Here is a 230,686-nt window from a genome sequence, read left to right on the forward strand (position 1 = left end):
TCACTCCAATCCAAACAGCAGCGGGCAAAGGCTCTCCTCTTATTCCGTTGTTGCTCTTCATTGATGCCTAACTTCGAAAAGAATAAAGCACCCTCTGAAGTCACCTCAAAGTTTAAATCAACTTTTTTTAACATCCCCCGCTCAACTAGTGAATGTGCCATTTGCACGCCCACATAACCTGCCAAATGATCATAACAGGTACGGGCGAAATGCAAGTCCTTTTTCTCTTTTGACTCTTTTAAAGATTTGACTTTTGCTTTAGGCGCAATATGAAGCAATTGTTCGATCACATTTGCAGCATCTGAGTCAGACAATCTGTAATACCGATGTCTCCCATGCTTCTCTACGCTAATCAGCTTTGCTTCAAGCAATTTATTCAGGTGAAAACTTGCGGTTTGAGGTTTAATGTTAGCGAGATATGCAAGCTCTCCCGCAGGGTGTATCCTTCCATCCATTAGACTGAGAAGAATGGAAGAACGCGAGGGATCTGAAAGCAACGAAGAGATTTTTGCAATATTAGGATTCATGATTTTCCTCCTTACATTCATATTTCGATGATAGTTGAAATGTTAATCCTTTACAATATAAATGTAAGCGTGACAAGGAGGAAAAAACGTTGAACATCAAAAAACGAGACACTCGTCGATTTAAAGAAATCAAACCCAAGATCATGTATTATGGTACCTCGACATTTCTTCTAACCACATTGAATGAGGATGGAACCACTAATATTAGTCCTATGTCTTCTTCTTGGGCTCTTGGACATTATATAATCCTTGGAGTAGGACTGGGAGGAAAAGCCATCGACAATTTGGAAAGACACAAAGAGTGTGTCATAAACTTGCCTGGCCCGGAATTATGGGAAAACATTGAAAGAATTTCATCTTATAGCGGAAAAAAGAGTATACCGCCTTTAAAGAAGCAGCTCGGATTTACATATAAAAAAGAAAAATACGAGGCAGCAGGGTTAACGCCTTTACAATCAAAAACAGTATCACCAACACGAATTAAAGAATGCCCTATCCAAATCGAAGCCGAAGTGAAACACATTCGGCTTCCAGAATATGAATCGTCATTCGCAATTGTAGAGACGCAGGCACTACATTTTCATGCCGAGGAAAGTATTATACTGGACGAAAACCATATCGACCCTTCCAAATGGAGCCCGCTTATCTATAATTTCAGACATTACTTTGGTTTAGGAAGAGAAGTCGGAAAGACTTTTCGTTCAGAGACATGATCATTTTAAGACCAAGCCATGATTTGGTCTATTCTAGTAACCCTTGTTATTATCAGATCAAGCGATCATTAGGCTTGATCTCTTTTTTAGTGAAACATCCATTTAAGGATATAAAAGTTACTTACTTGCCAATTCTTTTATCATTAAACCCAACTCATAAATCCCCTTTTGAAGGTCTTCAAGAGATGCATAAGCATATGATAAGCGAATATAATTCCCTTTTTCCTGAGCATAGATACTGCCGAGATTGAGCAGAATCCCTTTTGATAAGGCTTTAGTATAAAGTAATTTCATTGATATGGAAGGCAATATTTTTATCCAGACAAAAAACCCTCCTTTTGGGATATTCCATGTCGCCACATCTTTCAAATGAGTTTCTATAGCACTCAAGGCCAATTCTCTTCTCACCTTTAATTGCTGCCTAACCTTTTCTACATGCTGCTGGTAGTGGCCGGAAGTAAACCACTCTGCCGCTACTCTCTGGGATAGCGAACTGGATCCGTAATCTGTTTGCATTTTAATGTCAGATAAACGTTCAATCACCGGTTCCGGTCCGACGATCCATCCAATCCTCAAACCTGGGCTTAATGTTTTCGATAAACTTCCTATGTACAGTACGTGTCCATTTTTATCAATTGTTTTAATAGGATATGGCGGAATTTCATCGATCCATAACTCACGATAAATGTCATCTTCAATAATAGGAAGCTGTGTATTCTCACTTACTGCTAGGATCTCTTCACGCCGCTTTTTAGACATAAGAATACCAGTCGGATTGTGAAAACATGGATTTGTATATAAGATAGCCCTTCCCCGCTCTCCTCTTGTTAAATGAACATTTTCAGGCAAAAGTCCTTCATTATCAATAGGAAGTCCAGTCAGCTTCATACCAGCTGATTGAAATACGTGTAATGAATAAAGGTAGGAGGGCTGATCAAGATAAACGGTTGATCCTCTTTGTAACAGCCCCATTGATATCAGCTGCAAGGCTTGCAACGCTCCTGAGACAATCAGAATGGAAGAAGATGAGACGTTGATTCCAATGGTTTTTAAATAGTTGCTTAATGCCTCCCTCAAAGGTAAGTAACCTTTTGGTTCTTCATATCCGAATGCCTCCATGTGTTGAGATACCTTCCCCATCATTTCTTTCATAACAGCCAAAGGAAAAATCTCAGCTGAAAGTTCACCTTTACTGAGCTGTATAAGGTCTGTATTTGATTCTGATTGATTTATCTCTTGAACGATTTTCCGACTTGGCATCTGAATGCCAGAGGTGACATATTGATCCCAATCGGGAGCAGAATTCTTAGCCATCAGTGTCCATGTGTTGTTGATAACAACTGTGCCTTTCCCCATTGTGCCTTCTATTAACCCATCGGCCATCAATTCCTCTAACGCTGTAATCACTGTGCTCCGATTTACCTGAAAATCTTTTGCAAGCGTGCGCTGGCTTGGAATCTTGCTTCCAATCGGCCACTCTCCATTTCCTATTTTCTCTTTAATAAAATGAACGATTTGTCTGTACTTAGGGAGCTTTTTCATCTTTTTTTCTACTGGAAAGCTCATAGAATCGGTCTCCTTAAAATAAATTGGTTGGGTCAAAATCCATTTAACTGGTTGAAGCCATATCACCAAATCTTTATTAATATAAAAACACATTAAATAACTGGTTGGTTTTTGTAAAGAGGAGTGAGAGGAATGCGAAAGAAAACAGTTCAAATAATTATATCTCATAGTCTCATGATTGGTTTATGGGCATCTGCTTTTCCGGGAATTCGCGCAGGACTAGAAGGGTACACACCAGAACACCTTGCTTTATTTCGTTTGTTAATCGGCTCTATGGCATTATTGCTTTTTGCTGTTTTGACTCAGATGCGCCTACCCGACTTGAAAGACATTCCTGCCATTTTTCTTTTAGGGTTTTTAGGATTTGCACTCTATCACATTTTGCTGAACATCGGTGAAAAAACAGTTAGTGCCGGAGTTGCAAGCTTACTCGTTACTACGGCACCGATCTTCTCAGCCATGCTATCCCGCCTGTTTTATAAAGAGCATTTTGGATTTACGAAATGGCTTGGCTCTATGATCAGTTTATTGGGTGTATTATTGATTACATTTGGGGCGGGAGACTTTACATATTCAATGAGCGGTATCTTGGTCATCCTGCTGGCAGCATTTTCGGAGAGTATTTATTTCGTTTTTCAAGCCCGCTATATAAAAAAATATGGTTTTATTCCATTCGTTACATTCACCATTTGGGGCGGAACAATACCTATGCTTGTGTTTCTGCCAGGCTTAGGCGAAGAGATGATGAACGCTTCAATAAGCGCAACTTTGTCTATCGTTTACTTAGGATTATTGCCGACGGTTATTCCTTACTTCGCACTAGCATATGTCACTTCACTCGTCGGTGCTTCAGAAGCAACCCTTTCACTTTATGTTACACCGGCTTTAGCCTTGATCATATCTTGGCTCTGGATCGGCGAGATACCCACATTGATCTCTCTGCTAGGCGGAGTGGTTACAGTTGGCGGGGTATGCTTTACCTATTTAACACCCAATAAAATCAAACGATATGGAAACGCTCTTATACATAAATAAAGAAGATACCCGCATCTCTTTTTAATAAGCTCATTTATCAATTAAAATTGTTTACCATAGTCCTCTAATCCAACGATAGCTCAATTCCCCCGATTTTGTTGACGATGGTGAAAATATATCCAATTATAGTTTGATCTGAAGTTCTGAATAATCGCTATTAAAAAGGATGCTATAATGAGTGATATTGCAGACTCTAAGATAGATATATTCAATTTAATCATGAAACAGGGAATGAATGAAATAATGGATAAAACGAAAATACTTATTATTGAAGATGATGGAGCAATAGCAGATCTGCTTTCATACGGGCTTACGCAGGAAGGTTTTCAAACGTGTACTGAATCTAACGGAACTTTAGGGATGAAACAGTTAGACCAATTCAAACCCGATCTTCTGCTGCTTGATTGGATGCTGCCAGATTGCAGCGGATTGGATATCTGTAAAAAAGTGACCCAACGCTATAATATCCCTATACTTATGATCACCGCAAAGTCAGATATCACTGATAAAGTCCTTGGGTTGGAATTTGGGGCTGACGATTATATTACAAAGCCATTTGACTTGCGTGAAGTTATCGCCAGAATTCGTACAATACTCAGGCGTCTTGAACAAGCTAACCACGTGAATGATCGAGGATCGTCTAATGAGGATCACATTCAATTAAAAAATATTGTGATGATCCCAGACGAAAGAATAGTAAAAAAAGATGGGATCATTGTTGATTTGACTCCTAAAGAATTTGATCTGCTTAAGACATTGATTGACCATCGTGGAAAAATCTTTACACGTTCAGAGCTGTTGGAATTCGTTTGGGGCTACGATTTTGCCGGGGATACACGTACGGTAGATACTCATATCCAAAGACTCCGTAAAAAACTGGATGCAAGCGACCTCATTAAAACAGTGTTTGGCATTGGATATAAATTCGAGAAGCAGGAGGAGTAGAGAGTGTTACGGACGATCAAGGGTAAATTTATTATTGGTTTTTTTCTGATTTTTTCTCTCTCTTTCCTAGTGCTCAATCAAACGGTCAAAAGTGTCATTTGGTCAAGCAATGAAAAAATTGTGACCTCAGATTTAATAGACTTAAAAAAAAACAGCATCATGTATATCAATCAAGCATTTTTAATCAATCATTATAAAAACAATGAACTATACTTCGGCGATATGGCCGATGAAATAGTGGATAGTTTAACTCATTCAACAGGAAGCAATGTAGGCGTTTATACCGTAGATGGCACTTTGTTGTCTTCTTCTAATAAAACAGTGTTTTCGCAAGGCATTGACGAGGACCTAGCAAAAGCAATTAACGGAAAAAATGCTTATCATATCACCTATGATCGAAATCAAGCACAGGTGTTTTTTTCTTATCCAGTTGTCATTGATGGTGCAAAAGTTGGCATATTGCGTTTTTCTAAAGATTTTAATTTGCTTTACAAACAAAGCGGAGAGATTTTAAATATTATTTTTTATATCGCTCTTGCGATATTTGTGGCGGCGTTTCTTTTCTCTTATATACTCTCCAGACACATCACGATTCCAATCGTCAAGCTGACAGAGGCCACCTCAGAAGTCAAAAAGGGAAAGCTGGATGTGGATATCCATTTTTCTAGAAAAGATGAAATTGGCCAGCTTACGGTTAATTTCAATGATATGATCACCAGAATTAGGGATCAAATTTCAACTATCGAAAAAGATCGGGACAGGTTAAAGGAACTTAATGAACAGGAAAAACGTTTTTTTGACAATATGACCCATGAACTGAAAACACCTCTGACTTCTATTCAAGGCTATGCTGAAATCATAAAACAAAAAGGGGAATCAGATCAGGCGTTTTTTGATAAAGGAATGAATCATATTGTTGAAGAAAGCCGGCGTCTGCACAATTTGGTTATAAAACTTCTTGAGGTATCTAGAGAAACCTCTAAAGAACAATTCGATAGGATTGATGCAGGAACGATTTTGAAAGATGTATGCGAATCTATGAAATTTCGTGCAGAACGATATAAAAAGAAGATCACCTATGAGATAGAAGACAGTCTCTATGTGTATGGTCAAAAGAATAGAGTGCGCCAACTCTTTATTAATCTTTTGGACAATGCAATCAAATACAGTTTATCTCATTCTGAAATCATGATTCAGGCTAAAGTTACGGGAGATCAGGTTCTTTTTATGTTCAAAAATCCAAGTGATCCATATGACGACAACCAATACACAAAAGTGTTTCAGCCTTTTTATTCAATAAACCAAAAGGTGACGGAAGAAGGAAGTTTAGGGTTGGGGTTAAGCATAGTTAAAACAATTGTCGAAAAACATGGAGGAACAATCAAGATGTTCTACGAAGAAAACCATACAATCATCACTATTGAACTAGCTTACATGAAGGTTAAGAAATGATCATGAAGAACAAACGGTTTATTATATTGTCAGGGATATTATTGATTTCCTTGATTTTTGTATCCAGCTATAATATGGGCAAGCGATCTGAAACCATTATCATTCCAAACAAGGAAGAGAGCCAGATTGATGACGATCAGAAGTCGGACTCCTTTCAGGTGAAGAAGATATATCGCCTCCCTCAAGCTGACCAGTTGCTTGGCTGGTCTTCATCAAACTCTGTAGTTGGTTTTTTCAAAGGAAATGACACAACGGAAGGTAAAGCGCAGCATCTTCAGAATGTCTCCTATCCTTTTGAAAAACCTGAAACTCTGCAGAGCATTGACCGCAATACTTCCAACCTTAAGTTGTCTCCCGACGGGAAAAGTATCGCCGGATTAACGATGTCATCAAATAAGATAACACTAAATCTAATATCACTGACGAACAGAAACAAAAAGGAAGTAGCCAGCTTTTCTTCTAGCAAGGATGCCTTTGTACAGGATATTTCATGGTCAAATAATAGCAAATACATTTGTTATCTTGTCATTGACACGACAAAAAATGACCAGACTGCGGTCAATGTATTCAACATAGATTCCGGAACCCTCAAAACGTATCCATTGAAGAATGTTGATGAAAAGGATTCGCTTACGGCAGTTTCCATTTCAAATGATGGACGAAGTTTGCTGCTAACCATGTTACAAGGGCAACAATATCACATTATGACGGGGACCATCAGCGGTGACAGCATCACTATTCAAAATAAGCGGCAGATTAGCCCCTATGGTGAACCTGTTTGGTTAAACAATGACCAATTTGTATTTTTAGGTATCGGAGAAACCTTATACGAATACGACCTCAGAAACAGTGAGCTCTCTGTTCTGCTCGAAAATGTAGCTGTTTTTACCATATCTAATGATCGAAAGAAGATCGCTTACTCTTTATATGACAAGGACAATACTTATGCAGGAAAGCTGCAAGGGAAAAATGTCCTCTACGCAGAACCTATATACCACGGCACCAGCCCATCAGAAATATATTGGAGTCCAGATGGCAGCAACCTGCTCGTTTATGAACAAAACCGGTATATTTCTATGGAAAACTCATCAGCCCGATTTTTTGACGATCGCTCTTATATCATATCCTTCAAGTAAACCTTATTTCTATTGAAATAAGGTTTTTTCTTATACCTGCAAGATATTACATAACAATGATTCCTTCATTTGTTGACATTTTGTTTACAAGTTGATCAAACTTCTGCGATAACTCTCATCTATATTAAAAGAGCATCATTTTTACCGGGCTTTGTCTCCAAAGTTTCATTGGTCCTTCTAATTTATGTGACTCGTTCGCGAGAAAACTAGTTTTGATATCTACAATTGAGGAGTTGGAAAAAGTGTCAAATTCACCAAGAAGGGATCGTAAGTTGAATCAAATAGGAAAAATAGGTTTTGGGATATTGATTATTCTAGGTGTAACGTTACTATGCATTTCCTGGAAGGCACTTGCCGGCCCAAAGCAGGAACCAATAAAAGAAAGTACAAACGCTTCTGAGCAGGCGCATATAGAAACACACAAAAATTCAGCACAGAAAAAAGAACAAAAAAAACCTGCTGAAATCGGGAAGGTCGTTTATTTAACATTTGATGACGGACCAAACCCTGCTGCTTCAGAGAAAATTATGGATTTGCTTCATAAATACAATGCAAAGGGAACGTTTTTTATGTTAAAACCAAATATCGAGCGAAATCCTAATATTGTGAGAAAAATGGCGGAAAACGGTCATTCTGTTGGGTCTCACGGCGTGACGCACCGGGTTTCCGAAATCTATAAATCCCCTGAAAGCTTTGCTGCAGAAATGAACGATACATTGGACTACATTAAAGAAACAACCAAAGTCAACACGCATTTAATAAGAGCACCTTACGGGTCAAAGCCTTACATTACTGGCCCTTTTAGAGATGTTGTGGAGCGTGATCATTTTAACCTGTGGGATTGGACAGTTGACTCAGAGGACTGGAAGTACACTCATGGAGAGTTTGTTAAGAGTGTCATTCAGCAAGTCAAAACCCTTGAAGGAAAAGAGCCGCTTATTGTATTAATGCATGAAAAGCCAACTACCGCGGCGTATTTGGAACAATTATTAAAATATTTCCGGGAAAGCGGATACGAAATGAAAGCAATTCATGATTCAATCAAACCGGTACAATTCAGATTCAATTGAAGTATAAATTTAAAGTATCTTATATGAACTACAAAATATCACGGAGATAAAAGAATTATTTATTAGAGAACCGTTAAGAACCAGTACAACATATAAATATTCAACTTGATCAGAAAGGAATTTGATAGTGAAAATCGGGAGAAGGAAACTGAAAATGCAGAGTATTTTATTGTTTGTTCTAGCCCTCTTGTTAACCATTGGAAGCCTGACCTGCTATAGCATTTACCGAAACGTAGCAAAATCGGTCAACCATATGTATGAACCTCTGCAAAGAGATTCTAAGCAACAAGATGCTAGTCTTGGACATGATCCTATATCGATTCTTTTGCTGGGAGTAGATGAGCGCCCCGGTGATAAAGGACGACCGGATTCGATGATCGTACTGACTTTAAATCCAGAGACGAAAACATCGACGATGGTAAGTATACCGCGTGATACCAGAGTATTTATGCGATCAAAGAATACCAATATTAAAATGAACGCAGCATATACTTACGAGGGTATTGAAGGTGCCGTTCAAACCGTTGAACAATTTTTAAACATCACAATCAATTATTATATCAAAGTCAATATGGAAGGGTTTAAAGATATTGTAGATGAGATTGGCGGAATCACAGTGAATAATGATTTCCCTTTTACCCTTGAAGGGGTGCATATACCAAAAGGGGAACAGCACCTGGATGGAAAGGTTGCCCTTAAATACGCACGGATGAGAAAAGAAGATCCTCGCGGTGATTTTGGGCGGCAGCAGCGGCAGCGAGAAATCATTAACCAAATTATTCACGAAGGAGCACAATTAAAATCTTTAAAAAACTATCAAGGAATTTTGGCTGCCTTAGAAAAAAATATACAAACAAACTTAACACTTGATAAAATGATTGATATTCAACGCTCTTATAAAGAAGCCGTTCATCATGTCAAACAGATCGAAATAAAAGGTGAGGATAAAAAGATAGATCACTTATGGTATCATGTTGTAACTGATGAAACGAGAAAGGACTTATCGAAGAAACTTCGCCAGCAATTAAATCTAGATTCTTAATAAAATAAAAACCGGTATTCACCAACCGCTTACTCATGTAAAGAGAAGAGTTCTTGCCTCTTCTCTTTTTTATGATTTCCCGGAATAAAAAAGAGAGTATTCGATTATTTTCTTAAACCCTAGTTTAGCTGCTAATGCAATGGAAGAATTGTTGCAAATATCACAATCCCAGCTAGGAACAATCCCATTTTCCATACAAAACACTATAAACCTATTTGCTACGCAATAAGCTAACCCCAGTCCTCTATATTCCTCAAGTGTATAGATATCCATTTCCGCTCGATTATGCCCTAAAAATATAGAGGTACACTCACTTACTACATGATTGCCATGTAATACGGCAAATCCAAAACCTTTTGAAGCAAACTGTGAGACAGAATCCCAATACTCCTCATAATACGCGCTGTTAAACGCTGTGCTGTGTGAAATAATGTCTTCGTCTATTCTTTTCAATACAAGACCCTTTGGCAGTTGCAAAGTCTTTTTGAAAGATTTTGCTTGATAAGAAAATGCAGCTCTTCTCATTTGGTTCAAGTCATCTTTCAGTAAGGGTTTCAGTACGCTATCCCATGTATCACTGGAAGAAAACAAGGTAAATCGTTTTGATGATTTCACTTGTTCTTCATAATATCCTGCAATGAAATCATGAAAATCCCGATTCCCTTGGTCTCCCGCAATAAAATAAATGCCTGATTCAGTTCCTATAAAAAACGATTTAGGAAAGGTTTGATCATCTGCATAAACAGCTCCCGGAATGGTTTGGTCTAATATTGAATAGACAAATGTTGGACAATATTTGTCATCAATCATTGTTTTTAAGCTACTGTATTTTTCTTTTGTTAATTCCTGCAAAACAGACAACTCCTTTAAAACACCGTCTCCTTCATGATTCTGTTCACAAATCAATTTTCCTCTGTCACCAGCTAAATAACTTCCCTGTTACAAATCTCATACTAATAAAAACAGGTGTCTGCCTTCAGCCCGCAGACACCTGTTGAACAACACATTGCATTATATAACCCAAGAAAACGCTGAGTATATCGATTCTTTATTCCCCAGTTACAGCAAACTGTTTTAAACGGTCACCAATTTCAGCACGGACCCTTTGGAAACACTTCTTCTGTTCCGTGTGCTTTTGCCGGATCATCAAATTTATCCGATGTTTGATTTGAAATATCAATCCCTGCTTCTTTCATTGCTTTGACAGCATTCGATGTCATCCATGAACTTCGATTCCTGCGCTGTACACATTCCACTTGTCTCCAAGGTATTTTCCCCCCACTCTTCAGCCATTTGGCTGCGGCAAGAGTTACCTGTGCATTGTTTTCCTTGATATAGTGACCTTGTCCTTTTAGAAACAAGAATGGATTATCAGCAGCCAAATATACAGGCCGACAAGTGTGATCAATAAAGTGGGTATCGTGAGGATAATTCCTGTTTTAAAATACGTGCCCCAGGAAATTTTCATACCTTTGTGCGAAAGAACATGAAGCCATAATAATGTCGCCAAGGAACCAATCGGTGTTATTTTAGGTCCTAAATCTGAACCGATGACATTTGCATATATGAGCGCTTCTCTCATCATCCCATGTGTATCTGTACCGGCAATAGCCAGTGCATCAATCATGACAGTCGGCAGGTTATTCATAATGGAAGAAAGAATTGCCGCGATAAAGCCCATTCCAATCGTACCTGCAAACAATCCTTGATCAGCTGCGGCTTGAATCACATCTGAAAGGACATCTGTCAATCCAGCATTTCGGACACCATACACAACAACATACATGCCAATTGAAAAGAATACGATAGCCCATGGCGCCTCTTTCACCACTTTCTTTGTATGGACGGCCGGACTCTTTTGCGCAGCGATTAAGAAAATGACCGCAATGCTACCCGCTACCACTGATACAGGGATAGAAAAAAATTCACTTGCAAAATATCCAATTAACAGCAGCCCTAAGATATACCATGACAGTCTGAACATGTTTTGATCTTTAATTGCTTCAACAGGTTTTTTAACCTCAGTCAGATCATAGCGTTTTGGTATGCTTTTTCTAAAGAAAAGGTAAAGTACAATGATGCTCGCCAGCAGCGAAAACAAGTACGGGACAACCATTCTGGATGCATAATCAATAAACGTAATATGAAAATAGTCCGCTGAAACAATGTTGACCAAATTGCTCACTACTAAAGGAAGCGAAGTGGTATCCGCAATAAATCCGCTGGCAATGATAAAAGGAAAAACTAATTTTTCATTAAAATGTAATGCTCTGACCATCGCTAATACGATTGGTGTCAATATAAGAGCTGCACCGTCATTTGCAAATAACGCGGCGACAATAGCTCCTAATAGAGATACATAAACGAACATCCGCACACCGTTTCCTTTTGCAGCCTTCGCCATATGAAGCGCTGCCCATTCAAAGAAACCGATATTATCAAGAATTAACGATATCAGTATGATGGCCACAAAAGCCAAGGTCGCATTCCAAACAATCCCTGTCACAGTTAACACATCATGAAAATTGACAACACCTGCTATTAGAGCTAAAACTGCGCCTCCACAGGCTGACCACCCTATAGATAAATTTTTGGGCTGCCATATGACCAATACTAGAGTTAATAAAAAGATGAATACTGCCAAAATCATTGATGTCAATCTAATGCCTCCTTACTGGCAACACGCTTGAGTTTTCTTTTGTTTGATATGGTTTAACAATTCATCCTCCTGATCGATTTGATGTAAGATCAATTGCAATGTATCAAACTCAGGACAGGAACCATTTATTGAATAATAACGCCATTGGCCTCTTCTGTCCTCATTCACAAAACCTGCGTTTTTTAATTTCCGCAAATGCTGGCTTATGGCGGGCTGGCTCATTTCGAACATATCAACCAATTGACAGACACAATATTCTTTTTCAAGAAATAATCTCATCATTATAAGCCTAGTTTGATCACTAAGTGTTTTTAAACAGCGAGTCATCGCCGCAACATCAATCGTCATATGGCTCCTCCTTCCCAAATCAATATATAAGCAAATCGTTATATACACGCCAAATGATTATACATTCCCCTTTACGTTTCCATATGTAGCGCTCTTAAGAATCAAAACTTCGAAACGAAAACCTGAGTCGCTCCCCGCGTTTCCTTAGCGCCCCCGTCATTATATAAACTTTTATTTATATAAACAATCCCTTATATTTGGAATATCAAATATTTTTGATTCAATGAATATCAATCTCTTTATGAGAACTCTGCCTTATTTGCCTTTATCCATTGTCGAAGCTGCTCCATTTTTAAAGAATGCGTTTCTATTTTAATCAAGTTTATTATGGGATTCCGGGTGTTTTCAATCATAATCCAGTCTGGTATAAATATTAGACTATTTCAGTTATGGGAGTGGTCATAGAGCCCAAGATGAAAATAGACAATCTTTTGGATATTAAAAAACAGGTCTCTTTAGAGGCCTGTTTACATTGCAAGTATTTTTTCCATTGCCATGACACCTACATAATGGCCATCGATTTTCCCCTGTTCTTTAAATACTCCAACTTTGCGATATTCCATTGAAGTATAGAACCCTTGTTCCAATCGATGAAAAGGAATGTAATAATATGATGTTATGTATTCACGATTGAATGACTTCTTTTTCGACATCCGATAAGAGTTCCCTCGATGATTCCGCTCAGCAACAAAAATCTTATATTTCACTGTACGATGGAACCAATTTGCCATATAATCCGTAGCTTTTGCAGTTCTTATCAGCTACATACTCTCTGTAGCAGAGGTAGCTTGAACTCCCTTAAACGCATTCATCACCAAATCATGCACATAGGAATCATTCACCTCATCCCCTGTTATAAGCAGACGGTAGAAAATTGGTCCGTAAATGAGATCTATGCTTACTTCAATATCAAGATTCTCTCTCAATTCACCTTTCTGAATTCCCTTTTCTAGAAGGCCTTTCGCTTGGAGGCGGCGAGGCTGGAAAAATCGTGTGCGATATTCTTCTGCCAATTTTTCATCCAACTGCCCTGCACCTATTAATTCCTTAATAACGGTTCCTTCCCTGCTTGTCAAAAACCTAGCTAAATTCGTGGCGTGGGTTACTATATCTTGTACTGACGACCCTGTATCAGGCACAGGCAGCCTGTCCGTCGCGGTCGAAAGAAAGCTGTCCATGATAACGGCAGCTTTGTTAGACCACCATTTATAAATCGTTGCTTTACTCACTTTCGCACGCTCTGCAATTTTATCGACTGTCACCGCATCAAAGCCTTTTTCCAGCAATAGGTCATAGGCTGCAGAGAGAATCGCCTTATGCGTTCCTTCATCACGCGGCCGCCCTCGTTTACTCTGCACATGAATCATTCCTTCCCGAAATACAAAACTATACGTTCAGTATACTTAACCTGAATAAAAAAGAAAACAGAAATCCATTTACAAAACTGAACGTTTAGTATATTATTTTCATTAATCAACAAAACTGAACGTTCAGTTTATAAAATCACTTGTGTTGAGAAGTCATCATTACACCCAAAAAAACACTTAAAAAGGAGTTCATTCTTATGGCTAATAGTAACAAACAAGCAGGTCAGAGGATTTCACCCAGTTTAACCCTTCTTCTCGCAACTGCATGCGGTATCATTGTTGCTAATCTTTACTATGCACAACCCTTGGTCGGATTAATTAGTAATGCAATTGGACTTTCTCCAAGCAGTGCTGGATTGATTGTTACACTCACCCAAATCGGATACGTTGCCGGCTTACTATTTCTTGTCCCTTTAGGAGATATTATCGAAAACAAAAAACTTATTGTTGTATCGCTTCTTCTAAGCGCAGCGGCTTTGACACTAACAGCATTTGTGAAGCATGGAACACTGTTTTTAGCAGCTGCGTTTTTCGTCGGATTGGGGTCAATCGCAGCCCAAGTGCTTGTTCCATTTGCATCATACCTTGCATCAGACGCTGCACGCGGCCGGGTTGTCGGCAATGTCATGAGCGGCTTATTACTCGGTATTATGCTTTCCCGTCCGATATCTAGTCTAGTCGCTGATATCTGGGGGTGGAATGCAATATTCGCTTTGTCCGCCGTGGTAAGTGTTATCCTGGCCATCGTATTATCAAAAGTGCTTCCTGCCAGAAAACCAACAGCAAATACAAACTATACTGCCTTACTCGGTTCAATGTGGAAGCTGCTGCGCACGACTCCAGTCTTACGCCGCCGTGCCATCTATCATGCGTTTGTATTTGGAGCTTTCAGCTTGTTCTGGACTACCGTTCCTTTATTATTGTCCGGTCCTGGTTTTCATTTTTCTCAGAAGGCAATAGCACTCTACGCATTGGTGGGCATTGCGGGTGCAGTCGCTGCACCAATAGGCGGCCGGCTGGCTGATCGAGGCTTAACCAGGCTTGCCACTGGAATAGCTCTCGGTGTTGTCGTTGTCTCTTTATTACTGCCGCTCATGATTCAGAGCAGCTCCCCCGTCGGTATAACAGTTCTAGTGGCAGCAGCTATTCTGTTAGATATGGGTGTATCTGCAAACCTTGTGCTCAGTCAACGTGCCATTTTTTCGTTGGCGCCTGAAATTCGCAGTCGATTAAACGGATTATTCATGGCAATCTTCTTTCTAGGCGGTGCGATAGGGTCATCAATTGGAGGATGGGCATATGCCTCAGGCGGATGGGGTACAGCATTATGGATTGGAATCGCTTTTCCGGTCATCGCTTTGCTTTATTTCATCACAGAGAAATAAAGCATTCACCAAAAATAAGCAGTCAGGACCAAGCAAATAGCTTATTTTTGGTGGCTTCTTCTTTTTTCGCTATATGTTAAAATCCCTCTGCTGAACAAGAAAAAGTCCTGCTTGGTGAGTACAGGATTTTCCAAAATCAATCTTTATGTTAAATCGACACCCTCCAGCTGTTTCAAATATCTTTGCAGGCGAACCTTCGGGTTTAATTCTATATTTGTAATATGCTTTACATACCGATTCGCACTTTCGGCAATTTCTTGGTCACTGATTGTATTGGTGCGATATTCGGCAAAGGAAGGCAGATAGGTCATGCCTACTAAATGGGCAGATGCTTGGAACGGTTTTGTCAGCTCGCTTATCGAAAACAAGTTATATCCGCCGGCTTGATAAGAGTGTTCAGGTGAACCGATGGACATGGCAGTTACCCACTCTTTCCCCTTCAATTTATTTCCGCCGGGACCATGAGCCCAGCCAAACGTAAACACTTCATCAAACCACTGTTTTAAAAGCGGTGGGCTGCTGTACCAGTATAACGGAAACTGAAAAACGATACGGTCATGGGCGAGGAGCTGCTGTTGTTCAAATTCCACATCAATTGGTTGATCGCGATATTTTTCATAAAGATCATGGACAGTTACATCTGGTTCACTTAAAACGGCTTCTTTCCACTTTTTATTGATACGAGAGGATTCTATATTCGGATGTACAACGAGTACGAGTGTTTTCATATGATCCATTCCTTTCATTCCTTTGATGTGACATCATTATATGATGTATATTAAAATACAAAAAGTACGCACATTGAATGTATATAGTATCAAAAAGTATACTATTAGGAGTGAACAGCTTGAGAAATCGTAAACTCGGCATTGATTATTCTTCTGATGACTTTGAAGGATGTCCGGTGGAGACAACATTAGATATCATCGGAGGTAAGTGGAAAGGCATTCTTCTTTATCATCTCATTGACGGTAAAAAGAGGTTTAATGAGTTTCGAAAACTATACCCAAAAATTACCCAGCGTATGCTCACGCTACAATTAAGAGAATTGGAACGGGATGGCGTGATTCACCGCGAGGTTTATAAACAGGTCCCTCCAAAAGTCGAATACTCTTTAACTGAGTTTGGAAGAACATTAGAACCTGTTATCCTGCACATGAAGGACTGGGGAGAAAAATATAAAGACAGGATTGATAAGCTCGAAGCAGCACGTAAAGCTGAAGATAAAATCTAATAACCAGAAAAAATACCAAGGGTTTTGACGCCCTTGGTATTTCTGTGATTCAGACCTTCACCGCTGACACCCACAAGCCCTCAAAAAGTGTTTTTGATTACATTTACCGGCGGCATGTCAGTTACCGTTAAAAAGGTCATTCTATTTTTTAATGATGATTAAGATTTCTAAAATTGCTGCCCTTCACTTCAGCTACGTCATATACGGTGACAAAGGCGGATTTATCAATATCATTAATAATTTCCTTTAGTTTGGTTTCTTCTAAACGGTTGATGACACATGTGATTTCTTTAAATTTCTCGTGGGAAAAACCCCCGTAAGCTTCTTTATATGTGGCGCTTCGGCCTAATTGATCACGTATGGTCTCTACCATTAATTCAGGTTCGGCAGTAATAATTTGAAACGTTTTAGAACCGCTTAAGCCTTCCTCAACGACATGAATGACTTTGGATGCAATGTAGTAAGCAATGACTGAAAGCAATGCCCCTTGAAAACCAAATACTATGGAAACAAAAATAAACACAAAAAGGTTTAAGAATAAAATAAGATCGCTCGTACCAAACGGCAGTTTTCGGGATAACAGCACAGCAAGCATATCAATTCCATCTAATGCGCCTCCATTACGCAGCGCTAACCCCATTCCGAAACCAATGATAATCCCGCCAACAACGGTAATTAACAGGGTATCTCCCTCTAAGATAGCCGGGGTGTGGTGGAAAAAGCTTGTACCTGCGGCGAGTGATACGATTCCGATAATGGATAATAACGCAAAGCTTTTGCCAATTTGCTTATATCCTAACCAGACAAATGGAATGTTGATCACAGCAATCAAAATCCCCAGCGGCAAGTTGAATAGCTGTGAACTAACGATGCTAAGACCTGTTACCCCTCCATCAGATACACTGTTTGGAATGAGCACTGTTTCTAGTCCATACGCCGCTATGATTCCTCCAATGATAACCATGATGATTTGGAAAATCATTTTCGCTTTAAATTTCTTATGTTTTTTGGGTGTATTCATACCATTCCTCATTTCTCAAATATTTCGTTATATTTAAATATACCATAATAGATATTTTCAGCTAAAAACATGCGTTTTTTTAAATAAAGTAATTATCAGTAAGGTAACCCTCTTTGGCTTAGAACATTCATGTACCGTGCCGCCTGTTGAGCAAGCGGCCCCTTTCAGTTTAGATCGTGAATCGCCCTCAAACTTCAACACCGAAAATCCTGATTTATTCTGATATGATACTTAAAAAAGGAGGTTTGATTACAGTGAATAGCTTGTGCCGCAGTAAACAAGCCCCATTTGAATACACCTTGTCTCTTATAGGGGGCAAATGGAAAATGAGAATTCTCTATGAGTTAGGGTGTGAAAAAACGATGAGATACGGCGAGCTGAAAAGGGCTATGCCCTCCATTACCCATAAAATGTTAAGCGCACAGCTTAAGGAATTGCAAACTGACGGCCTTATTCATCGGACTGAGGTTTCTCAAACCCCACTGAAAGTAGAGTATTCGTTATCTGACAGAGGGCGATCTTTGTACCCCCTCATAGATGAAATGTGTAAGTGGGGAATGGCACAAGGAATGCCTCATATGTAAAGCTACTTACAAAAAAGTGCGTACTTGTTTCCCAATGAGAGGAATTTTATACTGAATGAAAATACTTCGTTTGGAGAAAAAATGAAAAAACAGGTCTATATCATTCATGGCTACAGAGCCTCCTCAACAAATCATTGGTTCCCTTGGCTGAAAAAACGTCTGCTCGCAGATGGGGTCAAAGCAGACATTTTAAACATGCCTAATCCGCTCCAGCCAAGACTTGAGGATTGGCTGGAGACACTCTCTTTTTATCAACATACTTTACATGAAAATACGTATTTGGTTGCTCACAGCTTAGGGTGCCCCGCCATTTTGAGATTTTTGGAACATATTCAATTACGAAAACAGCTTGGCGGAATCATACTTGTTTCCGGCTTTGCCAAATCATTGCCCACTTTACAGATGTTAGATGAATTTACACAGGGATCGTTTGATCATCAAAAAATCATCGAGTCCGCGAAGCACCGTGCTGTCATTGCTTCTAAGAACGACCAAATTGTTCCATTTTCATGGAGCAAGGAGCTGGCACAACAAATTGACGCTGCGTTATATGAAGTTCAGCACGGAGGTCATTTTCTAGAAGATGAGGGATTTACTTCTTTGCCTATTGTTTATAATGTTTTAACCTCTTATTTTTCAAAGGAAACTCGCTAACATCTTTCACCCATCTGCTTCAATCGAGCCCGCGAAAAGCGGGCTTTCTGAGTTATCGTTTGATCAATACGGATAACTCACCTTCAAACACTTTTACTTCTTTTTGATTATAAGTAGATAGCAATACAGTGAGTATTCCCAATTCATTTCTCTTTGGCTGCTTATCAAGAACCTCAACAATTGTAAACAATTCATCATCCGGATATACGGGTTTTATGAATGTCATATGATTCATCTCTGTTCCGGCTATAATATCGTCTCCATAGAAACCTTCTTCAATCCAAAGTTTAAAAGATATGGCCAGTGTTTGTATGCCGGAAGCGATAATTCCATTAAATCTGCCTTTACTCGCTTTTTCTTCATCTACATGCATATACTGAGGGTCAAATTCACCCGCAAACCGCATAATATCATCTTTTGATACTTTTAATGATTTCGTTTTGAAGACCTGGCCAATTGTAAACTCATCTAACTTCATTCTTACACCTCTGTTTTTCAATTGTCTATTTTGTTTATTTTAGCACTGTGATGAGCAAATAAAAAATTCTGTTTTTCGCTAAACAGACATATCGTGGGCTGGACTGCTGGCACTCATCATATACTTAAAAAATATTGAACAGCTCTCAACACTTAGTTCCGTCACTTGGCCGTTTTGCTAAACTGAAAGCTCCCTCATATCTTCCAGGCAGCCTTCAGTTTTTTTATGCCTTCTCTTATGTCGGATTCAGAAACCCCTGCAAACCCGAGCGAGACCGTTTTTGTAGGAGGATGATTTTGATAAGAAAGAGAAACAGGATAAATTTTTACTCCATGTTTTTTCGCCTTCTCAATTAACTCTTTTTCACCAAATGGCAAATAAACGTCAAGTAAGATACGAAGCCCAGAGTTTTCTCCGCGAATTCTGACATGCTCTCCTAATTCCCTTTGCACTGCCTCTAATACAATGGCTCTTTTTTTGCGGTAAAGTTTTCTCATTCTGTTGATGTGTTTTTGCCACTCTCCATTTTTTATAAATTCAGCTAGGGTTAGCTGACTGTGGCAGGACACTGTTTGCTTATATAAGGACGTGATTTCATGCCCCTTTTTTAAAAGAGGTGAAGGAAGAATCATATAGCTGATACGCAGCGAGGGCAATAGAGACTTAGAAAAAGTGCCCATATAAATGACACGGTTATGCTGATCAAGCCCTTGCAGAGAAGGAACCGGCTGTCCTGTGTACCTAAATTCGCCGTCATAATCATCCTCTATGATAAAGGATTGATTTTCGGCCGCCCATTTGAGCAGCTGAATTCTTCTGTTTATTGTCATTATGGTTCCCAGCGTAAATTGATGGGAAGGTGTGACATATACAAGGTTTGGCTGCTGTTCTTTGATCTTCTGTATACAGATTCCTTCCTCATCGACTGGTATCGGAACAATATTCATGCGATTGGCTTCAAAAATTTTGCGTGCTCTTGGATAACCAGGATCCTCATACCCTATAGAAATATTCGGCTCAAAAACTTGGCACAAGATTTGCAGCAGAATAGGGTTCCCAGCACCTATAATCACTTGTTCAGGGCCGCAATGAACACCCCGAGATTGATACAGGTACTCTGCAATGAGTGTTCTCAGCGCAAACTCTCCTAAAACATGTCCCGGCCGATAAAGCTCGTGTCCATATTGGTCTAAGCTATTGACCATGCTTTTTCGCCATGCGGAAAAAGGGAAGTAAGAAGAATCTACATTCCCATAATGAAAATCAATCCATTGTTTATTTTCTTCTGCTTCTTGTTGAATGGGTGTTGTGCTTGGCATTCTATCATAGGCAAAATCAGAATCATGATAATCAGCAAACCACCCGCTTCTTGGCTTGCTCACAATATAGCCCTCAGCAGCGAGCTGTTCATAGGCACGTTCTACAGTCGTTTGGCTGATGGAAAGCTGATTCGCCAGGAGTCTTTTTGAAGGAAGCTTCATTCCTTTTTGAATACGGCCCCGATGCATGTTTTCTTTAAAATATCGGTAAAGCTGCTGATAAAGCGGAATATCCAGATTTCTATTCAAAAAAGGCGTGATATCCATTTGCGTGTTGTTCTCCTAACTGGTATGCATTTTTTTATGAAAACTGGCTGTTTATAAAAGGCCAATTCCAGTTTATAGTCATTGTAATCCTTAGCTAATGGTTTTGTTAAGAAAATACAGACAATGAACAAGAAAGATATGTGGAGTGATTGTAATGAACAAACGAACAAATGGCTGGATAAATGGTTTTATAGGCGTACTCATTTTCAGCGGCTCGCTGCCTGCGACCCGTTTGGCTGTGTCGGACTTCGATCCGCTGTTCCTCACCGTATGCCGCGCTGCGATAGCTGGTGTACTGGCGGGAGGTCTCCTTCTCATCTTCCGGCAGCAGCATCCTGCCAAAAGAGACCTCATTTCATTATTAGTGGTAGCGTTTGGCGTAGTGATTGGTTTCCCGTTGCTGACAGCTTTAGCGCTTCAGCATGTCACATCCGCACACGCCATTGTCTTTATTGGACTTCTTCCGCTTGCAACGGCAGTCTTCGGCGTACTGCGCGGGGGTGAACGCCCTCGCCCCGTCTTCTGGATTTTCTCAACCGTTGGCAGCTTGTTAGTAGCAGGTTTTGCCCTCATTCAGGGGGGAGGTTCATCCCCGCTTGGCGACGCGTACATGCTGGCTTCTATTGTCGTATGCGGTCTCGGTTATGCAGAAGGGGCAAGGCTTTCACGGCGTCTGGGGAATTGGCAGGTAATCTCATGGGCACTCGTTCTGTCGCTTCCTCTTATGCTGCCATTGTCGTTCTTTTTTACGCCGGACTCATGGTCGGACATCGGCGTTCCCGCACTGCTCAGTCTTGCATATGTATCCTTATTCAGCATGCTGATCGGCTTTGTGTTCTGGTATCGCGGTCTTGCCCAAGGCGGAATTGCGGCGGTTGGGCAGCTCCAGCTTCTCCAGCCTTTTTTTGGGCTGCTGCTTGCCTCAGTGATTCTGCACGAGAAAGTGGGCTGGGCACTCGTAGCAGTGAATATCGCCGTTATCATGTGCGTTGCAGCAGCTCGGCGATTTGCAAAGTAAGGCAGACCTTTAAGCATAAACTTCAAAAATGCATGAAGGTATAAAAATACCAATGGCCAGCAACCCTTGGTATTTTGTATGCGATCGAGGAGACTTGAATCTCCCGCTTAGACAAATAAGTCACCTTCTTATTCCTAACATTCGCAACACCCATTTACCTGCCGCCATTATAAAATCCGCTCTAGTAAATCCCCCACTTTTTCTGCCATGACACGAGGCGGATAAGGCATCTCGTTTTTGTTTGCATTTATATCCCACTTTACATTCAAAACCTGAAGAAAAAGGGGCAAAACTTCTTAAGAATTCTTAAGTTTTCACGATACTATTCAAGATCGTTTCCTCTACTTAAACAGTTTTCAATATCATCCTATCTATTCCATGGTAATATTTAGATACATAAACTTATATATGAAGCTGACCTGAATTAATAGAGAGGAATGAAAGAATGAAGAAATGCAGAAAGATATGTTATTGCAATACGGTCCTGCTGCTTATGATTTTGCTTGCTGGATGTACGGACAGTAAGGATGAAGAAGCACAACAACCTTCAAATCAAGCTTCTGCTGTACAATCTGACGAAAAACACACTGAGACTGAAGACAGCACCAAAATACACAAGGATGAAGCGGAGCCAATAACAGAATCAGAAGAATCCGCAACAAAAGCTGCAAATGAGACCTCTTCAGCAGAAGAGAAAAGCAAAGAAGACAATGTATTTGCAGCATACTCTTCGGAAAAAATTGAATATGCCAGGGTTTGGCTTCAACTTGGACCTAATCAAGAGATAGATGAATTAAATGTTCGACATATTTCGGCTGGCGAGCCAATTAATCCTAATGATGATACAAGTGCCAGCTATCCAGAAGATGTAACCCAGTTAGCTGGTTCTCGTTTAGTGGATGGATCAGTCACTTATCATGGCAATGGGGATGGCACGATTCATGTATATAATGTGCCTTTACGCTGGGATTCCGCTGATGATGTAGAAAAAGGCGTCATGAGGGAAGTGACTGAGAATATCATAAAAAATAGAAAAACAGTGTATGTTGATACAGGTGACAATGAAAAAATCAAGCGGCTCATTGATATTATGATGATTCATTAATCAGTATTCGTTTGTCTGCACCTGACTAGTAAACAATGGTTAATAGGGAAATAAGATATATTAATATAAAAACAAAGTTTGAAGTGTAGTAACTTGCTGAAAAATCTTCCGGTTCTATTAGTTCTCCTAGGCATTCTAAATGTGATGAGCCATACCATTTAGCTATTTCATTGGATGGGTATGATTTCTAGGTGTTGCATTAATATTTTATAGCACTGTCTAGTGGCATACAATGTTAATCAAAAAAAGCATTTCAGCAGTAAGTGAATGTTGTCCTAAGAAAAAACAAGCATCTTACTATGCTTGTTTTTTCTTCTATAGAAAGTATCTTATTACGCTATGATGCTATTCCTTTAGCCTGAACCTTGGCGTGCCTAATCCTTTAATCCCTTTCCATCGAGAATTTTTTGCACATATTTTTCGACTCTCGATTCTCGGGTTTTGGATTGTTTGGCTTGAGAAAAATAAAGAGTGTATGCTCTTTGCCGTCCCGGGGTCAATGCTTCAAAAGCAGTTTTCAAGGCAGGGATTTCATCGAATTTATTTTGAAGTTCTTCAGGAATGTTCAATTCAATATTTTTGTTAACTTCCACTTTCAAACCGGCTTTTTCAACTTCAATGGCTTCGTGAATATAGGCTTTCAAAATGTTTTCTAGCTCATTTATTTCCTGAACATTTGTAAACCGAACCTGGCGCGCCGCCTGTACATTCTCCGTTTGTTGAATGAGAATTCCATCGGTATCCTGTAATAGGGCGCCTTTGTGGAACAGAAGCGCACAATATTCTTTAAACCCATGTATTAAAACAATATTTTTATTATGATATGTGTAACAAGGATGCATCCACTTAAAATCTTCAGTCAGCTCACAGTCAAGAATGATGGTTCTCAACTTCTCAAATTCTTCCTTCCACTTTTTCGCTTTACTTAAAAATTCATCAACCTTCGGATTCGTTCTGCTGTTTGTCATGAAGGAATTCCCCTCTTTCCAAGCTTTTTTAATTAAGGCTTAATGGTTCCTCATACATTTACGTGAATTGACAATAATGAAGTCCAGTTTTATTTTTGACATCTCGGTATTTATTTTATTCTTCTATAGGTTCCTTCTCTTATTATTCAATAGATTAAGCTTAAAGTGGGGATGATGCAACAACAAAAAATATCATGGGCTATATCCATGTCCATAACATAAAAAGAGAAGGCCCATAAGCCTTCTCTTCTTGTATAATTATTTCACTGACAATCTGAAAAAATAACAATTCGATTATTATATATCTTTTTTATTCTTGCCAATGCATAAGGTTACAGCAACACTAGCTATACTGACTAAAGTTCCTGCAATAGAAACTAGAAATGTCAAAAAGCCATTGGGAATAAGAAATCCAATTGGAATGAGCCCCAGAAAAGTAAAAACGATAAAACATTGGTATACACCAGATATTATTCTTACAACCAAATTGCCAAAAAAGGACATGACTAATGGAGGGATAAATAAAAATACAACGATTCCAATTGAGATCATCAAGATAATAGGTTCATCAAATGAGATGACATAATCTCCAGGCGACTCTTTAGCGGCCGCTAAAACAACAACGATAGACATCATTAGTGTGACAAAAACAAGAGAAAACCTTTTTAACAACGTTATGACTCCTTTACCTAAAGCGAGTAATCCTGCCTTTTTCAAATCCGATAACCATTTTATGTGATTCAATTAAAGAATATGCAGTGAGTGACACAGCTATGAGGAATTCTGGTCAAATCTTTATAATAGATTTAATGGAGCAACTATAGTTCGTTAGAATATTAGACGATAAAATAACTTTATCTAACAATATAACAAATTAATGTAAATTAAACAATCCTACCCTTTATCGGCCCTAGACCATACCACCACTGGAATGAGTAATAAGGACATAATCCCTCCAGTAAATGATAATGCTAGGTAACTTGAACCTGCCACAATCATTCCAGATAATGCCCCGCCAGCAGCTCCTGACAACGCAATCAGAACATCCACCGTCCCCTGCGTTTTAGCTCGCGTGGCAGTATCAGTTGAATCTACAATAAGGGCAGTCCCGCTTATCAAACCAAAATTCCACCCTAATCCGAGTAAAGAAAGAGCAATGACGAGAAGAACCATAGAATCTCCCGGTGCAAATGCTCCTATTACACCTGCCAAAAGCAACGTTGTTCCAGAGGAAATAGCCATTGCGGTACGTCCCAACCTATCTACAAGAACACCTGTAACCAGTGAAGGGAGATACATAGCACCTATATGAAAACCAATAACAAGACCGACTGCACCCAAGTCATGCCCATGATGTCTCATATGAATCGGTGTCATTGTCATAATAGCTACCATTACGATTTGGGTAAGAACCATAACCGTTGCCCCAACGATTATCCCTTTTTTGTTTTCTGTATGCTCAGTTGCCGCCAAATGTCCTTTATCACCAGGCTCTTCATTTGCCGCTTCTATTGTTCTTGCTATAACTAATGGATCTGGACGAAGCATAATGAAAAGGACCACACCTGCTAAAATATATGCTGCGGCGGCTAAAATGAAAGGGCCAGCAAGTGATGGAACTCCAATAGAAAGAGCGAAATCCCCCATCACATTCACTAAGCTTGGACCTGCCACTGCGCCAAATGTAGTAAAAACCATTGTAATACTAACAGCAGTCGCTCGCTGTTTATGATTTGCTAAGTCTGTACCTGCATAACGGGCCTGTAAATTAGTGGCTGTACCTGCACCGTAAATAAGCAATGAAATAAATAACAAGAAAATACTATTTATGATTGCTGCCATAATAACGCCTATTGCTCCAAGTCCGCCAATCATAAAGCCAGCTGAAAGACCTGTTCGACGGCCATAACGTTGAGAAAGTCTTCCTACAATTAATGCAGATCCTGCTGACCCTAAAGTAAATAAAGCAGAAGGCAAACCAGCAAACGCATCAGTGCCAAGCATTTGCTGTGCAATAAGCGCACCGACAGTCACTCCTGCCGCCAGCCCCGCACCGCCAAAAATTTGTGAGATACTCACAACGAACAATGTACGCTTGTATAACGATTTTTGTTTTTCTGGTGAACTGATGTAGCTTTTTAATAAAGCTGTTTGAACGTCTGTTGTATTTAACATACTCTGACCTGCCTTTCGTAAAGCCTAATGATATAAACCTCCATCTAGATGTGGATCATCATAACACACAAAAAAAGCCATACAATTTCATAATTGTATGGCAAACAATATTAGGTAAGATCGTCTAGCAAACGTCTCAGGATCATTACTCCTTGCTCAAGCTCTTCAAGTGTTTTTGGTGCACAGACAGAAACCCTTACAGCCCTTTCTGGACAACTATTTCCTACAACAAAGCGTTCAGCCGCATACACTTGCACGCCATGTCGAGCAGCCAACTCTTCAAATTGAGCGCCAGTCATTTTACCCGGTAACATCAACCAACGAAAAATGCCTGTTTCAACACCTAAACATGTATATCCCGCAAAATATCGGTTTACGATTTGATTTCTGCGAATGGTTTGTTCACGATGACTCTCAATTAAGACTTCAAATTGATTTGATACAATCGTGCGTGCAGTAAGTTCAGCTAATAGCGGGGAAACGGTTATATTTAAATTATAAAGTGCCTTTGAAATCGCCTCCTTAAATTGACTCGGCGCCGCTACATAGGCTAGCCGAAGCCCAGGCGCTAACGATTTTGATAAACTTGCAATATGAATAACCTGTTGCGGTGCGAATGAGGCGAGTGCCGGAAGCGGATTTTTGTTGAGAAGATGGTACGATGCATCCTCAATAACAAATAGATTATATTTCTTTGCAATATCTGCAACCATTCTTCGATTCTCAACAGACATAAAGGAAGCTGTCGGATTATGATAATCCGGAATCAAATAAACGCCCTTAATATTTTCATTTTTACACACGTATTCAAGTGACTGCGGACTCATTTCATCGTTCTCTGATTTTATCGGTACGATTTGCACACTAAGCAATGATGCAACAGTTTTTAATCCAGGGTACGTATGATGGTCAACACCGATGCGGTCTCCAGGCTTACAAAGGCTCGCCAAAGTCGCAGCAATCGCATTTTGTCCCCCATTTGCAAATAAAATGTGATCAACAGTTGTTTCAAACCCGCCTCTTTGGATGAGCTTTACAGCTGCATCTTTTTGCCAAAGGCTTTCACCTGCCCGGCCATAGCTAAACCATTTTTCATAATCCTCCTCATGAACCATGTTTTTTAGTTGGTGTAACAAGGGCTCGTATGAAGCGTGATCCGGAAGTGTTGCTCCCATTTCAATTAAATGTTTCGGCTTTGTATCCTCAAGTAAATACGAATTCGATAACGCATCATACGATACAAATGTGCCGCTCCCTACAGTCGCACTTAACAATCCCTTTAACTCACACACTTTAAATGCTTTTGAAATCGTACTCACATTTAAATCTAAATAATCGGCCAATTCTCGCTGTGGAGGAAGTTTTGTTCCAGGTAATAAAACTCCGTTTATAATATCCTGTTCCAATTGCCCTGCAAGTGCTTTATAAATAGGCTTTTCAGCTTTATCAATCGATGGCTTCCAGCTCATCGGATAGTTTTCAAAAGAATTGATAGGCATGATACGCATCCTTTTTCACTCAATTATATGAATGTGCTGCTTATAAGACAATTATAACTTTCTTTTATTGATGCCTTTTTATGAACAGCATGCTTTAATAAAACCTGTACAAATACAAGTGAATCACTTACTTTATTTCATATAAGTCATCCTGCAAAACTGTGCACAGAATGTCGGATAAATACATTTCACTCCTGTTATTCTTTTGGTTAAAGGAGGCCAAATAAATGGATTTGCTTAAAAGTATGAATAGGGCGTTAACGTATATTGAAGAAAACCTCACTAATGATATTGATTTTAAAGAGGCAGCAAAGCTTGCTTTCTGCTCTGAATATCATTTTAAAAGGATGTTTTCCTTCCTTGCAGGTATTTCATTATCGGAATATATTCGTCGCAGACGTCTTACTCTTGCAGCTTTTGAACTGAAAGACAGCAATGTAAAAGTGATTGATATTGCAATAAAGTACGGTTATAACTCACCAGATTCTTTTGCAAGGGCATTCCAAAATTTACATGGCATAAACCCATCAAAAGCCAGACTTAATGGCCATTCCCTTAAAGCTTATCCACGAATGACCTTCCAGCTAACAATTAAAGGAGGAAATGAAATGAACTACCGTATTGAAGAAAAAGAGGCATTTCGCATCGTTGGCATTAAAAAAAGAGTTCCTATTATTTTCAATGGGATTAATCCGGAAATTGCATCTATGTGGGAAAGTTTAGATGAAAAAGCAATAAATAAACTAAAAGAGCTTTCTAATGTAGCACCATCAGGACTCATTAGTGCATCCACGAATTTTTCTGAAGGTCGGACAGAGGAAAACGGAGAGCTCGATCACTATATTGGCGCAGCCACAACGAAACAGTGTCCAGATAACTTCTCGCGGCTTGAAGTTCCTGCCTCAACATGGGCTGTATTCGAATCAATCGGACCATTTCCGGATACACTGCAAGAAGTATGGGGACGCATTTATTCCGAATGGTTTCCATCGTCAAATTATGAACAAATAGAAGGCCCAGAAATACTGTGGAACGAGCATAAGGATGTAACATCACCATCTTTTAAAAGTGAAATTTGGATACCAATTACAAAAAAGTAATACGTTTTTCGATCAGAGAAGAAGAATTGAAGGTTCTTGAAGAAATCATACCAAGGGTGTCAAAACCCTTGGTATTTTTGATACTGCCGAGAGGGCTCAAACTCCACCAGTATCTTTCATTGCCGGACCGTTCATGTAAGCAAAAAAGCCTTTATATATCCCTATTTGCATGATTCCTAATCTTTAATAAAGATTTTTCACTCTGCATAGAAGGCTCTTTATGTAAAGCCAATATTAAAGTTATCCCTATAATACAAATAGCACCAATCCATTGAAAAGAACCAAATGGCGCTTTTAACCAAACGACAGTTGTTACAACAGCGGATAGAGGTTCTAAACTGCCTAATAGGCTTGTTTCTTTGGGAGAAAGGCTTTCCAAGCTTTTTATGAAGAACCAGAACGCAATCATTGTTCCAAATAATATCACAAATAAAATATATGCATACGCCTCAGCAGTTAATCGTTGAAAATCCAGTTGCCATGGCGGATGGATAAAGCTCAATGCAAAACCGCCAATAATCATAGCCCAACCTACAACGACAAGAGAATCAAATTTATTTAATAAACCAACGGCATATAAAGTATAAAAAGCTGCCGCGAATCCTGATAAAACTCCCCATACTACTGCAGCTGCCGGCACTGAAAGTTGAGATATTGAACCATTTGTTAACAAAAAAAAGCAACCCACTAAAGCAAGTACAACAGTAATGATATCTTGTTTGGTAAGAACCGTTTGTTTTCGCAAAAGCGTGTAGATAATGACGATTACTGGGGATAAATATTGCAATAACGTAGCAACGGCAGCATTCCCATGTTGAATGGATGCCATATATGTGTACTGCACAGCTAGCATTCCCAATAGGCCAAAAATAAGAAGCTGGCCAGCCGACGCTTTGTTTTTCCAAACCTCAATAACCTGAGACCGATCCTTTCTGAACAATTGCAGCATTAAAAGCAACATTCCAGCCGTAAGCAAGCGTGTCGTTACAAGCCAATTGACATCAATTTGATATTCTTGAAAAAGTTTTTTGGCTACTGTGCCTCCAATTCCCCAACATGTCGCCCCTGTTATAACATAGACCAATCCCATTCCTCTTTTGGAAGTATCCATACATGACTCCTCACTAATAAATATAATAATAGTGTTATGATAAATGCATAACCTCATAAAAAATACTCAAATCGAATGAAAAAATATAAATATATTGAGGTGAGAATGTCTGAATGAAGAATTTCGTGATCGATCAAAATTTAAAAGAATTAACAGAGCACCGAACGGTAGAATTACCGGTTGCCTGTTACGAGACAAGGATCAATCAAAATATAAATGGCTATATTCCGCTTCATTGGCATGATGAAATCCAATTTGTTTTGATACTAAAAGGGATAGCTCTCTTTCAAATAAATGAAGAAAAAATAGAGGTTCACGAAGGGGATGGATTGTTTATCAATAGTGGCTGCCTGCACATGGCCGAAGAAAAGGAAGGCTCGGATTGTACGTATATTTGCTTGAATGTGTCACCCCATTTCGTTTTATCTCAGGAACTGTATTCAAGCTATGTTCAGCCCTATATGTTTTCAACCAATTTGCCCTATTTATTTTTGGATGGAAATCAACAGTGGGCAAAAAATATTCTAGATGCTGTTAAAAAAATAAATCTATTGATTCAACAAAAGACATCGCTCTATGAGATTGACATTACGATGCAATTAACGTTAATGTGGAAAAACCTGGTCATTAATGGTTTTCAATTAGAGTACGATCAATCTGAAATGATAAAAAGTCATCGAATGAAACAAATGTTAAACTGGATCCATCTCCATTATGCTGAAAAAATCACATTAGAGGACATTGCAAAAGCTGGCCAACTGAGCCGTTCTGAGTGCTGCCGTTATTTTAAACGAATGCTGAATAAGACGCCATTACGTTATGTAATGGATTATAGAATTCAAAAAAGCTTATTATTACTGCAACACCCTGAATCCAATGTGACAGAAGTGTCTTATCAAGTTGGATTTAACAGTACCAGTTATTTCATAAGTAAATTTCAACAAGCGATGAATATGACGCCATTATCATACAAAAAAATTCATATGAGACATAGTCATTAAAGAGAAAGAAAAAGAAGTGAATTCATAACAAAAAGAAAAGCAAACTATTTTTATATAGTTTGCTTTTCAATTAACCTTGTTCTTTCCCCTTACTTCTTTTTGTTCTGGTCTTCATTTATTATCTCTCCTTTCTTTATTTTTCTTCTCACCTCAATACCCATTTTTAGGTTGTCAATTTCCCTGATAATAAACATAATGCCAATCTCGGTAGCAAAATGTTCAATGTCAGCAAACCTTTTTCTGTCCGCAAGATAAGTGAAAATGCATCATTAAGTAAGTGGGCTGTTATCCATATCAATTTGAGAACTATCCTCAATCATGTGTTTTAAAATATTTTTAGCTGACATTTCACGAATATCGTTCCTTCTTATCTACTCAAATCATTTCTGTGATGTCATTGAGCTCAGTCATGAATTACAAAGGAAATTGAATAACTCATTTTCAATGAAAAACTGATCTATGTTAATTAGTCGAGGTTTCAGGATATACACGGATCAATTGACCTTTCCCCTATTGTTTTGATGTTGTTTTTGCTCGATCTGTTTTTTTAAAAAAGTTATTGACATCAAAAATTCGATCATGTTATTATTAAAAGTTTGATATTCCACCTCCATATATGGTAATCTTAAGAAGGTTACCATATATGGAGGTGGATGATATGTTTCAAATTGGCGATAACATTGTTTATCCAATGCACGGAGCAGGTATAATTGAAGCCATAGAAGAAAAAGAATTCTTAGAGGAAAAACAACAGTATTATGTCATAAGAATGTCAATCAGTAATATGACAGTTATGATTCCAACGCGTAAAATATTGAGTTCGAATATACGACCAGTTACCGATATACTTGCATTAAAACACATTATGCACATTTTTCAGCATGGAGAATCAGATAGGTTACTGCCATGGAAGCAAAGGTATAAAATAAACACGGACAAAATAAAAACGGGTGAAATACAAGAAGGCGCTGAAGTTGTACGTGATTTAATGCGTATGAAGAAAGAAAAAGCACTTAATGCAAGCGAAAAAAAAATGCTGGATAATGCATATGAATTTTTGATTAGTGAACTGGAAGTAATTAAAGGAATCACTGAAAATCAAATAAAAAGTTTCGGTTAGATAGTGTATTGCATCCCGAAAAATATTTCGGAATATTATGATAAAAAACAAATCTTCTCCAACTTATTTTTAGAATATTAACGACCTCTTTTGTTATTCCTACATTCTAATCCATTTTTATTATTTACATTTCTTCTGCGAAGATTGAAGTTTTACCAAAAAACTCAATAAAATAGTCACTTGTTTTTAGTATCCTGATTCACACTGGCACGGACAAGGAGCCGTAAGGATGGAAGAGAGGTAGGGCTTTCATTGTTTTAGGTATCTCTAAGTGATTATTTCCAGGAGAAAAAACAATCGATCTCCTCATTATTTTTAAGAATTTCTTATATCCACTGCCACATTGAATAATAATTGTTTATCTTCTTTTCATAAAAGAGATATGCGAGTTGGTAACATCCAAATGAAACCATTTTTATAATTTATCTAATCTTACTTAAATTAACGAGCAGGTTAGTGAAAAAACAAAGAGTTATATTTGAACAAAACATTAAATAATTTATATACATTCCGCATATTGTCAATCCAGTATGTTATACTGTAAACAAACCTTTGAAGTTTTAAATCTTTTTCTATTACCTTGTAGCATCTCCCTACTCGAACGTTGAGTAGGGTTTTTTATTGAGTATGATATAGACATAAAAAAACAGGCCCTATATAAAGAGCCTGTTTGTATAAACGATTGAAGATTAAGCTTTTTGAACGTTAGCAGCTTGAGCTCCACGAGCACCTTGCTCAACGTCAAACGATACTTTTTGACCTTCGTCTAAAGATTTGAATCCGTCACTTTGGATTGCAGAAAAGTGTACGAATACATCGTCTCCATTTTCGCGTTCGATAAAGCCAAAACCTTTTTCTGCATTAAACCATTTAACTGTACCTTGTTCCATTTTTGTTGCCTCCTAGTGTGTAACCACACAGTATATACTATCCTTGCCCAAAGTATCATCAAGACGAAAAGTCAATATTCATACTATCCTTTACACCGAACAAAAATAATTCTTCTTTATTATATCAGGAATCGGAAATAACTGCAAATTATATTTCCGATTTATTCATGGCATTATCTGTTAAACATGTGTATATCAGCGCAGAGTAAGAGGCCTATTAAAAACTTTGGTTTGAAAACACCGTGAAAAATGAATCACGAGTGTCTTTCTTTGCTTAATAGTACTTCATTAATGAAAAGCTCAGCTGTTTCTTGTTCAAGAGCAAGATAATCTTTTAAAAGCAGGGCTTTTCACTTGTAAAACTTTGTTTCTGCAGACGTTTCCAAACAGTCACTCATGGATATCCCCATTACTTCATTCCTTTTTTCTTCAAACAATCAATGTTCAAGGTCTAAATAAATCGATCCCCATGGGGGAGCATTGAGAGAGTTTGACCCGATAAAGTGCTGGGTATAATCTTCATACGCCTTTTGTATCCCGGCTGACTCTGCTAATAAATGATGTAATTGAACTGGAAATCAGTTTATCATTTCCAATAATTTTACAGATGAATGGGAAGAATACTTATCATATATGGTGTGTATAACGTTGGGCCTTCAAAGGCTATAAAACGTTTTCTACACTTAGAAGATCACCAGGGAAGGGGAAACTTTTGAATATGAAAGAACAAAACCTAAGGACTTTGAGAAAACTGGTTACACCTTATGAAAAATCCGATTTACACAAAAGTATTTGTCAAATAATTAACACATTGGTGCCATTTTTCCTGTTATGGTGTTTGGCATATAAGAGCTTGTCGATTTCTTATTTCCTTACATTAGCGATTTCTGTAGTTGCGGCAGGTTTTTTAGTGAGAACCTTCATCATCTTTCATGATTGCTGCCACTATTCCTTTTTTAAGAACAGAAAGGCGAATCGAATCCTTGGAACATTAACAGGAATTCTGACTCTGCATCCTTTTGATCATTGGGCACACGATCATTCTGTCCATCATGCGACAAGCAGCAATCTGGACAAACGCGGTACAGGCGATATTTGGGTACTGACGGTTGAGGAATATAAGGAGGCCTCAACGAAGACAAAAATAATGTACCGATTGTACAGAAATCCGTTTGTTATGTTTATTATTGGGCCGATTTACGTTTTCGGGATTGCCAATCGTTTTAATCGAAAAGGAGCAAAACGCAAAGAACGGATGAATACGTATGTAACGAACCTGGGGATCGTCGCTTTGGCAGCACTTTTATGTTGGGCTATTGGCTGGCAAAACTTCCTGCTGGTTCAGGTGCCGATTTTTATGATATCGGGCTCTCTCGGAATTTGGATGTTTTATATTCAGCATACGTTTGAGGATTCTTATTTTGAAGAAGATGAGCATTGGGAATATGTAAAAGCAGCAGTTGAAGGAAGCTCTTTTTATAAACTTCCAAAAGTCATGCAGTGGCTAACAGGCAATATCGGTTTTCATCATGTTCATCATTTAAGCCCGAGAGTCCCAAACTATAAGCTTGAAAAAGTGCATAACAACACTGAACCATTGCAAAACGTTCCGACCATTACACTGGCAACAAGCCTTAAATCATTAAAGTTCCGCCTATGGGATGAAGAAGGCAAAAAATTTGTTGGTTTTAGCCACTTAAAAAAAGCTTCTAAAAGCCAAGTATCGGCGCGGCTAACAACGGATTAAAATAAACTCCCCATAATCGCAGAAAGTGCAGACTCGCGCAACGATGTTGTGCAGAAGTCAGCACTTTTTTAGTGGACTCCACAATGCGGTACATTTGTTGCCGTATTTTCCGCAAAAAAATAACACCAAAGATGGTTAAGCCCTTGGTATTATTGGGGTGCGGCCGAGAGAACTTGAACCTTTACGGTTTATTCACCCCACTGGGCCCTCAACATAGTAAATCCATATCATTGGTTATGAAAGCTTTTTTTCATTGCACTTTCTAACTCCACTTTACATCATTTCTATAAGTTTGTATGAATTATGGTTAATAATTGGTGAGCAAAAACCCACTTCCTCACTTCTCCAAATCTCATTATAAAATGATTTCATATTCGTTCCCTCTCCTAAAACAATTACAACTACAGAGACACTATCTTTCTCGGTTATTGAATTCACATAAAATCTTTTTTATATCGAACAGCTAGATAGATTGCTGAAGCGAAGAATGCAATAGAATACTTAAATAAGAAGAAAACTTGCCACATATATTCTTTTGGGAAAAGCAAGTCGCAAAAAATTAGTGCACATAATGTACAGAGGCTACCTTTTAAAGCGATTTGGTTTGTTCTTTCGTCAGTCTTACCCATTTTTTTAGTAAATACGAATGTCAGTATCAATCCGACTACAAGCAATACAAACCCACTGCCAATAAGAATATTCCAATTTCCCGGAGAATGTTCAGCCCAGGACTTTAAAGGGGAAAAAATTGCGTTGGTGATCGTATCTGTGATCGAATTCATTTTCATTTTTGATCATTTCCTTTCTCATAAGTAAAAATCTCGTTTACATCCACATTAAAAAATTCGGCAATTCGAAAAGCTAACAGCAGAGTCGGAACATAATTTCCTTTCTCCATTACAAAGATGGTTTGTTTGGAAACCCCGACTTTCTTTGCTAATTCTTGCTGAGACAATCTGGCAAGTACACGATATTCATAAACCTTATTTGAGATCGAATCACCAAAATCTTTCTTCATGACCATCACCTCTTGAACTAAATTATAAACTCACCTTATAAAAAAGTAAAGTAAACTTATATAAATATACAAAATACTTTTATATTAACCTAGATTACTATGATTTAACATGAACCAGAATGCAGAAAGAACATGATTAAAAAAGCTGACGAAAATTCGTCAGCCTAATCTTTGATATTCTAGTTTTTCTCATATTCCATTTTGATTTAATTTAATTACAATTAACTTAGGAGGTTACATTGCTAATGAAACCACGGATTACAGTAATCACTTTAGGCGTAGATAACTTAGAAAATTCATTGCGCTTTTATCGAGATGGTCTGGGTCTGCCTACACAAGGAATAGTGGTACAGAATTTGAACATGGTGTAGTAGCCTTTTTTGACTTACAAACAGGACTAAAACTTGCCAAAGTTACCTTCAACCTCGCTACTCACTTCCGGAAGACTTTAATCCATCTTCCCATTCAAAAGCCCATCCAATTAAAAAAAACTGACGAGAAAGTCTCGCCGGCTAATTCTTCAGAATATTTTAAATCCTCTTTCCATAAATGATATACCGCTTTGGTGCATTACCGATATATGAAAATGGGTAACAAGTTGTTAGAATTAGCTCCTCTTTGTTATGCTGCAGCGTAATAATAGACGTATCTTTTTGGTCTACAATTTTTGTTTTGTCTATTTCATATGAAAAGCTCCCATATGGCAGCAGAACCTTTAATTGATCACCTTTTTTTAGTTCCCCTGTCCGGCGGAATACGGTAAGTATATCCCGATGACCTTATAGAACAATTTGTCCGTTTTCATCTGGATAATAACTGCCTTTGTAGTGGCCGACTCCTTTTTCCAAATCATCCGCATCCGTTCCCTCTACAGTCCGAAGCTCTGCGTCTATTTTTGGAATCTCGAGGACACCAAGAAATTACGGACAAGAAACTGCAGCCCTTTGAGAGGATTTATTTTATTGTAAATGAACAATTTGGGAACTGTAGATTTAGGAACTGTTAAGATACGCCCTGTAACTTTCTTTCCGAGTATCTACACTAAAAGCAACCATCAGTCATCAAGGGCGTTAGTCATTCAACATATAAACCTATAAAAAAAGAAAGCTCCTTTCCTTGAAATTAAGGATAAAGCCTTCTAACCTTATTATATTATTTCAGCTAAGATTTAACTTCTTTATTCCTATCAATAAAGGTTACTACAACGCTAACTATGCTGATTAAAGTTCCTGCAATAGAAACAACCATGGTCAAAAAGCCATCGGGAATAAAAAATCCTATTGGAATGAGCCCCAGAAAGGTTAGAGCAATAAAACATTGGTATACACCAGATACGATTCTTACAACCCAATTACCAAAAAAGGACATGACTAACGGAGGAATGAATAAAAATACCACTATCCCCATTGATATCATTAAGATTCGAGGCTGTTCAAATGAAATGACATTATCTCCAGGAGAATTTTTAGCAGCCACTAGCATAACAACTATAGACATAATTAGTGTGAGTAAAACCAGAAAAAATCTTTTTACCATCGTTTTAACTCCTTTTTATAATTACTTTAAAACCGGATTATCCGTCTTTTTCTATAACCATTTTATGTTCTCAATCAAAGTATATGCAGTCAAATTACAGCTAAAGTAATATTTATTACTACTTATCAAGACATAACATACACAGACTATACCGAATAATTAGCTGCTTTTCAGTTTAACTAATGCAAAAAGTATTCCTCATCTTACTATTGTTAAGATTACACTAAATTTGTAAGGTATCTTAATTCATTTAACATAAATGATTTAGATAATGATATTAAATTTACTAATAAATAGATTAAAGGGGCGAGTTTAGTTAGTTAGCCAATTTTTGGGCTGACACAAATCGCCTGTACTTTTCATGGGTAAGCATTAATTGGTCATGAGTTCCTTTACCAGTAATCACTCCTTGGTCTAAGAAAATGATTTGATCTGCTTTTTTAATTGTTGCTAATCTGTGAGCTATTATTACTGTAGTTCTATTTTTCATTAATTCTTCTAGTGAATTCTGTATTTTTCTCTCACTCTCACTGTCCAAACTTGCTGTTGCCTCATCCAATAATAGAATATCAGGATCTTTAATAAAGTTTCTTGCAATATCAATTCGTTGACGCTGACCTCCTGACAACTTCACTCCTTTTTCGCCAATTATTGTGCTATAACCTTTATCTAACAACATAACAAATTCATGGCAATTAGACAATTTAGAATACTTAATAATTTCATCTTCACTAATTTCTCTTTTGATTCCATAAGTAATATTATCTTTTACGGTGCCATTTATCATTGCGTTGGTTTGCATTACATATCCAATTTTATTCCGCCAATCTGATAAGTTAAATTCGTTAATCGGTATTCCTTCAAGTGATATGCTCCCATTACTTGGGGGTAATTCATACAAACGTGCAATTAAATTGAAAATAGTACTTTTACCAGAACCAGACGGCCCTACAAAAGCAGTAACCTTTCTACTTGGGATATCAAAAGTTATTTCATTCAAAATCGGTTTATCATCATATTTGAAACTCACTTCTGAAAATTTCAAATTTTGATTGCTGAAATCAATATCTAAAGCATTCTTATTGGACTCTAGCTCTTCTTTGTGCTCAAGTAGAATTTCACTTAATCTTTGGCTAGCTCCTATCGCACGCTGATAGTCTGTAAGTAACGTTGAAAAATTAGTCAAAGGGCCTGATAATTGTATAACATAGAAAATCATAGCTACTAGGGTGCCAGCAGATATTACACCCGTTGAGACTCTTATACCGCCAAATCCCAGAATAATTCCTATAGTCAGTAAAAGGATGAGGCTAGTTAAAGGTTGTATAATTGAAATGATCTTAGACTCTTTTAACCCTAATTTATATATTTCAAAAAGGTTGTTATAAGCATTTTTCAATTCTTGATTTTCTGTATTAGATATCTTTACAAGACGTATTTCTGTTAAGACACGTCCTAATAAACCACTAAAGCTTGCGACTTCGGATTGTGCTTTTTTTGAGATTTTCCTTACCATTCCGCCTAAAGGGATAATTATTGCTAAAAATATAGGCACTATAATAAGAGTTATAAGAGTCATTTGCCAATCCATTCTTAATAAAATGATAACAGAGCCTAAAATAGTGATTATAGCAGGTATTATATTGGGTAATTTTTGAGATACAAAAGCGTTGATAACATTGGTGTCGTCTGTGATACGACTCATTATTGAACCACTCTCATTATTATCAAAGAAAGAGGTTTTTAATTTGATTATATGTTCCCATAGCATAAAACGAATTGCCATAATCATCTTTTCACCAATTTTACTGAGAAAATATAACCCAATACCACTCAAGATCGCGTTAATTAAAAACATACATAAAAAAATTACTATAAATCTCCAATCAAAGGTGTTCTCAGAAAATTTATCAACAACCTTACCTGTAAATAGAGGTATAAACAAACCACTAATGCTGCCTATAGATGAAATAGAAATAGCAAACAAAATTAATAATAATGGAAGTTTTATTTTACATAATAAAAAGAATAAGGGGTTTTTAGGTCTCATAATAATCTCCTTTTTTACTTCGGATATCCATATTCAAAAAAATATTAGAAAAGTTTCTACCTACACTCTTAATTGAGGGAGATAAATAATTAAGAGTTAGACTCAAATACTTTTTTGATGTTCATCACAGGGAGCCACATATAATTAGTATTATTTATAATACCTTGTATTACGAGCAACAATCCTAATGAACCGGAAAATATATCATTTGATAAACGATATCCAAAGTCTCCAGGAGTATATATTTCGACCTTTCCTTTAAAGAGGTGTAGATCTAAAGTTTTCAAATTATCAGTATTTATACCCCGGTTATAATATTTATCAATTGCATTACTAGCAGCGATTATCCCAGCAGTACCTCGAAATAACCCACAATTGTAAAAACACTTTGATTTTACGATTTTGTAAATCCCTTCTAATTCCTCTCTCCATAAATCGTCCTTTAAAAGTAAACTCAATTCAATTAATGCGAACCCAACACCAGCACTTCCACCATCTAAATAAGGAACTACTCTTGATATATCTTCTAATTGATAAGCTCCGTAATCATCAAATTTACCAGTGATCAAGTCTTTTTCAATAGATCTTTTCGATAAAATAAGCCATTTAGGATTTTTAGTTCTTTTATATAAACAAGAATAAAAGAGTGAAACACCTGACCACCCATTGATAAGACCACGAGGAATTATATCTATATCATAAGGAACGATTGAAACATTTTTTTCTAATAATTCCTCTAGCCGGTTTGCAATTTCTATAGATTTGTTAAGATATTTGATAGAGTCTTTTTCATATGAAAGGCCTAAAAAAGCTAAACCGATTCCAGATAGTCCAGATGATAATGTTATATCACTGTTATTTTTAAAATGATTAATGCTATCAAAAAGATGTTTTGCTTTGTCAAAATAACCTGATTCCCATAAACTAGTGGCTATTCCAGCCTTGCCAGTCAAAAGTCCATTTTCCATCTTCAATAAATCGTCTAAAGATTGATTACCTACCCATTCGTTTAATTTTTCATTTTGAATATTTGTTCTATTAAAGGCTAATACAGCTCCAAAACCGCCAGTTAAGATATTAAATAATCCATTGTTTAATTCATACTGTCTAATATCTCCTGAGATTACCCTTTCATCAACAAACATATTTTTTATTATATTATTTTGAAGTGATATCTTCATTTCATTTAGTGTCATTTCTTTAATATGTTTATATTTATATTCATAATTCAGTAAATCCTTAGCTGGATTTGCCTGAACTCGTGAACATATATTTTGTATTTTATTAATTATTTTTATAGCTTCGGAGCCAAAATAATTTTCAATATATCTATCATGTATCTCTAAAATTTTTGAAGAAATATCTTGAACTGGACCAATAGGCAAAAATAAATATCTCGATATTCTTAGTAATGCAAACCAATCCGCTTGTTTTCTAGTCAAATTAGGCCCGCCAGTAAAACCAAATGTTTTTAAACCTGATGGTACACTATCATTAATAAAACTAGCAGTTTCAAAGTCTATCAATCGTATATTTTCTTCAGGTGTAATAATAATATTTGAGGGCTGTAAATCTCCTATCCCTATTCCGTGATTATGAATTTCAGTTAGAGCATCTATTAATTGATCCAAAATATTTAATGCTGATTTTAGATATTGATATTCCTTATTTGGTTCATTCGTATAAAAAGGATATTTTGTTGCAAGCCAAGTTCTAAGTGATGTGCCTTCAATATATTCTTCAATAATAAAATGATGTTCCCAAGCCTTAAAAAAATTATATATTTTTACGGGATAGTGCGTCCCTTCAAGTTTTTCCAAAATTATCGCTTCATTTTTTATTCTTGTAAAGGCATCAATTCCAAGACTGTCTAATCCGATATTTGGTCTTCCTTCCTTAAGGATAACTTTTTTGTCTAGTTTATCTAGGGCTAAGTAGACTCCCCCTCCATTACTATAATGAATTGCATGGATAACCTCTATATCATCTAATGGAGTAGGTTCAGCTAACTCGTTTTCTAATTTATTATCCATCTCTCTTATTGGAGCAGGTTCAGTGATAAATTCGGGTATAGAATAATGAGGACTTCTTGAGTCTTCAACTAAGTCACCAGAAGGATTTTGAATAGCATATACCTTTTTATTATCTTCATAAAAATACATGCCAATAAATGCACCATATCTAAAGTAAACATTACTGTCGTACCATCTTTTGTCTGTTAAAATATAAGGACCTTTAGGAAGAGTGTCTAGCTGCCTGCTTAATATTTTCAACAAATTTAGAAATACTTCTTCATTTGACGGGAAAATCGTAATAAACTTACCTGCAGAAGATCTGTCGCTATACTTTGAATTTTTAATACTTAGTTCCCATAAACTTTTAACATATTTAAAAGAGACTTTATAAGCGAACAATATATTGGATACAATTTCTAATGTTTTTTCTGCAGAATCTATTGTAGTACTTATATGAATTTTCCAACCTTGCATTGGAAGTTCATAATCTTTATTCATGATATGAATCCAATGATTTTCTTTTATAGTTTCATAGTTATTAGGTATATTAGAAATATACAAAGCCGACTCCCTATTAGGGATATCCGGCTTTGTGTAAAAAGAATTGTTTGTCGAACTAAGATAATTTAAATATCGCAAATCCATATTTACAACCCTTTCAATTGATTAGTTAGTTGCAAAAAGCTGCACTCACTGCGCTGACAGGAAGAGGGGTAGCACAAAAAGCTATACTATAAAAAGATAGTGATTGGCCTTCTACGGTACCTGTCGCCCCTGCATTATACGCTGAACCACTCTCCAAGCTCTGCAATTTCAGGATATTACTGATTTGCTTTCCTCTTGACATTTCATCCAACTCCTCTTATATTTTTTAGATAGTTTATTGTATTTACTTTTTGGGTAATACAAAGAAAAGAGAGGATGATCCCCTCTCTTTTCTTTAAGTAGGGTTGTCCAAAATCATTAGTTACCACAGAAATACAAACTAACTGTACTGATCTTATCGCAGCCTAAGCTTACTGATGATCTGCCTTTTAATAGAGTAACCTCTTTATCAAGTGCTTTATGCTGAAGTGATAATAATTTTTTCATTTGTTTTACCTCCTCTTTAGTCTAAACAGCAGTAATCTTAGTTACCACAGAAATACAAACTTACTGTACTGATCTTATCGCAGCCTAAGCTTACTGATGATTTGCCTTTTAATAGAGTAACTTCTTTATCAAGTGCTTTGTGCTGAAGTGATAATAGCTTTTTCATTTATTTCACCTCCTTTAGTCTAAACAGTAAGTAATCTTAGTTACCACAGAAATACAAACTTACTGTACTGATCTTATCGCAGCCTAAGCTTACTGATGATCTGCCTTTTAATAGAGTAACCTCTTTATCAAGTGCTTTATGCTGAAGTGATAATAGCTTTTTCATTTATTTCACCTCCTTTAGTCTAAACAGTGAGTAATCTTAGTTAGCACAGAAATACAAACTTACTGTACTGATCTTATCGCAGCCTAAGCTTACTGATGACTTGCCTTTTAATAGAGTAACCTCTTTATCAAGTGCTTTGTGCTGAAGTGATAATAGCTTTTTCATTTATTTCACCTCCTTTAGTATAAACAGAGGGTAACCTTTAGTTACCGCAGAAATACAAACTTACTGTACTGATCTTATCGCAGCCTAAGCTTACTGATGATCTGCCTTTTAATAGAGTAACCTCTTTATCAAGTGCTTTGTGCTGAAGTGATAATAGCTTTTTCATTTGTTTCACCTCCTTTAATGAACTTGTCTATTTCAAAGAGATTCAGATTATTGTTTTTAGGTAACGGTAACCAACTACTCCATTTATCACTATCTATATCAGAAAGAGCAAGTAGTAATCCGCTGTTTCCTGTTTGTAAGTCTAAAGATAGTCGGTAACCATACTCTCCTGGACTTAAAATTCCTTCGTGTTTCTTATACAGGAGATAATTCCCGAGTGCTTTAATGGTATATTCTAATGAGCCTGTATTTACCCCTGCACATTTCATTGCATTCGCAAGAATAATCATTCCTCCCACACCTCGAAAGATGCCACTTGCAAATGTGCTATATAAGTCTGTAACATTAGTTAGTTTTTTGAATAGTTCAGTATTACTTTCTGTCATAAAATCAGGAAGATTTTTATTGAATTCCAGCATAATTAATGCAATCCCAGCTGCACCTTCACCAAGATATGGTATCAACCTTTTATAGCCCAATGAATATTCTTTTATTTGTGCTAATTCTAATTTAGAATCAATTTCAATGTTTTTGCTTATTTCTTTATTGAAAATTTCGCTAGCCAGCTTTATTAAGTCATTGTCATTTGTCGCCTTGCCTAACATTAGAATATACAAGCTGATTCCAGACCAGCCATTTAACAAGCCATACGGCATTGCATAAGGATCCCTTACAGTGATGGAGCAGTCTTCTTTATAGGCATCTATTATTCTATTTCCTATTTTTATAGAGCGATCTAGAAAGTCTTTTTTCTGAGTAATGCTATAAAACGCCAGGTAGTTTAATCCAATTCCCGATAATCCAGAAAACAGTGTTAAATCTGAATCTTCAGTATCTGGAAAAGGCATTGTCTCTAACAGTTTAATTGCTTCTTCTTTATATCCAATATCGTATAAAACGGACAATATGCCTGAGATACCATTAAATAAACCGAGCGGGAAATTTTTATATGTTTCCGTGTCTAAATTCAATATTGTCTCCAATACATGATCAACCCATTGATAAACTGAATCGGATAGAGTCCCTGTTCTATCCAAGGCCATTATTCCCCCAAATCCTCCATTAGCGATTGATAGACTGCCCATTTTTTCAATGAATTGCCTGATATCTCCGGATATTAAACTTTCTGACTTAGGTTTTAAATGACTCATAATTCCAGCTCGCAAACCTTCAGTTATTTCATTAACATTCTTGTAGTTTATTTTCATTGGTGGAATTGTTAAAGTAGCAGCTTTACTTAATTTCTTGATGGTTGGTAATGTCTTCTCTTGAATTTCTTGAATTTTATTTAAAACTTCATCCCCAAAATTCTCTCCAATCCATTTATCTTGATTTATTTCAATATCAATTGACAGATCAGATAAATTTTCTATCGGTAAAAATAAAAACCTGCAAATTCTAAGTAATGCATACCAATCTGCTTGCTCAAAAGTTTCTGCTTGATCCGTAACGTAACCAGGAGTCATTAAGGCGGGGGTGTATTTGCTTTCGGGAGTTACAGCAGTTTCTAGGTCTATTAATTTGATTGAGTAATCCTCTAATACCAATACATTATTTGGCTGTAAGTCTCCGAGTGCAATCTTACTTCTATGAAGATCTTTTAAAGCATCAATCAACTGATCTATCACATGCATCATGCGTTCCATATAAATATCTTTATCTTCTTTATATGAAAACGGAAAGTTTTGAGATACATATTCCATAAGAGAAATTCCTGATACATGTTCTTCAATCAAATAGTTATTTTCCCAAATCTCAAAGTAATCGTAAAAATCAACTATGTAAGGCTTCTCACTTAATTGCTTTATTGTTTCAGCCTCTTTATAAATTCGTTTAAAACCATCTAGTTTCAACCGATCCAAACCTGAACCAAGTCTTCCTTCTTTCATAACAAACGTTTTCCCGTTTTTTTCAACTTTATATACTCCACCACCATTGCTAAAATGCAGTGCAGAAATAACATTGTATGAATCAAACTTCGATGTGTCTTCTTTATCAAGTTCTGCATCAACTTTTTTAGTCATGATTTGTATTTCAACAGGTTCTTCAACAAAGTCAGGAACTTCATAATATGGAGCACGGACATCTGGAATTAATGTGCCATCAGGTCGCTGAATTGCTGGAACATTTTGTCCATCTTTATTCACATACATAGATACAAATGCTCCATAACGAAAGAAGACATTTGAATACTTCCAGCGTTTATCATTCAATATATAAGGACCTTTTTTTAAAGCTTTAGTCAGATTATCTAAATCTGAAAGTAATGTTAGAAAAGTCTTGTTATCATAAGGATAGATTGTAATGAATTTACCCGAAGATGCTCTGTCTCCGTTTTTAGAGTTTTTGAATAATAATTGCCTTTCATTAGGAACAAATTTAAAGGATATTTCATTTTCTATGAGATATGGAAGGACAATATCTAAAGTCTTTTGTGCCTCATCAATATCTGTAGTGATATGTATTTTCCATCCTTGTTTGGGCATCTTTTTCTTTGTGTTAATACAATAACTCCAATTAATATCCGTGTTTTGTTGCCACTCTTCAGAATTTAAGCTAGGGATACGATAATTGTTTACTATTTTATTCGGTGTTACCAATTCATAAAATAAATTGCCTGGGCTCAAAAACTCAACATATCTTAAATCCATCAAAATCCCTCACTTTAGGCTAGAATAATTTTTTCTTGCATCTCACTTGTCAATAACTTGTTTAGTATTCTTTCTGTATCTTTAGTCCAAATAGACGCCCAAACCATATTTTTGAAACTTTTAATCCTAGCAGATGTAACACCAATCTGGAATTTTTCATTATTACTTTCAAAAAACCAAGGACCGCCAGATATCCCATGTTTAAGTTTGGATCTCATTCCAATAAGCTGCTCTTCTTTAAAAAGAGTTAAATCTAAATCTCCTTTAGAGTATTTCTTCTGAGATTTAAAAAATGAAATTGGGTAGCCTGCTAATGTAACCGCTTTATTATGCTCTTCTATCATCCCACTTAAATCAAAGTTAGGAATAAAAGCAACATTCCTCATGCTTTCAGGCAATTTAATCCATCCAAAAGCATAGTCATAAGTTAACCTATGAGTACTAATCCATTTTTCAGGTATTACTATATTTAGTACATCATATGATTCTTTCATTCCACAGTTCTCTACTTCTATTGATATGTTTTTAGCTATTTCATTACTGCCTACATCGTATAGGCAATGAGCTGCAGTAGCAACAAAGAATTCATCTTTGTATATGATAATAGATGCGCTACCTAATGAATTCACTTTTGATTTTCCTAATTGAAAACTAAGTTTACATATATTATCCATGACTCATTACCTTTCTATTTCTTTTTTTTCTTTTTTAGGCAATTTAAGTTATTTATATTGTAATACCCTATGGGAAATATTACAATGGATAAAAGTGAAAATTTTCACTTTTTTTACAAAATCATAATCAAAAAGGAGGTGTTATAATGTCTGATAAAATTTTGGCACTTCAAAAATTATCAACGAAAAAAAGTGACAGCCCTGATAAAAAGTCAGTTCTCAGTATTTTTATTTGTGAGGGTGGTCAAGGCAGCTCAGTAAGTCTATACGCTTGTACTTCCGTAGGTGGTTTTTAACGAAGATTTCCATTAGGTTTTACTATTTCACAATCAAATGAATAAACTGGAGGTATAGCATTATGAAAAAAGTTCTTTCACTTCAGAAACTTTATGACACCGATATACCTAAGAGTAATAAAATTCAATCCAATGTGAGTATTGGCTGTTTAGGCAGAAGTAACATAAGTTTGTTTATTTGTTAATTTATAGTGAAGTTTATATCATCTTGCTGTCCTTAAAATTTTTAAGGGCAGCTTCTTTATAGCTCTTTTTATTTAGGTTATATCGTGCAAATTAGATCAGAGGTTTGGAGGCGTACCAAAGTAACCGTAGTTAGACCAAGGTATATGAATATGGAGCAGAAAAGTGAATTGCTTGCTACCATATGCAGGGGTTAATGGTATAGGTTTTATTCTGTGCAATCTATTCAAAAGAAAAAAAGAGAGCAAAGTACAGCTTCATTAATTCATCAGTTGAAATAAAATAACCTGCTCATCTAATCAGGTTATTGGGAACGCGACTGATAGAAGGTAGAGTTACGAGAATGGCGTCCGTTTAAGGAAGTTATAGAGGAAGATCGCCCATTCTTTTTATCACTATTGGACTAAGAATATCTAGTTTAGGGGGATGAAAGCTAAATAAACAAGTACGGGTGGAAAACGCAAAAGATCTCCCCACAAAAAGGTTTTAAACTTTACACAGTCGCCTTTGAACCCTTTTTAAGATTTTCTCTAATTTTAGTGACCTTATATGGGCGACAATCGTATCGTAACTTGGAACCATTCTATATTGCTTATTGACGTATATTTCCATCATGTATCTTCCTAGTACTCAGTAATTAAGATAATCTCTTTTTTCATAATTACCTATCAAATGAATAGATGTTTTCCTATTCGTTCCCTTCACATTCTCTCTTTAATAAACAAGTCCCTCTTTGCTATTCACATTATTTTATAGTAGCGGTTCTTAAATTGAGAAGGAGTTTAACCAACCTGACTTCACAGCTAAAGTATTCCCATGTCAAATTGTTAATTGATCAAAGAGAAGATTATATCACAATAAAAGAACGACTTGGACATACTCCCATCAGAACAACAACTGATTTTTCTTGCATCTCTTTTCCAATAAACAAAAAGAACTGCTGATAAGCTGAATGCATTATTTTAACAAGTGGAGTAAAAAGGAGTAAACCTTAAAATTAAAAGAGAGCATAAAAAAATACCAGGGGTCTACAACCCTTGGTATCATTGATGCGGCCGAGAGGACTTGAACCTCCACGGGTTATTCACCCACTAGGCCCTCAACCTAGCGCGTCTGCCATTCCGCCACGACCGCGTGATCATGAAATTGTGTTTGTGCTGGTTTAGTAGGCTCTTAACCTAGTAAAAACCATTTGCGTGCACTTTGTAAATAAAGTGCGGGTGAAGGGACTCGAACCCCCACGTCGTAAGACACTAGATCCTAAGTCTAGCGCGTCTGCCAATTCCGCCACACCCGCAAAAAGACAAATGGTGAGCCATGAAGGACTCGAACCTTCGACCCTCTGATTAAAAGTCAGATGCTCTACCAACTGAGCTAATGGCTCTTACTATTAGATTTTAAAAAATAAAAATGGCTGGGCTAGCTGGATTCGAACCAACGCATGACGGAGTCAAAGTCCGTTGCCTTACCGCTTGGCTATAGCCCAACGAAATGGAATGACCCGTACGGGATTCGAACCCGTGTTACCGCCGTGAAAGGGCGGTGTCTTAACCGCTTGACCAACGGGCCGATGGTTGAGAACTTATATCGAAATCTTATGGCGGAGAAGGAGGGATTTGAACCCTCGCGCCGCTTACGCGACCTACACCCTTAGCAGGGGCGCCTCTTCAGCCACTTGAGTACTTCTCCAATATGGCTCCACAGGCAGGATTCGAACCTGCGACCGATCGGTTAACAGCCGATAGCTCTACCACTGAGCTACTGTGGAATAATGAGACAAGACTTATTATATCAGCCTTGATTTACAGTGTCAAGAGGTAAATGTTTTTATTTATCTCTCGTAACGACTTTTATAATGTAACACAGGCTTGCCATATTCGTCAACCTTTTTCACGAAAAAATTCTTTTTATTTTTCCGCGGCATTTTCCGCACCTGTATCTGTCAGGGTTCATGGCGCGCTTCTTTATATACTGTTGGCCGCAGGCCGTACAGATATACATATAAGTTTTTTTGTTTTCCGCTTTTTTCTTAAGGGGTGTACAGAACCTCGGCGCGTTGACTTGCTGCAAAAGCATTCTAAAATCTCTGTCTCTGTGCTTGTACCCTTTTCCTTCAAGATGAAGATGATAATGGCAGAGCTCATGCTTGATGATGCCGATCAGCTCCTCCCTGCCGTGTTCAATCAAATATTTTCTGTTCAATTCAATGTTATGGGAGGTTAACAGGTACCTTCCGCCCGTGGTTTTAAGCCTGTCATTAAAAAGCGCCTGATGGCGGAACGGCTTTTTAAAATATGTTTTAGAAATATCCTCTGTCAGCTTTTGAAGCTCTATATTATCCATAGTGCACCTCACTTAAAAAACATTGAACGGGACAATTCACCGTTCGCATACAATATGGTAATCACCGTCCCTCTTATGATAAAAGCTGAGGAGGAATGAGCCTATGCCAAATTGGCTTAAAAAGCAGATGCAAAAAGCGTTCCTTGAAAAAGATAATTACCAAATTAAACTGCTGAATCAATGCTGGTATTTCTATAGGAAAAAACACTGCTCGTAAGCAGTGCTTTTATTTTACCATACACAGCGATACTCTGCCTTTTTGTACATCTACGCCGTCAACCCAAACTGTCACGATATCGCCGACAGATACGACATCAAGAGGATGCTTAACGAATTGATTGCTCAGTTTTGAGATATGCACAAGCCCGTCTTGTTTAACTCCGATATCAACAAACGCTCCGAAGTCCACTACATTGCGCACGGTGCCCTGCAGTTCCATTCCCTCTTTCAAATCTTCCAGCTGAAGGACGTCTGTTTTCAGCAAAGGCTTAGGCACCTCATCACGTGGATCGCGTTCCGGCCTTGTCAGCTGTTCACAAATATCTTTCAGAGTGATTTCTCCGATTCCCAGCTCTTTTGCCGTTTCAGAAAGCGCCAGCTGATTGATTTTGTCCTTCAATTCCGCCGTGCCGATATGTTCTGTTGAAAGTCCGAGTTTTTTCAAAAGCGCTTTTGTTTCTTTATAGCTTTCCGGGTGGATGCCTGTTCTATCCAAAGGCTCTGTCCCTTCCTGCACTCTTAAGAAACCGATACATTGCTCATAGGTTTTCGCACCGAGCCTCGGGATGTCCTTCAGTTCTTTTCGATTTGAAAACTTTCCGATTTCCTCACGTTTTTTGACAACGTTGCCTGCTACAGACTTCGATAATCCAGCTACATATTGAAGCAGCGCGGCGGAGGCTGTGTTAACGTTTACTCCCACCTGGTTTACGACCGTTTCGACGACGAACCGCAGAGATTCATTTAACCGTTTTTGGCTGACGTCATGCTGATACTGCCCAACACCAACAGACTTCGGATCGATCTTAACGAGCTCCGCGAGCGGGTCTTGAAGTCTTCGCGCAATAGATACGGCACTGCGCTCTTCAACCTTAAGGTCAGGGAATTCTTCTCGGGCAAGCTCTGAAGCCGAATAGACGCTTGCTCCCGCTTCATTGACAATCACATAATAAATTTTGCGCGGCATGTCTTTCAGTACATTTACGATGAATTGCTCTGTTTCTCTGGATGCTGTGCCGTTTCCGATCGCCACCATCTCGACTTGATACTGCTCAAGAATCTTTTTTACTTTTTCATGGGCTTCTTTTGTTTTGTTGACTGGCGCATGCGGATAGATCACATCAATTTTCAAGACTTTTCCGGTCTCATCTGACACAGCGAGCTTACAGCCAGTTCGAAAGGCTGGGTCAACACCGAGAACGGTTTTGCCTTTCATCGGCGGCTGCAAAAGAAGCTTTCTCAAATTCTCTGAGAAAATATGAATCGCCTGTTCATCAGCTTTTTCTGAGAGCTCTTTCCTGATTTCACGCTCGATTGCCGGCTGGATCAGCCTTTTATAGCTGTCTTCAATTGTCTCCTGCAAAATCTCTTTTACGGATGTTGAGCGATTTTTGATGATTTGTTTTTCTAAATACGCCTTAATGTGATCCGCAGGCGGTTCGATCGACACCTTTAAAATGTCTTCTTTTTCGCCGCGGTTCATTGCCAGCACCCTATGCGGAACGACTTTTGCAATTGGCTCTTCATACTCGTAATACATTTCATACACATTTTTCTCATCGGTGTCTGCCGACTTTCCGGCTGCAGACTTAATGGTTCCTCTTTTGAAGGTTTCCTGGCGAATCCACTTTCTGAAAGTCGGCTCGTCTGAGATTTGTTCCGCAATAATGTGCTTGGCGCCTTCAATCGCTTCTTCTCGTGTGAACACTTCTTTTTCTTCGCTGATGTATTGGTCTGCTGTTGCTGCCAGACGATCTTCTTGTGGAAGTGTCAGGATATAGTCGGCAAGCGGCTCAAGGCCTTTGCTTTTGGCGACTGTCGCCTTTGTTTTACGTTTTTGTTTATAGGGGCGATAAAGGTCTTCCACTTCCTGAAGCTTCACCGATTGCTCGATTTTACGTTTTAGATCATCTGTCAGTTTATCCTGCTCTGCAATCAGCCTGATGACTTCTTCTTTTCGCTGATTCAGGTTTTGTATGTATTGCCAGCGTTCAGAAATCGTCTGAATCTGAACCTCATCCATTGAACCCGTCTGCTCTTTTCGATACCGGGCAATAAACGGGACTGTATTGCCGTCCTCAAGCAGGCGGATGACACTTTCAACGTGTTTTTGTGATAAACCTATTTCTTTCGCAATTTGCTGTTTTAAAAGGGCTGACGTTTCCATGTAACCAAAGCCTCCAATTTTGTCGTTCTTTCTCTAGTGTATCAAAAACCGAAAAAAACACATAAAAAAAGACAGCTGACGCTGCCCGTATCTTTACTCATGTTTCAATAGTTCCTGTAATCCGCTCAGAAAATTCTCTTTTTTCATCGCAGCTGCAAAGAAGGCTTGATCAATCTTCTCAACAATTGGCAAAGCCGCTGTTACTTTTTCTCCTCCTGTTTCTGTAAGAGACAGGAGAACCTCTCTTTTATCTTGGGGATTTTTGCTTCTTTCGATAAATCCTTTTTTCTCAAGCATCCGCACAACCTCCGAAACCATCATGATATTGGTCTGGCTGAAGCTTGCAAGTTTTTTTTGCGTGACGGTTTCTCCGTGAGCAATCATATACTTGCACGAGGTCAGCAGAACAAATTGAACGTGGGTCAGGTCAAACTCAGCCAATGCTTTTCCCACTTTCCGCTGCCAGCTTTGCGTGGCCTGCCATAATAAAAAGCCCGGGCTTGTGTTCGGACCGCTAAATTTAGAGTGCCATTCCACTTATGTTAACTCCCATCGCTTGTGCTATTGTCAAAAAATCTTTTTTGCTTATTTCAAAGTGTCCTCTGCGAAATAAAAAGCCAAGATGCTTGGTTTCCTGAACGAATTCAAGCTTTGATTTAATGTCGTAAAAACCGATTTTATGGCATGGATAATAGTCTATATCTAATCGGTATGGAATAAAATTCGGAGCCATTTGATACGGATAGATGTTTCCGCTTTTTACTTTGCCGATCGCAGTAAAGCTTCGCAGCAGTTTGCCGTCTGGATATGCGTCTCTCGGAGAATAATAAATCAGCCAATCTCCCTCTTTCATTTTGGCGAGCGGGGCTTTTTTTCCATGGCACAGCTGTGCAAAACCGCCGGCAGCGCCTTTTAATACATGCTGCTCTGACACAACGCCGATCCAATAATTTGTGTTCATTTTATCACTCCTCCGCAAAGGTGAACAAGACTACTGACAGCAGCGGGGATGTCTTTAGACAGTTCAGTCCCAATGATTTCTCCCCATTTTTTTGCTTCAGCACCTTCTAATACAATTCCATGTGTGATACGCAAACCTTCTTTTTGCTTTTGAAGCACGTGAGAAAACTCCATTTTTACATTGTTATGCGGCATGTTGGCCATGACAGAAAATGACCGATGTTTCTCCACATGCTCAAGCCAAAAAGGAACTGTATGTCCTTGCAGAAGCAATGTTCCTTCCGTTCCCTTTTGAAACGGTCCCTTCAAAGATGCTGATGCAATACCCGCATCCCATTGATCCCATGTTTCTGTTTCCTGATAACGGCTCCAGATTTTTTCTATATTCGCATCAGCTACCGCAGTGTATTCATAATTCCACATCCCATAAGCCCCCTAAATGATAAGTTCACTTATTAATTATAATAAGTACACTTACTAATAGTCAACCGCAAAAAAAGAAGCCGGATGTCCAGCTTCTTTTTCAGGTTTCCTAGGACAGCTGTCCGAGAATATAGGTCAGGTCATCTTTTCTCGATGTCGTATACATTTTCAGCGAATTCGATATGTCTTCTACCGATTGGCCTTTTTTCAAATGGGAGCGGATATCAGGTACGTTGAGTCCATCTGTATGTATAATGAACTTTGAACCCTTTTCATAGGTGGCGGTGTGCGTTTTGTATTTTTGCGGCTTGCCTGATAAATAGCCCGAAATCGGCAGAGGATAAAAGCTTTCACCAGACGGGGAATGCAGAATAAACCGTACATTTCCGACAGAGCAGTACGTAAACTGCCTTTGCTCAAAATTGATTTTCAGGATAGATGCTGTAGCGCCTCTTTTGTTTTTCATCGCCTGATTACAGCGTTCGATAATGCTTTCTACGTCTTCATTCGCATAGTTTTCCACTAAGTCTTTGATGGCTGCAGAGGATTCGTTAGCAAGTGATCCACTTCCCAGTCCGTCAGCAACCGCACAAATTAACTCCTTATCATCAGCTTTCATAAAAAAGCTGTCACCGCAAATCGATTTCCCTTCTTTATTCAGTTGATATACTAGAGTTTGAATATGCTCGTTTTCTTCAACCTGGATCATTACATTAACTCCATCGAGGGATCTTCAATCAAGGCCTCTCTGAGCTTCTTCACAGCTTTGCGCTGCAAGCGCGAGACGTGCATTTGAGATATACCGAGAATGTCCCCAGTTTCTTTTTGGCTTTTGTTTTGAACATACGTAAGATCTATGATTTGTTTTTCACGGTCTGAAAGGACATGAAGCACGCTTTGCAGCATCAATTGCTGGTTGACCCGCTCATATCCGTCCTCCTGTGATCCGACGATATCAAGAATCGTGACGGTGCTTCCGTCCGAATCCGCTTCAATGCTGTGGTCAACGGATAAGGCTTGATAGCTTTTGCCCATTTCCATCGTTTCAAGAACCTCTTCTTCAGAAACATCGAGGAATTCGGCAATCTCTTCGACTTTCGGCGATCTTTGTGTTTCAGTGGTCAGCTGATCAACCGCCATTTTGATTCTTGGACCCAGTTCTTTAATTCGTCTCGGCACATGAACGCTCCATGTTTTATCTCTGAGGAAACGTTTAATTTCACCGATGATTGTCGGGATTGCAAAAGCTTCAAACGATTTGCCGACAACAGGATCGTATCGCTTAATCGCGCCTAGCAGCCCGATCATGCCGACCTGGCGGAGATCCTCGTGGAAGCTTTTGCCTTTTGAGTATTTTTTCGCAAGCATGTCAACCAGATTTGTATACACTCGCACAAGCGTTTCCTGCGCCTGTTCATCTTGCTTTGTTTGGTAATCGCTTATGAGCCGATCGACTTCATCTTTAGTTAGTTTCGTAGTTTTTGATGGTTGTGTCATGATCAACTCGCTCCCCATTTAAATACTTTGTCATCGCTACGGTGACGCCGGAGTGGTTTTGCACTCTGACTTCATCCATGAGCGTTTCCATTAAATATAGACCGAGCCCTCCTTCTGATAATTGATCAACTGTGTGCGAAGGTGTGTACGGCCCTAAATCCTGCTGCTTTTGATCAAAGTCAAAGCTGTCTCCTTCATCCGCCACAATAACCTCTAAACGGTCTTCAAACACACCAAATCGTATTGACACTTCCCCATTTTTATCTTCTTTGTAAGCGTGCTGAACCGCATTTGTGCACGCCTCGCTGACTGCGATTTTCAAATCTTCAATTTCATCGTACGTATAGCCCATTCTGCTTGCGACCCCTGACAGCGTCAGTCTTATAATTCCCACATATTCAGGTTGGGCCGGCACTTTCATTTCGATGTAATCAGCATTATTCTTCATTGCACTCCACCTTCTGACTTTGCAGAAATATCAATGATGTCCTTCAAGCCTGTAATGTCAAACAGTCGGATCAGCCGTTCAGAAAGATTTTCAAGTTTCAGCGAACCACCTTGTTTTTTCACCATTTTAAAGGTCCCTACAAAAACGCCCAATCCGGTACTGTCCATGTAGCTGACATCTTTCAGGCAAATTCTTAAGTCAGCTCCTTGTTCTGCCAGAGGAACGAGCTTCTCTCTAAGCACCGGTGCTGAGTATACATCAATTTCTCCTGCAATGTTTACTTGTATATCATTCTCGTTTTGCTTCACATCAACATTTATATTCATTCGTATCACCTCAAATTTTCCTTCAAATCACTAGTTGCTTTATACCCTCGTCTGACAGACGTTAAACCTTTCTCCGCAAAACAATTAACGTAAAATCATCGTGAAGCTGAAAATCCTGCAATTTGAGGAGGCTGTCATAAATGTTTTTGACCATTTCCTGCGCGGAGGAACACATATGTTCCTCAATGAGCTTCTGCAGATCAGGACGCTCCAAGAAACCGTTTTCCGTTCTGCATTCTGTGACGCCGTCAGAAAATAAAACAATCATATCGCCCTTTTCCAGATGCTGATCGAATTGTTTGTAGTCATAGTCCTGCGAGATGCCGAGAACGAGTCCTTTGGCCTCTAAATCGTAAAACGTGTTGTCTTTTTGAGAATAATAGAATCCCGGTTCATGTCCCGCTGAAGCATATGTAAATTGATGCTTGTCCATATTGTAATTCGCATAAAACATCGTAATAAACATACTGGCATCAACGTTTTGTTCAACAACACGATTCAAATTTTTCAGCACTTGAGAAGGGTGTATGCCCGTTTCCGGCAAAGAGTCCATCGCGTATTTAATCATGGACATGCATAAAGCCGCTGGAATGCCTTTTCCGATCACGTCCGCGATTGCGATATTGATGGATTCCTTGTCTTTGACAAAGTGGTAGTAATCACCGCTCATCTGTTTAGCGGGAACACTGATGGCGCCGATATCCAGCGCTTCCTCCTGAGGAACTTTAGTTCCGAGCAGCGTCTGCTGGACATTTGCCGCGATTTCAATTTCTGATTTGATTTCCTGCTGTATCCCTCTAAGGGTTTGATGCTCCTGATAAGCCATTCCATAACCAATCATGACTTCTATTAAAAAATCCAGCGAATGAAACACATCTTCCGGGAGACTTGGATACAGCTCCTTCAGCACTTTTCTGTGAATGCTGATGATTTCTTCCGGAGGAATTTGGTGCTCGATTGTTTTTCGGCTGAATTTTTGGGCTTGATATAAAGATGTTTCTGTTAATTCGGCTATATATCGACTAAGCAGCTGATGATACCGCTGCTCAATAACCTCCCTAAAATCCACGTTCTTACCTCCTACCGAAGCCATTTGATGGCTTGTATCTCTGTTCCTTCCCCCGCTACGGAATTTAAGCTGAATTCATCCATCAGCCTTTTGACCCCGGGAAGTCCCGCACCAAGTCCTCCAGACGTTGAAAACCCGTCTTCCATGACTTTTCGGATATCAGGAATTCCCGGCCCTTGGTCTTCCGCTATGATTTTCAGGCCTTTTTTTCCTCTGTCTGCGACCTGTTCAATTCCAATCTGCCCTTTGCCGGCATATAAATAAATATTCCTGGCTAATTCTGAAATAGCCGTTGTAATTCTAGCCTGGTCTACCGTGCCGAAACCCAGTTCTTTCGCAACGTTTCGTCCCAGCTGTCTGGCGGCCACAATATCCCATTCTGTCATGATTCTTACACAGGATTGGTCGTTCATTCGCTATTCCCCCAATTCCCGCTTCAATGTCTCAAGCCCCTGCTCTAAGTCGAGCGCAGTTTCGATTTCCTCAAGTGCGATTCCAAGTTCAATCAGCGTCACTGCCACAGCAGGCTGAATGCCGGTCAAGACGACTTTAGCCCCCATTAACTTAGACATTGTAATGACGTCGCCCAGCACTTTCGCGATAAATGAATCAATCATATCCACAGATGTCAGGTCAATGACGACTCCGTTAGCACCTGTTTCGTATATTTTATTTAATAAGTCTTCTTGAAAAGTTAATGCTGTCTGGTCATCAAGTTCCCATTGAATGGATACTAATAAGCAATTATACAGTTTCAAGATCGGGATTTTCGGATGTCTCAAAATGTTATTCCCCCAATGAAACGATTTTTCGATCCGTCATTTCCAATGCTGTTTGAATTCCTTTTTGCAGGGTATTCTTAGTTATAACTTGGGATAAATCAATCCCCAGGTTGACGATTGTTTGAGCAATTTCCGGACGGATTCCGGCCAGCAGGCATTTTGCTCCGACAAGCCTTACAGCTTCTGATGCCTGAATAATATGATGGGCAACCATCGTATCGACGACAGGGACACCTGTAATGTCAATCAGCACGACTTGGGAACGGTGTTTGACGACGCCATTAAGAAGGTTTTCCATAATTCGTTTCGCGCGTTCGGTATCAATTGTTCCGACAAGAGGCATCACAGTGATATTTTCAAACACCGGGATAAGCGGCGCAGACAGCTCTTGCAGCGCGATTTTTTGCAAAGATACTGTTTTTTCCCATGAGATTGAGTATTGATTAAAAATTTCTGTGTTAATCGGGCTGAAAAAGCGGTCAATCTGCCAGATTAATTCCGTGCTCTCTTGATCTGGCAATCTCTTATCATTCATTTTCGTGTAGAGACGCTTCCAGAATTCAGCAAGCGCAGTAGCCAAAAACTTCATAGACAGTCCGATTTGGACCGCTCGAAGCGCCAGTTCGCTGATTTGGCTTTCAGCAGCGTTTTCGTCCTTAACAGACAGCAACAGAATGTCGATATATTCTTTAGATATATTTTCATACACTTGGTCAGTCAGCTGATAGGATTCTTGCTCGCTTAATTCTTTTAGTGTGTCAGTCCACAGTTGGAGCAGTTCATTTTGATTTTCGGCAATGAACTGGTATACAGTCTGATTCGACATCAAATTCGCTTACCTCCCAATAAAAAACAACATATTTTTTTCGTTATTTCACTATTATATCGCTTATGTTTTTTGAAAACAAAAAAAGTTGCTCTACGTGAGCAACCTGCAAATATGTCTAAAAATCAATGAGTGCCAAACTGATTTGTAAGGCTTCATCAACCTTATCCATCATTTCATCATCCAGATGAGTAATCTTATCCGTTAACCTTTGCTTGTCAATCGTCCGAATTTGCTCCAGCAAAATAACGGAATCTCTTTCAAAACCGTAGCGTTTTGCATCGATTTCGACGTGGGTTGGTAATTTCGCTTTCTGTATTTGTGCTGTTATGGCTGCAACAATAGCAGTTGGGCTGAAGCGATTTCCGATGTCATTTTGGATCACTAAAACCGGGCGCACCCCGCCTTGCTCTGAGCCAACAACAGGAGATAAATCAGCAAAATAAACATCGCCGCGTTTCACAATCAAATGATTATCCTCCGCTGACTAAGCGCTCAACTGTCGTTTCAGCCTCGCACTCCGCAAAGTGAGCCTCAGAAGAAATATTCAGGTTGATTTTCGCCATTTCCATATAGCCGCGTCTCATCAAATCACGGTTGTGACGAGTTGTTCGTTCGCTGACATACGCTCTCACTGCTTGTGATATCAGTTCGTTTCTGCTTCGTTTCTCCCGCATCGCTACACCATCCAATTCAGCTACTAGGTTTTCGGGCAAGCTGATTTTCATTTCGGTTCTTGCGCTGGATTCAGACAAAAAACATACACCTCCACCAAACTTACGGATACGACTCTTTTATCCATCCAGTGATAATGATACCATTATTCACTCTTCAAGCAAAGCTGTTTTATGAATTCTCCATTTAGGTAAGTTAATTGCTTGTATTTACCTGCAATAAAGGATTTCTTACTTCCATTATACTCCCATTTTCCAAAAACATACGGGGAACACGGGAACTTATTGTACAGGCCACCTCATAGTTAATGGTTTCGAGCCTTCCTGCAATCTCATCCATGGAAATATATTCATCCCCCTGCCGGCCTATTAATGTGACTTTTGTGCCCGGCGGATATTCCTGATCCAGCTCCACCATAAATTGGTCCATGCAAATTCGGCCGGCAATTTTCAGGCGTTTTCCCTTCACAAGGATGTCGGTCCCTTTCAATTTTCGGAGCCACCCGTCCGCATAGCCTACAGGCACCGTCCCGATCCATGTATCTTTTTCTGCTGTGTACTCGGCTCCGTAGCTGACGCTCTCGCCTTTTCTAATCAGTTTGACATGTGACAACGTCGAATGCAGGGTAAATGCCGGACGCAGCTGAAACGGTATCTCGTCCGAAATGTCAGCAGACGGGCGAAGGCCATACATGCCGATGCCGAATCTGACTGCATTAAAAAAGCCTTTTTTCAGCCGGAGTCCGGCGGCGCTGTTCGCGCAGTGGACCATCAGATTCTTTAACGGCAGCGGAGCAATCAGCTCTTTAAAACGCTCAAATTGCATTAAGAAATAGCCTCTTTCTTTTTCATCCGCTGTCGCAAAATGGGTAAATACCCCTTTACACTTTAAACGAGGGTTGCGGTCAAGAATTGCCATCACGTTCTGAACTTCTTCCTCTGTTTTTACACCAAGCCTGTTCATCCCCGTATCGACCTTCAGATGAAAATGAAGAGAACCTTTTTTCGTGTGGCGGGCTGCCTCCTGAAGCCATTCAACAGAATAACCTGTTAAGGTCACGTCATACTCAGCAGCGATTGCCACATACTCCGGGGGAACCACGCCAAGCACCAATATAGGCGCCTTCAAGCCCTTTTTGCGCAGTGAAATCGCTTCATCCAAAATGGCCACGGCCAAGCATGAAGCACCTGCCTCAAGAGCAGCCTTTGCTGTTTCTGCATCACCATGCCCGTAGGCGTTTGCTTTCACAACTGCCATCAAGTGGACATGTTCACCGATATGTTTTTTCATATTGCTGATATTTTCCTTTATCGCGGACAAGTCAATTTCCGCCCACGTATCTCTGTAAAAAGGTTTTGTGCTCATTACGACACTTCCTAGCTTTTATTCAATATCATTTACATATCATACTAAAATTAAAGGCTAAAGGGAAACGATGTCTAACGAAAAAAAGGCCAAATCATGTTTGGCCTTTGGCGGTTATTTCGATGATTGTCCCTGCATGCTTTTCGCTACTGTCACCATTTCCTCTTTAGAAAGATCTTTAGAAGAGAGAAGGTAATCTACGCCGTCATATGTCCATGATAATGATGCATCCGACAGGGCGCCGATGGTGTAGCCGAGATTTACCGGTTCGCCGTTCAGCGTAACGGAGGAGGAAGCCTTGGCAATCTGGGCTTTTTCCTGAATTAACGTAAATGATTTTTCTCCTCCGTACGTCATGATGATGCGCTTCCCGTCTTCAGTAGATAGATCTTTTTCTTCAAGCAGCTTGACGCCAAGCGGCAGTTCCAGCGGCGTTTTGACCGCAAATGTATCGGAAGGCTTCGCGCTTGTGGCGACATCCATTTGAGAAAGGGTCATATTTTTCTTTTCATCAAATGATTCTTTATCAAATTGTTTATTAAATTCAAAGCTGCTGAATTCTACTTTGACCATTACTTTCCGGTCAGTATCCATCACTTTGACAGATGACGGGCTCATATCTTTTTTGTTAAATGTGATTTCTTGCGTGGGCAGCATTTTGTTATGCTGATAGTTTGTTTTTGTTTCAAATACGTATTTCTTTTCTTTCGCTGTGAAAACTGCATCCGAATCGTTTTGAACATCCTTTACGAGCGATTCAAACAGATAAACCTGGCTGCTGTTGTTCGGCCAATCGCTTTGAAATCTGAAGCTCTTATTTAAAGACGGCGTGAGAACAAATACTCCGTTTTCATTTCGTAAAATGACTTGATTTTGGTCCTTTTTCGGATTTTCTAAATAAACCCTGTACAGAGACGGCTTTTTGTGCCAGATTTCCACATTGTATACTTGAGGCTCACTCCCTGTCTCGATGGTCATTTTCGCTTTTGCTTTGTACGAGGTGTATTCTTTCGCCTTTTCATCTAACCCGGCCACAATATCTTGCTGTGTTTTTTGCCCGCAGGCAGAAAGAATAAGAACAGCAAGCAGTCCCGTTAAAAGCAAAACAAAGCTTTTTCTCACCTTTTTCAACCCCTTTTTCTCAATTGATGTAAAAGGAAGAAATCGCTTGTTTGACTTTAACGGTACGCTCGGTACACGTTTAGGCAGAACAGATGCGTACCATAAAAGCCTCAAACAACTTGTCTCCCTTAATGCACTATCAAATATATGAGTGGGGTTTCCCTAATATGCAGACTAGCTTGACAACCTTTCAATCACAACCTGCGCGGCAGCGTATTCTTTTGTATGAGTGATCGATACGTGAACGGCAGCCTGGCTCAGTTTCGTGCAAATGATATAGGGCTTGCCATTTTGGTCTTTCCTAATTTCAATGTCCTGAAAGCTGAGCTGTCTCCCAATGCCGGTGCCAAACGCTTTCGAGAAAGCTTCTTTTGCCGCGAATCTGCCCGCGAGAAATTCGATTTTTCTTTTCTCTGAAAGCTCATAGTATTGGTCAAGCTCGCTTCGCGTCAAAATCCGCTCGGCAAACCTTTTCTGGCGTCCAGCCATAGAGGCGATCCGTTTAAGCTCGGTAATGTCCAGCCCAATGCCGTAAATCATGTATGATAACCTCCTTTGCGTACGTACTATTTAAATGGTTTGTCTCATAAACGTGTTACTATAGATATACCAAAATGAAGAAAAGGGGCTCGGAATGTTTATACGGACTGAAAATTTTCAAACGTTTATCAGGTTTTACCCCGTTGTCACCTTTATATTGGCTTTGCAAGCTGTTCTCTGGCTGTTTTTTTCACTTCCTGCCCATTCAGTCGTGTTATGGAGGGATACCGTCACAGGCTATAATCTAGGTGTCGCAAACGGTGAATGGTGGCGGCTGATCACACCGATTTTGCTGCACGCCGGTTTCACACATCTGCTGTTTAATTCCATGTCCATCTTTTTATTTGCCCCGGCTTTGGAACGCATGCTGGGAAAAGCGCGTTTCCTTCTTGTATACGCCGGCTCCGGCATCATCGGCAATATCGGCACTTATGTTACAGAGCCGCTTGATTACGTGCATGTCGGTGCTTCAGGCGCAATTTTCGGGCTATTCGGCGTGTACCTGTTTATGGTTCTTTTTCGCAATGAGCTAATAGGGCAGGAGCATTCCAAAATGATCATCACACTGCTCGCATTTGCCGTTCTCATGTCGTTTATCAACTCCAATATTAACATGATGGCCCATCTGTTTGGACTATGCGGCGGGTTTCTTCTTTCGTTTTTATGCGTGCAAAAAAAAGAGCGGCGGTATTAACCGCCGCTTCAGATTGTTGACAAAATCCTAAAATGGTTTTCATTTTAGGATTTTGTCATCTTTTCAGCGTGATTGAAAACCCTTGAAGTCTAGGAAGGACGAGCATAGGAGCGGAGCGAATGTTCTAATTCGTGAGCACCGAAGCGCAGTCCTGACAACGAATGCGAGGGTTTGCCGACACGCTGGAGCGGCGGTATTAACCGTCCGCTTTTTCATATGAGTACCACTTTAAAATGAAGGCTGCATCCTCTTCACCTACATCCCTCACCGTTAATTCTTCCATGTGGCTCGATGATTTCACCGAAGTAGAAATGGTATACAAGCGGCCTTTCTTTTGGAAATAGGATTGGCTGAACTTGCAGACCTGCATTCGTTTTTTCAATACAATGGCGGTTGTTCTGCCTATAAATCTAGACGTCAGCTGAAGACGGTCCCCGTTGATCGTCCATGCAGCCTCTTTATACGCGAGATAGCCGAAGAACAATTCTATCGGCAGCAGGATGACTGACAGATAGCCCCATGGCTGAAAGAAGATACATAACGGAATGATTAAAAAGAGTGAAAAAATGACAGAACGGAACAAATAGCGTTTCAACGCGCGCCGCGGCAGGCGGCGGCAGTTTTCTTCCAGCGTGTATTCCGGCGTAAATGTTCGGAGCATGTGCGGAAGCTTTTTTTTATGAATCATTGGAAAGAGAATGGTCAAAGCGCCTTCTTCTTTTTCCCGGTCGCCGCCTCCTGCGCTGACGATGGACACCGTTACAAATCCGAAAAGCTGGCGAATAATATTTTCTTTGATTTTAATGGCTTGTATTTTTCGCAGCGGAATCGTGACTTGATGTTTTTCAATAATTCCCCTTGAAATCACCAGTTCCTGCTCTTTTTTTATAATTTGAAAGTTCGCGTATCTAAACATCATGCCCGCGATACTGAAAATCCAGGCGATAAATAAACCGATAAAAATGAGTACCGCGTAAATACCAATACTGGCGTGCTTAAGGAAGGAAAATTTATCGAATAACCAATCCATTGGCAGCACTTCATCAAGCTGGGAAATAAGTGCAAATACAGCGGAGATAATGACTCCGATTCCGCCGGAGGTAGAAGCGGCCATGAGCAATTCTTTCGCGTTCATGCGATAGTGCTCTTGCACCTCAACGGCCGGAACCAACTCCTCTTCAGCTTCAAGCCGTTCTTCATCAAGTTCATTTTCTCGTCTTTGCGCTTTTTTCTTAAAGACAGCTTCTTTGATGCGCTCGGCTTCTTCAACAGAAATAGCAGAAAGGACGGCTTCTGCCTCCTTGCCTCCGCCTGCTGTTTCAATTTGCAGCTTCACAAGCTTAAAGATTTGCTGTACAAGGCCTGCGCTTGTATTCATCGTTTGAATGCGATCAATCGATATGTATCGCTTTTTCGTCACAAATAAGCCTTCTTCGATTCTAAATTCATCATCTTCAATTCGATAGGTAAACCTTCTCCATTTGATAATGCTTGCCGCTACAAGCCAGATGAACAGCACACCGAGCGCAATGGCCCCGTAAAAACGGACAGTATGGTTTGAATTGACAATATACACAAAAAAGAATGGCAGAATGATATTTTTTATCGTTTGAATAATGGTATGGCATAAATTCAAAATAACTGCTGCCGGGTGCAGGCGTTTCGGTTCAGACATCATCGTCAGTCACCCTTGCCAGACGGGAAATGGAGTCTCTCAGCCGATCCGCTTCCTCCATCTCTAAAGCGGGGATCGAATGAACGGTCGCGGCCGTGGAAATTTTCACCGTTGCCAGGTTGTATTTTTTCAATAATGGACCTTGTGACGTATCGACGTGCTGAACTCTGACCATCGGAACAATCACACGTGTCACCACAAAAATACCTGACTGAATATCTATTTCATGTTCATGGACTTCATATCGCCACACCTTATGACGGACTTTCGGAATGATAAAGACCGTCACAATCGATCCCAGCAGCCAAACCGCGCCGAGCACGCTGCTGATCCAGTACGGCCAATGAAAATAATAGCTTAACACTGCAACTGCAATGACAATAAGCAAGCAAACAGCGGATATGATGATCTCTTGAAGTCGCCAAACCTTTAATCCGTCTGGACTGATTTGGTTTTTTGGCTGCTCTCTCAAAAATACCTACCTCCCTTTTTTTCGTCGTTATTTATACGTCTCTTTTACAGAAAGGTTTCATTCTTAAGCATACAGAGAAAAATGGCTTCCGTCAGCTGAAAGTTTGCTGAATAACAAATCGCGAACATAAAAAAGCCCAAAACATCATGTTTTGGGCTCTGAATCGATCAAATTAGTAAGATTTTTTCTGGCGTCTGTCACCTGAAGAACGGCGATCGTTTGAACGCTTTTTGTCATAGGAAGAACGGTTGTTGCTTTTCCCTTTTCCGCCGCGGTAGCCGCCGCCTTGTCCGTCTCTGCGTTTAGAAGAGCGCTGGTTCTTGTAGCGTTTGCTGACCATCGGCGCTTCGTCTGTTAAGCGAACCGGTGTGTCGTCTGGCTCTTTTGTAGCCATTTTGATAGCCGCCGCAACCACTGTTACTGCATCATGATCTTCAAGCAGCTCAGCTGCCGCTGTCATGTAGAAGTTCAGGTTGTTTTCACTGATTGTTGTGCGAAGACGTTCAACAGTAACCTGCTGCTGGCCTTCTAACGCTTCATCAAGTGTAGGCTCCTTCATGCGGTCCATTTTGCGTTTTGTTGTTTGTTCAATTGCGCGAAGCATGCTTTTCTCACGCGGTGTAATGAACGTCATCGCCATACCTGTTTTTCCTGCACGGCCCGTTCTTCCGATACGGTGAACGTAGCTTTCAGGATCTTGAGGCACGTCGAAGTTGTATACGTGTGTAACACCTGAGATATCAAGTCCGCGAGCGGCAACATCAGTTGCGACTAGAACTTCGATTGCGCCTTCTTTAAATTTACGAAGCGCAACCATACGTTTCGCCTGCGTTAAGTCACCGTGAATTCCTTCAGCTGCATATCCGCGAAGGTTCAGGGCTTCAGCAAGCTCATCGACACGGCGTTTTGTACGTCCGAATACGATCGCAAGCTCAGGAGACTGAATGTCAAGAAGGCGAGTCAGCGTATCGAATTTTTTGCGTTCTTGCACTTCCAAATAGAACTGCTGAATGTTAGAAACCGTCATTTCTTTCGCTTTTACTTTTACGTGTTCCGGCTCAGTCATGAATCGCTCTGCAATGCGTTTGATCGGCGCAGGCATTGTGGCAGAGAACAGAAGTGTCTGATGCTCGCTTGGCACGTTTGAAAGAATAGATTCAATATCATCAATGAATCCCATGTTCAGCATTTCATCCGCTTCATCCATTACAACAGTATTTACATTGTTTAAACGAATTGTGCGGCGGTTGATGTGGTCAAGAAGACGTCCAGGTGTTCCGACAATAATATTCGGATTCTTCTTTAACGCCCGGATTTGCCGTCCAATATCCTGTCCGCCGTAAATAGGAAGAACCTTCGCACGTTTATCTTGTCCGATTTTATACAATTCTTCAGATACTTGAATGGCTAATTCACGGGTTGGCGCGATTACGATTGCTTGAATATTAGGAGACTCGGGGTTAATTTTTTCAACAAGGGGTATACCAAACGCAGCTGTTTTACCTGTACCTGTTTGCGCTTGTCCAATGACGTCTTTATTTGAAAGTCCGAGCGGTATCGTTTGTGCCTGAATCGGTGTTGCTTCTTCAAATCCCATACGATTAATTGCTTTCATGAGATCAGAACTTAAATTAAAATCTTGAAACGTTATAGTCAAATTATTCAAACTCCTTCTAATTGCTGTTTCAGTAATGTCGTGATTTACCACTTATAAAACTGCCCTTTAGACAAGAAGGACAGGATCCATCCGTATACAAAGCCCGAATTACTTTAAGTTTTATCTTACCATTACACTATTTGTTTTTCAATAAGATGAGAAGCAGATCGGCATCTCGAATATGCCGGCTGCTGCTCCATCCGCTCCCAAGAATCCGGCGGAGAACTTCGGGTCACGATGAAAAGTCCGGACGAATATGTTCGTATCGCGAAATAACCTATATATATTGTATCATAGCCGCAGCCGGCCAGATATACATAATTTTCGGCCGGCATACATTAGTGTTTGCATATCATGTTATTTTATGATGCAATATGCGTTTTTTCGCAAAATATTTTCTTATGAAAGCGGGCTCTCTATTAAATCTTTAACGATTTCTTCAAGCTTCATACCTCTGGACGCTTTGAATAAAATCAAATCGCCTTTTGATGCGTTTTCCTTCACAGCTTGGAGGAGATCTTTTTTTTCAGTGTAATGGCTGACGCGGTCTTTCTCAAAGTGTTTCAGGGCGCCTTCCGCGATAAAAGCTCCCAGTTTTCCGTACGTAAAGACGCGGTCGATCTTCTCAGGGCTGATCACAGCGCCGCACTCTTTATGGAACGTTTCTTCAAGATCGCCGAGTTCAAGCATATCACCGAGCACGAGCATTTTTTTGCCGTAGCCTTCGAGGCTTTCTGTCAATTGAATTGCAGCTTTCATGGAAGTCGGGCTCGCATTATAAGCGTCATTGATTATCGAAAGGCCGCTGTCTGTTTTGATGAGTTCAAGTCTCATCCCGGTTACCTTTAGGCTGCTCAGTCCTTTTGCCGCACCCTCAGGCGTGATGCCAAAATAAGCCCCTGCAGCAATCGCAGCTATGGCGTTCATCACATTGTGCTTGCCGAGTATCGGAATAAAAAACGTTTGTTCTATCCCTTTGATTGTAAAATGGGTTCCTTCCTCACTCTGGCTGACATCCTGAAGCTGATAATCATTATGCGCTCCCGTCCCGTACGTTTTCGTCTGGCAGCTGTATGCATTTTGAAGAAGCGGTTCGTCCCCGATATAAATCAGCACTCCGTCTTCTTTAAGCCCGTTAATGATTTCAAGCTTCGCCTCCGCGATGCCCTCTCTAGAGCCAAGGTCTTGCATATGCGATTCGCCGATATTCGTAATCACTGCCGCATCCGGGTTTGCCAGTCGGCTCAAGAGGTCAATTTCTCCTTTGGCGCTCATTCCCATCTCCAATACGGCGATCTCCGTATTTTCAGGCATCGCTAAAACCGTCAGCGGCAGACCGATGTGATTATTGAAGTTTCCTCCTGTTTTGTGAACACGGTACTGGGTCCCCAGTACGGCGTGAATCATATCTTTTGTTGTCGTTTTGCCATTGCTTCCAGTTACTCCGATGACACGCGTGCCAAGCTCCTGCAAATAGGCTTTTGCAAGCTGCTGAAGTGCGGTAAGGGTATCGTCCACTAAAATGACGGCGTGATTCTCGGGCGGATTTGGTTCTGACCGATCCCAAAGAACAGCAGCTACACCGGCTTCAAAAGCCTGCTCCACAAAAGTGTGGCCGTCAAAACGTTCCCCTTTCAGCGGAATGAAGAGCTGATGTTGTTCCAGTTTTCTTGTATCGGTTGCCACTCCATGAATGACTGTTTGTTCATATTGCGGATTTGTTAGTGTGCCTTTAACCATTTCGGCAATGTTTTTTACTGTTCGCTTAATCAAGTAAGGTCCCTCTCTTTCTTTTGTATATACGGGAAAAAACACTGCCCTTTTACCGGCAGTGTCCTTCTTCGTTAGAATGTATGCTTAATCAATTGTTTTTCAGCGTGGCGTTCTTTTGCAAGCTCCACAAGCTGTTCAATCAGGTCAGCATATTCCACTCCGGCTTCTTTCCAGAGCAGCGGGAACATGCTGAAAGGTGTAAAGCCAGGCATTGTGTTGACTTCATTGATCAGAACTTCGCCGTCAGCTGTCAGGAAAAAGTCCGCTCTGACGAGTCCTGAACCATCGATCGCTTTAAACGCTTTGATCGCCATATCACTGATTGTTGCGTATTCCTCATCAGTCACAATCGCCGGAATCATCAGATCAGTATCTCCATCCTCATATTTCGCTTTGTAATCGTAGAAATCTGTCTTCGGTGCGATTTCTCCCACAACAGAGCATTTAGGATCGTCATTTCCAAGAACGCCAATCTCAATCTCGCGGCCGTTAATTCCTTCTTCAACGACGACTTTGCGATCATATTGGAAAGCAAGCTCAAACGCTTTTTGCAGTTCTTCACGGTTTCGGCATTTGCTGATTCCGACACTTGAGCCGAGGTTCGCCGGTTTTACGAAGCAAGGGTAGCCTAATTCCTGTTCAACCTGCTCACAGCTTTCTTTCGGAGAACGAGTCCAGTCTTTCTTAAGGAAAGCTGCGTATTTAGCCTGAGCAAGGCCGGCCTGCGCAAATAAATGTTTCATGACAACTTTATCCATGCCAGCTGAGGAAGCAAGCACTCCGTTGCCGACATAAGGAATGTTCAACAGCTCGAGCATTCCCTGGATCGTACCGTCTTCTCCGTTCGGTCCGTGGAGGAGCGGGAATACGACGTCGATGGCTTCATTTTGCTGTGACGCTTCCTGCGGAAACATCTCCTGGTTCAGGGCAGCTGGAGAAAAAGCACTGCCTCCTTGCTCAAATTGAAGCATTTTCACGTTTGAAACAGGCTCAGTTAAACGGGCGCCTCTAACCCATTCGCCTTTTTCTGTTATATAAATCGGATGTATATCAAACTTCTCAGTATTTAGCGCTTTGATTACAGCCAGAGCTGTCTGCAGGGAAACATTATGTTCTGCCGACTTTCCTCCGTACACTAATCCTAGACTTGTTTTCAATGGATAATCCCCCCACTACAATTCATCTTTACTATCTTATCATTTTCACCGGAAAATGATCTAATTATTTTTGGGCATGCTGATGTTGAATGCATTTGTATGTAATTCCTTTTTATTTTATATTAAAATGGCATTGAAAAGGAGATGTGACATATGAAAAAAATCACAACAAACGAACAATTTAATGAACTGATTCAATCCGATAAAGAAATCATTGTAAAGTTTTATGCTGATTGGTGCCCAGACTGCACACGCATGAATATGTTCATCGGCGATATTTTGGAAGAGTATAACCAAAACGATTGGTATGAGCTGAATAAGGACGAGCTTCCTGACCTGGCTGAAAAATACCAAGTAATGGGCATTCCCAGCCTGCTTATCTTCAAAAACGGTGAAAAAACAGCTCACCTTCACAGCGCCAATGCCAAAACGCCTGAAGAAGTGACTGAATTTTTATCTGAACATATAAGCTAATTCGTTAAACAGCCTTATTTTATGTCGTCAGGCTCTACATGAACATGAACATGAGTGACATCGTGTTCATGTTTTATTTTGTCTTCTACTTCATCCGCCACTCCATGGCCTTCTTCTACTGTAAGCTTTGGATCAACCGTAATCACCATCTCAATATGAACTGTACTGCCTAAATACCTCGCTTTCACATCCTTTAGGCGATGCACATTTTCGATCCTGCCGACGGTCTGTTTGTAAGGCTCAAGATCTTTTAAATGGAAGCCGTCTGTTAAGGAATGTGAAGCGTCTTTAAAGATATCCCACGCAGTTTTGCAAATGATGATGCCGATGATAAAAGCCGTTACCGGATCAATCCACGGCAGCTTCAGCTGGGACGAAAAAACACCGATAAACGCGCCGGCACTTACAAAAGCGTCTGACCTGCTGTCCTTTGCCGCTGCCATCAGGGCAGAACTTTTAATGGACGCTGCCAGCCTTTTGTTATATAAATAGATGCCATACATAAACACAGCACTGCCTAACGCCGTCCATGCCGCGATAAGATTTGGCGTTTCCGTTGCGCCGCCCGCAATCGCTTTTCCTCCGCCGATTAACACTTCAATGCCAACTGCCATCATAATAAAAGACGCAACAAGAGACGAAATTGTTTCAGCCCGATAATGGCCGTATGGATGATCGCTGTCAGCCGGTCTTTGAGAAATCCGCAATCCTATCAGCACTGCTACTGACGCAACAATATCTGTTCCATTATTTAACCCGTCTGCTCTCAGCGCTTCAGAATGATATAGAATCCCGATGACTAGCTTTACAACAGCAAGAATGACATATGCAAAAATATTGAGGAGCGCCCCTTTTTCTCCTTTTTTCAGATTTTCTGTCCGCTCCATTGAATACCAGCCTCCATTCTATTACATAGTATGGTTCAAAACATGAAAAATAGCAGGACGCGTTCAATGAAGCGGAATATTTCGACAGCACATTATTGCCCGGGAAACTTTTTGTCGATTTGTTGAATGTTTGTAAATTGGCCAAGAATAGGACTCTTTTCATCTTTACAGGCTATCGCGGACATTGTATACTGAATTTAATTGATAATGATTATCAATATCGTTTGATTGGAGGTTGGTGACACAATGACACCTCAGTCTGCAGAAATCAGAAAAAAACAGCTCATTCATCTGTTAATACAGAATGGTATATACAAAAAGTCAAAGCGTCATTTGTATGAATTGTCGCTGACGGAGTTAGAAAGTGAATACAACCATGTCAGGAGGGCGCCGGAGCATGCCGAAGCGTAAAGTGAAAACTTACCAACAGCTGATCCAGGAAAACAAAGAGGCGATTATGGGCAATCCAAAGCTGATGAACGTTATTTATGACAGGATCGACAGCAAGCATCAAAAAAATCTGCAGGAGCAAAACAATACATAAAAAGAGCCGGTAAGGCTCTTTTTTTTATGACTCAAATGCTTCAGCTGCCAGCTTGTGTATCACGGCGTCATCCATCGGCGGGTTGTGAAGACCGGCGCGCACATCACGGTAATAGCGTTGAAGCGGGTTGGTTCGTTCCAGGCTTTTGGCCCCGACAATTCTCATCGCTTTATCAACAACAGACAGCGCAGCGTTTGTGACGATATGTTTCGCCGCACCGAGCTCGCTGGTCAAGTGTGGCCGCCGCTCCGGATCGTCATACAATTGAGCGATATGGAAAAGAAAGTGTCTGGCATTGAGCAGTTCAAGCTCCATTTCGCCTGTTCTTTGCTGTACGGCCGGGACATTCTTGATCGGTCCATTCAAGCTGTTTGGGGAATACTCAGATGCAAATTGCACTGCATAGTCACGAGCAGCTTGAGCAACACCAAGATAAATCGCAGGAATGTGAAGCAGCCAGCCATTCGGCTTAGCTCCACGAGGCCCTTGAAGCAGTTCCACCAGCTTATTCTCATCAAGCATGACTTCGTTCAGTACAAGGTCATGGCTCCCAGTCGCCCGCATCGCCATCATATCCCACGTTTCTTCAATCGACAAGCCGGGATCATCTTTATGAATGAGAAACACGCCTGTTGTTTGTTTGTCTTCAATCCATGCGGTTACTAAAAAATAATCCAGAGCTTGTGACATCGTCGTAAAGGTTTTTCTCCCGTTCACTGCCCATTTGCCATCCTTTTTGACGGCGTGTGTACCGGGGCGCCCTCCTCTTGTCGGGCTTCCGGTTTTCGCTTCAGTCGCCGCCCTGTTAATGACAGCACCATTCTGGACTTCCTTGGCAACAAACGCAAACACGTCTTTATCCCAGCTGTTGCCTTCTCCAAGCTCCCCGATTACACTCAAATGCCAGCCGATGCTAAGAGCCGCAGGAGCATCTCCCCGTGCAAGCCGTTCTTGAAACAAGAGCATATCGTAAACAGAAATGCCCCCTCCGCCATGAGATGCCGGCAATGTTAATGCTGTATACCCAGCATCACGCAGTTTTTGTATTTTCTCTGCAGGAAAACGTCCCTGTTCGTCATCTTCAGCAGCTGTTTGCTGAAATTCATCCGCAATCCGTCCGATTTTCTCCATCCATTGCCGCTGTTGATCGTTTTGTATAAATAATGACATCTGGCAGCCCCCCAGTTTTAATTCCGATAAATTTAATATGTATTATAGATTTCCTGCCATTTTTCCGCAACTGTTAATCTTTTGCCCAGTATAGAAAAACACGCCGTTCCCCAAGGGAACAGCGCGATTACACAGGATTTGCATCCCGGTCTTGTTTCATGCCGAGATAAATCAGCATATATGTCAGGTAACCCATCGTCATCACCAGGCCGCCAAAGAAAAAGCTTGAGAAAATCGGCTCTTCAAAAGCGGTCACTGCGGCCAACACAATCCAGCTGGCATACAGATAGATGATAAAATAGCGGATGCCCGTCTTCATTTTATATATCATGTACAGTCCCACGAGAGAAAACAACCCAAGCGCGAGCCTGAAATAAACAAGATGTTCAAACTGAAACATGAATGACACAAATGAGAATCCAAGCAGCAATACAATCGGTAAAGCGGTAATAAAGTTCCTCAATCGAGACACCTCCGTCAGTACCTTTAGTATAAACCAAAATATCACTTGATATTGATTTACGTGAGCTTTTTCACAAAAATGTCATTCCTTGCCTTTAGACCCGAACATCCCGTTTACAGAAGCACCACCAGCCAACAACGATGAAGAATATGGCATGTATGATGAGAATTCCAATTGAAAACAATGGCGTCATGCCTGAAAACAACGCTGTCTCTCCGCTTCTGTATTGCGTAAAGTCAGTGTTCGCAAAAAGCAAAAAGCTGCCCCACTTGTTTTCAAACAACTTCATGAGCTGAACAAGTGTACTCGCTCCGTATAAAACGACAAAAGAAACAACAACAGCTACCGCGCTATTGCGGAACAGCGCAGAACAAAGCAGCCCGAATAATCCCATCATTACGGCTTCAAGCCAGTTTGACCCGATCAGCGCCAAGGTGTTGACCAGCAATGTCTTTGATTCCGCAGTCACCGATGTGCCAAAAAACACGAGACCGAATAATAATGCCAGAATGTAGTATGCCAGATACAAATAGAAGCTGACCATCACGACTGTGATTAATTTTGACCAAAAGACCTTTTGGCGTTTAACCGGACGAATGAGCAAAAATTTGATCGTCTTTTTATCAAATTCCATCGAAACAATTGTTGCTGCAATTACGATCGTTAAAGCCTGCAGCAAAATGTTCAGGCTCGGTGTATACGATAAATAGCCGATGAAGTTTTCATCTGTTCCGGCACTGATGACAATCCGTTTAATGATCAATGCCATGAAGAATTGAAAGACAGCCATCAGGATAAGGGAAACCAAAGTGACCTTCCGATTAAAAAGTTTCATATGTTCATTCCAAATTAATTTAGACAAGCTCTTCTCCCTCCTCTTGATGAGCTGTTGTCGCTTTTATAAATTCGTCTTCCAGTGACTGCGTGTAAGGCGTAATGGAAAATACATTCAGATCTTGTCCGACAAGTGATCGGTTCAGCTCCGGTATGTTTTCTTTTGCCACCTCAACTACAATCGTCCCGTCTTGGCTCTCAGCTTGATATTGATTGCCTGTCAGCCAATTGAGCGCTTTTTCTTGCGGCTGCACTTCTACAATCGCTTTTTCTGTGGTTTGACCAGTTCCTTGTAAGCTCACTTCCGCTTTGATCTCACCTTTTTGAATGATGATGACACGGTCGCACAAGTCTTCAACCTCGCGCAATAAATGAGTGGCGAACAGGACAGCTGTTCCTTCCATTTCTGCGAGTTCCTTAATATGATCCCGAAAATCCTTCATCCCCGCAGGATCGAGGCCGTTTGTCGGTTCATCTAGAATGAGAAGCTTCGGCCGGTGAAGAATTGCCTGGGCGATTCCCAGACGCTGGCGCATCCCAAGGGAATAGGTTTTCACCTTATCATGAATTGCTGACGTCAGCCCGACACGTTCCACCACTTCATCAAGCCGTTCATCCGCTATTTTTTTGTGCATATTCGCAAAGTGCTTGAGGTTTTCCCAGCCTGTCAGGTACGGATAGAACTCAGGGTTCTCAACAATCGCTCCAACCGCTTCCATCGCTTTTTCAAACTCTGTATCATGCTGGAATCCACTGATTGTCACGCTTCCGCTATTTTGTTTCAGCAGCCCGACGATGATACGGATGAGTGTTGTTTTTCCGGAACCATTCGGACCGAGCAAGCCGATGATTTCACCCTCCATGACGTCCATGCTGATCTGTTTTAAAATCTGTTTAGACCCAATCTTTTTATCGAGGCCTTCAATATGTAAAATCGGCTCAGCCATAAAGCCTTCCTCCTTTTTCGACAAAAAATAAACAGTGCCCAACATTAGGCACTGTTTGTATTATAGCATTTGTTGCTTCCAAATGTTTGGTTAAACCGATGATGAGCGTTTGCTCCGACTGTTTGTTCTTTTCAGTTTCTGTAATGATGACAGGCATTGTCACCTGTTGTGTTCACCACTGTGCGAAGCAATGCCAAGCCCCGATTCCGAGTCTTAATTCCATGCCCTGAACAGGCAGGCCGGGAGATCGAGGCACACTCATTATTCGATTTTAAACTACTTTTTATCGCTATTCTCTCGGGGTCCTTTAGACCTATCTTCCTTGTTGGTGACATCCAGAATATCAAGGAGAAACACAAAGATCGGAATCCCGATAATTAAACCCCATATGCCAAAAAAGTGTTCAGAGAAAATGAGTACAGTGAAGGTGAAAAAGATTGGCAGCTCTGTTTTCGCCGACATCAGCTTCGGATTTAAGAAATATGTTTCGATCGCATGAATGGCGAATATGACAAGGACAATGTAGAGCACATACATTCCACCGCCAGTGCTGTAGGCGATAATGCTGAGCGGAATCAGGGAAATGACGACGCCTGCTACAGGGATCAATCCAAGGAAGAACACCATAATCGAAAGCCCAAACAGCTGCGGAAAATGCATAATCCAAAGCGCGATAAACGTCAGAATACAGTTGACGAGCGCAATGATAAATTGAGCCTCGAGCACCTTGCCGAACGTTCTTGCAAATTTGCTTCCGAAAAAAGCAATCTCCTCATAAAAGACCCTCAGTTTGCTCGTTTTAAATTTCGCCATGAATTCAGAAAGCCGTTTTTTCTCAAATAAGAAAAACATGCTGAGAATGAGCGCCATCACGACCTGCAAACCGAATGTGCTGATATCGGCCAGATACGTATACACTACATTGAAGCCCTCTTTGACATATGAACTGATGTTAATATCTCCGAAGACACTGGTGATCTCATCAAAGAAAGGGATGCTGTCAGGATGATACGCAATATGTTTAATCTGCTTTACCAGCTGCTGGATCTGCGCCGCGACGACCGGATAAAACACAAAGCCCCCGACTGTAAGCAGCACAGCCAGCAACATGTAAAGAAACGTAATGACAACCCGCTGGCTCACGCGGAAGAACTGGCTTACAAACTGCCGCACGACAAGCTCCAAACGATCCATTAGAAATGTGAAAATGAAGGTAAGCAATATTAAGTTGATCATGCTCTTAAATAGATATAACACACCAGTTAACACGACAAAGATGGAGAAACGCCTTACTCCCGGGTGCTGAAAAAATTTAACTAAAGCGGCCATTTATACACTCCTGTTAGGACAAACGTCCTTCATTCAATATAGTATCCATTTGTAAATTATATAACAAAAAAATGCTGAGGTCTCTGTCCTTACCTTAATAATTCTTAAACAATTAAAAAAACGGCCCCATGAATGGGCCGTTCTTTTTTCAGACTGCTGTTTTCATTTTTTTCATGCCTTCAACAGCCTCTACGCTTTTTGCTTCATCAAATTCATTTTCGCTTTTTGCAACAATGATCGTGGCGATTCCGTTTCCGATCAGGTTCACAATGGCTCTTCCTTCACTCATGAAACGGTCGACCCCGAGCAGGAGTGCAAGACCCTCCAGCGGAATGACCTGCAGCGCTGACAGCGTTGAGGCAAGGACGATAAATCCGCTTCCCGTCACACCTGCCGCTCCCTTCGATGTCAGCATCAGAACGAGGATAATCGTAATTTGCTGGCCGATGCTGAGGTCTACTCCAAACACCTGCGCCAAAAAGACAGTCGCCATTGATAAATAAATGGATGTGCCGTCGAGGTTAAACGAATAGCCCGTCGGAATAACTAGCCCGACAACTGATTTGGAACAGCCGTAGCGCTCCATTTTATCCATCATACGCGGAAGCACCGATTCGGAAGAGCTTGTGCCAAGCACGATCAAAAGCTCATCCTTAATGAAGCGAAGGTAATTCCACAGGCTGAATCCGTAAAGCTTGCAGATGATATTTAAAGCAACAAATACGAACAGGAACATCGTAATATAAACAGACATCATTAAGCTTGCCAGCGGTTTGATGGAATCGAGCCCGAAGTGTCCGATTGTATACGCCATCGCCCCGAATGCCCCGATTGGCGCGGCACGCATAATGTAGCCGATAATTTTGAAAAAAACGTGAGAAACCTTGTCGAAGAAATCAATGACGCTTTTCCCTTTTTCACCTAATGCCGCAAGACCCACTCCGAAAAGAATAGAAAAGAATAAGACCTGCAAAATGTCCCCTTTTGCGAAGGCATCAACCATGTTGGATGGAACAATGTGTGTAACAAATTCAATCCAGTCGATTCCCTGACCGCCATTTTGCGTGTATTGTGATACATCTCCCTTTTCAAGCTTGCTGTAATCAAGACCCGCACCCGGCTTCATAATATTGACGACAAATAAACCGATAATGAGTGCGAGGGTGGTGACAACCTCGAAATAGATAAACGCTTTTCCCCCTACTTTTCCAACCTTCTTCATATCGCCCATTTTTGCAATCCCGAGAACGATTGTGAAGAAAATAATTGGTGCGATCACCATTTTAACAGCGTTGATAAATGTATCGCCAAGCGGTTTCATTTCTTTGCCGACATCCGGCCAGACCAGCCCGACAATGACCCCGATGATGACCGCGGTTATGACTTGAACTGTTAAATTTTTAAACAGTTTCATATCCTTCATCCCCCTGTCCTATTCGCCTTTTGTGTCTTTCTTACTAGAATGATAGCGTTTTCATAACGTCTGGGGAAGTTTATGATCATAACGGACATTTTGGTCTTTTTGGTCTCAGGTTTATCCTTTTAACACGTAGCGGTTGACCGGCCGGCCGACTCCTCCGTATTGAACGTCCAATTTGATGGCCCCGGTTTTTTCTAAGTAATCAAGATATCGTCTGGCTGTCACTCTGGCGATGCCGAGCGCCTTGGCAACCTCTTCAGCAGAAAGGGATGCGGTTTGCTGTTTCAAAAAAGCAGTGACTTCATTCATCGTGAAGTGATTCAACCCTTTCGGCAGATCCTGTACGGCCTGCTGCGGAATATTCAGGATCGCATCGAGCTGTTCCTGGGACAGCGTATCATTCGCTTCGATTTTTTGTTTATATTGCTTGTACTTTTCGAGCGCCTGTCTCATTCGCTCAAGCTTAAACGGCTTTAAGATATAGTCAACCGCCCCGTTTTGCAGCATGAGTGAGATCGTTTCCTTGTCTTTTGCAGCGGAGACGACAATGACATCCACTTCAAGCTTTTGCTTTCTGATCTCCTGCAAGGTCTTGATGCCGTCTTTTTTCGGCATGTACACATCGAGAATGACGAGATCCGGCTGTTCTTCTTTAATCAGCTTCATGCCTTCCTCTCCGTTTCCTGCCGTTGCACAGACAGTAACGCCTTTAACAGTTGTAATAAAATCCTTATTGACCTCTTGAACCATCGGATCGTCTTCAATGAGCAGAACCTTCCATTCTTTACGAGCCATGCTGTGCTTCCTCCCCCTTCATTGGAAAAACGATAGAAAAAGATGTCCCCTGCCCCGCATGTGAATCAACTTCTATCGTGCCCGATCCTTTGTCTATGATTTGTTTCACTAGATACAGGCCATAGCCTGTGCCGCCAGTTTTATTGACCGTAAAACCTTTGTCGTAAAGGCGAGGCATATGTGCCGGATCAATTCCGCAGCCGTTATCTTCTATTAAAATAGCAAGGATATCATCTGTTTGTTCGATACTAATGTCAATTCTTTTGTCTTCAGATTGAACGGTTTCAAATGAGCCGAAGGCATTTTCAATCAGATTCCCCAAAAGCACGACGATATCATGCTGATCAACATGCTCGGGAAATTGCTGAAGACTGCTGTTTTCATCTATATGAACAGCAATGCCGAGCTCTCTTCCCCTTCTGATTTTACTTAATAGAAGGCCTGCCGCAGCGTCATTTTGAATCGAGCGGTGCAGAAATTCAGTCACATTTTCCTGCTCAGTTGACGCCTGGAATGCAAGCTGCAAGGCTTTTTCAGATTTCCCCAGCTGGATGAGACCGGCGATCGTGTGCAGCTTATTCATATGCTCATGGTTTTGGACACGGAGCGCCTCCACAAAGTTTCTGACACCAGTCAATTCCTCTGCCATCTTGGCCGCTTCCGTTCTGTCCTGAAAAATCGCAACGGCGCCGATCACTTTTTTCTTCATGACGATCGGAATTCTGCTGCTCATGATGACTTTTCCGCTGACACGAATTTCTTCATTATAAACCGCTTTGTTCCGCTCCACGATTTCGGGCAGGCGCGAATCCTTGAGAACCTCCCAAATCACCTTGCCGATCAGATCCCCCTGCACTTCAAAGATCTGTTTCGCTTTTTCATTAAAAATCGTAATGATGAGACGATTGTCAATGGCGATCACCCCTTCATTCATCGAGTGAAACGTCGCTGTCCGTTCTTCATACATTCGGACAATCTCATGAGGTTCAAGCTGAAACATTTGTTTTTTGATATGGCGGGCCAGCAAAAAGGAACCCGCAAGGCCGAAGCCGAGTGTCAGCACAACGATGAATGCAATATCACGCTTTAAATGAAGCAGGATGTCAGCGATCCCCGGCAGCGTTTTTCCGACAAGCACCACACCTATTTGGTTCAGGTCTTGATCCTTAACCGGATAAAAAGCGCGAACCGCCGTACCGATCTCGCCCTTTGCTTCAGAGAAATAAATGTGCTCCGCAAACGCTGCCTCCTCGTCTGCACCTTCTGATTTCTTGCCGATGCTTGTGCTGACAGGATGCGTATATCGGATGTGATTCATATCCATGACGACAATATAGTCTGCTTCATTAATCATCCTGATTTCTTCAACCGCATGGCGAACAGCTTCTGTTTGTTTTTTTCGCGCCAAGGCTTCTTTCACTTCTGTCATCTCTGACACTGTCCGGGCCGTATTCATCAGCCGCTTTTTCAGCTCCCGCTCCTCTGTATGCTGAATGTTGCCGATGAGCACAATGCCGCCGATCAAAAAGGAGAAAATGACGAGTATATAGGATAAGATCGTGATTTTCCAACGGATTGAGAGCTTCTTTTTGTTCATCAGCTTCTCCTTTCAGGTCTTTACGAATGTGATTGCCCCCATTATCCTAAACATAGGGGAGGGCTTTTCATGAAGAGTTTGCTTGCATGTCTCACACTGATGATCGCTGGAATTGCAACCGCTTTATTTATCGGATTCCATGATCATACCGGCAATAAAGAGATTGTTTATGATGACGACCAGGAAGGCCTGCAAGATCAAATCGTGTTTAAATTCAGCCACGTGGTTGCTGAAAATACGCCAAAAGGGCTGGCCGCCAATAAATTCGCTGATCTGGTGAACGAAAAATCAGGCGGGAAAATAAAAATAGAAGTATTTCCGAATGGAAGCCTGTACTCGGACATTGAAGAAATTGAAGCATTGCAAAACGGCGATGTTCAATTTATCGCCCCCTCCACATCGAAGCTCGGCATGCTCTCGCCTGAATGGGGAGTGCTTGATCTGCCGTATGCATTTACAGATTACAACGCCGTCAAAAAAGGGCTGAACGGAAGCATCGGCACACAGCTGTTTGATTCTCTAAAGAAAAACCAATTAAAAGGACTGGCCTATTGGACGAACGGCTTTAAGCAAATCACAACAAATCAAGGGCCGGTCAAAACACCTGATGATTTAAAAGGGCAGGATCTGCGCATTATGCAAAGCGATGTAATTGAGGATCAGTTCAAGCTGCTTGGCGCAACACCTCATCAGGAATCCTTCAATTCTACCTTTCAGCTGTTAGAAAACAATGTAGTCGATGGCGAAGAAAATACAATTTCAAACATCTACTCTAAAAAATTTTATAATGTTCAGGACTATTTGACAATAAGCAGCCACGGTTACCTCGGCTACGCTGTCATGACTGATGAACACTTCTGGAAGGCGCAAACACCAGAAACAAGACGCATTTTGACTGAAGCGATGAAGGAGACGACGGAGTGGAATGAAACGTATGCCGAACAAATGAACAAGGAGCAGCTGGAAGAAATCAAAAAGAATTCTGCTATACATATTTATGAGCTGTCAGATAAAGAGAAACAAGAATGGATGAAGCGTCTTGACCCTGTTTACCGGCAGTATGAGCCCATCTTTGGCCGGGAGCTGATCCGGGAACTGTTGGAGCTGCGAAAAGATTCATAGTTCCCATCTCGATACGCTGTTTTTCGTTTATCTTTCTATCGATCGGAAATATAAAAAGAGATAATCGAAAAAGGAGATGGGTACATGTTTAAGCACACAAAAATGCTGCAGCATCCTGCTAAACCAGATCGTCCAGATCCATTATTCGCTAAAAAAATGCAAGAAATTTTAGGCGGGCAATTCGGAGAAATTTCAGTTGCCATGCAGTACTTATTTCAAGGCTGGAACACAAGAGGAAATGAAAAATACAAGGACTTGCTGATGGATACGGCAACTGAGGAGCTCGGGCATGTTGAAATGATCGCAACGATGATTGCCAGGCTTCTTGAGGATGCCCCTCTTGATCAGCAGGAAAAAGCTGCTGAAGATCCGGTCATCGGCTCCATCCTGGGCGGCATGAACCCTCACCATGCGATTGTATCAGGACTTGGCGCCATGCCGGAAAGCAGTACAGGCGTACCTTGGAGCGGCGGTTATATCGTAGCAAGCGGAAACCTGCTGGCAGACTTCCGCGCCAACCTGAATGCGGAATCTCAGGGCCGTCTGCAGGTCGCACGCCTGTTTGAAATGACGGATGACAAAGGCGTCAAAGATATGCTCAGCTTCCTGCTGGCGCGTGACACGATGCACCAAAATCAATGGCTCGCCGCCATTAAAGAATTAGAAGCACAGGAAGGTCCGGTTGTGCCGGGTACATTCCCGAAAGCGCTCGAAAAACAAGAGTTCTCACATCAGCTTATCAATTTCTCTGAAGGCGAAGAAAGCGCCAAACAAAACTGGCTGAATGAAAAAGCGCCGGACGGAGAAGCCTTTGAATATGTGAAAGAAGCAAAAACGTTTGGAGAAAAACCGGAATTAAAACCAGCACCGCCTTTTGTTCATAATACACTTCCGGGACGCGAGTAAAGAGACAAGCCCAAAACATGATGTTTTGGGCTTTGATTATGCCTTCAGAACCGTCCAGTCTGGTTCGTACCGGATATCAGGGTTATGTAACAGATCGTGAACGAACGGTTTATCCTCTTCGTACACCGTCACCTCTATCGAAAGAATTACAGCCTTCTGATCGTTTTCCTCGTATATGCTGTCATGTTCGTTCTCCATAAAATGATCGTAGGCTTCTCTGTTTTCCCATACACTGATGATTTCTGCAGTGAGCGGCTCGTCTATCGTTTTTCGCCAGCCGCCGGCCTGTTTGATGAAGCCGCTTATATGCGATAACGCCCCCCATTGTGACTGCGCTTTTGCAAATGCTTCAGCGTTTGCAGCGTCTACTTCACATACAATCCTTTTGATCAGCATGGCTACTCCTCTATGATGACGGTTTCGGCTTGTTTATGCTCTACACAGAGATTTACCGTCCTGACGTAAGAGCGTGTGCGGTGAACCGTGCCTTTCGGGATCAGCAGGCTGTCATTTGCTTTGAGCACCGCGGTTTCTTTGTCTTTAAAATCGATCAGCAGCTCACCTTCAAGAACAATAAACAATTCGTCTGAGTCAGGGTGATGGTGCCAGTCATATTCTCCCGTAAACACCGCAAGGCGCACACAATGGTCGTTGACCTCTGAGATTGAAAAATTGGCGTGCTTTTCTTTGACTTCATTTGCGATGGCGAGCAAGTTTTGCATCTTGGACATTAGCGAAAACCCCTTTTTCACTTATTGTATCGCAATAGTGGCATAAATTGAGAAGATTCCAAAAAAAAGCGATCCAGCTGATGTGCCGGATCGCTTTTTTATTTACAGGTTGTCTGCCTTTATGCTTTTGATTAGTCGTTGTTGCGGGCGTTTCCGCCTTTTGAGCCAATTTCTTGGTAGAATTCTTTATCATGATTTTTGCTTGTAGCCTCTCCGCCTTTACGGCCGATATCTTGATAGAATTCTTTATCATGATTTTCGCTAGTGGCTTCTCCGCCTTTTTCGCCGATTTCTTGATAGAACTCTTTGTCATGATTTTCGCTAGTGGCTTCTCCGCCTTTTTCACCGATTTCTTGATAGAATTCTTTGTCATGGTTTTTGCTTGTGGCTTCTCCGCCTTTTTTCCCAATCTCTTGATAGAATTCTTTGTCATGGTTCTTGCTTGTTGTTTCTCCGCCTTTTCTACCTGCTTCTTCTCTGCTCATTTTGTTATCGTCTGCCATTTTGAATTCCTCCTTTAATTGGTGTTGGTTGTTGTATTCCCGCTCACAATTCTTTTAAACAAACAAAACACATTGGGTATGTTTCCACTAAAAAAAGCAGGCGGATCGCGGTGTCCGTCTGCTTTCTGCTATTCCATCTCTCGTTCTGTTTCTTTCAGTCGTTCAAGAATGCGCCTCTTTTTGTACAGCATCATGCCTGTCTCGGTAATGTCGTTTAATGTTGAGCGATTGGCAGCGGCGCCAAAAACCATTCCGGCAACCGGCACCATCTGGAAAAGTTTTTTCCAGCCAAACGTGTCTCGATAGCCCAAAACGACTTCTCGCCAGCCTTGGATTTGAGAAGCGACATTCTTATATGTACGGTCTTGATCGTAGTGTTTTAATTCCTGCAAAATCGATCTTTTGCCGACAACATCAGCCGACGTCAGCTGCAGACATTTCACAATGAAGACGCGTTCTTTTTTCTCCTTTGGATCATAGCCGTATGCGACTGCGATATCCTGTAATGTTTTTAGTGATAAGCCAAGCACTGCCGGAATGTCTGCCGCCAGCGTAAACACGCCGCCCACACCGGTTGTCGCGCCTTGAACGGTTGCTGCGTTGGTTCTGTTTTTGCCCATTCCTTCCGCAATTTCATCCATGACAGGAAGAGGCGCTTTCCGGATGTCCTCCAGTGATTCAAAGATCTCCTCCGGCAGTTTCTTTTGAAACATCCTGATAATCTGTTTTTCAGATGTCAGGTACTGTCCGCCTGTTTGAACAAAGCTGCCGACCTCATCCAAGAGCTTGCCGATCTTTTTCTGGATGAATTCCGGTGTCAGCTTGTCCAGCAGCTGAAACGGGAGACGGCTGAGCTTTTCCCAAAACCAGATTTTTTGCTGATCTTTTTCCCATTTCTCTATCTCTTTTAATTGCTGATGTAAGTCTTCTTTTCGTTCCGTTGTCACCCAACCCGCACTTCCCTTCCGTTTTTTCTACTATATAGTATACCTTCATTTTTTCGGATGCGTTTTTATTTTTCACCTGCGGGTACCATTTTTATAAAAGGAAAAGGAGTGATGGACATGCCTTGGTCGATGAAGGATTATCCTGCTTCATTAAAAAATCTTGAGAAGCCGGTGAGAAAAAAGGCGATAGACATTGCAAATGCGATGATTGATGAAGGCTATGGGGAAGGGCGCGCGATTCCAATTGCGACAAGCAAAGCGAAGGAATGGGCGGAAAACGCCTCTACAGATGAAATTGATGATTTCCTGACGCATGATGATGAGACAGAACGTGATGCTGATCCAAGCAGCGGCAGCGGCCCCGAGCTCATGAATAAACCAGAGCATGTTATTAAGCATAAAAAAGGCTGGGCAGTCAAAGCCGAGGGCGCCAAACGTGTGTCTGAAATCAAGGATACAAAGAAAGAAGCGATTGAACGGGCAAAGGAAATCGCGGCGCATAAAGGCACTGAGGTCATTGTTCATTTAGCTGACGGCAGTGTGCAGAGAAAGATTAAAACAGGATCATAAAGGAATATGCTTTTAAGTGTTTCGAAATGATCAGGAGCGGTTATTGATTGGTAAATCATTTATGAGAGGTGATCATGATGCTTAGCTTTTTGGTTTCATTAGTTGTTGCTATTGTTATCGGATTAATTGGGAGCGCCATTGTAGGAAACCGGCTGCCGGGAGGAATTTTCGGCTCTATGATTGCCGGGCTGATCGGCGCTTGGATTGGGCACGGACTTCTTGGCACATGGGGACCGAGCCTCGCCGGCTTTGCTATTTTCCCGGCCATCATCGGGGCAGCCATCTTTGTATTCTTGCTGGGCCTTATATTCCGCGGGCTGCGGAAGGAAGCCTAGACTCATTAGATACAGAAGGCATCGTTTCGAACTGAAACGATGTCTTTTTATATGGGACCTTATCCCGAATCCCTACATATCATGTTACATAACAGGGAAAAATTCAGAAGTGTATTTTGAACATTTTCGGTTGACAAGAAACCAGGATGGTCATATGATGTAGATAAAATAATTTGCCTTAAGGAAACTCTTTGTTGTACGGCAAAAACAAACAGAATTCAGGTGAGACATGATGAACAAGGACATCACAGCACAATCTCCCCGTTCCAAAGCCGTCCAAGATGCGCTTGACGGGAAAATCAGAGGATTCAGAGGGCTGCTCCCTTTTCTCGGCCCTGCATTTATAGCAGCCATTGCCTATATTGATCCCGGCAACTTCGCAACGAATATTTCGGCGGGTTCTAAATACGGATATATGCTCTTATGGGTGATCTTATTTTCTAATATCATGGCGCTTTTAATTCAATCCCTATCCGCCAAACTCGGTATTGCGACAGGCAAAAATCTGCCTGAGGTTGCCCGTGAAGAATTCCCGAAGCCTGTTTCGATCGGATTATGGATTCAGGGCGAGCTGGTCATTATCGCAACTGATCTGGCGGAATTTATCGGAGCGGCTCTGGGACTGTATTTGCTGTTCGGCATTCCGATGCTTGAAGCGTCTATTATAGCTGCGATCGGTTCTTTCGCGATATTGGAGCTTCAGCGCCGCGGTTATCGCTCACTTGAAGCCGGTATTGCCGGTATGCTGTTTGTGGTCGTGATCGCCTTTGCGCTGCAGACCTTTTTCGCAAAGCCTGATGCCGTGTCAGTGATGAAGGGCCTTTTTGTCCCGGCGTTTCATGGCACTGACAGTGTGCTTCTTGCAGCGGGTATTCTTGGCGCAACTGTTATGCCGCACGCCATTTATTTACACTCTGCCCTTACACAGCGGCGGGTGATTGGCAAAACTGATGCAGAACGAAAAAAAATCTTTAGGTTTGAATTTATTGATATTTTAATAGCGATGCTGATTGCAGGGGCTATTAATGCAAGTATGCTGATTGTGGCTGCCGCATTATTCTTCAAAAACGGCCTGTTTGTTGAGGATCTCGACGTCGCATTTCAGCAATTCGGACATCTAGTCAGCCCTATGTCTGCGGCTTTATTCGGGATCGGGCTGCTCGTTGCCGGTCTATCCAGTTCGTCTGTCGGCACACTTTCAGGGGACGTGATTATGCAAGGATTTATCAACTACCGAATTCCGCTGTATGTACGGCGTTTTATCACGATCATTCCGCCGATCTTGATCATCGCGTCAGGCGTTAATCCGACGACCGCTCTCGTACTGAGCCAAGTCGTGCTGTCCTTCGGGATCGCCTTTGCCCTCATTCCGCTTATTATGTTTACAAGCAATAAACGGATCATGGGATCTCTAATCAACGCCAAATGGGTCACAGTGGTGTCTTGGCTGATTGCGGTATTGATCGTCGCTTTGAATGTGTTTTTAATTGTAGATACGTTTCGATAAAAAAACCGGCTTCTAAAGCCGGTTTTTATTTTTTCGCAAAAGCTCATTGATACCCTTTTTGACAGAAATTTGTTATGATAAAAGAAAAATCGGAGTTTTGATGATGTCAGTATTTATTCTGTTTTATTTGTGGATTGTTCCTATTGTTATCGGCATTTTATGTTCTGTTGCTGCCCATAAATCCAAGGGAAAAATGAGAGTCGCGCCCGGCATTGCCATGATCGTGCTCAGTATCATTTCCCTAATCACGGCGTTTACGGCCGGACACACAAATTTCCACGTGTTTATCGGCGGCATGTTTTTATTCGGCACCTTCTTGGTCGGTTCTGCTTTTCCTTTCTTCTTCGGGCTGAAGAAAAAAGAGAAATAACCCTATTATGAGAAGAGTTCTGTAAGATTTGATAAGAATAAACATACAAGGACAAATGCATCTCATTACTTTGAAACAAGATGCATTTGTCCTTTTGTCTGTTTTGAGTATGGCCAAATCAGTTCCTAATACATACACCGATCATTTTATGAATTCAAACATGTTATAGCTGAAAATACGTTTGTTTCCAACAAAAAACAGAGGCCTTTTGGGGCCTCTGTTTTCTGTTTTTTTAAAATAACCGTTTCAAACTTTTCTTCAGTGACGGCATTTCAAATTTTTGGTTTTCGAAGAAGTTTTTCAGCATGTACTTGCTAAAGCCTTTCGCCTGCCCGTAGGTGATTTTGCCAGGCAGCGGCGGTTCGTTTCCAATCATGACATCCACAACGACAGGTTGGTCAGAGTGCAGCGCCTCATGGAAAGCCGGCGCAAGCTCTTCCGCTTTGGTCACTTTGATGCCCTTTGCTCCGCAGCTTTCTGCAAATGCGGCATAGTCGACATTTTGAAGTTTTGTGACATAGTCGATATTGCCTTTGACCTGCTGCTCGTACTCAATCATGCCGAGATTTTCGTTGTTTAAAATAACGACTGTGATCGGGAGCTTATATTTGACGGCGGTCGGGAGGTCCTGCATGACCATGGAAAATCCCCCGTCACCGCAGACGGCGATCGCCTGGCGTTCCGGTTCGGACAAGCTTGCTGCGATCGCTCCCGGCAGGCCGCAACCCATTGTCGCAAGCCAGCTGGAAACGATGAAATCCTGGTTCGCGTTCATTTTGAAATGACGCGCCATCCAGACTGTCACAGTGCCGACATCTACAGAGAGCACCGCATCATCGGCTGCCGCTTCCTGAAGACGTGCCACGACCTGCTGAGGTTTAAGCGGTGTTGTTGCCTCTGTCTCATCTTTTTCAATTTCGTTCCACCAATGCTGCATATGTTCTGTGCAGGCATTCAGGAATCTTCTGTCTTCCTTGCGTTCAATATACTCTGTCAATTCGCGCAGGCCGAGAGCCGAATCGCAGACAAGGCCCGCTGTCACCGGATACCGTTTTCCGATTTTTGCCGGGTCTGAATCGAGCTGTATCGCCGGCGTGTCATCTGGCAAATAATCACGGTACGGGAATGACGTTCCGAGCATGATTAATAAATCACATTCCTCCATTGCCTCGTAAGCCGGCTTTGTTCCGATCTGCCCGAGGTTGCCGAGAAAATGCGGATGCTTATCGGGAACAACACCCTTTGCCGGGAGTGTAACAACGATCGGAGCGGCGGCTTTGTCCGCAAATTCTAAGAGCTCCTGTTTCGCCTTTTTCATTCCCTGCCCTGCCAGGATAATCGGCTTCTTAGCGTTATTAATATATTGGGCGCAGGTGACGAGCTGTTCTTTTTTCGGTTCAAGGTTCCCGTCAATATACACTGGTGAAGTATACACGGGCTCCCGTTTGATTTTCTCCGCAAACAAATCATCTGACACGCTCAATACCGCAACGCCTTTTTTGCTGTAGGCGGTCCTGATCGCCTGATTTAAGAGATCCGGAAGTGATTCTGCGCTATGTACCTCTCTGTTGAACACAGCCACGTCCTCAAACATTTGCTCCAGCTTAATCTCCTGGAAATAGTCCCGTCCGACTTCGCCAGAAGAAACCTGTCCTGCAATCGCCAGCACAGGGGCGCCGTCCGCTTTTGCATCATATAAACCATTTAATAAGTGTACCGCTCCCGGCCCTGCGATTGACAGACAGACTCCGATCTTGCCGGTGAGTTTTGCTTCAGCCGCGGCTGCCAGTGCCGCTACCTCTTCGTGGCGGGTTTGAATGAACTTCAGTTGATTTCTTTCGTGTCTTAATTCTTCAATAAACTCATTTATACTGTCTCCGGGGATGCCGTATACATGATCAACTCCCCATTGCTCAAGCAGCTCTGTCATTACTTGTCCTGCAGTTTTGTGTGCCATAACGTATCCTCCTTTTTCCTTTTTTAAATACCACAGGAGAAAGGCTTTAAAACCCGGAGACCTTTATCGCTTGCCCAGTCTTCTTTTCAACAGGTCGATCGCCGCGAGCAACCCGCTATCCTTGACGGTGACATTTACATCTTGAGCGCCGTTTTTGAAATCATTGATCTGCCTTTTTCGGTTCGGCACCATAAAAAGCGGCAAACGCCCCGGAGAAACCCACTTTAATCCCGCTGTCTCTGTGCCGTTAGCCATTGCTTGTCCGCCTGTTATGCTTCCGAAAAACACATGCTGTTCATCTTGAAACTTTGGCCTTAGGTAAACACCTATTTTCGCAGAAAGCGCTGCATTGTATCCCGTTTCTTCCAATACCTCCCGCACTGCCGCTTCCTCAGCCGATTCCCCGGGATCAACCCTGCCGCCCGGCAAATCCCATAGAGGGACATCTTTTCGTTTCACCAGCAGAATTTGCTGACTTTCGTTCAGTGCGATCACAAAAGCACCTTGTGTATACACCGCCATACCTCCTTTTCCAACAAAAAAGGACCAAGGTGATTCCCTTGGTCCTAGAGCTTTACTTTTTAAAGTGATACGGCAGTGTGGCAACCATTATGTCCTTTTTCCAGAACAGCCGGACTCTGAGGAGGAAGGCCGATTGGTTGTGAAGGATGGTGTGCCAGCGTTTTTTCGTTATAAATTGCGGAAACAGCACCATAACGGAAAACTGCTCCTTCTTCGCTTTTGCCTCAACTGTTTCCAAAAACTTATCAAACGGATGGACAAGGCTTCTGTAAGAGGAGTGAAGCGTCACGAGACGCACGCCGTTATTAAGCTCTTCCCAGCGTTTTTCGAATTTCTTTTCCTGTTCTCTGTCAAATGACACGTGAACGGCGATCACCTGATCGGACAGTGATTTCGCATAGTGAATCGATTTTTGCACGACGGTGGTGACACCAGCCACAGGCACAATCACAACGGTGCCTTTGATTTCTTCCGGCTCTTTGTCTACGATGCGAAGCTGTTCGCCAACCGCTGTATAGTGATTTTTAATCGCAAAAAACAGCAAAACGACGATAGGCATAAAGATTAACACAGGCCATACGACATTAAACTTCGTCACAAACAGAATGGATAGAACCATAAATGAGATCAGAGCGCCGCAGGAGTTGATCAGCATTTTTCCGATCCAGCCTTTTGGTTTTTGCTTGATCCATTTCATGCACATGCCGGTTTGTGAAAGCGTAAATGGAATAAATACGCCCACAGCATATAAAGGGATTAAGTGCTCCGTCTGTCCTCCGAATAAGATAATGAGAACAATGGACGCAAAGCCTAAAAAGATAATCCCATTTGAGAAGCCTAAGCGGTCGCCCCTGACTGTAAACATTCGCGGCATATACTGGTCTCTCGCCAGATTGAAGGCAAGCTGCGGGAAGGCTGAAAATCCCGTATTTGCAGCAAGAACCAAAATAAGCGATGTGACACCTTGGATGACATAGTAGAACACATTCCGCCCGAAGGTTTCGGACGCAATTTGTGAAACCACTGTTTCATCAGGCTTCGGCGCCGTACCATACCCGTACGCGAGCACCGTGATGCCGGAAAACAGAATCGCCAGCAAAATCCCCATCATCGCAAGCGTTCTTGCCGCGTTTCGCGCAGGCGGGTTTTTGAATGCAGGAATCGCGTTAGAAATGGCCTCAACCCCGGTCAATGCTGAGCAGCCGGAGGAAAAAGCCTTAAGCAGCAAAAACAGCGTAATGCCGGCTACAGGTGTGCCGAGCGGTGTATGATGGGCTGGCTGGTCTATTTGTCCTGTCATGAGTTTAAACAACCCGACTGCAATGAGAACCAAAAGCGCCACCACAAACAGATAAACCGGGTAGGCAAGTATGGATGCCGATTCCGAAAGCCCGCGCAGGTTCAAAATCATAATCACTAACACGAGAAAAATAGCGATCGGTACATGATAATCATGCAATGCAGGAAAGGCTGACGTGATGGCGTCCGTGCCTGCGGAAATACTTACCGCTACTGTTAAAATATAATCAACAAGCAATGAACCGCCCGCAATCAATCCCGGTTTTTCACCGAGATTTTCTTTAGAAACGACATACGCCCCGCCGCCCTGCGGATAAGCGTAAATAATTTGCCTGTATGAAAGAATCAGTGCGAGCAGCAAGATGAGAACGCCAACCGCAATCGGAATGGAGTACCAAAATGCGGCAGCACTGATTGTTGCCAAAATGATTAGAATTTGTTCTGTCCCATATGCGACAGATGACAGCGCATCTGAGGAAAGCATAGCCAAGGCTTTTAATTTCGTCAGTTTTTGCTCTCCAGCTGCTTGGGATTTTAGTGGTTTCCCAATCAAAAAACGTTTGATTGAATGATACATCGATGTCTTCCCCTTTTAATTTCTCATTTTTCAATTAAAACAATAAAACATCAGTGTCTTGCTCTCACATGTTGATGATAGTCCTTTCTGCTATGATGTCTCTGTATGCGATTTGCATTCAAAAATGAACAACAAAAAACACAGAGGCAAACGGATGCCCCTGTGCCATAACATCGAACACAGGTTTCATTCATCTCCTCTCACGAACGCTTACGAGGTTAGCTGACGGATTCGGGCATATGAGAGTTAGCCCTACCTAAAAAGGATTCACCCCAACGGCAAAAAGCCGTTCTATTGGGTCCCCCGCTCTGATTTCAGATTAAGCGATTTGTTTTCTAAAAGAGATCATACTCCCGTTCCCGCACGTTGTAAAGAGGCTTATTGGCTGAGAGAAAAAAATAAAATGACAGGTTCCACAAATGGAATTTACTTACCAAAAATAAAAAAACAGAGGCTAAAATCGCCTCTGTTTTATTCTGTATCTGTCTTTCTTTTTCTGCGTCTTACAGCAATCCAAATGAATACTGCCGCAATCACCATAATGAGTGCCAGCACACCAATATACATCCATTTCTGGCTATGATCCTGTGTTGATTGTTCTGCGTCGGAACTGTTTGTTTCCGATTTGAGCTGCTGGTGGTTTGTAAACACCTGCTGGCTATTTGTTTCATTAAGGACGGTTGCCGACTCATCGTTGCTGTTCAGATAACTGATGATCTCTTTTGTGACAGCCGTGCCATCTCCTTTTGACGGTGCAAAGACAGCCATTGTATAGCGTGAATCCCAAACCGATGCTTGGGTAAATACCACTTGTTTTGTCGTCTCATTCAGCATCTCGAAACCAGATACATCAAACGAGCCGTTCTTTTCCTGCGGCACAAGCAGATCTGATGATTTCTCCTTCAGAAGAGAAAATTGATTGATCCCCCCTATGAAAATGAGGTTTCGTCCTTTCGCATCCTTTGCTGTAACGTCAGATGATTTCTTTACCGTATATGAATGCTGTGCTTCGCTGCCAAAGGATTCCGTTACGAGAGAATGCTCCTCTAGCTTCGATTGGCTTACGGTGTCAGGAAGCACGATTAACGTTGTTTGATCCTGGTTTCCGGCGTAAGGCAGCGGCCACTCTTGAAAATCCGCTGACGGAGACATGCCTTTGATGGCGTATGATAATGTACTGTTTTTATCGATAAAAACCCACTTTTCTTCATCAGTGGTGTTGCAAGGGTTGTTTTCCTTTAAACCGGTCGTGACGAACTGAATATCAATGTAGCGGTTTTTTTGCAGCAGCTTAGGGTCCACTTTCACTGTGACATGATAGAATCCGTTTTTATCTTCTTTTCCTAATTCATCAAGTCGGACCGAGTGCGGCTGGCCGTTGATCATCACTTTCAGTTCTGCGGCCTGAGAGGCTGACTCGTTTTCAGCCGTTGAGGCTTGAATCGTTTCAGACTTTTTCAGTTTAAGCGACAGCTTCGCCGATTGGTTTTCATCTAAAACAGCCGAAGCCGGATAAAAATAATGTGCTGAAGATGTTTTGTCGGCTCCAATTGTGATATCGCCCGCTCCAAAATTCTCAAGGGTCAGCTTATCGCTTTCTTTTTTTTCAGTCTGCTGAAGCTTGCTGATTGAAAGTGTATCGCCGCTGAGCTGGCCTGTATATGTCTGATCTGTCATCACGCTGATTTTTTTAGTGAGCGCGTCCTCGGACGCCGCTTGCGCAAACAGAACCGGCTGCTGTTTGCCCTCTGCTTTCAGCACTCGCTCCGCAAGCAGAAGGTTTTCTCCTTTTGCCTGTAGCCCGGCTTGTTTCAACAGTTTTTTCACTTTGCCGTTCCAATGCTTGTCCACACCGATAACAATCGTCGGCTTATCGATTTTTTTCAGTTCAGATTCCGTGACATACGCAATACTGACACTGCTGTCCACCGTTTTCAAATAGCCTTCTGTTTTAACAGCAGCTTCTATTTCTGCTGAACTTGGGTCATCCGGAATGACGATGGCTGTTTCTTCCGCTGTATTTCCAGATTGGGCGAAAGGATACGGATAATGGTCCAGCGACGTTCCCTTCGCTTCACTGCTGTCAGCAAGTGTCAGCCGGCTGTCCGGATAAATTTTGATCCAGTTGCCTGATGTATCCTGTCTGACGCACACGCCCTCTTTCATTACGCCGTAGAATTTCAGCGATACGTTGTGATAGCCTTGCGCAGACTGGCTTTTATTCAGATTCAGCTTCACTGTTTTCCGTTTGGAATCACCATCAAGCTTTAACGTCTTGACCGGTTCATCATCAATGACAGCCGTTAACGATGATGGAGAAATTAAAAGATTTGATGCCTCGTATTCGATTACCAATTGCTGATTGCCCGAAGAGGCGCCTGCCGGGATCTGATACGTCAGCTCTGCGCTGTCTTTTGATCCATACAGTGTAATCAGCTCGCTTGTCAGCACCTGCTGTTTGGCTTGTTCTTGGCTGCTTTTCCCGAGGAGCGAACCGCTGACCTGTACGTCTTTGGCAAGAGCCGTTTGTCCAGTCATCACCAGCAGCATGAAGCTTGTGAGAAAAATCATTATTTGTTTCAAAAAGGTCACCCGCTTTTATGTTGATTGTATCGTTCTGTCTTGTACCATTTGACCTCTTGCTTGAATAAACGGTGCTTGATTTCTACGAATAAAGAGTAGATAACAAGCACAATCCATGCCTGCGAGTATGTGAAGTACATGAGAAATACGATAAAAAAGTTTTGCTTGTTCATTTCTGTTTTTTCAATGCTCAACGTAATCATGACCTCTGTCATAAATAAGAAAAACGCCAAAATCCAGAGAATCATTGCCAAAAATCCAACAGACAAATGCAGATCATAAAACAAATTCACTACAAAAATCGCATTTGACATGATCACGCCAAAGAAAAACAGGAAGTACGTAAAGAAAAAATAAAACAAATCAAAGATAATCCGTTTTCGTTTCAGCTTAAAAAACTGCGCCAAAAATTTGAGCACGACATATTGATTGCCGCGCGCCCATCGGGTGCGCTGGCGCCACCATACCTTCCATGTTTCCGGTTCCTGCTCCCACGTGATGGCGGCAGGGAAAAAGCGGATGTGGTAGCCGAGATTATACACCCGGATGGTCAGCTCAGTATCCTCAGCGAGCGCTTTGTCATCCCAGCCTCCGAGCTTTTCGATAATGCTTCTGCGGATCGCGAAGTTGGTGCCTGGGATCGTGGCGATTTTGAACCACTTCCATCTGCCTCCCTGGGCCATCCACTGAAAACAGATCGTTTCGATATTAATAAACCTTGTCAGCAGCGTCTTTGCTGCATTGATGACGCGGAATTTTCCTACCACGGCGCCTGCCTTTTCGTCATTCATCAGGCCGAGCACGAGGTAATACACGGCCATTTTCTCAGGCGTGTTGTCGGCGTCATACACACAGATCACATCGCCGTTCGATTCGGCAAAACCCGAGTTAAGTGCAGAGGATTTTCCTTTTCCTGCATTTGGCGGCTTCGTAATCACCATTTTGATGAAATCGTATTTCTCGGAAAATTCATTGACGATATCACCCGTCCGGTCTGATGAATTATCATTAACGACGATAATCTCCAGCCGGTCCTTCGGATAATAAAGGTTGACCATCGCCTTCAGCGTCTGCCGAATCACAACCTCTTCGTTATGCGCCGGGATGAGGACGCTGACCTTCGGCAATTCCTTCATGTTTTCTCTCCACTTCGGGATATTCCGTTCGAAGGTCATATAGTGGCGGAACCCGCCCTGCATGAGGAACATGTGGTAGAGAAGCATCACCCATATTAAACTTAGCGAGATAAAGAACAGCGTATTACCCAAGGCTTCTTCTCTCCTTAAAAATTCGTTTTTTCAATGTGGCTCTCAAGTAAAACGTATAACTGACAAACATGATGACAAATAAGAGCACAACAGCGGAGAGAATCCATAACGCCTTTTCAAGAGGGGTTTGCCGGTGATGATCGAAAAACTCGTCAATGGCGCTTACGCCGTTTTTCACCTGAATCGTTCCGTCACCGCTTGTATGAATTTCCACTTTGTCTGTTTTGACGGTTTGTTTCGTTTTCTTTAAATCAAGCCATTCACTGTCTGGAATGCGTTCCATCTGATCAACGAGCTCCGGCAGATATTTCATCCCAAGGTACGGGTGATAAAATCCTCCGGCTACTCCGCCTTCAAAATCAATCATCTGGGAGATGTGCTCCTCCATCTCACCGAGCGGGTTTTGCTTTGATGTGTCGACAAAACCGATCGTTTCCGGATAAAGCGTCATTCCGTGCAACATCGAAGGAGCAGTCACAAACGGAGGTGCACCGGATGTTTTCCATGTTGTGCTGCTGAGCTGGACCTGGCCGAAAATGCTTGTAAAATACTGCGAGGCGATTTGATAGCCATAATCGGACATCGTGTAATGCGGCGCTTCAAACGCCAGCGGGTAAAGACCCGACGATGTCAAATCCTCAATGGCACGCGTCAGTTTTTGTTTTGTATACGTTTCTTCCTTTTCCCGAAATGGTTCGAGATAGCTGTGATAGGCTTGTTCGTTCGGGAAGTCCTGTTCTTTCTCCAAAACGGACGGGGGGTCTTCGGCATTTCCGGATGTAATCGGCTGATCCGCCTTTGCATCCCAAAATTCAAAGCCCTCTCCTGTTTCACTGTAGCGATAAGCGTGAGTATAGCCGTGAACAATGATACTGCCGCCCATGCTTTGCAGCTTTTTCAGCACCTTGACCATCTTCGGTTGATCAGACAAATACACTTTGTCGCCTGTTTCCGGATTCAAGTAAACCGGAATGACCGCCAGGATAAAAGGAATATGCCGCTTATGCAGGTATGTACCGGCTTGAAGCAGCAATTTTTCATCAGACATCGGGCTGATATCCTCGAGACGCAAATACAATAACGTCGTCCCCGCCTTCTCTCCGAAAGCTTCTCTGAGCTGTTTCGCCACGATTAAATTGTCATTTAACAAATTTGTTAATCCAATGTACACATTCCCTTTTTTTGTTTTCCATATAAAAGAATGCGTTGTGCCGTCATCGGCTTTGAAGGTGTAAAGCGCCGTTCCTTTCAGGCCTGATACACTCAGCACGTTAAGCCCGCTTTCCAGAGACACATCGGCCTTTTCCGACCTGCTGTGAACCTGAAACACATTTTCTTTGCGGGCTAATGAAAGCCCGGAAAATTGGCTGATTTGGCCTGCGTTATAGCCAATGGCGACAACCGGTTTTTTTACGCCGCTGATAAGAGACAGCAATTTTTTGCTGAGCTTTCTTTTCGTTTGGCCGTAATAAATCACATGGTCTTTCCCTTTGAAATCCGACGCTTCAACGTCTGAATCTTTTTTGACTGTCACATGGGATGTAAAGTGGCCCGCAAGCAAATCGAGCATTTTGACTTGTGACGACTCTTTGCCATCCAAGGTTGTATAGATGATGAGAATGCCGGCATCCTGATCTTTCGCTTGCGCAGAAACGGGAAAAGACGCAATAGCTAAAAATAGAAGCATCATGACGCATAGCAGTGTGATCCCTTTATAGTTCATTCATCATCATCTCGTTTTCCAGTTCTTCTAAAAATTGTTCAGCTGTTTTGATATCGTTGCGGTAAGGCAAAAAGCAAACGTGGAACGTAAGCGACACATACTTTCCATTTTCCAGCTGATATGTATCCAATTGTTTCTTCAGCTTAGTCAGAACGGCCGGCATATGTTCAGCAGGCGTGTGCGTCAGCACGATCCCGATACGCTCGTCAGAGGGACGGAATTTCTTATCCGTTTCCCGAACGCTTGTCCTGATTTGCTGACTGACATATTGGAAGAGGCGGTCCGTTTCTTTTTCACCGTACAAAGACTTAAACTCTTTGAAATAATGCATATGCAGCAGCAAAAAAACGAAAGAATTGCCGTAGCGCTCCGCCCGCTTGATTTCTTCTGAAAGCTCCAGCTTCATCCTTTGCTTGTTATCAAAACCAGTCACTCTGTCAACAGCAACATAGCTTTTAATTTCGGATTGAAGCCGTGTCATTGAGCGCCGAAGCTCTGCTGTAATATCGTGGATTCTTCCAGAAATAAAAGAAAACAGCAAAAGCGCGATTCCCCACACGACAAGCATTCGCAGCCCTTCCTCAGCCGGAAAGAGCGATGTCTGTCCAGTCTGGAAAAACATCATTAAGGTGCCGAGAACAAAGAGTACGATTAAGGTCACTGCCAGCGCGTAAATCGGGCCGAACCAGATGCCTGCGGCGATGACGACAAATGTGATGCAAAGGATCAGAGCACCTTCTGATTGCTGGGCTGGCACATAATAAATAAACAAAGACAGGGCCGCGATGAGCCCTGAAAAATAAGCAAATAATTTTTGTGATTCACTGAATGATATTTTCATTAAAAAGCTTCCTTTCGGCTAACAGCGGCAGCAGATTGTCAAATGAATGCGTCTGAGTGCCGCTCATATAGCCTCCATAATACGATTTCACCGGATCATGAATTTCAAAGTCATTCATTCTGTCATATATGGCTTTGATGACATAACTGTTTTCATGCTGTTTTGTCAAAAACAATGCGGCTAAGGCATATACGGATGGAGACTCATATTGGACGGCAGGCTCCTTGGTATCTGCCGAATACCGCCCGTACAGCTTTCCGTTTTTCTGAAATTCCTGCTTGATCCAGTCCGCTAAAACAGATGCTTTTTCATCCCCTTCCGGCAAATGCCAAGCAGCATAAAGCTGATCAATCAGGTTGATTTCACTATCATATGTGTATTCCTTCGTCTCCGAGCTGTATGTCTTCGGCAGAAAGCCATTTTTTAAAGGAGCTGAATAGAGAACATTGGCATTCCGCTGTTCTGTTTCTTCGTCTATGATTCCATTCTTCTTTAAGACAGCTAAGGCATCAGGCATGACGTATGAAATTGTCACATCCTTTGAAGCGGCCTGTGAGTCGTAAAAGTCTGTAAAAAACCCGTTGTTCATATTGTATGTCTTCAAAGACGTGCCGATATCCCTAGCCGTTTGCGCGTAGTCGCTGCGGCCCCACTTTTCGGCGGCTTGGTCAAGAGACAGCATAATTCTCATATCATCTATCAGCGCATTCGTCCCGCTCGCTTGGCCATTTTGAATCTTCCACGTCACCAAGTGATTGCTCATCAGAAATGAATCAGTCAGATGCTGATATTGATCCTGGAAATGCGGTGCGTCATTTTTGCTGAGCAGAAACTCCATCCACAGTCCGAGAGATTCCGACAAGTAAGAAGGCTGGTCTGAAAAATCGGTTTTGATCAGCCCTTTGTCATTCATTAAATTGTAATAGATGAAATATTCCGCCGGCTGGAGCGGGCTGGCATTCACTTCTGTCGCCGACTGATTTTGAATCTTGTTTCCAGCTTCAGCACACCCTGCGGAAAGTCCGATAGATAAGAAGAATAAGATGACAGCAATTAGTACATGCCTCACAGGCAAATCCCCCTTTGTCGCCTGAAGCAAATCAGACGCTCACAAATAGTTATAGACGAAAATATGACTGCCATGTTACAAAGTACATTTACTATAAAAGAAAAAAATGCAGATTGCTAGCTTTTTTTCCCCCTTTTTGAACATTAAGAAAACAGGACCTAAGTCCAATAGAAAAACCTGTGCGATAAGCACAGGTTTTTCTATTATTTATCCAAACCGAGTTTTTTCAGCTGTTCTGCCAGCGCATTGTTAATCGGCTCATCTTTATTTTGTTTTTTCATATAAGAGGATACGTCCCGTTTGGTAGCACGCGCTTTGTCTTTGTTTTTTCGTTTTTCAAATACAGAGAGCTTTTCACGGTGACCGCACACACACGCAAAGGTTTGGCCCTCGCCTTGGCCGCGAAGCTCCATTCGTTTATGGCAGTTCGGGCAGCGTGCGTTTGTTTTTCGGGCAATCGTTTTTCTGCTTCCGCATTCACGATCTTGGCACACGAGCATCGTCCCGCGTTTGCCGTTTACTTTCAGCATCATTTTGCCGCATTCCGGACATGCCGTTCCCGTGATGTTGTCATGTCGGAAGGTTTGGCTGCTGTTTTTGATTTCTTTTACCGTTTGGTGAGCGTAAGCCTTCATATCTTTAATAAAAACAGCCGATTTCAATTTGCCGGCCGCGATCGCAGACAGCTTTTGCTCCCATTCTGCTGTTAAGGCCGGTGATTTCAGATCCTCCGGAACAAGCTGCAGGAGCTGTTTTCCTTTAGAAGTGATAAAAATATCTTGGTTTTTTTTCTCGATTAAAAAGCTGTTGAACAGTTTTTCAATAATGTCGGCACGCGTTGCCACCGTGCCGAGGCCGCCTGTTTCTCCAAGCGTTTTGACGAGGTCTTTTTCTTCTCCCTGCATAAATGCGCTTGGGTTTTCCATCGCTGACAGCAAGGTCCCTTCGTTAAAGCGGGCAGGCGGCTTCGTTTGGCCGCTTGTTTCCGTTAACGTGCGGACGGCAAGTGTGTCGCCTTTTTGAAGCGCAGGAAGTGTCTGGTCTCTGTCATCCTCCTGCTCATCATCCTCATCCGCCATATCATAAACGGCTTTCCACCCTTGCGACTGCACGGTTTTGCCTTTCGCCGTAAAGGTTTCTCCGCCGATTTCTGCGATGACCTTTGTTTCCTCATATTCGAATGCAGGCATTAATACAGCCAGGAAACGTTTCGCAATCAGGTCATACAGCTTTCGTTCTTTATCACTCAGACTGCTGAGAACGAGCGGCTCTTCGGTCGGGATAATCGCGTGGTGGTCTGACACCTTCGCGTCATTGACATATCCTTTATGAGATTTAATGCCGCGTTTTTTAATTTGGCTGACATATTGGGCATACGGTTTTACTTCCATGCCTTCCAGACGGTCTTTTAACGTCGGGACGATGTCACTGGATAAAAATCTAGAGTCCGTCCGCGGATATGTGACAAGCTTATGCTGCTCATATAGCTTCTGCAGTACAGAAAGCGTTTCTTTAGCAGAAAAACCGAAGCGCTTGTGGGCGTCACGCTGCAGCTCCGTTAAATCATAAAGCGCAGGCGCAAAGCTTTTTTTCGCTGTTTTTTTCAGCTCAGCTACGACCGCTTGCTTTCCTTGGAGATTTTTTAGCAAACGGCTTGTTACATCTTGATTGAACGTTCTCGTCTGCTTTGATTTCTTATCCTGCCACGTCAGCGTCATGCCGTCGACTGCAGCACGGATGCCGTAATATGGAACGGGAGTAAACGCTTGAATGTCTGCCTCGCGCTTTGCAATCATGGCAAGCGTCGGAGTCTGCACACGCCCGCATGAGAGCTGGGCATTGAATTTTGTGGTAAGTGCACGGGTGGCATTGATCCCCACAATCCAATCCGCTTCCGCTCTGGCGACGGCAGAATGGTACAGGTTTTCATATTCTTTGCCGCTGCGCAGCTTTTGAAAACCTTCCTTGATCGCTTTATCCGTCACTGATGAAATCCACAGCCGCTTGATTGGTTTTCGGACATTCGCTTTCTCAATGATCCAGCGCGCAACAAGCTCACCTTCCCGGCCTGCGTCAGTCGCGATGACAATCTGATTGACGTCTTTACGGGTAAGCTGGGATTTGACTGCATTGAACTGCTTTCCGGTTTTTTTTATCACCACAAGCTTCAAGGGTTCTGGGATAATCGGCAGATCCTCTAAGCGCCAAGATTGAAATTCTTTTCCGTAGCCTTCCGGATCAGCAAGCGTCACCAAATGGCCTAAAGCCCAGGTCACAATATATTGATCGCCTTCGAGATAACCGTTTCCTTTTTTATGGCACTTCAGCACCCGGGCTAAATCCCGGCCGACTGAAGGTTTTTCAGCTAATACAACTGTTTTTGACATGCTTGATCACTTCTCTTTCTTTCACACTCATCCTGTTATTATAACAGACTTCACGCGGCACTCTCTAACCGCGCCCGTTTTTCGTGTCAATTTCTGAGAAAATGACGTGAGTGACGGTTTGCGCGTAGGGCGATGTTTTGTTAATGAAATCTTCTACCGCTTCGAGGCTTTCGGCATTGATTTTCAGCATATAGCAGGCTGCACCCGCAATCCGGTAGCAAAATTCAATATTCGGCAATGTTTGAATATAGCTTTTGAACCGCTCATAATCCGCGTTTTTAACGGTTGCTTCCACAATGCAGGAAACAGGAAGCCCAAGTTTTTTCTGGTCGACCTCCAGCGTGTATTGCTTGATGATGCCAAACGATTCAAGCTGTCTTACCCGTTCTGTTACAGATGGAGGCGACAGTTTAATTTTTCTGCCTAATTCCCTCATCGACAAACGGCTGTCCTTCTTCAGCTCCTCAATGATATTCAGATCAATCTGGTCAAGTTTCATTTCAACATCCTTCTTTTTTGATTTTGTACACATTATCTCGGGTATTTTTGTAAATGACAAGTACAGTTCCCTAGAAAAGGCATGTAAAAATGAATGTTTTCCGAACATTTTTTGAAAGCTGTCATATGCCCCTCCGGATTGTTTATAGTATAAAATGAAAACGTGTCCACAAGGAGGGCGATTTATGCTGCACACGCCGATCGGAAGACTTCGCACGATGGGTTTTATTGAAGGAATGTCACTCTTAATCCTGTTGTTCATCGCTATGCCGCTTAAATATTGGGCAGGCCTTCCGCTTGCGGTGACAATTGTCGGTTCGGTTCATGGCGGGTTGTTCATTTTGTATTTGCTTGTCTTGGCTTATGCAACCTTCTCTGTCAAATGGCCGCTGAAATGGTCAGCTGCCGGCTTCGTCGCCGCTTTCGTCCCATTCGGAAATTTTTTGTACGACCGCGGATTAAGGAAATATAAATAAGGGAACGCAAAAAAGGCTGGATTTTTATGATCCAGCCTTTTTTATTAAAACCACTTTGTCAGCCAAGCGATATAGTAGGCCCCTGGAATAAACATGAGCTGGGCGAGGAGTGTGCCCGCCACCCTTGATGTGACCATTGTGACAGAGGTCCATTTTAAATAGATATAGCTTCGTTTTCCTTTTGCCACATCATCAGCTAGAACGGATACTTTAGGATCAACAAAAATGGCCAGTAGCATCGTCGCAATCCCATTGATCAAACCCGAAGCCATGACGGCTGTCGTACTGCGCTCCGGCGCCAGAAGGCCTGCGTATAAAGCCGAAAGCACGCCAATTGTATAAATCGATGTAATCAGCATGTTGATGACAAACAAACGCTTCGGAATCAAGCGCATATGAAATCCTTTTACATATGAAATAGACGGCAGACGCAAATAGGAAAGGGCATTTTTGAATCCTTGTTTCGAGAATCCCTTTCGGAAAACTTGAAAAACGGAGCCGCCGCCGCCCGCCAAGTGAATAATCGCCCGTGAAAAAAGAGCGACAAAAGACGGGAGCAGGATAATGCCCAAAATGGTGCCGACTGTCGATCCGAAAATTAAAAAGCGGAACTGCTCCCCTACAATCGCCAGTGCGTTTTTTCCAGCATCATCAATTAAATGCCCGGTAAAGGGCTGCTGCACCATGTTCGACATTCTGGATACGATGACCATGACATTAAACAGAGAAAGCGCGGACGCAATAAATCCAACGCGGGCCCCGGAAAGCCTTGTGGCATAGGCTAAGGTTTCTATCGAGTGAATCAGCAATAAAAAACAAAAAATAAAAAGTACTTGTGTTGTAATGACATGCACGTTATTTTTCCTCCAATTTCATCCTAGAGATAAGACTAGAAAGAAGACAAGGAGGTTTCAGTACGATGTGTTTTTTGCAATAAAAAAACCGTCCGGCGTACGCCGGGCGGTTTGTCTTATTCTTTTCTATACGCAAATAAAGATTATATCATCCGCCAAGTCAGGCGGGTTAGATTCATAAAGCATTGTTCCGAAGAATCATTCTGGAAAGTAAACACCATGGAAATTTCTTGAACACAAGACAACGAAAGCCCTACCTCTCAATCGTCACTGCGGCTCCGAAGCCGCGCCGGTGTGAATTGTAAAACAAAAAAGTCTTTTTTCCATCTCATCGTTAGGGGCGATTTGTTATGAAGGAAAAGAATAAGGGCAGCTGGTTATGCTGCTTGGGAAGCGGTAAGCTTCTCTCTCAAAACAGAAAAAAGAAGTTTACTTTCTTTTTTATTTGCTTATTTTTCTTACTAGCTATTCATAATAACATATTGCCCCTGAAAACACAAATTTTTTATAGTTCGAGTGAGACCGGTGTTTTCTCCCCGGCATTCATTAATCTGATTTCCTCCGGTTCAATTTCAAGAATCACCAGATTCGGATCATCCTTGCCGTCAAACCAGCGCTCTAATTTGGAACTCCATATTTTGTCCTTGAGTTCTGCCGAATTGTTGATTTTGGCTTTTCCGGCAACTTCGACATATGCGTCGCCAAAACCTTCACAATCATAGCCTAATAAAATGTGGACATTGGGGTTGTTCTCAATTTCTTCTGCTTTATGAGTTTCCTTGCTTGTCGGTGTGTAAATCGTCAGCCCGTCATGGAAAAAAGTCATGTAGCGGGAATGCGGTTTGCCCTTTTGAACTGTTGCGAGCGAACCTACTTTATGGTGATCTAGAACATCAAGCACTTTTTGTTTAATGTCTTGCTGATTCATCTCGAATCACTCCTTTTTAACGTCTCCGCTGTTACTTTTCCACATCCGGGGAAGATTTAAACAAGAAAGTGTGCTCTTTATTTTTCGCCTTCCCATTCACGCTTTAACAGACTGTAGTAGACGAGGTCGTGATGCCTTCCGTTTACGTATAAGCCATCCCGTGCCCTTCCTTCCTCTAGAAACCCGAGCCGCTCCGGAATCGCTCTGCTTTTTTTGTTTCCGACTGCCGCACAGATTGCCACACGATTCAGCCCAAGCTCTTCAAAAGCATACGTAACGAGTTTTCGGCAGGCAGCTGTAATAATGCCTTGACCTTCAAATTCTTTGGCAATCCAATATCCGATTTCCGCCTTTTGATTCACTTGATCAAGGTTGTGCAGCCCGATCATGCCGCATAGGCTGCCATCATAAAGGAGCCCCGCTTCGATGCCGTTCAGGTCTGCATACTGATGCCGCCATTCTGGAATGATGGTTTCTCTGTACGTGTCAGCGCTGCTTGGATCTACCGCCCAAAACAGCCACTGGCTGAGCCGCTGCTGATTTTGGATAATGAGTTCGGCCAGCCGCTCCGCATCCTTCGGCCCCAATAATCGGATGGTGATGTGCTCATTTACCTTGCAAGTGAACATCGCTTCGCCCTCTTTCCTTTTTTACCCATTATAGCGATGATTCTGTTTTTTTCAATACAAAAAGGATGGGCTGTTTAAGCCCATCCTTATATTCTTGGATCGGTAAAGATATCATGTTTATCCGTGCTCGTTGATGACATTTCCGTCACGACGGCACCTTCTTCCCCGGCCTGGAACCAATGCTTTGTGTTTGGTGGAATCGTGTATTGCCCGCCCGGTTCTAGCTCAATTTCGTGCCAGACCGTATATTGTTCTCTGTCTTCCTGAGGAGGGAGAACTTTTGGAAGCGGCGTTTTTTCTCCTTCTACGTAAAGATACACTTTTCCGTAGCGGCAGCGGAAGGTCTCCTGCTTACCTTCCTGGCCGTCGACCGGCGGATGGCGGTGTTCCGGGCAAGTCTGTCCCGGAAACAGCACCAATTCCTTTGAGCAATAACGGTCTGTATTGACGTAGACGAAGAGCTGGAGCCCGACTTTTCTTTCTTTTCCTAAGCCGTAATCCATCAGCTGGATTTGGTCTACTTCCTCGTCCGTTAATACAATCCCTGCTTTTTGATAGTAGCTGTTCACTTCTTCTTTCGTGATGCCCATATGTCTCACTCCCTCTTATGTCGTCACAAAGTTTCCGCCGTTGACATGCAGGGTCTGTCCTGTCATGTAAGAGGACTCATCTGATGCCAGAAGCACATAACAGCCGACGTGCTCAACAGGCTGTCCAGGACGGCCCATCGGCGTATCTTGCCCAAATTGAGCAACTGTTTCTTCAGGGAACGTAGCTGGGATTAATGGCGTCCAGATTGGACCCGGCGCGACTGCATTTACACGGATGCCGTCTTTAACAAGCGCCTGCGCCATTGTTCTTGTAAAGGCGTTGATTGCCCCTTTTGTCGCTGTATAATCAATCAGTGTCGGGTTCCCTACGTACGGGTTGATGGATGTCGTATTGATGATGGCGCTGCCTGGTTTCAGGTAATCAATTGCTTTTTTAGTCAAATAAAATTGAGAATAAAAGTTTGTTTTGAATGTGCGGTGAAGCTGTTCGCTCGTAATCTCTTTGATGCTTTCTTTCGGATGCTGTTCACCTGCATTGTTGACAAGGATATCAAGGCCGCCTAGTTCCTTGACTGTTTTTTCAACCGCTTCATTGCAGAATTCCTCTTCACCTACGTCACCAGCAATCAGCAGGCATTTTACGCCCTCTTGTTCAACACGTTTCTTCGTCTCCTCAGCGTCTTCATGCTCATCCTTATACACAATGGCGATGTCTGCGCCTTCCTTTGCGTAAGCGACGGAAACCGCGCGTCCGATCCCGCTGTCGCCGCCTGTAATAAGAGCTACTTTTCCTTTTAATTTGTCTGCCCCTTTATAATCCTCGTACTCATACACCGGACTTGGATTCATTTCGTTTTCAATTCCCGGCTGGCGACTTTGAGTTTGTGCCGGCAGTTCTTTTGGATAATTTGCCATGATGATTCTCCTCCTTTGTTTTCATGTCTATTTGTTGTGTACCTCACACACTCTTTGGATAAACATGGCTTGGCACCTTCGCATTGCTTTATCAGAAAAATGTTTCACATGGAACGCTGGGAGGAAATTAACTCAAAAAGGGGGTTGGTTGCTGAATGATTAACATGCTTTCTAGAAGATTCAGCAGGCCAAAGGGCGTCATCGGCATGATTGCCGGGTACATCATGGCTGCTGAAAATCAAACACTGAATCAGTGGACAATCAATCAGTTGGGTATCACGCGCGGGGACAGCATTTTAGAAGTCGGGTTTGGCCCGGGATACTGCATGCAGCAGATGCTGAAACGCGAGAAGGATGTTCATCTTCATGGGATTGATGTGTCAGAGGCCATGCTGAAACTGGCCGCCCGCAGAGTGAAACCAAAGGGCGTACGCCTGATACAAGGAAGCATCGAGACATTTCCTCTCCCCGCCTCGTTTTATGATAAAGTGATTTCCGTTAACAACTACACCATTTGGAATGACCAAACAAAAGGCATGAAACAGATTTATCGGGCATTAAAGCCAGGCGGCAAAGCAGCCATTACGATGCAGCCGCGGGAAGCGGATGCCAGTCCTGAGAAAACCAAATCATTTGGAAGACAGATCATTGCTGACTTTAAAGCAGCCGGCTTCGAAGACATTGATATACAATTTAAGAACATTAAGCCTGAGCTTTCCGTCTGTGCAACTGCAAAGAAGCCCGCCACATAAAGTGGGCGGGCTTCTTCTTTTATGAATGTACAGCCTGATTGCGCAGGACGTCTTTTTTCACCTTGCCAAGGTTGTTTTTCGGCAGTTCGTTAACAAATTCAACTTCAGGTATTTTGTAAGCGGACAGGCGTTCTTTACAAAATGCGATGACATCCTCTTCCGTGATGCGCTGGCCGCCATTTTTCACGATAAAAGCTTTCGGTTTTTCACCGTAAAGCGGGTCTGGAATACCGACCACAGCCGTTTCAAGGATTCCCGGGATCTGCTGGATAACTTCTTCAACCTGATCAGGATAGACGTTATCGCCTCCGTAAATAATGACATCCTTGTAGCGTCCCGTGATGAAAATAAAGCCATCTTCATCTACATATCCTGAATCTCCGGTTTTGAACCAGCCGTTTTTCAGCACTTTCGCTGTTGCTTCAGGATTGTCTTCATAGCCTTTAAATAAGAATGGCGTGTGAACAACGATTTCGCCGATTTCTCCTTGAGGGAGTTCTTCTCCCGTCTCAGGATCTTCGACTTTGACTTTAACGCCTTCCACAGGTTTCCCCGCAGATGCCGCTTTATCCATTCCCATCTCAGGCAGCCATGTGCTGATGCCCCAAGCCTCAGTGCTTCCATAGCCGTGCGCGAGCGGAATGCCGATATCAAGATAGCGGCGGATCAGGCTGCTCGGCACTTTTGTTCCGCCTGTCATTAAAATCACAAGCGAAGATAAGTCGGTTTGATGCGTTTCCCACGCTTCAAGCAAATACGTGTAAAACACAGGAAGAGCCATCACAGTTTGAATTTTTTCTTCTTCAATGACCTTCAGCATGTGAACAGGATCTTGATCCTTTGTAAACACAAAGGTTGTTTCTGCAAACGTTCCAAGCATGATGCAAATGAGCGCACTCGTATGATAAATCGGATGGCACGCGAGAAAACGAAGGCCCTTCATGCGTGCTATTGAGCTGTTGGATTTTTTAACGTATCTGTATATGCCGCCATGTGTAATCATGCATCTTTTCGGGTTTCCCGTTGTTCCAGATGTAAACATCAGAAGTGCTGTATCATCAGGGGAAACCATTTCCGTCTCTGGCAAATGATCAGGACCTGCAAACAGCGCTTCAAATTCAGCCGATGTTTCGTAAGCTGTTCCTGTTTCCATTGTTACACACAGTGAGGACAATTCAGGAAGAACTTCATCCAGTGTCTCTTTAAACTCCGCTCCGTAAAACATCGCTTTCGGTTCACTTGCTTTTAAAATGCCTGTCATTTCATATGGTTTCAACTGCCAGCTGACAGGTACGACAACAGCACCTATTTCAAGTGCGGCGAACATAACAGTTGATGCGGGATGGCCGTTTTTGCAAAGCAATGCAACACGGTCGCCCTTTTGAATTCCTTTTTGAAGCATGGCATTCGCCAGCTGATTAATCCGTTTGCGGTAACCTTTATATGTCAGTGTATGGTCTCCGCTTTTTACAGCCTCTATTTCTTCGCTATTCGGCATGTCATGCAGAATCAGATGCTGTAATGTTTCCATATCGTCATCTCCTATATTCTCTTGAATCTTCAATAATTTGTTAGATTTTCTTCCTTACCTCACCCATTTTAACCCAAAAAAGATAACTTGTAAAACTATTTCATTTTGGAATTATTCCAATACTGAATGATAAAATAGTCCCACATTTTCTTATTTTGTTCCCCATCCACAGAAAAACACACGCCAAATTTTTGACGTGTGCCATGAAGGTTTACAGTATGTTTTTTTCTTTCATCCATGTGAAAAATATGCGGTTTAACCGCTGATACAATTCTTGTTCTCCTTCTTCCTGAAACCCCGCCATGCTTTCTCCGCTCTCGATAATTGCCGAGCTGATCGCGCTTAAAATCTCCGAGCCTTCAGCAGATAATGAGCTAGGCGCCATCATGACGAGAATGCGTGTCATTCTGAGGGTATTTCCGTCCATGCCATCCACTTCATAGGAGGTGCTGAGATCAAACATTTTGAAAAAAGGCAGGACGATTTCATCATTTTTGAGATGATAAAGCGCCATGTTTGTTCCGGGGATTCCCAATCCCCCTTGTTTCTCCCGCTCAGCCAGGCAAACCGCGGCTTTTTCCGGATCACGGATCAGGCCATCCTTCTTCAGCTGTTGAAAAAGCTCTAACAGAAGCATGCTATGATCCGGGTTTGTTTTGAGTGGAGCTAGCGTAAAATGGCGCAGAACATCTTGGATAACCTCCATATACCGCCCTATGCTTTCCGCCGCCTCTAGCATGTCAGGTACATCAGCTTGCTGCGCCTCTTCCTTCGGGCTTCTTTTTTTGTTAAGAATAAGGGGAATCTTCCGCTTGATATACTGCTTGACCTGGTTTGTGTCTTCCTCATTTAATAGCGGGCTGACCATGATGTAATCAATGTTTTCATAAGGAATCGGTACAGTGGACACAATCATATCATAGGCTTGAACATCCTTCCCCTTTAGCTCGATCAGGGATGACATATCAAACGATTCAATTTCCGGCAGCTCTTTTTTCAGTCTGGAGGCAAGCATTTTCGAGGAGCCGATCCCGCTTGAGCAGACGACAAGCGCTTTCACTTTTGCTTCTTCTTTTTTGATTTCAAGAGCCGAGCCAAAGTGAAGAACGATAAAAGCGATTTCATCATCAGAAAAGGACATGCCCGGAAAATACTTTTCGACGCCTTCTTCGATCGCCATATAAAGCAGAAAATAATCGCGCTTGATTTGTTCCTTCATCGGATTGTATATCTCAATATTTTCTTTTATGCGGCTGACGGCCGGCTCCAAATGGGCAATCAAGCCTTCATATAAAGAGTAGTTTTTCGTCAGATCCATTCTGATTTTGTCTGAAATAAAAGCAATGAGCCGCTTTGTTTGCAGGGCTGTTTCCAGCTCAATTTCCTGCGCTTTATATTCTGTTTTGTATTTTCGATTGGCGCTTCGAAGGTGGATTGTAATATAGCCGACCTCCGCCTCTGGAATCGTCACGCCGAAGGCACGTTTAAGCTCGCCCGCGATTTCAAGAGCCGAACTGTATTCTTTCGCATTCTTCAGTTCCTCAAGCTCATTTTCCTCCATGGTGATGGTTTCCCCAAGCTTAATTCGTTCGATCGCATACGTCAGATGGACGACAAGCGCTATATAGGAGCTGTCGGACAATGAAAAAGCGATTTTTTCTTTGAGCTGAAATAAGATGCGCTCCATTTTTAGCAGCTCACCTTTGCTGACAACACCGAACATTTTCTCTGAAGAATCGGTTTTTCCTTTGATGTTTAATTCAACCGCTTCCAAAAACATTTGGATGTCGAGACGGTTCACAATCAAGTTGCCGACAATTTTCCGTTTCGCATTCTCCGGTCCTATGAGCTGGATGCCAAAACCTCTTTTGCGGATCAGTGTCAGTCCGAAGGGAGAAATCCACTTCTCGAGCTCATCTAAGTCATAGCTGACCGTGGCATTCGTCACCTGGAGATCATGAGCAAGCGTGTACAGTTTGACGGGCTCCTGAGACTCTAATAACGAACAAAGAATGAGCAGTTTCCGTTCGTCGGCGCTGTATTCATGCTGTTCATATGATAAATCAGTAAGCAGCTTTTGTTTATCCTCGGGACTTCCCACTGCTTTCAACCCTTTACCGGGCTGTTTATCTAATGTAAGCCCCACGGTTTCCATCAGCGGTTTAATTGATTTGAGTTCCCTGTGAATGGTTCTCGTGCTGACTTGCATCAGCTCAGCAAGCTCAGTTACGGTTGTATATCTGTTTTGTAATAATAAGTGCTTTAACAGCTTTTGTTCTCTGGCAGTCATATACATAAAAAAGACCTCCTAGACAATCTTGATGTGCGGATGAAGTCGCAAGGAGATGCAGTAGAGGATATAGAGAGGTTTCCTTTTAATATAAAACGCTTTCAAGAAAGAATCAATCACTTATAAATGGTAATTTGGCACTAAGCGGTGTGACAATATTGAAAAAGCATCAGCTGGTAAACTGATGCTTTTTATGGAATATCGTAACCCTGTACGGCTGTAAAAATGCGGAACCATTGATCCTGGTCAAGCTTGTCTGACAACGCATTTATCGCGGCGGAAATCCGCTCGCGCTTTCCGCTTCCGACAATCGACATGATGCCGGCCGGATGCGTGAACAGCCATGCGTACATGACCTCGCCCAATGAAGCGGCGCCGATTTCCCCTTGGACAGATTCTAGCGCCGTGCGGACACGCCGGTCTTTATCCGTGTTTCCAGTGAATACTTTGCCGCCTGCCAGAGGCGACCAAGCCATCGGCGGAATCCGTTTTTCCTGGCACAGGTTCAAAGTGCCGTCGAGCATATTTTCTAATTCGTATGCGGAAAGCTCAATCTGGTTGGTTACGAGCTTCTCAGGCAAATACGATTCCAGCATCCGATACTGGTGATCTTTAAAATTTGAAACGCCAAAGTACCTGACCTTGCCAGAGCATTTCAAGGCCTGAAACGCCTCTGCTACCCCCTCCGGATCCATGAGCGGGTCCGGTCTGTGAATCAACAGCACATCAATATAATCCGTCCTTAAGTTCATAAGCGATTGCTCAACGGATGCCAAAATATGCGATTTGCTTGTGTTATAATGATGCGATCTGTGAGCGGGCCGTTCAGGCGATTCAAGAACGATACCGCATTTTGTGACCAGCTCTATGTTTTCTCTTAATCCAGGCGAAAGGGCAAGGGCGTTTCCAAACAGCTTTTCGCACGTATAGCCTCCGTAAATATCCGCATGATCAAAGGTCGTGATGCCGTGATCGATACACCATTCAATGAGGCTAAGCAGTTCAGCATCTGAATAGTTCCATTCATTCAGCCGCCAAAGCCCGTGTATGACTCTTGAAAATTGAAGATCCTCCGCCAATTGAATACGCTGCATGCAAAATCCCTCTTTTCTTTGTATAAACCGGGTTTTGCCCCTTACTAGTTCATTCGGCCTCAGATCCCCTTTTTCCTTTCGCTCCTTTTAAAAAGACATTTTAATTCGATTGAAATTGCTTTTTCGCTTTCTCAACGACATAGTGGCTGCCGCCGCGGTCCTGCACATTTTGGATCATCATGGCGACAAGCAGGTCTTTGTTTTTGTAATCGTAGCCGACAAACCAGCCATTTTCCGTGCCGTCTTTATCATCTTTTGATGTTTTCAGCTCGGCTGTTCCTGTTTTCCCAGCCACTGTGATTCCTTTCACGACAGGCTGATACGCTGATCCGCGCTCATCTTCCACAACGCCTTTCAGACCTTTTGTAATGTCTGCCGCTCCTTCCTTGGTGACCACTTGCTTGTGCCAAACATCAGCTGTTTGTGAATCTTTTTTGATCAGCGTCGGTTTGACAAGGTCTCCATTGTCAACAAATGGCGTGTAAGCAGCTGCCAAGTGAAGCGGAGACATTTGCATTTGCCCTTGTCCGTAGCCTGTATCCGCAAGCAAAATGTCTGAATCAAGCTTATCATTTGCAATAGACGATTTCTGGATCGGGAATTCATACGGAACGTCCTCTGAAAAACCGAATGTTTTTAAGCCTTTTGTGAAGGTGTCCGCTCCCATATCAAGCGCATTCTGGGCAAAATAAATATTGTCTGACGTAATAAGGGCGTTTTCCAAATCGACTTGTTGAAGTCTCTCAGACACACGTGTCACTGAATAGCCGCCCCAGCTCGAATCTTTTTGCCACTCCTTGCCTTTGATTGTTTTCTTCTCATCGGCTTTAAGGGTGCCGTTTTTGATTCCAATAGCAGCCGCAATCGGTTTAATGGTAGAACCTGGCGCGTATGTCTTATTGAATTTCGCTGAAAACGGATTGTTTTTATCTTTGTTTAGCTTTTTCCATTCCTTATCGTTCCAGCCGAAAATAAATCCGTTTGGATCGTAGGAAGGCGCGCTGACAAGGGCGAGTGTTTCGCCTGTCTTCGGCTGCAGCGCGACTGCCGCCCCGCTGTCATCCTTCAGTTCATCATACAGCTTCGTTTGCGTTTTGATATCAATTGTGAGGTGAAGATCCTCGCCGTCCTTTGCTTTCTTTTCAGCGATGACTTCCCCGGTTTGCGGCACGTAGATTTTCCAGCCAGTTGTGCCTCTTAGCTTGTCTTCATACACATTTTCAAGTCCGGCGATACCGATGTTAGACGTATCGCTGTACGTTCCTTCTTTCTTTTTCTTCAGTTCTTCCGCTGTAATGGCGCGGACATAGCCTGTCAAATGGGCTGTCTTTTCGCCATACGGATAGTAGCGGGAGCTGACATTCGTTCTTGTTGCGCCTTGTAATGACGTCGCTTCAGAAACTAATTTCTCCTGGTCAGGCTTGACCTTTTTGAGCGGCACAAACGAATCGTCTTTTACCCAGCCTTGATCCAGCTTTTTCTTGATGTCGTCTTCAGTCAAATCAAGTTTTTTGGCGAGTTCTTTTATAACTTTCTCTTTTTTATCGCCAAGCTCTCCGGGAACAATTCCAATTTCCGGAACATCTGTATTGACAGCTAAACCTTTTCCATTTTTATCGTAAATTTGGCCTCGTTTCGGTTCAATGCTCATAATTTGCACGGTTTTGTCGTCAGCCAGCTGCTTGAAAATAAACGATGGGTCCCAATCTATATTCCATGACTCCTCGTCATCTGTTTTTTCTAATTTCAGCACAGCAGTATTCTTGAAGCTGACTTTGCCGGCATTTGTGTTCATGCTGACTTTATACGGGATATGTTTCATTGTCTTGTTGTCTTGATCGTCCTTATCTACTTCTCCCGCAGTGACTTTCAAATCTTTTACGCCGGCCTGCTCATAGATGGCTTTATACCTGTTGACGAAATCTTTTTTGGAGATTTCTTTTTTGACATCTTTAGTCAGGCTTTGATACATGTCATCGAATTGCTGATCGTTCCACTGTTTCACGAATGCTTCCATTCGATCCTCTGGTGAATCTGTTTTGGAGCATCCGATTAACCCAATCAATCCGACGCATAGAAATACTAGTAGAATACACTTTTTTAACATGACTTTCCCCTGCCTTCCACTTGTTATTTTCTCTTAATTGAATTGGTGCGTGCAAGATTTTTTTGAAAATGAAGGAAAAGTTCACCGATTTTGCAGAAATCTCCTATCGTTTGCTGTAGACTATTTGAAAAGACAGAAAGAAGGGATAGCATGGTCAGAGAGGCAGCAATGCTTCACATTAAAGAAGGCCTTGAACAAGAGTTTGAGGATGCATTCCGGCAAGCGGCGCCGATTATTTCCGGCATGAAGGGCTATATCACTCACTCGTTATCAAAATGCATGGAGGAAACGCATAAATATCTGCTTCTTGTGGAGTGGGAAACACTTGAGGACCATACGGAAGGCTTTCGCGGTTCTTCAGAGTATCAAGAGTGGAAAGCCTTGCTTCATCGGTTCTATACCCCGTTCCCGACGGTCGAGCATTTTCAGGATGTGTAATAGATTTATATAATATGAAGTGTAAAACCGATAAGGGAGACAGACCATACAAAAACGGCGGTATAAATATTAAAAGCGCCTGAGCCGTCGTTTTCTTTTTTGCGCTCTTCAAGCCCCTGCATAAACATGACGGCGCCAAGAAAGACGAGCATGACCGATTGGATAACAGAGGTGTGTTCCGTATAGTTAAAAGCAATAAGCGCCAGTATAATAATGATAACCGCAAAAGACATTTTAAAAATCCGAAACAAAAGGACCATCCTTCCTTATATACGAAATATTGAACGTTATGGCTATATTTGCCTACGCCCTCCATTATTCTAGCGCACTTTGTTTGTCTGTAGAACAGAAGACAGTGAATTTTAAGTTTCTTTTAATATTTCGATCACACATAAAAAACGCGCCTGTCATGAGGCGCGTTTTCTATGAAACTGATCATTCTTTATAGCCTAACTTGTGAACGGCTTCAGCCATCGCTTGATAGCCTTTGCAGTTCGGATGGACACCGTCAAAGGACAGATATTCCCGCTCCTTGCCTTTGAAGATGCTATAGGCATCCGCGATTTTGACATGGGGTGCTGATGCAAGTGTTTCTAAATGTGAATTAAAGGATGTGATCCATTTGCCGGCGATTTCAATGCCGGGAAATGGATTGTATAAGTTGAACACTCGGATGGCGTACGGGGAAGGATTTTCTCCTTTAATCTCGGCGATTTTGGCAATCATCTTTTCAAAATTCTCATGGCAATGGGCGGATACACGGCTGAAAATCGTTTCATCCTTAGAGGTTTGGTAGGCTAAGACCGAATCGATGAGATCGTTTCCGCACCCTGTGATCGTTATCATATCAGCATCTCGAATGCATTTTTGCACATAGGGATATGACAGGAGTCCCAAAATCTCTTCTGTATTCAGGCCTGATCTGGCAAATATGTTTATTGTCGTTCTTGTTTTCAAGTCAGCTTCCATCATGTCCCCAAAACGCTGGACGAAGCCGGGTGAAAACAGCCCGGAGCCTCTCCCTGTCGTTAAGGAATCCCCCAGAGCTGTATATTGAAGCACCATGTTCTTTCCTCCACTCTTGAACGTCGATACGTTAATGTACGCAGCAGAGAAAAGATTGGCTACTTATGTATATCCTATTTTTCTTGAAATCTGTAAAGCGGCGTCCTTCACCTTTTCTGTTAAATAGGGCAGCCTGTCTTCTGTAAATCTTGCTTCAAAGCCTGCAATGCTAATGCCGGCTGCCACCTGATGCTTATGGTTAAAGATCGGGGCGCCGATCGCCGCCGTATAGTTTTCGAGCTCTGAATAGCTGACAGTATAGCCATTTTGCACAGAGGCATCAATCTCCTGAAGCAGTTTCTCGGGATCGGTAATCGTTCCGGAGCCAATCGAAATGAGCTCGGTTTGTTTGATGTATGCTTCGATTTCTTCACGGGGAAGAAAGGACAGAATGCTTCTGGCGCACGCTCCCGCGTATAGGGGGGAACGCCTGCCGATCGCCGTATACAGCCGCACAGTCTGTGTCCCTTCTATTTTCTCAACGTATATCGCTTCATTGCCGTCCCTCATGATCAACTGCACGGCTTCATCCACTTCCCGGCACAGCTCTTCCATCACCGGTTTCGCTATTTTTCTGATATCCAGCCTGTCAGCGACAAGCTGTCCGAATTCCAAAAACACCAATCCCAGCGAATAAGCGCCGGACACATCCCGACTGAGGAACCCCATTTCCTCCAAAGAGCTGACCATCCGGTGAACAGAGGTCTTCGGCATTCCCGTCAGCGACACCAGTTCACTTAAGGTTAGGCTTGGTTTATGCAAAAACAAATTAAGCAGCGCCATAGATTTGACTACGGTTTTATTTTTATTCTGCATCATTCATCCCCTTTGCTATGTCAGCCATTCCATCTTCATTCTCGTTTTCAGTTCTTTTATATGCTGTTCCCGTTCTACCGCAAGCGCTTCTGCCTCCTGAAGGGACACAGGCTCAAACTGGACGTGCTCGCCCGGCATGATTTGGGAAACAATCGGAAGATCAGCGGATATGATGTGCGCGATCCTCGGATAGCCGCCAGTCGTCTGCCGGTCTGCAAGCAGGATAATCGGGTTGCCGTCAGGCGGCACCTGTACTGTTCCGAATGAAACCGCTTCCGACACCATCTCAAGCGGGGCCTTCAGTTCGAGCGGTTCTCCTTTGAGCCTGTAGCCCATACGGTCAGACTGCGGCGTGACACGAAATGCTTCTTCATAAAAACGCGTTTTTGATTCTTCTGTGAAAAAGGCAAATTGCTTTCCTTCCAGCACCCGAATGACGGGATTCTTCTTCAATGGCAGAAATCTGCCGCGGCTGACTGACCACTTCGGTGCTGCAAATCCCTGTTTTCCAAGCTGCGAACTTAAGCGGGAAAGGATGGTTTGCGAAAGAGCTGACATCTCTCCAATGTTCAGTTCATCTTCTTTTTGAAGCGCTCTGCCATGAAGTCCGCCGATGCTTCCTCTGACGTATGTGCTTTTACTTTCCATGACGGCAGGCACCTCGATGCCGCCGGCTGCCGCCAAATAAGCACGGCTGCCGAGTTTGCAGGGTCCGAAGCTGACCGTGCTGTTTTCCTTGATGAGCACAGGCTTCCATAAAGGCGCTTCCTCGTCATTAATACGCAGCGTGAAGTCCGCCCCTGTCACAGCAATCAGTGTCTGTTTTGAAAAATGAAACGACGGACCGGGCCCCATCATCGTTATTTCGAGACCTGCTTCATTTTCGCCGTTTCCTATCAACAGATTGGCAATGCGCAGTGAAACCGTGTCCATAGCGCCGCTGGCCAGAACGCCGTATTTTTGGTAACCCGTTCTGCCTATATCCTGAACCGTTGTGAGCAGTCCGGGCTTTAATACTTTCATGCTCAATTGGACTCCTCCTTATAGGCGTGATAGTCTTTTTCTGAGATGCGAACGAATTTCACAGTATCTCCCGCCCGCAGCAATGTCGGCGGATTTTCCTGCGGCCGGAAAAGAGCCAGCGGCGTTTTGCCGATCAGCTGCCAGCCCCCCGGCGTTGAAATCGGATAAACGCCTGTCTGCAATCCCGCAATACCGACCGAACCTGCGGGAATCGACGGTCTTGGCGATGATTTTCTCGGAGCAGCAATGCGTTTTGACATCCCGCCTAGAAAAGGAAAACCGGGCGCAAAGCCAAGCATATACACCACATATTCACCGTTTGTATGAATGTCGATTACTTCCTCCGGTGACAGCTGATTGATCTTCGCCACCTCTTCTAAATCCGGACCGAATTCACCGCCATAGCAGACAGGAATTTCTACAATGCGGCGGTTGACCTCATAGTCTTCGGCTATTTCTACCAGCCGCTCTTCGACATCGCGCTTGACCTTCTCAAAAGGTGAGCTTATGCCTTGAGGCAAATGCTTGTACACTTCATACATATCATAAAATACGGTTAGACTTGTAAAAGCCGGGATACATTCAATGAATCCCGGAAATGGCTGTTCTTCTATATAAGCGGCCGCGGCATGGACAATGCCGTTGACCTGTTCATTGATTTCTTCTCCGAATCGGATCATCATTGCAGAATCACCGAGCTGTTCGATTTGATATCGTACAGTCATCTTTCTCACCTCTTTTATTTCTCGTTCATCAGGATGACGAGAGGTTACAGCACCGCAAGCGACTCGTCTCGAATATCTGTGATGAGCATATGCCCCGGCGCATGTGTGATGACCATTTCAGGCTTTACATTCATAGCCACGGCTTGCGGGGTCACCCCGCATGCCCAAAAAACAGGAACCTCGCCGTCACGAATGGAAACGGCATCTCCGAAATCCGGTTTCCCGAGATCGCGAATCCCGATTGCTCCCGGATTGCCGATATGGATCGGCCCTCCGTGCACAGCCGGAAAACGCGAGGTCACTTGTGCGGCACGTACAGCCAGCCGTTCAGGAACCGGCCTCATGCTGACAACCATCTGTCCGTGAAACGCCCCCGCCGGAACACAATCGATATTCGTTTTATACATCGAGACGTTTGTCCCCTCATCAATATGCCGGACAGCTATCCCATTATTGATCAGTGCCTGTTCAAAGGAGAAACTGCATCCGATCAGAAAGCCGACAAAATCGTCCTCCCAGTATGGCGTAATATCAGATACTTCTTCCGTTAAGATACCGTGCCTGTAAATACGGTATTTCGGAAAGTCCGTTCTGATATCAGCATCAGGCGCAGCCAGAGACGGCACGGGCGAACCTGCTTCAGTCACATCCAGCACGGGGCAGGGCTTTTGATTTCGCTGGCAAAACAGCAGAAAGTCAAACGCAAGGTCCTTTTTCAAAACCACAAGATTCGCTTGGGCGTAGCCGCCGGACATGCCAGCGGTCGGCCCGTTTATTTTCCCCTCTCGTATCAGGGCGCGTACATCCTTTGGCGCCATTTTGTTTAATTGCTCCACTTATATCAGCTCCACAATTGAGGAAGTTGTGTACATAACGTGTAGATTCCCATAACTGCCATTACAATCACTACAAGCGCGCCTGTGCTTGTCAGCCAAAGCGGATGCTTATAATCACCGACAATGTTTTTCTTGTAGGCGGCAACAAGCAGCGTTCCGAGCGCAATCGGCAGAATTAAGCCGTTCAGTGAACCGACAAGGACGAGGATCTTCGCAGGCTGGCCGATTGTGACAAAAGCTAACGTAGAAACCACAATAAATCCGATAATAATACCCCGTGAATTCTTTTCAATTTTTGGAGAAAAGGTTTTGAAAAATGAAACAGATGTATAGGCTGCTCCAATAACAGACGTAATCGCCGCAGACCACATGATCAATCCGAAAATTTTATAACCGACATTTCCAGCAGCCAGCTTGAAGACAGAAGCCGCCGGGTTGCTTTCATCGATGTGCAGGCCTTTCGATACAACGCCTAGAACCGCAAGAAAAAGAGCGATACGCATGACAGATGTAATTAAAATGCCGACAACCGAGCTTTTTGTCACCTGCGGAATGGATTCCTTCCCTTTAATTCCGGCATCAAGCAAACGGTGTCCCCCGGCAAATGTGATATAACCGCCGACGGTTCCGCCCACTAGGGTGACAATGGCAAATATGCTGATGTGTTCCGGGACGAATGTATTTGCGACTGCCTGTCCGACCGGAGGAGCTGTCGTCGCCGCAACGTAGACCGTTAAAATAATCATCACGAATCCCGCGATTTGCGTAAAACGGTCCATCGCTTTTCCTGCTTCCTTGATGACAAAAATCAAAATGGCGATAACGGCACTGATTAAAGCGCCTGTTTCAGGTGTAATGCCGAACAGCACCTGAAGCCCCAGCCCGGCCCCTCCGATATTCCCAATATTAAAAGCTAGTCCGCCAAGCACGACGAGAATGGCGATGAAATACCCCAATCCGGGAAGCACCATATTCGCAATTTCCTGACCTCGTTTTCCAGAAACTGCGATGATGCGCCACACATTGGTTTGGGCGAAAATATCTAAAATAATAGAGATTAAGATGACAAAACCGAAGCTTGCTGCGAGTGTGTTTGTGAATGTTGCGGTTTGGGTGAGGAAACCCGGTCCGATTGCTGATGTCGCCATTAAAAAGGCGGCGCCCATCAGCAATGACCAGCTGCCCGCTTTTTTTCCTGCTGTCTTTTTCTGCTGCTCCATCTATTGTTCCTCCTTTATGTTGACTTCTGTTCTGAAATAGCTGTCACTTCAATTCCAGCCGCTTTGAGCTGTTTTCTGATTTTTTGCGCAAATGTCAGCGCATGGGCTCCATCTCCATGAATGCAGACTGTATCTGCTTTTAATGGCACATCATGTCCTTGCTGAGATTTGACCGCCCCTTCTTTCACCATTTCGATGACCTGGGTGACGGCGGCATCATCACTTTCAATGAGTGCGTCCGGCTGGGAGCGCGGTGTCAGCGTGCCGTCCGATTGGTATGTTCTGTCGGCGAACACTTCATTTGCGGTCTGAAGTCCGATCCGTTCTCCCGCTTTTACAAGCTCGCTCTCAGCAAGACCGAAAAGAATCAGGCCTGGATCAATCTTATAGACAGCTTTCGCGATAGCATCCGACAGTTTTTGATCGACTGCCGCCATATTGTATAAAGCGCCATGCGGCTTGACGTGCTGCATGTGAAGTCCCTCTGCTTTTAGAAAGCCAGAGAGCGCGCCAATTTGATAAACGACAAGATCATACGCTTCCTCAGGAGAAATCGCCATATTGCGGCGCCCAAAACCGAGTAAATCCGGCAAGCCCGGGTGCGCGCCGATTTTTACGCCTTTTTCCGCTGCAAGCGCGACGGTTTTTCGCATAACACTAGGATCTCCTGCATGAAATCCGCATGCGATATTCGCTGATGTCACATACTCTAAAATATCTTGGTCAAGGCCTATCTTGTAGGCTCCGAAGCTTTCTCCTAAATCACAGTTTAAATCAATCTGAAACACAGAATCCCTCCTGCCAAAGCAAACGATATGCTTTATGTCATTTATTGTCCCGAAATTCGGAACGACTATTCCGAATTTTTGAACTTTATTTCATTATAAGTGAATCATATCAGTTTGTGAAATACTTTTGTCAGAAAACCTACCATGGTCCCAGAAGAAAACCTGCCAAACTAAAAAAGAGAGTCCATCTTAGGACTCTCTTTTTTTTATAGTACCCAATGGCGAATCGCTTTAGCGACACCATCCTCAATATTTGTATCCGTGATATAATCAGCCGTTTCTTTTACGATGTCTTGCGCATTGCCCATTGCGACGCCAAGACCCGCTTCTTTGATCATCGCAATGTCATTAAGGCTGTCACCCATCGCCATCACATTCTCCATTGTAAAGCCGAGTTTTTCCGTAACCTTGGCAAGGGCTGCAGCTTTGTTGATGCCAAGCGCGTTGACTTCAATGTTTGTCGGACTTGAATTTGTGATTTCAAGCTCTTTGTTTTTTCTCAGCTCCTCCAGCACTTCATTTCGGATATCATCATCCTCGATGTCAAAGCCGAATTTGAGCCATTCATGATCCGTAATGTTTTCCGGAAACTCGCCTCTCCATACTTTATTCACCGTAGAGGCCCAGAAATTAGTGTTGTGCTTATTCCGCAAATCCCACATCATTTGAATATGGTCCGTATGGAGCAGCTTCCGTTCCACCAAATTAAAATTCGAATCCCAAATTTCACTTCCGTTTGCCGTGATTAGAAAGGATGACAGCTTTAGCGATTCCGCCAGCTCCCGGCACGTCATCAGCGTCCGGCCCGTGCTGATCACCACATACACACCTTTATCCTCCGCTTCACGAATGGCTTTGCGGTTTTCATCCGAGATCAGCTGCTCGTCGTTCAGCAGTGTACCATCCATATCAATTGCGATCAGCTTGATATCTACATCTTCTCTTTGAACAGACATATATGTACCTCTCTTTATCTTTTTGTTGTGCTTCTCTCTATTCTAATACATTATACCCAGCGGGACAAAAAAGCGATTTCCTATGTTTGAGGAGAACGGATAAGAGGAAAACAAACGGTGAGGTGATCAAACATGACAGAAAAAAAACAGCAAAACAAACCAAATGAAAACCCCGAGCACAACGACTTAACCGATCCGATTCCTAATGAAGAGCTGAAGGAAAATATGAATGATGAAAAACACAAACGCCAGCAAAGAGATAACTCTCAAAGCGAACGGGATTACGACACAAAATAGAACCCCTCACAAAATGTTGTGAAGGGTTTTTTTCATTTTTCAATATAGATGCCGATTTCAGCTTCAGCAACAGGCTGCTCTCCAACTGATGCCTTGGCATGTCCGAACACAAACCCGCGCCGATTGCGCGTGACTTCAAACGTAAGATCAAGCCGGTCACCGGGCGCAGCTTCTCCCAGCTTTTCCGCTTTCTTCACCGAAGACAATAATCCCAAGCTGTTCTCATCTGTAATTCCTGTAAAAGCCGCGGTTTGCGCAAGCGCTTCAATCACAAGTGAAAACGGCATTTCTGTTTGCGTATCAGTGATAAACCAGTCGTTCTCACTAATCAGCTTATAAGCTGCCGCGTGTTTGCCGGGCTCGCTATCCGTCACGCCATCAATAAACAAAAATGGATAGCGGTGAGGCAAAGATAATGAGTTCATTTTATATCTCCTTTTTTTGACCATTATATCTCAGCCTAAAGCGAAACGATAGGATATAATGGAAAAAACACAAAAGGAGGCCGTTATGTCCCCAAAACCGCTTGTCATTCTCGCACACGAAATATACGGTGTAAACAGCAGTATGAAAAAGATGGGCCGGCTGATCAAAATGGCTGGATATGATGTGTTGACGCCCAACCTGCTCGGCGAAGATGAAGTCTACACACTGCAAGAAGAAAAAACGGCATACGAACAATTTACAAAACACGAACGGCTGAAAACGGGAGAAACCATCATCCAGAATGTGATCAGGCAAAACGCCGGACGGCACATCTTTGTGATTGGATTCAGCGTGGGGGCTACTATCGCATGGAAATGCAGCAGTATGCCTGAGGTGAGCGGATCGGTTTGTTATTACGGTTCCCGGATACGCGACTCTCTTCATCACGTGCCAGCCTGCCCGGTCCTATTGTTTTTCCCTAATTATGAGCCGTCGTTTGACGTAGCGCTTCTTATTAAAAAACTGCGGGAAAAACAGCATACCCATCTTGAGATTTATCAATTCGATGCGCTTCACGGCTTCGCCAATCCTGATTCTGTTTATTTCAACAGGACCCTTTTCTTCCAAACGCTTTCTATCATAAAAAACGGGGCGGAAAAACGGCTCCGCCCTGTTTCATCAGAAATTTATTAATCGCTTACAGTGCTTTATTATCGCGTGTTTTGGTTCCATACGTTCCATGTTCTTTGTTGCACTGAGTTTTATTTTGCCTGTCTCATCTCACCGAATGGATAAAAGACGAGAGATTCAGTACCGATGATATCGTCCTCAGAAGGCATGCCCATTCCGTTTCTGCTATCCAGTGAATTGAGACGGTTATCTCCCATTACAAAATATTTACCGGTAGGAACCTCAACCTCGAAGTCACCCGTTAAGGTTACACCCGATTCTTTGACCTCTTGTTGTTGTTCCTTTAAGTACGGTTCTTCCACCTTTTTATCATTTATGTACAGCTGATCATTTTTCATTTTAATGCTGTCACCAGGCAAACCGATTAAACGTTTGACAAATGAGCGGCCGCTCTTTTTGTCATGAATGACTATGATGTCGCCTCTGTGAAACCCGCCAGTCCATTTGACTGCTTTATCAACCAGAATTCTTTCTGAGTCTTTAAGCGTTGGGGCCATTGATGATCCTTCAATAAGAAAAGGCTTGTAAAACACCAATCTGATCGTAAAAATGAGAGCTGCGATCATAATGATACTGAGTACAACGATCGTTTTGACTTTTCTTTTTTTCTTTAACGTGATTGTTTTTGCATTCAACTTCCTTCACCCGATGCTTTCCTAAGAATTCCAAATTATTATACAGCATTTGGAACTGCTTGGTTAGACTTTCGTGGAAATTTTCGTAAGGAAATGGACAGGCCGGGGCAGCCATCTGCCCCGGCCTGATTCATCAGAGCTTTCTTAAGCGCGAACAGATTTCATCAGTGACCTCAGCCGTTGTGCTTTGTCCCCCAATGTCGCGTGTTTTGATGCCGTCGGCAGTCACTTGCTCCATTACATCCAGAATTTTCGCCCCCAATTCTTCCTCTCCGAAGTGGTCGAGCATCAGCTTCGCTGTCCAAATCTGGCCGATCGGATTGGCAAGGCCCTGTCCGGCAATGTCAGGAGCAGAGCCGTGAACCGGTTCAAACATGGACGGATATTTGCCGGATGGATTGATGTTCGCAGAAGGCGCAATGCCGATGCTTCCCATCAGGCTTGAGCTGATGTCGGTTAAAATATCACCGAACAAGTTGCTCGCCACAATGACATCAAACGTTTCCGGACGCGTCACAAAAAAAGCGGCCAGCGCATCAATATGCTGAGATGATGTTTCGATTCCGCTATAATCAGCGGCTGTCTGCTGAAAGACCTCATCCCAAAACGGCATCGCGTGATAAATGCCGTTAGACTTTGTGGCGCTTGTCACATGGTTGCGCCGTTTTTTCGCCAATTCGAAGGCAAAGCGCATGACACGTTCTGTCGCTTTTCTCGTAAACACGGCATTCTGGATGGCGATTTCATCATCGCCTCTGTGAATGCGCCCGCCGACTTCACTGTATTCACCTTCACTGTTCTCGCGAATCACCACGAAGTCAAAATCATTTGGATGCAGAAGCGGCGACGTAATGCCCGCCATTTGTTTGGCGGGTCTCATATTAATGGAAAGCTCAAGCTCCCTCCGGATTTTCAGCAGCAGTCCCCATAACGATATATGATCGGGAACCAGCTTCGGATTTCCGACGGCTCCCAAAAAAACCGCTTCAAATTGAGTAAGCGTATGTATTCCATCTTCGGGCATCATTTTGCCGTGCTCCAAGTAATAATCACAGCTCCATGGAAAAGCCGTGAATGAGAATGACAAACCTCCGTGTACCTCAGCCGCTGTATGAAGCACTTTCTCAGCAGCCGCTACAACCTCTTTTCCTACTCCGTCTCCCGGTATTGCCGCAATCTCGAATTGTTTCATCGTCATTCTCCTTCCCCTGTTTTCGTAAGCGCTTTCTATTATACTAGATTGCGAGATAGTAAAAAAAGCCCGTGACATTGTGTCACGGGTGGTCGGTTATTGATTAAGTTTCTTTAAAATGATGGCGTGCAACGGTTCATGGGACTGAATGCCGCACACCTCTTGAAGTACGCCGCTGTATCCTTTTTCTTCGATCAGCGCTTGCAGTTCAACCGCTTCAGGATCACCGGCGAAATCGAAGCGCAGTGCTGCGGCAATTCCTTCCGCCAGTGCATTCGGTTCTTTTATTTTCTTTGCCGGGCCTACAAGTCTATCATTTTCTCCCAGTTTTCTGAGAGGTGACCTCGCTACGCGGGTCACATCGTCCGAAATGAAAGGATTTTCAAAGCGACCGATGATTTTTTTGATATATTGTTCGTGTTCAGTTTGCTTAAAGCCATACGATTTGACGAGATAGTCACCAGTTTCAAGCAGCGCCGAATGAACAACACGGCGGATTTCCGGATGATCGATTGCTTCTTTGACCGTTTTGAGTCCGCGCTGATAGCCGACATACGCTGTCACCGCGTGTCCGGTATTGACCGTAAACAGCTTCCGTTCGATGTACGGGGTTAAATCATCAACAAACAGTGCGCCGTTTATGACTGGTGTTTTCCCTTTAAAGCCTGATTCATCAATGACCCATTCGAAAAATGGTTCAACCGATACTTTCAGCGGGTCTTCATGATGCTGAATCGGGACGATCCGGTCAACGGCAGAATTCGGAAAACCTACCGTTTCACTGACGGATTTCTGCTCTGCTTCCGTTAAATGGCTGTATATTTCTTTCTTTAAGAAGCTGCTTCCGCCAATCATATTTTCGCAGGCAATGATATTCAGTGTGTTTGCAGCGTTTCTCCGTCTTAAGCCTTCTGCGATCGACGGAGCAATCAGCTTCAGCACGTTCGGGCCGACAGCTGTTGTGATGAGCGCCGCCTCATTCATCAGCCGATACAGCTCTTCGGGCTGACTGCCGCTGTTAATCGCGCTGACCGGGCCAATGACCTCTGATGAACGTCCCTCTTCTGCCAGTTCGACTGTGTATTCTTTTTTTTCGTTGAGGAGGCTGACCATCGTGTCGTTTACATCCGCAAACACCACATCATAGCCGGAGTGGTGAAGCAGCGCGCCGATAAACCCTCTCCCAATATTCCCCGCACCGAAATGTAAGGCGATCATGTCAGTTCACCTCGTTGAAAATGGCGATCAAATCTTCTTCGCTTTTAGCGGAGATCAGGCGTTCAATATTTTCTTCTTCTGAGCAGATAATGGCGATGTTAGACAAAATGTCTAAATGCTCATTATTTTTACCCGCAATGCCGAATACCACTTTTGCCGTGTTGCCTTCTCCGTACTCAACACCCTCTGGAATCTGTATGATTGAAATCCCAGAGTGAAGCACCTCGCTTTTCGCTTCTTCTGTGCCGTGTGGAATGGCAATGAAATTCCCCATAAACGTAGAAGACGTTTCTTCACGTTCAAACATTTTGCTAATGTAATCCTCTGTCACGTAGCCGTTGTCAATCAGCGTCTGGCCTGCCAATTTGATGGCCTCTTCTTTTGATGATACCGTTTGATTGAGTTTAATATTTTCCTTTGCGAGTACTTGCATGAGTATCACTCTCTTTCTATAAGATTACTTTTTCAGCTTTTCAATCAGCTCGTCGTATTTCGGGCTGTTTAAGAAGTTATCCACTGATATGTGTGTCGCGTTCGGCAGCTTTGCTTTCGCGCGATCTGTTAAATCTTTGTGGGTGATGACAATATCCGCATCGCTTGGCAGAGTGTTAATGGCCGTGTTGGTCACACTAATGTCAAGTTCTGCTTTTTTCACCTTGTTTCTTAAGATGGATGCCCCCATCGCACTTGATCCCATTCCCGCATCACATGCAAAGATAATTTTGTTCACACTTTCAGGAGACAGCTCAGACGCTTCCTCTGCTTTGGCTTGTTCCGCATCTAAAGCAGCTGCTGCCTGACTTTTCTTCCCCTTCATGGACTGCATTTTTTCTGTTGCGGCAGCCAGGTCTTCTTCACTAGCTTTTGAGGATTTCAGGATCACTGCTGAAACGATGAACGATACAGCTGCAGCGACCAATACACCCGCCAATACGCCGAAATAGCCTCCTCTTGGCGTCATTGCCATCAATGCGATAATGCTTCCCGGTGACGCTGCCGCGACAAGTCCGGCATTAAAGATCGTAAACGTTAAGAGTCCGCTTGCTCCGCCGGCAATGGCTGCGAGAATCAGGGCCGGTTTCATCAGAATGTACGGGAAGTAAATCTCGTGAATCCCGCCGAAGAAATGGATGATCGCCGCACCGGGAGCCGTTGATTTTGAAGATCCTTTGCCAAAGAACATGTACGCCAGCAAAATGCCGAGCCCCGGTCCAGGGTTTGCTTCTACTAAAAACAGAATTGATTTTCCTGTTTGGGATGCTTGCTCGATTCCGATCGGGCTTAAGATTCCATGGTTAATGGCGTTGTTGAGGAACAACACTTTCGCCGGTTCTACAAAAACACTGGCTATCGGCAGTAAATTAGCGTGTACAATGACTTCCACACCAGCCGCCAGCAATTTATTTAGCGTCAGGACAACCGGGCCGATGGCGTAAAACGCGAGAATCGTTAAAGCCGCGCCGACAATCCCTGCCGTAAAGTTGTTGATCAGCATTTCAAAGCCTTGTTTGACTTTATCCTTGAATAATTTATCAGTCTGTTTAATGAGGTATCCGCCAAGCGGTCCCATAATCATTGCGCCTAAAAACATTGGAATATCCGATCCGACAATCACCCCAATTGCCGCTGTCGCTCCGACAACTCCGCCGCGGTGGTCGTAGATCATTTTTCCGCCTGTATACGCTATCAAAAGCGGCAATAAATACGTAATCATCGGGCTGACCAGCGTGTTCAGCTGTTCATTCGGAAACCATCCTGCCGGAATAAACAACGCGGTAATGATACCCCACGCGATAAACGCGCCGATATTCGGCATGATCATTCCGCTCAAATAACTCCCAAAGCGCTGCACTTTCACTTTCATGCCGCCTTGCTGCTGTTCTTGCTGCTGCATATATAAACCCTCCCTGTTTTGTTTGTCGCTGTAAGATACAAAAATATGTTCAGAGAATGATGCTTCCCTTTGACTCTATGTTAAAACGCTTACAGTACCTATACAATTGAAAGTAAAGAGGACTTTGGCACATGACTGTGACAATTTTTTAAAAATAAAAAGGCTCCTGGTTTCAGGAGCCTTTTCTCTTTCCTCTATAAATAATGTTGCCGTTTTGAATCACGTACTTTGCGATCATTCGCTCACTCACAATAAAAACGGGATAGGCGCACACAAGTGCAAAAACAGCCATTGGCACGTGCTGTACAGCCGGCAGCATTGAACCTGCCGCATTGCGGAGGAGCAGCAAAAGATAAATGAGCAGCACAATGGCCGCTAATGATACCAGCATAATCGGAGCTGATATTTTATATTCATAAAGCCGTTCCCGGCAGTGTCCGCAGCGAAATTGACAAGGCACATTTGATGATCTGACCATGTCGCCTGTCAAAGGTTTGCCGCAGTTCGGGCATGGTGTTTCTTTCATAGGGTATTCCTCACTTTCTATTCCATATGTCTATTATACCAGAGTCCCTTCTGTTTCGTTTTGTTGCTGTTCAACACATTTTCACATTTTTTATCATCAGCTTACTTGTCTCTGTCTCTAAAATCCTCTACGCTTAAATAGATCTTAATGAAGAGGGTGTATGAATGCTTCCGATTAATAGACAGCAACACATACTGAAGTGGCTGAAAGAAGAAGGCGCGCTCAGAATTTCTGACATCAGCGCAAAGTTTGGCGTTTCGGAAATGACGGTATACAGAGATGTCAATCAGCTGGTTCAGTCAAATCAGGTCATTAAAACGGCCGGCGGCATCACGCTCCCCGCCAGAACACCTCAAACGGATCATATGTGCAGCTATTGCTTGAAGCCCGTCAATCAAGCTCATTCGGTTCAGCTGATTACGGTAAACCAAGACATTGAACAGCTATGCTGCGCACATTGCGCGTTTTTGCGTTACGCGGATAAAACGGAAGAGGTTTCACACTTGATTTGCAGAGACTTTCTGTTACAGACAACCGTCAGTGCCGGTTCGGCTTATTTCGTCGTAAATGCTGAATTAAACCTGCACTGTTGCCAGCCGCAGGCCATTCCGTTTGCGACACTTGACCATGCCGAACGATTTCAAAAAGGATTCGGCGGAGCCGTCCGCACTTTCGACCAAGCGCTGGAAGACATGCTTCAAGACAGAAAGAAACGCTGCACCTGCACCAAGAAATAACACAACACATACAGCGGAAGGTGGTGTCTGAGTGATGAAGCGAAACAGATGGTGGATCATCCTTCTGCTTTTTCTTGTTTTCCTGCCGAAAACAAGCTTTGCTCACGCCTATATTGTCAAATCCTCACCTGGAGAAAACAGCGAATTAAAAAGCGCGCCTGCACAGGTGGAGATTGAATTTAATGAACCTGTTGAAGAAGGGTTTCATTACATTAAAGTCTATAATTCAAACGGCGACCGTGTGGATACGGACAAGACTGAAATCAGAAAAGATAATCATCACATCATGACAGTGAAGCTGAAGAAGAATCTGCCTAAAGATGTGTACAGAGCGGAATGGAATGCCGTATCCGCGGACGGGCATCCTGTTTCCGGCGTCATTCCGTTCAGTATCGGGAAAGCGGATGGCGGATTCAGCAGCCAAAAAGCAGCCGATTCAGCGCTGAATCCGGGAACAGCAGCAGATCGCGCGATTTTGTATACAGCCTTATCTCTGTTTATCGGAACGGTTTTCTTCCATCTTTTCTGGTATAAAGGGACATCAGAACAGCTCGTCAAACGGACGAGACGTATCCTGACCGGCTCGATCGCAGCACTGGGTCTGGCGCTTTTGCTTCAGCTTCCGATTCAGACAAAAGCGAACGCAGGCGGCGGCTGGGGCAGCGCATTCCAGCTGGGCTACATCAGAGAAACACTGTTTGAGACAGCAGGCGGCTCCATTTGGATCATACAGGCCGCGCTGTTCGTGCTGCTCGCATTGTCTGTAATCCCTGCGATACGGAAAAACCGCTTTTCATCCTTTGGCTATTGGACAGCGCCGCTCATTTTCTTTTTCGGTCTCCTGCTTGCCAAGGCGTTTACAGGGCATGCTGCTGTCGTTGAAGAAAAAACGGTCGGCATTTTGATGGATTTCCTTCATTTAACTTCCGCTTCCATCTGGGTCGGCGGAATAGCGGCACTTGTTTTGCTGCTCTCAAAAGAATGGAGGCAGCCTGACAAAACGCTCGCGTGGGAGACGGTCAGACGGTTCTCCCCATGGGCGCTCACTGCAGTCGGCGTCATTTTGTTTTCAGGCTTGCTCAATGGATTTTTCATCATTCGTTCAATGGATTCACTGTTCCATACAGCGTACGGCCAAGCTCTTTTAGTGAAAAGCGGGCTGTTTGTTTTCATGCTGGTCTTAGGTGCGTTTCATTTTCTGCTTACCAGAAAGCAGCGCCGCACAGGAATCAGCCAAACGTTGAAAGCGGAGTGGGCAATCGGCATCGCTGTATTGATCACAGCGGCCGTGTTTACAAGCCTGCCAAGCCCGCCTGAGCCAGCGCCGGAACCGTTCTACCAAACCAAAGCGATTGAGAACGGACAAAGCGTTTCTCTCAGCATCAGCCCAAACCAGCCCGGAAAAAATGTTTTTGAGCTGCGGGTCACCGACCATAACGGAGATCCCGTGAAAAACATCCAGCAAATCACGTTAACCGTTTATAAAACAGGCCTGTCAGGCAGCGAAAACAAAAGCACCTTTACATTAAAAGAAAAAACAAAAGGCGTCTTCCAGGATCAAAACCTGTCGATTAATGAAAAAGGAAACTGGAAGATCAAAGTCCACGGCCTAACCGGCGACTTTAACGAAATCAATATCATGTTTACAAAGACCAATTAAGGAGTGTTTACGTTGTTGAAAAAAATCGCATTGACACTATGTCCGGCTATTATCGGCTCCCTCTTATTCTTTACGGCCCCTGCCAGCGCGCACGTTTCTGTAAAACCGGCTGAGTCTGCTGCAGACTCTTGGGAAACATATACAATGAAGGTTCCTTCTGAGAAAAATCTGCCGACAACGAAGGTTGTCCTCAAAATGCCGAAGGATGTTGAATTCCAGCAATATGAGCCAATTCCGGGCTGGAAGGTTTCCACTCAAAAACATGATGACAAATCAGTGTCCGTGACATGGGAGGCGACTGACGGAGGCATTCAGGAAGGCCAGTTCCAGCAGTTTACCTTTGTTGCCAAAAACCCTGATAAAGCGGGGGAAGCTGCTTGGGACGCATACCAATATTACAAAGACGGCAGCATTGTTGAGTGGACAGGTGACGAGGATGCCGATACACCTCATTCCATTACAAACATCACGTCTGCAAAACAAGTGACAGATGAGCACGGCGCCACGAAAACAGAAGACGATTCCGAAAACTCAGGTTCTTCAGCTCTGGACATCACAGCGATTGTGCTGTCTGCGGCTGCTATTATTTTATCTGTAGCAGCACTTGTAAAGAAAAAGCGTGCCTAATAAAGAAAGCGATCCAGATGTCATGTCTGGGTCGCTTTTTATGTTTAACCGCGGCCTGCCTGGAAAGCAGGATATTTCGTCATTCCGCCGTCCGCAAACAACGTGATGCCTGTAACATAGCTGGATTCCTTCGAAGCAAGCCACACTGCCACTGCGGCAATTTCCTCCGGTTCGCCGATATAGCCCATCGGGATCATGCTCTCTACATCTGCTTTCTGTTTAGGGTCAGCGAATTTTTCAGCATTGATTGGCGTGTTGATCGCACCTGGCCCGATATTGTTGACGCGAATGCCCTTCGGCGCGTATTCCAAAGCCAACGTTTCAGACATCAGCTTAATTCCGCCTTTACTAGCTGCATAGTGGACAAATAACGGCCACGGAATCCTTTCATGCACGCTGGACATGTTGATGACATTTCCCTTGATATCGTTTTCTACGAAATATTTAATCGCTTCACGGCTTCCTAAAAAGGCACCTGTTAAGTTCGTGCCGATGACTTTATCCCAATCCTTGAGCGGCATTTCGTGAGATGGCACAGGATTTTCAAGACCGGCATTATTAATCATAATATCGAGTGTGCCGAACTCTTTAATTGCCGTTTGCACGATATTTTTTACATCTTCCTCTTTCGTGACATCTCCTTGGACGACAACAGCTTCACCGCCCGCCTTGATGACTTCTTCTTTTACCTCGTTCGGATCTTGTTTATTACTATAATAGTTAATGACCACTTTTGCCTGCTCCTTGCCGAAGCGAATGGCCATTGCCTTTCCGAGCCCTGAAGCAGCTCCTGTAATAGCGACGACTTTTCCTTTTAAATCCGGATACATATACATCCTCCTCCATTTGTTATGAATTTGTTTTGGCGATTCCTAAGAATACGGCAGCGGCAATAATCAGGATAATCCCTATCGCAATTGCTATAAGCTGGCGTTTCGTTTTCTTTTCACGCAGGATGAAAATACCGCCGAGCGTAGAAATGACAATTCCCATTTGTGAAAGGGAAAAGCTCGTTGCAACGCCGACTCGCGGCTGAGAAATAAACAAAAACATATTTCCGCCTGCCCAGATTAACCCTGGGAGAATATTTCTGATCGCATACTTGTTAAAGGGTTTGTGTCTATAGGTTAAAACTAACCCCCCGACCACCATGCCAATTGCCTGTGGCAGCAGCGCGGACCAGCCGGACACATTGAATAATCTAGCCACGACTACATAAACCAAATAACCAAGAGTCGAAACAAGGAGAATCAAAATGCCCTTTTTCAAATTGCTTGGCTCGCCCTCTTTTTTATCATTCTTATCTTCCAAGGACGTGAGAATGATTCCCACAATGATAAAGATCAAAGCGAGAACGCCAAGCGTAATCGCAATCGGTGTTGACCATTCGCGGAACACGATCACACCGAACAGCGAGGTGGAAACGAGCTGCATTCCTGTAGAAATCGGCATTGTTTTCGACACGCCCATCAATTGAATGCTTTTCAGCTGGTTGGCCTGTCCAAGTGACCAAAATAAGCCGGATACGATTCCAACAATAAAAATGCGAAGTGACAGAACGGGCTGAACAAAAAAGTAAATAACGATAGAAACAATGAGTGCCCCGATCGTCGTTCCCAGTGTCTGGCTGTACGGCCCGCCGCCTAATTTCACATTGAAGAGAACAATGCTCCCCCAAAACAAAGCCGGGAGAAGAGCCAATAATAAATCCATTGTTGGGGAACCTTCTTTCAAAATGTATTTGCTGTTATTTTGGCTGGAATTGTTGTGATTATTCGCCGGAACACAAAAAGAGCTGCCGGAAAATCCGGCAGCTCTCAGGAGCTTGCATTCTTTTATAAACCGATGGACAAATATTTTGTTTCAAGGTACGGCTCGATACCTTCTGAACCGCCTTCACGGCCAATGCCGCTTTCTTTCATTCCGCCGAATGGCGCTTGAACCGCTGACGGTCCGCCGTCATTCCAGCCGATAATGCCATACTCTAGATTCTCGGAAATATAGATGCCGCGGCGGTAGTTTTCTGTGAAGAAGTATGCAGCCAAGCCATACGGTGTATCGTTGGCAAGCTGAATCGCTTCATCAATATCAGAAAACGTGACGATCGGGGCGACCGGGCCGAATGTTTCCTCATGCATGATGTTCATGGACGTATCGACATCGGTGAGCACTGTCGGATTCACAAAGTAGCACCCTTTGTCATCGTTTCGGTCATATGTGCCCCCAGCAATCACTTTTGCGCCTTTTTCAACCGCATCATCTATTTGGCTGACGATTTTTTCGAAGCCTCGTTTGTTGATGATCGGTCCGACATTGACGCCTTCCTCAAGTCCATTTCCGACTTTCAGCTTAGACACTTGCTCGCTCAGTTTCGCAGCAAATTCATCCTTGATGGACTCATGAACGATCAGGCGGTTGGCACATACGCAGGTTTGGCCGGCGTTTCGGTATTTGGACGCCATCGCCTGTTCAACGGCAAGGTCAATGTCTGCATCTTCATCTACGATCAGCGGGGCATGTCCGCCGAGTTCCATTGAGACGTGCTTCACGGTGTCCGCGCTGTTTTTCATAAGGATTTTCCCTACAGGTGTTGAGCCTGTAAACGTGATTTTGCGGATTTTCGGACTGCTTGTGAACACATTTCCGATTTCTTCTCCATCACCGATCACAACCTGAAGAACATCCTTCGGAATGCCAGCTTCATATGCGAGGCGCGCTAGTTCATAAGCAGACAGCGGTGTGTCTGGCGCCGGCTTGATGATAAATGTACAGCCAGCGGCAAGAGCAGGCGCCGCTTTGCGTGTAATCATCGCATTCGGGAAATTCCAGGGCGTGATAGCAGCAACGGGGCCGACCGGCTGGCGTGTGACAACAATTCGTTTACCAGTTGTCGGGGCCGGGACCGTTCTTCCGTACACACGCTTCGCTTCCTCTGCGAACCATTCGATATAGCCTGCGCCGTAAAGTACCTCGCCGACTGCTTCCTGGTATGGTTTTCCGTTTTCCTTTGTAATTAAATCTGCAAGCTCTTCTTTATGTTCAACAATCAGCTCATACCATTTTTTCAAAAGAGACGCTCTTTCGTTCGCTGATGTTTTAGACCACGTTTTAAACGCTTGATGTGAACGTTCAATGGCTTCTTCTACCTCTGTGGCTGATTGCTGAGGAATCGTTTTGATCTCCTCGCCCGTAGCCGGGTTGTAGACCGTTAATTGATCTGGCATATTGAACATTCCTTTCTTTTCATGATTACTTAAAATGATAGCAGACCCAGCCGTTTTCTTTCCAATGATTAAGCTCGCAGGCCCGCCTCCAAGATGCTGAGCCCTTCATTTAAAAGGCTGTCTGAGATGACGAGCGGTGTCAAAAAGCGGATGATATTACCGTTAATTCCCGCTGTCAGCAAAAGTAATCCGTTTTGATTCGCATAGGCCGCGATCGCTGCTGCTTTTGCTTTATCAGGCTCACGCGTGTCTGAATCCTTGACGATTTCGATTGCGGCCATCGCCCCGAGTCTGCGGGTGTCACCGATGAACGGGAATTCTTGTTTCCACTCATACGCCTTGTCTTCAATGATTTTGCCAATTTCTTCAGATCGCTCATTCAGTCCTTCTTCTTCGATAATATCCAAGACTGCCAAAGCCGCCGCGCAGCCGAGCGGGCTGCCGGCATACGTGCCGCCCAGCTCCCCTGGCGCTGCCGCATCAAGCATTTCCGCACGCCCGATCACACCGCTTAATGGCAGGCCTGCCGCAAGCGATTTAGAAACCGTGATCAGATCGGGCACTACATCAAAGTGCTCAATTGCGAAATAAGTGCCAGTTCTGGCAAAGCCGGTTTGGATTTCATCAGCAACAAAAACAATGCCGTGTTCTTTGCAGAATGAAGCGACGTGCTGCACGAACCGTTTCGAAGGAATAATAAACCCGCCTTCTCCCTGCACTGGCTCCATCACGACACACGCCACCGTTTCAGGCGCCACTGAAGCGATAAAAAAATCATTGAATGCTTGAATGACCATATCGTCATAGCTTTCATCACTCATGCCGGCCGGCTTCTGATAATAATAAGGGAACGGCGCTTGATAAACCTCTGGCGCAAAAGGTCCGAAACCGAATTTATAAGGTTTTACCTTGCTTGTCATGCTCATCGTCATATTCGTGCGTCCATGAAACCCGCGCGTAAACGAGACAACGCCTTGGCGCTTTGTATACTTTCTGGCAATTTTCACAGCGTTTTCGACCGCTTCCGCCCCTGAGTTAAGAAAAATCGCTTTTTTCCCATGGCTGCCCGGTGCTATGCCGCACAGTTTTTCGGCTAACTCGATATAAGTCGGGTACATCATGACATTGAAGCCAGGATGAATCAGCTCCTCCGCCTGCCGCTTCACAGCCTCAACCACCTTCGGATGCGAGTGTCCGACATTTAACGTGCCGATGGCGCCTGCAAAATCAATAAATCTCCGGCCGTCCAGATCGTACAGCTCGGCCCCTTCTCCTTTGACCGCCAGACTGCGGTTGCCGTTGCTCACACCTTTTGACACAAATTGATCCCGTTTTTGCTGCCATTGTGCAGTTGTGATGCTTGCTGTTGTTTGACTCATATGAATATCCCCCTGTCGGTATTTTCTTATCATTCTGACTTCTCTTTGGTATGATGAAAAGTACCAATTATAACTTTTTGATGGTATCAGAAGGAGAAACTACAAATGGATATCACGATTACACTCGATCGTTCAGAACAAGCCGATTATATCTATCAGCAAATTTATCAAAAGCTGAAAAAAGAAATCCTCAGCCGCAATCTGCTGCCGCACTCGAAGGTTCCCTCCAAGCGGGAGCTGGCTGAAAATCTCAAGGTCAGCGTAAATTCAGTGAATTCAGCCTATCAGCAGCTGCTGGCTGAAGGGTATTTGTACGCCATTGAACGAAAGGGTTTCTTCGTGGAGGAGCTAGACATGTTTTCCGCCGAGGAGCACCCTCCATTTGCACTGCCGGATGACCTAAAAGAGATTCACATCGATCAGAGCGATTGGATATCGTTTTCACACATGAGTTCCGATACAGACCATTTTCCGATCAAAAGCTGGTTCCGCTGCGAGCAAAAAGCGGCCTCCCGTTCATACCGCACGCTCGGCGATATGTCACATCCGCAAGGGATATATGAAGTGAGAGCGGCCATTACCAGGCTCATTTCCCTGACGAGGGGTGTAAAATGCAGGCCGGAACAAATGATCATAGGGGCAGGCACACAGGTGCTCATGCAGCTGTTGACTGAGCTTTTACCCAAGGAAGCCGTGTATGCGATGGAGGAGCCTGGCTACAGGCGCATGTATCAGCTTTTGAAGAATGCCGGAAAACAAGTCAAGACGATCATGCTGGATGAAAAAGGCATGTCGATTGCTGAAATCACCAGACAGCAGCCTGATGTGCTGGTGACCACCCCGTCGCATCAGTTTCCGGCCGGAACGATTATGCCTGTATCCAGAAGAATTCAGCTGCTGAACTGGGCAGCCGAGGAGCCGCGCCGATATATCATTGAGGACGATTATGATAGTGAATTCACATATGATGTAGACAGTATTCCGGCGCTGCAAAGCCTCGACCGTTTTCAAAATGTCATCTATATGGGAACCTTTTCAAAATCCCTTCTCCCCGGCTTGCGGATCAGCTATATGGTGTTGCCGCCTGAGCTGTTGAGGACATACAAACAGCGGGGCTATGATCTGCAGACTTGCTCATCACTTACACAGCTCACCCTGCAGGAATTTATCGAGTCTGGTGAATATCAGAAGCATATAAAAAAAATGAAGCAGCATTATAAAGAAAAGAGAGAACGCCTGATCACCGCTTTAGAAGCAGAGTTCAGTGGAGAGGTTACCGTAAAAGGGGCAAATGCGGGGCTGCATTTTGTTACCGAATTTGATACCAGGCGCACCGAACAAGACATCCTGTCACATGCTGCCGGGCTGCAGCTTGAAATATTCGGAATGAGCCGATTTAACTTGAAGGAAAACAAGCGGCAAACGGGCAGGCCAGCTCTCATTATCGGCTTTGCACGGCTGAAGGAAGAAGATATTCAGGAGGGTGTGCAGCGGCTTTTCAAAGCGGTTTACGGACATAAAAAAATCCCCGTTACAGGGGATTGATTCACCAGCGGTCCTGGTCTACATTCAGCACGGCTTCAAGCAGGCCCGGAAATGCCTTTTCAAGGTCTTCAGCGCGAAGCGAATAATACCGGCGCTTTCCTTCTATCCGAACTTGAGCGATACCTGATTCTCTCAAAACTTTAAAATGATGCGACAAAGTCGATTTGGCAACCTGCACATCTGCACAGGTGCTGCACGTTTTTTCTTTTGCTTCAGCTAATTGCTTGACGAGCTCTAAACGAAGCGGATCACTAAGTGCATGAAGAACCTTTGTCAGCTGCAATGTTTCTGTTTCTGGATGGTTTGGAATGTTCATGACACAAATGTATCACACAACAATTAGAATGACAATTTTACTATTTAAGGGTTTTTCCTTTACCTCATTTAGAATACATGTTACATTTAGTTCGATGAAATTCGAACAATAAATTCACATAACAACGGAGGAGATTTACATGATCGTATTACAAGCTTACATCAAAGTAAAACCAGAAAAACGCGAGGAATTTTTGAGCGAGGCTCAATCACTTGTTCAGCATTCAAGAGCTGAGGAAGGCAACGCGCAATACGACCTATTTGAAAAAGTAGGCGAAGAAAATACATTTGTCATGCTTGAAAAATGGAAAGATGAAGCGGCAATGAAATTCCATAACGAAACTGCGCATTTCCAAGGATTTGTCGCAAAAGGAAAAGAACTGCTGAGCGCTCCTCTTGATGTTGTCCGCACAGAGCTTAGCGAGTAAAGGAAGGGTGTCTCATATGAATGAAGTGATTAAATCTTTAACAGACCACCGCTCGATTCGCAGCTACACAGATGAGCCTGTAGCTCAGGAGCAATTGGACCAAATCATTGAAGCGGTGCAATCAGCCCCTTCTTCTATCAACGGACAGCAAGTGACTGTGATCACAGTCCAGGATAAAGAGCGCAAAAAGAAAATCTCCGAGCTGGCAGGCGGCCAGCCATGGATCGATCAAGCTCCTGTTTTCCTGCTGTTCTGCGCAGATTTCAACCGGGCCAAAATCGCGCTTGAAGATCTGCATGATTTCAAAATGGAAATCACAAATGGATTGGAATCTGTTCTTGTCGGCGCAGTAGACGCTGGTATTGCCCTCGGCACAGCAACAGCAGCGGCTGAGTCACTCGGACTTGGCACAGTTCCGATCGGTGCAGTTCGCGGAAACCCTCAAGAGCTGATCGAACTGCTAGAGCTTCCAAAATACGTGTTCCCTTTATCCGGCCTTGTCATTGGGCATCCTGCCGACCGTTCAGCGAAAAAACCGCGCTTGCCGCAGGAAGCTGTCAATCATCAGGAAACTTATTTGAATCAGGATGAGCTGACGTCTCACATTCAGGCATACGACGAACAGATGTCTGAATACATGAATAAGCGGACAAACGGAAAAGAAACAAGAAACTGGTCACAGAGCATCGCTTCTTACTATGAGCGCCTGTACTATCCGCACATCCGTGAAATGCTTGAAAAACAAGGATTTAAAGTTGAAAAATAAGCTCTTATTCGGCCTGTCGGATTTTCCGGCAGGCCTTTCATTTACCCGGTTAAAATCCATTGACTTCTATTTTGTTTATTTGGTAAAATTTTTTCATAGTTACTCATTGGTTTTCTGTGAACCAATGGGTTTTCTAATGTTCAAGAAAGAAGGAAGCCATGAGATGCTTGATAAAAAAACAGATATCTTGTTAGCCGCGCGAAAGCTTTTTTCGGAAAAGGATTTTACGTCGGTTTCCATGCAGGCGATCGCAGAAGAATGTAAGATGTCAAAAGCTTCGATATATAAGCTGTTCCAATCTAAAGAAGATCTGCTTTTGGAGCTGCTGTCATTTAACCAGAAGCAAATGGTGGCTGCGGCCTCAAGACTTCAGGAAAATACCGCACTTACACCGGAGGAGCGTTTGACGCAAAAGGTCAAAATGGAACTGGAGGACTTCAGGCGGAATCAGCAGTTTTTCAATATGCTGACCTACGGAAACCCCAAGCTGCACAATGACCGGGTCAAACAGCATATCCATCAGACCAGATCGACGATTATCTGCTGGCACCGCGATTCGCTGATCCAGGCGTATGGAGAAACCATTCTCCCGTTTGTGTGGGATTTGGTCATCATTCTTCACGGCATGATGCGTGAGTTTTTAATGCTGATCAAAATCGAGGAAAAACCGCTTGAGCTTGACCCGATCGCAGAGTTTATCATCAGCACCCTCAATCAGATTATCAAAAACAGGGAAACCCGCCAGTCTCTTCTTCCGCCCGAAGCCATCGAGCTTTATATTCATTCAGCATCCTCCTACAAGCCAAAGGATAAATCAGTCCTATTATCGGAAAGCCTGAAGGAATTACATAAAGGCATCTCTTCCCTGCCCGCCGCGGACTATGACGTAGATGAACTGACATCCGCAGCCGCCATGCTGGAGGAAGAAGCGAAGAAGGAAGAACCCCGCGCTTTTTTACTCAAATCACTGATTGGCTATCTCGAACAAACCGGTGTTTTAACACAGCCCGTTTCCATGTTAAAAACACTGTTAATTACTTAGAGAAAAGAAGGGATATGTATTGAACACAAGTATTGAACAAAAACCTTTTAACCGTTCTGTCATTGTCGGCATTTTGTTAGCCGGAGCGTTTGTGGCGATTTTGAACCAGACATTGTTGATTACCGCACTTCCCCATATCATGAGGGATTTCAATGTCGATGCCAACCAAGCACAATGGCTGACCACATCATTTATGTTAACCAACGGGATTTTAATTCCGATTACTGCGTTTTTAATTGAGAAATTCACAAGCCGGGCGCTGCTCATCACAGCAATGAGCATTTTCACTGTCGGAACAGTCGTCGGAGCGTTCGCGCCGAACTTCCCGGTTCTGCTGACAGCACGTATCATTCAAGCGGCTGGAGCCGGCATTATGATGCCGCTCATGCAGACTGTATTCCTGACAATCTTTCCGATTGAAAAGCGCGGCCAGGCTATGGGTATGGTCGGATTGGTCATCTCATTCGCGCCTGCGATCGGACCGACTCTTTCCGGATGGGCTGTCGAAGCTTTCTCTTGGAGATCATTGTTTTATATTATTCTTCCGTTTGCTGTGATTGATTTGATTCTTGCCAGCATCCTGATGAAAAACGTGACGACTTTAAGAAAAACACAGATTGATATTTTATCAGTCATCCTTTCAACATTTGGGTTCGGCGGCCTTCTATACGGCTTCTCAAGCGTCGGCTCTTACGGCTGGTCCAGTTCAACCGTCTTGATTTCACTGCTGGTGGGTGTCATCGCGCTGCTCTTGTTTATCACAAGACAAATGAAGCTTGAAAAACCGATGCTGGAATTCCGCGTCTTCACGTTTGGTGTTTTCAGTTTAACAACACTGCTGGGAACCCTCGTCTTTGCATTATTGATCGGTACGGAAACCATCCTGCCGCTTTATACACAAAATGTCAGAGACGTCACAGCTTTTGATACAGGGCTTATGCTCCTTCCGGGAGCCGTTGTGATGGGCTTTATGTCGCCGATTATCGGCAGAATTTTTGACCGTGTCGGCGGAAGAGGGCTGGCGATTGCCGGTTTCTGCATCATCTTCCTGACATCTCTGCCGTTTATGCAGCTGACTGACCATACATCACTCGCTTGGATTGTCGTTTTATACACTGTTCGTCTCTTAGGCACCGCCATGATCATGATGCCGGTGACAACAGCCGGAATCAACGCGCTTCCGCGCCACTTGATTCCGCACGGAACTGCGATGAACAACACGATTCGCCAAGTCGGCGGCTCGATCGGAACCGCACTATTGGTTTCCGTGATGAGCAACCAGGCGGCACATGCAGGCACGACAAATGTGAAGCACGCCGCCCTGCACGGCATGAACGCCGCTTTTATTGTGGCTGCCGTCATTGCACTTGTCGGCTTCCTTCTCTCATTCACATTAAAGAAACCTCAGCGCCCTGCCGAACAGCAGCCGGCACGCTGATTAACAAAAAAAGAGCCCCGCTACTTAGCGGAGGCTCTTTGTGGTTTTACTTATCTAAACCGTCTTTCACTTCTTTGATCATTTGCGCCATAGACTCAAGACCGCCTCCTGATAAGTACCAAGTAGCAGAATCAAGGTAGACGACATGATCATTTTTCACTGCGTTTACATTTTTCACATAATCATTTTCAACGACTTGTTTAGTAGATGATGTTTCACCGATCGCTGTACCGCGGTCAATGACAAACAGGTAATCCGGGTTTGTTTTTGAAATGTACTCGTAAGAAACACTTTGTCCGTGAGTAGACGCTTTGATGTTTTTATCAGCCGGTGTCACGCCGAACACGTCATGGATCAGGCCGTATCTTGATTTAGGACCGAATGCGCTGATCTTCCCATCGTTCGCCATGATGACGAGACCGTTTTTGTTAAGCTTTTCAGCCGTTTTCTTTACATCTGCGATTGAATGATCGATTTTTGCGAGTTCATCCTTCACTTCATCTTCTTTATCGAAGATCTTACCGATTGTTTCTGCGTCAGACTTAAATGATTCCATATACTTCGCTGTGTCTACGCCAAGGTAAATTGTCGGCGCAATTTTAGAGAATTCTTTGTAAGACTCAGATTGTCTTCCTGAGATAATGATCAAGTCAGGGTCTAAATCTGCCACTTTCTCGAAGTCTGGCTCTTTTAAGCTTCCGACGTCAGCATATTTGTCATCCTTGAATTTGGACAGATATTTAGGAAGGGCTTGTTTCGGCAGTCCCGCTACTTTATCATCAAGACCAAGTTTATCTAGTGTATCTAAGCTTCCAAAGTCAAATACGACAACTTTTTTAGGGCTCTTCGGTACTTTTGTTCCGTTTTTGTCCAGCTGGTGTTTCACTGTGATTTGTTCTTCCTTAGAATCAGAACCTTTGCTGCTTGTGCTTTGGTTTCCGCATGCAGAAATCACAACTGCCGTCACCAAAGCGATGAATAGTAATGCGAACTTTTTCATGCTCTTCACCTCTTCTATATATTAAGAAAAATAGACACCTATTCTTTGATTATCAATCGTCTGAATCGGGATGGTCATATCGTAGATTTCCTCAAGCACTGATGTTTCTATCATTTCTTCAGGCGGTCCTTCTTTTACGATTCGGCCGTTTTTCAAAGCGACGATATAGTCAGAATAGACTGAAGCAAAATTGATATCGTGAATGACGATCACGATCGTTTTTCCAAGCTCCTCTACCAGCCGTTTCAGCAGTTTCATAATTTCAACTGAGTGTTTCATATCCAGATTGTTCAGCGGCTCATCCAGAAAGATATAATCTGTGTCCTGGGCAATGACCATAGCGATAAATGCCCTTTGGCACTGTCCGCCGCTCAGCTGATCCAAGTATTTGTCTTGAATGTCTTCCAGCTTCATATAGCTAAGCGCCTGGTTGATATGAACCCAGTCTTCCTCTGTCAGCCGGCCCTGTGAGTACGGAAACCTGCCAAAACTAACGAGGTCTTTGATCGTGAGCCTGATATTGATTTGGTTCGCCTGCTTCAAAATGCTCATTTTCTTGGCAAGCTCTTTGCTGTCACATGCTCCAATCTCTTGTCCGTCTATGTAAATCTCGCCGGAATCTTTTTTGATCAGGCGGCTCATGATAGACAGCAGCGTACTTTTGCCGGCGCCGTTAGGACCGATAAACGAGGTGATTTTGCCCTTTTGAATCGTGACTGACGTCTCTTCAAGGACAACTTTCCCGCCATATTGTTTGCTTACATTTCTGACCTCTACCATGATTTATTCTCCTTTAACAGCAAGTAGATAAAATAAATCCCGCCGGCAAAATTAATAATGACGCTCAGCGTCGTTGAGAAGGTAAACACTTTCTCAACCACAAACTGCCCTCCGACCAGCGCAATGATGCTGATGAAAACGGAGCCTGCGATTAAGTATGAATGCTTATAGGTTTTCAGGAATTCTCTCGCCAGGTTGACGACCAGAAGGCCTAAAAACATAATCGGCCCGACTAGCGCTGTTGAAACAGAAACCAAAATCGCAACCACGATCAGCATCTGCTTCACCACTTTGTCGTAGTCAATGCCCAAATTCACGGCGTGCTCGCGTCCGAGCGACAGCACATCGAAAAATTTTGTAAAACGCCAGACATAAACGCCTGTCAGCAGGAAGATGATGAACGCGAGCCATAACAAATCCGTATTGATATTGTTAAAGCTGGCAAACATCTTGTCCTGCACAACTTGGAACTCGTTCGGATCAATCAGCATCTGCATAAAGGAAGACAGGCTGCTGAACAGCGTGCCAAACACGATTCCGATAAGCAGAAGGAAAAAGATATTTCTCCCCTCACCCTTGAACATGATCTGATACAAAACAAGAGAAAACAGGATCATCAGCAGAACAGATATGATAAAGTTGATGTTTTTATTCATGATGACCATATTCGCAGAACCGAACAAAAAGATAATGCCAGTCTGAATCAGCATGTAGAGAGAATCAAGGCCCAAAATGCTCGGCGTCAGGATGCGGTTGTTCGTAATCGTTTGAAAGATCATGGTCGAAAACGCAATCGCTCCCCCCGTCAGCACAATGGCAGCGACTTTTTTGATTCGTCTCGGCAGGGTGTAATCCCAATTGCCTAAGTCATAAAACAGAAACAAGCCAATACATACAATGGCTAAAACAACGAGCAAAGCTATTTTCATCTGGTTACGCATAGGCTTTTCTCCTTAACAGCATAAACAGGAAAATGCCGCTGCCGATGATTCCGACCATCAGGCCAATCGAGATTTCATAAGGGAAGATAATGATTCTGCCCAGTATATCGCAAAACAGCACAAACACCGCTCCCAACAGCGCAGTATGCGGCAGGCTGCTCTTCAGATTGTCTCCTCTGTAAATCGATACAATATTCGGGATGATTAAACCGAGAAACGGCAGCATACCGACAGTCAAAATGACAAGGGACGTGATCAGGGACACGATAATGAGCCCGATGTTCACAACCCGTTTGTACTTGAGGCCTAGGTTGACAGAAAAGCTTTCACCCATACCGGCCAATGTGAATTTATCCGCATACACATAGGCAATGATGACGAGCGGAATACTCAGATAAAGAAGCTCGTATCTTCCTTTCACGACTAAAGAGAAGTCTCCCTGCAGCCATGATGACACATTCTGGATCAAGTCATATTTATATGCGATAAATGTCGCGATTGAACTGACGATATTCCCGAGCATTAAACCGACAAGCGGAATAAAGATGGTGTCGTTAAACTTGATTCTTTCAAGGATTTTCATAAACAGAAAATTTCCTGCAAGGGCAAAGACAAACGCAATCAGCATTTTGATTAAAGGACTGGCGGATGTAAACAGCAGCAAGGAAATTAAAATGCCGAGCCTCGCCCAATCCATCGTGCCGGCCGTCGTCGGTGACACGAATTTATTTCTGCTGATCTGTTGCATAATCAAACCGCAGATGCTCATGCTTAATCCCGCGATGACAATGCTGATCAATCGCGGCAAACGGCTTGCAAACAGCGTTGACGCCTCTTGTTTGCTTAAATCGAAGAGATCAAGCGGCGAAAGATCTTCTACACCGATAAATACAGATGTGACTGCTAATATGATAAGTAGAATAAATAAGTAACGTAGCTTCATGCTGCCTCCTTACATCCTTACAGCAAAAAGAACGTATCTCCTACTCCGCAAGGACTCAAAACAATATGGCCATATAGTAATTGATTATCATTATCATTTACATATTACCATTTTTCTAGGGTTAGTCAATATTCTTTAAAAATATTAACCTAGTCATTTATCCATTTTACTAATCATTCTGACCATTTTCCATCCCAAAACGTTAGGCTGTTTACCATATTTATCTTTATAACGCAGGTATACGGTCAGCAAACTTGACATTATTCCTTGTGAGAAATACAAATGTTCTCTCCAGAAAGAAATTAACCCTTGATTTACAGGACTGAAAGAGAGATAATAAATACTAAATTTGTGTGAAAATTTTAAACATTAGGAGATGTAAACATGAAGGTCGTTAAATTCGGAGGCAGCTCACTTGCTTCAGGCGCCCAGCTTGACAAGGTGTTTCACATCGTTACCTCAGACCCGGCACGGAAAGCTGTAGTCGTTTCAGCTCCGGGAAAACGCTATGCCGAGGATACGAAAGTGACTGATCTCTTAATCGCATGTGCAAAACAATATTTGGAAACAGGCAGCGCACCTGAACTGGCGGAAGCTGTTGTGGAACGGTACGCTCTCATCGCCAATGAGCTTCAGCTGGGGCAAAGCATTATCGAAAAAATCAGAGATGATCTGTTTACGCTTTTAGAAGGAGATAAAAGCAATCCCGAGCAATACCTTGACGCAGTCAAGGCCAGCGGGGAGGATAACAATGCCAAGCTGATTGCCGCTTATTTCCGCTATAAAGGCGTCAAAGCGGAATATGTAAACCCGAAGGATGCCGGCCTCTTTGTGACAAATGAACCCGGCAACGCGCAAGTTCTTCCTGAATCCTATCAAAACCTCTATCGTCTTCGGGAACGTGACGGACTCATCATTTTTCCCGGTTTTTTCGGATTCAGCAAGGATGGCGATGTGATCACATTCTCACGGAGCGGTTCTGATATTACCGGTTCGATTCTTGCCAACGGACTTCAAGCCGATTTGTACGAAAACTTTACAGACGTAGACGCTGTGTATTCTGTCAATCCGTCCTTCGTTCAGAATCCAAAGGAAATCAGCGAGCTGACATACAGAGAGATGCGGGAGCTGTCCTACGCGGGTTTTTCAGTGTTTCATGATGAAGCGCTCATTCCGGCATTCAGAGCGGGGATTCCTGTTCAGATCAAAAATACGAACAACCCCTCAGCCGAAGGCACCCGCGTCGTCAGCAAGCGGGATAACACAAACGGGCCTGTCGTCGGCATTGCCAGCGACACTGGTTTTTGCAGCATTTATATCAGCAAGTATCTCATGAACAGAGAAATCGGTTTTGGCCGCAGAGCCCTTCAAATCCTGGAGGAGAATGGTTTGACGTATGAGCATGTTCCATCGGGAATCGATGACATGACGATCATTTTACGGCAGGGGCAAATGGATGCCGTCACTGAGCGCAGCGTCATCAAACGGATCGAAGAGGATTTGCATGCCGATGAAGTCATCGTCGAGCATCATCTCGCCCTGATTATGGTTGTAGGGGAAGCGATGCGCCACAATGTCGGTACAACGGCAAGAGCCGCCAAAGCATTATCAGAGGCACAGGTGAATATCGAAATGATCAATCAGGGATCTTCTGAAGTAAGCATGATGTTTGGCGTAAAAGAAGCCGAAGAAAGAAAAGCCGTTCAAGCGTTATACCAGGAATTTTTCGCGGGCGTGCTGATCTCTTAATCGTACATAAATAGCGGGCGGCAGCGCCCGCTATTTTTTATATCACCTTCATATAGCCTGATTGTTCATTTTTTCTCTTGTCCACTATTATCCCTGCCAAATGGATCGGTTCAGCATATCTTATAGTATCCTTCATAGGGAGGTGAAACCTTATGTCAGGATACTCTAACGGCGGCGGTTACGGCGGCATCAGTTCTTTCGCTTTAATCGTTGTATTGTTTATTCTTTTAATTATCGTAGGGACTGCGTTTGTTGGCGGCTACTAAGCTGCTGACCGTCTCTGCGGGACCCTGTCCGCCACAGTTTTGCAGCATTTGCTGAAGCAATCTCGCAAGGAGGTGCACAAAATGTCAGGTTACGGAACTTCTTTCGCTTTGATTGTTGTGTTATTTATCCTCTTGATCATTGTGGGAACTGCATTTGTAGGAGGCTACTAAATAAACGTAATCTCCATGAAGGCGGCACCGCAAGACTATGTCTTGCGGTGTTTTTTTGAAAAGAAAAACCCCTTCTCGCTAATGAGAAGGGGTTTGTTCTTACGTCATTCCTCTTTCTGTCACATGAAAGTCGAGTGCTTCCGCATTAGCAGAAACGCCAGCCGCTGTAAAAATCGCGGCTGCGGCCAAACAAATAACAAACAACTTAGATTTCAATTTCATACAAACCTTCACTCCTTTGTATTTGTTTTCTTGCCTCTTCAACTTGTAGAAAATAGGAAGCAGACAGTTTAAACCATTTCTGTTCATAGTAGTATTTTGCTACTTCTAGGGCTAAATCCTCTATATCAGCGTACATATTTTTATTTTTTAAGTATTGGAAACATCGTTCGATTCCTTCTTCATTGGGCTGATCCTGATATAGGGATTGCAAAAACTCGAATTTTACGGCATAGTCTGCATCGTCTGTTTCTTTAGCATATTCATAGCCCCGCTTGTGATATTCCGAAGCTTTATCATGTTTTCCCTGTTTATAATAAATCAGGGTGATTAAAAAATAGGCTTGCGGGAGAGAATTGACGATCCTGCTGCTTTCAAACGTGGAGACCGCTTTTTCAAAGTAATCAATGGCAGGGTCTAGAAGGTCTTGATTGTAATAGCATAATCCGAGATTGTAGTATGCTCTTCCGACCAGCTGGGCTTTTTGTTCCGCTTGGGCCATATTGAGCGCCAATTTGAAATGGCGTGCGGCTTGTTCGAAATTTCTTTCATCCATCAGGTTGACCCCGAACACGAAATGGCATTGAATGATTCTCACATTATAGGTTTCCTGCTCCACGTAAATTTCATAAGCGTTTTTTATATTAATCAATGAAAAATACGTTTGCTTCATATAATAATAAGCTTCCGCGATTTTAAAATAGAATTCAGCCCGTTCAATATGGTCTGCGACAAAGGAGAGCTTTTTCTCCGCCTGTTTATAGTATGTAATGGCAGAAATAAATTCCCGCTTATCAAACTCATACATCCCGCGAAAAAAATTCACGTAATAGTCGAGCAGCCCTTTGAGATCTGCCTGGTTGCTGTCAATGTTTCTTGATAATTCAGACAGGCTTGGCTGGTCTTCGATATTTAATTTCTCTAACGGCTCAAGATAATCCAGCATAAGCTGGTGCCGGAATTCCATTAGTGAATAATAAAGCAGCAAGTTGGAATCATGCTGCATGTGTTTCAGTTCCTGCTGGATTTCAGCTTTTAACACTTCGGCATCCGGCACGCTGAATGTCCGGATATATCTGTACCACTCGTTAATTTTTTGACCGACCGCTGAAGAAGGAATTACCCCGCTCTTCATTCCTTCACCCTCTCCCATCAAAAACTGTTTATGTCATATTTTATCATGTTTATAGACCGTCCCAACCCGAAAAACACGCAATCTTTGTTTTCGGGAGCACGCAATAAACCGAAGCGGTGTATAAAAAAGGCGGCTCCATCAGATGATGCCGCCGCCCTGTATGCTATTGCTGTTTTGCCGTTAAAGGAAGGCGGATGATAAACTTTGTGCCTTTCCCTTCTTCACTCTCGATTTCTACTGTGCCCTGGTGCATTTCAATGAGCTGCTTGACGATCGAGAGACCGAGTCCGTATTCACCGTATGCCGTGTTCGTTCTTGAAATATCTGCTTTATAGAATCGCTCCCATATATGCTCAATATCCTCTTTTGGAATGCCGATACCCGTGTCTTCAATTTCAATAATCGTCTCTTTATAACCTTCCATTCCGCGCAGCCAAATGTCACCGTTTTGCGTAAATTGGATGCTGTTTTTCGTAATGTTGACGAGAATTTGAATGAACCGGTCATAATCGGCATGTACGATGACGTGATCCTCTACTTGGATCATCAGCTTGTTTTGTTTTTCTTCCGCCTGCTGCTGCAAGTGCTCTTTCACGATTTCAAACACCTCGATCAGAGGAACGTCTAGCTTGTTCAAGGTAATTTGCTGGGATCTGATTTTTTCATAATCCAGATTTTCTTTTACGAGCCGCAGCATGCGCTTCGTTTCCTCACTGATCAGCGAGAAGCATTTATCCTTCTTATCCTCAGGAATCGTATGGCTGTTCAGCCCTTCAACCAAACCGTTGATCGTCGTCAGCGGTGTTTTTAATTCATGTGACACGTCAGCGATAAACTGCCTTCTCCGCTTCTCGAGGCGATCGATTTCATCCCTTGACTGCTTTAGTTTTTTCGCCATGATATTAAAGTCAGACGCCAGTACGCCGATTTCGTCCCCGTAGCTGTTTTCCAAATGGATGTCATAATCGCCGGAAGCCACTTTATCTGTCGCTTCTCTCAGTTTTTGAATCCGCTTGACATGGAATTTGGACAGAAGCCAGCTCACGAGAATCGTAATCACAAGCGTGCTGATCACAGCGTAAAACATATAGAGATTGACCTGATTGACCATCTGTTCAACGCCGCTGATCGGAGAAATCAGCAGAACGGCGCCTTTAAATTCGTTCTGAACAAATATAGGCTGCGCCACAAGTGACACTTCATCATCAAAACGGCCATCTGCCCTGATCATGACAGTCTGCCCTTTTTTTAGCTTATTCCATTCTGATTTCTTCAGCTGTTCCCTTGGTGGGTGATGAAAGCCTTCAGGAAGAAAATAAGGCTGTTGCTCTTCATTAAAGATGATAAACTGCGTCTTTCTTGTGCTTAACATGTCCTGATAAGGATAGAGCCTGCGCATGTCCACCTGGCCAGCTTGGAATTCATTTGCAATCTGCACCGCATATGACGTCAATTCCTCTACTTTGTTTTGATAGGCAAATTCCTTCACAAAGTGGGAAAACAGAGAAATGATAATGACAAATGCTAAAATCAAAATGCTGATGTGGCTTAGCAGCAGCTGATATAAATATTTAATCTTCATCAAATTTATACCCTACTCCCCAAACAGTATACAGGAAAGGCTTGTCCTCGCTGGCAAGCTTTTTCCTTAGCCGTTTGATATGAACGTCAACCGTTCGTTCATCTCCATAAAATTGATAGCCCCATACCTGCTCGAGCAGCTGTTCTCTGGAGAACACCTGCCGCGGATTTTGGACAAGGTAATAAAGCAGATCGAATTCCTTCGGCGTGAGATTTTCTACAGGCTCTCCGTTTAATAATACTTCTCTCGTCTTCTTATTAATGGTAAAGCATTCTGATTCGATCATATCTTCATCAATAACAGCTTTGCCTGTCGCCTTGTATCTTCTGATGACGGCTTTGATGCGGGCAACCAATGTCAGCGGGCTGAACGGCTTTGTGACATAATCGTCCGCCCCCATCTCAAACCCGATGACCTGATCTGATTCAGTGTCTTTGGCAGTCAGCATGATAATCGGCACCGTGCTTGTCTCTCTTATTTTTCTGCAGATGGTCACGCCGTCCATAGATGGAAGCATGATATCCAAAATGATCAGATCCCAATTTTCTTCCGTAAAACGCTGGTACCCTTCTAACCCGTCATGAACGAATTCCGCTTCAAAACCTTCTTTAAAAAAGAACATCTCCGTCATCGTACATACACTAACATTATCTTCTATCATTAATATTTTCATTATATCCTCCGGTTGTTTTGATGCTTTTTTATATAATAGCACCATTTTAAACAGAAGGTTTTGCGTTTCACAATTGTTAGTTTTTATTTCATCAACTAGAAATAGATTGTTCATATTTTTTTCATACCTTTGGACTACTATTAATTTATCAGCAAGGGGACGCGCCCCAGAGGCGGTCTTATCAATAAAAATACCAATGCGGAGGAACATAAATGAACTTTATCAAACGAGCCTTTTGGAATATGAAGGCTAAAAAGGGAAAAACGTTATTGCAATTATTTGTGTTTACAGTCATATGTGTCTTTGTGCTATCAGGCCTCACCATCCAGTCGGCAGCACAAAAGTCAAGCGAACTGGCCAGACAGGAACTCGGCGGAAGCGTGACACTTCAGGTTGACCGCCAAAAGCAAATGGAAAAACAGCAGGACAGCGGTGAAAAACGCAGCTTCGAATCAACACCGATCAAAGTGTCTGATGCGAATAAGCTTGCAGCGCTTGATCATGTGAAGAGCTACAATTACACCACATCAGCTTCAGCCAACGCAGGAAACTTTGATGCGATTGAAAGCTCTAGTTCAAGTGATTCCAGCTCCAGCAGTTCAAGCTCAAACGCTAAAAACAGCCAAGGCGGCGGACAAGGCGGACCGCAAATGGTGCAAGCCGATCTTTCGATTGAAGGTGTCATCAGCACAGCATTAGTTGATGACTTCTCTGACGGAGATTCAAAAATCACTGACGGACGCGCGATTACAAAATCAGATGTCGGCAAAAAAGTAACAGTGATCAACGAAACATTAGCGGAAGAAAATGATTTAAGCGTTGGCGATTCGATCACAATTGAATCAGCAACAGATGAAGATACGACAGTAAAGCTGAAGATCGTCGGTATTTATAAAACAACATCTTCAGGTGATGACCAAGCCCAAAATTTCTCTTTCTTAAATCCTTATAACAAGCTTTATACGCCTTACACAGCAACAGCGGCGCTGAAAGGCGACGACTATAAAAATACGATTGACTCAGCTGTTTACTATATGGACGACGCGAAAAATATGGATGCTTTCGTAAAAGCAGCGAAGAAAACATCAATTGACTTCGATACGTACACACTGAATACAAACGATCAGCTTTACCAGCAAATGGTCGGCCCGATTGAAAATGTGGCTTCTTTCTCTAAAAACGTTGTGTATCTTGTATCAGTGGCAGGCGCCGTCATCCTTGGCCTGATTGTCATGATGTCAATCAGGGAGCGCAAATACGAAATGGGCGTGTTAATGGCCATCGGTGAAAAACGATGGAAATTGATTGGACAGTTCTTGACTGAGATTCTGATTGTGGCCGTTATCGCTATCGGCCTTGCATCTGTGACGGGAAATCTCGTCGCGAATCAGCTTGGAAATCAGCTTTTATCCCAGCAGATCAGTTCATCAACCGATTCAACGCAAACCGCAAGCGGACAAATGCCCGGCGGCGGTGGCGGCATGGGCGGCGGAATGTTCGGCCACAGTTCATCAAACGTGGACGTTATCGATTCACTGAACGTCGCGGTTTCTATGAACGACATGCTTATTCTTGGCGGGATCGGCATCCTAATCGCAATCATTGCAACATTGCTGCCGTCAATTTCAGTACTGCGGCTTCATCCGAAAACGATATTGACAAAACAGGAATAGAAAGAGGCGAAACCTATGAGCTTATTAGAATTTCAACAAGTCGGCTACTGGTATAAAGACAAAAGCCAGCCATTGTTTCAGGATATTAACATCAGCTTTCAAAAAGGCAAATTCTACACAATCGTCGGCACATCAGGGACGGGGAAAACCACTTTCCTATCTCTGGCAGGCGGACTTGACGCACCAAAAGAAGGAAACATCCTTTACGACGGAAAAGCTGTTTCCAAAATCGGCTTAACCAATTTCAGAAATCAATATGTATCAATCGTCTTTCAGGCGTACAACCTGCTCCCGTATATGACGGCTTTGCAGAACGTCACAACCGCTATGGAAATCACAGGTTCTAAAGAAAAGAACAAAGAATCATATGCGCTTGACATGCTGCAGAAGGTTGGCATCAACGAAAAACAAGCCCGGCAAAAAGTGCTCACACTGAGCGGCGGACAGCAGCAGCGGGTATCAATTACAAGGGCTTTCTGCTGTGACACGGATCTTATCGTAGCCGATGAACCGACCGGAAACCTTGATGAGGACACATCAAAAGAAATTGTACGCCTCTTTCAAGATCTGGCGCACAAGGAAAATAAATGCGTCATTATGGTGACGCACGATGAACAAATTGCAAAAGTGTCAGACATCAATATCAGACTTTCAAGAGGAAGCTTTACTGTGAAGGAAAACGTCGCAGTCGTATAACAAAACGCGCCTCTGCCAGTGCAGACAGGGGCGCACCCTATATCCCCCTTTTATATAGAAGTGAACATAAAAAGAGCGGCGGCTGCATCCCCCCGCTCTTTTTATCATTTTTTTGCTCCTGTCCCTTTTGACTTCTCTCTTCGTTTCTTTTTCCAAACAGCCACAATAAACAGAAAGAGCGGAAACAAAAATTGAAAAGGCAAATGAATATACAGCGGCACCACGTTCAAGCCTTCGTTCAAGTGCTCTGAAAAGTTAGTCGCAATCGTTATAGAAAGGATTAAGATGCCCAATCCCATCGGATAAGCCAATTGAGAGGGGTTCTTTTCCTTAAAGAGCGTAGATGTCCCAACCACAGTGGCATATAAGTAGAGGCTGACCTTAAAGAAGCCGCCGATGATCAGCGCCAGCATAAAAAAGACATCGAGCCGGTCTAAAAATTCTTCGACCTTGATTGTCTGGATCGTACTTAAAAGCGGAAACTGGGATCTGAGTGTAAGATCAACATCAAGCACGCTGATATTAATCGCCACGGTGAGCGCCACAACCAATCCGCTAATAGCCATGGCGATCATCCCCACTTTTTTCACATCTTTTCTGTCATTCAGGTTAGGGAAAATCATCACAAATAAAACGACTTCGCCAAACGGAACGTACATGGTCTGAGTGAAAACAGAGTAAAGGACAGGAGAAATGCCGTCTGCCAAAACCGGTTTTAAGTTATGCGGGTCTATAGAACCTGAGACAACAATCAGCAAGAGGCCGATTGCGCCCAGTAAATACATGGCTCCGAAAAGCAGCTCAGCCGCGCGGGCGAGCACTTCGATTCCTTTTCTTACGGCGTATATGCTAACTACCACTAACAAACCATTTACAATAATGATAGGTGTATCATGATAAGCAAATGTCAGCAGCATTTCTCCAAAGTCACGCAGGACCCTTGCGGCAATATAGGCAAAGTACAAGATATAGAGAAATGAAAACAGCCAGCTCAGCTTGGTTCCCAGCATATCATCCATATATTCTTTCGGAGAAGAATTCGGGTAACATTGATAAATGCCTTGATACAAATAGAAAAGAAACAAACCGGCTGCACACCCCAACAGAACTGCGATCCAAGCATCCCTGCCCGCCATTGATCCCGGTGTAATCAATAAGGAGCTGCCCAGCTCAAAAATGATAATCATGACAAACAGCTGCCTGATGCTTATTCTGGCTTTTTCCATCTGTCACTTCCCCTTTCTCCAGACCTAATCATCTTTAAACTGGTGTTTGATCGGATTGTTTCGCAATCCCGTTCTTCTGATATACGTCTCGGCCTTCACATCGATAGGCAGTTCGGGCAAATATTCTTTGTCCCATGTATCCTTCATTTTCTCCCACTGCTCCGGATACTTTCTATATATCGTGTCACCAAAACCGATAAAATCTATTTTATTCTTCTTGATTTTTTTCACAGTATGGCTAATTTCCATTTCAAGCTCTTTGTTGAGCGCTTTTTCAATAGCGGCCAGCACCTTCGGATTAGATAATTGGAAAGGGTATTTGACAGCATCTATAATTCCTTCAACCGTCACTTTCACATGGATGTGCGGACGTCCGTTCCGCATATCAGGTACCAGCTTTGTATCTTGATGGGTAACCTGCAAGCTGACCGCATCTTTCGTCTTGCCCCAATCAGCATTAATAAACGTATGCTGGACCTTATTCATAAGCCAGACTGCCCCCACGCTTTCATCATCTTCAATCCAATACTTTAAATACCCGGCCTTATCAAAAACCGCCAAACCGTCTGCCTGAAGAATGGCTTTCGGGTCAGTCGCCTGCGTGTTTTCCATGCTGACTCCTTTTTTATCATCGCCAATCATCAAATAACCCGGAATAATCGGTGCCCTTGTGTCGCTGGCAAGTGTTTTCAAAACGTCCTGAATATTGGTTTTGACCACCCGTCCGTATTGCGCCTCCGTGAAATCGAGTGTTTTATTGACTTTGTTTGACGGAATTTTATCAATCGGAGTCAGGATTTTCACGATATTTTCTGCTTTTGTTTTATGGGCAACGACGAAGGTCGCCGTTGTCCTGAATTCCGTGTCCCGGTCAAGATTGTCTAATACAAAATCCAGCCCTTCCTCTTTCGCCAGCTTTTCGCTGATTACGACCAGGTTGGTATGGGCAAAATAAAGCCGCCGCGATACCTTCATGGAGGCTTTTCTGAGTGCTTCCGTCAAATTGTCGCCTTCAATCGAATAGACAGATACAGGCGGCCTGTCTCCAGCACCGCCTCCCTGAAGCCCGCCGGCGACATTTCCGGGATTGATAATTTGAAGATGCAGCACGTAGTTGCCTTCGTTTGTCCTATCGATGCCAATTGCCGAGATAATCGCAAGATCTGTCAGTTCCCGCTTATCCCAGCAGCCGGGCAGCACAATGACGCTCAAAATCATGAGAACGGCTAATAGACATTTACGTACCATTCTGATCCCCTTCTTCCAAATCTTTGTTCACCATTCCTCGTGAAGCGGCCGGCTCTGGGCGTTGATCTTGCCCCTGCCGCACCTTATCTTCCTTACTGACCGATTCCGGCCTTTTTTCATCGGCCCACCACGGAACACGGAAAAGCGCGTCCTTTACGCCTTGTGAAGAAAAAGGTGCAAGCGGCGACATATATGGAACGCCGAATGAACGAAGACTGCATAAGTGGACAAACATCATAATGATCCCTAAAATCAGCCCGTAAAAACCCAAAACAGCTGAGGCAATAATAAAAATAAACCGAATAAGCCGGGCTGAAATGGCCATCGCGAACGCAGGTGTTGCGAAGCTCGCAATCGCGGTGAGTGCAACGACAATAACCATTGCCGGAGAGACGATACCAGCCTGTACGGCAGCCTGGCCGATTACGAGCGCGCCTACGATTGATACTGCCGAGCCGACAACCCGGGGCAGCCTGACTCCCGCTTCCCTCAGAATCTCAAAAGCAACCTCCATCGTCAGCGCCTCCACAACAGCCGGAAACGGAACAATTTCCCGCTGGGCCGCAATGACCACTAACAGCTGAGTCGGTATCATTTCTTGATGAAACGTCGTGGCTGCCACGTATACAGCCGGAGCCACAAGCGAAATGAAAAAGACTAAAACGCGAAGAATCCGTATGCTTGTCGCAATGTCAAAACGTGAATAATAATCCTCAACAGACTGAAAAAATTGAACAAATAAGGCCGGAGCAATAAGCACAAACGGTGTTCCGTCCACAATTATCGCGAATCTTCCTTCTAACAGATTTCCCGCTACAACATCAGGACGTTCTGTATGATACATGGTCGGAAATGTCGTAAAGGTTTCATCTTCAATCAGCTGCTCAATATATCCAGATTCCAAAATACTGTCAATATCTATTTTTTCCAGGCGCTGTTTCACTTCCTTCAGCACCTTTTCATCACATATTCCTTGAATGTACATGAGAGCGATATCCGTATTCGTAACAGAACCTTTTTTCATTTTTTCAACCCATAAATTCGGATTTTTAATGTATCGCCGGATCATGGAAATATTGGTTTGCAGAGACTCTGTAAACCCTTGGCGCGGGCCGCGGAATGACACCTGGGTGCTCGGCTCTTGGATGGAGCGCTGCTCTCCCCCTTGAGTGCTGCAAATCAAAGCTTCATCATAGCCATCTGCAAAAACGAGCGCATTGCCGAGCATTAACTCGGAAAAAAGCTTGCCCCAGCTCTTTTCCGCTTTCACTCCGCCCAGGGGGAGCGTTTTTTCAAGAATTTGCTGGATCGCATGGGAATTCTGGATAGACTCATCCTGTACCAAAGGATCGATTAACGACTCATGGATTGTGTTATTATCGACCAGGCCTGCAATATAAATAACAGCCAAATGGACATGATCCTGCTCCCCGATTTTAATCTCACGAATGATGACGTCAGAGCTGCTTCCGACTTCCTTTTTCGTTTCCGCTATATTCTTTGCCAAACTTGGAGAAATGAGAACCGGCCTTTCTTTTTCTTGCTGCTGTTCCTGATTCCTTTCGTCTGTATTCTGCTTGTCTTTTGAATCGGTATTGTTCTTTTGCTTAGAAAATAAAGGCATACACAAATACCTTTCCTTGTCGTTTTCTCATATTCTTCCTTTTAAAATTGAGATTATGCATTAGGTTTAGATGCGGTATAACTTCTCCGCCAACGATAGACACTAAAAACGGAGGATGATGAAGCATGAAGATATTGGGCGTGACAGGAGTTATATTAATTTGTTTATTAGCTATTTCTGTATTGATGGACATGCTTCAAGGGTTCAGTTTAACAAAAGCCATTTATAACAATATGTCCAGCTTTAAGATGACAACATTTGCGGAATGGGTCGTGCTTTTATTTTTTGTTTTAGTACTTGTGAGAGAAATGTACGTGATCTATAAATCGAAAAAAAAGAACCCCTAGAGGGGGCGCTTTTTTCAGACAATAATATTGCCGTCTATTGTGTCACTGCTGTGTTTGTTGATGGTCCCTTTAAAAATGCGGTTGCCGATGATTTTAGAATTGGTTGCCGTGTTTGTTTGAATAGCTATCGCAGTGCCCGCGGAGAGGTTATTGATGGTGTTTCCTGAGATGATAGAGCCTGCCGAGCCATTGATATAAATCACAATCGGATTCCCGGCTGTTCTGTTGACTGAAATGGTATTATCAAAAATCTCATGCACACCGGCGCTGATATAGATGGTGACCAAAAGCGGAGATCTCTCTAAGTGGTTGCCGATAATTGAGGTTTTTGCACTTGTGGAGCAATAAATGGGGTAATTTTTGAACTCTTTAAATGTATTGTTTTTGATGATAGCGCCGGCATTGTTTGTGACGGAAACAGAATATGATTCCGGCACTGCTTCAAACGCATCAGGATTCAGTGTATTCCCTTCAATCACCGCGTTCCCTTGAGCAATCCAAATGCCCCGGCTGAATTTTCTCAGGAGATTATCTTTAATGATCATATTTCCGCCGGAAACGTTCACACCGTCAACGACTTGAATGAGACAGTTATTCAGAAAAGCGGTGTCATCTGACAGCACTGCACGAAGACCGATGCTGCGCCTTGTTTCAGACAGTCCGTTTTGAATTTGGTTTCCGTCTACCTTTACGTCGAAGGATTGATAAACCAATATCCCTGTGTTTTCAAAGTTGCTGATTTTGTTGTTCGTCACAAGAACGCTCTTTCCCCTGACATCAATTCCTGTTGAAAATCCGGTAATGAGGTTGCCAGCGATCACTGCATCACTGGACTCTTTTCCTTGTGATACACCGAGTCCGGTTATCCCGACTCTTGGCGCAGCCGCCGCGTCTTCAGGGCGTCTCAGTATATTTCCTTTGATCACTGTTTGCGTCCCATATCCGTAGCTGATTGTATTGTCTGAGTGATTTCCTTCTATTAAAATGCCATACCCGTTAAAATTGGTCACAGAACTTGAAACGTTTCCAACAAAGTGGTTATTGCGAATTGATACATTAATCGGTTCCTCATAATCAACGTCACCTTCGCCATATCCTTCAATGTCAATTCCGAATTTCGGCGCTGTTCCATTCCCCGTTCCGGCATCTTCAATCAAGCATTCCTCCACCGTGACCATGTCACATCCGGTAATGGAAATGTTATTTCTCCTCGACCGCCGAACCTCACAGCGGCGGATGATAATTTGCTCTGACGTTCGATAATCTTGATTGGTCTTTAATCCCCTTGGGCTGACTATGATCCCATCGCCGGTAAAATCAGAAATTTTCACATCATCAATGACAACATTCGAGCATCCTTCAATACATATGCCAAAGCCCCATTCATGGGTTGATCTTATCCCCGCCGAAGCATACGTATGCTCATCCCGTTCGCCGATAATTTGTCCCCCGGAAATGGTTATATTCTCTTGCTTGCCTACATAAAATGCGGAATAACCCCACGAACTATTCGGTATCACTTTCATGATACATTCGGGGTCCATCATAATCTCAAGGTTGCCGGGAACAATGATCCCCGCGTTTCGAAACTTCTGATTAAGATCTCCGCCAAGCGTTCCGTCTATTAAATATGTTCCCTTTGGAAACCAGACAGTATGATAGCCTTTCGATACAGCTGTACTGAGGCACTGATTAATCCGTTCTGTCGAATCCGTTTTACCATCTCCAGGAACACCGAAATCCGCTGCATTTAATATGAATTCAGCCAATTGCGAGCCTCCTTCTCTATGATTACTATCATGTTACTCACAAAGGCCCGATCTGCTTGTACATTTCTCTAAAATTTTATTAAAAAAATATAAAGGAAGAGTTATGTAAGAAAATCTCACGATAAAAAGTTTAAAAATTAGGAGGAAATCACTATTTTTAGGTATTTATAATTTTTCCAATATGGAACTATTTGAAATGAGTATAAATTATATTGACACAAGTATTATATAAGAATATGATTTTTATAATACACTTTTTTTAGAAAGGGTTTGGCTGACATGGCTTCGATTGATAACGAAAGTATCATTAAAAGCGTCCCGCAAAAAGGGTTCTTTGGTCACCCGCGAGGACTATTTACACTATTTTTCACCGAATTTTGGGAGCGTTTCTCTTACTATGGAATGAGAGCAATCTTACTTTACTATTTGTATACAGAGACGGTAAACGGAGGGCTCGGCTTTGATAAGGGCACTGCGGTTGCCATTATGTCGATTTACGGATCACTCGTATACATGTCCACCATTATTGGCGGATGGCTCGCTGACCGGGTATTCGGTACCGCAAACACCGTGTTTTACGGCGGCATATTCATTATGTTCGGCCACATTGCACTCGCCTATCCGGGCAGCGCGATCGCATTCTATATCAGCATGGTGCTTATTATTGTCGGAACAGGCTTATTAAAACCAAACGTTTCAAGCGTGGTTGGGGATCTTTACACGAAAGAAGACCCGCGCCGCGACTCAGGTTTCAGTATTTTCTACATGGGGATTAACCTCGGTGGTTTACTTGCGCCATTAATTGTCGGAACACTCGGACAGAAGTACAACTATCATCTCGGCTTCGGAGCTGCCGCAGTCGGAATGCTTCTCGGACTTATCGTATTTGCTTTGACAAGGAAGAAAAACCTCGGGCTTGCAGGTTCCAATGTGCCAAATCCGCTGTCTAAAAAATCTGCGATTGGCACCGGAATCGGTGTTATCATCGTGGCGATCGCAGTGATTATCTCTGTACAAACAGGCGTGCTGACGATCAATCGTTTTATCGACCTTGTAAGTATTCTCGGTATTTTGATTCCTGTCATTTATTTCATCATCATGTTTACAAGCAAAAAAGCGGACAGCACAGAAAAATCCCGTCTTGCCGCTTACGTTCCTTTGTTTATCGGTGCTGTCATGTTCTGGGCCATTCAGGAACAGGGGGCGACCATTCTTGCGGTATACGCTGATGAACGCATTAGACTTTCATTGGGCGGATTCGAACTTCAGTCATCATGGTTCCAATCATTAAATCCATTGTTTGTTGTCATTTTTGCGCCAATATTCGCATGGCTCTGGATGAAGCTTGGCAAACGCCAGCCGTCTACACCAGTTAAATTCTCAATCGGAATTATTTTAGCCGGATTGTCTTTTATCATTATGGTATTCCCTGCTATGCAAGGAAAAGAAGCACTCGTAAGCCCGCTTTGGCTCGTTCTCAGCTTCCTGCTTGTCGTGCTTGGAGAGCTGTGCCTGTCTCCAGTCGGTTTATCCGTAACAACGAAACTGGCGCCAGCTGCATTCTCTGCACAGACAATGAGTATGTGGTTTCTGACTAACGCAGCAGCCCAAGCGATCAATGCCCAAGTAGCCGGATTGTTTGATAAAATTCCTGAAACAATGTACTTCGGCACCATCGGTTTGATTTCTATCGTTCTTGGCGGCATTCTCCTGCTGCTCTCGCCGATGATCAAACGCGCGATGAAAGGGGTCTTATAATCAGAAACAGCCCGCGGATTTTGATCTGCGGGCTGTTTTTTTATTGATCCAGCCATTTGCTGACGCTTTGATCAAAGGCTTCCGGTTCTTCCAGCATCGGCTGATGGCCGCTCCTTTCAAAAATAACCTTATCCACATGGGGATATAAACCGTCAACTGCATCCCATAGCGAAACGGGCGCAACCAAATAATCATATCTCCCTAATCCAATATACACCGGCATACGAACATCAGCTAACCGCTGAATAAGATCAAGCCGGGCAAATGTATTGCCCCATAATTCATCAATGATCGGCATATTCGTGAATACACCGTCCCATAAGGCAGCTGCATGCGGCCGCTCTTGATAAAAGCTTTTCGCTTCAGCGCGAATACACATGTGCACAAAGCGCCTTTCAGGATCTTTGTCGATGTCCTGCGGCAAATTCGCGATGTCTTTTTCAAAGCGTTTCTTTCTCTCAAGACTGGCTGCTTCCCTGAAAAATGATTCGCTTTTTCGCTGTCTTTCTTCACTGTTATCAGGCGCAGTATTGAAGAGCGCCACCTTCCGAACTTGTTTGGGATATGTCCTGGCATACTCTAAAGCCATAAAAGCGTGCCCGGAATGTCCCAGGATAGTAACATCCTCAAGCTGAAGAAATGTTCTCATCCTTTCGATATCAGCCAAGACGGCATCAAGCCTCGAATCCTCCGCACGAAGCTCCCGCTTAGGCTTAGCAAATCCCCTATGGTCGACAAAGACCCATTGATATTTCTGTTTGATATCTGAGGAAAAAAGGCGCGGATAGTAAACCGCACTCCCGATCACAAGGATGGGTGCACCCTCGCCCTCAATTCGATAAGCTAAATCAAAGCCGTCCGAATGACAGATCCCCGCACGTTCCATTTTTCACACCCCCTTTGTTTTCATTATATAAAAAAAGCCTGACGCATGGCGTCAGGCTATCGATATTACCGCTTTAAATCTTCCAGGGTCTTTTCCCATCTGCCCAGCACCTCTTCAGCGCTATGAAGCTGTATACGGACACCAGAAGTCAAATCAGCGTATTTCGCAACGTCCTCCTTCACTGAAACGATGCGGCAGGAAAAACGGTCTCTATCATATTCGGCATCTTTCAAAGGCGGTAAAGGCGCGCATTCAAGCTTTACATAATAGGCCGCTCCCTTCCACCATGCCGTGAACTGTGCTTTTCCTGTACGAAGGATGTTGGCCGAAGTCATTGTGTTTTTCCACAGAGCGATTCGGATATCAGTTCGGCTCAGCGCGATAATTTCACCTGCACTGATCATAGCGGCATGCGGCCAACCATCTTCTGATACTGTTTGCAGAACGAAGGCCTCATGCTGCTTCTCATTCAGGCAGCTCCCGTCAAGCAGCTCAAAGAGACGGTCTGACATACAGTTCACGCGGATCAAGCCTTTCGTTCCGGCACCGCCGGAACTTCAATTGCTGTTTCTGTTTCCTTTGGATCAATTTTAAACGCTGGATTGTATTTTTCGGGATTTGTAATGCTTTCCGGTTCACAGGATCTCCATGTGAAAAAGCATGTTTGGCACTGATAAACTTCCCATGCGCCTTCTACAGGCGATTTGCTCATGACTTCTCCCTTTTTTGAGTCACATCGAGGACATGTATGCATTTCGAACATCCTTTCCTTATTTATTCATTAAGTCCATTAGTTTTTGTTCCCATTCTTTCGTTGTTAGCGGAGAATCAAGCGGCTGTGAATAATGGCCTCTTGTTTCCGGCGCAACCGGTGTAGTGGCGTCAAGAATCATTTTGTGAGTGATTCCTGATGGATTGGATCCCGGATCAAGCGGCAGGACAGATAAGTCCGGAATGATGACCGCATCGTGTTTCGGATGCATTTTGGTCGAAAGCGCCCACATGACCTGCGGAAGGTTGAATGGATCGACATCCTCATCAACGACAATGACCATTTTGCAATAGCCAAGTCCGTGCGGCGTTGTGAGTGCACGCATGCCGACCGCTTTCGCAAATCCGCCATAGCGGGTTTTTGTGGAAACAATCGCGATTAAACCGTGTGTGTACATGGCGTTCACTGCCACAATTTCGTTCGGATACGCTTCTTTTAACTGCTGATAAAGCGGCACGCATGTGTTAATGCCGATCATGTAATCGCATTCTGTCCAAGGCATGCCTAAGTATAAATGTTCAAAGATCGGATTGTTTCTGTGATAGACGCGTTTAATTTTGATAATCGGCATGCTGCGTCCGCCGGAATAATGGCCTGTGAATTCACCGAACGGCCCTTCATATTCGCGCTCTCCGGCAATAATCTCACCTTCAAGCACCACTTCAGCGCCCCACGGAACATCAAGATCAGACAGCTTTGATTTGACGATGCGATATGGTTCGCCTTGAATCGCACCTGCCATTTCGTATTCTGATTGATCATAGAGAAGCGGAGTCGATGCCGCCGTTGTAATGACCGGCTCACAGCCAAGCGCAATGGTGACCGAAAGATTGATGCCGCGTTCTTCAGCTTGGCGCAGATGGATTGCAATATCGTGCTGCGGGACAGGCTGAATGCCGAGACGGTCTTTTCCTTTGACCTGCATTCTGTAAATGCCGACATTTTGTTTGCCGAAGTTGTCAGGGTCCTCAAGATCACGGGAAATAACACACGCTTTGTCTAGATAGTAGCCTCCGTCTCCTTGGTTTATTCTGAAAAGAGGCAGTATATCGAACAAATTGATATCTTCTGTGATTTCATTTTCATGAAATGGCGCTGTTTCCTCACGTTTGACCGGCATCGGAAACTGGTCATAACGCTTTGCGAATTCAAAAAACTGTTCTTTTACCGGTGTGTCTTTCGGCATGCCCAGCATCATGGCATGGTTTGGCCAAGAGCCGATGACATTCATCGCAATTCGCGCGTTATGATAGCCGTAAATGTTGTTAAATAAGAGCGCGGGGCTTTTATCGCCAAGATTGCTGGCTGCCCGTGCGGCGGCCCCTAAATCCGGTTCCGGCTTTACCTCTTCATTCACTGTAAGCAGCTGTCCTTCTTTTTCAAGGGCAGCGAGAAATTCTCTGAAATCTTGATAAGCCATGATCAAGCTCCTCCTTTTTGTTTTTCAATCCCATTCCAGCGTTTCGCTTCAGGAAGCCGAATGCCGAATTGGTCCAACGTTCTGAATACAATATGGTCAACCATTTCCTCTAAGCTGCTCGGCTGATTATAAAATGCCGGCATCGGAGGAAGAATGATGGTGCCCATTTTCGTAAGCGCTAGCATATTTTCGAGATGTATTTGGTTCAAAGGCGTCTCTCTCGTTAAGAGGACGAGTTTTTTTCTCTCCTTGAGCATGACATCCGCCGCACGTGTCAGCAGATTATCCGCCATTCCGGTGCGAATGCTTGCGAGAGATTTCATGCTGCACGGCGCAACAATCATTCCATCGGTATCAAACGACCCGCTTGAAATGGCTGCCGCCTGATCCTTATGTGAGTAAGTGTATGTGGCCAGTTGTTCTACTTCTTGTAAGGTATAGCCTGTTTCGTGTTTGATCGTGACGTTTGCCCAAGGAGACACAACGAGATGGGTTTCCACTCCGGCGGCCTTCAGCCACTGCAGCAGCCTGACCCCGAAAATGGCCCCTGTTGCCCCTGTCATTCCGACAACGAGTTTCACTTTGCCCCCTCCTTTACGCTTGAATTCTGCTTTCATTTCAATCATACTCCTGATATATCCATATGAAAAATATCTATTAAATCTATATTTAATACCTAAAAGGTATGATAAGGAGGCGCTTTCTTTTGGATATTCGCCAGCTTCGATACTTCATTACCATTGCCCAAGAACAGAAAATCACGTCCGCAGCCAAAAAGCTTCACATGGCGCAGCCGCCTTTAAGCAGGCAGCTCAAACAGCTGGAGGACGAACTTGGTGTTGTTCTGTTTGACCGTAACAAGAAAAAACAAATGACTCTTACATATGAAGGAGCTGTTTTTCTAAAAAGAGCAAAAGAGATTCTGCATAGGTTTGAAGATGCAGTCATTGAGGTACAGGAGCTGAAGGAGGAAGTAGCCGGCACACTTGCCGTGGGATCAACGATTTATTGCGCGGCTCTGATGCTTGAAAAAGTAACACAGATCAAAGAGAGATACCCCCATCTCACCTTTAATATTTGGGAAAATGAGCCCGCGACACTGTTGGAACTGCTGGAAAGCCGGCAAATCGATGCGGCGGTCACGACAACACTGATCAAAAGTGACACAGTACAATTCAAGCAGCTTGATGACATTCCATGTGTGCTCGTGCTTTCAGATGAAGCCGGATATCCGTGCGGAGACACCATTAAGATGGAGGACATTCCTTCATTTCCGCTGATCCTGCTGAGGCCTGTCAACGGAAAAGGCGTCTATAATCAGGTCATGAATGAATTTCATCGTTTGAACCTGGAGCCGCGCATTGTTTGTGAATGCCACGACTCTGCAACTTTGCTCAGCCTCGTGTCATCCGGATTCGGCGCGTCTATTTTGCCCGTCACAATGATTCCCGTTCATATGAGAAATCACGTTCACACCGTCCATATCGAAAATAATCCCTTCATTATGACACCGGCTGTCATGTGGAGAACGGACAGTTATTTGCCTAAACCGGCACAGCAATTTTTGGATTTATTTTAAAAGATTTTGCCTTATGAAAACCAATTACTTGACTCATACTAAAAAAAAGTTATCCTTTAGATTTGTAAGCTATTTTTTTATTTCAATAAAATCAACCAGAAAAGTGGGGAATAAGATGAAAAAAGCATTATTGGCTTTATTCATGGTCGTAAGTATTGCAGCTCTTGCAGCTTGCGGAGCAGGAAATGACAATCAGTCAAAAGATAATGCCAAAGATGGCGATCTTTGGGCTTCAATTAAGAAAAAAGGTGTGCTCACAGTCGGAACGGAAGGAACATATGAGCCGTTCACTTACCACGACAAAGACACTGATAAACTGACTGGCTATGATGTCGAAGTTATCACAGAAGTCGCAAAACGCCTCGGGCTTAAAGTCGACTTTAAGGAAACACAGTGGGACAGTATGTTTGCCGGCCTGAATTCCAAACGGTTTGACGTTGTTGCCAACCAAGTCGGAAAAACAGATCGTGAAGACAAATATGATTTCTCAGATAAATACACAACATCAAGAGCCGTTGTCGTAACGAAAAAAGACAACAACGATATTAAGTCTGAAGCAGATGTAAAAGGAAAAACGTCAGCTCAATCACTGACAAGCAACTACAACAAATTAGCTACAAATGCCGGCGCTAAAGTAGAAGGCGTTGAAGGCATGGCGCAGGCCCTTCAAATGATCCAGCAAGGCCGTGTCGATATGACATACAACGATAAGCTTGCCGTATTGAACTACTTAAAAACATCTGGCAATAAAAACGTGAAAATCGCGTTTGAAACAGGTGATCCTCAGTCAACATATTTCACGTTCCGTAAAGGAAGCGGCGAGGTTGTTGATCAAGTCAACAAAGCATTAAAAGAAATGAAAGAGGACGGGACTCTTTCTAAAATATCTAAAAAATGGTTCGGCGAAGATGTTTCTAAATAATCTGCCGGCATTGACGCTTGGCACGGCGATCCCGTGGGATCTGGTGCAGCAGTCATTCTGGCCGATACTTTCAGGGGGAATCTACTATACGATTCCCCTTACGATTCTTTCCTTTATATTCGGAATGATCCTGGCGCTGATTACGGCGCTTGCCAGAATGTCGAAAGTGAGACCTTTGAGATGGGTGTTCAGCGTATACGTATCCGCAATACGCGGCACTCCTCTTCTCGTTCAATTGTTCATCATTTTCTATCTGTTCCCGGCCTTTAACGTCACATTAGATCCATTTCCAAGCGCAGTTATCGCCTTTTCTTTAAACGTCGGCGCCTATGCATCTGAAATCATTCGGGCATCTATTTTATCCGTGCCGAAAGGGCAATGGGAAGCCGGCTACACAATTGGCATGACACATCAAAAAACGCTGTTCCGCGTCATTTTGCCGCAGGCGTTTCGTGTGTCGATCCCGCCATTATCCAATACCTTTATCAGCCTGATTAAAGATACATCCCTCGCCTCTCAAATTCTGGTCGCTGAGCTGTTCAGAAAAGCCCAGGAAATCGGCGCGCGGAATCTTGATCAAATTTTAGTGATCTATATTGAAGCAGCCTTTATTTATTGGATTATCTGCTTCCTGCTCTCACTCGTCCAGCATGTCATCGAACGGCGTCTTGACCGCTACGTGGCCAAATAAGGAGGTTCCGAGTATGCTTACCGTTAAAGGATTAAACAAATCATTCGGTGAAAATGAAATTTTAAAAAAGATAGATATGAAGATTGAAAAAGGAAAAGTCATCGCCATACTTGGGCCTTCAGGTTCAGGGAAAACGACGCTGCTCCGCTGCCTGAACGCTCTGGAGATCCCGAATCGCGGAGAGCTTGCATTTGATGATTTCTCCATCGATTTCTCCAAAAAGGTGAAACAGGCGGATATCCTAAAGCTTCGCCGAAAATCCGGAATGGTGTTTCAGGCGTATCACCTGTTCCCGCACCGCACAGCCCTCGAAAACGTGATGGAGGGCCCTGTTCAGGTGCAAAAACGGAACAAAGAGGAAGTCAGAAAAGAAGCGATTCAGCTTCTTGATAAAGTTGGATTGAAGGACAAAATGGATTTATATCCGTTCCAGCTTTCCGGCGGCCAGCAGCAGCGCGTCGGCATCGCCCGCGCACTGGCGATTCAGCCTGAGCTCATGCTGTTTGACGAACCGACCTCAGCGCTTGATCCCGAGCTTGTCGGAGAGGTGCTGAAGGTTATCAAGGACTTGGCCAATGAAGGCTGGACCATGGTCGTCGTGACCCACGAAATCAAGTTCGCACAGGAAGTTGCGGATGAAGTCATCTTCATCGACGGCGGCGTTATCGTGGAGCAAGGACCGCCGGAGCAAATTTTCTCCGCACCAAAAGAAGAACGGACACAGCGGTTCTTGAACCGGATTTTGAACCCGCTGTAATAAGAAAAACAGGGCGCCTGCGCCCTGTTACAGATTGTTGACAAAATCCTAAAACGATTTTCGTTTTAGGATTTGTCATTTTCAGCGTGATTGAAAACCTTTGAAGTCTAGGAAGGGCGAGCATTGGAGCACAGCGAATGTTAAATTCGTGAGCACCGAAGCGCAGGCCTGACAACGAATGCAAGGGTTTTCCAACACGCTGAAACAGGGCGCCCGCGGCGGCCCTGTTTTTTTGTTGAGCTCCTTTCGCCTATTCCGCCCTTCTGTCAGATGTGCTACAATGACAATCGACTGATTTTTACGAAAGAAGGGACCTCACGTGAAGCAAGAACTTGTTCTGCGCTGGACATTTTATTTTGCCGGTTTGATCATTTTGGCTTTTGGTGTATCCCTGACGATAGAAGGAAAAGCACTCGGCATTAGTCCGTGGGATGCATTTCATTACAGCCTGTTTCAGCACTTCGGGCTTACCGTCGGCCAGTGGTCCATCATTATTGGAGCGCTCATCGTCGGATTCACGTCATTGTTTACGAGGGCTTGGCCGAAAATTGGGGCCCTCCTGAATATGGTGCTCATTGGTGTATTTATAGATTTTTTCAATTTCATTCTGCCTGCCCCCTCGACCTACACAGGCTCGATCATCGTCTTCTCTCTCGGCGTAGTGCTAATCGGTTACGGCGTCGGTGTTTATGTATCAGCAGGCCTTGGCGCGGGGCCGCGTGATTCACTGATGATGCTGATTACAGAAAAGACCGGATGGAATGTGCAATGGGTGCGGAACGGCATGGAATTAACCATTTTGTTTGCGGCATGGGGCATGGGCGGCCCGATCGGTTTTGGCACCATCTTGACCGCCATCCTCACCGGACTTATTTTGCGCTTTTCATTGCCCCAGTCAATCCAGTTGCTGAATTATGCTGTGGCAAGGCGGACAGCCGCTGTGAAAGCATCTCCGCCTGTACACTAAAACAAAGCCGCCTTGGCTTTGTTTTTTTATTTTCTCCTCTATATGAGTCTTGTTGAAGTATGATAGGATGGTTTTGACAATCTTTTGCAGACGGAGGATCTAGAATGAAGATTTACAGAATTTATATGGACCGCCCGCTTTCACAGGAAGAAAATGAACGGTTCATGTCTTTCATATCACCTGAAAAACGGGAGAAATGCCGGAGATTTTATCATAAAGAAGATGCTCACCGCACCCTGCTGGGAGATGTGCTCGTTCGCTCAGTCATAAGCAGGCAGTATCAGTTGGACAAATCCGATATCCGCTTTAGCACGCAGGAATACGGGAAGCCGTGCATCACTGATCTTCCCGACGCTCATTTCAACATTTCTCACTCCGGCCGCTGGGTCATTGGTGCGTTTGATTCACAGCCGATCGGCATAGATATCGAAAAAACGAAACCGATCAGCCTTGAGATCGCCAAGCGCTTCTTTTCAAAAACAGAGTACAGCGACCTTTTAGCAAAAGACAAGGACGAGCGAACAGACTATTTTTATCATCTATGGTCAATGAAAGAAAGCTTTATCAAACAGGAAGGCAAAGGCTTATCGCTTCCGCTTGATTCCTTTTCAGTGCGCCTGCATCAGGACGGACAAGTATCCATTGAGCTTCCGGACAGCCATTCCCCATGCTATATCAAAACGTATGAGGTCGATCCCGGCTACAAAATGGCTGTATGCGCCGCACACCCTGATTTCCCCGAGGATATCACAATGGTCTCGTACGAAGAGCTTTTATAAATGGCTCATCAACAGCTTGACACCGCGCTCAATATCTTCCGTTTTCACATTGGAAATATTGATTTTTAATAGATTTTCTTTCTGATAATCTGATAAATAATGACGGTCTATCGCCTCAAGGGTCACCCCTTGTTTTTTCAGTCTATGAATCACTCTTGAGGCGGGCAGATCCTGAGGAAGCACCAAATGGGTGTGCATACAGGGTGCCTGCCCGCTGGAGAACGTAAAGCGGCCGCTTCCCAGCTGCCTGTGTGTTTGAATGGCTTGATGTAGCCTCAGCGACCGCTCTTTATAAGAATCTCTGATTTTCTCCTTATGCCTGCCGTACATACCGCTTTTCAGGTAAATCTCCAATGCTGCTTGAGAAATCATCGAACAGTCGATGTCGTTCAGCTTTTTGTACGCATAGAACGTGTCAGTCAGCGCTTCGGGCAAAACAGCCGCCCCCACGCGAAGGCCGGGGAACATCATTTTCGAGAAGCTTTTCAAATAGATGACATGTGAGGACAGATCATATGCGTACAGCGGATCTGCCTTTTTATTTTCCTCCAGATCACCGAGGTAATCATCCTCAACGAGATAGACATCATACGCTTCTGCCAGTCTCACAAGCTCCTGTTTATCACGCTCTGACAAAGAGCAGCCAAGCGGGTTATGGAAGCGGGGCATCGTATAAAAAAATTTAATCGATTCTGTTTGAAATAACCGCTCAACCTCGGCTATATCAAGCCCTTCTTCCGTTCGTTTCACCCCGATGGCGGGAATCCCAAGCGTCTCAAGCTGTTCGACCATCAAATGGTAGCCCGGCTGTTCAATGGCGATCTTTTCTTTCCCATTTGGAAATGGCATGGCACAAAGCAGAGATAACGCCTGCTGGACACCTGATGTAATGAAAATATGCCGTTCATCCGCAAATACCTGCTGATTAGCCAAGAGCTTTCGGAGTACACGGATGAGTGATGGAAGCCCCTTTGGCGTCCCATAAATAAACAAATCGTTTTTGTATGTATCAATCGCTTTGTTGATACAGTGCTGAAAATCAAGATACGGAAACACATCTGGGTCCGGCGCAGATGTGGCAAAATCGATGGGACCCTGCTGCCCGCTTTTGGCTTTTCCCGTCTTTTTCACAATATAATAGCCGCTTTTCGGAACAGAATAGATAAGGTGGCGCTTTTCCAGCTCCTGCAACGCGCGGATCACTGTGCTTTTGCTGACTTGGTAGCGGGCGGACAGCTGACGGATAGATGGAAGCCTGTCTCCTTCTTGATAGGCGGTGCTTTGCATCATCTCCTCTATCCTCGTTACTAGACTCATATATTTCTCCATGCCTTCTCCCCCTGTTTTGTACCGGTACAGTTCATTGTTTTTCTCATTGTACCGTTCTGACCGCGGCCATACAATAAAGGGAGCGACCGGCGCTGCAATTCAGGTAAAGGAGCACTTCCCATTATGGTTAAACATCAGCAAGCTCCCGCTTATATGGCGGCTATTTTATATTCGTTCATTATCGGTTTATCCTTTCTATTCGTAAAAATCGCACTGCAAACAGCAGAGCCGTTTGATATTTTGGCGCATCGGTTCACCATTGCGTTTGCTGCGGCCACTATACCGATCTTATTCGGCTGGGTAAAGCTATCAATCCGCGTAAAGGACGTCATTGCCATTTTGCCGCTCGCCCTGCTGTATCCCGCGTTATTTTTCAGCTTTCAGGCATTCGGCCTTGTGTACTCGTCCTCCTCTGAAGCGGGAATTATTCAGGCAGCCATTCCGATTTTCACGATGGTCTTTGCCGCTTATGTTTTAAAGGAACGCCCAACGTGGACGCAAAAGGGGTTCACGGTTTTATCCGTTGCCGGCGTCATGTTTATTTTTGTGATGAAAGGCGTTGACGTGGAATCAGCCAGCTTAAAAGGGTCTTTGCTGATCCTATTGTCCGCTTTGTCTTCAGCGATGTACAATACTGCTGCCAGAAAAATGACGCAGCGGTTCAAGCTGACCGAGCTCACCTACATCATGTCAGCCATCGGCTTTGTCGTCTTCAACGCCATCGCCCTTGTGCGTCACGGAGCGGCGGGAACAGTCGGCACTTATTTTCTGCCGTTCCGGGAGCCCGGCTTCGTTCTCGCCATTGTGTATTTGGGCGTGCTGTCTTCACTTGTCACTTCATTTCTGTCTAACTATACGCTGTCGCGAATTGAGGCGTTTAAAATGAGCGCTTTTAATCATGTATCTACCATTGTGACGATGATTGCAGGAGTTGTGATTCTCAACGAAAGCCTGGCCTGGTATCATCTTGCCGGGGCTGTTTGTATTATGATTGGCGTGGTGGGGAGCAATATCAATCTGGAGAAAAAAACAAAGCGCCCTGGTATGCCTGCAAAAAAATGAGAAATTATGCTAGACTGAAAGGAAAAACATGGTTAGAGGTGTAGGTTTACCGTATGGTTCAATATGCTAGTGAAAGTATCAATCTTCCAGGAGAAATCACTTTTAAGGATGTAAGAGAAATCTTTTTTTATCAAATCGCAAAATTATCATGTTTTTACTTTCTGTTGTTTTGCGCCATATTTGCTGCAGTTAACTTCATTAACGGATGGCCCCGTATCGTTTATGGCAGTGACGCGCTTAACTTGTTTATGAACAGTATGTTGATTATCGTGATGTCCGTTCTGTTTACACTGCTGCTCCTCCTTCTTCTATATGTGAAGTTTTCCAGAGCATACAAGAAGAACGAACGGATGAAATCTAAAAGAACATATACTCTGAACCAAGAAGGAATTCGTATATGTTCTAAAAAATATGACCTCATTTTCAATTGGGATGAAATCACAGCTGTTTTCGAATATAAAAATATCTTCAGGGTCAATACATCAAGCGGCCAATATATTGCGATCCCAAAACGTTTTTTTCATTCCAAAGAGGAAGTGAACAGATTCAAGGAGATTATCCTTAAAAATACCGAAACAAAAAAACTCAAATTTAAAAAGGATCAGCATTGACAGTGCTGATCCTTTTATATTGATTGGTGGGTTTCTTTTGCCTTTTGTTTATCTAAAAACGGCACCAGCTCTATTACAGCCGATAAACCCACAAACACGATGCACACAGCGACAATCAGCAAATAACCATGAGTCATGTCAAAAAACAAACCGCCCGCATACACGCTGAGAGCACCGGCAACCTGATGGATAAAGAAATTGATGCCTAACAGCGATCCGATCAATCCTGTTTGATAGCTTTCCGAAATTGACGCCGCGGTCAGCGGGATCACGCCTGTGTAACTGAGTCCAAATAACAGGATAAAGCCAAAATACCAAAGTTCGCTGTGATGAATTCCGAGAATGGGAATGAGCAGGCAAATGAGGCTGAGCAGCCGAATGAAAAATAAGATGGATAGCATGACGCTTCTGCTGCCGAGGAGATCGGACAGCCAGCCCGCCAATAATCCGCCAATGATGATAAATGCTCCGAACGCGGCCATCATTCCGTTGACATGAGAGACATGCGCATCCTTCAGTATCGGGACGAGGTGAGCATCAATAATTCCCATCGTAAATCCGCAAGTAAACACGCCAAAGTACAGGATATGAATGAGGCGGGATTGCTTCATCACGTTCCAAAATCCCCGCCAATCATAAGATTTTTTCACAGACTCTGCTTGCGCATGTGGCGGGTGCTTCATCCCAAAGACGAGGAGCGGCAGCAGAACAGCCGCCATGACGATTCCCAAAATCGTATAGGTGCTCTGCCAGCCGGCATGATACGGAGCCGCAGCCCAAATGGGCGAGAGAAGCAGCAGGCCCGCAGAGTTGGCATTGGTCAAAATAGCAAGCGCCAGACCTTTGTGTGTGTCAAACCAACGGCTGATGAAATACTGGGTCGTCACGCCGACCGCGCAGGAATAGCCGATTCCGCCAAGCACACCGTAAATGGCGGAAAACACATGAACATTCGGTGAATAAGGAAGCACCAAAAAGCTTGCGCTGATGCAGACAGCTCCAAGCGCCATAATTTTTCTGACACTGAAACGGTCGATGAAAAAACCGACAAAAAACTGGACGATGCCGGTTGTGATCATAAAAATGCTGACAGAAACCGAGATCAGCGACCTGTCGGCATGGAAGGCATCCGCCATTGGCAGCATAAAAAATTGAAAGGAATTTCTGAATGAGTTCATTCCGATGGCGAAAACAAACGTAAACAGCAATACAAACCATTTCATCCTGGGAGACGTGTGCATGTTTCGACCCGCCTTTATTTGAGTATTTCGACTATTATACCATGCAAAAATTGGCATTCAACACAAAAAAAGCGGAACAGCCGAAGCTGTCCGCTTTTGATCACGGTTGAATGATCGGATGCTGATTCAAGATCGCAAAAATCCGTTCTGCGACTTCTTCCGTTTGTGACAGCAGGAACATGTGCCCGCCGTCAAATTGATGGAATGTGATGTCTTTTGCCCACTTCTTCCAGCCTTCCGCATCTCGTATGCATTTTTTATCACCAAGCCCGTTAAAGACATGAACAGGCGACTGGATCTGGGCCAGATCGTGAAGCTCAAATTGTTCAAGAGCCCGGTAATCTGATCGGAAAGAAGGCAGGAAAAAGGACATGACCTCCTTATTTTCAACAAGCTCTGCGGGCATTCCGCCTAATTGGATAATATGATCGAGAAACTGATCATCAGGCAGGTGGGACACTTTCTTCCGCTGAATATGAGGCGGCTGGATTGCAGAAATGATAACCGCCTGCGGAAAGACGCCTTCACGCTCAAGCTTTTGCGCCAGCCTGAAGGTGATCATTCCGCCCATACTGTGTCCGAACAGCACAAACGGCCGATCAGGGCGAAGGTTCAGTTCTTGCTTGTACAAATCCGTCAGCTCTTCGAGATCCTCAATGGCTGACGTTTGATTCGTGCCGTGTCCCGGCGGCTCGGCAGCGAGCATCTCGCACTCCCCCTGCAAAAAAGCATGGAGAGGGCGAAACGACGCCGAGTAGCCGCCGGCAAACGGAAAACAGATGAGCTGCGTTTTTTCCGACGCATTAAATGATTTGAAGAGTTGGCTCATTGGCTGTCTCCTCCTTTCATCACTTCATTTATGAAACCGTTACGGTTTGTGTATTAAGAAATTCGAGCAAAATCCCCGCATTCCTATCTAGCGTTTCGCCCTGCAGCATTTCTGCGTGTGTTCCGAAGCCTCTTTTCATACGGTAAGCACCTGTTGTAGCTTCTTCCCATGATGCAAGCCATTCCGGCATGTCAAAATCAGCGCCGGAAGTCAACAGATCAATATCTGCTTTCACCTGGCCTGTGCTGATCAGGTCGACGTAGTATGAGTAAAAGGCATGTGTTTTTTGCTTGAGGCCTTGTTTGACGGCTTCGCTGTTGAGCGCTTCATTGTCCCGATTGACATTCATCAACGCTTCGACATCACTTTCAACCGTGCGTCCGTCCAGATCACTAACACCTTGTTTTTTATAGGAATCCACCATGATGATCCGCTGAACAATACGGCCTTGTTCCTCAAGCTTTTTGGCAGCTTCAAACGCCAGGCTACATCCCGCTGAATATCCAAACAATGTTAAAGGCCCTTCCGGCTGCAGCTTCTGGATCAAATCCGCATAGCGGTCAAGCCGGTCTTCCTCCTCAATAAAATCAAAGGCGCACAGCTTGTATGACGGCAAGCGGCTGGACAGATTTTGGTACATAAGGCCATAGCCCAAGACCGGCGGAAATGCGAAAATGATCTGCTCCTGATCCTGATTCATTATCGTTACATCCTGCAAGCCATCAGGGCCCCCGTTTTTCAAATACGCTGAAATGCCGGAGATCGTCGGCGTTTCAAACAAAAGCTTTACTGGAAGATCAATCCCGAGCTCTTTCTTGATTCGGGAAGCGGCGGTCATGGCCTTCAAGGAATGCCCTCCGAGCGCAAAGAAATCGTCATGAATGCCAATTTGCTTTCTGCCGAGAACCTCAGACCAGATTTGTGCGATTGTTTCTTCCATCTCGTTCCGCGGTCCGATCCATTCTTCCGCCAGCTGATCCTGATCAGGTTTTGGGAGCAGCCGTTTATTGACTTTCCCGTTCGTCGTTAAAGGAAGCTCATCCAAGAAGGTAAAGGTTTGCGGCACCATATAAGCAGGAAGCTGTTTTTTCAGGTGCGCCTTCACGTCCTCAGCTGAAAGCTGCGTCCGGTTCACGAGGTAGGCATTGATTGATGCATCGCCTGACTCATGTCGGTCCGCCACAACGACCGCATCTTTCACACCTGGGTATTCCTGCAGCTGCTTTTCGATTTCTTCAAGCTCAATCCGGTGTCCGCGTATTTTGACCTGGTCGTCAATACGGCCGGCGTATTCAATCGTTCCATCCGGCAGCCAGCGTGCTAAATCCCCTGTGCGGTAAAGCGTTTCTCCCGGCTTGAACGGGTTCTTAATAAACTTTTCCTTCGTGAGGTCAGCACGATTTACATATCCTTTTGACACGCCCATTCCGCTGATGCACAGTTCACCGATCGCCCCGAATGGCTGGAGCTGGCTTTGCTCGTTCAGAATATAAACACTGGCATTGCTGATCGGCTTTCCGATCGGCAATGAGGAGATGGAATCCGGTATATCATGCACGACGTGAGCAGTCGCAAACACTGTTCCCTCAGTCGGCCCGTAGCAGTTAATCAGCTTGCCCGGCCCCATGACCCGTAGCGCTTTTCTGACATGAGGCACTGAGGCGCGCTCTCCGCCGAATAATATACAGCGTAGTCCCTTCATCCAATCCTCTCCCGTATCTGTGAGAAGATTAAATAGTGCGGTTGTCGCAAACATGACATTGACATTCTCTTGCAGGATCAGATCTGTGAGCCGTTCTGTATCAAGCAGCGTATGTTCATCTGCGATAATGAGACGTGACGCATTCAATATTGAAGCGTAGAAATCAAAGGTAAATGCGTCAAAGGCGTAATTGGAAACAGATAAGAATGTATCTTTCTCAGAGAATGCCATGTAGTCTACATGCTTGACCAATCCTTGAATATTGGCATGAGTGGTGATATTGCCCTTTGGCTTTCCGGTTGTGCCGGACGTGTACATGATATATGCCGGATCATTAGGATCAATCGCGGTTGCAGGATCGCTTGCCTGTTCTTCAAACCGTGTTTGATCATCAATGAAGAGCGTTGTGCCTGTATACGGCAGCTCAGCCGCTTGTTCTTTCATCTCCTGATGCGTCAGAAGACAGGCTGCCGCACTGTCAGCCAGCATATACGAGATTCGGTCCTCTGGCAGCTTCGGATCAACCGGCAGATAGGCTGCTCCCGCCTTTAATACACCGAGAATGCCGATCACCAGTTCAAGTGAGCGCTTCGTGTACAGCGCTACAACAGAGCCTTTGCCCGCACCGTGTTTTTGCAGCCGGCGTGCAAGGCGGTTCGCTTCCTCATCTAATTCGCGATAAGACAGGGTCTGGCCGGAATACGTAAGCGCCGGCGCATCCGGATTGCCGTTCACTGCTTCCTTGAACCAATCCGTCAGAGGCTTTGTTTCATGAGCTTGAGCCGGCGGGTTTAAGCCGGTTAGCAAAAATTCTCTCTCCCTGTCGTCAACGAGGTTGATCGTGCTGACAGGCTGATCCGGATTCTGGATGAGCTGCTGAATTGCTGTAAGAAGCTGAGATTTCAAGCGCAGGATAAACGCCTCATCAAACACATTCTCATTATAGGCAAGCTTAATCAGCATCTCATCTCCCGGGGAAGCCATCAGGTTGAGATCATAATTCGACTTCTCAAAAACATGAACATCCACCATATCAAAGCCGTTTTCACTGCTTTCTTCATTTTTTGCATCCTGAAGCGGATAGTTCTCAAAAACAATGATGTGGTCAATCAGTTTCGGCTGATCAGCCTGGCTTTGGATGTCATAAAGCGGCACATATTGATGCGGCTCAGACTGCAGCGATTGCTCCTGCAGCTGCTTGAGCAAGCCGTTAAATGTGATACCCTCAGACAGCTTCACACGTCTCGGGACGACGTTGATAAACAGCCCAACCATATGTTCAACGCCTTTGATTTCCGCGGGACGCCCTGAAACAACTGTACCGAAGGCCAAATCGCCAGACTGCTGATAGCGGCTGATCAATACGCTCCAGACTGCCTGCAGCGCCGTACTTAAAGTGGTATGCTGCGATTTTGCAAGCTCGGTAAAGGCCTTTGTTTCCGCCTCCGGCAGTGAAAAGAGCAGCTCTTTCGGCTCATAGCCGTCCTTTTGTTTCTTTCTTTGCTCCGCAAACGTCGTTTGTCCTTCAAAGTCCTCTAAATACTCGCGCCAGTAACGCAGTGATGCTTGTTTATCCTGCTTTTCAAGCCACTTGATGTAGTCTTTATACGGTTTGACGGGCGGCAGGCTGTACGGCTTTTGTTCGCGCAGAGCATTGTATACCTTAAATAGATCCTGTACGACGATGCCGAAGCACCATCCGTCCAAAATAATATGGTGGTAGCTCCACACCCATTCAAAGCTTTCTTCAGCTTTCTTGAAAATGGCTGCCCGCATCGGAATATCCCGCGTCAAATCAAAACCCCTGATCTTATCCTGTTCTTTGTACTCATTGATTTTGGCTGTTTGCTCGCTGCCCGTTAAGTGTGTCAGATCGATTTCTTCTATATGGAACTGCCGTTTTTTCAATACGACTTGGACAGGTCTTTTTACTTTTTCGTGAATGAACACGGTACGAAATACATCGTACCGGTCCATGATGACATTCATGCTTTCTTCAAGACATTTGATATTCAAGCTGCCTTTTACTTTCATCGTGATTTGTTCAAGGTAAAAGCTTTGGCCGGGATTCAGGATGGCATGAAAAAGCATCCCTTCCTGCATCGGCGATAGGTAATACATATCTTGAACCTGATCCTTGCTAAATTGACTCATATGTTTCGCTCCCGCCTTCTGTAATTCCCTTGCGTTTTATTTTAAATTCTCCTCAAGCATGTCAAAGATATCTCCCATCTCGTCCATTTCAAGGTCTTCTGCGCTGAAGTCGCTTGGTGTGAATTCCTTGTCTTCTTTTTCCGTGCAATGGCGGATTAGCATCAGGAGGTTTTCTTTAAACCGTTCCATTCGCTCTTCAATCGTGGCTCTTTCAAACTCCTTTTCATTGTAGGAGCAGGAAAGCACAAACCGGCCATTTCTGATCATGCCGCTGAAGCTTAAAGCGTACAGCGCCTCTGATTCTCCGCTTACTTGGCGCCCCATATCGAAAGCGGACGGTTCAAAGAAATCGGTTTTGACTTCACTGTCGAATTGGCCCAAATAGTTGAAGCTGATTTCCGGTGTGAAGCCCTTTGTTTCCGCTGTTTCTGTGAAATAACGAAGAATGCCGTAGCCAACACCTTTGTCCGGAATACGGCGCAGGTTTTCTTTGACTGTTTTGATCACAGCTGAGGCATCTGCTTCAGATATGTCGAGCACAACAGGGTATTGTGCCGTAAACCAGCCGACCGTTCTGGAGATATTCACATTCGGGATAATGTCCTCCCGGCCGTGTCCCTCAAGGTTAATGCCAATTTTGGCACCCTTTGTCCATTCTTTCATTGTCAAACCGAGCGCGCTGAGAAGAATATCGTTGATTTCAGTTCCATATGGCTGATGAACATCTGTTAAAAGATGCTTCGTGTCTTCTTCCGTTAGTTCACATAGGACGGATGATGTATCCTTGACGATCCGCTGCTCTGTTTCACAATCCTTCGGTAAAGGAGAAACCTGTTCAGCGGCAATTTGCGACCAGTATTCAGCCTGCTGTAAAAGATGCGCTGATTGGCTGAATGCCGCCAGTTCTTCCGCCCAGTCCTTGAAGGAGTTTGTTTTTTGTGGGAAGACAAGGCTCTCTTCTTTCTCAGCCTGCATGTAGCCTGAAGCAAAATCTTCAAGCAAAATCCGCCATGACACACCGTCGACCACGAGATGGTGTACAGCAATGAGCAGGTGATCCCCAGCTTCTGTGCGATATTGCTCCGCCTTTAAAAGCGGCCCGGTTCGCAGATCGAGACTGCTTTGCAGCTTGTTCGCGAGAATCTTAATCTGGCTTCTCAGCATCTCTTCATCGGAGCCGTACAGATCCACGATTTCGAAGCTGACCTTGCTTTCGCTGATTGGTTTATATGCTTGCAGGATCTCTCCGTTCTCCTCACGGTAAACCATACGAAGCGCGTCATGATGCTCGATCAGCGCCTGCAATGTTTTCTCCACCCGTTCAGGATCAAAGCCCTTCTTGGCGTGAAGCATCACCGATTGGTTCCAGTGGTGCTTGTTCGTGAAGTTCTTTTCAAAGAACCAGCGCTGGATCGGCGTCAGGATGACTTCGCCCTCCACCGGGCCTTGGTCTGCCTGTTTGCCTTCGGCACGCTCTACATATTGGGTAAGCTCTTCGATCGTCGGATGCTGGAAGAGATCTTTCATTTCCAGCTTCCAGCCGTGCTGGTTCAAGCGGCTCGCCATTTGAATTCCTTTGATGGAATCTCCGCCAAGCGAGAAGAAATTGTCGGTGACACCGACTTCAGACATTCCAAGCACGTCCTGCCAGATGCCGGCAAGCAGCTCTTCCATGTCGGTCGTCGGCGCTTTGTATTCTCCGCTTCCCGCTTCGATGTCCGGCTCAGGCAAGGCTTTGCGGTCCACTTTGCCGTTTGCCGTAACCGGAAGCTCGTTCAGCGTCACCCAGAACGCCGGGATCATGTAATCCGGCAGGGTTTCCTTCAGTGCTGATTTCAGGGCTTCTATGTCAGCTGTTTCCGGTGTGACATACGCCGCGATCGCTGTGTTGCCGCCTTTATCTTTGACAGCTGTCACCGCCGCATCCTGCACCTCAGAAAGCTGGGCGAGCTGGACTTCAATTTCTGAAAGCTCGATCCGGTAGCCGCGGACCTTGACCTGCTGGTCGATCCGGCCGATGTACTCAATGCCGCCGCCCGTCCATTTCACTAAATCGCCGGTACGATACATGCGCTCACCCGGCACAAACGGATCAGCGACAAACCGCTTCGCGGTTTCGTCTTCTCGATTCAGATAGCCGCGTGCCAGTCCGCGCCCCGCCACGCAAAGCTCTCCGGCTACGCCTTCCGGCTGCACCTGATTGCCCTCGCCGAGAATGTATACTCTCGTATTGGCGATGGCCCTTCCGATGGAAAGTGAGCCTTCCTCCGGATGGATTTCTGTGCTTGTGGCAACGACCGTATTCTCTGTCGGCCCGTAGTTATTGACGAGTGTGTACGGCTTTTTCACTGCGCGCTTCAGCTTGTCTCCGCCTGTGAGCAATACGCGTAGCGATGTGTTCTCTAGCTCCATGAACTGTTCCGCAAGCTGTGTCGGCAGGAACGTGATCGTTATGCCGTTCGTTTCAAAATAATCGTTCAGGCGGACGATATCGAGGCGGATCGCTTCATCAATGACGTGAAGCTCAGCACCGATCGTCCAGGTCGGGAACATCTCCCAAATGGAAGCGTCGAACCCAAAGCCTGCGTACTTCGCACTGCGGTCCTCCGCTGTCATGCTGAACGCGTCGTGGTGCCAGAAGCACAGGTTCACAAGCGCATGATGCTCGACCATGACACCCTTCGGCTGTCCGGTCGTTCCAGACGTGTAAATCATGTACGCCAAGTTCTCCGCGGTTACAGCCGTCTCTGGATTTTCCTCGTCGTTTTCATCAAGCGGCAGGCTTAGAATCGTGCGGCTTCCGTCGAGAAGAATGACATCTCCCGTATAGCTGTCCGGCACTGAAATGCCTTCCTGTTTCAAGAGAAGCTTCGCGCCGCTGTCCTGTAAAATATATTCAATCCGCTGATCCGGGTAGTCAGGATCAATCGGCACAAACGCCGCTCCCGCCTTTAAGACACCGAGCACCGCGGCGGACATTTCAAGCGACGGCTTCGTGAGAATGCCGACGCGGTCATCCGGGCTGATGCCGCAGTCCATCAGAATCCGCGCAAGACGATTTGCCTTCGCATTCAGCTCGCCGTACGTCCAAGACTGGCCGTTGTATGTGACAGCCGGGCGGTCTTTGTGGCGCTGGACAGTCTCTTCGAATAGCTGATGAACCGTTTTGTCTGTCGGCACAGGCAGCGATTTGCCCTTCCATGCCTCAAGAAGCGCTTGTTTTTCTGTTTCAGTGACAAATGACAGGCTGGAAAGCGGCTGGTTCGGGTTATCCGCAACAGCCTTTAGTAGCCGCAGAACGTATTCGCTCCATTTTTCAGCTGTTTCTTTCGCGAACAGATCTGTCGCATATTCGAGCTGCAAGCCAATGCCATTTTCATCGGTAAATCCGCCCAGTGTCAGATCAAACTTAGAAGTTCCCTGATGAGCCTCATAAGGTGAAATGCTCAGATTTTGCAATGCAAGCTGTTCTTTATCAGGGTTTTCTGTCGTCACCATCACATTAAACAATGGGTTTCGGCTCATATCCCGAGGGAGATCAAGCTGATTAACCAGATCTTCAAACGGATACTCCTGATGCTCAAGCGCTGACAGGTTCGTCTGCTTTGCTTGCTCCAAAAGCTCCGCAAATGTTTGCTGTTCTTTCGCTTCCATTCTCAGGGCAAGTGTATTGACGAACATTCCCGGCATGTCCTGAATATCAGCATTCGTCCGGCCGGCAGTAACGGAGCCGATGACGATATCCCGCTGTCCGGAAATTTTGCTTAAAAAGACGTGGAAAACAGCATGGAGCACCATGTGCAAGGTCGTTCCGGTTTCCGTAAGCAGTTTTTCTACCGCCTTTGCCGTCTCACTTTCCGTACGGAAACGGATCGTATCTCCTTTAAAGCTTTGCACAGGCGGACGGGCGTAATCGAGCGGGAGATCAAGCTCTGGCAGCTCTCCTGAAAGAACCGACAGCCAGTACGCCTCATGCTCCTTCATTCGTTCTTTTTGCTCAGCTTCATTTTGCCAAACGGCGAAATCTTTATAATGAAGCGCCGGCTCCGGAAGCTGCTCTCCTTTGTAAAGCAGCGCCAATTCTTTTACAAAAATGCCTCTTGAGACGCCGTCTGCGATGATATGATGCATATCTAAAAGCAGCAAATGTTTTTTCGCTTCTATTCGAAGCAAAGCTGCGCGAATGAGCGGTGCGTCGTTTAAGTCGAATGGCCGGATAAATTCCTTAATCTTTTGGTCCGCTTCGTCTTCTTTGGCTTCAAACAGATGAAGATCAACCTCCGCCTTCTCAATGATGCGCTGAACAGGCTCACCATTAGCTTCCATAAATGACGTCCGCAATGATTCGTGACGATTCACAAGCTGATTGAGTGAGTCGCGCAGGCGCGAAATATCAAGCTCGCCTTCCATTAGAAGAACAGATGGCATGTTGTAGCTTATCGTCTGGCGGTCAAGCTGATTGAGCACGTACATCCGTTTCTGTGCGGATGACAATGGATACATATCCTGCTTGTCAGCCGGTTTGAGGACTTGATGGCCGCCTGAAACGGCAGACGCCTCCATATAAGCCGCCAGCTGGCGAACAGTCGGCTGCTCGAACAGTGCTTTAAGCGGTACGCTTTTCTCCAATTCCGCCTGAATGTTGGCAATCAGCATCATCCCTTTTAATGAATGGCCGCCTAAATCGAAAAAATTGTCGTCAATGCCGATGGCTTCTATGCCAAGCGTTTTCTGCCAAATGCGGCATAAGCTTTCTTCAAGCGCTGTCTCCGGTGCGGCCAAGGCCTTGCCTCCGGATTGTGCCGCGTTCGGCTTCGGCAAAGCGTTTCTGTCGGTTTTTCCGTTTGCCGTCAGCGGAATCGCGTCAACCTGCACAAAGAAAGCAGGAATCATATGAGACGGCAGTGTTAGGGAAAGCTGGTTCCGGAGCTCTGCTTTTTCAATAGCTTGATCCGACGTATAATACGCGCAAAGCTCTTGAAGGCCGCCCTCGGAAACCGCTAATACAACCGCTTCTTGAATTCCGCTGAGGCTGAGCATGACCGTTTCAATTTCTTTCGGCTCAATGCGGTAGCCGCGGATTTTCACCTGATCATCAGCCCGGCCGATAAATGCAAGCGTACCGTCAGAAAGTTTTCGTACGACATCTCCGGTTTTGTACATGAGACTGCCCGGCGAATATGGATTTTCCACAAATCTCTCGGCTGTCAGCTGAGGCCTGTTGAGATACCCTCTCGCAAGCCCCTGTCCCGTGATATAGAGATGTCCGCTCGCTCCGGGCGGCACAAGCTTCAATGCTTCATTTAAGACAAGCGCGCCGGCATTCGCAATCGGCCGTCCGATTGTCGGGCGGTTCGCAAATGCATCCGGCTCAGACAGATCAACCCGCCCGGCGATGGCGCCGATTGTTGCTTCTGTCGGGCCGTAGTGATTGATAAATTCGGTGTGTCCATACATCTTACGGAAGGCGAGAACATCAGTCGGGATGATTTTTTCTCCTCCCAGGACGATCAAGCGCAAGGATTCAAAGTTCGCATCTTTTGCAAAACTGGCTGAGTTCACCATTGTATGGAACAGAGACGGTGTCAGTTTGATATATGTGATCCCATGCTCCTTGATATAGTGCGCTATTTCATCCGGCGCCGTATAGGTTTCCTTCTGTACGATATGGAGCTCGCCCCCGCCCAGAAGTACGGGGAACATGCTCGTATAGCCAAGGTCAAATGCGTAAGATGAAAGCAATACAGTCTTATCATTTTCCTTCAGGCTCGCCTCTTCACTAAACCAAGAGACATAGTTTGTCAGATTGCGATGCTCAATCTGCACGCCCTTCGGCTTTCCGGTCGTGCCGGACGTATAAATGACGTATGCAAGATTGCGAGACCCGGAAATCGATGATGGGCGCTCCTTGCTTTCATTTCTCCACTTATCGTCATCAAGGCTGACGATTGTCCCTTCATATTGCCCAATAGCCGTCATGTTTCTTTCATTCACGACCGCAATTTTTGCTCCGCTGTCCTCTAATGAATAACGGATTCGTTCTTCAGGTGTATCAGGATCAATCGGAAGGAAAGCTGCCCCCGCCTTCATGACACCGAGAATGGATACCATAACTTCAGCTGACCGGTCCATAACAATCGCGACAATGTCTTCATTTCCGGCCCCTTGGGCACGAAGATGATGCGCCAGCTGGTTCGCCTGTTCATCAAGCTCGCGATAGGTCAACAGATTTCCGCCAGCCTTCACCGCAGGATGGTCAGGTGTTTGCTGGGCCTGTTTTTCAAAAAGAGCGGCAAAGGTTGCTTCGGTAATTTGAGTCATATGTCTTTCTTCTAGCAAAGCAGCCGTTTCTGCAGATGAAAGCAGATCTACATCAGACAGCCGAACGTTCGGATTAGCCGCGGCCGCTTTGATGATATTGACAAAGTGGCGGCTCCAGCGGCGGATCGTCTCGTCCTTAAACAAGGCAGTCGCATAGTCAAAGCTTAGGCCGATATCCTCTTCACGCTCGACCGCTTCCAAGGAAAGATCAAATTTCGCAACATGATGAAGCATGGAATACGAGGAAATCTTCAAATCTCCTAATCTTAATGAAGGAATCTCCATATTCTGCATGTTGAACATCACGCTGAACAGCGGACTTCTGCTTGTATCCCTTGTAAGCGGAAGCTTTTCAATCAACTCCTCAAGCGGATAGCTCTGGTGCTCGAATGCTTGAAGGCTGGCTGTTTTGACCTCTTCAAGAAATTGCGCGAAGGTTTTATCTCCCGCTGGTGCCGTTCTGAGTGCCACCGTGTTGACAAACATACCCGGCACACCTTGCAGATCAGGATGTGTTCTGCCAGCTGTCGGCGAGCCAACAATGATATCATCCTGTGACGCGTACTTGGAAAGGAGTACATTGAACGCCGCCAGCAAAAACATGTACATTGTCGTATCTGTTTCTGCCATGAGCGATTTGATTTGAGCCGTGATTTGCTTATCAAGCCCAAACATCACGCGCTCTCCCGCAAAGCTCCGTTCAGCTGGCCGCTCGAAATCCGCGGGAAGATCCAGTATTGGCAGTTCGCCTTTAAAGACATCGAGCCAGTATTCCTCATCTTTTTGATAATTAGTTTGTTCTTTGTGCCAAACTGCGTAATCTTTATAGTGAATTTGTGGCAGTTCCAGATCTGCGCCTTGATATATTTTGGCAAGATCACCGATTAGAATGCCTGTTGAACTTCCGTCAGTAATAATATGATGCATATCAATGAGCAGCAGGTAGCGTTTTTCTTCCAGCTGGACAAGCTTCGAACGGACGAGCGGCGCGCGGTTTAATTCAAACGGTTGAACAAATGCTTTGATTATCTCTTCCGCGTCTTCTTCCCGTCCCTTGGCAGCCTCCAGCTGGAACGATATGTTTTTATGAACGGTTTGCACAACCTCTCCGTCGATCATGTCAAACGATGTACGGAGGATTTCGTGCCGATTGATTAATTGCTGAATCGCGTTTTCAAGCCGGTCTTTATCTACTTCTCCCTCCAGCAGAAGTACAGCGGGGACGTTGTAGCTTGTGTTTGCTTGTCCAAGCTGATTGAGGATATACATTCTCCGCTGGGCCGGGGATACAGGATAATGCTGCTGATAAGGTGCTTGCCTGATCGGTTCAAACGTCTGCTCCTCCTTGCTCTCGTTCTCTTCCAAATACAGTGCCAGTTCTTGAATAGTCGGCTTTTCAAAAAGCACTTTTATTGGAACTTCCTTATGAAAATGCTCTTGAATTTTCGCCGTCATCATCATCGCTTTCAAAGAATGACCGCCGATCATAAAGAAGTTATCGGTAACGCCTGCTCTGACGCCGAGTATTCCTTCCCAGATCTCCGCTAATTTCTTTTCACTCTCTGTTTCTGGTGCTGCGTATTCCGGCTGCACGGCTTCTGATTGCGGTGCAGGCAGTTCCTTTTTGTTGATTTTCCCGTTTGGCGTGAGCGGCAGACTTTCCATTTGAATCAGGTGGGCAGGGACCATATAGTCAGGCAAAGACTGAGACAGTGTTTTTCTCAGCTCACTCACAGGCACTTCACGATCCGCCGTGAAGTACGCGCAAATTTCATTTTCATCCGCTTTGTTCTTGCGGATGATCACCGCAGCTTCTGTCACATGCTCAGCCATGTTCAGTTTTGTTTCAATTTCGCCAAGCTCAATTCGGAAGCCGCGCACCTTCACTTGGTTGTCGATTCTGCCTAAAAATTCGATATTGCCGTCCGGCAGCCATCTTGCCAAGTCACCAGTGCGATAAATTCTCTCACCCGGTCTGAACGGGTCTTCGAGAAATTGCTTCTCCGTCAGCTCAGGGAGATTCACATATCCTCGCGCTACACCGATTCCGCCTACGCAAAGCTCACCAGGCGCGCCGATTGGCTGCAGACATTGCTGCTCATCCAGGATGTAGGCAGTGGAATTTCCGATCGGCTTCCCGATTGGGATAGAGCCGCCATACTCACGGTCGATCAGAAAACTGGTTGAAAACGTCGTGTTTTCTGTCGGGCCGTATCCGTTCCACAATGAAAGTGACGGCGATGCCTGTTTTACTTTGCTGACTATATGCGGGACAAGTGCGTCTCCGCCGATGATTAAATGGCGCAGTGTGCCGAACATACCAGCATCCTTTGCGGCAAGCTGGTTGAATAAAGGTGACGTCAGCCACATCGTCGAGATTCTTTGCTCACGCAGAAATGCAGCAAATTGTTTCGCATCAAGCAGCGTCTCTTTTTTGACCGGATAAAGCGCTGCGCCATTTAGCAGTGCGCCGAATACCTCAAACGTTCCGGCATCAAAGCTGACAGCTCCCGTTTGCGCCATGCGGTCCTCTTCAGTAACAGGAACGTACCCGGCATTTTTGACGAGGCGCAGAATGCTTTTATGTTCGATCATGACGCCTTTCGGTTTGCCCGTTGAACCGGATGTGTACATGATGTACGCCAAATCAGACGGGGCGGATGGCAGGTTGAGATTGTCAGCCGCTTCACTCTCTTCAAAGCCTATGTCCAGTGTAAGAACCGGCACCTGCAGCTGATGTGCCTGCCCTGTATAAGAATTTCCGGTCAAAACCATTCGAACAGAGCTGTCCTCTGCCATGAAACGAAGACGATCCCCAGGAAGCGCTGGATCAAGCGGCACATATGCGGCGCCTGCTTTTAACACAGCCAGCATGCCGACAACGGTTTCTACTGAGCGGTCGTTCATAATCGCTGCTGTTTCCCCTTTTTGAAGCCCTTGTTCGACAAGCTTTCCCGCAAGACGGTTAGCCGCTGCATTCAGCTCGCGGTATGTCAGCTCGGTTCCTTCATATACGACGGCAGTGCTCGCCGGCGTCCGTTTCGCTTGCTCTTCAAACACTTGGTGAACAGCCATTCCTTCAGGGAGTTCGGCTTTCGTGCTGTTAAACACCTCGACAATTTGCCGCTGCTCTTCGTCTCCCACAAGCCCGTACTCACGCACAAAAGCGGCCGGCTGATCGACAGCTGCTTCCATCATGCGGGTAAGGTGCTCCGCTGTCCGTTCGATAAAAGCGGAATCAAAGGCGGCTCCGTTATATTTAATTTTGACGGTCCACGTTTTGCCCGGATACACAATCAGGTTGAAATCGAAGCTCGTTTGTTCAAATGCGCTTTCTACTTTGATCGAAAACCCGAGGCGGTCTTCCATGCTGCCGTTTTCAAGCTCTTGATCAAGCGGATAATTTTCAAACGCGACCAGATGGTTTAAGAGATTGCCATCAAGAGCTGAGCGTTTTTGAATCTCATAGAGCGGCACGTAATCGTAACGCTCCGCCTCTACTGCATGCTGCTGAACAGCTGTGAAAATATCAGCGAATGCAGCATCTCGTTCAACTTTCACCCGCACTGGAATGGTGTTGATAAACAGCCCCGCCATCGTTTCGATTCCGTTGATTTCAGACGGTCGTCCCGAGACGACCGTTCCGAAGACAACATCATCCGTAAAGTTGTATTTGCTGAGAACAATGCCCCAAACAGCCTGAAATAGGTTAGGCCCTGTCACTTGATGAAGGTTTGCGGTTTTCTGAATGCGGGCAACCAGTGTTTCGTCCCATGTAAAGGAATATTCTTTATTGACGTATTCGTCTTTTTTTACAGGCAGGCGGCCCGGGAGCACGCTGGGCTGTTCAAAACCCGCCAAGCGCTCGCTCCAGTAGCTCTCCGCTTCTTCATTGTCCTGTTTTCCAAGCCATTTAATGTAGTCAGAGTAAGGCTTGCCTTGACCGTTTGCAGGTGTCCTTCCTGCTCTGAGCGCTTCATAGTTTTGGAACAGGCTTTTCATGAGGACGCCCATGCTCCAGCCGTCCATCATAATATGATGATTGCTCCAGACAAGATACAGCTGATCTGCATCAAGGCGGAAAACCGCTACCTTGAACAATATGTCTTTTGCCAGGTTAAAGCCTTGGCGCTGAACGTCTTGTTTGTAACGCTCAATGTGCTCTTTCTGGCGGTTCTCGTCTGCATGACTGATATCCTCATAATGCACCTTTGTTTTGCGTTCCGCTAACACGACCTGACGCGGTTTTTGCAGCTGCTGATGCACAAATACCGTACGGAGAATATCGTATGACCGAATCAGTTCATTGACGCTTTTCTCAAAGATTTCAAGATCAAAAGCGCCGTGAATCCCAAGCTCTAATTGTGTGAAGTACGAGGAAGAATGCGGATCAAGCATCGCATGATACAGCATTCCCTCCTGCATTGGTGTCAGTGCGTACACCTTTTGAATCGATTTTTTGCTCATATGCCACCTCTATTAGAAAATTTCCATTAATTTATCCAGCTCATCCAGCGTCAAATCGTCGTCACCAAGATCACTCGGGGTCAGTTCCGTACCGTCTTGAGATAGGCAATGTTCAATGATTCTGAGAAGATGCGCTTTAAAGCTGTCACTGAATGTTTGTACTGTTTTTTCATGAAATTCAAGAGAATGATAGGCCAGTGACATCGTCAGTTTTCCGTTTTCGATATATCCGACAACATCCAGCGCATTCGGTTTTTCTGTTTCAGGGCTTAATGACTGTCCTGATGGCAGCTCTGATCTCGTAAACAAACCTGCATCCGACATTTCGTCAAACTGACCTAAATAGTTGAAGCTGACATCCGGCTGAATCGAGAACGCCACATCTTCTTTATGTTCCGGTGCCGTCAGATAGCGCAGAATGCCGTATCCGACTCCCTTATTCGGCACATGTCTGATATCTTCTTTCATTTGCTTCAGCTGGTAGCCCAGATCATCCGCATGCTTCATATCGAGCACCATTGGGTACATACTTGTAAACCAGCCGACTGTGCGGGAAATGGTCAGGTCTTCTATGATTTCTTCACGTCCATGCCCCTCTAAATGAACACTTACTCGATCTTGACCCGTCCACTCCTTCATTGCCAATCCGAATGCCGTCAGCAAAATATCATTCATTTCTGTGTGATATGCCTCATGCACCTTTGTGGTGAGCTGTTCTGTCTCTTCAGCAGTCAGCGAGAATTCAATTGTCTTTGTATGTTTCATTCGCTGATCACCAGATTCGCGGTCTTTCGGAAGCTTTGCCGCGACTGCTTGTTCTTCAAGCTGTCTCCAATACTCTTTTTCTTTCAAAAAGGCTTTGGAGTTCGCGTAGTCTTGCAATCTCTCTGCATACTCTGCAAATGAATGTGTTTTCTGCGGGAGAACCGGTTCATTGCCTTGCTCAAGCTGTGTATATACTGCGGCGAAATCCTCCAGTAGAATCCGCCACGACACGCCGTCAACCACTAAGTGATGAATGGCAAGAAGCAAGTGGTCTCCGTCTTCCGCTTGGAACAAGCCTGCTTTTAACAAGCCGCCTTCCTGCAAGTCGATGCTGCTTTGCAAACGCTCCGCTTCTCTCTCTATACGGTCTTCGTAATCTGCAGCTTGGCCCTCAATCTGGATGACCTCCAATTGAGCTGAAGCAGCTTCAAGATCTCTGTTGTATTGAATGACGTCTTCCTGTCCCTCACGGTAGATCATACGGAGCGCGTCATGATGCTCGATCAGCGCCTGCAATGTTTTCTCCACCCGTTCAGGATCAAAGCCCTTCTTGGCGTGAAGCATCACCGATTGGTTCCAGTGGTGCTTGTTCGTGAAGTTCTTTTCAAAGAACCAGCGCTGGATCGGCGTCAGGATGACTTCGCCCTCCACCGGGCCTTGGTCTGCCTGTTTGCCTTCGGCACGCTCTACATATTGGGTAAGCTCTTCGATCGTCGGATGCTGGAAGAGATCTTTCATTTCCAGCTTCCAGCCGTGCTGATTCAAGCGGCTCGCCATTTGAATTCCTTTGATGGAATCTCCGCCAAGCGAGAAGAAATTGTCGGTGACACCGACTTCAGACATTCCAAGCACGTCCTGCCAGATGCCGGCAAGCAGCTCTTCCATGTCGGTCGTCGGCGCTTTGTATTCTCCGCTTCCCGCTTCGATGTCCGGCTCAGGCAAGGCTTTGCGGTCCACTTTGCCGTTTGCCGTAACCGGAAGCTCGTTCAGCGTCACCCAGAACGCCGGGATCATGTAATCCGGCAGGGTTTCCTTCAGTGCTGATTTCAGGGCTTCTATGTCAGCTGTTTCCGGTGTGACATACGCCGCGATCGCTGTGTTGCCGCCTTTATCTTTGACAGCTGTCACCGCCGCATCCTGCACCTCAGAAAGCTGGGCGAGCTGGACTTCAATTTCCGAGAGCTCGATCCGGTAGCCGCGGACCTTGACCTGCTGGTCGATCCGGCCGATGTACTCAATGCCGCCGCCTGTCCACTTCACTAAATCGCCGGTACGGTACATGCGCTCACCCGGCACAAACGGATCAGCGACAAACCGCTTCGCGGTTTCGTCTTCTCGATTCAGATAGCCGCGTGCCAGTCCGCGCCCCGCCACGCAAAGCTCTCCGGCTACGCCTTCCGGCTGCACCTGATTGCCCTCGCCGAGAATGTATACTCTCGTATTGGCAATGGCCCGTCCGATGGAAAGTGAGCCTTCCTCCGGATGGATTTCTGTGCTTGTGGCAACGACCGTATTCTCTGTCGGCCCGTAGTTGTTGACGAGTGTGTACGGCTTTTTCACTGCGCGCTTCAGCTTGTCTCCGCCTGTGAGCAATACGCGTAGCGATGTGTTCTCAAGCTCCATGAACTGTTCCGCAAGCTGTGTCGGCAGGAACGTGATCGTTATGCCGTTCGTTTCAAAATAATCGTTCAGGCGGACGATATCGAGGCGGATCGCTTCATCAATGACGTGAAGCTCAGCACCGATCGTCCAGGTCGGGAACATCTCCCAAATGGAAGCGTCAAATCCAAAGCCCGCGTACTTCGCACTGCGGTCCTCCGCTGTCATGCCGAACGCGTCGTGGTGCCAGAAGCACAGGTTCACAAGCGCGTGGTGCTCGACCATGACACCCTTCGGCTGTCCGGTCGTTCCAGACGTGTAAATCATGTACGCCAAGTTCTCCGCGGTTACAGCCGTCTCTGGATTTTCCTCGTCGTTTTCATCAAGCGGCAGGCTTAGAATCGTGCGGCTTCCGTCGAGAAGAATGACATCTCCCGTATAGCTGTCCGGCACTGAAATGCCTTCCTGTTTCAAGAGAAGCTTCGCGCCGCTGTCCTGTAAAATATACTCAATCCGCTGATCCGGGTAGTCAGGATCAATCGGCACAAACGCCGCTCCCGCTTTCAAGACGCCGAGCACCGCGGCGGACATTTCAAGCGACGGCTTCGTGAGAACGCCGACGCGGTCATCCGGGCTGATGCCGCAGTCCATCAGAATCCGCGCAAGACGATTTGCCTTCGCATTCAGCTCGCCGTACGTCCAAGACTGGCCGTTGTATGTGACAGCCGGACGGTCTTTGTGGCGCTGGACAGTCTCTTCGAATAGCTGATGAACCGTTTTGTCTGTCGGCACAGGCAGCGCTTTACCCTTCCATGCCTCAAGAAGCGCTTGTTTTTCTGTTTCAGTGACAAATGACAGGCTGGAAAGCGGCTGGTTCGGGTTCCCAGTAACAGCATCCAAAAGCTGCATCCAATATTGCTTCCATCGTTCAATCGTTTCCTGCTTAAACAGAGCTGTATTGTATTCGAGTACGAATGTAAGCCCTCCGTCGGTTTCGTCAGCCGTCAGCGTGAGGTCAAACTTGGCTGTTTTCCGTTCAAATGGATGAGGCTCAAGCTGAATCCCTTTCATTGTTAAATCCTTTATGTTCGCATTTTGCATTGAAAAAACTGCATCAAATAACGGATTTCTGCTTGTGTCACGCTGAACCTGAACATTTCCGATCAAGTCCTCAAGCGGATAATCCTGCGCATCAAAAGCGCTTAGTGCCGTTTCTTTCACTTCGTTAAGATAGTCAGCAAACGTCTTTTCACCCTTCGGATACGTGCGGAGCGCCAGTGTATTGACGAACATTCCGATGACACGGCTGACGTCCGCTTGAGATCGTCCGGCCACAGGTGAACCGACGATGATATCGTCTTGCCCGCTAAGTTTTGATAAAAACGCACTGTATGAAGCCAGAAGCACCATGTAAAGCGTGGAATCCGTTTCTTTTGCAAGCCTGCGCAGAGCATCAGCTTTGCCTGCTTCTAATGAAAATGCAATGCGGTCTCCCTCAAATGTTTGAACGGCAGGCCGACTGTAATCAGTCGGAAGCGTCAACACCGGCAGCTCTCCGTCCAGCTCCTTCAGCCAATGCTCCTCTTGCTTCTTGTAAAGCTCAGACTGAATGAACTGCTGCTGCCACACGGCATAATCCTTATATTGAATACGGAGCGGCTCAAGGATTTCTCCGTCGTACAGCTTTGAAAGCTCCTCAATCAGCACACCGACAGACGCACCGTCAGAAATAATGTGATGCATATCGAACAGCAGCACATGCTCAGTGTCTGAATGCTTGATCAACCCCATTCTGAACAGTGGAAGTTGGTCGATTTTGAAAGGCTTAATAAACTCAGAAACGATCCGCTCTGTCTCTTCTTCCGGGGCTTCGAAATAGGCTATCTCACACTCAGCCTCTTCCCAGATCCGCTGCACCGTTTCTCCATCTTTTATTTCAAACGTGGTTCTCAAGGCTTCATGACGCTGCATTAACTGCTGCATGACGCTGTTAAGCCTTTCAATATCAAGCTCACCTGTAAGGCGCAGAACCGCAGGCATGTTATAGCTCGTTTGCGCATCCTCAAGCTGCTGAAGCACGTACATCCGTTTTTGCGGTGAAGAAACAGGATACGTATCTTGTTTCTCTGCTGGGCTGATACTTGCGGCTGTCCCTTTTTCAGCAGAGGCAATCACCTGTGCCAAGCCCTCAACCGTTGGTGACTGGAAGAGATCCTTGAGTGACAGCTCAACGCCCAGTTCCTGATGAACCAAGGCAAGCATCTTCATGCCTGCTAATGAATGTCCGCCAACGTCAAAGAAGTGGTCATAAACGCCGACTTGTTCAGCCTGAAGCACCTGCGCCCAAATGTCTGCGACTTTTTGTTCCGTTTCATTGCGTGGCGCCACATATGAAACACCTCTTGAAACGTTGGCATCAGGAATCGGCAGCGCTCTTCGGTCAATTTTTCCGTTCCCTGTCAGCGGCAGCTCGTCCATTTGGATAAACACCGCAGGAACCATATATGCCGGCAAGTCCTTCGCAGCATGCTCTCTCATCTCTTGTGATGAGATGTCTCCCTCTCCGACATAGTAAGCGCAAAGCAGTTTATCTCCCGCTCCTTGATCAACGGCAAGCACAACACTTTCCTGAACACGATCATGGGTTTGCAGCTGATGTTCGATTTCTCCAAGCTCGATGCGCTGTCCGCGAATCTTCACCTGATGGTCGATTCGCCCGATAAATTCGATGTCGCCATTCGGCAGCCATCTCGCAAGGTCTCCCGTTTTATACATGCGTTCGCCAGATGTAAACGGATGAGGAACAAATTTCTCCTCAGTCAGTTCTGGACGGTTGTAATAGCCTTTCACGAGTCCTTCGCCGCTGACGCAAAGCTCTCCGGCAATCCCGGCAGGCTGCACGTGTCCCGTACGGTCAAGAATGTATACTTCCGTATTGCTGACCGGTTTTCCAATCGGAACAGACAGCGTGAGCTCCTCCAATTCATCAACCGGATGATACGTCGCGAAAACCGTGCTTTCAGACGGCCCATACATGTGAAGGAGCTTGCCCTTTCCAACCGTTTGCAAAGCTTTTCTGACATGCTCAACCGAAGCCCGTTCCCCGCCAAACATAATCTTGCGAAGCGTTGACAAGCACGCCGGATTCAAGTCCACAAGCAAGTGGAACAAAGCGGTTGTAATCATGAGAATGCTGATGTTCTCCCGTTCAATGACGCGGGACAGGCGAGCCATGTCCAAAACGGTTTCCTTCGGTATCAGCACCAGCTTGGCTCCGTTTAACAAAGAGCCGAACATATCGAACATAAACGCGTCAAACACGTAATTGGAAAGACCGAGAATCGTATCCTGTTCTGTAATGCTGAGATAATTCGTTTCCTTCACCGTGCGGAGAATATTGGCATGTGTCACGATATTCCCCTTAGGTGTTCCAGTCGTTCCAGAGGTATACGTCAGGTTTGCCATTGCTTCAGAATCAAGAGGCAGTGCGAGATTGCGCGCATCGGCATGATAGCTTTCTTCCTCATCGGCTAGCACGATAACGCCCTTAAATTCCGCTTCTTCCGCCAAAGCCTTTAATTTCCTCTGAGTGAGAAGCACCTTTGCTCCGCTGTCACGGAAGAAATGCTGCATCCGCTGAATCGGATGTTCCGGATCAATCGGAACATAAGCCGAACCTGATTTTAATACTGCCAAGATCGACACAATCATATCCATTGACCGCTCGCATAAGACAGCCGCAGTTCTGCCTTCGCCAGCTCCAAGAGAAAGAATGCCGCGGGCTAAACGATTGGCCCGTTCATTCAGTTCACGATAAGTGAGTGATTCACCTTTATATTGAAGCGCCGGATGGTCTGGTGTTTTCGCCGCTTGCTCCTCAAACAGCTGAACAATTGTTTTGTCTTTCGGATAAGGTGTTCTGCCCGGGTTAAACTGCTGAATTTGCGAAGCAGCCTCCTCTTCAGAAAGAAGCTTATACTCGGAAATCCGCTTCTCCGGATCAGCCGCAGCATCTTCAAGCAAACGCGCAAAATGCGTAAGCAGCCTGTTTGCCGTGCTTTGTTTAAACAGCTTCGTGCTGTAATCCAAATCAAGCTCAATGCCTTCATCAATTTCTCTCGCCTGCACCGTCAAATCAAATTTGGCAATCTTGAAATTGGTCTCATGAACAGACAAGGACAGATCGCCGACAGCCGGAATGCCCTCTGTCGCGTTTTGAAGGCTGAACATCGTGTCAAACAGCGGATGCCTGCTTACATCACGCGGGATATTCAAGTCTTCAACAAGCCACTCAAACGGATAGTCCTGATGAGAAAAGGCATCCAGCACCTGTTTACGAACACGCGAGATCAATTGGGTAAACGTCTCATCCTGCTTCACCTCACTGCGAATCGCAAGCGTATTGACGAACATCCCGATAATGCCCTCTGTATCGGAGTGATTTCTGCCGGCTGACGGCGTCCCGACAATGATGTCATCCTGTCCCGTATACTTTGACAAAAGCGTATAGTAAGCGGACAGCATCACCATATACAAAGTGGCGCCGTTTTGTTCAGCCAAACGATTGAGGCGATCCTTTATCCCCGCATCCAGCTTGATTGACACCCGATCCCCTTCAAAGCTCTGAACAGACGGTCTTGGGTAATCGGACAGAAGCTGAAGCACCGGGAGCTCGCCTGCAAAGACTTCCTTCCAATAAGCCTGGTCCTTCTTGTATCCTTCAGCAGCCTGTCTGCTTTGCCATACAGCGTAGTCCTTATACTGAAGACGAAGCTCAGGAAGCTGTTCGCCTTTATAAATGCGTGCTAACTCCTCCAGCATAATGCCAATGGATACACCGTCAGAAATCAAATGGTGCATGTCAAACAGCAGCATATGACGGTTCTCTTCAAGCTCCAGCAAACCGATTCTGAACAGCGGCGCTTTCGCCAAATCAAATTTCCGAACGAATGAAGCCATAATTGCCTCATCTGAGCGGCCGCCTCTTTCAATCATTTCGATGTTGAAATCAACGCTATCGTGAATTTTCTGTCTCGGCGTGCTGTTTTCAAGAACAAATGATGTTCTCAACGACTCGTGGCGTCGGATTAACCCCCGAAATGCGCGCTCCAGCTTTTGAATATCTAAAGGCCCTTCTAGAATTGCTGCCGCCGGCATGTTGTAGCCGACTCCCGCATCCTCGAACTGGGTGACGATATATGTTCGCTGCTGTGCCAGAGAAAGCGGATAATGTTCCTGTTTTTCAGCAGGTTCAATCACTGAAAATGCCCGGCTTTCTCTGTAATCAGCTTCCTCTGCAAGAGCCGCAATCGTCGGATGCTCAAACAAATATTGAAGCGGAATCTCGACGCCTGTTTGCTTATGAATCTTTGTTAAAAGGGTCATGGCTTTCAATGAATGCCCGCCCGTTTCAAAGAAATTGTCAAAGATCCCCGCCTTCTCAACGTTCAGCACGTCCTGCCAAATGGCTGCGATTGCTTTTTCAGTCTCATTTCGCGGCGCTGTATAGGCAGTGCCGCTGACAGCCTTCACCTCTAGTGCAAACAGCTTGCGGCGGTCGACTTTGCCGCTTGGCGTAAGCGGAATTTCTGTCACTTCTGTAAAGTAAGCCGGCACCATATAGTCAGGAAGCTGTCTGGCCGCATGCTCCCTCAAGCCGGCTGGCACAAATTCGCTTCCAGGCTTCTGCATAACATATGCGCAAACCTCAAGATTTCCCTGTTCGTCAGGGCGTGCCAAAACAACGGCTTTTGCAACGTCTGGCGCCTGCTGAATCACGGCTTCAATTTCCCCAAGCTCAATCCGGTATCCGCGGACTTTGACCTGGTCATCCTCTCTGCCTAAATATTCGATTGTTCCATCTGGAAGCCAGCGCACCACGTCTCCGGTCCGGTACATGCGATCGCCCGGCACGAATGGATCTTGTAAAAACTTCTCTTCCGTTAATTCAGGCAAATGTAAATAGCCTCGGCCCACACCGTCTCCCGCGATATAAAGCTCGCCAGCCACACCTTCAGGCTGCAGCCGGCCTTTTTGATCCAAAATATATAAGCGGTTATTCCCCAGCGCTTTCCCGATCGGCACATACGCTGATTGAACTGCACTCTCCGGGATAACCGGATGAACAGACGCGTCAACGCACGTTTCCGTCGGCCCGTACACATTGGTCAAAAGCGGCGCTGTGCCGGCTTCTTTAAACAGCTTCAGCAACTTGTCCGCAACAACAGATGACAGGCCTTCTCCTCCGATCAGCATATGTTTCAGTTTTAGGCCTTCAAAATCGCCTGCTGCTGCCAGCATTTGCAAATGAGCCGGTGTTCCGTCCGTCGCCTCAATGCTGTTCTTCCGATAATATGCAGCAAGGGCGGCCCCGTTCGTCACTGTTTTCTTCGGTACGATATAAAGGGTTTGTCCCAAAAGAAGCGACGCGAAGATCTGCTTCACTGACGCATCGAAGTGGAACGGCGCAAGCAATGCCATCCGCAGGGTTTGGCTGCCGCTTTGATAAATCGTCTGCTGCAGAGATTCAACCAAATGATGAACCTGGCGATGCTCGATCATAACGCCTTTCGGGCGTCCGGTTGTTCCCGATGTGTAAATAATGTAGGCAAGGTTCCGTGCGTTCACATCTGCATTCAGGCTTTCTTCTGCACCTTCCGCAATCGCTTGATCTAAGTCAATCAGCTCAGCATCGGCTTCAGGCGCCGCAACCTTCGATTCAGTCAGGATGAAGTCCGCCCCGCAGTCCTCCAAAATATATTGAATGCGCTCAGCAGGAAAACCCGGATCAATCGGTACATAGGCTCCGCCGGCTTGTAAAATCCCCATGATAGCTGTAATCATCCGTTCAGAACGTTCAATCAAAACCGCGACAGGACTGTCCGGGCCAACCCCCTTCTGTTTCAGCACATTGGCGATGCGTGCAGATTGTTCATGTAACGTTCGATAGGACAATGTGCGATCTTCAAATACAACCGCTGGATAATCTGAAAGCTGCTCAGCCTTTTCTTGGAACAGTTCCGGGATCGTCATGTCCTTACGGTAGCTCACAGATTTACCGCCGGCCCTCGCAAGCAGCTTCTCTTTCTCCGCATCAGAAATCATCGTTAATTCATCAATTGTATGTTCTGGATGCGTTAACGCGTCCTCCAGCATTGTAATCATGCGCTCACAAATAATGTTGATTTCTTCACGTGAAAATAAATCAGTGCGGTAATCAAAATCTATGGTGAGTTTCCCAGTATCCCATCGATCCTTTACATGGATCGAGACATCATTTAATCCGCTGCCGCTGAAAATCGGCTCAGTCAAAAAGGCAAGGTCCTCTTCTTTTTGCCACTGCATCACCTGATATTCAAGAGAAACAGTAAACAGCTTGGTCAGAGAGCTCTTTGTTTCACGCAAATCGTTGATCAGGAGATTATACGGGTACTTTTGGTGGCGAAGCGTCTTCATGAGATCCTTCATCCGGTCTTTGACAAATTCTAAAAACGCCTGCCCGCCGTCAATGTTTGTCCGAAGCGGAACCGTAGAAACAAACATGCCAAGCATCTGCTTCTCTTTCGCATTTGTCCGGTTGCCCATAAAGGTTCCCGTCACAACATCATTCTGGCCGCTGACCCTGTATAAATAGGCGGCGAGCAACGATTGAAATACCGAAAGAACACTGACTTTATTCGCCTCACAAAACGACAGAATCTGCTGATGAAGCGCTTCAGGCACATCTTTAGAGAACCTCTCAGCATCTAAACTTCCTCCTGCGGAAGCATTCCGTTTCAAGGAAACAAGTTCAGGCACCGATTCAAATTGTTTGTTCCAAAACGCCTTGTCCTTTTCAAACCGCTTCGATTGAGCATAGTCCTGTTCAGATAAAACATGATCGATAAATGAATGCGAGATTCCTTCTTTTGTCTCTGAGCCGCTGGCTAATTCTAAATAAATGTGCATGATCGCATTTCCGAGAATATTCATGGAGATACCATCAGAAATCACGTGATGAACATTTGCGTAAAACCACACTTCATTTTCCTTTATGGTGAACAAGGAAAAACGGAACAAATCACAATCGTACAACGGCAACGGTTTCTTCGTTTCCTCCCGGCTCCATTGTGAAATAAACTCTATCGCATTCGGATCTTCAGTAGTGTCAGTATGTTTTATATCAACAGGCCGATACTCGCTAATATATTGAACAGGCTCCCCGTTTTTATCTAGCCGCAACCGAAGGCGCATGGCGTCATTTCTGCGAATAAACTCTTGAATCGCCTGCTCAACAAGCACATAATCAATCGCATCAGCTGAAACCAGCTTACCAATCCCCGCAAGATTTGAAATGCTCGTGTGAGGATAAAATTTTTCTGTGTACCAAATTCGTTTTTGTGCATCCGTTAAAGGGTAAAAAGTTATTTCCATATTGTCATACCTCCCCTAATCTTTATAAGCAGTGAACATGTGCAACGCATTTTCTCTTTCTTATCCATATCAGCTTTTAATGCTTATGAACTAACAGCCGAAATAGCCCAAAGTACTACACTTAAAAAGCAATGCTTCCAAACAAAAAAACAGATTGCCGCTATTAAAACGGGCAGCCGTCAGTCAGCATTGCGGCGTTTAACATAAGCGGATAAAGACCGCAAGATCCCCTATCCTAATAGGAAACAATTTTGGCTATTTATTCATTGTTTTCAATATTTTTTATCTTACTACCGTTCACTTTAAATGAAAAAAATGTTTTTATCACCGAAAAATGGGTGAAAAGTTTCATGCGGGATGCCGAAAGATTCCAGATTATTTACAGGGATATTTTTGCGGGATGCCGCAATCATTTCCACTAAACATTATTTACAGAAAAATAAAAATTTTTAAACCAAACTCCTGCGTTTAATCTTTTTTTATTGCTGACTGCAATTTACAATCTTTACATGACTATGTGTACCGCGCAAAAACCGAAAAAAAGGCAAAAAAAAGACACCCTTGCGAAGAGCGTCTTACAACGATTCTTTCATGATATTTTTGTCGATATCAATCAATTCCATATAGCCTTTCCCCCACTCATACATGGCTTCAAGAATAGGCATGAGGCTTTCTCCGTGCGGGGTCAGAGAATATTCAACCTTCGGCGGGACAACCGGATACACTTCCCTGTGAACAATCATATCCTGCTCAAGCTCTCTCAGCTGATTCACGAGGATCTTCTGCGTAATATCAGGAATCAATGTTTTTAATTCATTGAACCGTTTTGTGCCTTCTTTTCCTAAATGCCACAAAATGAGCATTTTCCATTTACCGCCAATCACTGCAAGCGTTAATTCCTTCTCACAATTAAACCTTTTGTCGTCCATCCGGCTCAATAGAATCCCCCCTTAGTAACCTTTTTGTATGTTAGATACGTATCATCACTTACTTACTTTTTTGCAGACTCTTTTTTCATTATACTCACTCATAAAATTAAGCGAAAGAAATCTGATTGCCTCTCCTCACAGTATCCTCCAAGTAACTTGTTGACTTTAAAGTGCCTACTTCTCAACAAAAGAGGGAACCTATAGAATGAACAATAATTCGAAAAAGGGAGTGGATCAACAATGGAAATACAGCTTGCATTAGACCTCGTCAACATCCCAGAAGCCATTGAGCTAGTCAAAGAGGTAGAACAATACATCGACGTAGTTGAAATCGGAACACCGGTCGTCATTAATGAAGGCCTAAGAGCCGTTAAAGAAATAAAAGAAGCATTTCCTCAATTGAAGGTTCTTGCAGACCTGAAAATCATGGATGCCGGAGGCTACGAAATTATGAAAGCGTCGGAAGCAGGCGCTGACATCATCACCGTTTTAGGTGCTACAGACGATGCAACGATTAAAGGCGCAGTAGAAGAAGCCAAAAAACAAAAGAAGAAAATCTTAGTGGACATGATTAACGTGAAAGATATCGAATCCCGTGCGAAAGAAATTGACGCACTCGGTGTTGACTACATCTGCGTCCACACTGGCTATGATCTTCAAGCAGAGGGTAAAAACTCTTTCGAAGAATTAACGACAATCAAAAATACCGTAAAAAACGCAAAAACCGCAATCGCGGGGGGCATCAAACTTGATACATTGCCAGAAGTGATCCAGCAAAAGCCTGACCTTGTCATTGTTGGGGGCGGAATTACAAGCGCAGCTGATAAGGCAGAAACAGCTTCAAAAATGAAGCAGCTTATTGCCCAAGGATAAATCAGATGAAAACGACTGAATACGTAACGGAAATTCTCAATGAGTTACACCGTTCAGCGGCTTATATTTCTGATAAAGAAGCTGACCAGCTTGCCGATCACATTCTTTCGTCCAATCAAATTTTCACTGCGGGCGCAGGTCGTTCTGGCCTGATGGCAAAATCCTTCGCAATGAGATTGATGCACATGGGCTTCAACGCCCATATTGTCGGTGAGATTCTCACTCCGCCGCTCCGCGAAGGAGATCTAGTTATTATCGGCTCAGGATCAGGTGAGACAAAAAGCTTGATTCATACCGCAGCAAAAGCAAAAAGCTTACACGGAATTGTTGCCGCTTTAACCATCAATCCGGAATCAAGCATAGGAAAACAAGCGGACCTCATCATCAGAATGCCTGGTTCTCCTAAAGACCAGTCAAACGGAAGCTATAAAACCATTCAGCCAATGGGATCATTATTTGAACAAACTTTGCTGCTCTTCTATGATGCAGTGATTTTAAAACTCATGGAGAAAAAAGGACTCGATTCTGAAACTATGTTCACTCACCACGCAAACCTTGAATAGCATCACACAACCGGCCTGAAAATCAGGCCGGTTTTATTTTTTTAAAAATAAAACTTTAAACCTAAAAACCCGATAAGTAATATGACCTATAAATCATAAAAGGAGGAATTATGTTGATAAAACGATTTAAGATGAAGCTAGGAACTAAAATTCTTTGCCTCGTTTTCGTGGTGATTCTTTTGTTTTCGGCATCAGTTGGCACTGTGATGCTTAAAGAAATTACAGAAAGCATGAAACAAATGGCAACTGAAAAAGCGAAAGGTGATCTCGCTTTAAGCAGCACTTATATTGATGATGTCATGTCAGGCGACTGGCAGGTGAAAAACAATAAGCTCTATAAAGGGCAAACACAAATCAATGGAAATGAAGATATTGTTGATCTGCTTGGTGAAAAAACAGGTGATACCATTACCATTTTCCAAGGCGATACTCGTGTTGCAACCAATGTCATGAAGAATGGCGAAAGAGCTGTCGGCACCCAGGCTTCTTCTGAAGTTATTGCCGCTGTTTTAAAGAAAGGAAAGCGTTTTTATGGACAAGCAGATGTAGCAGGTTCTTCTTATCAGACTGCATACATGCCGTTAAAAGATCAAAATGGGAACATCATCGGCATGCTGTATACCGGAGCTAATCAAAGTATTTTAGCATCACTTACACAATCACTTTTCACTCAATTCGCTATCGTTCTTGTTATCGTCATTATGGTATCAGTCATCCTTGTCTTGGTTTTCACCAGAAAAATCAACAAGCGGCTGAACTCTTTAAAAAGCGCCTTTGAAAGTGCCGGAAACGGAGATATGACAATAGAGGTGTCAGACAAAACCGGTGACGAGCTATCAGAACTAAGCAACTATTATAATAAGATGAGAATGAAGCTGAACGATACCATACAAACCGTACAACAATCAGCCCTTCAGCTTGCGTCAGCCTCTCAGCAGCTCTCAGCCGGAGCAGAGGAAACAAATCAAGCTTCAGAAAAGATCACAGAAGCTGTACAGCAGATTGCAAATGGAGCCCAAGATCAGATCGCCCGAATTGAAAACAGTGAAAGCTCATTAAAACAAGCTTCAGCAGACATCCGGGATATTTCTGCAAATACTGCCGCTATCGCTGACAAAGGGCAGCTCGCTCAATCAAAAGCAGACATTGGGCAAAAGGAAATTGCAAATGTACAGGCGCAAATGGATGCGATTCACCAGTCAATTCAGAAAAGCGGAGAAATCATACACCAGTTAGACGGCCGCTCTAAACAAATTGAGCAAATTTTATCGGTCATCACCCAAATTGCCGATCAGACAAACCTGCTTGCGCTGAATGCAGCGATTGAAGCTGCCAGAGCCGGTGAACAAGGAAAAGGCTTTGCTGTTGTTGCTGATGAAGTACGGAAATTAGCAGAAGAGTCTCAACAGTCTGCAGGGCAGATTTCAAAACTGATCATAGAAATACAAAAGGATATGAACCGGTCTGCAAGATCTGTTGAGCATGTGAAAACAGAAACTGCAGAAGGAGTCACCATGATCCAGCGCACCAGAGATGCATTTAAGGAAATTGCAGCTGCAACAGGTGAAATCAGCGCCGAGATTAGTGATTTATCAGCATCTGTAACAAACATTTCAGCCAGTGCACATCATATAAATGATTCCTTTGCAGCCAATACGGCCGACATTAAAGAATCTACTAAAAATACCCGGCAAGCGGCTGCATTAACAGAGGAGCAATTTGCTGCAATGGAGGAGATTACCGCAGCTTCTGAAACACTTTCTCAATTAGCTGAGGAGCTTACCGGTATCATAAGCCAATTTAAAATGATTAATCAAGCCGAAAACGGCTGATGACTTACTCATTATTGTAAATTGGCAATCGTATTTTGCTGAAAACAAATATTTCGATCTGCTAAAATTACGATTTCTGCAATAAACTGAGCGTAAAACATAAAATTTAAACCTTTACACCAAATGCTTTCTGGATTACTCTTGTGTCAGTTTTAAAAGCGGGAGGTGAACATCACGACGGACATCATAAAAACGATACTTCTCGTCATCGTCATCATAGCAGCTGCAGCTGTCGGTCTGATAAAAGGAGACTTTTTCTCAGCTGATCAAAAAACGTCTCAAACGAAAGAATATGATGAAACAATCGCCTTCCCATCTGACCGGTATCCCGAAACTGCCAAGCATATTAAGGATGCGATAAATGAGGGGCACTCAGAGGTGTGCACTATCGACAGAGACGGAGCTGAGGAACGCCGCGAGCAATCATTAAAGGACGTACCTTCCAAAAAGGGATATGACAGAGATGAATGGCCAATGGCCATGTGCAAAGAAGGCGGTGAGGGAGCTTCTGTAGAATACATTTCTCCCGCTGACAACCGCGGAGCAGGCTCTTGGGTCGGGCATCAGCTTACCGATTACCCAGACGGCACAAAGGTTTTATTCACAATTCAGTAAACAGTACATAGAGGAGGAACAGCACATTGATCAAATCATGGAAGCCGCAAGAACTTTCGATTTCATATCATCAATTTACTGTATTTCAAAAGGATTCTACACCTCCTGTAATGGATTGGACTGACGAAACGATTAAAAAAGGATATGCTGCGGCAGACGGAGCCATTTCCTTTGAGGCACAGCGAAATACAAAGGCCTTTATTCTTTTGCGCCTGAACAGTTCAGAAACAGTAAGCTCCTACGAAACAAAAGTGACTGTTCCTTTTCATGTCACAGAAAACGGAATTCATATTGAAAGCATCATGTCTAAAAGACTGTCCTTTGATCTCCCTAAAGGAGACTATCAATTGACATGCTGGACTGTGCCGGCTGAAATGTCAGATTTGCACGCCGACACTTATATTATTGATGCTGTTTCTGTGTAATGAAAAACCCCTGAGAGAATAACTCTCAGGGACTCTTTATAAACTTTCTCCGTTCGTCTTGATGACACCTTGATACCAATAAAAGCTTTTTTTCTTCAAGCGTTTTAAATCGCATGTGCTTTCTTCATCACGATTGACATATACAAATCCGTATCTTTTTTGGTAGCCGTTCAGCCAGCTTAACAGGTCAGTAAACGACCAGCTGCAATAGCCGATTAAATCGACACCGTCACTGATGGCTTGTCTGCATTGCTCAAGATGCGAACGTAAATAATCAATTCGATAATCATCCTGTACAGTGCCGTTCTCAACTTTATCAAATTCACCCAAACCGTTCTCTGTTATAAACACTGGAAGCTGATAGCGGCTTGTAATTCGGCGAAGACCGATACGCAGCCCAATTGGGTCAATTGTCCAATCCCAGTTGCTCGTTGTCAGATGCGGATTTTTTTTCGTTTTGAACACTCCGGGTATCCCCGTCTCCTGATTGGCTCCCTTTTGGCCTGTCGTATTCATTTTCCCTTCAGACACACCATCAAGCGGATTTCGTTCATAGGTGATTGTCTGATAATAATTGACACCTACAAAATCAGGCTTCCCTTTGGCAAGCAGCTCCATATCTCCTGCTTCGATTGTTGGCGCCCATCCCTGTTTTTCCAAGTAGCGGAATGGAATTTGCGGGTAGGTTCCCCAGCAATACATGTCAAGCCACCAATTGTTCATAAATTCTTCGGCGTTTTCAAATGCCAGTATATCCTCTGGATGGCTTGATAAAGGATAAGCCGGAGAATAAGCAAAGCTAGGACCTATTTTGCCTTCAGGCACATATTCTCTAAATGATTCGATGGCTTTTGCATTAGCCAGAAACGCAATATGGTTTGCTTCGTAAAATCGTTTTCTGTCTTTCACTCCAGGCGGATGCATGGCTGTAATAAATCCGTGATTAAAATTGTAGTTCTGTTCATTTAACGTAACCCAATATTTCACCCTGTCTCCAAAACGTTTATAAAGAGTAATACAGTAGTGATTAAAATCCTTTATGATGTTTCTGGATTCAAACCCGCCGTATTCGTCCATAAGCGCTTGAGGCAAATCCCAGTGATATAAAGTCAGAACCGGCTCGATGTGATGAGAAAGCAATTCATCAATCAGACTATCGTAAAACGCTAGACCTGCTTCATTGATCTCTCCTTTTCCTTTTGGAAAAACCCGTGGCCAGCTGACGGAAAATCGATATGCTTTTAACCCCATCTCAGCCATCAGAGCGACATCTTCTTTAAATCGGTGATAATGGTCAACCGCAATGTCGCCATTGGTTCCTTTAAACGTTTTGCCCGGTATTTTCGTAAACACATCCCAAACAGAGGGGCCCTTGCCATCTTCATTCCAAGCGCCTTCAATCTGGTACGCTGCAGAAGCAGAGCCCCACAAAAAATGTTTCGGAAAAGATTCTGGATGCTGGTGGATCATAGTGTTTATCACTCCTGAATTATTGATAAACCTATCATAGGCTATGAAACGCGTTTCATATCAACTCGATGTTAGTCGCGGAACAGCTCAGCTAATATTGTCTACCTGTAAATAACGCAAAAGCACCCAATTCCCATTGGATGCTTACCATCTTAATGTCTTTTTTCAAATTTATGCGGATGAGGATGGTGCTTTGGAACAAAGCCGTTTTGTTTCATCATTTCAAAGTGTTTGTCCAAGTGATTTTTGATGTGTTCTCCTCTTTCTTTAGGCAGGATACCGTATTGTACATACTTTGAGATCACGTCTTTGCGCTTTTTAAGAATCTCTGCTTCCAGTTGTTCAATCTCTTTCTTTTGCTGATCTGTCAGTGTAACATTTGCGGGAGGCTGCTGCTGTTTTTCAGCGGCCTCAGCTGTACCGGTCAGAGAAATGACAGCCGCTGCAATGAACATTGTGATGATGTTGATGGTTATTCGTTTCATCCAGTTTATTCCTCCAATCCTATTTTTCATATGGTTTGCTGCCTTGTATTTTTTATGCATAAAAATAAAAAGAGCGAACCATTATTCGCTCTTTCTAATCTCTTCGTCAGCATTAAGTTCTTCTTCACCTGGTGTCGCATAAGTGACATATGTTCCCGCGATTAAATCATGCAGGGTCCGTTTGTCTTCTCGTACGGCAATCAGAATCAGAATCAGGCTGGCGATCAAGCCGAGTCCGAAGGTTATACCGTAAACCAGGCCGGCTACAATAACCCGTAAAAACATTGTTAACAGGCTGACCTGTGATCCGTCTTTTTTTACGATTCTGATTCCGCATATCCTTTTTCCGATAAGATAACCGCGCCAAAACACTGGCAGCAAAATAGAGTACAGCAGAACAACCAAACTGATGAACATGCTGTCGTTCGGGTCTTTTCCTGTAATCAGCCAATAGATCAGCAAAAGAGGCACGGAGACTATAATGTAGTCTAACAATGCAGCTCCAAGTCTGATCCAAAATCAGGCTGGTTTGTAAATATTCATTTGACTCCCCCATTATGGTTTAAATGTTTCCATTTTCTTTCTCATCGAATATATCATATGCCTTAGGGGCATCAGCAAAACTTAAATTTATTCTGAAGATCGGTTTCATGCCTCTTGACCATTTCTTCCGGTATTGGCATAGATGAGTGACGGGTCTGCTGCATCCTTCACTTTCACATGCGTTTCCTTGGTACGCCTGGCATTCATCCTTGGACAACTCCTTTTTTCATCACCTCTTCCCTTCATAGACGCTTTTAAACACCCACCCATGCCTTTTGTATACACAATTCGAACTTTTTGAAAACGTCATCAACATATTGCAACCCCTTATGTTCAATGCTATCTTTTTAGTTGATTAACAGATTGGGGGAACTATAGGTGAAATCATTCATGCATTCCAAAGCCGTTATATTCAGTTTCACAATGGCTTTCTTTCTTATATTGGCAGCCTGTTCCGGCAAAAATGAATCCGATTCCAAGGATACAGGCTGGGAGCAAATCAAGGACAAAGGGAAAATCGTAGTCGCTACATCAGGCACGCTCTATCCCACTTCTTATCACGATACTGACTCAGGCTCCGATAAGCTGACGGGCTACGAGGTTGAAGTTGTTCGTGAAGCGGCAAAACGCTTGGGGCTGAAGGTTGAGTTCAAGGAGATGGGCATTGACGGGATGCTGACAGCGGTGAACAGCGGACAGGTTGACGCAGCCGCAAATGACATCGATGTCACGAAGGACCGCGAGAAGAAGTTCGCATTTTCTACTCCATATAAATATTCATACGGCACAGCAATCGTCCGTAAAGACGATTTATCAGGGATTAAAACGCTTAAGGATTTAAAAGGGAAGAAAGCGGCTGGCGCTGCTACCACCGTCTACATGGATGTCGCGAGAAAATACGGCGCCAAAGAAGTGATTTATGATAATGCGACGAATGAGCAATATTTAAAAGATGTTGCCAACGGACGCACTGACGTCATTTTAAACGACTATTACCTGCAGACACTTGCGCTCGCGGCATTCCCGGATCTCAACATTACAATTCATCCTGACATCAAGTACATGCCGAACAAACAGGCCCTTGTCATGAAAAAAAGCAATGCGGCACTTCAGCAAAAGATGAACGAAGCATTGAAAGAGATGAGCAAGGATGGCTCTTTGACTAAACTGTCGAAACAATTCTTCAATAAAGCAGATGTATCAAAAAAAATTGATGCCGACGTTCAGGACGTTGATTTGTAATCGGACGCCATGATTAGTAGCATTCAATGGGAATATATTTTCAACACGAAGCTGGCTATTGAATCGTTCCCTTATGTCATAAAAGGCATTGGGTATACACTGCTCATCTCTTTTGTAAGCATGTTTGCGGGAACTGTGATCGGCCTGTTTATATCACTCGCCAGAATGTCTAAACTTGCTTTGTTAAGATGGCCGGCGAAGCTCTATATCTCATTTATGCGGGGCGTTCCGATTTTGGTGATTTTGTTTATCCTTTATTTCGGGTTTCCTTATATCGGCATTGAATTTTCCGCTGTCACGGCTGCTTTAATCGGGTTTAGCCTAAACAGCGCCGCCTACATTGCGGAAATTAACCGTTCAGCCATTTCATCCGTCGAAAAAGGGCAGTGGGAAGCCGCATCCTCGCTGGGTCTTTCCTATTGGCAGACGATGAGGGGCATCATTTTGCCGCAATCGATACGTATTGCGCTGCCTCCGCTTGCCAATGTATTGCTCGACTTAATCAAGGCGTCCTCTCTCGCTGCGATGATTACAGTGCCGGAATTGCTCCAGCATGCGAAAATCATCGGGGGCAGAGAGTTTGATTATATGACCATGTATATTCTGACCGCTCTCATTTATTGGGCCATCTGCTCCATTGCCGCGGTCTTTCAGAATATCCTTGAGAAAAAATACGCTCATTATGTTTAAACAAACGTTTCATTAAAAAAAGCCGCTCCCCCAGGGGACGGCTTTTTTTTTATTGATTCAGCTTCCATTTAAACGGGTCCTCAAACAGCGACCAGTCGGAATCAAATTCATACTCAGTCAGCAGGCATTGATCAAGCTCTTTCGTGATCGTTTCTTCATCCAGGTCAGTTCCGATAAAAACTAGCTGCGTTAGGCGGTCGCCGAACTCCGGGTCCCACTCCTCCAGGATTTCCGGCTCCTGCTGTTTGACTTGCTCCTGCTCAAGCTTCGGCAGCGCCGCCACCCAATAAGATACAGGCTCAATCGTAACCGAAGGACCTGCTTGCGACATCAGCAAAGCGAGGTTGTTATGAGATGCGCACCAGACGATTCCTTTGGCACGAACCACGTTCTTTGGCATTTGATCCATCCATTGATAAAACCGTGTAGAATGAAACGGCAAACGTCTCTTATATACAAATGAAGAGATACCGTATTCTTCTGTTTCCGGGGTGTGTTCCGCATGGCCTGCCGTCAGCTCTTGAATCCAGCCGGCCGATCCGCTCGCTTCCTCGAAGTTAAATAATCCTGTATGCAAAATCTCCTGCGGTTTTACATTTCCTTTGACGGAACGAATGAACCTGGCTCTTGGCTGCAGTTTACGAAGAACGTTTTGAAGCTGTTCGAGCTCTTGCTCGCTGACCAAATCACATTTATTTAAGATCAGTACATCGCAAAACTCAATTTGATCGATCAAGAGGTCGGCGATTTCTCTTTCATCCTCTTCCCCCAATGCTTCTTTGCGGTCCAGAAGGCTTTCGCCTGACTGATAATCATGCCAAAAACGGTTGGCATCAACCACTGTCACCATCGTATCCAGCTGACAGAATTTTGTAAGATCGATTCCCATCTCTTCATCGATATAAGAGAAAGTCTGGGCCACCGGGATCGGTTCGCTGATTCCGGTCGATTCGATGACGATATAATCAAACCGTCCGTCTTTTGCCAGCTTCTCAACTTCTATTAATAAGTCTTCGCGAAGCGTGCAGCAAATGCAGCCGTTTGACATTTCCACAAGCTTTTCATCTGTTCTGGAAAGGCCCCCTTCCTGCTTAACCAAACCCGCGTCAATGTTCACCTCGCTCATATCGTTTACGATAACCGCTATTTTCAAGCCTTCGCGATTTTGCAGAATGCTGTTCAACAATGTTGTTTTTCCCGCACCGAGATAACCGCTCAGTACGGTAACCGGAATTTTTTTCATAATAATGCCTCCATTAAAATAGAATGATTACGATTTAAATTGAATACTTCGCCGTATGTACAATGGTGTAGAGCAGCTTTTCGCGCTCATTTCTCGCTGCCGCCCGATTTATAAATCAGTAAAGGCTCCAACCGCGTTTAATCCTTTTCCCCATCGCAAATACTTGCCTACAATCGGAAAACCGCAGCTTGCATAAGGCAATTGCTCCACTTGCGTTGCTGAACCGATGGAAAGCGCAAATATCTCATCAGAAAGTAGCTTGGGTTTCGTTTCCAGTTTTCAAGAGACGCTTCATGGGGATCAATGACAGCAAGATCCTTAGCCTTTCCGCTTTTCACAGATACAGCCAATGATAAGCCATTTCTCACAAAACGTAATTGTTACGATTTAAATTGTATGGTCTTTTTTCCTTTTTGTCAACGGTTTTCAATTCAGCTGATCACCACTTTTGTATGTTCAGGGATATTTTCATATACCCATTTCGCATCTGGAATGGTCAGCCTGATACATCCGTGAGATGCTTTCGTTCCTAGTTTTTCTGCTTCCGTTTTGATGACTTTTTGATCCTTAGTCATTGGCACACTATGAAATAGAAATTCACCGTGATTTTTCCATGATACCCAGTATTCTGCGCCTTCCTGGTATCCTTCGGAGAAAAACCATTCTCCCCGTTCAGGCTCTACATAAAAGGTGCCCTTTGGCGTAGCATCATCTTTTGTTTGATCAAGACCAGAAGAGATCATCATTGTATAGATGGTGTTGCTTCCTTCCTTGATGTAAGCCTTCTGCTCCTTCACATTCACATCAATCCAGACATGCTTCTGTTTAATATCCGGGTATTCTCCGCCCGAAGGCTTTGTCCAATCAATGCTTGTTTTTGCTGTTTTTCGAACGTCCGTTATGTTTTCGACCGTTTTCTTTGTATTGATACTTGCGTGTTCTTCTGCATGATCGGAGCAGGCTGACAGCAGGCAGGCTGGCATAAGAACTGCAATAATGAATAATGAGAGTTTCATATTTTATCCACTTCCTTCGAAAAACACAGCTTCGCATAGGCATCGTGGAGATGGATCGATTCTTCATTGCGGCATTCAATCTCAAAGGCTGACACCCATTCAAGCTCAAACAAATCTGCAGCAATCAGCCGGGCGAGATCCTCAACAAACCTCGGATTTTCATAGGCCGTTTCTGTCACGGCTTTTTCATCAGGCCGCTTCAATACCGGATGCAGTCTCGCAGAAGCATTTGATTCTGCGGCGTGAAGCAAATCAGCTTTAACATCACTTGGCAGCGATGCGGCCGGATGAATATCCGCCCAAATGCTGACCGTTCCCCTCTGATTATGGGCACTGTATTCGCTGATTTCCTTGGAGCAAGGGCACAGAGTCGTTACTTTTGCTGAGATGCCGGCACGCTGTTTAAACGGCTGATCTTTGCGATAGGTGACAGACATGAATATATCAGCATGCATCAAACCCGCTTTCTCAAGCTTCGGGCTTTTCCGTTCGAAAAACCACGGAAACCTCACTTCAACTGTGGCAGATGATATGTCCATGTTTTCTGCAAGCTCTTTCGCAAATTGTTGAAGAGAGGAAAATGAGAGAACCCAGCCGTTTTGATGATAGACTTGCAGCAGCTCTGTTAACCGGCTCATATTAGTCCCCTTCTGATTTCTCGGCAAATTACAAGTCATTGTAAAGTTCGCAGCCGTTGTTTGCTCGGCAGGCATCATGGCAGAAGTGATTGTGACTGGATGGGACACATTAGCGACACCTACATGCTGAATGTCAAAAAAATAATCCTTCCTGATATTTTGCAGGTCCTTCATTTTCTCTTTTTCCACTGGTTTCTCGCCTTTGATCGGACTGACCGATCCAAAGTATTGAAGACGCTCCGTTTTTTTCGGGAGCAGCGTATGTTGATTCATTCAGAAAACTCCTCTCACTAACAAATCGTAATAATTACTATTTATTTTGATCGGTTCACTGTTGAAAATCAAGAGAAAATAAAAAAGACACGCACAAATGCGTGTCCGTCAAAATCCTAAACATCCGCCGGGCTGCTTTCCGCGCTCCAGCTTTTCCGCCAGTAATAGCCTGCGGCAAGGACAAGTGCAAACGCCAGCAGCGCGATACAGGAAAACGTGATAAAACCGATAGCATATGTGCCTGTCATCTGTTTGAGAGATCCTAAGATGTTCGGCAGGAAAAACCCTCCGATTCCTCCGGCCGCACCGACGATTCCCGTCACCATGCCAATTTCTTTGCGAAAACGCTGCGGCACGAGCTGGAATACTGCACCGTTACCCATTCCGAGCCCCATCATTCCGACAAACAATAGAACAATAACCATTGAAAGAGATGGCAGGCTGCTGACTCCGGCCATACACAGTGCCACGATGACAAACAGTACAGAAAGAACTTTCGTGCCGCCGACACGATCCGAAATCAAGCCCCCGACAGGCCGGAAAAAGCTCCCCGCCGCCACACATAATGTAACGAAGTCGCCCGCGTGAATTTTTGACAGCTGGTATTGATCAACAAAGAAAATTGATAAAAAGCTTGAGAGCCCGACAAATCCGCCAAATGTGACGCTGTACAGCAGGCAGAAAAACCATGTTTCCTTTTGCCCGAACACATGCAGATAGCTTTTGAGCGGCTGCGGAGACGGCTGTGCAGGAGAATCCTTTGCCATGGATACAAAAAGAATAAAGACGATCAATAATGGAATAAGCGCAATTCCCATGACAATGTGCCAGCCGAACTGCTCTGCCAGACGAGGGCCAAACAGGGTTGCAAACAACGTGCCGCTGTTCCCCGCTCCAGCAATCCCCATCGCAAGTCCCTGCAAATGAGGAGGATACCAGCGGCTGGCCATAGGCAGCGCTACAGCAAAGCTTGCCCCCGCCACGCCAAGCAGAATCCCGATGGCATACAGTTCAGTCAGGGAACGGCCGCCGAATGTCCCCCAAAGCAGCGGAATCATCGTCACCAGCATCCCGATCACTGCCGTTTTTTTCGGTCCGATTCTGTCCGTTAAAATACCAAGAATGATACGAAACACTGATCCAGATAAAATCGGCACAGCTACGACAAGCCCTTTCTCAAAAGGAGACAGGCCAAAATCCTGAGAAATATAAACACCCAGCGCCCCAAGCATAACCCATATCATAAAACTGACATCAAAGTATAAAAAGGAACAGAGCAACGTGAGTGGATGACCGCTAGTTTTCAGTTCCGACAGCTTCATAAGATTCCCCTTTCTAGACCCTCATTATTTTACATTTTCTGAATCAAGGATATAGGACCATTATTTTCTGGAAAAGACATGTGTAAGTTTTTGTGACACGTTTAATGCGTTAACAGTGCATTGTGACATAATTTTTAATAGGAGAAAACTTACGAGCTTCGCCAAAGGAGGTCTGATACATGAAGAAACAAAGATTGGTGTTAGCGGGAAACGGCATGGCCGGAATCCGCTGTATTGAAGAAGTATTAAAGCTGAATCGCCACATGTTTGAGATTGTCATTTTCGGAAGCGAGCCGCATCCCAATTACAATCGCATTCTCTTATCCTCTGTATTGCAGGGTGAAGCGTCACTCGATGACATTACACTGAACAGCAAGGATTGGTACGACAAGCACGGGATCACGCTTTACACAGGCGAAACGGTTATTCAAATTGATACAGATCAGCAGCAGGTCATAACGGATCGCAAGCGCATCCTGTCTTATGACAAATTCATTGTGGCAACAGGTTCCTCCCCTCATATTCTCCCTATCCCCGGGGCAGACAAAAAAGGTGTCTATGGATTTCGGACAATAGAAGACTGCCAAGCGCTGATGAAGATGACTCAGCACTTTCAAAAGGCTGCGGTAATCGGAGCCGGCTTATTAGGACTGGAAGCTGCAGTCGGCTTACAGCATCTCGGTATGGATGTCAGCGTCATTCACCACTCCGCCGGCATTATGCAAAAACAGCTCGATCAAACAGCGGCGCGGCTGCTGCAAACAGAGCTGGAACAAAAAGGCCTAACCTTTCTTTTGGAGAAAGACACCGTCTCCATTTCCGGCGCCACCAAGGCAGACCGAATCCATTTTAAAGATGGCTCTTCATTAAAAGCAGACTTGATTGTGATGGCGGCCGGCGTCAGACCGAATATTGAATTAGCTGTATCCGCTGGAATCAAAGTGAACCGCGGGATCATCGTGAATGACTTCATGCAGACAAGCGAACCGAATATCTACGCCGTCGGTGAATGCGCCGAACATAACGGAACGGTGTACGGATTGGTGGCACCGCTTTATGAGCAGGGAAAAGCTCTCGCCAGTCATATTTGCGGCGTTCCATGTGAGGAATATCAAGGCTCAGCACCATCTGCGGCTTTAAAAATAGCTGGAATCGATGTGTGGTCAGCAGGAAAGATCCAAGAGGATGAACGCACGACGAGCATCAAAATCTACGACGAACAAGCAGGCGTTTATAAAAAAGCGCTTTTTGTAGATGACAAACTGGCCGGCGTTATTTTATTCGGAGACACCCGTGACAAGCAGCGGCTTCTCGACAGCCTGCTTAAACAACGAGACATCTCCATTGTCAAAAAGCAGATCATCGAACCAGAGACAAGCGGCCCTTTATTTGAATCCATGCCTTCCAGTGAAACGATTTGCCAATGCAACACAGTGACGAAAGGCGCGATTGAAGACGCGGTGCACACGAATAGCTTAACAACTGTTGAGGAAGTCAAGCACTGCACCAAAGCCACTGGGTCCTGCGGAGGATGCAAACCGCTCGTTGAAGACCTTTTGAGGCACATGACCAACAGCGAATATACGAAGCCCGCCGGCACACCTTCGTTTTGCAGCTGTACTGATTTTACAGAAGACGACATCATCGCTGAGCTTCAGCGCAGGCCATTCACTAATCCGGCAGAAGTGATGAACCAGCTTGACTGGAAAACAAAAAAAGGATGCAGTACTTGTGTTCCTGCGATTCAATACTATCTGGAAATGCTGTACCCCGGGTTTGTCCAGCCGGAGCCAGCCACTGAAGAGGCATGCATCCTGATTCCGCAAATGTACGGCGGACGGACAAACGCGGAGCAGCTAAGAACCATCGCCAACATCATTGAGGCATACAGCATTCCCGACGTATCCATCACTCACGGCCAAAGGCTGAAGCTTTCCGGGATCAAGCCTGCGGATCTCCCGAATATAAAAAAAGACCTGAAAATGCCCGTTTACACCAATGAACACCGACACGCGCTGCAAAGCATCAAAGCATGTACATGCGGGCAAAATCGATCGATTCAGCAGCTGGCAGCCCAAATCGAAAGACAACTTGAGATGCTTCCCTTACCCGCTCCCATTTCTATCAGCTTATCATGTGAAACAGACTGCACCCATGCCGCCCTGCAAGATGTCGGCGCAATTCGGACACAAGCTGGCTGGGACATTTACATCGGCGGCGTCCGGGGAACTCATGCCCGTTCAGGAGCTCTGTTTTGCGTGACTGAGAATGAAGACAGCACTGCCGGCATGATCAAAGGACTGATCCAGTATTATCGGGAAACGGCTCATTACTTAGAAGCTGTTCATCAGTGGATAGACCGTCTCGGGATCGTTCATATCAGAGAAGTGCTATTCGAAGAAGACCTAAGGGCACAGCTGCTGGAAAGCCTCCAAACAGATCTGTCACTGATTCAAAACCCGACTGTAGAGACGGCGCATATAAGAAAGGATGAGGCATTTTGACTGAACGACTGCTTAGATATTTCCGTGATAAACAGCAAGACGTCCAATCAGAAAAAACATATGACACTCAATGCCCGTTTTGCAGCATGCAGTGCAAAATGCAGCTCGTGGAACAAACCATCGTCACGCGCAAAAAATACACTGCGATCGGGATTGATAATCCTACAACACAGGGTCGGCTATGCATGAAGGGCATGAATGCTCACCAGCATGCCTTGAACTCCTCTCGCATCACCCGCCCTCTGCTGAAGAAAAACGGCGAGTTTATCCCTGTTTCCTGGGAAGAAGCATTGAATTACATGAAAGACCAAGTGACAATGATCCAAGCAGAACACGGCCATGATGCCATGGCGCTATACGGAAGCGCCTCGATTACAAATGAAGAGGCGTATTTGTTAGGGAAATTCGCACGGGTGGGCTTACAGACAAAATACATCGACTACAACGGGAGGCTTTGTATGTCCGCCGCAGCAACCGCAGCCAACCAAACATTCGGCGCGGACAGAGGCTTAACGAATCCCTTATCAGACATTCCCCACACCCGTGTGATCATTCTGGCCGGCACCAATATCGCGGAGTGCCAGCCTACGATTATGCCATATTTTGAAAAAGCGAAAGAAAACGGAGCTTACATCATTGCCATTGATCCGCGTGAAACAGCGACAACAAAAATCGCCGATCTTCATCTGAAAATCAAACCCGGCACAGACGCCGCTCTTGCCAACGGCCTCGTCAAAATCATCATTGACGAACAGCTTATAAACGAGGATTTCATTCAATCACGAACAAATGGATTCGAAGAGCTGAAGCAGCATACTGACTCGTTGGACCTGAATGACATCGCCGAACAGACGAGTGTCCCGCTGGTGGATATAAGAAAAGCTGCTGTAAAGTTTGCCAAGGAAACGTCCGGCATGCTGTTTACAGCCCGCGGGATTGAACAGCAAACCGATGGAACAGCGGCTGTGAAAGGCTTCTTAAACATGGTGCTGATCACAGGGAAAATCGGCAAGCCTTACTCAGGTTACGGGGCGATCACCGGACAAGGCAACGGGCAAGGTGCAAGAGAGCATGGCCAAAAAGCCGATCAGCTTCCGGGCTATCGATCTATTGAAAACGAACAACACCGGGCACATGTTGCGAAAGTGTGGGGAATCCATCAGGATGATCTGCCGCGAAAAGGTGTCTCAGCCTATGAAATGATGGAAAAAATCAACGACGGCGACATCAAAGGATTGTTCCTCATGTGCTCCAATCCTGCTGTCTCCAGCCCAAATGCGAATCTCGTGAAAAAGGCTTTAAGGAAACTGACATTCTTTGTTGCAATCGATTTGTTTATTTCTGAGACTGCGAAATACGCAGATGTGATTTTACCCGCCTCCTCTTACTTAGAAGATGAAGGCACCATGACAAATGTAGAAGGACGCGTGACATTAAGAGAAGCAAGCCGGCCATGTCCCGGCGAAGCAAAGCATGATTGGCAGATCATTTGTGATCTCGCATCCGCTCTCGGCAAGGGCCGCTACTTTTCTTATACGTCAGCGGAGGATATTTTTAATGAATTGAGAGAAGCGAGCCGAGGCGGGATTGCCGATTATTCAGGCATCTCATACGGCAGGCTCAGACGTGAAGGCGGCATTCATTGGCCGTGTCCGGAATCTGATCATCCCGGAACTCGGCGCTTGTTTACAGAATCATTTGCTCATCCGGATCAAAAAGCGGCATTAAGTGTGATTCCAAACGAACCGCCTGTTCCAAAAGAGAAGCCGACAGCCGATTATCCGCTTTATTTAACGACAGGCAGAGTCATGTCTCACTACTTAACAGGCGTCCAAACAAGAAAAAGCGCCGCCCTTGCCGCGAGACATTTTGAATCGTTTATGGAAATCCATCCGCAAACAGCAGCGACCTACAATATCGAGGACCGTGTACTGGTAAAAATAGAATCGCCGCGGGGAAGCATCACCGTCCGCAGCAAATTATCAGAACAAATCAGAAAAGATACCGTTTTTGTTCCCATCCATTGGGCAGACGCTCAAAATGTGAATGATTTAATCGGGGAAGCCTTAGATCCAGCCTGTAAAATGCCCGGTTTTAAGGTATGTGCCGTCCGAATCAGACCTATTTAAATTTTTCATAAAATTTTTAGAACTTTTCGTATATTTTGTTACATTTTATAACATGTATCTTAAATATTCCTTTTTGCTGTGCTACGCTGGAAAAAACATTGATAAGGAGCGGATCATCTGATGGGAAAAAAACAGCTAGTTCTTGTTGGTAATGGAATGGCCGGGGTAAGGGCCATTGAAGAGATACTGAGTGTTGCTAAAGACGAGTTTCAGATCACAATTTTCGGTGCCGAACCGCATCCCAATTATAACCGAATCCTTTTGTCAAAAGTGCTTCAAGGCGATACAGATATTAAAGATATTACGTTAAACGATTGGGACTGGTACAAAGAAAACAACATTCAATTGTATACAAATGAAACAGTCATCAAAGTGGACACGGAAAACAAAACAGTCATCACAGATGCAGACAGAATCCAGCCTTACGACGAATTGATCCTGGCAACAGGCTCGCTCCCTTTTATCCTTCCGATTCCGGGCGCAGACAAAAAAGGCGTCACAGCTTTCCGGGATATAAAAGATACAGACACAATGCTCGCCGCGTCAAAACAATATAAAAAAGCAGCCGTCATCGGCGGAGGACTTCTTGGTTTGGAAGCAGCTCGCGGACTGCTGAATCTTGGCATGGGTGTGTCCGTCATCCACCTTGCCCCATTCCTGATGGAGCGCCAGCTTGATGCAACGGCAGGACGCCTGCTGCAAAACGAGTTAGAAAAACAAGGTATGACCTTTTTACTTGAAAAGCAAACCGAAGAAATTGTCGGTGATGACCGTGTCGAAGGCCTCCGCTTCAAAGATGGCACAAGCATTGAAGCTGATTTAGTCGTCATGGCTGTCGGCATTCGTCCGAATACAACACTCGGGGCCGAGAGCGGCATTCCGGTTAACCGCGGCATCATCGTCAACGATTATATGCAGACTAAAATCCCGCACATTTACGCGGTCGGCGAATGTGCCGAGCACCGCGGAATCGCCTACGGGCTTGTGGCACCGCTCTATGAACAGGCAAAAGTGCTGGCAAAGCATATTTGCGGCATCGAAACAAAACCGTATGAGGGCTCCGTTCTCTCCACACAGTTAAAGGTATCAGGCGTCGAGGTCTTCTCTGCCGGTGACTTTAACGAATCAGAGGAGAAAAAAGCGATTAAAGTCTTCGATGAGCAGGACGGCATCTATAAAAAAATCGTCCTGAGAGGCAATCAAATTGTCGGTGCTGTTTTATTCGGCGACAGCAGTGAAGGCAATCGCCTGTTTTCTATGATTCAAAAAGAAGCCGATATCTCTGAAACCTCTAAAATATCAATCTTACAGCCTCTCAGCCAAGAAGCAGGCACAAGCATTACCGCAGCGATGAGCGACGATGAAATCATCTGCGGCTGCAACGGCGTGTCAAAAGGTGCGATTATTCAAGCCATACAGGAAAAGGGCTGCTCGTCAACGGACGAAATCAAAGCATGCACTGGTGCATCCCGCTCATGCGGAGGCTGTAAGCCGCTCGTAGAAGAAATCCTCCAGCATACGCTCGGATCAGACTTTGATGCGTCAGCGCAAAAAGAAGCCATTTGCGGCTGCACCACATTGTCGAGAGATGAAGTCGTAGAAGAAATCAAAGCCAAAGGGCTGTCACATACAAGAGAAATCATGAATGTGCTCGGCTGGAAAACACCAGAAGGCTGTTCCAAATGCCGGCCCGCTCTGAACTACTACTTAGGCATGATCAATCCAACCAAATACGAGGATGACCGGACATCCCGCTTTGTTAATGAACGAATGCACGCCAATATTCAAAAAGACGGAACATACTCAGTCGTTCCTCGGATGTACGGCGGCGTGACCAACTCCACAGATTTGCGCAAGATTGCCGATGTCGTTGACAAATATGAGATCCCGCTCGTGAAAATGACAGGCGGCCAGCGAATTGATCTTATCGGCGTGAAAAAAGAAGACCTTCCGAAAGTATGGGAAGATCTTGATATGCCGTCGGGCTACGCGTACGGAAAAACGCTCCGCACAGTGAAAACATGTGTAGGCGAGCAATTCTGCCGCTTCGGCACACAAGACTCCATGGCACTGGGCATTGCGCTTGAGAAAAAATTCGAAGGGCTGAACACGCCTCACAAAGTCAAAATGGCCGTGTCTGCCTGCCCGCGAAACTGTGCGGAATCCGGCATTAAGGACCTTGGCGTTGTCGGCATCGACGGAGGCTGGGAGCTTTATGTCGGCGGAAACGGCGGAACCCACTTGCGTGCCGGCGATTTGCTGATGAAGGTGAAAACAAATGAAGAAGTCTTAGAATACGCAGGCGCTTACCTGCAATATTACAGGGAAACCGCAAACTATCTGGAGCGTACGTCCGCATGGCTTGAGCGCGTCGGTTTATCCCATGTCCAATCCGTGTTAAACGATCCGGAAAAGCGGCAGGAGCTTAACGACCGAATGAATGAAACACTCTCTGTCCACAAGGATCCGTGGAAAGACTTTTTAGAGGATAAACAAACCTCTAAAGAATTATTTGAAAATGTCGTGACCACATCATAATGACAAAAACAATCATTGAGGAGGAATGGACATGGTAAACAAAGACGTAACAAAAGTATGTATCGGAAAAATTGAAGAATTGCCTGAACAATTAGGCAAAACAGTGTATATTGAAGATAAGGAGCTCGCGGTTTTCAAGCTTTCAGACGGAAGCATCCGCGCCATCGAAAACCGCTGTCCGCATAAGGGCGGCGTCCTGGCAGAAGGCATCGTCAGCGGTGAATATGTTTTCTGCCCGATGCACGACTGGAAAATTTCCTTAGAAGACGGAATCGTCCAAGAACCTGACCACGGATGCGTCAAAACATATGAAACGCTGATCGAAGGAGAACATGTTTATCTCGTATATTGATCAAAAGACCGGATCACTTTTCTAGTGGTCCTTCATTTTTTACAGTGACGGAAGGATGACATGATTATGAAGAACGGAATCGTATATTTCGTGGGAGCAGGACCCGGCGACCCAGGCCTGCTCACCATCAAAGGAAAACAGGCGCTCGAGGAAGCAGATGTGATTTTATATGACCGGCTCGCCAACCCGAAGCTGCTCGAATTTGCATCACCGAATTGTCAGTTTATTTATTGCGGAAAACTGCCAGACCGCCATTTTATGAAACAAAAAGAAATTAACGCCCTGCTGGTTGAAAAAGCATTAAATGGGTTAACCGTCGTTCGCTTGAAGGGCGGAGATCCGAGCGTATTCGGCAGAGTCGGCGAGGAAGCAGATGCTCTTCATGAGCACGGCATTCGCTATGAAATGGTGCCGGGAATCACCTCTGGAATTGCAGCGCCGCTATATGCGGGCATCCCCGTCACGCATCGGGATTTTGCATCGTCTTTTGCCATGATTACAGCGCATGATAAATCATTAAAAGGCACGCCGAACCTTGACTGGGAAGGGCTGGCCCGAAGCGTTCAAACCCTTGTTTTTTACATGGGTGTCAAGAACTTGTCTTATATTTGCCAGCAGCTTATTTCATACGGGAAATCGCCTTCTGTCCCTGTCATTGTCATCCAATGGGGAACGTGGGGCCGCCAGCGGAGTGTGAAAGGAACACTTGAGAATATCCAGCAAAAAGTGCAGGAACACCAGATTACAAACCCCGCGATTATCGTCATCGGAGACATCGTCAACTTTCAAACACACAGCTGGTTTGAAAGCAAACCGCTTATCGGACGGCATTTGATGGTTGTGACTCATGGCGAAGATGAAGACCCGCTTGCAGACAAGCTGCGCGATTCCGGCGCCGATGTCATCGAGTGGCCGAAATGGCGGACCGAAAACATGCCAGTCAATGAAGAAATTCTTCGAAAGATTGGCACCTTTGAAGACGTTTTTTTCACATCGCGCCGGGCGGTTTGTGAATTTTTCAGAGCACTGGCTTCTCAGAAAATCGACATCCGCCAGCTGACAGCCAAACTGAGTGCAGCATCTGAGCAAGCAAAGACAGAGCTTGAGAAACGGGGCTTTCTTGTCACCGCCATTCAGCCTGATTCAGAGAAACGTCTTGTTGTCGGGAGCCGCCATGCAGTGGAAAACATGCAAAAGCATGAATCCTGTTCGTTTTATATCACTCATGAAAACGTCATAGATGACCGGTTCACCCACATGATTCAGCGTACCATCAGTGAATCCCCGCTGCACATGGTCATTTGCCCGAACAAGCTGTCCGTTCAGCAATTGATCAATACTGGCGAACAAATTGGCATGTCGCCGGAACCGTCAGCAAGCCGGCCTCCTATCGTCTGTTTAGGCGATGACTCAGCTGCCGGGGCTTATGGATTCACAGCCATCCAAGAACAGGATGAATTGTTTGCTTTCATCCAAAATCAACAAGCGGAAAGAAAACTCCTTCACAGCTGATGGCAAACAGCCCTTTCCCCCAAGGGCTGTTTTATTTATGTACCAATTTTTTATGATGGGTTGAATACATCGCCATATTCTCAGCCTTAGGATCCAAATAAGCCTTAGCGCTGTTGACTGCTGTCGGGCCTTCAGTAAAGCCGCCGGCAATTAATCTCAGCTTGCTTTCATAAAAAGCCGCGTCGCCCGCCACAAAAACGCCCGGAAGATTCGTTCGCATATGTCTGTCGGCTTTCACCCTGCCTTCTTCAATCTCCAGCCCCCACTCCATCATCGGCCCGAGATCAATTTTGAAACCATGATTAATGATCAGCTCATCAACCTCTATATCTTCCCTTTGGCCTGATTCAGTATGACAAATCGTCACGCTTTTGATGCGCTCTTCATCGCCGCTCAGCTGCTCCAGACAATAAGGAGTAAGCACCCGCACCGATGATTGTTTCATTTTCGTCACGCTGCTTTCCATTCCTCCGAATTCCTCGCGGCGATGAACGACAGTCACAGACGCCGCAAGCGGTTCAAGCTCATTAGCCCAATCAACCGCAGTATCTCCGCCGCCTGATATCACCACGCGCTTATCTTTAAACGCATCGAGCTTCTCCACTCCATAATGAAGATTTTTGCCCGCATATCGGGCCGCATCCTCGCTGTCAAACTCATTGACCTCAAGCGTACCCATGCCGCAAGCCAAAATCACAGTTCTTGTATAGTGCTTTTCCCCTTCAGAACCCGTCAGTACAATGGTGCCGTCATCTAGGCGTTCAAACCCGGTCACACGCTGATTCAATACGATATCAGGATCAAACGTTGCCGCCTGCTCCTTCAGTTGCTCGATCAGCTGCTTTCCCGCAATCCCCGGTATGCCGCCGATATCGCGAATGATTTTCTCAGGAAAGAATAAAGACACCTTCCCTCCGAGCTTCGGCAAAAATTCGATTACCTTTGTTTTCAGCTCCCGCATCCCGCAGTAAAAAGCAGTAAACAGCCCAATCGGCCCCCCGCCTATAATCGTAACGTCATATACCTCTTGATTCTCAGCCATGCGTCCTGCCTCCCGTTCGTTCACATCTATATCAAAATTTTAATTGAGAATGAATATCAATACAAAGTATATCATATTTCAAGGGCCTTTGTTTATTCATTTCTTCTACCTTGTGGTCAATTGCTGAAAACTCTATAATAGGCAAAAAACAAATGGGTGAAACAGATGAAAAGACGAGTCGAAACGATCACCTTCGATGGCCGTACACTAGAATATTCTGTGACAGGCAAGGGAACCCCAATCCTTGTCATGCATGGCGGGCATTCAAATTGTTACGAGGAATTCGGATACACAGCGTTGATTTTGCAAGGGTATTCCATCATTACGCCTTCAAGGCCCGGCTATGGACGAACGTCAAAAGAAATTGGAAAAAGTCTTGCCAACGCCTGCCGTTTCTATGTGAAATTATTAGATCATCTACAAATCGATAGTGTCCATGTGATCGCCATCTCAGCAGGAGGGCCGAGCGGTATATGCTTTGCCTCACATTATCCGGAAAGAGTAAATACATTGACCCTGCAATCCGCGGTCACCAAAGAGTGGCTCACCCCAAAAGACACTGAATATAAATTGGGGAGAATTCTCTTCCGCCCGCCGGTGGAAAAGTGGATATGGAAGCTGATTTCTTCTTTGAATAACGCTTTCCCGCGTTTGATGTTTCGAGCTATGAGCCCCCAATTCAGCACCATTCCGTTTCAGCGAATCAAGTCCTTGATGGATGAAAAAGACATAGAAGCATTTCGGAAAATGAACAGCCGGCAGCGCTCGGGTGAAGGATTTCTGCTTGACTTGTCACAAACCGCCGCTGTCTCTTCAAAAGAACTGCAAGCCATCATATGTCCGGTGCTGATTATGCAAAGTGTTTATGATGGATTGGTTGACTTGTCACATGCACATCATGCAAAAGAGCACATTCGTGGCGCTTCTCTCTGTTTGCTTCACTCATGGGGGCATCTGATTTGGCTCGGAAAAGAAGCTGCAGAAACAGACAGTATCCTGCTCGGCTTTTTGGAATCCTAACCAAAGTGAAACGATCCTTTCCCCTCCTCCGTCAAACAAGCAGTGCCTTTTTTTCTGGTATCATAAGAAAGGCAGCTTAACATGAGCGGAGGTTTTATTGTGACAGCACAATCATCTTTTCTTCAGCTGAATTCTATTTTTATCAGCATTTTAATAGAAGCCATTCCGTTTATTCTGATTGGCGTCATACTTTCCGGAATCATTCAAATGTTTGTTTCTGAAGAAATGATTGCAAGAATCATGCCGAAAAACCGTTTTCTCGCCGTTTTATTCGGTGCGCTGGCCGGCGTTTTATTTCCCGCCTGTGAATGCGGCATCATCCCGATTACGAGGCGGCTTCTGTTAAAGGGAGTTCCTCTGCATGCGGGCGTTGCTTTCATGCTGACCGCGCCTATCATTAATCCTATCGTTTTATTTTCTACTTATATTGCGTTTGGGAATAGATGGAGCGTTGTCTTTTACAGAGGCGGACTGGCTCTCGCCGTTTCGCTGATCATCGGGGTCATCTTATCCTATCAATTTAAGGATACCCAGCTTTTAAAGCCTGATGAACCCGGGCACCACCATCATCATCACCACACCCTGCTTCAAAAGCTGGGAGGGACCTTGCGTCACGCCATTGATGAATTTTTCTCCGTGGGAAAATATTTAATCATCGGCGCCTTTATCGCAGCCGCTATGCAGACGTATGTCAAAACATCCACTCTGCTTGCGATCGGGCAGAATGATGTATCCTCTTCACTCGTGATGATGGGACTGGCGTTTGTCTTGTCGCTTTGTTCAGAGGTCGATGCGTTCATCGCGTCTTCCTTCAGCAGCACATTTTCATTAGGCTCGTTAATCGCCTTTCTCGTCTTTGGCGCGATGGTGGATATTAAGAATCTATTGATGATGCTTGCGGCCTTCAAAAAAAGATTTGTTTTCCTGCTGATTACGTACATTGTCGTGATTGTCTTAGCGGGATCACTACTGGTAAAGGGGTGATTGGATGTTTCGTCTATTGGTGCTGATGGGATTTACGTTTTTCTTTTATCATCTGCATGCCTCAGGAAATCTAACAAAATATATCAATATGAAATATGCCTATCTTTCCTTTATTGCGATCTTCCTGCTGGCCATTCTGACAGTCGTTCAAGCATATCTATTTATCAAGTCGCCTGAAAAAGGCGGGCATCACCATGACCATGATTGCGGGTGCGGCCATGATCACGAGCATGACCATGAACAAAACAAGCCATTTTATCAGCGTTATTTGATTTATCTTGTTTTTATTTTCCCTTTAGTGTCAGGCATCTTCTTCCCGATTGCGACGCTTGACTCATCCATTGTTAAAACAAAAGGGTTCTCGTTTAAGGCGATGGAGAGCGGAGATCACTACTCCCAAACACAGTATTTGCGTCCTGATGCCAGCCTGTATTACGCGCAAGACAGCTATGACAAACAAATGAAACAGCTGTTTAATAAGTATTCCAGCAAAAAAGAGATTTCTCTGACCGATGACGATTTCCTAAAAGGAATGGAAACCATCTATAACTATCCGGGTGAATTTCTCGGACGGACGATTGAATTCCATGGATTTGCTTACAAAGGAAACGCAATTAACAAAAATCAGCTGTTCGTATTAAGGTTTGGCATCATTCACTGTATCGCTGATTCCGGCGTGTACGGGATGCTTGTGGAATTTCCGAAGGACATGGACATCAAGGATGATGAATGGATTCACATTAAGGGCACTCTGGCCTCAGAATATTACCAGCCATTTAAGTCAACTCTCCCTGTCGTCAAAGTAACTGACTGGAATACCATAAAAAAACCTGATGATCCGTATGTTTACAGAGGATTTTAAGTGAAGACGAAACCAGTACAAGTACTGGTTTCTTTTTTATTTCTTTTTCATCAGCATCAAATCGAGATAGAGCTGGCACCGCGTTCTGAAATCGCTTAAATCGATCGACGTCATCTCAGTAATCTGTTTGATGCGGTAATTCAATGTATTTTGGTGAATAAACAGCTGTTCTGCCGCTGGTTTTGTTTTGCAGTTGTTGAGGAGATAGATTTCCAAGGTTTTGAGCAGCTCAGTGCTGCTTTCTTCGTCTTTCGCTTTTAATAAAGCTAAATCTTTATTCTCGTATTCTAAAAATTCATTTTTCTGTTCGATGCTTTCTAAATAGCGGTAAATGCCGAGTTTGGCATATTCATATGGAATGTTTTCCTGATTGCCGGTGATTTCTGCGGCTTTGATGACTTCAAGTGCTTCTGTGTAACTCTTGCCAAGTTTTAATAGGTGATTATATTCGTTTCCGATACCGATATAAATAGGGGTAGGTATTTTTTGAAAGTGAAAATGTGTTAACAGCTTGTTAATAAACTCAGAAGCTGCTGAGGAGACGGAGCTTTTTTGGGAAAAACTCGCTACGACGATGACAATATTTGATTCGATCGTTAAGACATGACTGACCTTATCCCGTAAATTCAGGTACGACCTGATATTTTCCTTTAGATCCTCAACCGCTTCCCCATCCCCATTTGCGGCGTGCAGGATAACAACTGAAAACATGGAAGGCAGCACGGTGTTGATCCTTTCAGCTTCCCGTCTGAGTTCCTTCTCAGAGGTAAATTGCTGATAGATCGCCCGTTTGATGAGATTCTCTGCTTTTTCTTCCTTTTCCTGTTTCAATTTATTCGTTTTATAAATGATTTTCCCGACATGGAAGGAGGTCTCGTACAAAAAGTCGAGCTCTTCATCCGTCAGATTTTGGTCCAGCTCCTGTATCCAGATGTAGCCCATGACTTCCCCTTTGTGCTTTGCACTCACGACCACCCTCTGGTTTAACCCAATGCTTTCAATTTTATTGACGCGAAAAGGCTCAGGCTCTGTTTTCAATTTTTCAATAATTCCGTCCTTCAGAAACCTCTCAAAAATCTGGACCGGACACTTTTTCGAAAAAATAGTCTGCTGGTTGGCAGAATCAAAATGGTTAATATAGTAAGAATTATAGGCTAACAAAAAGAAATCCGCGCTTTCCAGTATCACTGGCTTTTGCAGTTCATAGCTAATAAAATCAATCAGCTTATCAACATCTGAAAATGAAAAAACTCTCTCTAAAAGCTCTTCCATACCTTTTTCTCCTATACTTTTTTTACTTTAATCATATCCATACGGGGTCTTTTTGTATAGAACAAAATACGTTTGTTTCCAAAAGAAAAAAATGGCCGCTTAAAAGGAGAAAAGAGGAAAAAGGGACAGCCCCTTCCTCCTCCTTTCGATCTTTATTGTGACATTGTATCTTGGTAGTCGTTGAACTGGTCTGTGACAGCTTGTGACGGAGCCTGCGTCAATATGCTGACAAAAAAGACAGATAATAGACTCGCAGCAAAACCAGGTATCATTTCATACAGAAAGTCCGAAAGACCGGCATTCGCCCAAATGATTACAGTCGCTGCTCCCACAATCATGCCGGCGAGTGCCCCCCATTTGGTCATTCGTTTCCAAAACAGACTGAGCAGTACAACCGGCCCGAATGATGCACCGAAGCCCGCCCACGCGTAGCTGACCAATCCAAGGATGGTGTTATTTTTCTCCCAAGCCAGAACCAACGCGACAATTGAAACAGCCAGAACAGCCAGTCGGCCTAAAAACACCAGTTCTTTATCTGAAGCTGAGCGTCTGAACATCGACTTATACAAATCTTCTACCAGAGAGCTTGATGTCACAAGCAGCTGAGAAGAAATGGTACTCATAATCGCAGCCAAAATCGCTGAAATCAGAAAACCCGTGATAATCGGATGGAACAAGATATTCCCTAACTGAATAAAAATCGTCTCAGGGTCCTTCAGTGTCATGCCCCGCTGATGGTAATAAGCGATTCCGCCCAAACCGGTCAGCACTGCGCCTACTGCAGACAAAATCATCCAGCCCATCCCGATTCTGCGCGCTCTTTTGATCTCTTTGACAGACGTGATCGCCATAAAACGCACAATAATATGCGGCTGGCCAAAGTATCCCAGCCCCCAGGCAAACAAAGAAATAATGCCAAGGACGCTCGTTCCTTTGAAAATATTAAACATATCAGGGTCTACAGAGCGGATTTCAGCAACTGTATCACCTGCTCCTCCTGTGTGGAAAAACGTAACGATCGGCACAAGAATGAGTGCGGCAAACATAATGATCCCCTGAACAAAATCTGTCCAGCTGACTGCCAAAAAGCCGCCAAACAGGGTATATGCCACAACAACACCCGTCACAATCCACAGGCCGGTGTGATAATCCATCCCCAAGATGCTGTTGAATAAGACGCCGCCGGACACCATTCCGGACGATACATAAAACGTGAAAAAGACTAAAATGACAATTCCCGAAAACAGTCTGAGAAGCTTTGTTTGATCTCCGAAGCGATTCTCCAGGAATCCGGGAATTGTAATTGAATTCCCCGCTTTTTCAGTATAGGTTCTCAGCCGCGGCGCAACGTAGAGCCAGTTCGCCCATGCTCCAAGGCAAAGTCCGAACACAATCCAAACTCCGCTCAGACCTGTTGAAAACATGGCGCCCGGGAGCCCCATTAGCAGCCAGCCGCTCATATCGGCAGCGCCGGCACTGAGAGCGGTTACTGCCGGACCCAAAGAGCGTCCTCCCAGCATGTAATCCGTCAGATTCGACGTACGCTTGTAAGCAAAGTAGCCGATCAGCAGCATTCCCGCCATATAAATACAAATCGAAATAATCAGCTGTGTGTTTTCTATGGCACTTCCTCCTCTTTTTTATAGTATATGGATGAAATGGACACCCCCGCAGGGAGGATGCCCATTTAGTCCCGCTTAGAACATTTCACTGATTGTTTTTGCTTGCATATGCAGAGCCAAGTAATCCGGCCCACCTGCTTTTGAATCCGTTCCCGACATTTTGAAGCCGCCAAACGGATGGTAGCCGACGATAGCACCTGTACAGTTGCGGTTGAAGTATAGGTTTCCGACATGGAATTCCTGTTTCGCACGCTCGATGTGCTTGCGGTTGTTTGTGATAACCGCGCCTGTCAAACCATATTCAGTATTGTTTGCCACTTCTAAAGCTTCATCAAAGTCTGACACTTTACAAAATGCAACGACAGGTCCGAAAATTTCTTCCTGCATGAGTCTTGCTTTCGGATCAAGGTCAGCGAAGATCGTCGGTTTGATGAAGTATCCTTTCGAATCATCACCGGTACCGCCGCTTACTAAACGCCCTTCCTGTTTTCCGATCTCAATATAGCTCATAATTT

212 protein-coding genes, 7 tRNA genes, 8 pseudogenes and 1 riboswitch (2 of these 228 cut by a window edge) are annotated in these 230,686 nt (G+C 44.2%); of the genes and pseudogenes, 76 read left to right on the plus strand and 151 right to left on the minus strand.

All coding sequences use genetic code 11. The features are described from left to right. Positions 1 to 527, minus strand: the 5' portion of a protein-coding gene (locus tag ACQVGT_RS17790; RefSeq protein WP_015482860.1) for an ArsR/SmtB family transcription factor. It extends 154 nt beyond the left edge of the window; the window shows 527 of its 681 coding nt (coding positions 1-527); the start codon lies at positions 525 to 527; its stop codon lies off the left edge, out of view. A gap of 89 nt (positions 528 to 616) precedes the next feature. On the opposite strand from ACQVGT_RS17790, the gene ACQVGT_RS17795 reads away from it, so the two are divergent. Then, entirely contained in the window at positions 617 to 1,240 is a 624-nt protein-coding gene (locus tag ACQVGT_RS17795; RefSeq protein ID WP_015482859.1) for a flavin reductase family protein, read from the plus strand. Positions 1,241 to 1,357: 117 nt separating this feature from the next. Here ACQVGT_RS17795 and ACQVGT_RS17800 read toward each other — a convergent pair whose 3' ends face one another. Beyond that, the gene (locus ACQVGT_RS17800) at positions 1,358 to 2,806 is read right to left on the minus strand and encodes an aminotransferase-like domain-containing protein (protein ID WP_015482858.1); all 1,449 of its coding nucleotides are present in this window, start codon (positions 2,804 to 2,806) and stop codon (positions 1,358 to 1,360) included. Between the two features lie 132 nt (positions 2,807 to 2,938). On the opposite strand from ACQVGT_RS17800, the gene ACQVGT_RS17805 reads away from it, so the two are divergent. From ACQVGT_RS17805 to ACQVGT_RS17830, 6 genes are all read left to right on the plus strand, one after another. After that, positions 2,939 to 3,841 (plus strand): DMT family transporter, encoded by a 903-nt coding sequence (locus tag ACQVGT_RS17805; RefSeq protein WP_015482857.1) that lies wholly within the window; start codon positions 2,939 to 2,941, stop codon positions 3,839 to 3,841. Positions 3,842 to 4,084: 243 nt separating this feature from the next. Then, positions 4,085 to 4,786, plus strand: a complete 702-nt coding sequence (locus ACQVGT_RS17810) for a winged helix-turn-helix domain-containing protein (RefSeq protein WP_031315634.1) — start codon at positions 4,085 to 4,087, stop codon at positions 4,784 to 4,786. Between the two features lie 3 nt (positions 4,787 to 4,789). Beyond that, positions 4,790 to 6,238 carry a HAMP domain-containing sensor histidine kinase gene (locus tag ACQVGT_RS17815; RefSeq protein ID WP_015482855.1) on the plus strand — a complete coding sequence of 483 codons (1,449 nt, stop codon included), beginning with the start codon at positions 4,790 to 4,792 and terminating at the stop codon, positions 6,236 to 6,238. After that, positions 6,235 to 7,374, plus strand: a complete 1,140-nt coding sequence (locus tag ACQVGT_RS17820) for a hypothetical protein (RefSeq protein WP_015382867.1) — start codon at positions 6,235 to 6,237, stop codon at positions 7,372 to 7,374. Before ACQVGT_RS17815 ends, ACQVGT_RS17820 begins: the two co-directional genes overlap by 4 nt. Before the next feature lie 242 nt (positions 7,375 to 7,616). After that, complete coding sequence (locus tag ACQVGT_RS17825; RefSeq protein ID WP_041517670.1) at positions 7,617 to 8,444, plus strand: polysaccharide deacetylase family protein; 828 nt, start codon at positions 7,617 to 7,619, stop codon at positions 8,442 to 8,444. Positions 8,445 to 8,598: 154 nt separating this feature from the next. After that, positions 8,599 to 9,486, plus strand: a complete 888-nt coding sequence (locus tag ACQVGT_RS17830; RefSeq protein WP_015482854.1) for an LCP family glycopolymer transferase — start codon at positions 8,599 to 8,601, stop codon at positions 9,484 to 9,486. A gap of 69 nt (positions 9,487 to 9,555) precedes the next feature. Here ACQVGT_RS17830 and ACQVGT_RS17835 read toward each other — a convergent pair whose 3' ends face one another. The 5 genes and pseudogenes from ACQVGT_RS17835 to ACQVGT_RS17855 form a co-directional block, all read right to left on the minus strand. Beyond that, positions 9,556 to 10,347, minus strand: a complete 792-nt coding sequence (locus ACQVGT_RS17835; RefSeq protein ID WP_080030713.1) for a GNAT family N-acetyltransferase — start codon at positions 10,345 to 10,347, stop codon at positions 9,556 to 9,558. A gap of 187 nt (positions 10,348 to 10,534) precedes the next feature. Then, positions 10,535 to 10,779 (minus strand): annotated as a pseudogene (locus ACQVGT_RS17840) (low molecular weight phosphatase family protein). A 58-nt stretch (positions 10,780 to 10,837) separates the two neighbouring features. Further along, positions 10,838 to 12,145 (minus strand): arsenical efflux pump membrane protein ArsB, encoded by a 1,308-nt coding sequence (locus ACQVGT_RS17845; RefSeq protein ID WP_015482852.1) that lies wholly within the window; start codon positions 12,143 to 12,145, stop codon positions 10,838 to 10,840. Between the two features lie 12 nt (positions 12,146 to 12,157). Beyond that, on the minus strand, positions 12,158 to 12,493 hold the full coding sequence (gene aseR / locus ACQVGT_RS17850; RefSeq protein ID WP_015482851.1) for a metal-responsive transcriptional regulator AseR: 336 nt from the start codon (positions 12,491 to 12,493) through the stop codon (positions 12,158 to 12,160). 761 nt (positions 12,494 to 13,254) lie between these two features. After that, positions 13,255 to 13,851: a TetR/AcrR family transcriptional regulator gene (locus tag ACQVGT_RS17855; protein ID WP_015715300.1), complete on the minus strand. Its 597-nt coding sequence runs from the start codon at positions 13,849 to 13,851 to the stop codon at positions 13,255 to 13,257. Between the two features lie 206 nt (positions 13,852 to 14,057). Between ACQVGT_RS17855 and ACQVGT_RS17860 the strand changes: the two genes are divergently transcribed. Continuing rightward, positions 14,058 to 15,245, plus strand: a complete 1,188-nt coding sequence (locus ACQVGT_RS17860; RefSeq protein WP_015382859.1) for an MFS transporter — start codon at positions 14,058 to 14,060, stop codon at positions 15,243 to 15,245. Between the two features lie 143 nt (positions 15,246 to 15,388). Here ACQVGT_RS17860 and ACQVGT_RS17865 read toward each other — a convergent pair whose 3' ends face one another. After that, the gene (locus ACQVGT_RS17865; protein ID WP_015482849.1) at positions 15,389 to 15,982 is read right to left on the minus strand and encodes an NAD(P)H-dependent oxidoreductase; all 594 of its coding nucleotides are present in this window, start codon (positions 15,980 to 15,982) and stop codon (positions 15,389 to 15,391) included. Between the two features lie 110 nt (positions 15,983 to 16,092). Here ACQVGT_RS17865 and ACQVGT_RS17870 point away from each other — a divergent pair, with 110 nt between their 5' ends. Then, entirely contained in the window at positions 16,093 to 16,479 is a 387-nt protein-coding gene (locus ACQVGT_RS17870) for a winged helix-turn-helix transcriptional regulator (RefSeq protein ID WP_003242640.1), read from the plus strand. Positions 16,480 to 16,627: 148 nt separating this feature from the next. Here the strand turns inward: ACQVGT_RS17870 and ACQVGT_RS17875 are convergent, their stop codons facing one another. Then, positions 16,628 to 17,500 (minus strand): YitT family protein, encoded by an 873-nt coding sequence (locus tag ACQVGT_RS17875; protein ID WP_015482848.1) that lies wholly within the window; start codon positions 17,498 to 17,500, stop codon positions 16,628 to 16,630. A gap of 254 nt (positions 17,501 to 17,754) precedes the next feature. On the opposite strand from ACQVGT_RS17875, the gene ACQVGT_RS17880 reads away from it, so the two are divergent. After that, positions 17,755 to 18,084 (plus strand): winged helix-turn-helix transcriptional regulator, encoded by a 330-nt coding sequence (locus ACQVGT_RS17880; RefSeq protein WP_015482847.1) that lies wholly within the window; start codon positions 17,755 to 17,757, stop codon positions 18,082 to 18,084. 81 nt (positions 18,085 to 18,165) lie between these two features. Continuing rightward, positions 18,166 to 18,738 carry an alpha/beta hydrolase gene (locus ACQVGT_RS17885; protein WP_015382856.1) on the plus strand — a complete coding sequence of 191 codons (573 nt, stop codon included), beginning with the start codon at positions 18,166 to 18,168 and terminating at the stop codon, positions 18,736 to 18,738. A 52-nt stretch (positions 18,739 to 18,790) separates the two neighbouring features. On the opposite strand, the gene ACQVGT_RS17890 is transcribed toward ACQVGT_RS17885, so the two are convergent. Both ACQVGT_RS17890 and pdxR read right to left on the minus strand, forming a co-directional pair. Next, the gene (locus ACQVGT_RS17890) at positions 18,791 to 19,216 is read right to left on the minus strand and encodes a MaoC family dehydratase (RefSeq protein ID WP_003234221.1); all 426 of its coding nucleotides are present in this window, start codon (positions 19,214 to 19,216) and stop codon (positions 18,791 to 18,793) included. 194 nt (positions 19,217 to 19,410) lie between these two features. Beyond that, a complete protein-coding gene (gene pdxR, locus ACQVGT_RS17895) occupies positions 19,411 to 20,802 on the minus strand; it encodes a MocR-like pyridoxine biosynthesis transcription factor PdxR (protein ID WP_015382854.1) in 1,392 nt (463 codons plus the stop codon). 154 nt (positions 20,803 to 20,956) lie between these two features. On the opposite strand from pdxR, the gene ACQVGT_RS17900 reads away from it, so the two are divergent. Next, positions 20,957 to 21,820, plus strand: coding sequence for a DMT family transporter (locus ACQVGT_RS17900; protein ID WP_015382853.1), 864 nt, complete (start codon positions 20,957 to 20,959; stop codon positions 21,818 to 21,820). A gap of 445 nt (positions 21,821 to 22,265) precedes the next feature. After that, positions 22,266 to 22,925 carry a YdeJ family lipoprotein gene (locus ACQVGT_RS17905; RefSeq protein ID WP_015482846.1) on the plus strand — a complete coding sequence of 220 codons (660 nt, stop codon included), beginning with the start codon at positions 22,266 to 22,268 and terminating at the stop codon, positions 22,923 to 22,925. A 374-nt stretch (positions 22,926 to 23,299) separates the two neighbouring features. On the opposite strand, the gene ACQVGT_RS17910 is transcribed toward ACQVGT_RS17905, so the two are convergent. From ACQVGT_RS17910 to ACQVGT_RS17925, 4 genes are all read right to left on the minus strand, one after another. Then, positions 23,300 to 23,893, minus strand: a complete 594-nt coding sequence (locus ACQVGT_RS17910) for a YdeI/OmpD-associated family protein (protein WP_015382851.1) — start codon at positions 23,891 to 23,893, stop codon at positions 23,300 to 23,302. A gap of 297 nt (positions 23,894 to 24,190) precedes the next feature. Then, positions 24,191 to 24,565, minus strand: coding sequence for a YdeH family membrane protein (locus ACQVGT_RS17915; protein ID WP_015482845.1), 375 nt, complete (start codon positions 24,563 to 24,565; stop codon positions 24,191 to 24,193). 222 nt (positions 24,566 to 24,787) lie between these two features. Further along, positions 24,788 to 26,068, minus strand: coding sequence for an MFS transporter (locus tag ACQVGT_RS17920; protein WP_015482844.1), 1,281 nt, complete (start codon positions 26,066 to 26,068; stop codon positions 24,788 to 24,790). 110 nt (positions 26,069 to 26,178) lie between these two features. Beyond that, positions 26,179 to 27,567: an aminotransferase-like domain-containing protein gene (locus tag ACQVGT_RS17925; RefSeq protein ID WP_015482843.1), complete on the minus strand. Its 1,389-nt coding sequence runs from the start codon at positions 27,565 to 27,567 to the stop codon at positions 26,179 to 26,181. 227 nt (positions 27,568 to 27,794) lie between these two features. Here ACQVGT_RS17925 and ACQVGT_RS17930 point away from each other — a divergent pair, with 227 nt between their 5' ends. Beyond that, positions 27,795 to 28,667, plus strand: coding sequence for an AraC family transcriptional regulator (locus ACQVGT_RS17930; RefSeq protein WP_015382849.1), 873 nt, complete (start codon positions 27,795 to 27,797; stop codon positions 28,665 to 28,667). A 151-nt stretch (positions 28,668 to 28,818) separates the two neighbouring features. On the opposite strand, the gene ACQVGT_RS17935 is transcribed toward ACQVGT_RS17930, so the two are convergent. After that, positions 28,819 to 29,778 (minus strand): DMT family transporter, encoded by a 960-nt coding sequence (locus ACQVGT_RS17935; protein ID WP_015482842.1) that lies wholly within the window; start codon positions 29,776 to 29,778, stop codon positions 28,819 to 28,821. A gap of 113 nt (positions 29,779 to 29,891) precedes the next feature. Between ACQVGT_RS17935 and ACQVGT_RS17940 the strand changes: the two genes are divergently transcribed. Both ACQVGT_RS17940 and ACQVGT_RS17945 read left to right on the plus strand, forming a co-directional pair. Continuing rightward, entirely contained in the window at positions 29,892 to 30,779 is an 888-nt protein-coding gene (locus ACQVGT_RS17940; RefSeq protein WP_015382847.1) for an AraC family transcriptional regulator, read from the plus strand. A 658-nt stretch (positions 30,780 to 31,437) separates the two neighbouring features. Then, positions 31,438 to 31,899: a CarD family transcriptional regulator gene (locus ACQVGT_RS17945; RefSeq protein WP_029317377.1), complete on the plus strand. Its 462-nt coding sequence runs from the start codon at positions 31,438 to 31,440 to the stop codon at positions 31,897 to 31,899. Between the two features lie 689 nt (positions 31,900 to 32,588). Here ACQVGT_RS17945 and cspC read toward each other — a convergent pair. Together cspC and ACQVGT_RS17955 are read right to left on the minus strand one after the other, a co-directional pair. Beyond that, a complete protein-coding gene (cspC, locus tag ACQVGT_RS17950) occupies positions 32,589 to 32,789 on the minus strand; it encodes a cold shock protein CspC (protein ID WP_003234247.1) in 201 nt (66 codons plus the stop codon). Positions 32,790 to 33,226: 437 nt separating this feature from the next. Then, on the minus strand, positions 33,227 to 33,325 hold the full coding sequence (locus ACQVGT_RS17955; protein ID WP_144052048.1) for a molecular chaperone TorD family protein: 99 nt from the start codon (positions 33,323 to 33,325) through the stop codon (positions 33,227 to 33,229). A 182-nt stretch (positions 33,326 to 33,507) separates the two neighbouring features. Between ACQVGT_RS17955 and desA the strand changes: the two genes are divergently transcribed. Beyond that, positions 33,508 to 34,536, plus strand: coding sequence for a Delta(5) desaturase DesA (gene desA, locus ACQVGT_RS17960; RefSeq protein ID WP_015482841.1), 1,029 nt, complete (start codon positions 33,508 to 33,510; stop codon positions 34,534 to 34,536). 434 nt (positions 34,537 to 34,970) lie between these two features. Here desA and ACQVGT_RS17965 read toward each other — a convergent pair whose 3' ends face one another. Continuing rightward, entirely contained in the window at positions 34,971 to 35,324 is a 354-nt protein-coding gene (locus ACQVGT_RS17965) for a hypothetical protein (RefSeq protein ID WP_015482840.1), read from the minus strand. After that, complete coding sequence (locus tag ACQVGT_RS17970) at positions 35,321 to 35,554, minus strand: helix-turn-helix transcriptional regulator (RefSeq protein ID WP_003240464.1); 234 nt, start codon at positions 35,552 to 35,554, stop codon at positions 35,321 to 35,323. The genes ACQVGT_RS17965 and ACQVGT_RS17970 overlap by 4 nt, the downstream gene beginning before the upstream one ends. A 245-nt stretch (positions 35,555 to 35,799) precedes the next feature. Here ACQVGT_RS17970 and ACQVGT_RS17975 point away from each other — a divergent pair. Further along, a pseudogene (locus ACQVGT_RS17975) lies at positions 35,800 to 35,963 on the plus strand (VOC family protein); the annotation flags it as partial. A 121-nt stretch (positions 35,964 to 36,084) separates the two neighbouring features. Here the strand turns inward: ACQVGT_RS17975 and srtD are convergent. The 11 genes and pseudogenes from srtD to ACQVGT_RS18030 all read right to left on the minus strand — a co-directional run. Beyond that, positions 36,085 to 36,468, minus strand: a pseudogene (srtD, locus tag ACQVGT_RS17980) (class D sortase, LPxTATN-specific); the annotation flags it as partial. 247 nt (positions 36,469 to 36,715) lie between these two features. Next, the gene (locus ACQVGT_RS17985; RefSeq protein ID WP_015482837.1) at positions 36,716 to 37,090 is read right to left on the minus strand and encodes a YdeH family membrane protein; all 375 of its coding nucleotides are present in this window, start codon (positions 37,088 to 37,090) and stop codon (positions 36,716 to 36,718) included. 316 nt (positions 37,091 to 37,406) lie between these two features. Further along, positions 37,407 to 39,140, minus strand: coding sequence for an ABC transporter ATP-binding protein (locus ACQVGT_RS17990; RefSeq protein ID WP_015482836.1), 1,734 nt, complete (start codon positions 39,138 to 39,140; stop codon positions 37,407 to 37,409). Positions 39,141 to 39,229: 89 nt separating this feature from the next. After that, entirely contained in the window at positions 39,230 to 41,800 is a 2,571-nt protein-coding gene (gene lanKC / locus ACQVGT_RS17995) for a class III lanthionine synthetase LanKC (RefSeq protein ID WP_015382842.1), read from the minus strand. Positions 41,801 to 42,118: 318 nt separating this feature from the next. Continuing rightward, positions 42,119 to 42,247 carry a class III lanthipeptide gene (locus ACQVGT_RS18000; RefSeq protein WP_187290710.1) on the minus strand — a complete coding sequence of 43 codons (129 nt, stop codon included), beginning with the start codon at positions 42,245 to 42,247 and terminating at the stop codon, positions 42,119 to 42,121. Positions 42,248 to 42,284: 37 nt separating this feature from the next. Continuing rightward, positions 42,285 to 42,413, minus strand: coding sequence for a class III lanthipeptide (locus ACQVGT_RS18005; protein WP_187290712.1), 129 nt, complete (start codon positions 42,411 to 42,413; stop codon positions 42,285 to 42,287). 36 nt (positions 42,414 to 42,449) lie between these two features. After that, positions 42,450 to 42,578, minus strand: a complete 129-nt coding sequence (locus ACQVGT_RS18010; protein WP_187290710.1) for a class III lanthipeptide — start codon at positions 42,576 to 42,578, stop codon at positions 42,450 to 42,452. 36 nt (positions 42,579 to 42,614) lie between these two features. After that, complete coding sequence (locus ACQVGT_RS18015) at positions 42,615 to 42,743, minus strand: class III lanthipeptide (RefSeq protein WP_187290711.1); 129 nt, start codon at positions 42,741 to 42,743, stop codon at positions 42,615 to 42,617. Positions 42,744 to 42,780: 37 nt separating this feature from the next. After that, positions 42,781 to 42,909, minus strand: coding sequence for a class III lanthipeptide (locus tag ACQVGT_RS18020; RefSeq protein WP_187290710.1), 129 nt, complete (start codon positions 42,907 to 42,909; stop codon positions 42,781 to 42,783). Then, complete coding sequence (gene lanKC, locus ACQVGT_RS18025) at positions 42,872 to 45,559, minus strand: class III lanthionine synthetase LanKC (RefSeq protein WP_015482834.1); 2,688 nt, start codon at positions 45,557 to 45,559, stop codon at positions 42,872 to 42,874. The genes ACQVGT_RS18020 and lanKC (ACQVGT_RS18025) overlap by 38 nt, the downstream gene beginning before the upstream one ends. Positions 45,560 to 45,573: 14 nt before the next feature. Beyond that, a complete protein-coding gene (locus tag ACQVGT_RS18030) occupies positions 45,574 to 46,188 on the minus strand; it encodes a trypsin-like serine peptidase (protein ID WP_236822440.1) in 615 nt (204 codons plus the stop codon). Positions 46,189 to 46,379: 191 nt separating this feature from the next. Between ACQVGT_RS18030 and ACQVGT_RS18035 the strand changes: the two genes are divergently transcribed. The 3 genes and pseudogenes from ACQVGT_RS18035 to ACQVGT_RS18045 form a co-directional block, all read left to right on the plus strand. Further along, positions 46,380 to 46,529 (plus strand): hypothetical protein, encoded by a 150-nt coding sequence (locus tag ACQVGT_RS18035; RefSeq protein WP_154304909.1) that lies wholly within the window; start codon positions 46,380 to 46,382, stop codon positions 46,527 to 46,529. Positions 46,530 to 46,591: 62 nt separating this feature from the next. Beyond that, positions 46,592 to 46,714, plus strand: a complete 123-nt coding sequence (locus tag ACQVGT_RS18040; protein ID WP_187290709.1) for a class III lanthipeptide — start codon at positions 46,592 to 46,594, stop codon at positions 46,712 to 46,714. 804 nt (positions 46,715 to 47,518) lie between these two features. Beyond that, positions 47,519 to 47,678 (plus strand): annotated as a pseudogene (locus tag ACQVGT_RS18045) (tyrosine-type recombinase/integrase); the annotation flags it as partial. 84 nt (positions 47,679 to 47,762) lie between these two features. Here ACQVGT_RS18045 and ACQVGT_RS18050 read toward each other — a convergent pair. The 8 genes from ACQVGT_RS18050 to ACQVGT_RS18085 all read right to left on the minus strand — a co-directional run bounded on the left by ACQVGT_RS18050 (position 47,763) and on the right by ACQVGT_RS18085 (position 49,055). Further along, a tRNA-Leu gene (locus tag ACQVGT_RS18050) sits at positions 47,763 to 47,846 on the minus strand. An 81-nt stretch (positions 47,847 to 47,927) separates the two neighbouring features. Further along, positions 47,928 to 48,009 (minus strand) — tRNA-Leu (locus tag ACQVGT_RS18055). An 11-nt stretch (positions 48,010 to 48,020) separates the two neighbouring features. Continuing rightward, a tRNA-Lys gene (locus ACQVGT_RS18060) sits at positions 48,021 to 48,096 on the minus strand. Positions 48,097 to 48,123: 27 nt separating this feature from the next. Next, a tRNA-Gln gene (locus ACQVGT_RS18065) sits at positions 48,124 to 48,198 on the minus strand. Positions 48,199 to 48,209: 11 nt separating this feature from the next. Continuing rightward, positions 48,210 to 48,281 (minus strand) — tRNA-Glu (locus tag ACQVGT_RS18070). 29 nt (positions 48,282 to 48,310) lie between these two features. Beyond that, positions 48,311 to 48,401 (minus strand) — tRNA-Ser (locus tag ACQVGT_RS18075). A gap of 4 nt (positions 48,402 to 48,405) precedes the next feature. After that, positions 48,406 to 48,480, minus strand: a tRNA-Asn gene (locus tag ACQVGT_RS18080). Between the two features lie 122 nt (positions 48,481 to 48,602). Then, positions 48,603 to 49,055, minus strand: a complete 453-nt coding sequence (locus ACQVGT_RS18085; protein ID WP_003234309.1) for a SprT family protein — start codon at positions 49,053 to 49,055, stop codon at positions 48,603 to 48,605. Positions 49,056 to 49,158: 103 nt separating this feature from the next. Here ACQVGT_RS18085 and cmpA point away from each other — a divergent pair, with 103 nt between their 5' ends. Further along, a complete protein-coding gene (cmpA, locus tag ACQVGT_RS18090; protein WP_003225207.1) occupies positions 49,159 to 49,272 on the plus strand; it encodes a cortex morphogenetic protein CmpA in 114 nt (37 codons plus the stop codon). Between the two features lie 9 nt (positions 49,273 to 49,281). Here cmpA and ACQVGT_RS18095 read toward each other — a convergent pair whose 3' ends face one another. From ACQVGT_RS18095 to acpS, 17 genes and pseudogenes are all read right to left on the minus strand, one after another. After that, positions 49,282 to 51,441 carry a Tex family protein gene (locus tag ACQVGT_RS18095; RefSeq protein ID WP_015382839.1) on the minus strand — a complete coding sequence of 720 codons (2,160 nt, stop codon included), beginning with the start codon at positions 51,439 to 51,441 and terminating at the stop codon, positions 49,282 to 49,284. Positions 51,442 to 51,534: 93 nt separating this feature from the next. Beyond that, a complete protein-coding gene (locus ACQVGT_RS18100; RefSeq protein WP_015382838.1) occupies positions 51,535 to 51,978 on the minus strand; it encodes a MarR family winged helix-turn-helix transcriptional regulator in 444 nt (147 codons plus the stop codon). Further along, positions 51,962 to 52,402, minus strand: coding sequence for an EVE domain-containing protein (locus tag ACQVGT_RS18105; RefSeq protein ID WP_003246529.1), 441 nt, complete (start codon positions 52,400 to 52,402; stop codon positions 51,962 to 51,964). Before ACQVGT_RS18105 ends, ACQVGT_RS18100 begins: the two co-directional genes overlap by 17 nt. Further along, a pseudogene (locus ACQVGT_RS18110) lies at positions 52,399 to 52,634 on the minus strand (hypothetical protein). Before ACQVGT_RS18110 ends, ACQVGT_RS18105 begins: the two are co-directional and overlap by 4 nt. A gap of 299 nt (positions 52,635 to 52,933) precedes the next feature. Continuing rightward, on the minus strand, positions 52,934 to 53,533 hold the full coding sequence (rsbX, locus tag ACQVGT_RS18115) for a phosphoserine phosphatase RsbX (RefSeq protein ID WP_015382836.1): 600 nt from the start codon (positions 53,531 to 53,533) through the stop codon (positions 52,934 to 52,936). Beyond that, positions 53,533 to 54,321: an RNA polymerase sigma factor SigB gene (gene sigB / locus ACQVGT_RS18120; RefSeq protein WP_015482833.1), complete on the minus strand. Its 789-nt coding sequence runs from the start codon at positions 54,319 to 54,321 to the stop codon at positions 53,533 to 53,535. Before sigB ends, rsbX begins: the two co-directional genes overlap by 1 nt. Continuing rightward, entirely contained in the window at positions 54,287 to 54,769 is a 483-nt protein-coding gene (gene rsbW, locus ACQVGT_RS18125) for an anti-sigma B factor RsbW (RefSeq protein ID WP_003234299.1), read from the minus strand. The genes sigB and rsbW overlap by 35 nt, the downstream gene beginning before the upstream one ends. Beyond that, positions 54,766 to 55,095, minus strand: a complete 330-nt coding sequence (rsbV, locus tag ACQVGT_RS18130; protein ID WP_003234298.1) for an anti-sigma factor antagonist RsbV — start codon at positions 55,093 to 55,095, stop codon at positions 54,766 to 54,768. Before rsbV ends, rsbW begins: the two co-directional genes overlap by 4 nt. A gap of 61 nt (positions 55,096 to 55,156) precedes the next feature. Further along, the gene (gene rsbU, locus ACQVGT_RS18135; RefSeq protein ID WP_003234295.1) at positions 55,157 to 56,164 is read right to left on the minus strand and encodes a phosphoserine phosphatase RsbU; all 1,008 of its coding nucleotides are present in this window, start codon (positions 56,162 to 56,164) and stop codon (positions 55,157 to 55,159) included. A gap of 11 nt (positions 56,165 to 56,175) precedes the next feature. Next, positions 56,176 to 56,577, minus strand: coding sequence for a serine/threonine-protein kinase RsbT (rsbT, locus tag ACQVGT_RS18140; RefSeq protein WP_003246640.1), 402 nt, complete (start codon positions 56,575 to 56,577; stop codon positions 56,176 to 56,178). Positions 56,578 to 56,580: 3 nt separating this feature from the next. Then, entirely contained in the window at positions 56,581 to 56,946 is a 366-nt protein-coding gene (gene rsbS, locus ACQVGT_RS18145) for an RsbT antagonist protein RsbS (RefSeq protein WP_003225190.1), read from the minus strand. 4 nt (positions 56,947 to 56,950) lie between these two features. Beyond that, entirely contained in the window at positions 56,951 to 57,775 is an 825-nt protein-coding gene (gene rsbRA / locus ACQVGT_RS18150; protein WP_009966610.1) for an RsbT co-antagonist protein RsbRA, read from the minus strand. 115 nt (positions 57,776 to 57,890) lie between these two features. Beyond that, on the minus strand, positions 57,891 to 58,241 hold the full coding sequence (gene ndoA, locus ACQVGT_RS18155) for a type II toxin-antitoxin system endoribonuclease NdoA (RefSeq protein WP_003156187.1): 351 nt from the start codon (positions 58,239 to 58,241) through the stop codon (positions 57,891 to 57,893). Between the two features lie 4 nt (positions 58,242 to 58,245). Next, entirely contained in the window at positions 58,246 to 58,527 is a 282-nt protein-coding gene (endB, locus tag ACQVGT_RS18160; RefSeq protein ID WP_003225183.1) for a type II toxin-antitoxin system antitoxin EndoAI, read from the minus strand. Between the two features lie 115 nt (positions 58,528 to 58,642). Then, complete coding sequence (gene alr, locus ACQVGT_RS18165) at positions 58,643 to 59,812, minus strand: alanine racemase (RefSeq protein ID WP_015382833.1); 1,170 nt, start codon at positions 59,810 to 59,812, stop codon at positions 58,643 to 58,645. A 114-nt stretch (positions 59,813 to 59,926) separates the two neighbouring features. Further along, on the minus strand, positions 59,927 to 60,943 hold the full coding sequence (locus ACQVGT_RS18170; protein WP_080030712.1) for a LolA family protein: 1,017 nt from the start codon (positions 60,941 to 60,943) through the stop codon (positions 59,927 to 59,929). Positions 60,944 to 61,108: 165 nt separating this feature from the next. Further along, positions 61,109 to 61,474 carry a holo-ACP synthase gene (gene acpS, locus ACQVGT_RS18175; RefSeq protein ID WP_015252768.1) on the minus strand — a complete coding sequence of 122 codons (366 nt, stop codon included), beginning with the start codon at positions 61,472 to 61,474 and terminating at the stop codon, positions 61,109 to 61,111. A gap of 94 nt (positions 61,475 to 61,568) precedes the next feature. On the opposite strand from acpS, the gene ACQVGT_RS18180 reads away from it, so the two are divergent. Further along, positions 61,569 to 62,168: a rhomboid family intramembrane serine protease gene (locus tag ACQVGT_RS18180; RefSeq protein ID WP_015482831.1), complete on the plus strand. Its 600-nt coding sequence runs from the start codon at positions 61,569 to 61,571 to the stop codon at positions 62,166 to 62,168. Positions 62,169 to 62,364: 196 nt separating this feature from the next. On the opposite strand, the gene ACQVGT_RS18185 is transcribed toward ACQVGT_RS18180, so the two are convergent. The 5 genes from ACQVGT_RS18185 to ACQVGT_RS18205 all read right to left on the minus strand — a co-directional run bounded on the left by ACQVGT_RS18185 (position 62,365) and on the right by ACQVGT_RS18205 (position 68,902). After that, entirely contained in the window at positions 62,365 to 63,846 is a 1,482-nt protein-coding gene (locus ACQVGT_RS18185; protein ID WP_041517665.1) for a PH domain-containing protein, read from the minus strand. Next, positions 63,836 to 64,315, minus strand: coding sequence for a PH domain-containing protein (locus ACQVGT_RS18190; RefSeq protein WP_015382829.1), 480 nt, complete (start codon positions 64,313 to 64,315; stop codon positions 63,836 to 63,838). The genes ACQVGT_RS18185 and ACQVGT_RS18190 overlap by 11 nt, the downstream gene beginning before the upstream one ends. 172 nt (positions 64,316 to 64,487) lie before the next feature. Beyond that, complete coding sequence (cshA, locus tag ACQVGT_RS18195) at positions 64,488 to 65,972, minus strand: degradosome RNA helicase CshA (protein ID WP_003246685.1); 1,485 nt, start codon at positions 65,970 to 65,972, stop codon at positions 64,488 to 64,490. Positions 65,973 to 66,371: 399 nt separating this feature from the next. After that, positions 66,372 to 67,745, minus strand: coding sequence for a UDP-N-acetylmuramoyl-tripeptide--D-alanyl-D-alanine ligase (locus ACQVGT_RS18200; protein ID WP_015482829.1), 1,374 nt, complete (start codon positions 67,743 to 67,745; stop codon positions 66,372 to 66,374). A 71-nt stretch (positions 67,746 to 67,816) separates the two neighbouring features. Beyond that, positions 67,817 to 68,902: a D-alanine--D-alanine ligase gene (locus tag ACQVGT_RS18205; RefSeq protein WP_014475870.1), complete on the minus strand. Its 1,086-nt coding sequence runs from the start codon at positions 68,900 to 68,902 to the stop codon at positions 67,817 to 67,819. Positions 68,903 to 69,055: 153 nt separating this feature from the next. On the opposite strand from ACQVGT_RS18205, the gene ACQVGT_RS18210 reads away from it, so the two are divergent. Then, positions 69,056 to 69,376: a thioredoxin family protein gene (locus ACQVGT_RS18210; protein WP_003234326.1), complete on the plus strand. Its 321-nt coding sequence runs from the start codon at positions 69,056 to 69,058 to the stop codon at positions 69,374 to 69,376. A gap of 14 nt (positions 69,377 to 69,390) precedes the next feature. On the opposite strand, the gene ACQVGT_RS18215 is transcribed toward ACQVGT_RS18210, so the two are convergent. Further along, the gene (locus ACQVGT_RS18215; protein ID WP_015382825.1) at positions 69,391 to 70,263 is read right to left on the minus strand and encodes a cation diffusion facilitator family transporter; all 873 of its coding nucleotides are present in this window, start codon (positions 70,261 to 70,263) and stop codon (positions 69,391 to 69,393) included. A 246-nt stretch (positions 70,264 to 70,509) separates the two neighbouring features. Between ACQVGT_RS18215 and ACQVGT_RS18220 the strand changes: the two genes are divergently transcribed. Both ACQVGT_RS18220 and fbpB read left to right on the plus strand, forming a co-directional pair. Further along, entirely contained in the window at positions 70,510 to 70,674 is a 165-nt protein-coding gene (locus ACQVGT_RS18220) for a Fur-regulated basic protein FbpA (protein ID WP_014478893.1), read from the plus strand. Further along, positions 70,628 to 70,807 carry a Fur-regulated basic protein FbpB gene (gene fbpB, locus ACQVGT_RS18225; protein ID WP_080030632.1) on the plus strand — a complete coding sequence of 60 codons (180 nt, stop codon included), beginning with the start codon at positions 70,628 to 70,630 and terminating at the stop codon, positions 70,805 to 70,807. Before ACQVGT_RS18220 ends, fbpB begins: the two co-directional genes overlap by 47 nt. Before the next feature lie 24 nt (positions 70,808 to 70,831). On the opposite strand, the gene ACQVGT_RS18230 is transcribed toward fbpB, so the two are convergent. The 8 genes from ACQVGT_RS18230 to dctS form a co-directional block, all read right to left on the minus strand. After that, positions 70,832 to 71,977, minus strand: a complete 1,146-nt coding sequence (locus tag ACQVGT_RS18230) for an acyl-CoA dehydrogenase family protein (RefSeq protein ID WP_015482827.1) — start codon at positions 71,975 to 71,977, stop codon at positions 70,832 to 70,834. 127 nt (positions 71,978 to 72,104) lie between these two features. Then, the gene (locus tag ACQVGT_RS18235) at positions 72,105 to 72,440 is read right to left on the minus strand and encodes a hypothetical protein (protein ID WP_003225151.1); all 336 of its coding nucleotides are present in this window, start codon (positions 72,438 to 72,440) and stop codon (positions 72,105 to 72,107) included. A gap of 94 nt (positions 72,441 to 72,534) precedes the next feature. Continuing rightward, positions 72,535 to 73,275: a DUF2705 family protein gene (locus ACQVGT_RS18240; protein ID WP_236822452.1), complete on the minus strand. Its 741-nt coding sequence runs from the start codon at positions 73,273 to 73,275 to the stop codon at positions 72,535 to 72,537. Positions 73,276 to 73,294: 19 nt separating this feature from the next. Beyond that, positions 73,295 to 74,221 (minus strand): ABC transporter ATP-binding protein, encoded by a 927-nt coding sequence (locus ACQVGT_RS18245; RefSeq protein WP_015382821.1) that lies wholly within the window; start codon positions 74,219 to 74,221, stop codon positions 73,295 to 73,297. A gap of 276 nt (positions 74,222 to 74,497) precedes the next feature. After that, the gene (locus tag ACQVGT_RS18250; protein WP_003246523.1) at positions 74,498 to 75,550 is read right to left on the minus strand and encodes an AI-2E family transporter; all 1,053 of its coding nucleotides are present in this window, start codon (positions 75,548 to 75,550) and stop codon (positions 74,498 to 74,500) included. A gap of 148 nt (positions 75,551 to 75,698) precedes the next feature. Next, positions 75,699 to 76,964: a C4-dicarboxylate transporter DctP gene (gene dctP / locus ACQVGT_RS18255; protein WP_014475862.1), complete on the minus strand. Its 1,266-nt coding sequence runs from the start codon at positions 76,962 to 76,964 to the stop codon at positions 75,699 to 75,701. A gap of 120 nt (positions 76,965 to 77,084) precedes the next feature. Then, the gene (gene dctR, locus ACQVGT_RS18260) at positions 77,085 to 77,765 is read right to left on the minus strand and encodes a two-component system response regulator DctR (protein WP_015382819.1); all 681 of its coding nucleotides are present in this window, start codon (positions 77,763 to 77,765) and stop codon (positions 77,085 to 77,087) included. Next, positions 77,755 to 79,362, minus strand: a complete 1,608-nt coding sequence (gene dctS / locus ACQVGT_RS18265; RefSeq protein ID WP_015382818.1) for a two-component system sensor histidine kinase DctS — start codon at positions 79,360 to 79,362, stop codon at positions 77,755 to 77,757. The genes dctR and dctS overlap by 11 nt, the downstream gene beginning before the upstream one ends. Positions 79,363 to 79,431: 69 nt before the next feature. Here dctS and dctB point away from each other — a divergent pair, with 69 nt between their 5' ends. Both dctB and ACQVGT_RS18275 read left to right on the plus strand, forming a co-directional pair. Further along, positions 79,432 to 80,484, plus strand: coding sequence for a C4-dicarboxylate TRAP transporter substrate-binding protein DctB (dctB, locus tag ACQVGT_RS18270; RefSeq protein WP_015482824.1), 1,053 nt, complete (start codon positions 79,432 to 79,434; stop codon positions 80,482 to 80,484). A gap of 84 nt (positions 80,485 to 80,568) precedes the next feature. Beyond that, a complete protein-coding gene (locus ACQVGT_RS18275; protein ID WP_015382816.1) occupies positions 80,569 to 81,390 on the plus strand; it encodes a manganese catalase in 822 nt (273 codons plus the stop codon). 36 nt (positions 81,391 to 81,426) lie between these two features. Here ACQVGT_RS18275 and ACQVGT_RS18280 read toward each other — a convergent pair whose 3' ends face one another. The 4 genes from ACQVGT_RS18280 to ACQVGT_RS18295 form a co-directional block, all read right to left on the minus strand. Then, on the minus strand, positions 81,427 to 81,786 hold the full coding sequence (locus ACQVGT_RS18280; RefSeq protein WP_015382815.1) for a YdbC family protein: 360 nt from the start codon (positions 81,784 to 81,786) through the stop codon (positions 81,427 to 81,429). 2 nt (positions 81,787 to 81,788) lie between these two features. Beyond that, positions 81,789 to 82,121, minus strand: a complete 333-nt coding sequence (locus ACQVGT_RS18285) for a cupin domain-containing protein (protein WP_015482823.1) — start codon at positions 82,119 to 82,121, stop codon at positions 81,789 to 81,791. A gap of 131 nt (positions 82,122 to 82,252) precedes the next feature. After that, complete coding sequence (gsiB, locus tag ACQVGT_RS18290; protein ID WP_015382813.1) at positions 82,253 to 82,624, minus strand: glucose starvation-inducible protein GsiB; 372 nt, start codon at positions 82,622 to 82,624, stop codon at positions 82,253 to 82,255. 128 nt (positions 82,625 to 82,752) lie between these two features. Beyond that, the gene (locus ACQVGT_RS18295; protein ID WP_015382812.1) at positions 82,753 to 83,571 is read right to left on the minus strand and encodes an EcsC family protein; all 819 of its coding nucleotides are present in this window, start codon (positions 83,569 to 83,571) and stop codon (positions 82,753 to 82,755) included. A gap of 117 nt (positions 83,572 to 83,688) precedes the next feature. On the opposite strand from ACQVGT_RS18295, the gene ACQVGT_RS18300 reads away from it, so the two are divergent. From ACQVGT_RS18300 to ACQVGT_RS18320, 5 genes and pseudogenes are all read left to right on the plus strand, one after another. Beyond that, positions 83,689 to 84,141: a DUF2188 domain-containing protein gene (locus tag ACQVGT_RS18300; RefSeq protein ID WP_015482821.1), complete on the plus strand. Its 453-nt coding sequence runs from the start codon at positions 83,689 to 83,691 to the stop codon at positions 84,139 to 84,141. A 77-nt stretch (positions 84,142 to 84,218) separates the two neighbouring features. After that, complete coding sequence (locus ACQVGT_RS18305; RefSeq protein WP_003246519.1) at positions 84,219 to 84,476, plus strand: GlsB/YeaQ/YmgE family stress response membrane protein; 258 nt, start codon at positions 84,219 to 84,221, stop codon at positions 84,474 to 84,476. A gap of 229 nt (positions 84,477 to 84,705) precedes the next feature. After that, positions 84,706 to 85,983, plus strand: a complete 1,278-nt coding sequence (locus ACQVGT_RS18310) for an Nramp family divalent metal transporter (RefSeq protein WP_046340208.1) — start codon at positions 84,706 to 84,708, stop codon at positions 85,981 to 85,983. A 103-nt stretch (positions 85,984 to 86,086) separates the two neighbouring features. Continuing rightward, positions 86,087 to 86,353, plus strand: coding sequence for a hypothetical protein (locus ACQVGT_RS18315; protein ID WP_009966591.1), 267 nt, complete (start codon positions 86,087 to 86,089; stop codon positions 86,351 to 86,353). 28 nt (positions 86,354 to 86,381) lie between these two features. Then, a pseudogene (locus tag ACQVGT_RS18320) lies at positions 86,382 to 86,594 on the plus strand (hypothetical protein). Here ACQVGT_RS18320 and ACQVGT_RS18325 read toward each other — a convergent pair. The 10 genes from ACQVGT_RS18325 to lrpC all read right to left on the minus strand — a co-directional run bounded on the left by ACQVGT_RS18325 (position 86,586) and on the right by lrpC (position 101,078). After that, positions 86,586 to 88,310: a pyruvate oxidase gene (locus ACQVGT_RS18325; protein WP_015382807.1), complete on the minus strand. Its 1,725-nt coding sequence runs from the start codon at positions 88,308 to 88,310 to the stop codon at positions 86,586 to 86,588. The pseudogene ACQVGT_RS18320 and the gene ACQVGT_RS18325 overlap by 9 nt on opposite strands. A gap of 63 nt (positions 88,311 to 88,373) precedes the next feature. Further along, entirely contained in the window at positions 88,374 to 88,826 is a 453-nt protein-coding gene (locus ACQVGT_RS18330) for an NUDIX hydrolase (protein WP_015482819.1), read from the minus strand. 58 nt (positions 88,827 to 88,884) lie between these two features. Further along, positions 88,885 to 90,708 carry a potassium transporter KimA gene (gene kimA, locus ACQVGT_RS18335; protein WP_003234374.1) on the minus strand — a complete coding sequence of 608 codons (1,824 nt, stop codon included), beginning with the start codon at positions 90,706 to 90,708 and terminating at the stop codon, positions 88,885 to 88,887. A 192-nt stretch (positions 90,709 to 90,900) separates the two neighbouring features. Then, a riboswitch (cyclic di-AMP (ydaO/yuaA leader) is annotated at positions 90,901 to 91,044 on the minus strand. Positions 91,045 to 91,179: 135 nt separating this feature from the next. Then, positions 91,180 to 93,291 carry a cellulose biosynthesis cyclic di-GMP-binding regulatory protein BcsB gene (locus tag ACQVGT_RS18340; RefSeq protein WP_041517661.1) on the minus strand — a complete coding sequence of 704 codons (2,112 nt, stop codon included), beginning with the start codon at positions 93,289 to 93,291 and terminating at the stop codon, positions 91,180 to 91,182. A gap of 5 nt (positions 93,292 to 93,296) precedes the next feature. Beyond that, entirely contained in the window at positions 93,297 to 94,559 is a 1,263-nt protein-coding gene (locus ACQVGT_RS18345) for a glycosyltransferase family 2 protein (RefSeq protein ID WP_003246697.1), read from the minus strand. After that, positions 94,552 to 96,261, minus strand: a complete 1,710-nt coding sequence (locus ACQVGT_RS18350; protein ID WP_080030711.1) for a DUF2334 domain-containing protein — start codon at positions 96,259 to 96,261, stop codon at positions 94,552 to 94,554. The genes ACQVGT_RS18345 and ACQVGT_RS18350 overlap by 8 nt, the downstream gene beginning before the upstream one ends. Before the next feature lie 10 nt (positions 96,262 to 96,271). Then, a complete protein-coding gene (gene epsK, locus ACQVGT_RS18355; protein WP_015382803.1) occupies positions 96,272 to 97,123 on the minus strand; it encodes a cyclic-di-GMP receptor EpsK in 852 nt (283 codons plus the stop codon). Next, positions 97,104 to 98,192: a glycosyl hydrolase family 8 gene (locus ACQVGT_RS18360; protein ID WP_015482816.1), complete on the minus strand. Its 1,089-nt coding sequence runs from the start codon at positions 98,190 to 98,192 to the stop codon at positions 97,104 to 97,106. Before ACQVGT_RS18360 ends, epsK begins: the two co-directional genes overlap by 20 nt. A 203-nt stretch (positions 98,193 to 98,395) precedes the next feature. After that, positions 98,396 to 100,579: a DNA topoisomerase III gene (locus ACQVGT_RS18365; RefSeq protein WP_015382801.1), complete on the minus strand. Its 2,184-nt coding sequence runs from the start codon at positions 100,577 to 100,579 to the stop codon at positions 98,396 to 98,398. A 64-nt stretch (positions 100,580 to 100,643) separates the two neighbouring features. After that, positions 100,644 to 101,078, minus strand: a complete 435-nt coding sequence (gene lrpC / locus ACQVGT_RS18370; RefSeq protein ID WP_003246585.1) for a transcriptional regulator LrpC — start codon at positions 101,076 to 101,078, stop codon at positions 100,644 to 100,646. Between the two features lie 184 nt (positions 101,079 to 101,262). Between lrpC and ACQVGT_RS18375 the strand changes: the two genes are divergently transcribed. Beyond that, the gene (locus ACQVGT_RS18375) at positions 101,263 to 101,553 is read left to right on the plus strand and encodes a DUF3817 domain-containing protein (RefSeq protein WP_015252794.1); all 291 of its coding nucleotides are present in this window, start codon (positions 101,263 to 101,265) and stop codon (positions 101,551 to 101,553) included. 44 nt (positions 101,554 to 101,597) lie between these two features. Here the strand turns inward: ACQVGT_RS18375 and amj are convergent, their stop codons facing one another. From amj to ACQVGT_RS18400, 5 genes are all read right to left on the minus strand, one after another. Then, positions 101,598 to 102,407 (minus strand): lipid II flippase Amj, encoded by an 810-nt coding sequence (gene amj / locus ACQVGT_RS18380; protein ID WP_003234394.1) that lies wholly within the window; start codon positions 102,405 to 102,407, stop codon positions 101,598 to 101,600. A gap of 505 nt (positions 102,408 to 102,912) precedes the next feature. Beyond that, positions 102,913 to 103,335 (minus strand): pyridoxamine 5'-phosphate oxidase family protein, encoded by a 423-nt coding sequence (locus tag ACQVGT_RS18385; RefSeq protein WP_015382800.1) that lies wholly within the window; start codon positions 103,333 to 103,335, stop codon positions 102,913 to 102,915. Positions 103,336 to 103,412: 77 nt separating this feature from the next. Continuing rightward, positions 103,413 to 103,964, minus strand: a complete 552-nt coding sequence (locus ACQVGT_RS18390; RefSeq protein ID WP_015382799.1) for a GNAT family N-acetyltransferase — start codon at positions 103,962 to 103,964, stop codon at positions 103,413 to 103,415. 86 nt (positions 103,965 to 104,050) lie between these two features. Then, positions 104,051 to 104,554 (minus strand): D-lyxose ketol-isomerase, encoded by a 504-nt coding sequence (gene lyxE, locus ACQVGT_RS18395; protein WP_015382798.1) that lies wholly within the window; start codon positions 104,552 to 104,554, stop codon positions 104,051 to 104,053. A gap of 15 nt (positions 104,555 to 104,569) precedes the next feature. Beyond that, a complete protein-coding gene (locus ACQVGT_RS18400; protein ID WP_015382797.1) occupies positions 104,570 to 105,430 on the minus strand; it encodes an SDR family oxidoreductase in 861 nt (286 codons plus the stop codon). 155 nt (positions 105,431 to 105,585) lie between these two features. Between ACQVGT_RS18400 and ACQVGT_RS18405 the strand changes: the two genes are divergently transcribed. Then, the gene (locus tag ACQVGT_RS18405; RefSeq protein ID WP_015482815.1) at positions 105,586 to 106,182 is read left to right on the plus strand and encodes a class I SAM-dependent methyltransferase; all 597 of its coding nucleotides are present in this window, start codon (positions 105,586 to 105,588) and stop codon (positions 106,180 to 106,182) included. A gap of 19 nt (positions 106,183 to 106,201) precedes the next feature. On the opposite strand, the gene ACQVGT_RS18410 is transcribed toward ACQVGT_RS18405, so the two are convergent. The 4 genes from ACQVGT_RS18410 to pbpC all read right to left on the minus strand — a co-directional run bounded on the left by ACQVGT_RS18410 (position 106,202) and on the right by pbpC (position 113,204). Then, entirely contained in the window at positions 106,202 to 107,713 is a 1,512-nt protein-coding gene (locus ACQVGT_RS18410) for a class I adenylate-forming enzyme family protein (RefSeq protein WP_015382796.1), read from the minus strand. A gap of 211 nt (positions 107,714 to 107,924) precedes the next feature. Next, positions 107,925 to 110,009: a mannitol operon transcriptional activator MtlR gene (gene mtlR, locus ACQVGT_RS18415; RefSeq protein WP_015382795.1), complete on the minus strand. Its 2,085-nt coding sequence runs from the start codon at positions 110,007 to 110,009 to the stop codon at positions 107,925 to 107,927. A 185-nt stretch (positions 110,010 to 110,194) separates the two neighbouring features. After that, positions 110,195 to 111,097 (minus strand): aldo/keto reductase, encoded by a 903-nt coding sequence (locus ACQVGT_RS18420; protein WP_015382794.1) that lies wholly within the window; start codon positions 111,095 to 111,097, stop codon positions 110,195 to 110,197. Between the two features lie 100 nt (positions 111,098 to 111,197). Next, positions 111,198 to 113,204: a penicillin-binding protein 3 gene (gene pbpC, locus ACQVGT_RS18425; RefSeq protein ID WP_046340206.1), complete on the minus strand. Its 2,007-nt coding sequence runs from the start codon at positions 113,202 to 113,204 to the stop codon at positions 111,198 to 111,200. A gap of 150 nt (positions 113,205 to 113,354) precedes the next feature. Between pbpC and ACQVGT_RS18430 the strand changes: the two genes are divergently transcribed. After that, positions 113,355 to 113,642: an antibiotic biosynthesis monooxygenase family protein gene (locus ACQVGT_RS18430; protein WP_003234413.1), complete on the plus strand. Its 288-nt coding sequence runs from the start codon at positions 113,355 to 113,357 to the stop codon at positions 113,640 to 113,642. A gap of 5 nt (positions 113,643 to 113,647) precedes the next feature. Here ACQVGT_RS18430 and ACQVGT_RS18435 read toward each other — a convergent pair whose 3' ends face one another. The 9 genes from ACQVGT_RS18435 to ACQVGT_RS18475 all read right to left on the minus strand — a co-directional run bounded on the left by ACQVGT_RS18435 (position 113,648) and on the right by ACQVGT_RS18475 (position 121,071). Continuing rightward, the gene (locus ACQVGT_RS18435) at positions 113,648 to 113,893 is read right to left on the minus strand and encodes a YczI family protein (RefSeq protein WP_003240256.1); all 246 of its coding nucleotides are present in this window, start codon (positions 113,891 to 113,893) and stop codon (positions 113,648 to 113,650) included. 184 nt (positions 113,894 to 114,077) lie between these two features. Further along, complete coding sequence (lipC, locus tag ACQVGT_RS18440) at positions 114,078 to 114,707, minus strand: spore germination lipase LipC (RefSeq protein ID WP_015382792.1); 630 nt, start codon at positions 114,705 to 114,707, stop codon at positions 114,078 to 114,080. 63 nt (positions 114,708 to 114,770) lie between these two features. Further along, positions 114,771 to 115,523 carry an IclR family transcriptional regulator gene (locus ACQVGT_RS18445; RefSeq protein WP_015482811.1) on the minus strand — a complete coding sequence of 251 codons (753 nt, stop codon included), beginning with the start codon at positions 115,521 to 115,523 and terminating at the stop codon, positions 114,771 to 114,773. A gap of 15 nt (positions 115,524 to 115,538) precedes the next feature. Next, complete coding sequence (gene pxpC, locus ACQVGT_RS18450; protein WP_003234419.1) at positions 115,539 to 116,546, minus strand: 5-oxoprolinase subunit PxpC; 1,008 nt, start codon at positions 116,544 to 116,546, stop codon at positions 115,539 to 115,541. 2 nt (positions 116,547 to 116,548) lie between these two features. Next, on the minus strand, positions 116,549 to 117,271 hold the full coding sequence (gene pxpB / locus ACQVGT_RS18455) for a 5-oxoprolinase subunit PxpB (protein WP_029317303.1): 723 nt from the start codon (positions 117,269 to 117,271) through the stop codon (positions 116,549 to 116,551). A gap of 44 nt (positions 117,272 to 117,315) precedes the next feature. Beyond that, positions 117,316 to 118,089, minus strand: a complete 774-nt coding sequence (locus ACQVGT_RS18460; protein WP_010886407.1) for a putative hydro-lyase — start codon at positions 118,087 to 118,089, stop codon at positions 117,316 to 117,318. Positions 118,090 to 118,112: 23 nt separating this feature from the next. Then, positions 118,113 to 119,327, minus strand: a complete 1,215-nt coding sequence (locus ACQVGT_RS18465) for an NRAMP family divalent metal transporter (protein ID WP_003234422.1) — start codon at positions 119,325 to 119,327, stop codon at positions 118,113 to 118,115. 14 nt (positions 119,328 to 119,341) lie between these two features. Further along, positions 119,342 to 120,115, minus strand: coding sequence for a 5-oxoprolinase subunit PpxA (gene pxpA / locus ACQVGT_RS18470; RefSeq protein WP_015382789.1), 774 nt, complete (start codon positions 120,113 to 120,115; stop codon positions 119,342 to 119,344). Positions 120,116 to 120,321: 206 nt separating this feature from the next. Beyond that, positions 120,322 to 121,071, minus strand: coding sequence for a phosphoglycolate phosphatase (locus ACQVGT_RS18475; protein WP_003234424.1), 750 nt, complete (start codon positions 121,069 to 121,071; stop codon positions 120,322 to 120,324). A 132-nt stretch (positions 121,072 to 121,203) separates the two neighbouring features. On the opposite strand from ACQVGT_RS18475, the gene ACQVGT_RS18480 reads away from it, so the two are divergent. Beyond that, the gene (locus tag ACQVGT_RS18480) at positions 121,204 to 121,368 is read left to right on the plus strand and encodes a YczO family protein (RefSeq protein WP_003234425.1); all 165 of its coding nucleotides are present in this window, start codon (positions 121,204 to 121,206) and stop codon (positions 121,366 to 121,368) included. Between the two features lie 32 nt (positions 121,369 to 121,400). Here ACQVGT_RS18480 and ACQVGT_RS18485 read toward each other — a convergent pair whose 3' ends face one another. Next, a complete protein-coding gene (locus ACQVGT_RS18485) occupies positions 121,401 to 121,793 on the minus strand; it encodes a 3-hydroxyacyl-ACP dehydratase FabZ family protein (protein WP_015482808.1) in 393 nt (130 codons plus the stop codon). An 85-nt stretch (positions 121,794 to 121,878) separates the two neighbouring features. Between ACQVGT_RS18485 and ACQVGT_RS18490 the strand changes: the two genes are divergently transcribed. Further along, complete coding sequence (locus ACQVGT_RS18490; RefSeq protein WP_015482807.1) at positions 121,879 to 122,487, plus strand: dienelactone hydrolase family protein; 609 nt, start codon at positions 121,879 to 121,881, stop codon at positions 122,485 to 122,487. A gap of 68 nt (positions 122,488 to 122,555) precedes the next feature. Here ACQVGT_RS18490 and sipU read toward each other — a convergent pair whose 3' ends face one another. From sipU to ACQVGT_RS18520, 6 genes are all read right to left on the minus strand, one after another. Next, complete coding sequence (sipU, locus tag ACQVGT_RS18495; RefSeq protein WP_015382785.1) at positions 122,556 to 123,119, minus strand: signal peptidase I sipU; 564 nt, start codon at positions 123,117 to 123,119, stop codon at positions 122,556 to 122,558. A gap of 133 nt (positions 123,120 to 123,252) precedes the next feature. Continuing rightward, positions 123,253 to 124,317: a tartrate dehydrogenase gene (locus ACQVGT_RS18500; protein WP_015382784.1), complete on the minus strand. Its 1,065-nt coding sequence runs from the start codon at positions 124,315 to 124,317 to the stop codon at positions 123,253 to 123,255. A gap of 90 nt (positions 124,318 to 124,407) precedes the next feature. After that, a complete protein-coding gene (locus ACQVGT_RS18505) occupies positions 124,408 to 125,529 on the minus strand; it encodes a mannitol-1-phosphate 5-dehydrogenase (protein ID WP_015482805.1) in 1,122 nt (373 codons plus the stop codon). A 1-nt stretch (position 125,530) separates the two neighbouring features. Further along, positions 125,531 to 125,962, minus strand: coding sequence for a PTS mannitol transporter subunit IIA (locus ACQVGT_RS18510; protein ID WP_003246714.1), 432 nt, complete (start codon positions 125,960 to 125,962; stop codon positions 125,531 to 125,533). A 24-nt stretch (positions 125,963 to 125,986) separates the two neighbouring features. Continuing rightward, positions 125,987 to 127,423 (minus strand): PTS mannitol transporter subunit IIBC, encoded by a 1,437-nt coding sequence (locus tag ACQVGT_RS18515; RefSeq protein ID WP_046340204.1) that lies wholly within the window; start codon positions 127,421 to 127,423, stop codon positions 125,987 to 125,989. 172 nt (positions 127,424 to 127,595) lie between these two features. After that, positions 127,596 to 127,949, minus strand: a complete 354-nt coding sequence (locus ACQVGT_RS18520) for a hypothetical protein (protein ID WP_015382782.1) — start codon at positions 127,947 to 127,949, stop codon at positions 127,596 to 127,598. A 164-nt stretch (positions 127,950 to 128,113) separates the two neighbouring features. Here ACQVGT_RS18520 and cutR point away from each other — a divergent pair, with 164 nt between their 5' ends. The 3 genes from cutR to ACQVGT_RS18535 are packed head-to-tail and all read left to right on the plus strand — an operon-like array spanning position 128,114 to position 130,973. Further along, the gene (cutR, locus tag ACQVGT_RS18525) at positions 128,114 to 128,686 is read left to right on the plus strand and encodes a copper uptake transcriptional regulator CutR (protein ID WP_015382781.1); all 573 of its coding nucleotides are present in this window, start codon (positions 128,114 to 128,116) and stop codon (positions 128,684 to 128,686) included. Positions 128,687 to 128,720: 34 nt separating this feature from the next. After that, complete coding sequence (gene ycnJ / locus ACQVGT_RS18530) at positions 128,721 to 130,346, plus strand: copper transporter YcnJ (protein ID WP_015482803.1); 1,626 nt, start codon at positions 128,721 to 128,723, stop codon at positions 130,344 to 130,346. Positions 130,347 to 130,358: 12 nt separating this feature from the next. After that, complete coding sequence (locus ACQVGT_RS18535) at positions 130,359 to 130,973, plus strand: YcnI family copper-binding membrane protein (protein ID WP_015482802.1); 615 nt, start codon at positions 130,359 to 130,361, stop codon at positions 130,971 to 130,973. A gap of 44 nt (positions 130,974 to 131,017) precedes the next feature. Here the strand turns inward: ACQVGT_RS18535 and gdh are convergent, their stop codons facing one another. From gdh to gabT, 4 genes are all read right to left on the minus strand, one after another. Further along, positions 131,018 to 131,803, minus strand: a complete 786-nt coding sequence (gene gdh / locus ACQVGT_RS18540; RefSeq protein ID WP_014475815.1) for a glucose 1-dehydrogenase — start codon at positions 131,801 to 131,803, stop codon at positions 131,018 to 131,020. 19 nt (positions 131,804 to 131,822) lie between these two features. After that, the gene (gene glcU / locus ACQVGT_RS18545) at positions 131,823 to 132,686 is read right to left on the minus strand and encodes a glucose uptake protein GlcU (RefSeq protein ID WP_003234455.1); all 864 of its coding nucleotides are present in this window, start codon (positions 132,684 to 132,686) and stop codon (positions 131,823 to 131,825) included. Positions 132,687 to 132,808: 122 nt separating this feature from the next. Continuing rightward, a complete protein-coding gene (gabD, locus tag ACQVGT_RS18550) occupies positions 132,809 to 134,197 on the minus strand; it encodes a succinate-semialdehyde dehydrogenase (RefSeq protein WP_015382777.1) in 1,389 nt (462 codons plus the stop codon). A gap of 68 nt (positions 134,198 to 134,265) precedes the next feature. Then, the gene (gene gabT, locus ACQVGT_RS18555) at positions 134,266 to 135,576 is read right to left on the minus strand and encodes a 4-aminobutyrate--2-oxoglutarate transaminase (protein WP_015482799.1); all 1,311 of its coding nucleotides are present in this window, start codon (positions 135,574 to 135,576) and stop codon (positions 134,266 to 134,268) included. Positions 135,577 to 135,681: 105 nt separating this feature from the next. On the opposite strand from gabT, the gene gabR reads away from it, so the two are divergent. Then, positions 135,682 to 137,121 carry a MocR-like transcriptional regulator GabR gene (gabR, locus tag ACQVGT_RS18560; RefSeq protein ID WP_015382775.1) on the plus strand — a complete coding sequence of 480 codons (1,440 nt, stop codon included), beginning with the start codon at positions 135,682 to 135,684 and terminating at the stop codon, positions 137,119 to 137,121. A gap of 1 nt (position 137,122) precedes the next feature. Here gabR and ACQVGT_RS18565 read toward each other — a convergent pair whose 3' ends face one another. Then, the gene (locus tag ACQVGT_RS18565) at positions 137,123 to 137,437 is read right to left on the minus strand and encodes an ArsR/SmtB family transcription factor (RefSeq protein WP_003234476.1); all 315 of its coding nucleotides are present in this window, start codon (positions 137,435 to 137,437) and stop codon (positions 137,123 to 137,125) included. Positions 137,438 to 137,576: 139 nt separating this feature from the next. Here ACQVGT_RS18565 and ACQVGT_RS18570 point away from each other — a divergent pair, with 139 nt between their 5' ends. The 4 genes from ACQVGT_RS18570 to ACQVGT_RS18585 all read left to right on the plus strand — a co-directional run bounded on the left by ACQVGT_RS18570 (position 137,577) and on the right by ACQVGT_RS18585 (position 141,110). Continuing rightward, positions 137,577 to 137,864, plus strand: a complete 288-nt coding sequence (locus ACQVGT_RS18570; RefSeq protein ID WP_003234477.1) for a putative quinol monooxygenase — start codon at positions 137,577 to 137,579, stop codon at positions 137,862 to 137,864. A 16-nt stretch (positions 137,865 to 137,880) separates the two neighbouring features. After that, positions 137,881 to 138,630: an oxygen-insensitive NADPH nitroreductase gene (gene nfsA / locus ACQVGT_RS18575; protein ID WP_003234479.1), complete on the plus strand. Its 750-nt coding sequence runs from the start codon at positions 137,881 to 137,883 to the stop codon at positions 138,628 to 138,630. 163 nt (positions 138,631 to 138,793) lie between these two features. Beyond that, on the plus strand, positions 138,794 to 139,672 hold the full coding sequence (locus ACQVGT_RS18580; protein ID WP_015482798.1) for a TetR/AcrR family transcriptional regulator: 879 nt from the start codon (positions 138,794 to 138,796) through the stop codon (positions 139,670 to 139,672). A gap of 19 nt (positions 139,673 to 139,691) precedes the next feature. Beyond that, positions 139,692 to 141,110, plus strand: a complete 1,419-nt coding sequence (locus ACQVGT_RS18585) for an MDR family MFS transporter (protein ID WP_015382772.1) — start codon at positions 139,692 to 139,694, stop codon at positions 141,108 to 141,110. A 46-nt stretch (positions 141,111 to 141,156) separates the two neighbouring features. Here the strand turns inward: ACQVGT_RS18585 and yclQ are convergent, their stop codons facing one another. From yclQ to yclN, 4 genes are read right to left on the minus strand one after another with little or no spacing between them, the layout of a single operon-like run. Next, positions 141,157 to 142,110, minus strand: a complete 954-nt coding sequence (gene yclQ / locus ACQVGT_RS18590) for a petrobactin ABC transporter substrate-binding protein YclQ (protein ID WP_015482797.1) — start codon at positions 142,108 to 142,110, stop codon at positions 141,157 to 141,159. Between the two features lie 21 nt (positions 142,111 to 142,131). Next, positions 142,132 to 142,890, minus strand: a complete 759-nt coding sequence (gene yclP / locus ACQVGT_RS18595; protein WP_003234487.1) for a petrobactin ABC transporter ATP-binding protein YclP — start codon at positions 142,888 to 142,890, stop codon at positions 142,132 to 142,134. Further along, positions 142,884 to 143,831, minus strand: a complete 948-nt coding sequence (gene yclO, locus ACQVGT_RS18600; protein ID WP_014475805.1) for a petrobactin ABC transporter permease YclO — start codon at positions 143,829 to 143,831, stop codon at positions 142,884 to 142,886. Before yclO ends, yclP begins: the two co-directional genes overlap by 7 nt. After that, positions 143,824 to 144,774, minus strand: a complete 951-nt coding sequence (gene yclN, locus ACQVGT_RS18605) for a petrobactin ABC transporter permease YclN (RefSeq protein ID WP_015382768.1) — start codon at positions 144,772 to 144,774, stop codon at positions 143,824 to 143,826. The genes yclO and yclN overlap by 8 nt, the downstream gene beginning before the upstream one ends. Before the next feature lie 384 nt (positions 144,775 to 145,158). Between yclN and ACQVGT_RS18610 the strand changes: the two genes are divergently transcribed. The 3 genes from ACQVGT_RS18610 (at position 145,159) to ACQVGT_RS18620 (ending at position 146,960) form a co-directional block, all read left to right on the plus strand. Continuing rightward, positions 145,159 to 146,523, plus strand: a complete 1,365-nt coding sequence (locus ACQVGT_RS18610) for an aspartate kinase (RefSeq protein ID WP_015382767.1) — start codon at positions 145,159 to 145,161, stop codon at positions 146,521 to 146,523. A 152-nt stretch (positions 146,524 to 146,675) separates the two neighbouring features. Continuing rightward, positions 146,676 to 146,789, plus strand: a complete 114-nt coding sequence (locus ACQVGT_RS18615) for a YjcZ family sporulation protein (protein WP_014478831.1) — start codon at positions 146,676 to 146,678, stop codon at positions 146,787 to 146,789. An 81-nt stretch (positions 146,790 to 146,870) separates the two neighbouring features. Then, on the plus strand, positions 146,871 to 146,960 hold the full coding sequence (locus ACQVGT_RS18620) for a YjcZ family sporulation protein (RefSeq protein WP_015482794.1): 90 nt from the start codon (positions 146,871 to 146,873) through the stop codon (positions 146,958 to 146,960). 99 nt (positions 146,961 to 147,059) lie between these two features. On the opposite strand, the gene phrC is transcribed toward ACQVGT_RS18620, so the two are convergent. The 4 genes from phrC to yclJ form a co-directional block, all read right to left on the minus strand. After that, entirely contained in the window at positions 147,060 to 147,182 is a 123-nt protein-coding gene (gene phrC / locus ACQVGT_RS18625) for a phosphatase RapC inhibitor PhrC (protein WP_003224994.1), read from the minus strand. Next, positions 147,166 to 148,314 carry a response regulator aspartate phosphatase RapC gene (gene rapC / locus ACQVGT_RS18630; protein ID WP_014475800.1) on the minus strand — a complete coding sequence of 383 codons (1,149 nt, stop codon included), beginning with the start codon at positions 148,312 to 148,314 and terminating at the stop codon, positions 147,166 to 147,168. Before rapC ends, phrC begins: the two co-directional genes overlap by 17 nt. Before the next feature lie 163 nt (positions 148,315 to 148,477). Further along, positions 148,478 to 149,899, minus strand: a complete 1,422-nt coding sequence (yclK, locus tag ACQVGT_RS18635) for a two-component system sensor histidine kinase YclK (protein ID WP_080030630.1) — start codon at positions 149,897 to 149,899, stop codon at positions 148,478 to 148,480. Beyond that, on the minus strand, positions 149,886 to 150,569 hold the full coding sequence (gene yclJ, locus ACQVGT_RS18640) for a two-component system response regulator YclJ (protein WP_015482792.1): 684 nt from the start codon (positions 150,567 to 150,569) through the stop codon (positions 149,886 to 149,888). The genes yclK and yclJ overlap by 14 nt, the downstream gene beginning before the upstream one ends. Before the next feature lie 212 nt (positions 150,570 to 150,781). Between yclJ and ACQVGT_RS18645 the strand changes: the two genes are divergently transcribed. Both ACQVGT_RS18645 and ACQVGT_RS18650 read left to right on the plus strand, forming a co-directional pair. After that, positions 150,782 to 152,242 carry an ABC transporter permease gene (locus tag ACQVGT_RS18645; RefSeq protein WP_015382763.1) on the plus strand — a complete coding sequence of 487 codons (1,461 nt, stop codon included), beginning with the start codon at positions 150,782 to 150,784 and terminating at the stop codon, positions 152,240 to 152,242. 15 nt (positions 152,243 to 152,257) lie between these two features. Continuing rightward, positions 152,258 to 152,938 carry an ABC transporter ATP-binding protein gene (locus ACQVGT_RS18650; RefSeq protein WP_015382762.1) on the plus strand — a complete coding sequence of 227 codons (681 nt, stop codon included), beginning with the start codon at positions 152,258 to 152,260 and terminating at the stop codon, positions 152,936 to 152,938. 104 nt (positions 152,939 to 153,042) lie between these two features. Here the strand turns inward: ACQVGT_RS18650 and gerKB are convergent, their stop codons facing one another. The 3 genes from gerKB to gerKA are packed head-to-tail and all read right to left on the minus strand — an operon-like array spanning position 153,043 to position 157,036. Then, positions 153,043 to 154,164, minus strand: a complete 1,122-nt coding sequence (gene gerKB / locus ACQVGT_RS18655) for an endospore germination permease GerKB (protein ID WP_015382761.1) — start codon at positions 154,162 to 154,164, stop codon at positions 153,043 to 153,045. 24 nt (positions 154,165 to 154,188) lie between these two features. Continuing rightward, a complete protein-coding gene (gene gerKC, locus ACQVGT_RS18660; protein WP_015482791.1) occupies positions 154,189 to 155,412 on the minus strand; it encodes a spore germination protein GerKC in 1,224 nt (407 codons plus the stop codon). After that, a complete protein-coding gene (gene gerKA, locus ACQVGT_RS18665; protein ID WP_015482790.1) occupies positions 155,402 to 157,036 on the minus strand; it encodes a spore germination protein GerKA in 1,635 nt (544 codons plus the stop codon). The genes gerKC and gerKA overlap by 11 nt, the downstream gene beginning before the upstream one ends. A gap of 125 nt (positions 157,037 to 157,161) precedes the next feature. Here gerKA and ACQVGT_RS18670 point away from each other — a divergent pair, with 125 nt between their 5' ends. Then, positions 157,162 to 157,383 carry a YczF family membrane protein gene (locus ACQVGT_RS18670; protein ID WP_014475793.1) on the plus strand — a complete coding sequence of 74 codons (222 nt, stop codon included), beginning with the start codon at positions 157,162 to 157,164 and terminating at the stop codon, positions 157,381 to 157,383. A gap of 14 nt (positions 157,384 to 157,397) precedes the next feature. On the opposite strand, the gene ACQVGT_RS18675 is transcribed toward ACQVGT_RS18670, so the two are convergent. Continuing rightward, positions 157,398 to 159,152: a right-handed parallel beta-helix repeat-containing protein gene (locus tag ACQVGT_RS18675; RefSeq protein WP_015382757.1), complete on the minus strand. Its 1,755-nt coding sequence runs from the start codon at positions 159,150 to 159,152 to the stop codon at positions 157,398 to 157,400. Between the two features lie 279 nt (positions 159,153 to 159,431). Between ACQVGT_RS18675 and ACQVGT_RS18680 the strand changes: the two genes are divergently transcribed. Then, positions 159,432 to 160,910: a peptide MFS transporter gene (locus tag ACQVGT_RS18680; RefSeq protein ID WP_015482789.1), complete on the plus strand. Its 1,479-nt coding sequence runs from the start codon at positions 159,432 to 159,434 to the stop codon at positions 160,908 to 160,910. 40 nt (positions 160,911 to 160,950) lie between these two features. Here the strand turns inward: ACQVGT_RS18680 and ACQVGT_RS18685 are convergent, their stop codons facing one another. The 5 genes from ACQVGT_RS18685 to ACQVGT_RS18705 all read right to left on the minus strand — a co-directional run bounded on the left by ACQVGT_RS18685 (position 160,951) and on the right by ACQVGT_RS18705 (position 164,605). After that, positions 160,951 to 161,796, minus strand: a complete 846-nt coding sequence (locus tag ACQVGT_RS18685) for an alpha/beta fold hydrolase (RefSeq protein ID WP_015382755.1) — start codon at positions 161,794 to 161,796, stop codon at positions 160,951 to 160,953. 65 nt (positions 161,797 to 161,861) lie between these two features. Next, positions 161,862 to 162,326, minus strand: a complete 465-nt coding sequence (locus ACQVGT_RS18690; protein ID WP_015482788.1) for a pyridoxamine 5'-phosphate oxidase family protein — start codon at positions 162,324 to 162,326, stop codon at positions 161,862 to 161,864. Next, entirely contained in the window at positions 162,323 to 162,550 is a 228-nt protein-coding gene (gene bsdD / locus ACQVGT_RS18695; protein ID WP_010886405.1) for a phenolic acid decarboxylase subunit BsdD, read from the minus strand. The genes ACQVGT_RS18690 and bsdD overlap by 4 nt, the downstream gene beginning before the upstream one ends. A gap of 16 nt (positions 162,551 to 162,566) precedes the next feature. Beyond that, the gene (gene bsdC / locus ACQVGT_RS18700) at positions 162,567 to 163,988 is read right to left on the minus strand and encodes a phenolic acid decarboxylase BsdC (RefSeq protein WP_015382753.1); all 1,422 of its coding nucleotides are present in this window, start codon (positions 163,986 to 163,988) and stop codon (positions 162,567 to 162,569) included. Positions 163,989 to 163,990: 2 nt separating this feature from the next. Then, positions 163,991 to 164,605 carry a non-oxidative hydroxyarylic acid decarboxylases subunit B gene (locus ACQVGT_RS18705; RefSeq protein ID WP_014478815.1) on the minus strand — a complete coding sequence of 205 codons (615 nt, stop codon included), beginning with the start codon at positions 164,603 to 164,605 and terminating at the stop codon, positions 163,991 to 163,993. 89 nt (positions 164,606 to 164,694) lie between these two features. On the opposite strand from ACQVGT_RS18705, the gene bsdA reads away from it, so the two are divergent. The 6 genes from bsdA (at position 164,695) to ACQVGT_RS18735 (ending at position 169,683) form a co-directional block, all read left to right on the plus strand. Beyond that, positions 164,695 to 165,567, plus strand: coding sequence for a transcriptional regulator BsdA (gene bsdA / locus ACQVGT_RS18710; RefSeq protein WP_003234533.1), 873 nt, complete (start codon positions 164,695 to 164,697; stop codon positions 165,565 to 165,567). A gap of 115 nt (positions 165,568 to 165,682) precedes the next feature. Continuing rightward, positions 165,683 to 166,489 carry a cystine ABC transporter substrate-binding lipoprotein TcyA gene (gene tcyA, locus ACQVGT_RS18715; RefSeq protein WP_015382752.1) on the plus strand — a complete coding sequence of 269 codons (807 nt, stop codon included), beginning with the start codon at positions 165,683 to 165,685 and terminating at the stop codon, positions 166,487 to 166,489. After that, on the plus strand, positions 166,476 to 167,180 hold the full coding sequence (gene tcyB / locus ACQVGT_RS18720; protein ID WP_003234541.1) for a cystine ABC transporter permease TcyB: 705 nt from the start codon (positions 166,476 to 166,478) through the stop codon (positions 167,178 to 167,180). Before tcyA ends, tcyB begins: the two co-directional genes overlap by 14 nt. A 13-nt stretch (positions 167,181 to 167,193) precedes the next feature. Beyond that, on the plus strand, positions 167,194 to 167,937 hold the full coding sequence (gene tcyC / locus ACQVGT_RS18725) for a cystine ABC transporter ATP-binding protein TcyC (RefSeq protein ID WP_003246629.1): 744 nt from the start codon (positions 167,194 to 167,196) through the stop codon (positions 167,935 to 167,937). Positions 167,938 to 168,256: 319 nt separating this feature from the next. Then, positions 168,257 to 168,904, plus strand: coding sequence for a YczE/YyaS/YitT family protein (locus ACQVGT_RS18730; RefSeq protein WP_003234545.1), 648 nt, complete (start codon positions 168,257 to 168,259; stop codon positions 168,902 to 168,904). Between the two features lie 104 nt (positions 168,905 to 169,008). Then, a complete protein-coding gene (locus ACQVGT_RS18735; protein WP_015382751.1) occupies positions 169,009 to 169,683 on the plus strand; it encodes a 4'-phosphopantetheinyl transferase in 675 nt (224 codons plus the stop codon). Here ACQVGT_RS18735 and ACQVGT_RS18740 read toward each other — a convergent pair. After that, on the minus strand, positions 169,678 to 171,012 hold the full coding sequence (locus ACQVGT_RS18740) for an aminotransferase-like domain-containing protein (RefSeq protein ID WP_015382750.1): 1,335 nt from the start codon (positions 171,010 to 171,012) through the stop codon (positions 169,678 to 169,680). The genes ACQVGT_RS18735 and ACQVGT_RS18740 overlap by 6 nt on opposite strands. A gap of 123 nt (positions 171,013 to 171,135) precedes the next feature. Between ACQVGT_RS18740 and ACQVGT_RS18745 the strand changes: the two genes are divergently transcribed. Both ACQVGT_RS18745 and ACQVGT_RS18750 read left to right on the plus strand, forming a co-directional pair. Further along, a complete protein-coding gene (locus tag ACQVGT_RS18745; protein ID WP_015382749.1) occupies positions 171,136 to 172,074 on the plus strand; it encodes a DMT family transporter in 939 nt (312 codons plus the stop codon). A 53-nt stretch (positions 172,075 to 172,127) separates the two neighbouring features. Further along, the gene (locus ACQVGT_RS18750; RefSeq protein ID WP_015382748.1) at positions 172,128 to 172,685 is read left to right on the plus strand and encodes a YcxB family protein; all 558 of its coding nucleotides are present in this window, start codon (positions 172,128 to 172,130) and stop codon (positions 172,683 to 172,685) included. Between the two features lie 14 nt (positions 172,686 to 172,699). Here ACQVGT_RS18750 and ACQVGT_RS18755 read toward each other — a convergent pair whose 3' ends face one another. From ACQVGT_RS18755 to hxlR, 6 genes are all read right to left on the minus strand, one after another. Next, positions 172,700 to 173,926 (minus strand): MFS transporter, encoded by a 1,227-nt coding sequence (locus ACQVGT_RS18755; protein WP_041517652.1) that lies wholly within the window; start codon positions 173,924 to 173,926, stop codon positions 172,700 to 172,702. Positions 173,927 to 174,026: 100 nt separating this feature from the next. Beyond that, a complete protein-coding gene (gene srfAD / locus ACQVGT_RS18760) occupies positions 174,027 to 174,755 on the minus strand; it encodes a surfactin biosynthesis thioesterase SrfAD (RefSeq protein ID WP_015382746.1) in 729 nt (242 codons plus the stop codon). A 28-nt stretch (positions 174,756 to 174,783) separates the two neighbouring features. Further along, positions 174,784 to 178,611 carry a surfactin non-ribosomal peptide synthetase SrfAC gene (gene srfAC, locus ACQVGT_RS18765; RefSeq protein ID WP_015382745.1) on the minus strand — a complete coding sequence of 1,276 codons (3,828 nt, stop codon included), beginning with the start codon at positions 178,609 to 178,611 and terminating at the stop codon, positions 174,784 to 174,786. A 36-nt stretch (positions 178,612 to 178,647) separates the two neighbouring features. Then, positions 178,648 to 189,399 (minus strand): surfactin non-ribosomal peptide synthetase SrfAB, encoded by a 10,752-nt coding sequence (gene srfAB / locus ACQVGT_RS18770; protein WP_046340203.1) that lies wholly within the window; start codon positions 189,397 to 189,399, stop codon positions 178,648 to 178,650. A 12-nt stretch (positions 189,400 to 189,411) separates the two neighbouring features. After that, on the minus strand, positions 189,412 to 200,175 hold the full coding sequence (gene srfAA / locus ACQVGT_RS18775; RefSeq protein WP_041517647.1) for a surfactin non-ribosomal peptide synthetase SrfAA: 10,764 nt from the start codon (positions 200,173 to 200,175) through the stop codon (positions 189,412 to 189,414). A 575-nt stretch (positions 200,176 to 200,750) separates the two neighbouring features. Beyond that, entirely contained in the window at positions 200,751 to 201,113 is a 363-nt protein-coding gene (hxlR, locus tag ACQVGT_RS18780) for a transcriptional activator HxlR (RefSeq protein ID WP_015482783.1), read from the minus strand. Positions 201,114 to 201,344: 231 nt separating this feature from the next. On the opposite strand from hxlR, the gene hxlA reads away from it, so the two are divergent. The 5 genes from hxlA to nin all read left to right on the plus strand — a co-directional run bounded on the left by hxlA (position 201,345) and on the right by nin (position 205,412). Next, a complete protein-coding gene (gene hxlA / locus ACQVGT_RS18785) occupies positions 201,345 to 201,977 on the plus strand; it encodes a 3-hexulose-6-phosphate synthase (RefSeq protein ID WP_015482782.1) in 633 nt (210 codons plus the stop codon). A 5-nt stretch (positions 201,978 to 201,982) separates the two neighbouring features. After that, positions 201,983 to 202,540 carry a 6-phospho-3-hexuloisomerase gene (hxlB, locus tag ACQVGT_RS18790; protein ID WP_015482781.1) on the plus strand — a complete coding sequence of 186 codons (558 nt, stop codon included), beginning with the start codon at positions 201,983 to 201,985 and terminating at the stop codon, positions 202,538 to 202,540. A gap of 110 nt (positions 202,541 to 202,650) precedes the next feature. Beyond that, positions 202,651 to 204,372 carry a methyl-accepting chemotaxis protein TlpC gene (tlpC, locus tag ACQVGT_RS18795; RefSeq protein ID WP_041517645.1) on the plus strand — a complete coding sequence of 574 codons (1,722 nt, stop codon included), beginning with the start codon at positions 202,651 to 202,653 and terminating at the stop codon, positions 204,370 to 204,372. A gap of 165 nt (positions 204,373 to 204,537) precedes the next feature. Next, on the plus strand, positions 204,538 to 204,987 hold the full coding sequence (gene nucA / locus ACQVGT_RS18800; RefSeq protein ID WP_014475770.1) for a DNA-entry nuclease: 450 nt from the start codon (positions 204,538 to 204,540) through the stop codon (positions 204,985 to 204,987). Between the two features lie 26 nt (positions 204,988 to 205,013). Continuing rightward, positions 205,014 to 205,412 carry a DNA-entry nuclease inhibitor gene (gene nin / locus ACQVGT_RS18805; RefSeq protein WP_015382736.1) on the plus strand — a complete coding sequence of 133 codons (399 nt, stop codon included), beginning with the start codon at positions 205,014 to 205,016 and terminating at the stop codon, positions 205,410 to 205,412. Positions 205,413 to 205,448: 36 nt separating this feature from the next. Here the strand turns inward: nin and bglC are convergent, their stop codons facing one another. The 4 genes from bglC to ACQVGT_RS18825 form a co-directional block, all read right to left on the minus strand. Then, positions 205,449 to 206,882, minus strand: coding sequence for a 6-phospho-beta-glucosidase (bglC, locus tag ACQVGT_RS18810; RefSeq protein WP_015382735.1), 1,434 nt, complete (start codon positions 206,880 to 206,882; stop codon positions 205,449 to 205,451). Between the two features lie 152 nt (positions 206,883 to 207,034). Then, entirely contained in the window at positions 207,035 to 207,367 is a 333-nt protein-coding gene (locus tag ACQVGT_RS18815) for a YckD family protein (protein WP_015252849.1), read from the minus strand. Between the two features lie 81 nt (positions 207,368 to 207,448). Beyond that, positions 207,449 to 207,880 carry an RDD family protein gene (locus tag ACQVGT_RS18820; protein ID WP_046340202.1) on the minus strand — a complete coding sequence of 144 codons (432 nt, stop codon included), beginning with the start codon at positions 207,878 to 207,880 and terminating at the stop codon, positions 207,449 to 207,451. A 49-nt stretch (positions 207,881 to 207,929) separates the two neighbouring features. After that, positions 207,930 to 208,127 (minus strand): hypothetical protein, encoded by a 198-nt coding sequence (locus ACQVGT_RS18825; protein WP_144052033.1) that lies wholly within the window; start codon positions 208,125 to 208,127, stop codon positions 207,930 to 207,932. A gap of 161 nt (positions 208,128 to 208,288) precedes the next feature. Between ACQVGT_RS18825 and ACQVGT_RS18830 the strand changes: the two genes are divergently transcribed. Continuing rightward, positions 208,289 to 209,152 carry a transporter substrate-binding domain-containing protein gene (locus tag ACQVGT_RS18830; protein WP_015482776.1) on the plus strand — a complete coding sequence of 288 codons (864 nt, stop codon included), beginning with the start codon at positions 208,289 to 208,291 and terminating at the stop codon, positions 209,150 to 209,152. A 9-nt stretch (positions 209,153 to 209,161) separates the two neighbouring features. Then, positions 209,162 to 209,842: an amino acid ABC transporter permease gene (locus tag ACQVGT_RS18835; RefSeq protein WP_015382730.1), complete on the plus strand. Its 681-nt coding sequence runs from the start codon at positions 209,162 to 209,164 to the stop codon at positions 209,840 to 209,842. Positions 209,843 to 209,891: 49 nt separating this feature from the next. Here ACQVGT_RS18835 and zinU read toward each other — a convergent pair whose 3' ends face one another. The 5 genes and pseudogenes from zinU to ACQVGT_RS18860 all read right to left on the minus strand — a co-directional run bounded on the left by zinU (position 209,892) and on the right by ACQVGT_RS18860 (position 214,334). Beyond that, positions 209,892 to 211,085, minus strand: coding sequence for a zinc metallochaperone ZinU (zinU, locus tag ACQVGT_RS18840; protein WP_015382729.1), 1,194 nt, complete (start codon positions 211,083 to 211,085; stop codon positions 209,892 to 209,894). A gap of 27 nt (positions 211,086 to 211,112) precedes the next feature. After that, positions 211,113 to 211,295, minus strand: a pseudogene (locus ACQVGT_RS18845) (hypothetical protein). Between the two features lie 221 nt (positions 211,296 to 211,516). Further along, a complete protein-coding gene (locus ACQVGT_RS18850) occupies positions 211,517 to 212,101 on the minus strand; it encodes a L,D-transpeptidase (protein ID WP_015382728.1) in 585 nt (194 codons plus the stop codon). Continuing rightward, entirely contained in the window at positions 212,098 to 213,012 is a 915-nt protein-coding gene (gene folE2, locus ACQVGT_RS18855; protein ID WP_015382727.1) for a GTP cyclohydrolase FolE2, read from the minus strand. The genes ACQVGT_RS18850 and folE2 overlap by 4 nt, the downstream gene beginning before the upstream one ends. A gap of 116 nt (positions 213,013 to 213,128) precedes the next feature. After that, entirely contained in the window at positions 213,129 to 214,334 is a 1,206-nt protein-coding gene (locus ACQVGT_RS18860; protein ID WP_003246358.1) for an MFS transporter, read from the minus strand. Between the two features lie 179 nt (positions 214,335 to 214,513). Here ACQVGT_RS18860 and nasB point away from each other — a divergent pair. The 5 genes and pseudogenes from nasB to cobA all read left to right on the plus strand — a co-directional run bounded on the left by nasB (position 214,514) and on the right by cobA (position 223,369). Continuing rightward, positions 214,514 to 216,828, plus strand: a pseudogene (gene nasB / locus ACQVGT_RS18865) (assimilatory nitrate reductase electron transfer subunit NasB). Positions 216,829 to 216,834: 6 nt separating this feature from the next. Further along, positions 216,835 to 218,967, plus strand: coding sequence for an assimilatory nitrate reductase catalytic subunit NasC (gene nasC, locus ACQVGT_RS18870; protein ID WP_015382724.1), 2,133 nt, complete (start codon positions 216,835 to 216,837; stop codon positions 218,965 to 218,967). Positions 218,968 to 219,087: 120 nt separating this feature from the next. After that, positions 219,088 to 221,505, plus strand: a complete 2,418-nt coding sequence (gene nasD, locus ACQVGT_RS18875) for an NADPH-nitrite reductase (RefSeq protein ID WP_015382723.1) — start codon at positions 219,088 to 219,090, stop codon at positions 221,503 to 221,505. Positions 221,506 to 221,536: 31 nt separating this feature from the next. Continuing rightward, positions 221,537 to 221,857 carry a nitrite reductase small subunit NirD gene (gene nirD, locus ACQVGT_RS18880; protein WP_014475751.1) on the plus strand — a complete coding sequence of 107 codons (321 nt, stop codon included), beginning with the start codon at positions 221,537 to 221,539 and terminating at the stop codon, positions 221,855 to 221,857. Positions 221,858 to 221,917: 60 nt separating this feature from the next. After that, positions 221,918 to 223,369, plus strand: coding sequence for a uroporphyrinogen-III C-methyltransferase (cobA, locus tag ACQVGT_RS18885; RefSeq protein WP_015382721.1), 1,452 nt, complete (start codon positions 221,918 to 221,920; stop codon positions 223,367 to 223,369). A gap of 31 nt (positions 223,370 to 223,400) precedes the next feature. Here the strand turns inward: cobA and ffoR are convergent, their stop codons facing one another. Then, positions 223,401 to 224,411 (minus strand): ferredoxin--NADP(+) reductase, encoded by a 1,011-nt coding sequence (gene ffoR / locus ACQVGT_RS18890; RefSeq protein WP_015482773.1) that lies wholly within the window; start codon positions 224,409 to 224,411, stop codon positions 223,401 to 223,403. A 165-nt stretch (positions 224,412 to 224,576) separates the two neighbouring features. Here ffoR and ACQVGT_RS18895 point away from each other — a divergent pair, with 165 nt between their 5' ends. The 3 genes from ACQVGT_RS18895 to ACQVGT_RS18905 all read left to right on the plus strand — a co-directional run bounded on the left by ACQVGT_RS18895 (position 224,577) and on the right by ACQVGT_RS18905 (position 227,277). Continuing rightward, a complete protein-coding gene (locus tag ACQVGT_RS18895; protein WP_041517642.1) occupies positions 224,577 to 225,431 on the plus strand; it encodes an alpha/beta fold hydrolase in 855 nt (284 codons plus the stop codon). 99 nt (positions 225,432 to 225,530) lie between these two features. Next, positions 225,531 to 226,415 carry a permease gene (locus ACQVGT_RS18900; RefSeq protein ID WP_080030627.1) on the plus strand — a complete coding sequence of 295 codons (885 nt, stop codon included), beginning with the start codon at positions 225,531 to 225,533 and terminating at the stop codon, positions 226,413 to 226,415. A 4-nt stretch (positions 226,416 to 226,419) separates the two neighbouring features. Then, entirely contained in the window at positions 226,420 to 227,277 is an 858-nt protein-coding gene (locus ACQVGT_RS18905; protein WP_015382717.1) for a TIGR03943 family putative permease subunit, read from the plus strand. Between the two features lie 36 nt (positions 227,278 to 227,313). Here ACQVGT_RS18905 and putR read toward each other — a convergent pair whose 3' ends face one another. From putR to pruA, 3 genes are all read right to left on the minus strand, one after another. Next, a complete protein-coding gene (gene putR, locus ACQVGT_RS18910) occupies positions 227,314 to 228,549 on the minus strand; it encodes a proline utilization transcriptional regulator PutR (protein WP_015382716.1) in 1,236 nt (411 codons plus the stop codon). 152 nt (positions 228,550 to 228,701) lie between these two features. Next, the gene (gene putP, locus ACQVGT_RS18915; protein ID WP_072173908.1) at positions 228,702 to 230,156 is read right to left on the minus strand and encodes a sodium/proline symporter PutP; all 1,455 of its coding nucleotides are present in this window, start codon (positions 230,154 to 230,156) and stop codon (positions 228,702 to 228,704) included. A gap of 90 nt (positions 230,157 to 230,246) precedes the next feature. Further along, positions 230,247 to 230,686, minus strand: partial view of an L-glutamate gamma-semialdehyde dehydrogenase gene (gene pruA / locus ACQVGT_RS18920; RefSeq protein WP_003234655.1) — the 3' portion only. It continues 1,108 nt past the right edge of the window; 440 of the gene's 1,548 nt are visible here — the last part of the coding sequence; the start codon falls outside the window, past its right edge — the gene reads right to left on this strand; it ends in the stop codon at positions 230,247 to 230,249.

Source organism: Bacillus sp. SCT118 (assembly GCF_058566435.1).

Excerpts from the sequence above, each read along its gene's own strand:
- ACQVGT_RS17800 (WP_015482858.1), bottom strand. The coding sequence starts at position 2,806 with ATGAGCTTTCCAGTAGAAAAAAAGATGAAAAAGCTCCCTAAGTACAGA.
- ACQVGT_RS17805 (WP_015482857.1), top strand. The coding sequence starts at position 2,939 with ATGCGAAAGAAAACAGTTCAAATAATTATATCTCATAGTCTCATGATT.
- ACQVGT_RS17810 (WP_031315634.1), top strand. The coding sequence starts at position 4,085 with ATGGATAAAACGAAAATACTTATTATTGAAGATGATGGAGCAATAGCA.
- ACQVGT_RS17820 (WP_015382867.1), top strand. The coding sequence starts at position 6,235 with ATGATCATGAAGAACAAACGGTTTATTATATTGTCAGGGATATTATTG.
- ACQVGT_RS17830 (WP_015482854.1), top strand. The coding sequence starts at position 8,599 with ATGCAGAGTATTTTATTGTTTGTTCTAGCCCTCTTGTTAACCATTGGA.
- aseR (WP_015482851.1), bottom strand. The coding sequence starts at position 12,493 with ATGACGATTGATGTTGCGGCGATGACTCGCTGTTTAAAAACACTTAGT.
- ACQVGT_RS17860 (WP_015382859.1), top strand. The coding sequence starts at position 14,058 with ATGGCTAATAGTAACAAACAAGCAGGTCAGAGGATTTCACCCAGTTTA.
- ACQVGT_RS17865 (WP_015482849.1), bottom strand. The coding sequence starts at position 15,982 with ATGGATCATATGAAAACACTCGTACTCGTTGTACATCCGAATATAGAA.
- ACQVGT_RS17875 (WP_015482848.1), bottom strand. The coding sequence starts at position 17,500 with ATGAATACACCCAAAAAACATAAGAAATTTAAAGCGAAAATGATTTTC.
- ACQVGT_RS17885 (WP_015382856.1), top strand. The coding sequence starts at position 18,166 with ATGAAAAAACAGGTCTATATCATTCATGGCTACAGAGCCTCCTCAACA.
- ACQVGT_RS17890 (WP_003234221.1), bottom strand. The coding sequence starts at position 19,216 with ATGAAGTTAGATGAGTTTACAATTGGCCAGGTCTTCAAAACGAAATCA.
- pdxR (WP_015382854.1), bottom strand. The coding sequence starts at position 20,802 with ATGGATATCACGCCTTTTTTGAATAGAAATCTGGATATTCCGCTTTAT.
- ACQVGT_RS17900 (WP_015382853.1), top strand. The coding sequence starts at position 20,957 with ATGAACAAACGAACAAATGGCTGGATAAATGGTTTTATAGGCGTACTC.
- ACQVGT_RS17905 (WP_015482846.1), top strand. The coding sequence starts at position 22,266 with ATGAAGAAATGCAGAAAGATATGTTATTGCAATACGGTCCTGCTGCTT.
- ACQVGT_RS17910 (WP_015382851.1), bottom strand. The coding sequence starts at position 23,893 with ATGACAAACAGCAGAACGAATCCGAAGGTTGATGAATTTTTAAGTAAA.
- ACQVGT_RS17920 (WP_015482844.1), bottom strand. The coding sequence starts at position 26,068 with ATGTTAAATACAACAGACGTTCAAACAGCTTTATTAAAAAGCTACATC.
- ACQVGT_RS17925 (WP_015482843.1), bottom strand. The coding sequence starts at position 27,567 with ATGCCTATCAATTCTTTTGAAAACTATCCGATGAGCTGGAAGCCATCG.
- ACQVGT_RS17930 (WP_015382849.1), top strand. The coding sequence starts at position 27,795 with ATGGATTTGCTTAAAAGTATGAATAGGGCGTTAACGTATATTGAAGAA.
- ACQVGT_RS17935 (WP_015482842.1), bottom strand. The coding sequence starts at position 29,778 with ATGGATACTTCCAAAAGAGGAATGGGATTGGTCTATGTTATAACAGGG.
- ACQVGT_RS17940 (WP_015382847.1), top strand. The coding sequence starts at position 29,892 with ATGAAGAATTTCGTGATCGATCAAAATTTAAAAGAATTAACAGAGCAC.
- ACQVGT_RS17945 (WP_029317377.1), top strand. The coding sequence starts at position 31,438 with ATGTTTCAAATTGGCGATAACATTGTTTATCCAATGCACGGAGCAGGT.
- cspC (WP_003234247.1), bottom strand. The coding sequence starts at position 32,789 with ATGGAACAAGGTACAGTTAAATGGTTTAATGCAGAAAAAGGTTTTGGC.
- desA (WP_015482841.1), top strand. The coding sequence starts at position 33,508 with ATGAAAGAACAAAACCTAAGGACTTTGAGAAAACTGGTTACACCTTAT.
- ACQVGT_RS17965 (WP_015482840.1), bottom strand. The coding sequence starts at position 35,324 with ATGAAAATGAATTCGATCACAGATACGATCACCAACGCAATTTTTTCC.
- ACQVGT_RS17970 (WP_003240464.1), bottom strand. The coding sequence starts at position 35,554 with ATGAAGAAAGATTTTGGTGATTCGATCTCAAATAAGGTTTATGAATAT.
- ACQVGT_RS17985 (WP_015482837.1), bottom strand. The coding sequence starts at position 37,090 with ATGGTAAAAAGATTTTTTCTGGTTTTACTCACACTAATTATGTCTATA.
- ACQVGT_RS17990 (WP_015482836.1), bottom strand. The coding sequence starts at position 39,140 with ATGAGACCTAAAAACCCCTTATTCTTTTTATTATGTAAAATAAAACTT.
- lanKC (WP_015382842.1), bottom strand. The coding sequence starts at position 41,800 with ATGGATTTGCGATATTTAAATTATCTTAGTTCGACAAACAATTCTTTT.
- ACQVGT_RS18000 (WP_187290710.1), bottom strand. The coding sequence starts at position 42,247 with ATGAAAAAATTATTATCACTTCAGCATAAAGCACTTGATAAAGAGGTT.
- ACQVGT_RS18005 (WP_187290712.1), bottom strand. The coding sequence starts at position 42,413 with ATGAAAAAGCTATTATCACTTCAGCACAAAGCACTTGATAAAGAAGTT.
- ACQVGT_RS18010 (WP_187290710.1), bottom strand. The coding sequence starts at position 42,578 with ATGAAAAAGCTATTATCACTTCAGCATAAAGCACTTGATAAAGAGGTT.
- ACQVGT_RS18015 (WP_187290711.1), bottom strand. The coding sequence starts at position 42,743 with ATGAAAAAGCTATTATCACTTCAGCACAAAGCACTTGATAAAGAGGTT.
- ACQVGT_RS18020 (WP_187290710.1), bottom strand. The coding sequence starts at position 42,909 with ATGAAAAAGCTATTATCACTTCAGCACAAAGCACTTGATAAAGAGGTT.
- lanKC (WP_015482834.1), bottom strand. The coding sequence starts at position 45,559 with ATGGATTTAAGATATGTTGAGTTTTTGAGCCCAGGCAATTTATTTTAT.
- ACQVGT_RS18035 (WP_154304909.1), top strand. The coding sequence starts at position 46,380 with ATGTCTGATAAAATTTTGGCACTTCAAAAATTATCAACGAAAAAAAGT.
- ACQVGT_RS18040 (WP_187290709.1), top strand. The coding sequence starts at position 46,592 with ATGAAAAAAGTTCTTTCACTTCAGAAACTTTATGACACCGATATACCT.
- ACQVGT_RS18085 (WP_003234309.1), bottom strand. The coding sequence starts at position 49,055 with ATGGATAATATAGAGCTTCAAAAGCTGACAGAGGATATTTCTAAAACA.
- cmpA (WP_003225207.1), top strand. The coding sequence starts at position 49,159 with ATGCCAAATTGGCTTAAAAAGCAGATGCAAAAAGCGTTCCTTGAAAAA.
- ACQVGT_RS18095 (WP_015382839.1), bottom strand. The coding sequence starts at position 51,441 with ATGGAAACGTCAGCCCTTTTAAAACAGCAAATTGCGAAAGAAATAGGT.
- ACQVGT_RS18105 (WP_003246529.1), bottom strand. The coding sequence starts at position 52,402 with ATGAACACAAATTATTGGATCGGCGTTGTGTCAGAGCAGCATGTATTA.
- rsbX (WP_015382836.1), bottom strand. The coding sequence starts at position 53,533 with ATGATCCAGGTTGAAGAAAACGAGCATATTCAAACTCTAGTATATCAA.
- sigB (WP_015482833.1), bottom strand. The coding sequence starts at position 54,321 with ATGACACAACCATCAAAAACTACGAAACTAACTAAAGATGAAGTCGAT.
- rsbW (WP_003234299.1), bottom strand. The coding sequence starts at position 54,769 with ATGAAGAATAATGCTGATTACATCGAAATGAAAGTGCCGGCCCAACCT.
- rsbV (WP_003234298.1), bottom strand. The coding sequence starts at position 55,095 with ATGAATATAAATGTTGATGTGAAGCAAAACGAGAATGATATACAAGTA.
- rsbT (WP_003246640.1), bottom strand. The coding sequence starts at position 56,577 with ATGAACGACCAATCCTGTGTAAGAATCATGACAGAATGGGATATTGTG.
- alr (WP_015382833.1), bottom strand. The coding sequence starts at position 59,812 with ATGAGCACAAAACCTTTTTACAGAGATACGTGGGCGGAAATTGACTTG.
- acpS (WP_015252768.1), bottom strand. The coding sequence starts at position 61,474 with ATGATTTACGGCATTGGGCTGGACATTACCGAGCTTAAACGGATCGCC.
- ACQVGT_RS18180 (WP_015482831.1), top strand. The coding sequence starts at position 61,569 with ATGTTTATACGGACTGAAAATTTTCAAACGTTTATCAGGTTTTACCCC.
- ACQVGT_RS18185 (WP_041517665.1), bottom strand. The coding sequence starts at position 63,846 with ATGATGTCTGAACCGAAACGCCTGCACCCGGCAGCAGTTATTTTGAAT.
- ACQVGT_RS18210 (WP_003234326.1), top strand. The coding sequence starts at position 69,056 with ATGAAAAAAATCACAACAAACGAACAATTTAATGAACTGATTCAATCC.
- ACQVGT_RS18215 (WP_015382825.1), bottom strand. The coding sequence starts at position 70,263 with ATGGAGCGGACAGAAAATCTGAAAAAAGGAGAAAAAGGGGCGCTCCTC.
- ACQVGT_RS18220 (WP_014478893.1), top strand. The coding sequence starts at position 70,510 with ATGACACCTCAGTCTGCAGAAATCAGAAAAAAACAGCTCATTCATCTG.
- ACQVGT_RS18230 (WP_015482827.1), bottom strand. The coding sequence starts at position 71,977 with ATGTCATTATTTATACAAAACGATCAACAGCGGCAATGGATGGAGAAA.
- ACQVGT_RS18240 (WP_236822452.1), bottom strand. The coding sequence starts at position 73,275 with ATGAAACTTTTTAATCGGAAGGTCACTTTGGTTTCCCTTATCCTGATG.
- ACQVGT_RS18245 (WP_015382821.1), bottom strand. The coding sequence starts at position 74,221 with ATGGCTGAGCCGATTTTACATATTGAAGGCCTCGATAAAAAGATTGGG.
- ACQVGT_RS18250 (WP_003246523.1), bottom strand. The coding sequence starts at position 75,550 with ATGGCCGCTTTAGTTAAATTTTTTCAGCACCCGGGAGTAAGGCGTTTC.
- dctP (WP_014475862.1), bottom strand. The coding sequence starts at position 76,964 with ATGAAACTGTTTAAAAATTTAACAGTTCAAGTCATAACCGCGGTCATC.
- dctR (WP_015382819.1), bottom strand. The coding sequence starts at position 77,765 with ATGGCTCGTAAAGAATGGAAGGTTCTGCTCATTGAAGACGATCCGATG.
- dctS (WP_015382818.1), bottom strand. The coding sequence starts at position 79,362 with ATGAACAAAAAGAAGCTCTCAATCCGTTGGAAAATCACGATCTTATCC.
- dctB (WP_015482824.1), top strand. The coding sequence starts at position 79,432 with ATGAAGAGTTTGCTTGCATGTCTCACACTGATGATCGCTGGAATTGCA.
- ACQVGT_RS18275 (WP_015382816.1), top strand. The coding sequence starts at position 80,569 with ATGTTTAAGCACACAAAAATGCTGCAGCATCCTGCTAAACCAGATCGT.
- ACQVGT_RS18280 (WP_015382815.1), bottom strand. The coding sequence starts at position 81,786 with ATGCTGATCAAAAGGATTGTATGTGAAGTAGACGCTGCAAACGCTGAA.
- ACQVGT_RS18285 (WP_015482823.1), bottom strand. The coding sequence starts at position 82,121 with ATGTCCAAGATGCAAAACTTGCTCGCCATCGCAAATGAAGTCAAAGAA.
- gsiB (WP_015382813.1), bottom strand. The coding sequence starts at position 82,624 with ATGGCAGACGATAACAAAATGAGCAGAGAAGAAGCAGGTAGAAAAGGC.
- ACQVGT_RS18300 (WP_015482821.1), top strand. The coding sequence starts at position 83,689 with ATGCCTTGGTCGATGAAGGATTATCCTGCTTCATTAAAAAATCTTGAG.
- ACQVGT_RS18305 (WP_003246519.1), top strand. The coding sequence starts at position 84,219 with ATGCTTAGCTTTTTGGTTTCATTAGTTGTTGCTATTGTTATCGGATTA.
- ACQVGT_RS18310 (WP_046340208.1), top strand. The coding sequence starts at position 84,706 with ATGATGAACAAGGACATCACAGCACAATCTCCCCGTTCCAAAGCCGTC.
- ACQVGT_RS18315 (WP_009966591.1), top strand. The coding sequence starts at position 86,087 with ATGTCAGTATTTATTCTGTTTTATTTGTGGATTGTTCCTATTGTTATC.
- ACQVGT_RS18325 (WP_015382807.1), bottom strand. The coding sequence starts at position 88,310 with ATGGCACACAAAACTGCAGGACAAGTAATGACAGAGCTGCTTGAGCAA.
- kimA (WP_003234374.1), bottom strand. The coding sequence starts at position 90,708 with ATGTATCATTCAATCAAACGTTTTTTGATTGGGAAACCACTAAAATCC.
- epsK (WP_015382803.1), bottom strand. The coding sequence starts at position 97,123 with ATGAAAATATCATTCAGTGAATCACAAAAATTATTTGCTTATTTTTCA.
- ACQVGT_RS18365 (WP_015382801.1), bottom strand. The coding sequence starts at position 100,579 with ATGTCAAAAACAGTTGTATTAGCTGAAAAACCTTCAGTCGGCCGGGAT.
- lrpC (WP_003246585.1), bottom strand. The coding sequence starts at position 101,078 with ATGAAACTTGACCAGATTGATCTGAATATCATTGAGGAGCTGAAGAAG.
- ACQVGT_RS18375 (WP_015252794.1), top strand. The coding sequence starts at position 101,263 with ATGCTGCACACGCCGATCGGAAGACTTCGCACGATGGGTTTTATTGAA.
- ACQVGT_RS18385 (WP_015382800.1), bottom strand. The coding sequence starts at position 103,335 with ATGAATCAGCAAGACATTAAACAAAAAGTGCTTGATGTTCTAGATCAC.
- ACQVGT_RS18390 (WP_015382799.1), bottom strand. The coding sequence starts at position 103,964 with ATGTTCACTTGCAAGGTAAATGAGCACATCACCATCCGATTATTGGGG.
- lyxE (WP_015382798.1), bottom strand. The coding sequence starts at position 104,554 with ATGGGCATCACGAAAGAAGAAGTGAACAGCTACTATCAAAAAGCAGGG.
- ACQVGT_RS18400 (WP_015382797.1), bottom strand. The coding sequence starts at position 105,430 with ATGGCAAATTATCCAAAAGAACTGCCGGCACAAACTCAAAGTCGCCAG.
- ACQVGT_RS18405 (WP_015482815.1), top strand. The coding sequence starts at position 105,586 with ATGATTAACATGCTTTCTAGAAGATTCAGCAGGCCAAAGGGCGTCATC.
- ACQVGT_RS18410 (WP_015382796.1), bottom strand. The coding sequence starts at position 107,713 with ATGGAAACATTACAGCATCTGATTCTGCATGACATGCCGAATAGCGAA.
- mtlR (WP_015382795.1), bottom strand. The coding sequence starts at position 110,009 with ATGTATATGACTGCCAGAGAACAAAAGCTGTTAAAGCACTTATTATTA.
- ACQVGT_RS18420 (WP_015382794.1), bottom strand. The coding sequence starts at position 111,097 with ATGCAGCGTATTCAATTGGCGGAGGATCTTCAATTTTCAAGAGTCATA.
- pbpC (WP_046340206.1), bottom strand. The coding sequence starts at position 113,204 with ATGTTAAAAAAGTGTATTCTACTAGTATTTCTATGCGTCGGATTGATT.
- ACQVGT_RS18430 (WP_003234413.1), top strand. The coding sequence starts at position 113,355 with ATGGTCAGAGAGGCAGCAATGCTTCACATTAAAGAAGGCCTTGAACAA.
- lipC (WP_015382792.1), bottom strand. The coding sequence starts at position 114,707 with ATGGTGCTTCAATATACAGCTCTGGGGGATTCCTTAACGACAGGGAGA.
- ACQVGT_RS18445 (WP_015482811.1), bottom strand. The coding sequence starts at position 115,523 with ATGCAGAATAAAAATAAAACCGTAGTCAAATCTATGGCGCTGCTTAAT.
- pxpC (WP_003234419.1), bottom strand. The coding sequence starts at position 116,546 with ATGAAAGTATTAAAGCCCGGACTGCTCACAACGGTTCAGGATATAGGC.
- pxpB (WP_029317303.1), bottom strand. The coding sequence starts at position 117,271 with ATGACTGTACGATATCAAATCGAACAGCTCGGTGATTCTGCAATGATG.
- ACQVGT_RS18460 (WP_010886407.1), bottom strand. The coding sequence starts at position 118,089 with ATGGCGCCAAAGGATGTACGCGCCCTGATACGAGAGGGGAAAATAAAC.
- ACQVGT_RS18465 (WP_003234422.1), bottom strand. The coding sequence starts at position 119,327 with ATGGAGCAGCAGAAAAAGACAGCAGGAAAAAAAGCGGGCAGCTGGTCA.
- ACQVGT_RS18475 (WP_003234424.1), bottom strand. The coding sequence starts at position 121,071 with ATGTCTGTTCAAAGAGAAGATGTAGATATCAAGCTGATCGCAATTGAT.
- ACQVGT_RS18480 (WP_003234425.1), top strand. The coding sequence starts at position 121,204 with ATGACAGAAAAAAAACAGCAAAACAAACCAAATGAAAACCCCGAGCAC.
- ACQVGT_RS18485 (WP_015482808.1), bottom strand. The coding sequence starts at position 121,793 with ATGAACTCATTATCTTTGCCTCACCGCTATCCATTTTTGTTTATTGAT.
- ACQVGT_RS18490 (WP_015482807.1), top strand. The coding sequence starts at position 121,879 with ATGTCCCCAAAACCGCTTGTCATTCTCGCACACGAAATATACGGTGTA.
- ACQVGT_RS18500 (WP_015382784.1), bottom strand. The coding sequence starts at position 124,317 with ATGACGATGAAACAATTCGAGATTGCGGCAATACCGGGAGACGGAGTA.
- ACQVGT_RS18505 (WP_015482805.1), bottom strand. The coding sequence starts at position 125,529 with ATGATCGCCTTACATTTCGGTGCGGGGAATATTGGGAGAGGGTTTATC.
- ACQVGT_RS18510 (WP_003246714.1), bottom strand. The coding sequence starts at position 125,962 with ATGCAAGTACTCGCAAAGGAAAATATTAAACTCAATCAAACGGTATCA.
- ACQVGT_RS18515 (WP_046340204.1), bottom strand. The coding sequence starts at position 127,423 with ATGCAGCAGCAAGAACAGCAGCAAGGCGGCATGAAAGTGAAAGTGCAG.
- ACQVGT_RS18520 (WP_015382782.1), bottom strand. The coding sequence starts at position 127,949 with ATGAAAGAAACACCATGCCCGAACTGCGGCAAACCTTTGACAGGCGAC.
- cutR (WP_015382781.1), top strand. The coding sequence starts at position 128,114 with ATGCTTCCGATTAATAGACAGCAACACATACTGAAGTGGCTGAAAGAA.
- ycnJ (WP_015482803.1), top strand. The coding sequence starts at position 128,721 with ATGAAGCGAAACAGATGGTGGATCATCCTTCTGCTTTTTCTTGTTTTC.
- gdh (WP_014475815.1), bottom strand. The coding sequence starts at position 131,803 with ATGTATCCGGATTTAAAAGGAAAAGTCGTCGCTATTACAGGAGCTGCT.
- glcU (WP_003234455.1), bottom strand. The coding sequence starts at position 132,686 with ATGGATTTATTATTGGCTCTTCTCCCGGCTTTGTTTTGGGGGAGCATT.
- gabD (WP_015382777.1), bottom strand. The coding sequence starts at position 134,197 with ATGCCAGATCAATTAACGGTCTACAACCCGGCTACGGGCGAGGAGATC.
- gabT (WP_015482799.1), bottom strand. The coding sequence starts at position 135,576 with ATGAGTCAAACAACAGCAAGCATCACAACTGCACAATGGCAGCAAAAA.
- gabR (WP_015382775.1), top strand. The coding sequence starts at position 135,682 with ATGGATATCACGATTACACTCGATCGTTCAGAACAAGCCGATTATATC.
- ACQVGT_RS18565 (WP_003234476.1), bottom strand. The coding sequence starts at position 137,437 with ATGAACATTCCAAACCATCCAGAAACAGAAACATTGCAGCTGACAAAG.
- ACQVGT_RS18570 (WP_003234477.1), top strand. The coding sequence starts at position 137,577 with ATGATCGTATTACAAGCTTACATCAAAGTAAAACCAGAAAAACGCGAG.
- nfsA (WP_003234479.1), top strand. The coding sequence starts at position 137,881 with ATGAATGAAGTGATTAAATCTTTAACAGACCACCGCTCGATTCGCAGC.
- ACQVGT_RS18580 (WP_015482798.1), top strand. The coding sequence starts at position 138,794 with ATGCTTGATAAAAAAACAGATATCTTGTTAGCCGCGCGAAAGCTTTTT.
- yclQ (WP_015482797.1), bottom strand. The coding sequence starts at position 142,110 with ATGAAAAAGTTCGCATTACTATTCATCGCTTTGGTGACGGCAGTTGTG.
- yclP (WP_003234487.1), bottom strand. The coding sequence starts at position 142,890 with ATGGTAGAGGTCAGAAATGTAAGCAAACAATATGGCGGGAAAGTTGTC.
- yclO (WP_014475805.1), bottom strand. The coding sequence starts at position 143,831 with ATGCGTAACCAGATGAAAATAGCTTTGCTCGTTGTTTTAGCCATTGTA.
- yclN (WP_015382768.1), bottom strand. The coding sequence starts at position 144,774 with ATGAAGCTACGTTACTTATTTATTCTACTTATCATATTAGCAGTCACA.
- ACQVGT_RS18610 (WP_015382767.1), top strand. The coding sequence starts at position 145,159 with ATGAAGGTCGTTAAATTCGGAGGCAGCTCACTTGCTTCAGGCGCCCAG.
- ACQVGT_RS18615 (WP_014478831.1), top strand. The coding sequence starts at position 146,676 with ATGTCAGGATACTCTAACGGCGGCGGTTACGGCGGCATCAGTTCTTTC.
- ACQVGT_RS18620 (WP_015482794.1), top strand. The coding sequence starts at position 146,871 with ATGTCAGGTTACGGAACTTCTTTCGCTTTGATTGTTGTGTTATTTATC.
- phrC (WP_003224994.1), bottom strand. The coding sequence starts at position 147,182 with ATGAAATTGAAATCTAAGTTGTTTGTTATTTGTTTGGCCGCAGCCGCG.
- rapC (WP_014475800.1), bottom strand. The coding sequence starts at position 148,314 with ATGAAGAGCGGGGTAATTCCTTCTTCAGCGGTCGGTCAAAAAATTAAC.
- yclJ (WP_015482792.1), bottom strand. The coding sequence starts at position 150,569 with ATGAAAATATTAATGATAGAAGATAATGTTAGTGTATGTACGATGACG.
- ACQVGT_RS18645 (WP_015382763.1), top strand. The coding sequence starts at position 150,782 with ATGAACTTTATCAAACGAGCCTTTTGGAATATGAAGGCTAAAAAGGGA.
- ACQVGT_RS18650 (WP_015382762.1), top strand. The coding sequence starts at position 152,258 with ATGAGCTTATTAGAATTTCAACAAGTCGGCTACTGGTATAAAGACAAA.
- gerKB (WP_015382761.1), bottom strand. The coding sequence starts at position 154,164 with ATGGAAAAAGCCAGAATAAGCATCAGGCAGCTGTTTGTCATGATTATC.
- gerKC (WP_015482791.1), bottom strand. The coding sequence starts at position 155,412 with ATGGTACGTAAATGTCTATTAGCCGTTCTCATGATTTTGAGCGTCATT.
- gerKA (WP_015482790.1), bottom strand. The coding sequence starts at position 157,036 with ATGCCTTTATTTTCTAAGCAAAAGAACAATACCGATTCAAAAGACAAG.
- ACQVGT_RS18670 (WP_014475793.1), top strand. The coding sequence starts at position 157,162 with ATGAAGATATTGGGCGTGACAGGAGTTATATTAATTTGTTTATTAGCT.
- ACQVGT_RS18680 (WP_015482789.1), top strand. The coding sequence starts at position 159,432 with ATGGCTTCGATTGATAACGAAAGTATCATTAAAAGCGTCCCGCAAAAA.
- ACQVGT_RS18685 (WP_015382755.1), bottom strand. The coding sequence starts at position 161,796 with ATGGAACGTGCGGGGATCTGTCATTCGGACGGCTTTGATTTAGCTTAT.
- bsdD (WP_010886405.1), bottom strand. The coding sequence starts at position 162,550 with ATGCATACATGTCCTCGATGTGACTCAAAAAAGGGAGAAGTCATGAGC.
- bsdC (WP_015382753.1), bottom strand. The coding sequence starts at position 163,988 with ATGGCTTATCAAGATTTCAGAGAATTTCTCGCTGCCCTTGAAAAAGAA.
- ACQVGT_RS18705 (WP_014478815.1), bottom strand. The coding sequence starts at position 164,605 with ATGAAAGCAGAATTCAAGCGTAAAGGAGGGGGCAAAGTGAAACTCGTT.
- tcyA (WP_015382752.1), top strand. The coding sequence starts at position 165,683 with ATGAAAAAAGCATTATTGGCTTTATTCATGGTCGTAAGTATTGCAGCT.
- tcyB (WP_003234541.1), top strand. The coding sequence starts at position 166,476 with ATGTTTCTAAATAATCTGCCGGCATTGACGCTTGGCACGGCGATCCCG.
- tcyC (WP_003246629.1), top strand. The coding sequence starts at position 167,194 with ATGCTTACCGTTAAAGGATTAAACAAATCATTCGGTGAAAATGAAATT.
- ACQVGT_RS18735 (WP_015382751.1), top strand. The coding sequence starts at position 169,009 with ATGAAGATTTACAGAATTTATATGGACCGCCCGCTTTCACAGGAAGAA.
- ACQVGT_RS18740 (WP_015382750.1), bottom strand. The coding sequence starts at position 171,012 with ATGGAGAAATATATGAGTCTAGTAACGAGGATAGAGGAGATGATGCAA.
- ACQVGT_RS18745 (WP_015382749.1), top strand. The coding sequence starts at position 171,136 with ATGGTTAAACATCAGCAAGCTCCCGCTTATATGGCGGCTATTTTATAT.
- ACQVGT_RS18750 (WP_015382748.1), top strand. The coding sequence starts at position 172,128 with ATGGTTCAATATGCTAGTGAAAGTATCAATCTTCCAGGAGAAATCACT.
- ACQVGT_RS18755 (WP_041517652.1), bottom strand. The coding sequence starts at position 173,926 with ATGCACACGTCTCCCAGGATGAAATGGTTTGTATTGCTGTTTACGTTT.
- srfAD (WP_015382746.1), bottom strand. The coding sequence starts at position 174,755 with ATGAGCCAACTCTTCAAATCATTTAATGCGTCGGAAAAAACGCAGCTC.
- srfAC (WP_015382745.1), bottom strand. The coding sequence starts at position 178,611 with ATGAGTCAATTTAGCAAGGATCAGGTTCAAGATATGTATTACCTATCG.
- srfAB (WP_046340203.1), bottom strand. The coding sequence starts at position 189,399 with ATGAGCAAAAAATCGATTCAAAAGGTGTACGCACTGACACCAATGCAG.
- srfAA (WP_041517647.1), bottom strand. The coding sequence starts at position 200,175 with ATGGAAATAACTTTTTACCCTTTAACGGATGCACAAAAACGAATTTGG.
- hxlA (WP_015482782.1), top strand. The coding sequence starts at position 201,345 with ATGGAAATACAGCTTGCATTAGACCTCGTCAACATCCCAGAAGCCATT.
- hxlB (WP_015482781.1), top strand. The coding sequence starts at position 201,983 with ATGAAAACGACTGAATACGTAACGGAAATTCTCAATGAGTTACACCGT.
- tlpC (WP_041517645.1), top strand. The coding sequence starts at position 202,651 with ATGTTGATAAAACGATTTAAGATGAAGCTAGGAACTAAAATTCTTTGC.
- bglC (WP_015382735.1), bottom strand. The coding sequence starts at position 206,882 with ATGATCCACCAGCATCCAGAATCTTTTCCGAAACATTTTTTGTGGGGC.
- ACQVGT_RS18815 (WP_015252849.1), bottom strand. The coding sequence starts at position 207,367 with ATGAAACGAATAACCATCAACATCATCACAATGTTCATTGCAGCGGCT.
- ACQVGT_RS18835 (WP_015382730.1), top strand. The coding sequence starts at position 209,162 with ATGATTAGTAGCATTCAATGGGAATATATTTTCAACACGAAGCTGGCT.
- zinU (WP_015382729.1), bottom strand. The coding sequence starts at position 211,085 with ATGAAAAAAATTCCGGTTACCGTACTGAGCGGTTATCTCGGTGCGGGA.
- ACQVGT_RS18850 (WP_015382728.1), bottom strand. The coding sequence starts at position 212,101 with ATGAAACTCTCATTATTCATTATTGCAGTTCTTATGCCAGCCTGCCTG.
- folE2 (WP_015382727.1), bottom strand. The coding sequence starts at position 213,012 with ATGAATCAACATACGCTGCTCCCGAAAAAAACGGAGCGTCTTCAATAC.
- ACQVGT_RS18860 (WP_003246358.1), bottom strand. The coding sequence starts at position 214,334 with ATGAAGCTGTCGGAACTGAAAACTAGCGGTCATCCACTCACGTTGCTC.
- nasD (WP_015382723.1), top strand. The coding sequence starts at position 219,088 with ATGGGAAAAAAACAGCTAGTTCTTGTTGGTAATGGAATGGCCGGGGTA.
- nirD (WP_014475751.1), top strand. The coding sequence starts at position 221,537 with ATGGTAAACAAAGACGTAACAAAAGTATGTATCGGAAAAATTGAAGAA.
- cobA (WP_015382721.1), top strand. The coding sequence starts at position 221,918 with ATGATTATGAAGAACGGAATCGTATATTTCGTGGGAGCAGGACCCGGC.
- ffoR (WP_015482773.1), bottom strand. The coding sequence starts at position 224,411 with ATGGCTGAGAATCAAGAGGTATATGACGTTACGATTATAGGCGGGGGG.
- ACQVGT_RS18895 (WP_041517642.1), top strand. The coding sequence starts at position 224,577 with ATGAAAAGACGAGTCGAAACGATCACCTTCGATGGCCGTACACTAGAA.
- ACQVGT_RS18905 (WP_015382717.1), top strand. The coding sequence starts at position 226,420 with ATGTTTCGTCTATTGGTGCTGATGGGATTTACGTTTTTCTTTTATCAT.
- putR (WP_015382716.1), bottom strand. The coding sequence starts at position 228,549 with ATGGAAGAGCTTTTAGAGAGAGTTTTTTCATTTTCAGATGTTGATAAG.